Below are 170,927 nucleotides of genomic sequence, written 5' to 3'. Positions count from 1 at the left end.
CCGTTTCGGTCTCTCGACCCGCCCGGAGGCAACCGTTCTAACTTAGCGGAACCGGCCTGCCGCGTCAAACTTGCCTGTCAGGCGAGTTTTCGGGGCGGAACCAGGTTCCAGGTCCGGACACTCCTGTCGACCGGCGATCGTGTCGCCGGTCGGAGTGTCCGAGGCTGTCTGCCCGGGGGACCAGCCACCGAGTTGATCTTCGGTGTCCGTTCCTCCCTGCCGGGCGACATCGAGAACATTACGCAGCGCCCGCCGAGAAGAGCAAATCCGCTCCCCGTGACGCCCGTCACCGCCACCGTACGAGCGTCCAGCCGGGCGGCCCGCAAGCCGCTGACCTGCGAGGACAGTGCCCGACGGGACCCGACGGAGCTCAGTAGAGCGCGCTCGCCATCGCGCGGCGCGCGCTCACGACCCTCGGGTCGTCGCCGCCGACGACCTCGAACAGGTCGACCAGCCGGAGCCGGACACGCTCACGGTCGGCTCCGGACACCGTGCGCAGCAGGTCGACGAGCCGTCCGAACGCGTCGTCCACCTGTCCCCCGAGCACGTCGACGTCGGCGACCGCGAGCTGGGCGTCCACGTCGTCCGGTCGACCGGCGGCAAGGTCCCGCACCGCCCGCAGGTCGACGTCCCGCGTCCGGTCCAGCAGGGCGACCTGCGCCAGGCCCGCGCGCGCGAGCGAGTCGCGGGGGTTCTCCTTGAGCGCCTGCTCGTAGGCCGCCGTCGCCGCCGGCAGATCGTCGCGCTCGATCGCGTCGTACGCGGCCTGGTGCAGCGGCGGGAGGTCGGGCTCGGCGGCCGGTGGCGTGCTGTCGTCCGGGCCGGCGGGCGTCACGCGCCCCGTGATGCCGTTCGCCTCGGCGGCGGCGAGCACCTGGTCGACGACGGCCCGCACCTGGTCCTTGGGGTAGGCCCCCTGGAACAGGGGCAGCGGCTGGCCGGCGAGCACGGCGACCACCGTCGGCACGGACTGCGCCTGGAACGCGGCGGCCACCTGAGGGTTCGCCTCCGCGTCGATGCGGGCGAGCAGCCAGCGCCCGCCGTCCTCCTCCGCCAGGGCGGCGAGGTCCGCGGCCACCGTCGAGCTGACCTCGCTCCACGACGCCCAGAGCACCACCACCACGGGGTGCGACGTCGATCTCTGGACGAGGTCGCCGAACGACGCCTCGTCGACGTCGAGCACGTACGCGCCCGGTGCGGCCAGCCCGCCGGGAGTTCCCGGCGGCGGCGTCGCGGGCCGGGCGAGGGCCGACAGGTCGACCGCGCCCCGGGCGTCGAGACGAGGTCGTGGTCCGGTGGGCTGCGACATGGGGCGTCTCCCTTGGGCGGTGCGCGGCACCGTCGGTGGCTCGGGTCGTGGAGTTGTGGGTGGTGCCGGTCAGCTCGCGGACGCGGACGTCACCGCGTGCTCCGCCGCCAGCACCTGCACGGGTGCACCGCTGCCCGCGGGGGGCACGTACATCACGAGGACGTCGCTGAACGTCCGCACGAAGGCGGTGCCGGCCGACTGCGTGCCGGTCAGCGCCGCGTAGAACGGGTCCTGGATGGGGATCGTCCCACCCGCGACCGTCAGCGTCACGGTCGACACCGTCGTCAGCTGCCCGACGACGAGCGCTCCCCCGTCGACGGTCGCCAGGCTCACCTGCGGGGCCGGGTCGGGCGTGTACGTCTCGGTCGCCGTTCCCGCGGCCTCGACGCCGGCCACGGTCGCGGCGCGGGCAGCCTCGATGCCCGCGCGGAACGCGTCCGGCGCGAACGTCGCGGCGTACGGGGATGCCGCACCGTTCGCCAGGAGGTCCGCGTACTGCGCCAGCGCCTCGGTCGGCGTCACGACGAGCCCGGTCGCGTCGGGCGCGAGCACCGCGCTGCCCGTCGCCGGCGCCGCCGTCGGCGGCATCTGCACGCCCTGCCCCATCCGCGCCCAGCCCCACAGGCGGTACGGCTCGCGCGGAGCGGACTGCTGCAGCGCCAGGATCCGCGGCGCCTGCAGGTCGTCCGGCTGCGTCGTCACCACGAGCTGGGTCCGCGGCCACGTGGTGGTCTGCGGCACGATCTGCACCTGCGCCGTCGTGGGGAGCACCGTCGGCGGCTTCGCGCCCCCCGTCGCCGTCGCGCGGACGTACTCCGCGGACCGGACGGCCAGGGCGGGCCCCTCGACGCGCGGCGGCAGCGCGCTCGCGTCGAGCGTCGCGTCCGCCGCGGTCAGCACGGCGCCGAGGTCCGTGAGCACGTCGTTCGACTGCGCGACGGTCACCGCCGCGGGCGCCACCGGCGGCACCGGCTCGGGATCGGGCTGCGGGAGCGGGCTGCCGCACGCCGCGAGGACCGACACGAGTGCGACCGCGAGGCCCGCGGCGATGCCGCGACGACGGTGGCCGACCGGGTTCCGGGTCATCGGTCCTCCTCCCTCGTCGTGTCCTGCTGCGCATCCTGCTCGAGCGGCGGCAGGCCCCATGCCCGCCGCCACGCGTCGCCTCGCGATCCCGCCGGGTCCCCGGGCTCGGCGCCGGACGGACCGCGAGCGGCGCCGCCCGGCGGGGGCTCCTGCAGCCAGGTCGGTCGGTGCGTCGCGTGGGGGACGTCGGGTCCGCCGGTGCCACCCGACGCCGGGACCGACCTCGCACCCGGACGCGGCGGGACCGCCGACCACGCGGGCGCCCGGTCGGACGCTCCCGCACCGGAGGTCCCGGCGCCCGGTGCGCCGCCGCGTGACGGGGTGGTCGGCCCGCCGGGTCCGGGCGCGCCCGCGCGGGGTGCACCGACGACGGCGCCGGGCGTCGGAAGGGACGGCCCACCCGCCGGGGCTCCGGGCCGCGTGACGGGGATCGGACCCGTGGCCCAGGCGGGGCGGCCGTGGGCCGCGTGCTCGGCCGGGCCGCTGCTGAGGCCTCCTGGGCGGCCGGGGCCGGAGGTGGCCGGGCCGGAGGCGGCCGGGCCCGAGGTGGCCGGACCCGAGGTCGTCGGGCCTGAGGTGGTCGGGCGTGAGGTGGTCGGGCCGAAAGTCGTCGGGCCGCCGGAGCCGGTGCCTGGGCGCGGTGCCGAGCCTTCCGCCGGCCGGGACCCGGCCGCGGCGGAAGGAGCTGCTGAGGTGGTCCGCGCCGCCGGGGTCCACCCCTGGGTGCGGCCCGGCGTCGGGGGCGGGGACCCCGCCGGGCCGGCCCCGACCGGCGACGAGCCCCATGGTGACGACGGCCCGCCGGCCGGCGTGTCGGACAGCGTGCCCGACGCGCGCGCCTGGTCGGCCGGGCTCGGCGCGGGACGGGCCGCCGCGTCGGCGGGTCGGTCGGAGGTCGTCCCCGCGGGCACGACCGGCTGCGAGCCGGTGCGCAGCGCACGGCGGCTCGACGCCGCCGTCACCGCCGTGAGCCCCGGACCGTCGGCGTGCGTCGCGGCCGGGACCGGCGGGCGGGCACCCGCCGGCGTACCGACCTGGGCCGGCACCTCGGACCCCCGGTCGCCCGACGGGTTGCGCGGGGCGGCGGGGGCGGTGACGCCGGACGCCCCGGCGGCAGCCGCCTCACGCAGCTGCCGACGCGTCAGGGGCTGCCCCGCACCGGTGGGTGCCACGACCGGCGTGGGGCCCGTCGTCACGTCCCGCCACTGCGGACCGATGATGCCCGCCCGCCGGCGGAGCCACTCGCGCAGCAGGAGGCCGGCGGACAGCAGGACGAGCAGGCCACCGACGACGACGCACGGCCAGAGCCACGGGGTCGTCACGACCCGCGGCCAGGCGAGGGAGAGCGTGGGGGCCGCAGCGCTCTCGGGGCTCACCGCGAGGAGGCTCCACCGGCCGGGCTGCGCGTGCCACACGAGCGTCGCGCTCCCGTCGCCCTGCGACTCGGCGACCCACATGTCGTTGCCCGTCGGGTCCGCGACGGTGGACACCTCGGTCGGCGCCTCCCCCGGAGCGGGCGTCGCAGCCGGGTCGGCGGGCGGCGCCGCGGCGTCCGACGGGGACGGGGAGGCGGTCGGGGCCGCCTCCACCCCCGTCACGGCGAGCCGGTCCCAGGAGGACAGGCCCGTCACGCGGTCGTGCGCGTCGGTGCCGACCCAGCCCTCGACGTCGGTGTCGCGGCCGACCGCCAGCACGACCCGCCCCTTGTCGGGGACGCGCACCGTGATCGTCACCGGGTCGCCGCCGAGCTCGAGGACCCCCGGGTCCGTGACCAGCGTCCGCGACTGGCCGCCGGACTCGGCGACCAGCACGTCGTCCGCCCTCCAGACCGTCGCGGAGGCGATGCCGAGGCCGACGACGACGAGTCCTAGGACGCCGACGCCGGCGGTGAGCAGTCGCTTGAGCACGCAGGATCCTCCCGGGACGAGAAGCCCCAGGATAGGCAGAGGGGCCCGCTCCGTCCGAAACGGGCGTCTTGGCGGGCACCTCGACCGGCGCGGACGCACCGGACATCACGCCCACCGCGAGCACGGTCCAGCACGGTTGACGCGAGGCGCCACGGCGCTTGTCACGCGTATCCTGACGGGCGGGATCCGGCCGTCGACGAGCGCCTCGACCGAGACCGCACCGCGCCGGGACCCGCGCGACCTGGAGGACCCCTCGTGCCCGACGCCCGGACCCCGTTCCCCGTCGTCAACTTCCGCGGATACGAACGCGAGTCTGTCGACGCCCGCATCACCGCGCTGGAGAAGGCCCTGGCCGACGCGCGTCAGCAGGTCGAGGCGCTCGACGCCAAGACGCTGCAGGCCGCGGGCGAGCTGTCCGAGGCGCACCGGCAGCTCCGCGAGGCCGAGCGTCCCACCTACTCGGGCCTCGGCTCGCGCATCGAGCAGCTGCTGCGCTCGGCCGAGGAGCAGTCGTCCGACGTCGTCACGCAGGCGAACGCGCAGGCGGCCGACTCGCTCGCGCGCGCCAAGCTCGCGTCCGGCCAGCTGCGGGCGCGCGCCGAGAACGAGGTCGCCGAGCTGCTCGCCACGGCACGCCGCGAGGCGGAGGAGGTGCGCACCACCGCGTCGTCCGAGGCGGAGAGCACGCTGCTCGCCGCCCAGCGCCGCGCGGAGGAGCTCGTCGGGTCGGCGGAGCGCGAGGCCGCGCGGATCCAGAGCGCCATCACCACCGAGGAGGCCGAGCGCCGCAGCTCGCTCGAGCGCGAGCTCGGCACGTTGCGTGCGAGCGTCGAGCACGAGGCCACGCAGCTGCGCGTCGCCACCGAGCGCACCGCGAGCGAGCTGCGGTCCCGCACCGAGGCCGAGACGACCGAGGCCCGGGAGAGCGCCGAGCGCTACGCGCAGGACCTTCGCCAGAGCGCCGACGCCGACACGACTGCGCTGCGCCAGCGCATCGAGTCCGAGCTGGCCGGCGCCCGGACCGAGGTGGACCGGTACGTCGCCCAACAGCGGTCGGACGCCGCCCTCGAGATCGGCACCGCGCGCCAGGCCGCCGCGGCCGAGGTCACGTCGCTGCGCGTGCAGACCCAGGAGTACGCGGACAACGTCCGGGCGACCGCCGAGCGCGAGGCCACGGCCCTGCAGCACCGCGTCGCCGCGGAGGTCGCCGCGCTGCGGACCGAGGCGGAGCAGTACGCCGCCTTCGTGCGTGCGAGCGCCGAGCGGGAGACGGGCGAGCTGCGGGCGGCCACGTCCGACGAGCTCGCCGTGGTGCGGACCGAGGCTGAGCAGGCCGTCGTCGCGCTCCGGACCGAGGCCGAGCAGTACTCGGCCGAGCTACGCGCGCAGGCCGACCGGGAGACCGGCGAGCTGCGCGAGCGCACCGCGCACGAGACGAGCGCCCTGCGCGACCACACCGAGCGCGAGACGAGCGAGCTGCGGGACGTCACCGAGCGCGAGTCGGCGGAGCTGCGGGCGGCGACCGAGCGCGAGACGAGCGAGCTGCGGGAGCGGACCCGCCTCGACGTCGAGCGGGCCCTCACCGAGGCGCGCCGCACGGCGGGCGAGCTGCTCGCCGCGGCGAAGGCCCAGGCCGACGAGCAGACCGGATCCGCGGAGCGGCTGCTCGCCGACGCGGAGCTGACCATCGCGTCCCGTCGGGAGGCCGCCGAGCGCGAGGACGCCGAGCGTCACGAGACCGCCCGGGCGGAGACCGAGCGTCTCGTGCGGGACGCCGAGGCGCACGCGGCGGAGGCCGAGGAGCGGGTCGCCAAGGCGCTCGCCCAGGCCGAGAAGGTGCGCACCGACGCGGAGTCCCACGCCCGCGAGCTGGTCTCCAACGCGCGGCGGAACGCGGACCGCGTCGTCGCCGAGGCGCGCGAGCACGCCGAGAAGCAGATCAACGACGCCATGACCGAGTCCGAGCGCGAGCGCACGACGGCGACCCGGCAGGTCGAGGACCTCAACCGCCAGCGCGAGTCGATCACGTCCTACCTCGACGAGCTGCGCAACCTGCTCGGGCACAACCCCGACCGGGCCAGCCTCGAGCGGGCGGTGCGGGCCGAGGCGGCCTTCGAGAAGGAGCAGGCCGGCGGCACGTCGGGCAAGGGCGCTCCGGCGGGCAAGCCGGACGCCAAGGCACCCGCGCAGGGCAAGGGTGCGGCACCGGTCGCCGCCACGGCAGCTCCGCCGTCGGGCACCGCGGGAGCCGACGCCCCCCGGACCCCGGCCCCGGCCGCGACCGGCTCGTCGCCGTCCGGCGCGGTCGCAGCAGCGAAGGAGCCGGCCCCGGCGCCCGCGAAGGAGGCACCGGCCGCCAAGGAGGCACCGGCCGCCGAGGCGGCACCCGCAGGCGCGACGAGCGACGCCGCAGCGGGCGGCTCCGACCGCTCCGCCGGTGCCCCGGCCGACCGTCCGCAGCCCGCCCCCGCCAAGGCGCGTCCCGCCCCACGGACCAAGGCCCGGCCCGCGCCCGTCTCCGCGGCGATCCCTGTGGTCACCGCGAGCGCGCCGCAGGACACCGCGGCCGACCGGTCCGACGAGGCAGGCTCCGACAAGGCGGCGGCGCAGGAGACGACGGCCGACGCCCCCGAGGGCGACGGCGGCGACCGGGGGTCCGGGAAGACCGCCGGGGACACCGCCGCGGCGCAGCACTGAGCGGCGCACGGTGACGTCGGACCCCGATGCCGCCGCACGCTGGCGTGACGACAGGCGGGCCGCCGCGCAGGCGCACGCGGACGCGCTCGAGAGCCGGCGCCTCGCCGAGTCGGCGCGCGCACGTGAGCTGATCGCGGCGTTCGTCCAGGAGGCGACGGTTCACGGCCCGGCACCCGTCGAGCTGCGGGCCCGCAGCTACGACGGGCGCTCGAGGTTCCGGACGCCGCTGCGCGGCTGGTACCTCCGGCGTGACGAGTCGCTCGCGGTCGACGTCGACGGCGCGTTCTACGTGCTCACGGCGCCGTCGAGCCTCGGAGCACGGTTCCGTGGCGTGACACCGGCGCCGTCCGACCCGCCGCTCGTGCTCGGTGCGGGCGGCAAGGACGGCGAGTCGCTGGACCTCGTGCAGGCGCTGGACCGGGTGCTGCACGGCTGACGTCGCCTCGGCGACGTCCCCTCAGGCGGTCGTCGACGCCTCGGTGTCGGTGCGTTGCGCCAGCTCGCCGAGCGCGTCGGCGACGGCGGCGGGCTGCTCGAGCGCGGACATGTGCCCGGCGTGCGGCACGACGACGAGCGCCGCCTGCGGGACGGCGGCCGCCATGTGCTCCGCTGCCGCGACGGGTGTGACGGTGTCCTCGTCGCCGACGAGCACGAGCACCGGACCGGTGAACCGGCGCAGCACGTCCGTCCGGTCCGGGCGGGCCGCCATCGCGCGCTGCGACCAGGCGATCCCCTCGGGTCGCTGGTGCTCGATCCAGCCCGCGAGCTCGTCGACGAGCTCCGGCCGCGAGGTGCGGCTGGTCTCGCCGAGCAGCCCGGTGGACATGGGTCGGACGGGCGCCACGGTGCCGCTCTGCTCGGCCTCGTCGGCGATGCGGAGCCGGTTGGCCCGGGCGTCGTCGGTGTCGGCCGTCGACTTCGTGTCGAGCAGGCCCGCGCCCGCGACCAGCTCGGGGTGCCTTTCGAGCAGGGCGAGCACGACGTACCCGCCCATGGACAGGCCCGCGACGACCGCGCGGTCGAGGCCGGCGGACCGGAGCTCGGCGGCGACCCTGTCGGCCGAGGCCTCGATCGACGGCTCGGGGAGCGTCTCGGCGTCCGCGGGGGTGCCGGGCAGGTCGACGGCGAGCACGGGCCGCTCCCCCGGGACGAGCGCCGCGACGGCGTCCCACATCCGGTGGTCGAGCGGGAACCCGTGGAGCAGCACGAGCGGCAGCCCGGCGCCGTCCGTCCGGTACGTGTGCAGCGTCATGCGTCTTCCTCCCCTGCGGGGGCCAGCCCGCTCGTCGCGGTGCTGCTCGGCCCGTCCCAACGCGTCGGCAACGGAGAGGACCCAGGCAGGACGTGCGCGACGACCTCGTCGAGCACGCGCCGGACGGCGGTCTCGCCGACCCACAGGTGCTTGGCGCCGTCGACCCCGATCACCTCCGCCTGCGGGACGCGGGCGAAGCGCGCGCGGGCCTGGTCGGGCTGCAGGTAGTCGTCGTGCTCGGGGACCAGGACGACCAGCGGCTTGCCGAACGCCGCCCAGGCGTCGAGGTCGGCGTCGGTGGCGCGGTGCAGCGGCGGCGACAGCAGGATCGCGCCCTCGATCGACGGGTCGCGACCGTGCATGAGGGCGAGCTCGGTGCCGAACGACCAGCCGACGAGCCAGCGGTTCGGCAGGTCGTGGAACTCGGCGAACTCGATCGCGGCGTGCACGTCGAACCGCTCCGCCGCCCCGCCGTCGAAGGCGCCCCCGCTCGTGCCACGCGGGCTCGACGTGCCGCGCGTGTTGAACCGGAGCACCGCGAGACCCGCGAGCGCGGGCAGGCGCCAGGCCGCCTTGCGGAAGACGTGCGAGTCCATGTAGCCGCCGTGCGTCGGCAGCGGGTGCAGCGTCACGAGGGTCGCGGTCGGGGTGGCGGGGGCGCCGTCCGGGCCGACCGGGAGGGCGAGCTCGCCGACGAGCGTGAGGCCGTCGGCGGTGTGGAGCTCGACGTCCTCGCGGAGGGCGGGCAGGACCGTGAGCGAACGGATCGGGGTGCCGTGCTGGTCGGCACGCTGGTCGGCGTGCTGGACGGCGTGCTGGTCGGCGTTCTCCGTGTGCGTGCTCATCGGCACGAGCCTAGGTCAGCGGTGTCCCGCGCTCGCGTCGGCCGCCAGCGCCGCGGCGAGCTCGAGCACGTCGGCGGCACCGTCGTCGGCGTTCGACGCGCACCGGTCGGTGGCGGCGGCGAGGACCTCGGGGAACGCGTTCGCGACGGCGAACGAGCGGCCGGCCCACGTGAGCATGGGGAGGTCGTTCGGTGCGTCACCCATCGCCCAGACGTCCTGCGCCCCGATGCCGCGTGCGGTGGCCCAGCGTGCGAGCGTCGCCGCCTTCGTGACACCCGGGCCGGAGATCTCCCCGAGCCCGACGGCTCCCGAGTCCGAGACGAGCGCGACGTCGCCGAGCACGTCGGCCAGGTCGAGCGCGAACGACGGTCCGCCCGGGCGAGAGGTACGCACGAGCAGCTTGAACGTGGATGCCGTCAGGACGTCCTCGATCCGCTCCGCGACCGCGCTGCCCGACGGCACGGGGTGCTCCGAGCGGAACCCTGCCTCGGCGGCGAACCCGTCGGCGCTCTCGACGGCGAGGTGCACGTGCTCGACGCCCCACGCCTCACGGAGCTGGCCGGCGACCTGTGCCACCAGCGCCGGCGGCATGCCGTGCTCGCTGAGCACCGACCCGGTCGTGACGTCGACGACCGCGGCACCGTTGGCGCAGATCGCGACGCCGTGGCCCGCGACGTGCGGGGCGAGCTCGGTGAGCCAGCGCGGCGGGCGGGCGGTCACGAACACGACGTCGATGCCGAGGTCCGCCGCGCGCTCGAGGGCGGCGGCCGTGCGGGGGGCCAGCGTGCCGTCCGGTCGCAGCAGCGTGCCGTCGAGGTCGGAGGCGACGAGCCGGGGCGGGCGGGACGGCTCGGGGGTCACGCGGCCACGCTAACGCCTCGTGGGGCCGCGTCGGCCCCGGGCCTGCCAGCAGGACGAGTGCCAGTGCCGGCGGTCGTCGAGGGCCTCGCCGAACAGCCCGTCGGACCTCCACGCGACGACGTGCGGCGTCCCCGGCGTGACGAGCTGGTCGCAGCCGGGGCAGCGGAACTCCCGGTCCGAGCCGCGGACCTTCTGGACCACCCACTCGCCGTCGGGTGCGCTCTGCGCGGTGCGACCGCCGGTGGCGCGGTCGAGGTCGAGCTCGACGTGCTCGGCGCCGTACGGACGCTTCGTCGAGCGTCGGCTGCGCGGCATGGGTCCATCCTCCCCCGGGCCTGTCCCGGACAGCAGGACGACCCGCCCCCGCGGCGGCGGGGACGGGTCGTCGGCTCGTGCGGCCGGGCGATCTGGCGGGTCAGAGCGAGGCGGCCGTCTCCGCGGGGGCGACGGTCCCGGTGCGGATGAGCTCGCGGTACCAGAGGCCCGAGTCCTTCACGGTGCGCTCGTGCGTGTCGTAGTCGACCCGGACGACGCCGAAGCGGCGGTCGTAGCCGTACGCCCACTCGAAGTTGTCGAGCAGTGACCACACGAAGTAGCCGCGCACGTCCGCGCCGGCCTCGATGGCCTCGCCGACGGCGTCGATGTGGTCGTGCAGGTACGCGACGCGGTCGGCGTCGTGCACCCGACCGTCCTCGCTGACCGTGTCGTAGAACGCGGCGCCGTTCTCCGTGATGGCGAGCGGCAGGTTCGGGTAGCGGTCGCGCAGCTCGAGGAGCAGGTCGACGAGGCCCTGCGGCTCGATGTTCCAGCCCATCGCCGTGTGCGGGCCGGGCTGCGGCAGCCACTCGACGTCGTCCGCCCCGACCCACGGGGTGTGCTCGGAGACGCGGTGCCCGTCGGGGCCCGGCGTGCCGGGCTCGAGGTCCGGACCGGTCCCGTGCTTCACGCGGCCCGTCGCGTAGAAGTTCACGCCGAGGACGGCGAGCGGGATGTGGATGAGGTCGAGGTCGCCGTCGAGCACGAAGCCCCAGTCGGAGATGTGCTCGGTGTCGGCGAACACCTCCTTGGGGTACTCGCCGCCGAGCAGCGGGCCGAGGAAGACCTCGTTCGCGATGGTGTCGATGCGACGCTTGGCCTCGACGTCCTCGGGCGCCTCGGTCGCGGCCCGCGTGACGTGCAGGTTGAGCGTGATCGAGATCGGGGTGTCGTCGCCGAGCACCTCGCGGATCGCGCGGCCCGCGAGGCCGTGCGCGAGGTTGAGGTGGTGCACCGCGGCGAGGGACTTGGCCGCGTCGGTGACGCCGGGGGCGTGCACGCCGGACGCGTAGCCGAGGAACGCCGAGCACCACGGCTCGTTGAGCGTGGTCCACAGGTGCACGCGGTCGCCGAGCACCTCGGCGAGCTTGCGCGCGTAGTCGGCGAACAGCAGCGCCGTGCGCCGGTTGGCCCAGCCGCCCTCGTCCTCGAGGGGCTGCGGGAGGTCCCAGTGGTACAGCGTGACGACGGGCTTGATGCCCGCGTCGATGAGCCGGTCCACGAGGTCGGAGTAGAAGTCGAGGCCGGCCTGGTTGAACTCGCCCGAGCCGGTGGGCTGGATCCGGGGCCATGCGACCGAGAACCGGTAGGCCTGCAGGCCGAGGTCCTTCATGATCGCGACGTCCTGCGGGACCCGGTGGTAGTGGTCCACGGCCACGTCGCCGGTGTCGCCGTCGAGGACCTTGCCGGGCGTGCGCGAGAACGTGTCCCAGATGGACGGCTGGCGGCCGTCCTCGTCGTGCGCACCCTCGATCTGGTACGACGCGGTGGCCGAGCCCCAGAGGAAGTCGGCGGGCAGCTGGCGTCCGGACGGGCGCGTGGTCGGCATGGCGGTCCTTCGGGTCGGCGGAGGCGGGGGGCGGCGTCGGCGTGGAGCGGTCGACGCGGGGATGACGCTGCGGCTCTGCGAAATGTCGAATCGATACGATACACCCGTGGGATCGCTCCCGCGACCCCTCGTGCGAGGACCTGGGCGGGCCCCCGGGACGTGCGCGGGCACCCCGGACAGGCTCCGGGGCGCCCGCCACAGGTCAGACTGCGAGCTCCACGATCGTCCCACCGGCGGGCACGGACGCGTGCACGCCCGCACGGCGCGGGCCGGGCTCGACCTGCACGTGCCACGCGCGCGTCGTGCCGCGCGCCTCGACGGTGACGGTCCGGCCCGTGCGGCGCACGACGAACGTCGCACCCTCACCGCCGTCCGGCGCCGGCACCTCGACCACGGACCGGTGCCCGTCGGGCAGGCCGAACAGGCGGAGCGTGACCCCGTCCACCCAGTCCCCGTCGGGGCGGTCGGTCCGCGCCGCGACCGGGAGCACCGCACCGGCCCGGACGTACACCGGCGCCGACAGGAAGTCGTGCCGCTCGTGCACCCAGCGGGGCCCGGTGACCTGCTCGCCGGTCAGCAGGGACGTCCACTCCCCCTCCGGCAGGTAGACGTCCACGTCGCCCTGCTCGCTGAACACCGGCGCGACGAGGATCTGGCCGCCGAGCATGTACTGGGTGTCCACCGTCGCGGCCCCCGGGTCGTCGGGAAACTCGAGGACCATCGGGCGCATCACGGGGATGCCCTGCTCGTGCGCCTCGGCACCCACCTGCGCGAGGTACGGCATGAGCGCGTGCTTGAGGTGCGTGAACTTCCGGGCGACGTCCACGGCCTCCTCGTCGAACGCCCACGGCACGCGGTAGGAGTCGGAGCCGTGCAGCCGGCTGTGCGACGACAGCAGGCCGAACACGAGCCACCGCTTGAACACGGCCGCGTCCGGGGTGCCCTCGAAGCCGCCGATGTCGTGGCTCCAGAACCCGAAGCCCGACGACGCGAGCGACAGGCCGCCGCGCAGCGACTCCGCCATCGACGTGAACGTGGACTCGCAGTCGCCGCCCCAGTGCACGGGGAACTGCTGGCCCCCGGCCGTTGCCGAGCGGGCGAACAGCACCGCCTCGCCCTCGCCGCGCTCGGCCGTCAGGACGTCGAACACCGCCTTGTTGTAGAGGTGCGTGTAGTAGTTGTGCATCCGCTCCGGGTCGGAGCCGTCGTGCCAGACGACGTCCGTGGGGATCCGCTCGCCGAAGTCCGTCTTGAACGCGTCGACGCCCTGCCCGAGCAGCCGGCGCAGGTGGTCGGAGTACCAGGCGACCGCCTGGGGGTTCGTGAAGTCGACGAGGCCCATGCCGGCCTGCCACTGGTCGGTCTGCCACACCGAGCCGTCGGCCCGCGTCACCAGGTAGCCGCCCGCACGGCCCTCCTCGAACAGCGCCGAGCGCTGCGCGATGTACGGGTTGATCCAGACGCACACCTTGAGGCCGCGGGCGTGCAGCCGGGACAGCAGGCCCTCGGGGTCCGGGAACGTCGCCGGGTCCCAGGTGAAGTCCGTCCAGTGGAAGCCGCGCATCCAGAAGCAGTCGAAGTGGAAGACGCTCAGCGGGATGTCCCGCGCCGCCATGCCGTCGACGAACGACATCACCGTCTCCTCGTCGTACGAGGTCGTGAACGACGTCGACAGCCACAGTCCGTACGACCAGGCGGGCACGCGGGCGGGCCGGCCGGTGAGCGCGGTGTACCGGCGCAGCACGTCCTTCGGCGTCGGGCCGTGGATGACGTAGTACTGCAGCGCCTCGCCGGCGACCGAGAACTGCGTGCGGGACACGACCTCGGAACCCACCTCGAACGCGACCTTGCCCGGGTGGTCGACGAAGACGCCGTACCCCTGGTCGGACAGGTAGAACGGCACGTTCTTGTACGCCTGCTCGCTGGCCGTGCCTCCGTCGGCGTTCCAGATGTCGATCGACTGGCCGTTCTTCACGAACGCACCGAACCGCTCCCCCAGGCCGTACACGTGCTCGCGCACGCCGAGCGTGAGCTGCTCGTGCACGTAGGGGTCCCCCGCAGCGTCGGTGACGACTCCGACGCTGCGGGGGGTCGAGGACGTGAGCACGCGGCCGTCGGCCTCGAACTGCACGCCCCACTCCCCTCGGGTGGACACCCGGGCGGTGAGGCCGCCGGCGCGGAACGTCGCGACGCCGTCCTCGTCCTGCTCCGGGCCGACCACCTTCACGTCCGCGCCGGTCCTGGCCAGCTCGAACGCGGGTCCTGCGTCCACACCGCCGGTGTGGTGCTCGATGCGGACGCCGATCACGTCGTCCATCGGGCTGCTGAACGTCACGGTGACCAGCGGCCTGTTCAGGGTGTCGCCGCGCGTCGCGAGCGGCGCCGTGGCGGCGTAGACGGTGAGCGTGTCCTGCTCGACGCTCACGTCCGCGACCGCGCGCGGGTGCAGGACGCGGACGCCCGGGAGGTGCTGCCAGTAGCCGTCGGTGAACTTCATGCCTGTGCCTTTGCTCGTGTGCCGTACGAGGTCACTTCACCGAGCCCGCGGTCACGCCACGGGTCAGGGTGCGCTGGAAGAGGAGGAAGAAGACGACCGCGGGGACGAGCGAGACGAGGGCCCCGGCATTCGTCGTCGGCGCGTCCATCATGCGGTCGCCCTGCAGGGAGGCGAGGGCCACCGGGATCGTCTGGGTGTCGTTCGTCGTGAGCATCACCAGCGGGATGAAGAACTCGTTCCACGTCCAGATGAAGAAGAAGATCATCAGCACCGACAGCGTGGGCCGGACCACTGGGAAGACGACCTTCCACAGCACCTGCCAGCGGCTCGCGCCGTCCAGGGCCGCGGCCTCGAGCAGCGCCTTCGGGAACGTGCCGAGCACCGAGCTCAGCAGGTACGTGCCGAACGCCGACTGGATGACGGTGAAGATGATGATCACCGACCACGGCGAGTTCGACAGGCCCACGTCGGAGGCCATCGTGAACAGCGGGTAGATGAGCGCTTCCTGCGGGAGCATCGTCGCGAGCAGGAACAGCGTGACGATCCACAGCCGGCCCTTCACACGGCCGACGCCGATCGCGTAGGCGTTGAACAGCGACAGCAGCGTCCCGGCGATCGCGACCGCGCCCGAGATCCAGATGGAGTTGACGAGCTTCTGCGGGAAGTTCACACGCGTCCAGAAGTTCGTGACGCCCTCCGTGTAGAACTCGTGCGGGAGGCTCAGCGGGCCGTTCTGCGAGTAGTCCGCCGGGGACTTGAACGCGTTGAGCAGCATGATGAGGAACGGCACCAGCATCGCGAGGGCGACGAGGGCCGCGAGGGCGAGGACGACCCAGCGGGCCGTGCCGCGGTGGTGCCGGCTCTTGTTCGCGGTGGCGGGGACGGGCCGGGCCGTCAGCGTTGCGGTGGCCATCAGCGACCCTCCTCCTTGCGCTCATAGCGCGCCTGCAAGACCAGGATCACGGCGGCGACGACGACGATCACGAGCGTGAGCACGTTCGCGACGGCGGCGCCGTAGCCGACCTTCGACTTGTCGAAGAAGTTGAGGTACGAGTAGTAGCTCGGCACGAGCGTCGAGCTCTCCGGGCCGCCGCGGGTCAGCACGTAGATCGGGCCGAACACCTTGAGCGCGGCCACCGTGCAGGTGAGCACCACGACGAACGTCTCGGGGCGGATCTGCGGGACGGTGATGGCGCGGAACCGCCGCCACCAGCCCGCGCCGTCGAGCTCCGCCGCCTCGTACAGCTCGGGGTCGACGCGCTGCAGGGCCGACATGAACACCACGACCGGGTAGCCGATCTGCACCCAGATGAGCACCAGCATCACGCTCGGCATGGCGGTGGTGGGCGACCCGAGCCAGTTGGGCGGGTTCTCGACGCCCCACGACCGCAGGATCTCGTTGACCGCCCCGGTCTGCGCGTTGAGGATCCAGTTCCACAGCACGCCGGCGACGGCGATCGGCAGGATCTGCGGCAGGTAGTACGTGGCCCTCAGTACCGTCGCGCTCCGTCCGCCGAACGTCTTGCCGATGTAGTCGAACAGCACGGACGCCAGCAGCAGGCCGATGAGGGTCGGGACGACGACCATCGCGACGATCATCGAGATGGAGTTCCGGAACGACGTCCAGAACTGCTCGTCCTGCAGCAGGTCCTGGTAGTTCTGCAGCCCCACCCAGTGGTGGGGGGCCATGCCGCCCTTCCACTTCTGGAAGCTGAGGATCACGTTCTGCACGAACGGGATCCCGATGACCACCGCGAAGCCGACCGCTCCGGGGATCAGGTACGGCAGGTACGGGACCCATCCGGGCCGGCTGCGACGCGGCTTCGTCGGGCCCGCCGGTGGGGTGGCGGTGGTCGACGCGCTCTCGGCGCGCTCGATCGACTCGAGGGTCATGAGGTTCCTCCGTCCGGGAGAGGTCCGGGGCCCCGGGCGCGGGTGTGCTGCGCCCGGGGCCGTCGGATCACTCGCCCAGCAGGTCCTTCTTGCCGGACTCGTACGCGTCCTGGAGGCCGTCGAGCACCTCGTCGGGCGACTTGGACTGGTTCACGAGCGACTGCAGCTGGCTGACGATCACGTCGTAGAACCCGGCGACCGGCCAGTCGGGGTAGTAGGCCAGTCCGTCGTCACCGAGGATGTCGGTGAAGTTCTTGGTGAGCTCGGCGGTCTTCGGGTCGGTGATCTTCGAGACGTCACCGGCGACGGGCAGGCCACCGGCCTGGCCGAGCACGTCCTGGACCTCGGGCCGCAGGGTGATGTCGATGAAGTCCTCCGCGAGCGACTTCGCTTTCGCGTTGGTGGGGACGACCCAGATGTTGCCCGACGAGCCCGGGTGCAGCGTGTTCTCGGGGAAGAGCGTCTGCGACCAGTTGAACTTGATCTCGCTGGTCAGGCGGCCGAACCACCACGAGCCCGAGACCATGACCGGGTAGGTGCCGTCGATGAACGACACCCCCATGTCCTCCGCCTTGAGGCCGGCGGAGTCGGACGCGATGTAGCCCTTCTTGACCCACTCGTCGAGCTTCTCGGTGGCCTTGGTCATGGCGTCGCCGTGCCAGTCGACGTCGTTCTTGAAGAGCTGGTAGTCGTCGACGAGCGTGCGGTCGCCGTAGTGCAGCACGAGCTCGTACCAGAGCTGGCCGAGCGGGTACTCGGCGCCGGCCTCGGCGAGCGGGGTGATGCCCTTGGCCTTGAACGCGGCGAGCGCCTGCTCGAAGCCGTCGAACGTGGTGGGGACCTCGATGCCGTTCGCCGCGAACATGTCGTCGTTGAGGTAGACGCCGACGAACTCGCCGTAGTTCGGCACGCCGTACCAGTCGCCCGAGCCCATGAGGCCGTTCTCGTCGTAGGTGGCGGTGGTGGCCAGGGAGCCGCTGAGCTTGGTGTCCCAGCCCTTCTCCTTGGCGACGTCCGTCAGCGAGGTGAGCAGGCCCTGCGAGGCGAGCTGGCCGGCGGTCCCGTTGCCCTTGTTGTACTCCATGACGTCCGGCACGTCGTCGCCGGTGAGCACGATCTTGGCGTTCTTCTGGATCTGCTCGAACGTCTGGTGCTCCAGGTCGACCGTGACCCCGGGGTGCTCGTCCTTGAAGATCTCGATGGCCTTGTTCCAGGCCTGGCCCATGGCGGACTCGTCGTTCTCGTAGTGCCAGATCGTGAGCGTCTTGGCGTCGGCACCGTCGTCGCCCGAGCTGTCCGAGCCGCCGCTGCTGCAGGCGGCCAACGCGAGCGGCGTCAGGAGGGCGGCGGCCGTGACGGCCGCCCAACGCCGTGTGCTGATCCTCATCCGGGGTCTCCTCATCGAGTGGATGGCTGGGCGGGAACGCCCTGTTGCGTCGAAGCGCTTCGATGACATTAGCGCGCGGGTTTGTCGGTGTCTAGGCGATCTTTGATACTTGAATACGGACATGCTCGCGCGCTAGCGTCGAAGCGCTTCACCGACTCGCGACGCTGCGAGCGAGGCGGTCGACCGTCCTGCGCGCACGGCCGGATAGGGTGACTCCCGTCCCAGGCGGTGCGCCCGGGCAATGACTTCAGGAGGGTGCCGCCGTGACCACGATCGACGACGTCGCGCGCGCCGCCGGCGTCTCCGTCTCGACCGTGTCCTACGCGCTCTCCGGCAAGCGGCCCATCTCCGCCCCCACCCGGGCTCGCGTCGAACGGGCCGTCCGCGAGCTCGGCTACCGGCCCCACGCCGGCGCCCGGGCGCTCGCGTCCCAGCGCACCAACGTGCTCGCGCTCATGGCCCCGCTGCGCGTCGACGTCAACGTCGGCGTCATCATGCAGTTCGTCACCGGTGTCGTCACCCGCGCCCGCGACTTCGAGCACGACGTCCTGCTGCTCACCCAGGACGACCTCGCCGGCGTCGACCGCGTCGCGGCCGGCTCGATGGTCGACGCGCTCATCATGATGGACGTCGAGGCCGAGGACCCGCGCCTGCCCCTGCTGCGCCGCCAGAAGCAGCCCGCCGTGCTCATCGGCCTGCCACGCGACCCGCAGGGCCTGTCGTGCGTCGACCTCGACTTCGAGGCTTCCGCGCGGCTCGCCGTCGATCACCTCGCGGACCTCGGCCACCGGCAGATCGCGCTCGTCGGGTCACCGCACCTCGTGCTCGAGCGACGCACCACCTACGCGCAGCGCATGGTCCACGGCTTCACCACCGAGACGGCGCGACGCGGCATCGCCGGGCTCTTCGTGCCGTGCGAGTCCTCCCACGCGGGCGCCGTCGACGCGGTCGACCGCGTCTTCGACCAGCTGCCCGACGTCACCGCGCTCGTCGTGCACAACGAGGTCGCGCTCCCCGTCGTGCTCGCCACGCTGCGCGAGCGGGGCAAGGAGATCCCCCGCGACATCTCCGTCGTCGCCGTGTGCCCCGAGGACGTGGCCGTCGGGCAGCAGCAGCCGCTGACGGCCGTGGACATCCCCGCCATGACCATCGGCTCCGTCGCCGTCGACATGGCCGCGGCGCGGCTCGACGGCGACCAGCCCGCCGAGACCCGGCTCCTGTCCCCGGTCCTCACCGTGCGCGCGAGCACCGGGCCTGCGCCGGCCTGAGGTCAGGCGTCGGGCAGCCACCGCCCGCCCCGCATCACGCGCACCGGACGCAGGTCGGCGTCCGTCACCAGCAGGTCCGCACGACGCCCGACCACGAGCGCGCCGATGTCCCGCCGTCCGAGCACCTCGGCAGGCGTCGTCGCCGCCGCGCGGACCGCGTCGACCAACCCGATCCCCGCGGCGACGACCTGACGCACCACGTCGAGGAGGTGCGCCACTCCCCCGGCGATCGCGCCCGACGCACCGGCGTCGTCGACGATCCGCGCGACCCCGTCGGCGACCCGCACGGCCATCGGGCCCAGGCGGTAGTCGCCGTCCGGCATGCCCGCGGCCGCCATCGCGTCCGTCACCAGGGCGATCGCGTCCGCGCCGACGACGTCGAACACGCTGCGCACCGTGCCGTCCGCGAGGTGCGTGCCGTCCGCCACCAGCTCCACGACCAGCTCGCCCCGCGCGCCCGCCGCGAGGCAGGCGGCGATCGGGCCGGGGTCGCGGTGGTGCAGCGGACGCATCCCGTTGAACAGGTGCGTGGCGGTCAGCCGCACGGCGCGCGTGGTCGACGAGGCCGCGAGCAGGTCGAAGCCGCGGTCGACCGCCGCGTCCACCTGCTCCGCCGACGCGTCCGTGTGCCCGATCGACGGCACCGCACCCGCCGCGACGAGCGCCGCGAGCACGTCGTCCGCGTCCCCGCTCCCGTCGGCGACCCCCGGGACCTCGGGCGCGACCGTCATGGTCACGAGGTGACCACGGGCGGCCCGCGCGACGTCCGCGACGAGCACCGGGTCGCCCGTCAGCATGTCCGTCGGGTTCTGCGCACCGCACCGGGCGGCGGACAGGAACGGGCCCTCCAGATGGATGCCCGCGATCTCGCCGGCGTCGGCCAGGTCCGCGAGCAACGCGGTCCGCGCGAGGAGCACGTCCCGCGGTGCCGTGACGAGCGACGCCACCAGGCTCGTCGTGCCGTGTCGCCGGTGCTCGTCGACCGCGCGCCGCACCGTCTCGGCGTCGGTCGCGTCGGGGAAGCTCGCGCCACCCCCACCGTGGCAGTGCAGGTCGACGAGCCCCGGGAGCACGGACGCCGTCGGCTCCGCCGCCGGCGCCGGGCCCCAGTGCTCGGGCAGGTGCTCCGCCGGGCCGACCCACGTGAGGACGCCCTGCTCGACGACGACGACGCCGTCGTCGAGGACGCGGGACGGGGTCACGACCCGGCCGCGGACGAGGGAACGGTCGGGCTCGGTCTCAGCAGTCACGCCGTCATCCTGCCGTAGGCGTGGCGGTCTGCGCTGCGCTCACCGGCGACGGCCTCCGCCGCCCCGCCGGCGCCGCTCCCGAGGCCGTCGGGTGCGCGTCGACGCCGGTCCCGCGCCGCTCCGACGTCCCGACCGTGGCGCTCATCGGGCTCCCGCCCGGACCCGTCGAGCGCCGTCGCCCGCCCGCCGGACGGCGACCCGGCGCGCTCCTCGGGCGAGGAGCCGGACGTAGAGCCGTTGCCCGACCACCACCAGCGGTCCGAGCGCCCGCACCCAGCCGACCGCCGGCGTCGAGTACGCGACCACGACGAACCACAGGCCGACGTCGTCGAGCTCGACCGTGAACGCCTCCTCGCCCCGGAACAGGTGCCCCGGGAGCGTGCCGTAGCCGAACCCGTCGGGCGTGGCCCAGACCACCCGGCACGGCTCGGTCACCCGGAACGGGCCGGCTCCGATCGAGGTCTCGACCCGGGCACCCGGGACCGTGCGGCCGCCCTCGATCCGCACGTCCACGCCGGCGGCGGCGTGCACCCGGCCCGTGCGCAGCGCCTCGCCGACCCGGTCCCTGTCGCGCTCGTCGGCACCGGCGAGGACCAGGTGGCGGACCTGGAGGCTCCGGAAGCCCGGCGGGCGGTCGCCCGTGCGGGTGCCACCCACCGGGGTGTACGTCAGCTCGTCGGACCCGCCGCGGGTCCCGGCCGCCGACCCCACGATCCGGAGCGCCAGCAGGACGCAGACCACGACGGCTCCCGCGTTGAGGATGCCGTGCGTCGCCACCATCCAGCCGAGGTCGGGGTGCGGCAGCCCGGTCGCCTCGCCCATCGCCCACCACAGGGCGAGCGTCATCGACACGACGACCGCCACCGTGAGCGCGCGTGCGGCGCGCGGGTGCACCCGTCCCCGGCCGAGCCCCGACGCTGCTCCGGCCGCGCACCACAGTCCGGCCGTCAGCAGCACCGCGCCGACGAGCTCGACGCCGTCGGACACGAAGTACCCGAGCAGCACGACGAGAACCCCGACCGGCGCGGCCACCGCCCCGACCGTTCCGGCCAGCGACGGCACCGCGCGCGCCAGCAGGCCGGCGACGAGACAGGCGCCGAACCCGGCGAACAGCATGTGCGGGACGGTCAGGGCGAGGTAGTCACCCGAGAACCCCAGCAGACCCCACCCGGCACGCTCGGCGACGAGGGCCGCCGCACCGGCCGCGGGCGTCGCGAGGGACACCACCGTGCAGGCCGTCCAGGGACGACGCCACGGTCCACGCACCGTGAGCCGGGCGGCGCACCCGGCGAGGAACCCGCACGCTGCGGCGAACGGGACGGCGAGCAGCGCGGCGGCCGGACCCACCGGCAACCACACCGCGACCCCGGCGAGGATGCCGACGACCGGCCATCCCGCGGCCGAGGACCGGGGCACGACGTCGTCGCCGAGCAGACGCAGGCCCGCCGGCAGCACGACCACGGCACCGAGCGCCACGACGACTCGGACCACGTCGAGCGCCAATGGGTCCAGCGGGGCTGTCATGCCCGGACCGTCCGCACCAGGCCGAGCAGGTCGTCGACCGCGCCGCGCAGCACCGGCAGCCGGCTCAGTCGCACGAGGCGGCCGACGAGGGGCGCCGCCCCCTCGACGAGCGCACGCGTCCGCCGCGCCCCCGGCGACCCGTCGTGGACCCAGAACAACGTGACGCCGAGCTGCGCGAGCCACAGCAGCTCCGGCAGCTCGCCTCGCAGCGCCTCCGGGACCGCGGGCGTCGCGCCGTCGACGACCTCCCGGTACAGGGCCTGGCTCAGCTCGCGGGCCTCGGCCGACGCCGGCGAGAACGGGCTCGCGGCCGAGCCCGGGCGGATCGCGACGGTCACGAACTCGCTGCCGAACGCGTGGTAGTCCCCGAACGCGTCGACGCTCGCGAGCAGCACGGCGCGGAGCCGGGACGTGAGGTCACCGCCCGCGTCGAGCGTCGCGCGGACGCGGGCGGCGTGGTCGCGGTTGACGTCCAGGTACAGCTCCTGGACCAGGTGGTCCTTGGACGCGAAGTGGTAGTAGGCGTTGCCCGTCGCGACGCCGGCCTCCTCCGCGATGGCCCGCATCGTCGTCGCGGCGTACCCGCGGTCGCGGAACAGACGCAGGGCGGTCGCGCGGATGTGGGAGCGGGTATCGAGCCTGTCGTCGGCCATGACAAGAGTTGAACATGTTCAGTTGAACATGTTCAAGAGGTGGCCGATGTGACCCCCGGCACATCCGGGGGCGGTGCGACCGTCAGAACAGGCGGGCGTCCACGTCGTCGACGCCGCGCATCGCGTCGTAGTCGAGCACCAGGCAGCCGATGCCACGGTCCGTCGCGAGCACGCGCGCCTGCGGCTTGATCTCCTGCGCGGCGAACACACCCCGCACCGGCGCGAGCAACGGGTCGCGGTTGAGCAGCTCCAGGTACCGGGTCAGCTGCTCGACGCCGTCGATGTCACCCCGCCGCTTGATCTCGACGGCCACCGTGCCGCCCGACGGGTCCTTCGCGAGGATGTCCACCGGCCCGATCGCCGTCGGGAACTCCCGCCGGATCAGGCTGTGCCCCGAGCCGAGCAGCGCGATCTGCGCCGCCAGCAGCTCCTGCAGGTGCGCCTCGACGCCGTCCTTCACCAGACCGGGGTCCACCCCCAGGTCGTGCGCGGAGTCGTGCAGCACGTCGTACAGCTCGATCTCGAGCCGGTCGTCCGACTTCTGGTGCTGGACGACCCACGTCTGCGTGACGCCCGCCGCGCGGGACTCGTCGTCCGGCTCACCGACCGCGAGCGTGCACGGCGGGCTCATCCAGTTGAGCGGCTTGTACGAGCCGCCGTCCGAGTGCAGCAGCACGCTGCCGTCGGCCTTGACGACGAGCAGCCGCGTCGCGAGCGGCAGGTGCGCGTTGAGCCGGCCGCTGTAGCGGGCGGCGCAGCGGGCGACGACGAGACGCATGAGAGTCCTCGGAGAGCTGGGGATCAGATGACCGAGCCGACGCGCGACGGCGTCGCCTCGATCCAGGACGTCAACCCGGCGTACGCCTCCGGGGACATCTGCAGGAACACGTCCTGCGCACCGCTGCGGCACGTCAACACGACCTGCCCGGTGCCCTCGACCGCCCGACGCTCCACGACGCTCAGGCCGACCCGGTCCCACCGGACCGCCGGCCGGGGCGCGAGGGACGTGCGCCGCCACCAGTACAGCTGGCGGGCACCGTACTGCGCGATACCCGCCGACCACGGTCCCGCCGCGGAACGGCCGAACGCGCACCGGAACGAGCCGACCCGACGGTCGAGGGTGTGCGCACGGGACAGCGCCAGGCCGACCAGCACGAGGACGATGACGACCGCCCCCACCACCAGAACGACCTCGACCCCGCTCACGCCAGGCGGACCCTCAGTGCCCCGACGCCGCGGAGCTGCGTCCGCCGCTGACCACCGAGTCGACGACCACGGTGGCCTGGTTCGAGTCGAACGACAGGAACCCGCCCTCGACCTGCCAGCGCATGACCTCACCGCCGCCGGCCGGGAGCACCCGGATCTCGCCGGGCTTGAGCACGGTCAGCACCGGTGTGTGACCGGCGAGGATACCCATCTCGCCGTCGCCCGCGGGCGCGATGATCCGCTGGGCAGTGCCCGACCAGACCTTGCCATCGGCGGCGACGAGGTCGACCTCGATGTCAGCCACTGACCTTCTCCTTCATGTTCGATCGGGGCCGGGAGGCGCCGGTTGCGGCGCCTCCCGGACGTCGCCGCCCTCGGACGGCGACTCCCCGCGGAGTCACAGGACCCGACGGATCAGACGCCGTATTCCTTCTGGATACGGGCCCAGTTGCGCTCGAGGTCCTCGAGGCCGCCGATGTTGAAGAACGCCTGCTCGGCGATGTGGTCGAACTCGCCGGCCGCGATCTTCTTGAACGCCTCGACCGTCTCGGCCACGGGGACCGTCGAGCCCTCGACGCCCGTGAACTTCTCGGCCATGTACGTGTTCTGCGAGAGGAACTGCTGGATGCGGCGCGCGCGGGCGACGACCGTCTTGTCCTCCTCCGACAGCTCGTCGACACCGAGGATCGCGATGATGTCCTGCAGCTCCTTGTTGCGCTGGAGGATCGACTTCACGCGGGTCGCCACGTCGTAGTGCTCCTGGCCCACGTAGCGCGGGTCGAGGATGCGCGACGTCGAGGACAGCGGGTCCACGGCGGGGTACAGACCGCGCGACGCGATCTCACGGCTGAGCTCCGTCGTCGCGTCGAGGTGCGCGAACGTCGTCGCGGGAGCCGGGTCGGTGTAGTCGTCCGCCGGCACGTAGATGGCCTGCAGCGACGTGATCGAGTGGCCGCGCGTCGAGGTGATGCGCTCCTGCAGGAGGCCCATCTCGTCGGCGAGGTTCGGCTGGTAGCCGACGGCGGACGGCATGCGGCCGAGCAGCGTCGACACCTCGGAACCGGCCTGCGTGAACCGGAAGATGTTGTCGATGAAGAGCAGCACGTCCTGCTTCTGCACGTCGCGGAAGTACTCCGCCATCGTCAGGGCCGACAGGGCGACACGAAGACGCGTGCCCGGCGGCTCGTCCATCTGGCCGAAGACGAGGGCCGTCTTGTCGAAGACGCCCGCCTCCTCCATCTCGACGATGAGGTCGTTGCCCTCACGGGTCCGCTCGCCGACACCGGCGAACACCGACACACCGCCGTGGTTCTGGGCGACGCGCTGGATCATCTCCTGGATGAGGACCGTCTTGCCGACACCGGCACCGCCGAACAGGCCGATCTTCCCGCCGAGCACGTACGGCGTGAGCAGGTCGATGACCTTGATGCCGGTCTCGAACATCTGCGTCTTCGACTCGAGCTGGTCGAAGGCCGGGGGCTTGCGGTGGATGGGCCAGCGCTCGGTGATCTCGAGCTTCTCGCCCTCCTCGAGGTTGAGCACCTCACCGATCACGTTGAACACGTGGCCCTTGGTGACGTCGCCGACGGGCACCGAGATCGGGGCACCCGTGTCGCGCACCTGCGCGCCGCGGACCAGGCCGTCGGTCGGCTTGAGCGCGATGGCACGCACGAGCGAGTCACCCAGGTGCTGGGCGACCTCGAGGGTCATCGTGAAGGAGCTCTCGCCCTCACCCTGCGTGGACAGGTCGATGTCGACCTGCAGGGCGTTGTAGAGCTCGGGGATCTGGTCCGCGGGGAACTCGATGTCCACGATCGGACCGATGACCCGGGCGACCCGTCCCACGCCGGGCGTGTCGGCGGTGCTGGCCGTCTCGTCGACGGTGGTGGCGGTCATGTCTGGCCTCGCTTCGTTCGTCCGGAGCAGGGCTCCGTCAGGGGCTGTGTCGTGCGGTCGGTGTTCAGGAGGCGGAAGCGAGTGCGTCGGCGCCCGACACGATCTCGCTGATCTCCTGGGTGATCTCACCCTGGCGGGCCTGGTTGGCCAGCCGGGTGTACATGCGGATGAGGTCCTCGGCGTTCTCGGTCGCGGTGTGCATCGCGCGCTGACGGGCGGCGAGCTCGGACGCGGCGGCCTGCAGGAGGCTCGCGTAGATCCGGCTGCGCACGTAGCGCGGGAGCAGCGCGTCGAGGACGACGGCGGGCTCCGGCTCGAACTCGTACAGCGGCAGCGTGTCCGACTCGTCCGCAGGAGCGACACCCTCGACGACCTCGAGAGGCAGCAGACGGATGACCCGGGGACGCTGCGTCACCATGTTGACGAACTGCGTGTAGACGACGTGCACCTCGGCGATGCCGCCCGCGTCGGCGGGGGCACGGAACGCGTCGAGGAGCGTGTCCGCGATCTCGCCGGCGACGTCCGTGCTCGGCGCGTCGGAGCTCCCCGTCCACGAGCCCGCGAGCTCGCGCCCGCGGAACGTGTAGTACGTCTCCGCGCGACGGCCCGAGACGTACAGGGCGACCGTCTTGCCCTCCCGCTCGAGCCGCTCGATGAGCCGCTCCGTCTCACGGATGACGCTCGCCGAGTAGGCGCCCGCCATGCCCCGGTCCGACGCGATGAGCAGCACCGCGACACGCGAGGTGTCCGCCCGCTCGACGAGGAACGGGTGCGTGACGTTCGAGTGCGTCGCCACGGCCGACACCGCACGGGTGATCGCCCGGGAGTACGGCGCCGCGAGGCTCACGCGGTCGCGCGCGCGTCCGATCCGGGACGCAGCGATGAGCTCCTGCGCCCGGAACATCTTCTTGAGCGACTGCGTGGACTTGATCCGCGCCTTGTAGATCCGCTGGGAACCGGCCATCTCAGGCCCGCTTCTGCTTGACGATCTGCTCCTGCTCGACCTCGACACCGGCGTCGCCGTCGGCGCCGCCGACCAGCGGCGTCCCGTCAGCGAGGAGGAAGCCGTTGCGGACCTCGTCCACCGCGGCGCCCAGCGCCTCCTCGGTCGCGTCGTCGAGCTTGCCGCTCGACGCGATCGTGGACAGCACCTCCGTCTTGCGGCGCAGGTGCTCCAGCAGCTCGGACTCGAAGCGACGGACGTCCTCGATCGGGACGTCGTCGAGCTTGCCCTTGGTGCCGGCCCAGATCGACGCGACCTGGTCCTCGACCGCGAACGGCGAGTACTGGCCCTGCTTGAGCAGCTCCGTGAGGCGGGCACCACGGGCGAGCTGGGCCCGCGACGTGGCGTCGAGGTCGGACGCGAACATCGCGAACGCCTCGAGCGAGCGGAACTGCGCGAGGTCGAGCTTCAGCGTGCCGGAGACCGACTTCATCGCCTTGACCTGCGCGGCACCACCGACGCGGGACACCGAGATGCCGACGTCGACGGCCGGGCGCTGGTCGGCGTTGAAGAGGTCCGACTGCAGGAAGATCTGCCCGTCGGTGATCGAGATGACGTTGGTCGGGATGTACGCCGAGACGTCGTTCGCCTTCGTCTCGATGATCGGCAGGCCGGTCATCGAGCCCGCACCCAGCTCGTCCGAGAGCTTCGCGCAACGCTCCAGCAGACGGGAGTGCAGGTAGAACACGTCACCGGGGTACGCCTCGCGGCCCGGCGGGCGGCGCAGCAGCAGCGACACGGCACGGTACGCCTCGGCCTGCTTCGACAGGTCGTCGAACACGATGAGGACGTGCTTGCCCTGGTACATCCAGTGCTGGCCGATGGCCGAGCCGGTGTACGGGGCGAGGTACTTGAAGCCGGCCGGGTCGGACGCCGGAGCAGCGACGATCGTCGTGTACTCCAGGGCGCCGGCCTCCTCGAGGGCGCCACGGACCGACGCGATCGTCGAGCCCTTCTGGCCGATGGCGACGTAGATGCAGCGGACCTGCTTCGTCGGGTCGCCGGTCTCCCAGTTGGCCTTCTGGTTGATGATCGTGTCGATCGCGATCGCCGTCTTGCCCGTCTGGCGGTCGCCGATGATCAGCTGACGCTGGCCGCGGCCGATCGGGATCATCGAGTCGATGGCCTTGATGCCGGTCTGCAGCGGCTCGTGCACCGACTTGCGGGCCATGACGCCCGGGGCCTGGAGCTCGAGAGCGCGACGGCCCTCGGTCTCGATGGCGCCGAGGCCGTCGATCGGCTCACCCAGCGGGTCCACGACGCGACCGAGGTAGCCGTCGCCGACGGGGACCGACAGGACCTCACCCGTGCGGCGGACCTCCTGGCCCTCCTCGATGCCGGTGAACTCGCCGAGCACGACGACACCGATCTCGCGCACGTCGAGGTTGAGCGCGAGGCCGAGCGTGCCGTCCTCGAACTTGAGCAGCTCGTTCGCCATCGCGCCCGGCAGGCCCTCGACCTGCGCGATGCCGTCGCCCGCGAGCGTGACACGGCCGACCTCTTCCGAGACGGCGCCCTTCGGCTCGTACGTCTTCACGAAGCTGTCCAGCGCGGCGCGGATCTCCTCCGGCCGGATCGTCAGCTCAGCCATTGCTTCTCTCCTGTCGTGGCGCACGCGGTGCGTGCGGTCTCACATGTCTGGTGCGCGCGGGCGCGCAGGTCAGCTCGCCAGTCGTCGGCGGGCGTCGGCGAGGCGGGCGAGCACGGTCGCGTCCACGACCTGCGGTCCCACCTGCACGCGCAGGCCACCGAGGATCTGCGGGTCGAGCACGGTGTTGAGCTGGATCTCGCGACCGTAGGCACTCCGGAGGATCTCCGCGAGCCGGTCACGCTGGGCCGTGCTGAGCGGCGAGGCCGAGTGCACGGTGGCGACCTGACGGTTGCGACGGTCCGCGATGAGGTCGGACAGGTGACCGAGGCTCGCCACGTACCGGCGACCGCGCGGCGCCGCCGCGACGCGCTCGGCGACCAGCAGCGTCACGGGCGACACGCGCCCGGCGATGATCTGGTCCACCAGGTGCACGCGGGCCTCCGCGAGCACGGTGGTGTCGAACAGCGCCCGGCGCACCTCACGCTGCCCGGCGAGGGCGCGCGAGAACCGGAACAGCTCGTCCTCGACCTGGCCGAGCGTGCCGTCGGCCTCGGCGGTGGCGAGCACGGCGTGGAACGCCAGGTGCTCGACCGCGTCGGCCACGTCGGCGTCCGCCGACCACCGCGACCGCACCAGCCCCTGCGCCGCCTCGACGACCCGGGGGTCCGCCGCGGCGAGCAGCCGGCCGACGAGGCCTGCCTTCGCGTCACCGTCGATCGACGGGTCGGCCAGTGTCCGGCGCAGCGAGCCGGAGGAGTCCAGCGCGTCGACCAGGGCGAACAGCTGCTCGCCCAGCACCGACGCCTGCGCACCGGCAGCGCTCAGGACCGGCTCCCACCGCTCCTCGGCGACCGCCAGCGACGCCCGACTCGTCCCGCGCATCAGTTCCCCTTACCTGCGTCCGCCGCGCCCGCCGCCGTCGTCGCCTCGAGGTCGTCGAGGAAACGGTCGACGACGCGCGAGCGCCGTGCCTCGTCCTCGAGCGACTCGCCGACGATCTTCGACGCGAGCTCGGTCGCCAGCGTGCCGACCTCGGCGCGCAGCGAGACGCTCGCCTGCTGGCGCTCCGCCTCGATCTGCCGCTGGGCGTTCTCCACGATGCGCGCGGCCTCGGCCTGCGCACGCGTCCGGGACTCCGCGACGATCGCGCCGCCCTCGTTGCGCGCCTCCTCACGGATGCGCGCGGCCTCCGTGCGGGCGTCCTGGAGCTGCTGCTGGTACTCGGCGAGAGCCGCCTGGGCCTCCGCCTGAGCCGACTCGGCGAGCGCGAGCCCGCCCTCGATCTTCTCGGTCCGCTCGTCGAGCACCGCCTGGATCTTCGGCAGCGCGTACTTGAGGAACACGAAGCCGAGCACGACGACGATGAACAGCGACCAGACGATGTCGTAGGTCTCCGGGAGGAGCGGGTTCGGCAGCTCCTCCTCGGCAGCGACCACCGCGCCGTGCGCGGCGGTGACCAGCTGCCCGGCGATCACGGGAAGATGAAGGGGGTGACGAGACCGAGCAGGCCGAACACCTCGATGAAGGCGAGGCCGATGAACATGGTGGAGCGCAGCTGGCCGGACATCTCCGGCTGGCGGGCCATGCTCTCGATCGTCTTGCCGAAGAGGATGCCCAGGCCGATGCCGGGGCCGATGGCGGCGAGGCCGTAGCCGATGACGGCGAGGTTGCCGGTCATGTTGTGGTTCCTTTCATCTGCGCGCCGCGCGGCGCGTCCGGGGTGGGGCGACGATCCGGGACCGTGTCCCTCGCCGTCGAGCGAGCGGTTGCTCAGTGGTCAGGTTCGAGCACCATCTGCAGGTAGACCGCGGTGAGGATCGCGAACACGTACGCCTGCAGGGCGGCCACGAAGATCTCGAGCAGGAAGAAGGCGAACCCACCCGTGAGGGTCACGACGCCGAGGATCTTCATGCCGTTCGCGGCCGAGAAGAAGAAGAACGACGTCGCCGAGAAGCACAGCGCCAGCAGCAGGTGGCCGGCCATCATGTTCGCGAAGAGTCGGATGGTGAGCGTCGCCGGTCGCAGGAGGAAGACCTGCAGGAACTCGACGGGCGTCAGGAGGATGTACAGCCCCTTCGGGACGCCGGCCGGGAAGAGCGCGCCCTTGAGGAACCCGCCCGGGCCCAGCTTCTTGACCGCGGCCCCGATGTAGAGGAAGAACACCCACAGCGCGAAGATCAGCGGGAGCCCGATGACCGACGTGCCCGCGACGTTGAGGAACGGCACGACACCGGTGATGTTGAAGAAGAAGATCGTGAAGAAGATCGTCGTGATGATCGGCGCGTACTTGTTGCCGAGCTTCTCACCGAGAGTCTCGACCGCGATCTGGCGGCGGCAGAAGTCCAGCACCATCTCGATGACGACCTGGAACCGTCCCGGGACGAGCTTGGCGCGACGGGCGGCGAGCACGATGAGAAGCACCGACACGGCGGCCGCGATGAAGCGGACGATCATGATGCGGTTGATCTCGAACGGGGTGCCCTCGAACGCGACCGCGGGCGGGAAGAAGTCCGCCAGCGTCGGCGCGTGGAAGCCGCTCTCGCTGTCTTCCGCGGCGAGCGGGAGGATCGTCGCAAGGCTGAACAGGGCGGTCTCCTGAGGTCGAGGGTGTCGCCCGCCCGCTTCGGCGCGGGCACGCTGGCGACACTTGGCCGTCGTGTATGCGGGGAAGCCTAACCTATGAGTCGGCGTGCTCCGGCCGGTCGTCCGCGCCGTCGGACCGCGCGTCGGAGGGCGCGTCAGAGGGTCCCGCGGCGGGGGCCGGCTCGATGTACGGGACGTGGCCGCGCTGGACCGCGCGCAGGTCGAGGATCGCCGATCCGAGCACCCCGGCGAACAGGACGACGCCGAGCACGACGCGGTCGTAGAAGTCGAACCGGCTGAGCACCGCGAGCGCGACGAAGACCACGACGATCTTGGCCAGCCAGGCGCCCATGATCACCGCGGACGTGCGGGCGGGCGTGCTGCGGACCGTCGCCAGCACGGACAGCACGGTGGTCCCCGAGAAGACCAGCGCGATCGCGACCCCGAGCAGCGCGCCCCAGGCGCCGGCGGCCCCCGCGACGAGCACGCCGATGCCGACGCCGAGCACGAGCAGGACGCCCAGCAGCACGAGCATGTCGCGGAACGCCTGACGGACCACCGCCTCGACGGCCTGCTCGCTCATCGGGGGGCGGGCGCCCGGCGTGGGGGCGTTCGTCATCGGACTTCCTCCGGGGTGGGGACGGGCAGCGGGGCTCCGGGCCCCTGGTCGGTCGCGGGGCCGGCGGTCGGGCCGGCCGGCGGGTCGTGCGCGGGGTCCGGTGCCGGGTCGGGCGTCGACCGGCCGCGCAGCGGGCCGAGGGTGAGCGCGGTGGCGACGACGACGCCGATCCCGAAGCAGATGAGCACCTCGGTGGTCGACCAGACCACCAGGGCCGAGACGCCGAAGGCGAAGACCGCGGTCCAGATGTACATCACGGCGACCGCCCGGCGGTGCGAGTGGCCCAGGCCGAGCAGCCGGTGGTGCAGATGCATGCGGTCCGGATGGAACGGCGACCTGCCCGCGCCGACCCGGCGGACCACGGCGAGCACCATGTCGAGCAGAGGCAGCAGCAGCACGGCGAACGGCAGCAGGATCGGCAGGAACGCCGGGAACCGCTGCCGGTTCATCACGGACTCCGTGTCGATCTGCCCGGTCACGAGGATCGCCGCCGCGGAGATCACGAACCCGAGCACCATCGCGCCCGAGTCCCCCATGAAGATGCGCGCCGGATAGAAGTTGTGCGGCAGGAACCCGAGGCATGCGCCGACCAGCGCGGCGAGCACGAGTGCCGCGAGGCTCGCGTAGTCGGCCCCGCCCGCGGTCCGGGTGAGCAGGTACGCGTAGAGGAAGAACGCGGTGCCGCCGATCGCGAGCACACCCGCGGCCAGCCCGTCGAGGCCGTCGACGAAGTTCACCGCGTTCATGGCGATGACCACCGTCAGCACCGTGAGGAACGTCCACATCCGCGTCGAGCTGATGACGTTCACGTCCCCGAACGGGAGCTGGTAGAGCTGCACGCCCTGCCACGCGAGGAACCCGGCGGCCAGCACCTGGCCCATGAGCTTGGTGAGCCAGTCGAGGTCCCAGATGTCGTCCGCCACGCCGAGCGCGCAGACCAGGGCCGCTCCCCCGACGATGCCGATGAGCGGTCGCGGGTTGCCGTACAGCGAGTGCAGGAACGGCAGCCGGCTCGCCATGAGGATGGCGACGAGGAGGCCGGCGAACATCGCCATCCCGCCGAGCCGCGGCGTGGGGATCGCGTGCACGTCCCGGTCGCGCACCGCCGTGATGGCGCCCCAGCGCAGGGCGCACCACCGTGCGAGCGGCGTGACGAGGTACGCGACCGCCGCGGCGATGAGCAGGACCAGGACGTAGACCCTCATGCCGTCGAGCCCCCCGGGGCCGGTGGGTCGGCGTCCGCGGTGGAGCCGGACGCCGTCGTCGCCGGAGCCGCCGGCGCCGCTGCCTCCGGCTCGTCGACCGGGGTGATCTCCCGCAGCTGGTCCAGCGACAGCGCACCGGCACGCACGAGCCGCAGCCGGTCCCCGGTGGCGTCGACGATGGTCGAGGCCACGCCGCCCGGCGCCGCGCCGGCGTCGAGGTACACGGCGACGGACTCGCCGAGCTGGTCGTAGGCGTCCTGCGCGGTCACGGCGGCGGGTGAGCCGGTCCGGTTCGCGCTGGACACGGCCATCGGCCCCGTGCGGCGCAGGAGGGCGAGGGCGGTCGGGTGGTCGGGCACGCGCAGCGCGACCGTGCCGCGGGTCTCGCCGAGGTCCCACGCGAGCGACGGCTGGGCCTGCACGATGAGCGTCAGCCCCCCGGGCCAGAAGGCCTCCGCCAGCGCGCGGGCGCCGGCGGGGACGGCCGTCGCGAGGCCGTCGAGGGTCCGCACGTCGGGGATGAGGACCGGCGGCGGCATCTGCCGGCCGCGGCCCTTGGCGTCGAGCAGCGCCTGCACGGCGGACGGGGTGAACGCGTCGGCGCCGATGCCGTACACGGTGTCCGTGGGCAGGACGACGAGCGCGCCGCGGGCGACCGCGTTGACCGCCTCGTCGATCGCGGGTCCCCAGGTGCTCGGGTCGTCGGCTGCCGAGATCCGCTCGTTCACGCCTGCGATCCTCCCACGGTGTCGGTGGGCGACCCGCCGGACGTGCCGGGAGCGCCGGGGTGCGTCGTACGGTGCGCCGCGGGGGGCGCCGCGGGAGGCGCCGCGGGGTGCGCACGGCGCGCGACGAGCATCCGGGGGCGGCCGGTGAGGTCGGGCTTCGTGCCGACCTGGACGAACGCCCCGGTCGCCTCGGCGTCCCGACGCGCGGCGGCGTCCTGGACCTCGGCATGCTCCATCACGAGGAGCCCGCCGGGCACGAGCAGCCGGGCGGCGGCGGCCAGCACGGCGCGCGGGATCTCGAGCCCGTCGACACCGCCGCCGTACAGGGCCAGGTCGGGGTCGTGGTCGCGGACCTCGGGGTCCACCGGCACGGCGTCCGGCGGGATGTACGGCGGGTTCGAGACGAGGACGTCGACGCGCCCGGCGAGGTCGGCGAGCAGCGCGGCGTCCCGCACGTCGCCGAGCTCGACCCGCAGCTCCGGCGCCCCGTGGGCGTCGGCGTTGCGGCGGGTCAGCGCGACCGCGGCGGGCGAGGCGTCGACCGCGGCCACGTGAGCCGTCGGCACCTCGGTCGCGACGGCGACGGCGATGCCGCCGGCCCCGCAGCACAGGTCGACGACGACGGGCGACCGTCCCTCGGCGACCAGCCGGGCGGCCTCGTCGACCGCGACCTGGGCGACCTGCTCCGTCTCGGGGCGGGGCACGAAGACACCCGGCTCGACGTGCATCGTGAGGTAGCGGAACCCGGTCGACCCGGTGATGTGCTGGAGCGGCTCGCGCAGGCGGCGCCGCTCGACGAGGTGCGCGAACCGTTCCGCGAAGCCCGCCGGCACGGGCGGGGGCAGCACGAGCTCGAGCCGCTCCACGCCGAGCGCGTACGCCGCGAGCACGGTCGCGTCGCTGCGCGGCGAGGCGACGCCTGCCTCGTCGAGCAGGCGGGCCGCACCCTCGACGAGCGCACGCAGACCGGGGTCCGGCCGCGGCGGCCCGTCGGTCGACGTCGCGCCCGTCACGGCGCCGTCCCCGCCGCCGCTGCCAGCCGGGCCGCCTCGTCGGCGTCGACCGCGGACTGCACGACGGGTCCGAGCTCGCCGCCGAGCACCGTGTCGAGGTTGTACGCCTTGTAGCCGGTGCGGTGGTCCGCGATCCGGTTCTCGGGGAAGTTGTACGTCCGGATCCGCTCCGAGCGGTCCACGGTGCGGACCTGGCTGCGCCGGGCTTCGCTGGCCGCGGCGGCGGCCTCCTCCTGGCGGGCGGCCAGGAGCCGTGCGCGCAGGACCCGCATGGCCTGCTCGCGGTTCTGCAGCTGCGACTTCTCGTTCTGCATCGACACGACGATGCCGGTCGGCACGTGCGTGATGCGGACGGCGGAGTCGGTGGTGTTGACGGACTGGCCGCCCGGACCGGACGAGCGGTAGACGTCGATCCGCAGGTCGTTCGGGTCGATCTCGACCTCGCCCTCGTCCTCGGCCTCCGGGAAGACGAGCACGCCGGCGGCGGACGTGTGGATGCGCCCCTGCGACTCCGTGACGGGGACGCGCTGCACGCGGTGCACGCCGCCCTCGTACTTCAGGTGCGCCCACACGCCGTCCTCGGGGGCGGCCGCACCGCGGGCCTTCACGGCGACCTGGACGTCCTTGAACCCGCCCAGGTCGGACTCGGTGGCCTCGAGCACCTGCGTCGACCAGCCCATCCGTTCGGCGTACCGGACGTACATCCGCAGGAGGTCTCCGGCGAACAGCGCGGACTCCTCGCCGCCCTCCCCGGCCTTGATCTCGAGGATGACGTCGCGGGCGTCGTCGGGGTCCCGCGGGATCAGCACGTTGCGCAGGCGTGCGGCGGCGGCGTCGGCGGCCTCGCGCAGCAGGGGCAGCTCCGCGGCGAAGGCCTCGTCGACCTCGGCGAGCTCCTGCGCGGCGTCCGCGTCGTCGCTGGCGGACCGCCACGCCCGGTAGGCCTGCGCGACGCGGCCGAGCTCGGCGTAGCGGCGGCCGAGCCGTCGGGCCCGTGCGGCGTCCGCGTGCACCCCGGGGTCGGCGAGCTGCGCCTCGATCTCGGCGTGCTCGGCGAGCAGCGGCTCGGCGGCGGCGAACGCGTCGCTCATGGGGTTCTCCTGGGTGCACCGATCGCGGACGCCCGCCGGGGAGCGCCCTGCGGCGGGCGCCCAGCGGAGCGGAGGGCCGCCCCGGGGACGGTCCTGACAACGACGCAGCGCCGGTGCCCACGCGGACACTGCCATGGAGGGCAGTCGTCCGCGCCGGGCACCGGCGCTGCGAGGGTGCTAGTTGGCCGGCTTCTTGCCGTAGCGGGCCTCGAACCGGGCCACACGGCCACCGGTGTCGAGGATCTTCTGCTTGCCCGTGTAGAACGGGTGGCAGGCGCTGCAGACGTCGGCGTGGATCTTGCCGCTCGTCACCGTCGAACGCGTGACGAACGTGTTGCCGCAGGTGCACGTGACCTCGGTGACCACGTACTCCGGGTGGATGTCAGACTTCACGGGATTCTCCTTGATGGGGTGTCCCCGGGTCCCGCACGCGAACGCGCACAGGTGAACCGCAGACCAGCAGAACATTGTGCCAGAACGGCGGGGCAGCCCGAAATCATCCCGATGGACGCCCGCAGTCCGGTCCGGGTCAGCGGTCCTACGATGAATGCGACCGAGATCGTTGCCCCGGAGGACAGATTGCCCAGGACGCTCGTCGTGACGAACGACTTCCCGACCCGGCAGGGCGGCATCGAGGCGTTCGTGGCCGCCCTGAGCGACCTGTTCCCACCCGGCGAGGTCGTCGTCTACACCGCGTCGATGCCCGGCGACGCCGCGTACGACGCCGAGCTGCCCTACCCCGTCGTCCGGGACCGCGCGGCGACGCTCCTGCCGACCCGTCGCGTCCGCCGCGACGTCGTCTCCGCCTTCCGCGAGCACGGCTGCGACCGGGTCCTGTTCGGCGCGTCCGCCCCGCTCGGACTGCTCGCCCCCGCGCTGCGGGCCGCCGGCGCCGAGCGCGTCGTGGCCCTCACGCACGGCCACGAGGTCTGGTGGGCGCGGATGCCGGTGACCCGCCGCCTGCTGCGGCGCATCGGCGACGACGTCGACGACCTCACGTACATCTCCGCCTGGTGCCGCGACCAGATCGGGCACGCGCTGTCCCCCGCCGGGCGGGCGAAGCAGCGCCGCCTCGCGCCGGGCGTCGACTCGGCACGGTTCCGTCCCGGCTGCGGCGGCGCCGAGGTCCGCGAGCGGTTCGGCCTGACCCCGACGACACCGCTCGTCGTCACCGCGTCGCGGCTCGTCGAGCGCAAGGGTCAGGACGTCCTGGTCGAGGCCTGGCCGCTCGTCCGCGACGTCGTGCCCGACGCCCGGCTCCTCGTGGTCGGCGACGGCCCACACCGAGCGACGCTCGAGCACCGGGTGCGAGCCCTCGGCCTCCAGGACGCGGTGACGTTCGCCGGGGCGCACCCGTGGAAGGACATGCCGCCGTTCTTCGACGCCGCCGACGTGTTCGCGATGCCGTCACGGACCCGCCTGCGGGGGCTCGAGCCCGAGGGGCTCGGCATCGTGTTCCTCGAGGCGGCCTCGTGCGGCAAGCCCGTCGTCGTCGGACGCAGCGGCGGTGCGCCCGACGCGGTGGACGACGGAGTCACCGGCTTCGTCGTCGACCCGACCGACCCGGCCGAGATCGCGGCGCGGCTCTGCGACCTGCTCACCGACCCCGAGCGGGCGCGTGCGATGGGGGCCCTGGGCCGGGAGCGGGTCGCACGGGACTGGCAGTGGGAGCAGGTCGGCGCCACGTGCCGGACGTACCTCGGGCTGCAGCCGGTCGCCGACGCCGTCTGACGGGCCTGCGTCTCCTTCCGCACCTTCCCGGCACCCGCCCGGTGGGCGACAGTGGCGTCCATGAGCCCCGACCGGCCGACCGAGGTGCGGGTCGAGGTCTGCCCGCCCGACCACCCCGACGCGCGCACCACGATGTCCCGGTACGCCGCCGAGCTCGCCGCACGGTTCGACACCGGGTTCGACCCGTCGCGCAGCCACGTCGCCGTCGACGCCGAGCTGTTGCCGCCGGCCGGGCTGCTGCTCGTGGCCCGGCTCGGCGACGAACCGGTGGGCTGCGGGGCACTCCGGTTCGTCGACGACGACACCGCCGAGGTCAAGCGGGTGTGGGTGGACCCGCGCGTGCGCGGGCAGGGGCTCGCCCGGCGGCTGCTCGTCGAGCTCGAGGCGCATGCGCGCGACCGCGGCGTGCGGACCCTGCGGCTGGAGACGAACGAGACGCTCCGCGAGGCCGTCGCGCTCTACCGGTCCTCGGGGTACGACGAGGTCGAGCCCTTCAACGACGAGCCGTACGCGCACCACTGGTTCGCGAAGGACCTCACGCCCGACGCGTGACCGTCCGCCACGGACGACGACGGCCCCGCCTCCCTCAGGAGTGCGGGGCCGTCGGCCGTGCGGGGTCCGTCAGTCGGAGCCGGGCGTCGTCTTCTGCACCTGGAGCAGGAACTCGACGTTCGACTTCGTGTCGCGCAGCTTGCCGAGCAGCAGCTCGATGGCCTGCTGCTGGTCGAGGGCGCCCATCACGCGACGGAGCTTGTAGATGATCTTCAGCTCGTCGTTCGCCATGAGGATCTCCTCGCGGCGGGTGCCCGACGCGTTGACGTCGACCGCCGGGAAGATCCGCTTGTCCGCGAGCGACCGGGACAGCCGCAGCTCCATGTTCCCGGTGCCCTTGAACTCCTCGAAGATGACCTCGTCCATCTTGGAGCCGGTCTCGACGAGCGCCGAGGCGAGGATCGTGAGCGACCCGCCGTTCTCGATGTTGCGCGCCGCGCCGAAGAACCGCTTCGGCGGGTACAGCGCCGAGGCGTCGACACCACCGGACAGGATGCGACCCGACGCCGGGGCGGCCAGGTTGTACGCCCGCGACAGACGCGTGAGCGAGTCGAGGAGCACGACGACGTCCTGGCCCAGCTCGACGAGCCGCTTCGCACGCTCGATCGCGAGCTCCGCGACGATCGTGTGGTCGGAGGCCGGCCGGTCGAAGGTCGAGGCGATGACCTCGCCCTTCACCGTGCGCTCCATGTCCGTGACCTCCTCGGGGCGCTCGTCGACGAGCACGACCATGAGGTGGACCTCGGGGTTGTTCGCAGTGATCGCGTTCGCGATCTGCTGCATGATGATCGTCTTGCCCGCCTTGGGGGGCGCGACGATGAGGCCGCGCTGGCCCTTGCCGATGGGCGCCACGATGTCGATCACGCGCGGCGTGATACGGGTGGGCTCGTACTCCAGGCGGAGCCGGTCCTGCGGGTACAGGGGCGTCAGCTTGGTGAACTCGGCCCGCGTGCGGGCCTCGTCCGGCGTCATGCCGTTGACCGTGTCCAGACGCACGAGGGCGTTGAACTTGCTCGGCCGGTTGCCCTGCTGGGCGGGCTGCTGCTCGCCCTCGCGGGGCTGCCGGACGGCACCCGTGATCGCGTCACCGCGGCGCAGGCCGGACTTCTTGACCTGGCCGAGCGAGACGTACACGTCGTTCGGGCCGGGCAGGTAGCCGGACGTCCGGACGAACGCGTAGCTGTCGAGCACGTCGAGGATGCCCGCGACGGGCAGCAGGACGTCGTCCTCCGTCACCTCGATCTCGTCGAGGCCCGCGACGTCCGGCGCACCCGTGCGGCCGCGGCCGCGCTTGCGGTCACGGTCGCGGTAGCGGTCGCGCGAGCGACGGCGGCGGCCGCCCCGCTCGTCGTCCTCGTAGCCACCCTGGTCGGCGCGCTGCTGGTTCGGGGGGCCCTGCTGGCGGTTGGCCTGCTGCGTGCCCTGCTGGCTGTTCTGCTGGGCGCCCTGCTGGCCCGCGTGCTGCTCGCCGCGCTGGTCGGGGCGCTGGTCGGGGCGCTGGTCGGGGCGCTGGTCGGCGCGCTGCTGGCGCTGCTGGGTCTCCTGCTGACCTTGCTGACCCGGCTGACCCTGCTGCGCGCGGGCGTCCACCTCGTCCTGCGGCGCGCCCTGGCCGCGGCCGGCGCGACGCGAGCGGCGCTCCCCGGTCACGGCGCCGACGGCCTCGGCCGCGCGGGTCGCACGCTCGTCGCGCTGCTCACCGGGGGCGAGGCGCGCGTCGAGCGCGGCCTCGAGGCCGGCGAGCGCGTCCGCGCGCGGCGCACGGGTCTCGTTGCGGGGCTCGCCCGGGGCGTCCGTCGCCTGCTCCGCGGCCTCGGTCGAGGCGGCGGCCGTGCGGGTGCGCTCACGACGCACGCGGGCGGGCGGCTCGGCGACGGCGACCGCCTCGGTGCGGCGCGGCTCCAGCGCCTGCGGGCGCGAACCCCCGCGGGCGGCCGAGATGGCCTCCACGAGGTCGCCCTTGCGCATCTTGGAGGTGCCCTTGACGCCCAGCTCGGACGCGAGCGCCTGCAGCTCGGGCAGTCGCAGCGCGGTGATGGAGGCGCTACGGGCTGATCCGCCGGTGGGGCTCACGGCGGGATCGATGGTGTCTGTCACGAAGGACCCTTCCCCTCGTCGATAGGCCGATGCCCCGCGGGGACGGGGGTTCGGCCTGCGTCCGGTCTCTCTGACCGGAACGAGCTGGCACGCGCGGCGTACGACGACGTCTGCGACATCTGCGCGCGTGGGCTGGAATGCTCCCGGATCGTCCATTCGCGCTGGACACCCGGGCACGGAACGGCGCGGGTGACCCGGAGGACGATGTCCGGGGAACGCGTCGATGCTACCACTGTCGGCCCCTCGCCCTGGGCGCCTGACGGGCGGGAACGGCTTTCACCCGTTCGGCCGTCGCGGCGTCGCGGCGGCCCTCTCTCCGCTCGCTCCGCCGGTGTCCACGGGCAGCGGCAGGATGCGCCAGCCGCCCATCACACCGCCGAACGCCGCCTCCAGGGCGGCGTCCGCATCGGTGCGCACGACGCCGTCGGGTCCCGGCCCGGCGCCCACCCGACGGGCCAGCGCGAGGACCGTCGGGCCCGCCCCCGAGACGACCGCCGCGACGCCCCGGGCGCGCAGGACGTCGACGAGCGCCATCGAGTCGTGCATGACGGAGCGCCGGTACTCCTGGTGCAGCCGGTCCTCGGTGCCGGCCAGCAGCAGCGACGGGTCCGACCCGAGCGCCTGGACGAGCAGCGCCGCCCGGCCCGCCTGGAACGCGGCGTCGACGTGCGGCACCGTGCGCGGCAGCACGCCCCGCGCCGCCTTCGTGGACAGCTGGACCGACGGGACGACGGCCACCGGGACCACGTCGGGGTGGACCGCGATCCGCGACGCCCGGACGACACCCGTCCCCGTCTCCGTCCACGCGACGGTCGCGCCGCCGAGGATCGCGGGGGCGGCGTTGTCCGGGTGCCCCTCCATCGCGGTCGCGAGGGCGAGCACGGTCTCGTCGGGCAGCGCGTCCGGCTCCGCGACGAGCTCGCGCGCGGCGACGATGCCCGCGACGACCGCCGCGGCGGACGACCCGAGGCCGCGGCCGTGCGGGATCCGGTTGTGGCAGACCAGGTGCAGGCCGGTCTGCGGGGCGCCGACGTGGTCGAGCGCCGCGCGCAGGGCCTGGACGACGAGGTGCGTCTCGTCGTCGGGGACCTCGCCCTCACCCTCGCCGGTCACCTCCACGGTGACGCCCGGCGTGCCGAGCGCGCGGACCTCGAGCTCGTCGTGCAGGGCCAGGGCCACGCCGAGCGCGTCGAAGCCCGGTCCGAGGTTGGCGCTCGTCGCGGGGACCCGCACGCGGACCCGGTCCGCCCCCAGGCGCACGGCGGTCAGTCCAGGCCGAGCGCGGACGCGATCGACACCACGTCCGCGGAGACCCGGACGGGCTGCACGTCGCTGCCGTCCGGCGTGCGCAGGGCCCACTGCGGGTCCTTGAGCCCGTGGCCCGTCACCGTGATGACGATGCGCGCACCCTGCGGCACGCGGCCGGCCTCGGCGAGCGCGAGCACGCCGGCCACGCCCGCGGCGGACGCGGGCTCGACGAACACGCCGACCTCGGCCGAGAGCACGCGGTGGGCGGCGAGGATCTGCTCGTCGGTCACGGCCTCGATGAGGCCGCCCGACGTGTCGCGCGCGTCCTCCGCCTGCGCCCAGGACGCCGGGTTGCCGATGCGGATCGCCGTGGCGATGGTCTCGGGCTCGTCGATCGGGTAGCCCGCGACGATCGGGGCGGCGCCCGCGGCCTGGAAGCCCCAGATGACCGGCGTCCGCGTCGCGACGGCGGGGTGCGCCGCGCCCGCGTCGAGGCCCGCGTACTCGCGGAAGCCCTTCCAGTACGCGGTGATGTTGCCCGCGTTGCCGACGGGCAGGACGTGGATGTCCGGGGCGTCGCCGAGCGCGTCCACGATCTCGAAGGACGCCGTCTTCTGGCCCTCGATGCGGTCCGGGTTCACCGAGTTCACGAGCTCGACCGGGTACGCCTCGGCGAGCTTGCGGGCGGCGACGAGGCAGGCGTCGAAGTTGCCGTCCACCTGGAGCAGCCGGGCGCCGTGCGCGATGGCCTGGCTGAGCTTGCCCATCGCGATCTTGCCGTCCGGCACGAGCACCGCGCAGATCATGCCGGCACGCGTGGCGTAGGCGGCGGCGCTCGCCGACGTGTTGCCGGTCGACGCGCAGACGACGGCCTTCGCGCCGCGGCCGGCGGCGGCGGAGATCGCCGTCGTCATGCCGCGGTCCTTGAACGAGCCCGTCGGGTTCATGCCCTCGACCTTGACGAACACCTCCGCCCCCGTCCGGTCGGACAGCACCGGTGCCGGGACGAGCGGCGTGCCACCCTCCCCCAGCGTCACGACGGTCTCCTGCACGTGCGCGGGCAGGCGGTCGGCGTACTCGGCGACGATCCCGCGCCACTGGTGGGCCATCAGGCTCCTTCGACTCTCAGGACGGACACGACACGTCGCACCACGTCGAGCGCCTCGATGGCCTCGACCGTGCTGCGCAGCGCGTGCTCGGTGGCGGTGTGCGTGGTGATGACGAGCATGGCGACGTCGGTGACGACCCTGCCCTCGCCCTTCGGCGTCTGGCGGACCGACTCGATCGACACCTCACGGCCGGCCAGGACCGCGGCGACCTGGGCGAGGACGCCCGGGCGGTCCGCGACCTCGAGCCGCATCTGGTAGCGGGTGCGGGCCGCCGACGCGGGCAGGACCGGGAGCGCCGCGTACGACGACTCGACCGGGCCGCGGCCGCCGAGCACGCGGTGCCGGGCGACCGAGACGACGTCGCCGAGCACGGCCGACGCGGTGGGCTGCCCGCCCGCGCCACGCCCGTAGAACATGAGCTCGCCGGCCGCCTCCGCCTCGACGAACACCGCGTTGAACGCGCCGCGGACGCCGGCCAGGGGGTGCCCGGCCGGGACCAGCGCCGGGTGCACGCGGACCTGGATGCCGGCGGTCGTCGAGCCGTCCTCGGCCGCGGTCTCGCCGCGCTCGGCGATGGCGAGGAGCTTGATGACGTACCCGGTGCGCTCGGCCCACGCGACGTCGTCCGCCGTGACCGAGGTGATGCCCTCGCGCGCCACGTCGTCGAGCGAGACCCGCGTGTGGAACGCGAGCGAGGCGAGGATCGCGGCCTTCGCGGCGGCGTCGTAGCCCTCGACGTCGGCCGTCGGGTCCGCCTCGGCGTAGCCGAGCGACTGGGCCTCCTTGACGGCCTGCTCGAGGTCGAGACCCTCGGTGGCCATCCGGTCGAGCACGTAGTTCGTGGTGCCGTTGACGATGCCGAGCACGCGGCGCACGTGGTCGCCCGCGAGGGACTCGCGCACGGGGCGGACGATCGGGATGGCGCCCGCGACGGCGGCCTCGAAGTAGAGGTCGACCCCGGCGGCGTCGGCCGCCGCGTACAGCACCGGGCCGTCCTGGGCGAGCAGCGCCTTGTTGGCCGTGACCACCGAGGCGCCGTGCTCGATGGCGCGCAGCAGGAGGTCCTTGGCGGGCTGCAGGCCGCCCATCAGCTCGACGACGACGTCGGCCTTCTCGACCAGGCCCTCGGCGTCCGCCGTCAGCAGCGCACGGTCCACCACCGGGTCACGCGGCACGTCGACGTCCCGGACCGCGACGCCGACGAGCTCGAGCCTCGCCCCGACCCGTGAGGCCAGGTCGTCGGCCTGCGTGGTGAGCAGCCGGACGACCTCGGTGCCGACGACCCCGCACCCCAGGACGGCGACGCGCAGGGCCGGGCGGACGTCGGCGGGCGACGAGGGCGCAGACACGGGTGGCTGCCTCCAGACGGGGTCGGGCACCGTCCCCGACGATCCCGGGGCGGGCGCCCTCAGGATAGGGGTGCCGTCCACCTGCTGGGCCGCACGGTCCGACCAGTGGGAGCGGCCGGTCGGAGAGGCGAGGCTGTGGGCGGCTCGGGGTCAGCCCTCGTCGAGCGCGAGCAGGTCGTCGACCGTCTCACGACGGACCAGGACGCGCGACGCCCCGTCACGCACCGCGACCACGGGTGGGCGCGCGAGCAGGTTGTAGTTCGACGCCATCGACCGGCCGTACGCGCCCGTCGCCGGGACGGCGAGCAGGTCGCCCGCGCGCACGTCGCCCGGGAGCCGCACCTCGTGGACCACGATGTCGCCGCTCTCGCAGTGCTTGCCGACCACGCGCGCGAGGACCGGCTCCGCGGTGGAGACGCGGCCGACGATCTCCGCGTGGTACTGCGCGCCGTACAGCGCGGGACGGATGTTGTCGCTCATCCCGCCGTCGACGGACACGTAGGTGCGCACCCGGCCGTCGTCCAGCCGGACCGGCTTGACCGTGCCGACCGTGTACAGCGTGAGGCCCGCGGGACCGACGATGGCGCGGCCCGGCTCGATCGAGAACCGCGGCAGCGCGGTGCCGAGCTCGCTGGCGGCCGCCGCGACCGACGCCGCGACGTCCTTGGCGATCCGGTCGGGGTCGAGCGCGACCTCGCCCGGCAGGTAGGCGATGCCGTAGCCGCCGCCCAGGTCGACCTCGTCGACGAGCACGCCGGTGCGCTCCGCGAGGTGCGCGCGCAGCGTGAGGACGGCGCGCGCCGCCACCTCGAACCCGGACGGGTCGAGGATCTGCGACCCGATGTGCGAGTGGATGCCGAGCAGGTGCAGCTCGGGCCGGGCCAGGACGGCGAGCATCGCGGTGACCGCCGGGCTGTCGGCACCCTCGTCGGCCGCGAGCGACAGGCCGAACTTCTGGTCCTCGTGCGCCGTCGAGATGTACTCGTGGCCCCCCGCGTGCACGCCCGTGGTCACGCGCACCATCACGGGCGCCGGGTCTCCCCCGCGGCGCTTCACCAGGTCGGCGAGGCGGTCGATCTCGACGAGGGAGTCGACGATGATCCGGCCGACGCCCGCGTCGAGGGCGGCGACCAGCTCGTCGTCCGACTTGTTGTTGCCGTGCAGGCCGAGGTGCGCCCCCGGGACGCCCGCGCGCAGCGCGACCGCGAGCTCGCCGCCGGACGCGGTGTCGACCCGCAGGCCCTCCTCGTGGACCCAGCGGGCGACCGCGACCGACAGGAACGCCTTGCCGGCGTAGTACACGTCGACACCGGCGCCCACCTCGGCGAACGCGGTCTCGAAGGCACGCCGGTACGCCGTCGCACGCTCGCGCAGGTCGGCCTCGTCGAGCACGTAGGCGGGCGTGCCGTGGCCGGCCGCGAGCGCGTGGACGTCGACCCCGCCGACGGACACGACACCCTCGGACGACCGGGCGACCCCCCGGGACCAGGGCTCGCCGGGGATCGTGCTCACATGCGCTCCGGCGCGCTCACACCCAGCAGGGCGAGGCCGTTGGCGAGCACCTGGCGGGTGGCGTCGTTGAGCCACAGCCGCGTGCGGTGCACGTCCGAGACCTCCTCGTCGCCGAACGGCGTGACCCGGCGCTGGTCGTACCACTTGTGGTACGCCCCGGCCAGCTCCTCGAGGTAGCGGGCGACCCGGTGCGGCTCGCGCAGCTCGGCGGCCTGGGCGACGACGCGCGGCAGCTCGGCGATCTGGCCGAGCAGCACGGCCTCGGACTCGTGGTCGAGCAGCGACGCGTCGAACCCGTCCTCCTTGGCCACGCCCGCGTCCGCCGCGTTGCGGCCCACGTTGACCGTGCGGGCGTGCGCGTACTGGACGTAGAACACGGGGTTCTCGTTCTTCGCGCTCGCCAGCAGGTCGAGGTCCAGGTCGATGCTCGAGTCCGCCGACGAGCGGGCCAGGGCGTACCGGGCCGCGTCCACGCCGACCGCGTCGACCAGGTCGTCGATCGTCAGGACCGTGCCGGCGCGCTTCGACATCCGGACCGGCTGGCCGTCCTTGACGAGGTTGACCATCTGCCCGATGAGGATCTCGAGGTTCTCGTGCGGGGTGTCGCCGAACGCCGCGCACACGGCCATCATCCGGCCGATGTACCCGTGGTGGTCGGCGCCGAGCATGATGACGACCCGGTCGAAGCCGCGCTCGCGCTTGTCGAGGTAGTAGGCGATGTCGCCCGCGATGTACGCGGCCTGACCGTCCGACTTCACGATGACGCGGTCCTTGTCGTCGCCGAAGTCCGTGGTGCGCAGCCACACGGCGCCGTCGGCGTCGAACACGTGGCCGCCCTCGCGCAGGCGCGCCACCGCGTGCTCGACGGCACCCGACTCGTGCAGCGAGTCCTCGTGGAAGTACACGTCGAAGTCGACGCCGAAGTCGTGCAGCGACTGCTTGATCTCGCCGAACATCAGCTCGACGCCCCGGGCACGGAACGCCTCGGTCGCGTCGGCCGTCGGCAGCTCGCGCGGGTCCGGCTCGCCGGCGGCGAGGGAGTCCGCGACGACCTGCTCCGCGATCTCGGTGATGTACGAGCCGCCGTAGCCGTCCTCCGGCGCGGGCTGGCCGAGCGCGCGGGCGACGAGCGAGCGCGCGAAGCGGTCGATCTGCGCGCCGTGGTCGTTGAAGTAGTACTCGCGGGCCACCTCGGCGCCGGACGCCTGGAGCACGCGGGCCAGGCTGTCGCCGACGGCCGCCCAGCGGACGCCACCGATGTGCAGCGGGCCGGTCGGGTTGGCCGAGACGAACTCGAGGTTGACCTTGATGCCGGCGAACGTCTCGTTCTGCCCGTACTCGCTGCCCTGCTCGACGACCGTGCGGGCGAGCTCGCCCGCGGCGGCCGCGTCGAGCCGGATGTTGAGGAACCCGGGCCCGGCGACCTCGACGGACGCGATGCCCTCGACGTCGGTCAGGCGGGCGGCCAGCTCGGTCGCGAACGCGCGCGGGTTCGTGCCGGCCTTCTTGCCGAGCTGCATCGCGACGTTCGTCGCCCAGTCGCCGTGCTCGCGCTGCCGGGGTCGCTCGAGGTGCACGGTCGCGGGGATGTCCGCGACGTCGAGAGCGAACGTGCCGTCGTCGACGGCGTGCACCAGGGCGGCCTTCAGGGCCTCGGAGAGCTGTGCGGGAGTCACCCGTCAAGGGTAGGGGACCTCGGACGGCCCGCCGGACGGGTTATCGGGCCTCCGCCGGCACCGGCTCGTCGGCGGTCTCGGGCGTGCCGAGCATGTCCGGCCGGCACGCGCGCCACGCGACGACGGCCTGCACGAGCACCAGCCCGAGCAGCACGGCGATCGGCACGTCCCAGCCGCCCGTCGCGTCGTACAGGAGGCCGATCCCGACCGGTCCCAGCCCCGCCACCGCGTACCCGACGCCCTGCACCATGCCCGACAGGGTCACGGCGATCGCGGGCGTCGCGGTGCGCAGCCCGATGAGCGCGAGCGACACGGGGAACGTGCCGCCGCCGATGCCGAGCAGCACCATCCACACGGCCGTGCCGTGCGTCGGCGCGAACCACAGGCCCAGGTACCCGACGGCCCAGCACGCGAGGAAGCACACGACGAGCGGGTACGGGTTGCGCATCCGCGCGGTCAGCACCGGTCCGAGCAGCGCCGCGGGCAGACCCATGATCGCGACCACCGCCAGCCACCGGCCGCCCTCCGCCGGGTCCAGGCCCGCGTCGGCGAGGATCTCCGGCAGCCACGCGAACAGCACGTACATGCCGGTCGTGTTGAGCGCCCACGTCGCCGCCAGGGCCCAGGCGAGCGGCGAGCGCCAGACGAGGCGCGTGACGCCGCGGTCGTGCGACACCAGCACCTGCTCGCCCGTCCGCCGGGGCGCGCGGCGCAGCAGCTCGCGCAGGTGCGCACGTGCCGTCACCGACCGGACGACCACGACGACCCACGGCACCGCCGCGGCCACGCCCACGACGGCCCACCAGCCGATCGCGACCCGCCACCCGTACCGCTGCGCGACCGGGAGCGCGAACAGCGGCGGCAGGGCCGTGCTGAACGAGAGCGCCACCGAGTACACCGCGGTGACGAGCCCGATCCGGTCCGGGAAGTACCGCTTCACCAGCGGCGGGAGCAGCACGTTGCCCATGCCCATGCCCGCCAGCGCGAGCACCGACCACGCCAGGAACGCGGGCGCCGACGACACCGTCGCCCGGACCACCTCGCCCGTCGCCGACAGCAGCATCGCGAGGATCATCGTCGGCTCGAGGCCCACCCGCCGGGCGCACGGCGTCGCGAGCGAGCCGAACACCGCGAACGAGACGACCGGGATCGTGCCCAGCAGACCGACCTCGCCCGCCGAGAGGGCGACGTCCTCGCGGACGACCGCCAGGATCGGCGACACGGCCGCGACGGCGACCCGCAGGTTGAGGGCCACGAGGACGATGCCGGCGAGGACCACGAGCCGGCCGCGCCACACGGGTCGAGAGGTCACGGGCTGGGAGGACTCCACTTGCCGGGAGTCTATCGGCCGCCCGTCGTCGGCCTGCCCGCGGACCATGTCCCCTGGTCGGAGGTCTAGCACAGGCATGCCTCGCCGGTGTTGACTGCACGGCATGCCTGGACACGGAGCCTGACCGGATGGCGCGTCGCACCGGTCTGATCGACACCGCCGTCGACGAGATCCGCAGCCGCATCACCGCCGGCGACTGGCCGGTCGGGGCGCGGATCCCTCCCGAACCCGCGCTCGTCGACCTGCTCGGCGTCGGACGGAACACCGTCCGCGAGGCCGTCCAGTCGCTCGTGCACGCGGGCCTCCTCGAACGCCGCCAGGGCTCCGGCACGTACGTGCTGTCGACGTCCGAGCTCGCCGTGTCCATGGGCCGGCACATCGCCGACGCCCGGCAGCGGGACGTCATCGAGGTGCGCCGGGCCCTCGAGATGGAGGCCGCCCGGCTGGCCGCCCGTCGGCGGACCTCGACGGACGCCGCCGCGCTGCTCGACCGCCGCGACGAGCGCGCCGCCGCGTACCGGTCCGGGGACCTCGACCGGATGGTCGTCACCGACCTCGACCTGCACCGGGCGATCGTCCGGACCGCCGGCAACCCCGTGCTCGTCACCCTCTACGAGAACCTGCTCGACGCCATCGGCGAGAACATCCGGTTCAACTTCGTCACCGACACCCACGGGTTCGACGCGCACGACGGGCTCGTCGAGGCCATCGTCGCGGGTGACGACCGCGCCGCGGTCGACGAGACGAGCCAGTACCTGTCCGCGCTGCTGGGGGAACGCTGACGGGCTGGTAGTGTCGTGCACCGCGCGAGGCGACTCGCGTGAAACGCCCGCGTAGCTCAGTGGATAGAGCGTCTGCCTCCGGAGCAGAAGGTCGAAGGTTCGAGTCCTTTCGCGGGCACACAGTGTGACCAGGCAGTGGTCCGTCACGGCCACGCCGGTCGAACGGACTCCTCCCCCGTGGGGACGAGACGTCGTGGGCGCATTTTCGCCCGCCCCTCCCCAGCCGCAACGGGGCAAACCCGGGCATAGTGGGCATCGATTCACGACCGCTCCATCCGCACCACGCCCGACCCCTCGTGGAGGTGCCCGTGCGCGTCCCGGCCGTCCTGTCCTGCCTGGCGCTCGTGAGCGCCGCCGTCCTGGTCGCGGCTCCCGCGAGCGCGACACCCGCCCGACCTGCGTGCGGGTCGACGCTCACGGTCGACACGGTGCTGCGGTCCGACCTCGTGTGCGCCGGCGACGGCCTGACCCTGGCCGCCGACGTCGACCTGGACCTGCGGGGCCACACCCTGCGGAGCACGGCCGGTGGCGTGGGCCTGTCGGTGACCTCCACGGGTACCGCGAAGGTCACGAACGGCACGCTCACGGGGTGGGACACCGCGGTGCGGACCCTGGTGGACTGGGACGGCCCCGGACCGGGCCCCCTCACGGTCGACCGGGTCACGTTCCGCGACAACGGCATGGGGATCGACGGGAACGGCGACGGGGGCATCGGCGCGAAGTCGGTGACGGTCACCCGCTCGGCGTTCACCGACAACCGCACCGCCGCGATGACCGCCCAGCTGATCGTCGTCACCATCGACCGCACCACCTTCACGGGCAACGCGGTCGGGTACTGGGGCGACACCGGTTCGTCCGTCACCGTCACCGACACAGGGTTCGTGCGCAACGACCGGGCGCTCATCGCCACCGAGGCAGGAGCGACGATCAGTCGGTCGGCGTTCGTCGAGAACCCCCAGGCCGTCGTCAGCGGCGGTGTGGTCAGCGGGATCACCATGACGGACAGCCGGCTCAGCGGCTCGGACGTGGCGTTCGACGGTCGCGGCGCGTCGTCGGAGATCTCCGGCTCGACGTTCGTCGGGAACGCCACCGCCGTGATCGTGGGCCCGTTCGGGGGGACGATCACGTCGAGCACGTTCCGCGGCAACCAGACCACGGTGGTCCTGGACGCCGGCGAGTGGGACGAGCCGAGCGCCGTCGTCCGGGACAACACGTTCCGGCTCAACGGCGACGGCCTGCGGCTCGAGAACGCGGGCGCGTCGGTCAGCATCGGCGGCAACGACGCGCGGGCCAACACGGGTTGGGGCATCTACGCCCCGGGCGCCACCGACCTGGGCGGCAACACCGCCAGGCGCAACGGCAACGCGCCGCAGTGCGTCGGGGTCGTGTGCTCGTGACGCCGACGGGCCGGCCGCGGGCCGGCTGAGGGCCGGCTGAGGGTCGGCCACCTGCGGGCCGGGGTGGCGGCGGTCACGTCCGCCCCGAGCGGCGGGCCGCCACGGCGCTCTCTCACGATCCGGGACGACGGGCGACGTCGTTGACCCGTCGAGGACGGCTCCCTACTCTCCGCAGCCCCGACCGTCAGGAGCCCGCCGCCATGCCCACGATCCGCTCGCTCGCGTTCCTCACGCCGGGCAACTTCCTCGACGACGACCCGCGCACGGGCCTGGAGTCGACGCTGGCGCTGTTCGCGACCGGCGAGCGGCTCGGGTTCCAGGGGGCATGGGTCCGGCAGCGTCATCTCGAGCACGGCATCTCGTCGGCCGCGACGTTCCTCGCCGCCGCGACGCAGCGGACCACCACGATCGAGCTCGGCACGGCCGTCATCCCGATCGGGTACGAGAGCCCGTTCCGGCTCGGCGAGGACCTCGCGACGGTCGACGTGCTGTCGCGCGGCCGCCTGCAGGCCGGGCTCAGCGCGGGCACACCGCCGCACGTCGAGCTGCTCGGCGAGAAGGTGTTCGACGGCGACTGGCGGGACGTCGACTTCTCGCACGCCCGCATCGAGCGGCTCGCCGACGGGCTGCGGGGCACCTACCTCGGCGACGAGGACACCCGCATCGTCTCGCCGGGCAACGTCCAGCGCCCGCGCCTGCAGCCGCACAGCCCCGGCCTGGTGGAGCGCCTCTGGTACGGCGCCGCGTCGCGCCGCTCCACGCTGTGGGCGGCCGAGCACGGGCTGCACCTGCTCACCGGGAACATCGTGGCCGGGGAGGGGACGGGCGACTTCGTCGCCGCGCAGCGCGCCAACCTCGCGGCGTTCCGTGCCGCGTGGGCGGGCGCACACGCGCCGCGCGTCGCGCTCGGACGGGTCGTCGTGCCGACCGACGGCGCCGACCGGGCGACCCGGGAGCGGTACCGCGAGTACGCGCGGAGCCGGCACGAGCGCACCCTGGCGCCCGTCGGGCCGCGGCGGACGCTGTTCGCGCCCGACCTCGTCGGCAGCAGCGACGAGATCGTCGAGCGGATCCTCGAGGACGCCGCCGTCGGCGAGGTCGACGAGCTGCGGCTCGAGCTGCCGTACGAGCTCACGGCCGGCGACTACGAGCAGATCCTGCACGACGTCGCGACGCTCGTGGCGCCGCGGCTCGGGTGGCAGCCGGCGGGTGCCGCGGCGGCAGCGGCGGGTGCGGGGGCGGGTGCGGCGGCGCGCTAGCCGACGGGGATCTGCGCGGGGGTGTCGGCGCCCGCCGCGTCGGCGCCGTCCGGCGGGCCGTGCACGGGCGCCAGGTCGGCCGAGGCGTCGGTCCGTCCCGTCGTGCGGGGCCCGCCGTGCAGCCACCGGGTCGATCCGACGCCCGCCGCGAGCACCAGCAGCACGCCGCAGAACAGCAGGGACACGACGAACGACGACGAGGTCACCTCGGCGTCCGGGCCACGCAGGAGCAGGCCCGAGGCGACCGCCACGCAGAACGTCGCCGACAGCCGCTGCGTGAGCTGCAGGAACGACGCGGCGACGCCGTGGAACCCGGCCGGCGCGAAGCCGAGCGTCACGGCCCGCAACGGCGGCTCGACGAGGCCGCTCGCGAACCCCATGAGCACCTCGACGACCGCGACGACGACCAGGAGCGGCACGCCGTCCGACCCGCGCGCGACGGCGGCCGCGAGCCCGGCCAGCGCCACCACGTGCACGAGCAGCGCGGCCGGGACGAGCCGGGAGCCCCGGCGGTCGAAGACGCGGGCGGCGAGCGAGGACGAGACGACACGGCTCGCCGCCGACGGCAGCAGCACGACCGCGACGGCGAGCGCGGGCACGTGGGCGCCCTGGATGAGGAAGAGCGTGACGACCGTGGAGTGCGCGACGACCGACCCGAACCAGAGCAGCGCGACCGCGTTCCCGGTCACGAACCCCGGCTGCCGGACCAGCGCGGGCGCGAACAGGGCCACCCGGCCCCGCCGGGCGTAGCGCCGTTCCCAGACGACGAGCACGACGACCAGCACGGGCACGGCGACGGCCGCGGTGCCCCACACGGACGGTCGGGCGCCCGGGTCGATGACCGGCAGGGTGACCAGGACGGCGAGCGCCCCGAGCAGGACGACGGCAGGGACGTCCAGGTCGAGGCGGGTGCCCCGTCGAGGCGCCCGGGGCACGAAGCGCAGCGCCAGGACCAGCGTCGTGACGGCGAAGGGGACGTTGATCAGCAGCACCGCCCGCCAGCCCCACCCCGCGGGGAGCAGCGCCAGCAGCGTCGCCGCCGACAGGGGCCCGACCAGCGCGGCCGCGGCCCCCGCGCTCGTGTAGGCCGCGAGCGCACGCACCCGGCGGGGACCGGTGAACAGGTCCTGGATGATGCCGAGCACCTGCGCGCTGATGAGGCCCGCGCCGAACCCCTGGACCAGCCGGCCGCCGACGACCCACCACATGCCGCCGGCCACCGCTGCGACGGACCCGCCGACGACGAACACGACCAGGCCGGCGACGAACAGCCCGCGCCGCCCGTAGGCGTCACCGAGCCGGCCCCCCGGCACGAGCCCCAGGCCGAACGTCAGCGAGTACGACGCGAGCAGCCACTGCACCTGGGCGGTGCTCGCACCGAGCTGCTCCGACAGGCTCGGCACGGCGAAGCCGAGCACCGCGGAGTCGACGAGCGTCGCGAAGCCGGCGCCGAGGCAGCACCACAGGGCGAGCCGGGTCTGGCGGTCGGTCACGGTGCTGGCCCTCGGGGTCGGCGCGTCCGGGCGGACGGCACCGGGTCGGGGTGCGGGCGCACCGTAGGAAGGGGGCGGGACCGGGTCAACGTGCGGACGGGTCTGCTCACCATGCGGGACGGTGACGGGACGGCCGCGCCGGGCGCTGCACCGACGGGCGACCGGGTGAATGGTCCGTGACCCCCTCCGGCGTTCGCGCAGGTCGGGGCCTCGCACGCGTCGGGCTGGTGTGACCTGAGCCACATCTGCCCAGGCCACGTTCCTACACTGCGCCGGTGCCCCGCTCCCGTGCCTGGCCGTCGCTCGTCGCGGCCCTCGTCGTCCTCGCGCTAGGCGCGGCCGTGGCCGTGGGCGTCGGGCAGGTGCTCGGGCTCAGCTTCTCGCCGGCCGGCACCCCCGAGGCGGCGCGGACGGGCGGCGCACCGGCGCCAGCCGTCCCCCCGCCCGTGATCGCGAGCCTGGACGTCCCGGCGGGCGAGCGGGTGGCGCTGGCGGCGTCCGCCGTGCGCGACGCCCTGGCGGACCGCGGGCTCCCCGCCCCGACCGTCACCACCGGCACGGCACCGGCCGACGCCGACCTCGCGGTGCACGTCGTGCCCGCGTTCGACCCGTCCCCGGAGGCCTACCGGGTGCACCGCGACGCCGCCGGCCGCTACGTGCTGGACGCCGCCGGTGCGCAGGGCGCGGCCGCCGGGCTGTACGCGGTCGCGGACCGGATCCGCTCCGGCGCCGCCGTCGTGCCGCCCGGGACCGACGGGGTCGCGCAGTCGCCGCGCCTCGGGCTCCGGCTCACCGACTCCGGCTCCGTCGGGCGCGAGGCCGACGAGGAGGCGTTCGCCGCCGGGGACGACTACTCGCTCAACACCGACGTCGTCGCCGGGGCCGTGCTGCCCGCCGCGCCGTGGGTCGACGCCGCCGCCGTCGCGCGGATCGACGCCCAGTTCCGCCAGCTCGTCCGGCACGCGCTGCGGCAGGGGTACAACGGCGTCGTCGTCCCGGGATTCCTCGAGTACGTGTCGTTCCGTGCCGTGGACGGCGTGTACCCCGCCGGCGACCCGCACGTCGAGCGGGCCGCCGCGATGGTCGAGGCGTTCGGGCCCGTGTTCCGGTACGCGCACGACATGGGCATGCACGTGTACCTCCTCACGGACATGCTCGCCGTCTCCCCGCCCCTGGAGGCGTACCTCGACCGGACGGTCGGCGGGCTCGACGTCGAGAACCCGGCGCTGTGGTCCGTCTACCAGGCGGGGCTGTCCGAGCTGTTCGACGCGATGCCGTTCGTCGACGGGCTCATGGTGCGCATCGGCGAGGGCGGCGACGTCTACCAGGCCGGGTGGGACTACTCGTCGCGTCTCGCGGTCACGACACCGGCCGCGGTCCGGACGATGCTGCGGGCGCTCCTCGACACCGCCGGCGCGCACGACAAGGACCTGATCTTCCGCACGTGGACCGTCGGGGTCGGCGCCGTCGGCGACCTGCACACCGACCCCGCGTCGTACGACGAGGTCCTCGGCGACCTCGACGACCCCCACCTCGTCGTCTCGACGAAGTACACGGCGGGCGACTTCTACAGCCACCTGCCGCTCAACCCCACGCTCTCCGTCGGGACGCAGCGGCGGATCGTCGAGCTGCAGGCCCGCCGCGAGTTCGAAGGGTTCGGCGCACTCCCGAACGACCTCGTCGCCGAGCACGCGCAGGCGCTGCAGGAGTTCCTCGCCGCGAACCCGCACGTCGAAGGCATCTGGAGCTGGACCCAGGACGGCGGCCCGCTGCGCGCCGGGCCGATGACGCTGTACCTGCGCACCGGGTTCTGGCAGCTGTACGACCTCAACGCCTACGGCGCCGCCCGGCTCGCCCAGGACCCGTCGGCCTCGCCCGCGCAGGTCACCGCCGACTGGGTCCGGCAGACCCTGACCGACGACCCCGCCACCGTCGACGTCGTCACCGCGGCCCTCGCCCGCTCCCGCGAGGCCGTCACGCGCGGGCTGTACATCGGGCCGTACGCGGAGCAGAGCGTCCGGGCGCTCGGCCTCGAGCCGCCGCCCATGATGTGGATCTTCGAGTGGGACATCGTCACCGGGGACTCCGCAGCGCTCGACAGCATCTACGCCGTCAGCCGCGACGACCTCGACGGCTCGCTCGCCGACGGCACCCGTGCGGCGCAGGTCGCCGCCGCCATGCGCGACGAGGTCGCCGCGACCGACCCGGCGACGTGGCGCTCCCCCGAGCTGTACCGGTCCTTAGTCGACGCCCTCGACTACGAGACGGACCTCCTGCAGACCCTCGCCGCCTACCGCGCGACGGTGCTCCGGCACGCGCAGTGGCTCGACACCGGGAGCGCGACGGCACACGCGCAGTGGCAGGAGGCCGAGCGGGAGTACCGCACGGCCCGCGCCGTGCACGTCGACCGGTACACCGGCGACGTCGCCCTGCCCGCGTACAACTTCACCGCCGCCGACCTCGGCAGCGAGCGCGCCGACCGCGACCCGGCGATGGCGTGGCTCGCGCGCGGGCTGCTCGCGGCGACGCTCGCCGCGCTGCTGCTCGGGTCCGCCGCGGTGCAGCGGAGGTGGCGCGCCCCCGGTGCCGCCGCGCTGCGTGCGCTGCTCGTCGCGGTCGTCCGGCCGTGGCGGCTGGGTGAGGTCGCGGCCCCGACGAGCCGCACGGACCGGGTCGTGGTCTGGGCGCTGCCCGCGCTCGTGCTCGTGACGAGCCGCGCGGTCTTCACCTGGTTCGCCGCACCCGCGCACCTGCTCGCCACCGTCGGTGCGTGGGTGCTGCTCGCGGTGCTGCTGCGTTGCGTCGTGCGACGTCGCGACCCGTTCCACCTGTGGGCCGCGCTCGGCGGCGTCGTCCTGCTGCGGGCCGTCGTGCTGCTCGTCGCGCTCGCCGTCCGCGGGCCCGGGCGCTACTGGTTCGCGTTCTGGACCGACCCGACGTCCCGCACCGCGTACGTCACCGTCGCGTTCGCCGCGTTCTGCTGGCTGTTCGTCGTCGTCGCCCTCGTGCTCCGACGGGCGTACGGGATGCGACCCGCCCGCGCGCTCGGGGCGACCGCCGTCGTCGGAGGGCTCACGCTGGCCGTCGTCGCCGGGGCCGTCGCCGGGATCGGGCTCGAACGGGCACTGACCGTGTGGAACGACCAGATGGCGCTGCTGCCGTGGGGGCTGTCACGGATCCTCGGGATCACCGTGTACCTCGGCATCCCCGCCTCGCTCCCCACGGCGCTCGCCGTCGTCGGGCTCGTCGTCGCAGGGACCGGGGCGGCGGTCGCGGTCCCCCGGCCCCGTCGCGCGCCCTCCGCCCCGGCCGGGACGCCGGAGCATGCGGTCGCCGTGCACCGCTCGTAAGGTCGCAGCAGCCCTGCACCCGACGGCTCGGAGGCGACCACCGTGCACCACGTCGAGGTCTTCCTGCTGGTCGCCGGGGCCGTGCTCGTCGCGGCGGCCTGCCGCCGGCGGAGATGGCCGGCGCCCCTCGTCATCGTCGCGATCGCGCTCGTCGTCTCGTTCGTGCCCGGCGTGCCGAGGTACGAGATCGACTCCGAGGTCCTGCTCGAGTTCGTGCTCCCGCCGCTGCTGTACTCCGCGGCGCTGTCCAGCTCGTACCGGGACTTCCGCGCGTCCCTCAACTCCATCACCCGGCTCGGGGTCGGGCTCGTCCTGGTGTCCGCCGTCGCCGTCGCGCTCGTCTTCTGGGCCTCCGAGCTCGCCGTGCCCTTCGCCGCCGCGCTCGTGCTCGGCGCCGTCGTCGCGCCGCCCGACGCGGTCGCCGCCGCTGCCGTGGGCCGGCGGCTCGGGCTGCCGCGGCGCGTGATGACCCTGCTGTCCGGCGAGAGCCTCATCAACGACGCCACGTCGCTCACGCTCTACAAGGTGGCGCTGGTCGGCGTCTCCACCGGCGCCTGGCTGCTCGGCGACGCCGTGAAGACCTTCAGCCTGGCCGTGGTCGTCGGCGTCGGCGTGGGCCTCGTGCTCGGCTGGGTCGTGCACCAGGTCCGGCTGCACCTCGACGACCCCGTCGTCGCGTCCGCGATCGGGCTGCTCACCCCGTTCGCCGCGTACTGGTTCGCCGAGGCCGTCAGCGGGTCCGGCGTGCTCGCCGTCGTCACCGCCGGGCTGTACCTCGGGCACACCTCGCCCCGCGCCGGCTACGCGACCCGGCTCTACGAGGAGCCCATCTGGTCGACGCTCGACATCCTGCTCGAGTCGTTCACGTTCGCCCTCATCGGCGTCCAGCTGCCCTGGGTCATCCGCGACGTCGTCGCCTCCGACCAGGGGCTCGCGCACGGCGTCGCCGTCTCGCTCCTGGTGCTGCTCACGGCGATCCTCGTGCGGCCCGCGTACATCTTCGTCACCGCGCGGTTCGACCACCTCCGGCTGCGCGGCAGCCACCGACCCGCCCACGACTCGCTCTCCGCGCGGGAGTCCGCGGTCGTCTCGTGGGCCGGGATGCGCGGCGTCGTCACGCTCGCCGCGGCCGCCGCCATCCCCGTGACGCTCGGTGGCGCGCCCTTCCCCGAGCGGGCCACCATCCAGCTCGCCGCGTACACCGTCGCGCTCGGGACGCTCCTGGTGCAGGGGCTCACCCTGCCCTGGGTGATCCGGCGGCTGCGGGTCGGCTCCGCCGACGAGGCCGCCAGGGACGCCGCGCAGGAGGCCGCCACGCGGGTCGCGACCGCCGAGGCCGTGCAGCAGGCGCTCGAGTCCCGACGTGAGGCGTGGGCGGCGATCGTCGGACCCGAGAACGCCGACGAGGCCATCGGGCGGCTCTCGGCCGCCTGGCGCGGACGGGCCGCCGCGGCCGCCGTGATGCTCGACCCCGACCACGCCGACGAGCTGCTGCCCGACGACCTCGACGTGTCCGAGAGCACCCGGGGGCTCGGACCGCTCGCCGGGCCGCGCGTGGACGGCCGGCTGCCGGGGAAGGAGGAGTCGCGGAGGGCCCAGAAGCTGCGGCGGCAGATCGTCGCCGTGCAGCGGGAGGTCCTCATGGAACGGCGGGACGCCGGGGAGCTCGACGAGACCGTGATGCGGCGGATGATGCGGGAGCTCGACCTGGAGGACGAGAGCCTGTCGTCGTCGTGGCTGGAGCGGGTGCAGGGGTGACGGCCCCGCCTCGCCTCGCAGGCCGTACGGTCACCGGCATGAGTGGCCGACTGCAGACGTGGACGGGGGCGGTCCCGGCCGTCGCGCGGGCTCAGGTCGCCGAGCTCCTGGAGGACGCCGTCGCGGGTCCGCACCCCGAGACGGCCTCCGCCCTGGTCGCTTCCCTCCCAGCTGTCGTCGTCTGCGTCGACGACGAACCGGTGGCCGCGGCGGTCGGTCGTGAGAGGGATGGCGGCTTCGTCGTCCGGGCGCTCGCCGTCGAGCGGACGAGGCGTCGGTCCGGGCTCGGGCGTCTGCTGCTCGACGAGGTCTCGCTCGTGAGCGGGTACCGGTGGGTCGAGGCGGAGACCGATCGGCACAGCGTGGAGTTCTACCGCCGGTGCGGGTTCTCGATCACGTCGCTCGGTGAGAAGTACCCCGGGGTCGAACGCTTCCGGTGCCTGCGGGAGTCGCCGGATCAGCCGTCGCGGCGGCCCACGGACGGCAGGCTCTAGCTCGCGTCCGCCCTGTGGATGACGCGGCCTATGGACGGTTCGATGACGCATCTGCGCAGGTCAGAGGGTTGACTGTCATGTCGAGCGGCGTAGAATCGTACGTATGTTCGAACCGTCGCTCGCGACCTCACCGCCCCTCGCGGCACTCGTGAGGCTCCTCGACGCGCTCGTGGACGAGGTGCGTGACGCCGGGGGCTGGAGCCGCGAGGCGCGGGAAGCGGCGTTGGCAGGTTTCTATCGGGTCACCGGTGCGGTGGCGACGGCACGGGCTCACCTGCTGGTGGCGGAGCGGGCGGCAGGGACGTCGGTCGGACCCGGTGACAGGTCCTTCGAGGCGGCGCGTGCGCGACGCGCCCGGCTCGGGCTGGGCGAGGCCTCGCGGCAGATGCGTCAGGCGGACGCGCTCGTGGCGATGCCCGTCGTCGCGGCAGCGGTGCGGTCCGGCGGGGTGCCGCTCGAGCACCTCGACGCCGTCGCACGGACCACCGCCCGGGCATCGCTCGCCGTCGCTGAGCAGCTCTCGTCCGACGAAGGGCAGGAGGCCGTCGTGCGGATGGCTCGGTCGCAGACGGCGCCCGAGTTCGCGCGGTCGCTCGCGCACCTGGTCGCGACGATGGAGCCGGGTGCGCTCGAGCGGGACCACGAGGCGCAGCGGCGCGAACGGTTCCTCGTGCTGACCGACCGGCCCGACGGGACGTTCCTGCGCGGGCGGCTCGACCGGAGGGCCGGTGAGGCGCTCCGGTTGGCGGTCGAGGCGGTCGGCGAGGTGCCAGGACCGGACCGGTCGCCCGAGCAGGCGACGGCAGACGCACTCGTGGCGCTGGCGGAGAGGTCGCTCGCGACCGGCCGGGTGGGACGCGGCCAGCGCGGCGACCTGGTGGGCGCTCGGATCGGCGACGGCCCGGACGGCGTCGCGCCCGAGGCTCCCGGCCGCTCCGGGGCGTCCGCGCGACCGCACGTCTCGCTCGTCGTGCCCGTGGAGACGTTGGCCGAGCTGCGCGCCCACCACGCCGCCCGCGCCGCCGGCCAGGAGCTCGACCGGTCGCCGGTGCCGCCGGCCACGACCGAGGACGGCGCGCCCGTCCCGATGTCCGTGCTGGCCCGGGCGCTGTGCGACTGCGAGGTGACCCGGATCGCCGTGACCGCCGACGGCACACCCACCGACCTCGGCCGGACCCGCCGGGTCTACACCGGTGCCCAGCGACGCGCGGTGATCGTCCGCGACCAGCGATGCGCGTGGAACGGGTGCGGCAAGCCGGCGCGGTGGGCGAGGTCCACCACATCCGGTGGTGGGACCGGGACGGCGGGCGCACCTCTGTCGCCAACGGGGTGCTGCTGTGCGTCTACCACCACCACGAGGTGCACCGGCTGGACCTGACGATCGAGCGGCGCACAGCGCCGCCCGACGGCTCTCACCGTGGAGGCGGACGGCAGCGGCGGCGGGATCCGGCACGTCCGCGCGAGCCTGACACCCGCCTGCCCCGAGGTTGGCCCGTTCCGCGGTACACGTTCTGGTCGCGGGCGGGGCGGATCGTCAACGCTCCGGCCGACGACCTCGGTCCTGAGCGGCGGCACGAAGCGTGGAGTCCCGACAGGCGTCCGGCCGCGGCGGTGTGATCCACGAGACTTCCGCGCGATCGAGGAGCGACGGGGCCCGTGACCTGCGGGAACACTGCGGCACACCACCCGGTGCGCAGGTCAGGACCTTCGCCCCATTCATCCGACGAGTTCGCTCAATAGCGTCGTTCCTGTCGCAACCGCGATCTCCAGCGTCGGAGCGAACCCACCACCTGTTACCTGCTCAAGGGGAGCCCACGGTGACCGTCACCGAGTCCAGCACGTCGCGCACGTCCAAGGGCCGCAAGGCCGACACCGTCGTCGCAGCAGGCGCCAGCGCCGCGTCGACCACCGCACCCGCGCCGACGACGCCTGAGGCTGACATCACCGCGTCGATCGACCAGCTCGTCGCGAACGCGACCAAGGCCCTCGCCGAGTACTCCCGCTTCACGCAGGAGGACGTCGACCGCCTGGTCAAGAAGGGCTCGGTCGCCGCGCTGGACCAGCACGGGCACCTCGCCAAGCTCGCCGTCGACGAGACCGGCCGCGGCGTGTTCGAGGACAAGGCCGTCAAGAACATCTTCGCGTGCGAGCACGTGACGAACTCGATGGCGGACCTCAAGACCGTCGGCGTGATCAGCCGCGACGACCTGCGGGGCATCACCGAGATCGCCGAGCCCGTCGGCGTCATCTGTGGCGTCACCCCCGTGACGAACCCGACGTCGACCGCGATCTTCAAGTCGCTCATCGCGCTCAAGACGCGCAACCCGATCATCTTCGCGTTCCACCCGAGCGCCCAGAAGTCCTCCGTCGCCGCCGCCAAGGTCGTCCGCGACGCCGCGATCGCGGCCGGTGCCCCCGAGCACTGCATCCAGTGGGTCGAGACGCCCTCGATCGCCGCCACCAACGCCCTGATGAACCACCCGGGCGTCTCCACCATCCTCGCGACCGGCGGCAACGCGATGGTCCGCGCCGCCTACTCGTGCGGCAAGCCCGCGCTCGGCGTCGGCGCCGGCAACGTCCCCGCCTACATCGAGAAGACCGCCAAGCTCAAGCGGGCCGTCAACGACGTCGTGCTGTCCAAGGCGTTCGACAACGGCATGATCTGCGCCTCCGAGCAGGCCGTCATCCTCGACGACGTCATCTACGACGAGGCCATGCGCGAGTTCGCCGTGCTGCACGCCTACCGCGCCACGCCCGCCGAGAAGGCCAAGCTCGAGCAGTTCATCTTCGGCGTCGACGCCGAGGGCACGAACTGCGCCGAGGCCAAGCTCAACCCGTCCGTCGTCGGCCAGTCGCCGCAGTGGATCGCCGAGAAGGCCGGCTTCAGCGTCCCGGCCGACACGTCGATCATCCTGGCCGAGGTCTCCGGTGTCGGCCCCCAGGAGCCCCTGACCCGCGAGAAGCTCGCGCCGGTCCTCGCGGTGCTGCGTGCGACGTCCACCGAGCACGGCATCACCCTGGCCGAGCAGATGGTCGAGTTCGACGGCCTGGGCCACTCCGCCGCGATCCACACGCGCGACGACGCCCTGACCGAGGAGTTCGGCAGCCGGGTGAAGGCCGTCCGCGTCATCGCGAACGCCCCCAGCTCGCTCGGCGGCATCGGTGACATCTACAACGCGTTCATCCCGTCGCTCACCCTGGGCTGCGGGTCGTACGGGCACAACTCCGTGTCCAACAACGTCTCGGCGGTGAACCTCATCAACGTCAAGCGGGTCGGTCGCCGCAACAACAACCTGCAGTGGTTCAAGGTCCCGGCGAAGACGTACTTCGAGCCGAACGCCATCCGCTACCTGTCGGACATGGCCGACGTCGAGCGCGTCACGATCGTCACCGACGCCACGATGACCACGCTGGGCTTCGTCGACAAGATCATCGACGTCCTCAACCGCCGTCCCAACAAGGTCGCGCTGCAGATCATCGACCAGGTCGAGCCCGAGCCGTCGGTGCGGACCGTCCAGGCGGGCGCCGCGCAGATGCGCCACTTCCGGCCCGACACGATCATCGCCCTCGGCGGCGGCTCGCCGATGGACGCCGCGAAGGTCATGTGGCTGCTCTACGAGCACCCGGAGATCGAGTTCTCCGACCTGAAGCAGAAGTTCTTCGACGTCCGCAAGCGTGCGTTCAAGTTCCCCGTCCTGGGCGAGCTCGCGCAGCTCGTCTGCATCCCGACGACGTCGGGCACGGGCGCCGAGGTCACGCCGTTCGCGGTCATCTCCGACCCGGACGCCGGCAAGAAGTACCCGCTCGCGGACTACGCGCTCACCCCGACCGTCGCGATCATCGACCCCGTCCTCACCTCGAAGATGCCCCCGTCGCTCGCGGCGGACTCCGGCTTCGACGCCCTCACCCACGCCACCGAGGCGTTCGTGAGCGTCTACGCCAACGACTTCACGGACGGCATGGCCCTGCAGGCGATCCGCCTCATCTTCGACAACCTGGCCATGTCCGTGAACGGGGACCCGAACGACCCCGCCACGCGGGACGCCCGGGAGAAGATGCACAACGCCGGGACGATCGCCGGGATGAGCTTCGGCAACGCGTTCCTCGGGATCGTGCACGCCATGGCGCACGTGACCGGCTCGACGTACCACCTGGTGCACGGCCGCACGAACGCGACGCTGCTCCCCCACGTCATCCGCTACAACGGCACCGTCCCGACGAAGCTCACGAGCTGGCCGAAGTACGAGCACTACGTCGCGCCGGAGCGGTTCCAGCAGATCGCCGCGATGCTCGGCCTGCCGGCCTCCACGCCGGCCGAGGGCGTGGAGTCGTACGCCCTCGCGGTCGAGGCGCTGCGTTCCAAGGTCGGCATCCCGTCGTCCTTCCAGGCGCAGGGCGTCGACGAGCAGGAGTTCATCTCCCGGCTCGACGAGGTCGCCATGGGCGCCTACGAGGACCAGTGCGCACCCGCCAACCCGCGGATGCCGATGATCGACGACATGAAGGACCTGTTGACGGCGGCTTACTACGGAACGTCGCTGGAGGACGTCCGTACGCGCCGCAGCGAGCAGCTGGAGGCCTGAGTCCTCCGCGGCCGCCCTGCCCCCCCTCTGCGGGAGCGGCCGTCCTGCTCGCCCCGATGCCTCGCCCGGCTGACCACCCGCCGGGCGAGGCATCGCCTTGTCAGGGGACCGATCCACGCGAGCGGTCGCCGCGACCCTGGGGAGAGCGCCACGCGAGCGGTCGCCGCGACCCAGGGGAGAGCGCCGCGCGAGCGGTCGCCGCCATCGCGGGGACCGCTCGCGCGAGGCGCACCGGCAGCGCGCGCAGTCGGGCGATCGTCCAGATCGGTGCCGCCGTCGGGACGGACGAGCACGGGACCGGCGGGCGCCGCGGCCGACGGGCGGGCAGACTGTGGCGGACCCGACCCCCAGGAGGACCCCGTGCTCCCGATCGGCCCCCACAGCACACGGACGACACCCCGGTCGTTCCGCACCCGCACCACCTCGCGCCTCGCAGCGCTCGCGCTGGGCGTCGGCGTGGCCGCCGGCCTCGCCGCCTGCTCCGACTCCGACATCGACGACGCCGCCCAGCAGGCCAAGGATGCCGCCAGCAGCGCACGCAGCGCCGTCGACGAGGCCCGCCAGTCCCTCGAGGACGCGCGCCAGCAGGCCCAGGAGGCGAAGGACGAGATCGAGGCCGCCAAGGAGAAGCTCAGCTCGCTCGACGCGACCACCAAGGCCAAGGCGGACGCGGCCGTCGCCCAGGCGCAGCAGGCCGTCACCGACGCCCAGGCGGCCCTCGACAAGGCGAAGGCCGACGGCACGGAGCAGAGCCAGGAGGCGATCGCGGACGCCCAGGCGGAGCTCGACGCAGCACGCCAGCAGCTCGACGCGGCGAAGGCCGACGCGGGCGGTGAGGCGGCGGACGCGCTCGACGACCTGTCGCAGGAGCTCGCGTCCCTGGGCGACGACCTGCGGGCCGCGACGTCGGGCTGACGCAGACCTGACCCTCGGCCGAGGGACGAGGCCGCTCCCGTTCGGTGCTCGCCGGGCAGCGTCGTCGTGCCGGGTGTGCGGTTCGCCGCGGATGCGCGCGGGACGCGTCCAGCGCTCGTCCGGCCCCCCCGGCGTCGGCGACGCCGCGGTTCGCCCGCGGACCCGCGCGCATCTGGGTGATTTCGGGGTCGCGCGGCGCGGGACGTTGTACCTCCGGACGGACCTGCCGATGGTGAAGGTATGGCTGACCGACACCCGGTGCGCGTCCCGCGCAGGCACCACGTGGAGTGGTGGGTGCTGAGTGCCTGGGCGTCGATCGCGATGCTCGTCGTCGTCGGTGCGATGGCGGCGGCCGGCATCCTCTGAGACGCCCGAGGCACGCTGCGGTGTCGTCCGCGCCCGCGGCCGAGCCCGGCGGACCCGTCGTCGCACCGCCCGGCCTATCCTCGCGGGGTGACGATCCCGACCGTACTGACCCCTCGCTGGCGTGACGTGGCCCGGGCGACGGGGCTCCTGACCCCGAGCGGTGACGTCCGCGCGACGGTGTTCGCGGAGATGTCGGCCCTGGCGACCCGGACGGGCGCGCTCAACCTCGGGCAGGGCTTCCCGGACGTCGACGGTCCGGCGTCGGTCGCACGCGCCGCGGCGGACGCCATCGCGCAGGGGGCCAACCAGTACCCGCCGGGCCCGGGGATCCAGGCGCTGCGGGAGGCGGTCGCAGAGCACCAGCTCACCCGGTACGGCCTGCGGTTCGACCTCGACCGGGAGGTGCTCGTCACGGCGGGGGCCACGGAGGCGCTCGCAGCGGCCGTCCTCGCGCTCGCGGGCCCGGGCGACGAGGTGCTCACGCTCGAGCCGTTCTACGACGCGTACGCGGCGGTCATCGCGATGGCGGGCGCCACGCACACGACCGCGCCGCTGCGCCCCACGACCGAGGGCTTCCGGCTCGACGAGCAGGCGCTGACGGCGGCGTTCACGGACCGCACCCGGCTGGTGCTGCTGAACACGCCGCACAACCCGACGGGCACCGTGCTGACGCGGGACGAGCTCGCGGTGGTCGCGCGTCTCGCGGTCGCGCACGACGCCGTCGTCGTCACGGACGAGGTGTACGAGCACCTGCTCCTCGGGGGACCCGCTCGCCCGGAGCACGTCCCGGTGGCGACGCTGCCCGGGATGGCGGAGCGGACCCTGACGGTGTCGTCGGCGGGCAAGACGTTCTCGTTCACCGGCTGGAAGATCGGCTGGGTGACCGGACCGGAGCACCTGGTCACGGCCGTGCGGACCGTGAAGCAGTTCCTCACCTACGTCTCGGGGGCGCCGTTCCAGCCGGCCGTGGCGTTCGCGCTGCGGGACCCGGAGGTCACGGCCTGGGTGGACGAGCTGGCCGCGTCGCTGACGCGCCGCCGCGACCTGCTCTGCGCGGGTCTCGTCGACGCCGGGTTCCGGGTCGTCCGCCCCGACGGCACGTACTTCGTGCTCGCCGACGCGGCACCGCTCGGGTTCGACGACGGTGAGGCCCTGTGCCACGCGCTGCCGGAGCTGGCCGGGGTCGTCGGCGTCCCCGTCTCGGCCTTCACGCACACCGGGTCGCCCGCCGACGTCGCGCTGCGCTCGTGGGTGCGCTTCACGTTCGTCAAGCGGGACGACGTCCTCGAGGAGGCGGTCCGCCGCCTGCGGGCCCTCGGCACGCGCTGAGCACGCCGCGACTCGTCGGTCCCGACCGGCCGCACGACCTCACGCACGACCCGCCGGACCCGCGCCGGGCCGGGTGGGCCGGGCCGGGCGGGCCGGGCGGGCCGGGCGGGCCGGGCCGGGCCGACCGCCGCACCCGCCGGTGCGCACCTGTGCGGACCTGCGCGGCTCAGGCCGCCCAGGCACCACCGCGACGGTACGCAGGGGTCGCGACGGCGAGGACGAGCAGCGCCGCGACGGCCGCGCCGACCATGACGCCGGCCATCGCGACCGAGTCACCGCCGAGCAGACCGGACAGCGGGCTGATCACCGCCGACACCCCGATGCCGATCGCCCCGATGAGCGCGGCCGCGGTGCCGGCGATCTCGCCGTGCCGGCTCAGGGCGAGCGCCGAGGCGTTCGGCGGTGCGAGGTTCACGAGCGCCAGCACGAGCCAGAGCGCGACGAGGATCGCGGCGAGCCCGCCCCATCCGGTGATCGCGATGGCGAGCAGACCGAGGGTGAACGCGACGGACAGCGGCAGCGCGACCCGGATGATCCGGATCGGCGCGACCCGGCGGACCAGCGCGGCGTTGACCTGCGCGCCGCCGACGAGCCCCAGGCCGTTCACGGCGAACAGGAGCGAGAACTCGTGCGCGGACAGCCCGTACCCCTCCTGGAGGACGAACGGCGACGCGACGACGTAGCTCATGAGCACGGCGTTCCCGAGGCCGGGCATCAGCGCGAGCGCGAGGAAGTGCCGGTCGCGGAAGAGCCGGCGGTACCCCGACATCGCGGTGCGCATCCCGCCGTCGCGTCGCCGCTCGGGCGGGAGGGTCTCGGGGAGCCGGCGCCAGACGACGAGCCACAGCGCGACACCGAACAGCCCGAGCGCGCCGAACACGCCGCGCCACCCGACCTCCCCTGCGATCAGCCCGCCGACGGACGGCGCGAACAGCGGGGCGACACCGATGACGAGCATCAGCCGGGAGATCAGCCGGGACGCGTCGGCGCCGACGAAGCGGTCGCGGATCACGGCCATCGCGACGACGGTCGCGGCCGCGTTGAAGAAGCCCTGGGCCACGCGGATGCCGATGAGCGGAAGGATCGACGGCGCGAGCGCGCACAGCACCGACGTGACGACGTGCAGCGCGACGCCGATGAGCACCGGGCGCCGCCGGCCGAACCGGTCGGACAGCGGGCCGATCACGAGCTGGCCCATGGCGCCGCCGACCATCATCGCGGTCATCGTCAGCTGGGCGGCCGTCGCGGACGTGTTCAGGTCGCGGGCGACGTCCGGCAGGGACGGCAGGTAGATGTCGTTCGAGATCGCCGGGAGCGCGCACATCATGCCGAGCAGCAGGACGTACTTGGCGTTGGGGCGGAACGCCGGCGCCGTCGCCGCGGCGTCGGGGGCTGCGGGCTCGGCCCTCTCCGGGAGGCTCGTCGGTGCCGGACCCAGGGTCGCCGCCGGGGCGACGACGGACGGGCCGGCGACGGCCGGCGTCGGGACGGACGCCGTCGGGACGGACGGCGTGGGGACGGCGGAACCGGGGTGGGTGGTGTGGCGGCCCGGGCTCAGGTGCGTGGTCATCGGCGGCTCGACGAGGGTCGGTGGCGGGCGGGATCGGCGGCGGGGTCGTGGGTCGTGCGCAAGCTCATCGCGGTCCAGTCTCACATCGCCGCCGCCCCGACGCGAATCGATTCGACCCGCGTCAACCTGCGGTGTTGCCAATGTCACCCGCCTCGGCGTCGGCACCCTCGGTCGACATCATGAGTCGGTCACGCCGCCCTTCGGACACCGTCACGCACCGGTCATGCCGCCACACCGGACCAGCCGCCCGGCCACCCACCGGGTCACGCCCCGCCCGCCCCACCGGGTCACGCCCCGCGCGTCCCGGCCCGGATCGCGTCGGCCAGCCGGGCGACCGCCTCCGGCAGGACCGCGTCGACGAGGTTGCCGTAGCCGAGGACGAGCGCGGGCGGCCGCCCGTCGGGCACCACGTGGTACCGCCCTGCGGGGACGACGTGGACCTGCCGCTGCGCGGCGAGCCGCACCACCCGGCCCTCGTCGGCCGTGGCGGGCAGAGCGAGCACCGCGTGCAGCCCCGCGGCGACCCCGGACACGGGCAGCTCGGGCAGGGCAGCCGCGAGCGCTGTGAGCAGCGCCGTCCGCCGATGTCGGTACCTGGTCCGGGCGGCCCGGAGATGACGGTCGTAGGAGCCGTCGGCGACGAGCGCGGCGAACGCGAGCTGGTGCAGCACGGGTGGCGGCGGCACGAACCGGTCGAGCCCGGCTCCGCCCAGCGGGCCCTCGCCGATGCCGTGGCGCGCGTCGCCGGGCGTGCGGTCACCGACGAGCCGTCGCGGCCCGACGAGCCACCCGATGCCGAACGCGGGCGCGAGGGTCTTGCTGAGCGACCCGACGAGCACGACCCGGTCGGGTGCGAGCCCTTGCAGCGCGGCGACGGGTCGCCGGTCGTAGCGGAACTCCGCGTCGTAGTCGTCCTCGAGCACGACGCCGTCGACGCTGCGTGCCCACCGGACGAGCGCCTCGCGTCGTGCAGGTGCGAGCACGCCGCCCGACGGGAACTGGTGCGCGGGCGTGACGAGCGCGGCCCGGGCACCGGAACGCTCCGCGGCCCGCACGAGCGCGTCGGTGTCGACCCCGTCGGCGTCGACGGGGACGGGGACGATCGCGAGGCGGGCGTGCTGCGCGACGTCGCGCAGGACCGGCCAGCCGGGGTCCTCGACGAGGAGCGCCCGGTGACCGTCCGCGACGAGCGTGCGCGCGACCCGCGCGACCCCGTCGCTCGACCCGTGCGTCACGACGACGTCGTCGGGCTCCGCGACGACGGCCCGCGACGCGGCGAGCCGGGCCGCGAGCACCGCTCGCAGCCGAGGGGTGCCGCGCGGGTCGGCGCCCAGCAGGTCGGACGGCGTCGCCAGCATCACGGCGTCGTGGGTCGCGCGCGCCCAGGCCTGACGTGGGAGGTGGCGCAGGTCGGCGACGCCGGGGCCGAGGTCGTACCGCAGGCGTGCGGGGCGCGGCTGCTCGGCCGGTCGTGACGGCCGCGGGGCTCCCGACCCGGGCGACGGCCCTGGCGCACCTGCACCCGCCTGGGTCGTCACGGGTCCTGTCCACCCGCCCTGCCCGACGCGCGTCGCGGACCCGGTGCGCGCCTCGAGCACGCCCTCGGCGACGAGCTCGCCGTACGCCTCCGTGACGACCCACCGCGAGACGCCGAGGCCCTCCGCGAGCGCACGGCTCGGCGGCAGGGCGGCCCCGCGAGGCAGGCGGCCGTCGCGGACGGCCGTGCGCACGGCGCGCGCGAGCTGGTCACGCAGCGGCCCGGCACCGTCGAGCGTCAGCAGCGGATCGGCGCCGACGAGCGAAGTGGTCTGGTCGATCCGCATGAAGTCGGACCGTACCACCGGGCCGCTCACCTCCTACGGTCGACGTGTGGCCCCGACGCGCAGGGCCGACGGCTCGACCACACGAGGAGTCCTCATGCAGCACCGCACGATCGGCACCGGCACGGCGACCGTCGAGGTCAGCACGCTGTGCCTCGGCGCGATGAACTTCGGCACGAGCACCCCCGAGGACACCGCGTTCGCGATCCTCGACCGCTTCGTCGAGGCCGGCGGCACGTTCGTCGACACGGCGAACAACTACAACGCCTGGATCCCCGGCGGCCACGGCCGCGAGAGCGAGGACGTGCTGGGCCGCTGGATCCGGTCGCGCGGCGCGGCCGGTCTCGTCCGGGTCGCGACGAAGTGCGGCGCCGGCAAGAAGGACCCGGCGCTGCCGCTGTCCGGCGAGGCGCCGACGAACTTCGAGGGCCTCGGCGCCGACGTCGTCAAGCGCGAGGCGTTCGAGAGCATGCGCCACCTCGGCGTCGACCGGCTCGACGTCCTCTACGGCCACGTCGACGACCGCGAGACGCCCCTCGAGGAGACGGTCGGCGCGTTCGGCGAGCTCGTCGCCGACGGCGCGGTCACCGTCCCCGGCATCTCGAACGTGACGGTGTGGCGGGTCGTCGAGGCACGCGCCACCGCCGAGCGGCTCGGCGTGGCGCCGTACGGCGTCGTGCAGCAGCAGGGCGGCTACCTGGTCCCGACGCAGACCCCGTTCCGGACCAACTGGATCACGGGCGACCTGCTCGACTACGCGGCCTCGACGGGCGTCGAGGGCCGGCCGCAGCTGGCGGTCGTCGCGTACTCGCCCGTGCTCAAGGGTGCGCTGTCCCGGGACGACCGGCCGCTGTCCGGGGGAACCGACCACGTCGGCGGCCGGCACCGCCGCCAGGTGCTCCGCGAGGTCGCCCACGAGCTGGGCGTCAGCCCGGAGCGCGTCGCCCTGGCGTGGCTCATGGGCGGCGAGGTGCCCGTCGTGCCGCTGGTGGGCCCGAGCAGCGTCGAGCAGCTCGACGACGCTCTCGCCGCGGTGGACCTGGTGCTCGACGACGACGTGCGCGCACGGCTCGACGAGGCCTGATCCCGCGCGGTCCGCGGTCCCGTGCGCTCGTCCGGCACGGGACCGCGGTCCGTCCGCACCATGTGGGCGCCACCTGGGACCCTGGTGCCATGTGCGGGCGATACGCGTCCTTCCGCGAGGACCAGACCTTGGCCGACGAGTTCGCCATCGCGACCGTCGCGGACGACGTCCGGCTGCTCGGGCCGTCCTGGAACGTGGCACCGACGGACGGCGTCCGGATGGTCGTCGAACGGGCCGACAAGCAGACGGGCGAGGTGACCCGCCAGCTGCGGGTCGCCCGCTGGGGACTGGTGCCGTCGTGGGCCAAGGACCCGTCGGTCGGCAGCCGGATGATCAACGCCCGGGTCGAGTCGGTCACCGACAAGCCGGCGTTCGCGCGGCCGTTCGCGACCCGGCGTGCCCTGCTGCCCGCGGACGGCTACTACGAGTGGAAGAAGCCCGGCCCGGGCGCGACGACGAAGCGCAAGCAGCCCTTCTACCTGCACCCGGAGGACGGCGAGGTCGTCGCGCTCGCCGGCCTCTACGAGTTCTGGAAGGACCCGACGAAGGCCGACGACGACCCCGATCGCTGGCTCGTGAGCACCACCGTCATCACGCGCCCCGCCACCGACGAGCTCGCCCACATCCACGACCGGCAGCCGCTCATGCTGCGTCCGGAGGCGTGGGACGCCTGGCTCAGCCCAGCCACGACCGCCGGCGAGGCGGCCGCGCTGCTCGACGCCGAGCCTCCGGCCATCGTCGCGACGCCCGTGTCGACGCAGGTCAATGCCGTGGCGAACAACGGCCCCGACCTCGTCGAGCCGGTGGAGCCGGAGCCCGAGAGCTAGGCGCACCCTCCGCCGAGCAGGCGGCGCAGCCGTCAGGCAGGCGCAGCCGTCAGCCGCACCGGTGTGACGCTCCCGATGCCCGCCAGGTCACGCGCGGGCAGCGGCTCGACCACGAACGCGGGGTCGCCGGCGAGCGCCTCTGCGGTGGCCGGGTCGGTGAGCACGGTGCTGGGCTCGGCGATGTCGGTGAGCCGGGCGGCGAGGTTCACGTGCGGCCCGAACACGTCGCCGAACCGCGACAGCACGCGCCCCCACACGAACCCCACCCGGACGGGGGTGACCCCGCGGGCCCCGTCGGCGAGCCCGGCGATCTGCTTCGCGACGCCCACGTCGAGCCCGCTGCCGAGCTGTTCGGCGAGCCCGAGCGCGATGCGCGCACCGGTCGCGGCGTCGTCGGCGACGAACAGCACGGCGTCCCCGATGGTCTTGACGACCCGGCCCCCGGCGGCGGTCACGACGTCGCGCGCGGCGGCCTCGAAGCGCTGCACGAACTGCGACAGGTCGGTGGACCCGAGGCCGGCGGTGCGTCGCGTGAACGAGACCATGTCGGCGAACCCGACGGCGCGGGCGAGCGGCAGGGCGGACCGGTCGGTGTCGCCGCCGCGCACGTGCCCGAACTCGGCGGCGTACCGGCCGGCGATCGCGGACAGCTGTCGCCGGTAGGAGTGGACGAGCTGCGCCTCGAGCACGGGGGCGAGGTCGGCGAGCCGGTCGAGGACGAGCAGCCGGGCGCTGGTGTCGTCGAGCTCGTAGCGGTCGCTCATGTCCTCGACGAGCGCTTCGACCTGCCACAGCGCGAGGCGGTCGGACGTGTGGCCGAGCGCTCTGGTAACGGTCATGACGGTCTTGATGTCGAGGCCGTGCTCCCGGACGAGCGCGGCGGCGCGGTCGACGGCCTCGGCGTCGCTCTCGGTGTAGACGGCGTCGTCGGCGGCGGCGTGGGGCAGCCCGAGGGTGCTCCAGAAGCCGCGGACCACGTCGAGGTCGATGTCGGCGCGCGCCGCGAGGTCGCTCGCGCTGAGGGTGCGCGGGCCGCCGAGGAGCGCGGCGTCGAGGTCGCCGACGGTCGACTCGACGAACTCGAGCTCGTGCCGGTCGGGCATGCCGGCGGCGACGTCGGCCGGTGCGTCGGCCGGGACGTCGGCGCCGCGGCTGGAGGGGTCGTCGGGCACGCGTCGAGGGTAGTTCACCCGGCGTCGCGGACGTGACGCACGTCACCCGCGAGGACGTGGTGCCTGTCGCCGGCGTCGTCGACGAGCACGAGCCCTCCGTCGTCGTCGAGCCCCTGGACCACCCCCGTCGTCGACCCGCCGCCCGGCTGCTCGACGCGGACGCGGGCACCGATCGTGCCGCACACGGCAGCGACCTCGTCGGCCAGGCCGGACGCCCGGGCGTCGCCACCGGCGACACGCCAGCGGCTGGCGACCTCGTCGAGCGCGGTGACGAGGGCGACGACGAGCCCGAGCCGGTCGACGTGCTGGGCACCCGCGAGCGCGAGCGACGACGCGGACTCGACGGGCAGCTCGGCGAGCGTCTGCGACACGTTCAGGCCGATCCCGATGACGACGGCCGGGTCGTGGCCGGGCGGCGCGGGGACGACCTCGGTGAGGATGCCTCCGACCTTCCGGTACGCCCCCCACCCCTCGACCGCGGTGCCGGCGGGCACGAGGACGTCGTTGGGCCACTTGAGCAGCGCGGGCACCCCCGCGGTGGCCCGCACAGCCGTCACGGCGCCCAGCCCGGCGAGGAGCGGCAGCCAGCCCCAGCGTTCGGCGGGTGCGTGCGGGCGGACGACGAACGAGCAGGTCAGCGCGGTCCCGGCGGGCGTCTCCCAGCCGCGGCCGGCCCGGCCCCGGCCACCGGTCTGGTGGTGCGCGACGAGCAGGCCGGTGTCGGGCCACGCCTCGGGGTCGGCCCGGAGGGCGTCGACGACGTCGGTGTTCGTGGACCCGGTGCTCTGCACCACCTCGACCCGGGCGAGCGGCCCGTCGGGTGCGAGCAGGAGACGGCGGAGCTCGGCGACGTCGAGGGGGGCGCGGGTGTCGTCGGTGGGCATGGCGCCCATGATGACCTGCGCCGGCCCACCACGGACAGGCCTGCCTCTTGTGGGATCCCGACGACGGCGGACCCGCAACACCGTGATCGCCCTGCACGCGCATGGTGGGGTTCCACAACTAGCCTCGGTCGGGTGACCCAGATCGACGACGCCGCCGAGACGTCCGCCCCGCAGTCCCCGCCGACCGGCACCGCCGGGAGGCTCGCCGACCTCGCCGAGCGGCACCGCGCCGGCGAGGCCGCCGAGCTGGCCGCGGTCGACAAGCAGCACGCGCGCGGCAAGAAGACCGCCCGCGAGCGCATCGAGGCGCTGCTCGACGAGGGCTCGTTCACCGAGCTCGACGCGTTCGTGCGGCACCGCTCGCAGAACTTCGGCCTCGAGAAGAAGCGCATCCCCGGCGACGGCGTCGTGGTGGGGCACGGCACGGTCGACGGCCGGCCGGTGTGCGTGTACTCGCAGGACTTCACGGTCTTCGGCGGCAGCCTCGGCGAGGTGCACGGCCAGAAGATCACCAAGGTGATGGACCTGGCGCTGCGCACGGGCGTGCCGCTCGTCGGCATCAGCGACGGCGGCGGCGCGCGGATCCAGGAGGGCGTCGCGGGCCTGACCCAGTTCGCGGAGATCTTCCGCCGCAACGTGGCCGCGAGCGGCGTGATCCCGCAGATCAGCCTCATCCTCGGCCCGTCGGCCGGTGGTGCGGTGTACTCCCCCGCGCTGACGGACTTCATCGTCATGGCGGACGGCACGTCGAACATGTTCATCACGGGCCCGGACGTCATCCGCGCGGTGACCGGCGAGGACGTGGGCTTCGAGGAGCTCGGCGGCGCGACGACGCACAGCACCCGCTCGGGCGTCGCGCACTACATGGCGTCCGACGAGGACGACGCGCTCGACTACGTCCGCTCGCTGCTCGGGTACCTGCCGGCCAACAACCTCACGGACCCGCCGGCCTACCCGCACGACGCGGACCTGTCGGTCACGGCGGAGGACGAGGAGCTCGACACGCTCGTCCCCGACTCCGACACCCAGCCGTACGACATGCGCACGGTGATCGAGCACGTCCTCGACGAGGGGGTCCTGCTCGAGGTCCAGCCGCTGTACGCGCAGAACGTCATCATCGGGTTCGGCCACGTCGAGGGGCACCCGGTCGGGGTCGTCGCGAACCAGCCGATGGCGATGGCCGGGACCCTCGACATCAACGCCGCCGAGAAGGCCGCCCGGTTCGTGCGCACGTGCGACGCGTTCAACATCCCGGTGCTCACGTTCGTGGACGTCCCCGGCTTCCTGCCCGGCACCGACCAGGAGTGGAACGGCATCATCCGGCGCGGCGCGAAGCTCATCTACGCGTACGCGGAGGCGACGGTCCCGCTGGTCACGGTCATCACCCGCAAGGCGTACGGTGGCGCGTACATCGTCATGGGCTCGAAGCAGCTCGGCGCCGACGTGAACCTCGCGTGGCCGACGGCGCAGATCGCGGTCATGGGGGCCGGCGGTGCGGTGAACATCCTGCAGCGCGGGGCGCTCGCCGCGGTCGCGAAGGACGGCGGGGACGTCGAGGCCGAGCGCCGCCGCCTGACGGCCGAGTACGAGGAGGCGATCGTCAACCCGTGGGACGCCGCCGACCGCGGCTACGTCGACGCGGTCGTCGAGCCGTCGCGGACCCGCACGGAGATCGTCAAGGCGCTGCGCCTGCTGCGCACGAAGCGCGCGAGCCTGCCGCCCAAGAAGCACGGCAACATCCCGCTCTGAGAGGACCGCCCCTTTGAACGACCATCTGCACGACGAGCAGCACGACCACGACGACCACGAGCACTCGCACAGCACGGAGCCGCTGACGGGCATCGACGCCTCGGAGCTGCACGCCGCCGTCGAGCTCCTGAGCGCCGCGCTGCACGGGTACGTCGACACGGCGGTCGGGGTGCGGGCCGAGTTCGGCGCGCACGAGGCCGACGAGGACCCGCGCGTGCTGTCGCTCGAGGGCGAGATCGGCGCGCTCAACGCGCAGCTCTACGACCTGCTGCACGACCGCCTGGGCATGCACGCGGACCTCACGGGGATGTCGTGGGGCGACGAGGACGAGACCGACGCGGACGCGCCGCCGACCCCCGACGCCGTCGACACGTTCCACCTCGGGTTCGTCGTGGGGCCGCAGGCGCAGGCGTCGGACATGTCGCTGGACTCGGTGCTGGACCTGATCGACGGGGGCGGCGCGGACATCGCGCAGCGGCTCGTGGACGCGGGGTTCGCGGTCTCCGAGTGGGGCGTCTCGCGCGGGGCCCCGGTGCTGTTCGAGGAGGACGAGGACGAGGACGGCGGGTCGTGACCGACGCGCACGTCCAGGTGGTCCGGGGCACCCCGGACGACGTCGAGCTCGCGGCCCTCGTCGCGGGGCTGCTCGCCGCGGGCTCCGACGACCGCCACCACGACGAGCTGGACGCGCCGGCGCCGTCGGCGTGGAACGACCGCAGCCGGACGGTGCGCGGGGGCGGGGCGGTCCGGACCGGCCCCGACGCGTGGCGCTGGAGCCTGCGCGGCTGACCCGCCGGGCGGGTGTGGCTGGAACGCTTCAACGCTCGCGTACCGCCCAGTAGGGTCGGGCGGGTGACGACGACGCCCGACCTTCGTGAGCCCTCCGCCATCGACGCCGTGGCCGAGGCCTACCTCAGCACCTTCGCGACGCTCGACCCGTTCGCGGCGACGAGCATCGGTGTGGCCGGCCACGACCACGAGTCGACCGACTACTCCCCCGCCGGCCACGCGGCCAGGGCCGACGCGGCACGCTCGACGCTCCAGGCCCTCGACGGGCTGTCGCCGCGCGACGACGTCGACGACGTGACGCTCGCCGCGATGCGCGAGCGGCTCGGCCTGTTCGTCGAGCACGACGACGCCGGCGAGCTGCTGCGCGACCTGAACAACATCGCGTCGCCCGTCCAGGGCATGCGCGACGTGTTCGACCTCATGCCGACCGGCACGGTCGAGGCGTGGGAGAACGTCGCCGCGCGGCTCAACGCCCTGCCCGGAACGGTCGCCGGGTACGTCGAGTCGCTGCGTGCGGCGGCCGCCGCCGGTCAGGTCGCCGCCGTGCGCCAGGTCGTCGAGGCCGCCCGGCAGGCCGCGGAGCTCGCCGACCCCGCGGAGTCGTTCTTCACGTCGTTCGTCGGCGGCAAGGAGGCCGCCGCCGTGCTCGACGACTCGGCGTCCTGCTCGCTGGTGCGCGCGGAGCTGGAGCGCGGCGCGACGGCGGCCCGGGGCGCCTACGCGACGCTGTCCGCGTTCCTGCGCGACGAGCTCGCGCCGCAGGCGCCGCAGCAGGACGCCGCGGGCCGCGACCGGTACGCGCTGTGGTCCCGGACGTTCCTCGGCGCGACCGTCGACCTCGAGGAGACGTACGCCTGGGGGGTCGACCAGCTCGACCGCGTCATCGCCGAGCAGGAGGCCGTCGCCGCGGAGGTCGCCGGGCCGGGTGCGAGCGTCGAGGACGCCGTCGCGCAGCTCGACGCCGACCCTGCGCGGCAGCTGCACGGCACCGAGGCGCTGCGGGCCTGGATGCAGGAGACGTCCGACGCGGCCATCGAGGCGCTCGACGGCCGGCACTTCGAGATCCCCGCGCCGATGCGCACCCTGGAGTGCCGGATCGCGCCGACCACGACCGGCGGCATCTACTACACGGGCCCGAGCGACGACTTCAGCCGCCCCGGCCGCATGTGGTGGTCGGTCCCGCCCGAGGTCACGACGTTCAACACGTGGCGCGAGAAGACGACCGTCTACCACGAGGGCGTCCCCGGTCACCACCTGCAGGTCGGCCAGGCCGTGTACCAGAGGGCGACACTCAACGGGTGGCGCCGCCTCCTGTGCATGACGTCCGGCCACGCGGAGGGCTGGGCGCTGTACGCCGAGCGGCTCATGGCCGACCTCGGGTTCCTCGACGACCCCGGCGACCGCCTCGGCATGCTCGACGCCCAGCGCCTGCGCTCCGCCCGTGTCGTGTTCGACATCGGCGTGCACCTGGGGCTGCGCGTGCCGGAGCGCTGGGGTGGCGGCACGTGGGACGCCGACAAGGGCTGGGAGTTCCTGCGGGCCAACGTCAACATGCCCGAGCCGTTCGTGCGCTTCGAGTGGAACCGGTACCTCGGCTGGCCCGGGCAGGCGCCGTCCTACAAGATCGGCCAGCGGCTGTGGGAGCAGACCCGCGACGAGGCCGCCGCTGCCGCCGCGAAGCGCGGCGAGGAGCTCGACCTGCGGGCGTTCCACGCGCGGGCCCTCGGGATGGGGTCGCTGCCGCTCGACGTGCTCAAGGCCGCGTTCGCGGGCTGACGCGCGTCCTGCCGGACGACGGACGGGGCGGGTGCCGTGTGCGCACCCGCCCCGTCCGTCGTGCCGTCCTCGTCAGGACAGGAGCGACGACCCGTACTTCGCGACGACCAGGATCGCGATGACGACGAGGAACGCGATCGTCACGAACCAGTCGTTCCCCGACGCCACGAAGCGCCGCAGCGGTGCACCGCGGGGGCCCGGGAACAGGTGCCCGTCGCGGATGCAGATGCGGGTCAGACCGGCCCAGACGACGGTCGTCGTCAGCGTGATGAGCAGGCACCACGGGCACAGGGCGCCGATCACGGCCCACGCCTCGTAGAACAGCCACAACGCGAAGATCAGGCCCGCGGTGTAGATCGTCTCGGCGGCGAGCATGAACCAGCGCGGGAACGTGACCCCGCCGATCATCGCGACGGCCACCGTGATGACGACCGCCTCGGCGGCGATCCCGAGGAACGCGTTCGGCCAGCCGAACAGCTGGGCCTGCCAGCGGCTCGCGACCTCCGCGCAGCTGATGACCGAGTTGAGGTCGCACCCGAACGTCGACTCGGGGTCCTTCGCGAGGGCGATGGCCTCGATGGACAGCACGAACGACGTGTACAGCCCGATGACGCCCGAGATCGCCATCTCGATCGCCGTCCGACGGCGCCACACAAGGGGTGCCGGCTGCAGCAGGTCCGGGTCGTCGTCGACGAGGTCGAGGTCGTCCTCGTACCCGTCGTCGGGGTCGAGCGCGTCGACGTCGGGGTCGCTCCCCCGGCTCGTCGGCGTGGCCGCGTCTGTCACAGCGTCTCCTTCGTTGCCGTCCGCGACCCGGTCCGTGCCGCGTCGTCGCTCCACCAGCCGCCCATTGTGCCGCGCTGACCTGTGACACGGGGCTGGACCGAGGTCCTGATCCGCCCCGGCACCCGCGCACCCTCCCGCGGACGCACCGCCGCGCCGCCCTCGCCCGACCGTGCACCGCTGCGCCCGTTCGTTAGGCTCGCGGTTCGTGACCCGTCTGCTGCTCGCCTCCGCCTCGCCCGCCCGCCGCGCCACGCTCCTCGCGGCCGGCATCGACCCGCTCGTCTCGGTCTCCGCCGTCGACGAGGTCGCGGTGCTCGAGGCGGCCCGGGCCCGCTTCGGCGACCTCGACCCGGCGGACGCGGTGCTGGTGCTCGCGCAGGCGAAGGTCGAGGACGTCGCACGGGCGCTCGCCGAGGGTGAGCTGACGGAACGGCTCGGGCTCGACGCGGACGACGCGGACGACGAGCTGCTGCTCCTCGGCTGCGACTCGATGCTCGAGCTGGACGGCGAGATCCTCGGCAAGCCGCTCGACGCGGACGACGCCGTGGCCCGCTGGCAGGCGATGCGCGGCCGCACCGGCACCCTGCACACCGGGCACTGGCTCGTCGACGAGCGCACGACGGGCGACGGCGGCGCGGGCACCGGCGGGACGCTGGGCGCGACGTCCTCGACGGTCGTGCACTTCGCGGACCTGTCCGACGACGAGATCGCGGCGTACGTCCGCACGGGCGAGCCGCTCGCGGTGGCCGGGGCGTTCACGGTCGACGGGTTGGGCGGCCCGTTCGTCGAGCGGATCGAAGGCGACCACCACGGCGTGGTGGGCCTGAGCCTGCCGCTGCTGCGCGAGCTGCTCGGGGAGATCGGCGTGACGATCCCGAGCCTCTGGCGCGACCACGCCTGACCCTCCTGACGGGCACGCCGGGCGGCGGCCCTGGGCCGGCCGTGGCCGGGCACCGTGGACGCCCGTCCGTGTGGCGAACGTTGTCGTCACCGGACAACCGAGGACGTGTGCGGGGCGATTCGCCACGATGTCGTCGTCGGGTTCCTACAAATGCGGCCGGGTCGCGGTTGGGCGGTTCCCCAATCTTGCGGGCGTGGGGTCCGTGCGCCGCGGTCAGGCGCGCGGTGCGCGTTACGGTGAGCCGTGCCCGCCATCTCCAAGGTCCTCATCGCCAACCGCGGTGAGATCGCCGTCCGCATCGCCCGTGCCTGCCGGGACGCCGGCATCGCTTCCGTCGCCGTCTACGCCGACACCGACCGGGAGGCGCTGCACGTCCGGACGGCCGACGAGGCGTTCGCCCTGGGCGGCGCCCGCGCGGCCGAGACGTACCTCGACATCGCCAAGCTCCTCGACGTGGCGCGCCGGGCCGGCGCGGACGCCGTGCACCCGGGGTACGGCTTCCTCGCCGAGAACGCCGACTTCGCGCGCGCCGTGATCGGCGCCGGTCTCGTGTGGATCGGCCCGCCGCCGTCGGCCATCGAGTCGCTCGGCGACAAGGTGAGCGCCCGGCACATCGCGCAGCGCGCCGGCGCCCCCCTGGTCCCGGGCACCCCCGACCCCGTCGCGGGGCCGGCCGAGGTCCACGCGTTCGTCGCGGAGCACGGGCTGCCCGTCGCGATCAAGGCGGCGTTCGGCGGCGGCGGTCGCGGCCTCAAGGTGGCGCGCACGGTCGACGAGATCGACGAGCTGTTCGAGTCCGCCACCCGCGAGGCCGTCGCGGCGTTCGGTCGCGGCGAGTGCTTCGTCGAGCGCTACCTCGACAAGCCGCGGCACGTCGAGACGCAGTGCCTCGCCGACGAGCACGGCACCGTCGTCGTCGTCTCGACGCGTGACTGCTCCCTGCAGCGCCGCCACCAGAAGCTCGTCGAGGAGGCGCCCGCGCCGTTCCTCAGCGACACGCAGCACAAGCAGCTCGTCGAGTCGAGCATCGCGATCCTGCGCGAGGCCGGCTACGTCGGCGCCGGGACGTGCGAGTTCCTCGTCGGGGTCGACGGCACCATCTCGTTCCTCGAGGTCAACACGCGGCTCCAGGTCGAGCACCCGGTCACCGAGGAGATCAGCGGCATCGACCTGGTCCGGGAGCAGCTGCGCGTCGCGCAGGGCGAGCCCCTGGGCTACGACCGCGTCGAGACGCGCGGCCACTCGATCGAGTTCCGCATCAACGGCGAGGACCCCGGCGCCGGGTTCCTGCCCGCCCCGGGACGGATCACCACCCTGAGGTTCCCGGCCGGTCCGGGCGTCCGGGTCGACTCGGGCGTCGTCGAGGGCGACACCGTGTCCGGCATGTTCGACTCGATGATCGCCAAGCTGATCGTCACGGGTGCGGACCGCCCGCAGGCGCTCGCGCGTGCACGGCGGGCGCTCGCGGAGCTCGAGGTCGTCGGCATCCCCACCGTGGTGCCGTTCCACCGGGCGGTGCTGGACGCGCCCGAGTTCGCCCCGGCCGACCCGGAGCAGCCGTTCGGCGTGCACACCCGCTGGATCGAGACGGAGTTCGCCGACCGCCTCGGGCAGCTCGCCGCGGCCCCGGCGCCGGCCCCGACCGAGGACGACGAGGAGCCCGCGACGCTGGAGCGCGTCGTCGTCGAGGTCGGGGGCAAGCGCCTCGAGGTCGTCCTGCCCGCCGCGCTGGCGCTGGGGCGCGGCCCCGGAGGACCTGCCCGTCCGGGCGGTGCCGGCTCGCGCGGCCCGGCCGCCCGTCGTCCCGTGCGTCGTGGCCCTGCGAAGGCGGCCCCCGGCAACGGCACCGTGCTCGCGTCGCCGATGCAGGGCACGATCGTCAAGGTCGCCGTCGCGGAGGGTGCGCAGGTCGCCGAGGGCGACCTGGTCGTCGTGCTCGAGGCGATGAAGATGGAGCAGCCGCTCGTCGCGCACCGCGCCGGGACCGTCACCGGGCTCGCTGCGGGGGTCGGGTCGAGCGTGAGCGCCGGCACCGCGATCTGCGAGATCGTCGGCTGACCCGTTGGAGGACCGCACGTCGGCCGAGCCGCGCATGACCGCGCCACCGGACGACGTGACCAGCGGCCCTCCCCCGGGTGTGCGGCACCACCGCCAGCCCGGCGACGGCTGGGTGGAGTGCGCGTGCGGCCGTCGGCACTGGGGCCTGCACGGCGCGGCCGGCCTGCTGCTGACGCGGCGGGACGCGCACGGTCGCCCCGTCGCCGTCGTGCTGCAGCACCGCGCCCCGTGGAGCGACCAGGGCGGCACGTGGGGCCTGCCGGGCGGTGCCCGGACGCCGCACGAGTCGGCGGAGGACGCCGCGCTGCGGGAGGCCGCGGAGGAGGCGGGGATCGCCCCGTCGGCCGTGCGGGTGCGGGGCACCAGCGTGCTCGCGCACCCCGACTGGTCGTACACGACCGTGCTCGCCGACGAGCTGGCCCCGGTGGAGCCGTCGGCGACGGACGCGGAGAGCGTCGAGGTGCGCTGGGTGGCGGTCGAGGACGTCGACGGCCTGGCGCTGCTGCCGGCGTTCGCCGACGCGTGGCCGGACCTGCGGCGACGCCTCTGGGCGACGGGCGACGCACCCTCCCGGGACGGGCACACCCCGACGGGTGGGACGCCGGGCGACCCGTCGACCGCATGACGAGGCTCACACGGGCATCCTCGGACGACCGTCGCGCGGCACCGCCGGCGGGGAGTATCGTCACCGCACGGTGAGGTAAGCCTGTCCTCACCGCCACCGCACCACCCGCCGCGGGTCCGCTGCGCACGGTGCCGCGCCCCACCGACGGAAGCACACCATGGTCGCGAACTACCTGATCGGACTCCGCGAAGGCCTCGAGGCCGCGCTCGTCGTCTCGATCCTCGTCGCCTACCTCGTCCGCACCGGACGCCGGGACCTGCTCCCGACCCTCTGGGTCGGCGTCACCATCGCGGTCGCCGCGTCGCTCGCGTTCGGCGCGCTCCTCACGTTCGGCCCGCAGGGGCTGTCGTTCGAGGCGCAGGAGGCCATCGGCGGCACGCTGTCGATCCTCGCCGTCGGGCTCATCACCTGGATGATCTTCTGGATGGCGCGCACGGCGCGGCACCTCAAGTCGGACCTGCAGCACAAGCTCGACGACGCGGTCGCCGCCGGCAAGCGGGCCGTGGTCGTCATGGCGCTGCTGGCCGTCGGGCGCGAGGGCCTCGAGACGGCCCTGTTCCTGTGGGCGGGCGCGCAGGCGACGAGCGGCGAGTCGGGCACCACCGGCCCGATCGTGGGCGCGGCCCTCGGCCTGGCCACCGCGGTCGTCCTCGCGTGGCTGCTCTACAAGGGCGCGGTGAAGGTCGACCTGCGGCTCTTCTTCGGCTGGACCGGCATGTTCCTCGTGCTCGTGGCCGCCGGCGTGCTGTCGTACGGCGTGCACGACCTCCAGGAGGCGGGCATCCTGCCGGGCCTGAACAACCTCGCCTTCGACGTCTCGTCGACCGTCCCGCCGACCAGCTGGTACGGCACCCTCGCGAAGGGCGTCTTCAACTTCACGCCGGCCACCACCTGGCTCCAGGCGGTCGTGTGGGTCGCGTACGTGATCCCGACCATGTGGTTCTTCGTCCGCATCGCCTGGGCGAAGCCGCCGGCCCGTCCCGTCCAGGCCGCCGCACCGGCCACCGTCCCGGCCGCCGCGGCCGACGCCGCCGTGGCCCGCTGATCCCCCGGGCGTCGGGCTCGTCCCCCGCCGCCGTCACCCCGCACCGACCACCGTCGGCGTGCGCGCAGCGCACCCGCACCTGAACGCTCCCGAGGAGTCCGATGTCCCGCCGCTCCGCCACCGCGCTCGCGCTGGCCGCCCTCGTCCTGCCGCTCACCGCCGCCTGCGTCCCGAACGACACGTCCGGCGACGGCGCGAGCGGGGCGGCCTCGACCGGGCCGCTCACCGTGCGCTCCACCGCCGACGCGTGCGAGGTGTCCGCGTCGTCCGTGGCGGCGGGTCCGGTGACGTTCTCGGTGACCAACGACGGCGACGACGTCACGGAGTTCTACCTGCTCGGCGAGGACGGCCTGCGGGTCGTCGCGGAGGTCGAGAACATCGGACCCGGCCTGAGCCGGGACCTCGTCGCGCAGGTCCGCCCGGGCACCTACTGGACGTCGTGCAAGCCCGGCATGGTCGGCGACGGCATCCGTGCCGAGTTCACGGTGACCGACTCGGGCTCTGCCGTCACGCCGACGGGCGACGCCGCCGAGCAGCTCGCCACGGCCGAGAGCCAGTACGTCGCCTACGTGAAGGACCAGGTGGGCGCGCTCGTCGCCGCCACGCAGGAGTTCGCCGATGCCTACGCCGCCGGTGACGACGCGAAGGCCCGCGACCTCTACGCCGCCACGCGCGTGCACTGGGAGCGCGTCGAGCCCGTCGCGGAGTCGTTCGGCGACCTCGACCCGCTGCTCGACCTGCGCGAGGCGGACCTCGAGGAGGGTCAGACGTGGACGGGCTGGCACCTCGTCGAGAAGGACCTGTGGCAGCCGACACCCGACGCGAACGGCGGGGTCACCTACACGCCCCTGACCCCGGAGCAGCGCAAGGCCGCCGCGGACGACATCGTCGCGAACACCGCGAAGCTCCAGGAGCAGGTCACCGACCCGCAGTTCACGTTCGAGGCGTTCCAGATCGCGAACGGCGCCAAGGAGCTCCTCGACGAGGTCGCGACCGGCAAGGTCACCGGCGAGGAGGAGATCTGGTCGCACACCGACCTGTGGGACTTCCAGGCGAACGTCGACGGTGCGCGCGTCGCGTTCGAGGTCCTCGGTGACGTCGTGACGGCCAAGGACGCCGACCTCGCGGACGAGCTCACGCAGCGGTTCACCGACCTGCAGACGCTGCTCACGGCGCAGGGCTCGGTCGAGACCGGGTTCACCTCCTACACCGACCTCACCGAGGCGCAGGTCAAGGAGCTCGCCGCGGCCGTGGACGCCCTGTCCGAGCCGCTGTCGCAGCTCACCGCGACCGTCACGGGCGCCTGACCCGCGACACCACACCACCAGGAGCCGCCTGTGTCCGCCCCCACGGACCCGCACGACGACCCGACGCCCGGCCTCGCCGCCGGTCGGGCCGCCGACGCGCCCGACGTCGCGACCTCGGCCCCGACGGGGCGCGGCCCCGCGATGTCCCGTCGGGCCCTGCTCGGGCTCGGCGGCGGGATCGCCGCCGGTGTCGCCGCGGGGTTCGGGCTGGCCCGTGCCACGGGGGTCGCCGAGCCGGCGACGGCCGCGGCGCCGGTGTCGTCGGGCCCCGGCACGTACGCGTTCACGGGGACGCACCAGGCCGGCATCGTCACACCGGCGCAGGACCGGCTCTACCTCGCGGCGTTCGACGTCACCACGACGTCGCGCGACGAGCTCGTGGCCCTCCTGCGCCGGTGGACGACGATCGCCGCCCGGCTCACGCAGGGCCTGTCGGCCGGCCCGTACGGCCCCGCCTCCGGGCCGTACGACGCCCCGCCGGACGACACCGGCGAGGCGGCGGACGTGCCGCCCGCCGGCCTGACGATCACGTTCGGGTTCGGCCGGTCGCTGTTCGTGGGGACGCCCGGACCCGACGGGTCCCCCGGGACCGACCGGTTCGGCCTCGCCGGCAAGCTCCCCGGCGGGCTCGTCGAGCTCCCGCACTTCGCCGTCGACAACCTCGAACCGGCCCGCAGCGACGGCGACCTCGTCGTCCAGGCGTGCGCGGACGACCCGCAGGTCGCGGTCCACGCGATCCGCAACCTGTCCCGGGCCGCGTTCGGCGCGGCCACGATCCGCTGGACCCAGCTCGGGTACGGCCGGACGTCGTCGACCAGCACGAGCCAGCGCACGCCCCGCAACCTGTTCGGCTTCAAGGACGGCACCGCGAACGTCAAGGCCGAGGAGACGGACGCGCTCGACGAGCACGTCTGGGTCCCCGCCGGCGCGGCCGCGCAGGACACCACGGACTCCACGTGGCTCACCGGCGGCAGCTACCTGGTCGCCCGCCGCATCCGGATGCGGATCGAGACGTGGGACCGCACGTCGCTGCGGGAGCAGGAAGGCCTCGTCGGCCGCACCAAGGGCGAGGGCGCACCGCTGTCGGGCGGCCAGGAGCACACCGAGCCCGACTTCGCCCGCACCGGGCGCGGCGGCGCGCCCCTGATCCCGGTCGACTCGCACGTCAGGCTCGCCCACCCGGACCAGAACGCGGGCGTGCGGATGCTGCGCCGCGGGTACAACTTCACGGACGGCAACGACTCCCTCGGCCGGCTCGACGCGGGGCTGTTCTTCCTGGCGTTCGTGCGGGACCCGCGCACGCACTACATCCCGATGCAGACGCAGCTCTCCAGCCAGGACGGGCTCATGGAGTACCTGGAGCACACGGGGTCCGGGCTGTTCGCCGTGCCGCCGGGGGTCCCCGACGGGTCGCTCCCGCTCGGTGCCGACGGCACACCCGCGGCGACCGACGACGGCCCGTTCGTCGGCGAGGCGCTGTTCGCCTGACCGGGCCGCGACCGCCCGCGCACGATCACCCGGGCGGCGCCGACCGGCCGGAGCAGCGTGCGGCCGGAGTAGCGTGCGGCCGTGACGACGACCCCGGACGGACACCCGCGACCGCCTCGCCGGCTGCGCCGGACCACCAGGGACACCGTCGAGGGCGACCCCGGTGCGGGGTCCGCGCGCCGCCTGGCGCCGCCCGACGCGGGCGTGCCGACCCGGGTCTGGCTCGTCGCGTCGTTGACCGTGCTCGGCGTCGAGCTCGTCCGGGCCAGCGGCCCGTTCCTCGACCGCTGGTTCGGCGTCAGCACGGCGGCGGCCGGCGTCGCCGCGCTCGGGACGTACGCAGGCGCGGGCGTCGTGGCGGCCGCCCTGCTGGTCCTCACCGGTCGCCGGTCGGGTGTGCCGGGCGGTCGCACGCTGCTGGTCGGCGTCGCGGTGCTCGCCGTCGCGCGGCTGGCGCTCCAGGCGCTCGACGGGCTCGTGCTGGACGTCGTCGGGCTGGTGACCGTGGCCCTCGCCGTCGGTGTCCTCACGCTCGCCGTGGCCTTCGTCGCCGGCCGGACCGCCGGGGGCCGGCAGGCCTCGATCGGGCTCGTCGTCGGGATCGGCCTGTCCGTGGGGCTCCAGCTCGTGCTCGGCACGTGGGACGCCGTGTGGCGGTCCGGCGCCGTCGGCTGGCTGACGGCGGCCGTCGTCGCGGTCGCACCGCTCGGTGCCGCCCGTGCGCTCGTGCAGCCGCGCCGCCCCCGGGGGGCGGGTGACGCACCACGCCCCGGCGGGGCGGCCGACGCGACCGGCGGCCCGGGGACCGTCGGCGCGGTCGATGCGGTCGATGCGGTCGACGAACCCGACCGTGCCGACGTCGCGGGGGTGGAGGCGACGGGCCGGCCGCGCCGGCTCTGGGCGCTCGGGCCGTTCCTCGCCCTCGTCGCGATGATCCTCGCCAACCCCGCGTTCGCCGCGTCCCAGTCCGGCGTGGCGCTGGGGATCGCCGGCCTCGTGCTCGTCCTCGGCAGCACCACCGGCGCGTGGCTCCTGCTGCGTCCGGACCCGTGGCCGGCAGCCGTCCGGGTCGCCGCGGCCGTGCTGCTCGTGGTGGCGACGGCCGTCGCCCTGCTCGTCTCCGGCCCGGCCGCGCTCGTCGCGGTCGCCGTGCTGGAGGTCGTCGTCGGCATCGTGCTGACCGGGGCGCTCAGCGCCCACCGCCCCGCGCCGCCCGGCATCCCCCGGACCGTCGGGGCGGCGGCGGTCACGGGCCTCGGGGTGATCGGGCCGCTGCTGCTGTACATGCTCGACTACGACGTCCCGCTCGGGTTCGACAACGCGTGGGTGGTGGTCGCCGCCGCGGTCGTGCTGGCCCTGACCGGGCTGCGCCGCCGGACCCCCGGAGCGGCCCGGACCCCGCACGAGCGGATGCCCGCGCGCGTCAGCTCGGTGCGCCTCCTGCTGCTGCCTGCCGTCGTGCTGGCGCTGGTCGGCCTGTGGCCGTCGACGACGACCACGACGGGGGCCGACGTCCCGGCGCGCGCCGCCGACGACACGCTCACGCTCGTCGACTGGAACCTCCACTACGGCGTCTCCCCGCTGACCGCCGTGGACCTCGAGGCGGTCGCGCGGACCATCGAGGCGCAGGACCCCGACGTGGTGACGTTGCAGGAGGTCGAGCGTGGCTGGGTCCTCGGCGGCGGAGCGGACGTCGCGACGTGGCTCGCCCGCAGGCTCGGCATGACCATCCGGTTCGCGCCCGCGGCCGACCACCAGTTCGGCAACGCGGTGCTCGCCCGCTCGGGGCTGACCGACGTCGCCGTGCACCCCCTGCCGTACGGCGCGGGCCCGCAGGATCGGTCCGCGCTGTCGACGACGATCACGACCGCGAGCGGCGCTCCCGTCCGCGTGACGTCCGTGCACCTGCAGCACCGTGCCGAGAACACGCCGACCCGCCTCGACCAGCTCGACGCGCTGCTCGCCGCCGAGCCCGTCACGGGCCCCGCGGTGCTGGCCGGGGACCTCAACGCGACGCCCGGCTCGCCCGAGCTCACGCTCCTCGAGGACGCCGGCTGGGTGAGCGCCGTCGACGTCGTCGGCGACCCGCACGCGCTCACCGAGCCCAGCACCGACCCGACCGAACGGATCGACTGGGTGCTCGGGCAGGGGGTGACGTTCCTGGCGGCGACGGTGCCGACCGACCCGCGGGAGTCCGACCACCTGCCGCTGGTCGTCTCGCTGTCGGTGCCCTGACCCTCGCGCGCCACGACGTCCGGGGACGCCGCAGGGGCGCACCCGCGGCCGCAGCCGAGGGGGCGCCCCCTGCGCGTGGTCCGGCCGTCCCGGGCGCGGTGACCGGCCGGCGAGGGCCGGTCACCGCGCGCCGTGATCAGCTGGACGTCAGCGCCGCCCAGGTGCGCGGGCCGACGATGCCGTCCACGACCAGGCCGTGCGCGCGCTGGAACGCCCGGACGGCGTCCGCCGTCCGCGAGCCGAACACGCCGTCGGACGTCACACCCAGCAGGCGCTGGATCGACCCGACCGCCTGGCCGTGCGCACCGTTCGCGACACCACGGTTGATGACCGCACGCGGCACCGAGGTGGACGTGACCGGCGCGACGCCCGTGCCGCCGTTGGCGACGTCGACGATCGCGGCCCACGTGCGAGCACCGACGATGCCGTCGGCGACCAGGCCGTGCGCGCGCTGGAAGGCACGCACCGCCACGGTCGTCTGACGGCCGAACACGCCGTCGGGCGCCGCGCCGACGACCCGCTGCAGGATCGCGACCGACGGGCCGGACGCACCGGCGGAGATGCCGTGGCCGACCAGCTGCGGCGGGATCGAGGCCAGGGTGAGGACCGTCGTCGGGGTGGCCGGGGCCGGCACGACCTCCGGGGCGAGCGGGGTGACCGGGGCGACCGGGGCGACGGGAGCCGGGACGACGTCCCACTCGTAGCTGAGCACCTCGGAGTACGCGTCGCCGTCGACCGCGGCGAGGATGATCGTGTGGTGTCCCACGGCGAGGCCCGTGATGGTGAACTCGGAGCCCTCGACGGACACGACGTCCGAGTACTGCGCACCCTCCACGCGGTCGAGGACGTACTCGACGTGAGCACCCTCGGACACCGTCACCGCGAAGTGCGCGGACGTCGACGTGGTCGCCGCGTCGGGCTTCGACACCCACCCGATCGTCGGGACGACGGCCTCCGGCGCGGCCACGATGGTGAACGTGATCGTCCGCGAGGAGAAGTTCCCGAAGTCGTCGGTCGCCGTGACGACGAGCGTGTGGTCGCCGAGCCCGAGGCCGAAGAACGCGACGTCGTCGCCGTCCTCGTCGACGACCGTCTCGCCGTCGAGCGTGTACGCCCACGTGACGACCTCGTCGGCCGAGAACGCGAAGTACACGTCGTCGCCCTCGACGAGGTCCTCCGACCCGTCCGGCCCGACGCGCTGGACGATGACGGGTGCGGTCTCGTCGACCGGAGGCGCGGCGACGACGGTCCAGGAGAACGACTGCGTGCTGACGTTGCCGGCACGGTCGGTCACCGTGACGAGCACGGTGTGCTCCCCGACGCCGAGGCCCGTGAGCTCCCACGTGTCCGCTGCCGAGCCCTGGTCCTGCCCGTCGAGCTCGAGCGTGACCACCGACGCCCCGACGTTGCCGGGAAGGTCGACGGTCACGGTGGCGGTGGTCGCCTCGGTCTCGTCGCCGTCGGTCAGGCCATCGACGTCGAGGACGATGGGCTGCGCCGTCGTGTCGACCGTGAGCGACATCGTGATGTCGACGTCGTCGCCCAGGACCTCGATCGCGTACGTGCCGTCTCCCTCGGCGGGCAGCGTGAGGGTGTCGTCCGCGTCGTCCCAGGTCAGCGGGACCGGGATGCCGTCGACCAGCACGGACCGGGTCGTCACGCCCGGGAGGCTGAGCGTGGGCGTGCGGTCGTTCGTCAGGACGTCGGCATCCTGGGACACGTTGATCTCGCGCTCGGGCGCCGGGGTCGCGAGGGCCGGGGTGACGACGCCCGCGGTCAGCGCGGCGACGATGACCGCGCTCGCGGCGGCGGCCGACCCGCGCGACGCGAGCAGCGGCGCCTTCGTCGACGGCTTCGCGTGGCGGGGACGGGTGGTGCGTGCGGACATGCGGACTGCCTTCCTGTCGGGAGCCGCCGAGAGAGGGCTCGCACCTCGTCCATCGACCGGGGCACCCGCCTCGCGAGCACTCGCGGGTGTGACGCGGCGCGCGTTCGGGTGGTTCTGGCGGGCGCGGCACACGGTGCCGACGGGCGCGTTCGTCGGGTGAAGGACCTTGGTCCGGTCGTCGGCGTGCGGCGGCTTCCTACCGTGGACGACCTCGCCGCAGCACGTGCAGCGAGCGTCACATCCCACCGGTGCACGTCGGCCGGGACGCCCCCGCACCGGCACCGGTGACCGGACACGTCGCGTCCCGCCGTCCTGCCCCAGGACCGACCCCGACCCCGAGCGCCTGCGGTCGGCGCTGATCGAGGAGCACCCCATGACCACCACCCCCGACCGCCCGCACGCCGGGCGCCACCGGCTCCGCGCCGGCGTCGGCGCCTGCGCACTCGTCGTGGCAGTCGTCCTGACCGCGGCCTGCAGCTCGGGCGGAGGCGGCGGGGACGACTCCGCGGACGACGCCGTCCGGGTCTCCCCCGCCGAGTCGGCCTCCGCGAACGGCGTCGCCGCGGGCGACCACGTCGTCGGCACCGACCTGGACCCCGGCCAGTACCGGGCCCGGGTCACGCCGTCCACGCTCGCGCTGTGCACGGTGACGCAGACGGACGACGACGGCGTCCTCGACATGCGCTCCGCGGGTGAGGGCTCCGTCATCTTCACCGTGCAGGACGTGCCCGGCTCCGTCGTGTCGTTCGACGGCTGCACGTCCGTCGTCCCGACGGCGGAGGTCCCGGGGACGCCTCCGGGCGTGCTCGGCGCGGGCGACTGGCTCGTCGGCCCCGAGCTGGCCGCCGGCCGGTACGCGGCCACGGTCGACACGGACACGTCGATCGTGCTCGGTGTCATCACCCAGACCGACGGCGCTGACATCCTCGACACCACCAGCGGCGACACGGGCACCGTCGTCCTCACCGTCCAGGACGTGCCAGGCTCGGTCGTCTCGTTCTCCGGGGTCACGGACATCCACAAGGTCGGCTGACCCCGGCCGCCGGCCGGCCGCCCACCACCGCGGGCGCGCCGGCCGGTGCGAGGGGCGCTTCTGGACGTCACCCGGGAGCGCCCCTCCGTTTCTCCGTTTCGACCTGCGCCGACCGTCCCGACCGGCGTCGGGTCGCTCGTCGCGGCATGCTCGGTCGCATGGATGCCCGGTACCGACTCGATGCCCGGCCGGTCGCCGACCCCCGCGCCGTGGTCCGCGGCGACCATCACCGGGTCACCGTCCTGACCGACGGGCTGCTCCGCCTGGAACGCTCGCCCGACGGCGGGTTCGAGGACCGGGCCTCGACGTTCGCGCTGAACCGTGACCTCCCGGTCCCGCACTTCCGGGTCGTCGAGACGGACCGGCACCTCGAGGTCGTCACCGACCGCCTGCACCTCGTCTACGACCGCGGGCCGTTCACCACGAGCGGGCTGTCCGTCGCGGTGCGCGGCGGGGTGAGCTCGTACCACTCGGTGTGGCGGTACGGCGACGAGGCGGGCCCGGCCGTCGGGCCCGGCGGCAACCTCGGCGGCACCGTCCGGACGCTCGACGGCGTCGACGGCGCCACCGACCTCGATCCGGGTGTGCTCTCGCGGGTCGGGTACGCGGTGCTCGACGACTCCCGGTCCTTCGTCTTCGACGGCGACTGGGTCGCCCCGCGCGACGGCTCACGCACGGACCTGTACGTGTTCGCGTACGGCCTCGACCACCGCGCGGCGATCGACGCGTTCCACGCGGTGTCCGGCCCGGTGCCGGTGCTGCCGCGCTGGGCCCTGGGCAGCTGGTGGAGCCGGTACCACCGGTACTCGGCCGACGAGTACGCGGCGCTGCTGGCCCGCTTCGAGGCCGAGGGGATGCCGTTCTCCGTGGCGGTCGTCGACATGGACTGGCACGTGGTCGACGTGGACCCGGCGATCGGCAGCGGCTGGACGGGCTACACGTGGAACCGCGAGCTGTTCCCCGACCCGCCCGCGTTCCTCGCGTGGCTCCACGAGCACGGCCTGCGCGTCACGCTCAACGTCCACCCAGCCGACGGCGTGCGGGCCCACGAGGACGCCTACGCCGAGATGGCGGCGGCGCTCGGCGTGGACGCGTCCTCCGGTGACCCGGTCGCCTTCGACGTCACCGACCCGGCCTTCCTCGCCGCGTACTTCGACGTGCTGCACCGCCGGCTCGAACGCGACGGCGTGGACTTCTGGTGGATCGACTGGCAGTCCGGCCCGCACAGCCGGGTCACCGGGATCGACCCGCTGTGGATGCTCAACCACTTCCACTTCCTCGACTCCGCGCGCGACGGGCGCCGGCCGCTGACGTTCTCCCGGTACGCCGGACCCGGCAGCCACCGCTACCCGGTGGGGTTCTCCGGGGACTCGGTGATCTCGTGGGCGTCGCTCGACTTCCAGCCCCGCTTCACCTCGACGGCCGCAAACATCGGCTACGGCTGGTGGAGCCACGACATCGGCGGCCACTGGCACGGCAGCAAGGACGACGAGCTCGCCACCCGCTGGGTGCAGCTCGGGGTGTTCTCGCCGATCCTGCGCCTGCACTCGTCGGCGAACGCGTTCATGACGAAGGAGCCGTGGGCCTACGAGCCGGCCGCCCAGGATGTCATGACGGCCCACCTGCGGCTGCGCCACCGGCTCGTGCCGTACCTGCACACGATGAACCACCGCGCCGCCCGGGAGAACCGCCCGCTCGTCGAGCCGCTGTACCACGCGTGGCCCACCGCCCCCGAGGCGTACGCGCAGCCGAATCAGTTCCTGTTCGGCACCGAGCTGATGGTCGCGCCGGTCACGTCACCCGCCGACGCCCGCACCCGCACCGGCCGGGTCCGCGCCTGGCTCCCGCCGGGCACCTGGGTCGACGTGCTGACGGGGCTCGTGTACGACGGCGGCCGCGAGCTGGTCCTGCACCGCGACCTGTCGACGATCCCGGTGCTGGCGCCGACCGGCGCCCTCGTGCCGCTCGACGCCGCCGAGGTGCCCGGCAACGACCCGGTGCACCCCGACGCGCTCGAGGTGCTCGTGGTCGTCGGCGCCGACGGGGCGTTCACCCTGGTCGAGGACGACGGCACGGGCGACGGGCTCGACGACGCGCTCGTCGTGCGGACCCCGCTGAGGCTCGACCAGGCCGCGGGCACGGTGGTGCTCGGGCCGGCGGCGGGCAACCTGTCGTGCCTCCCGGCGGAGCGCGCCTGGACGGTGACGTTCGTGGCGTTCGACGAGCCTCCGCGCGACGTCGTCGTGCAGGTCGACGGCTTCGCGGTCCCGTGCCGGGTGGAGCACGCCGACGGCCGGCTCCACGTCCGCACGGACCCCGTGCCCGTGGGCGCGACCGTCACCGTGGACGTCGGGCCCGACCCACGGCTCGCACCGGACGACGTCGCCGCACGGCTGTTCACGGTGCTCGACCGGGCCCACGTCGAGTACGACCTCAAGCCGCGGGTGCACGCCGTCGCGACGTCCGACGCACCGCTCGCGGTCCGGGTGTCGCACCTCGTCGCGCTCGACCTCGATCCCGCGCTCCTCACGGCGCTGCTCGAGGTGCTCCTGGCGCGCACCTGACGGACCCGGACGGGTTGCTGCGGGCCGTGGGCGGCTCAGAGCCCCGCGGCGTCCAGCAGCAGCACGACCGTCCGCCGCGCGACGGCGGCGACCTCCGGGTCGCGATCCATCCGGGCACCGATCGACACGCCGTCGTACAGCAGGTGCAGCTGGTGCCCGAGGGCCTCGGCGTCCGGCGCGCCGCCCTCCCGCGCGAGGTCGGTGAGCAGCTCCCGGAGCCAGGCACGGAACTCGTCGGAGCGACGCTCGACGGTGCTGCCCGGCTCGGTCTCGGCGCTCGCCGCGATGAACGCGCACCCCCGGTAGCCGGGCCGCGCGATCGTCTCGGCCTGCGCGTCGAAGATGGCGAGGAGGCGCTCGCGCGGTGTCCCGTCGCGGGTCAGACGCGACTCGATGCGTGCCCGGACGGCGTCCTGGCGTCGCCCGAGGTACTCGCCGACGAGCGCGTCCTTGCTGCCGAACGTGTTGTAGAGCGACGCCTTGGCGACCCCGGCCCGCTCGATCACGCGGTCGATCCCCACGGCGTGCACACCCTCGGCGTAGAAGAGCTCGTCGGCGGCGTCGAGCAGCCGGTCGCGCGCCGAGCCCCTGGTCGTCGCCGTCATCGTCGTCCACCTCTCCCCGGGTCCGCCGCCCCGGCGCCCCGCCCGGCCCTCATCATCGCCCACCGAGGCTCACCGGCTCGACCGCCTCGACCGGCAGGGGCGCGACGCCCTCGGACGGCGGCGCGATGAGCTCGGACGGGGCCGCGGCGCGCGGGCGCGACCGCAGCAGGGCGACGAGCGCGACCCCCACGAGCGCGAGCACGACGACGCCGTAGTCGCGCACCACCGTCGTGAGGTCGCCGACCCGCCCCACGAGCGCCCCCGCGACGACGGCGGGGACCCCCATCCCGAGGTACGCGACGATGTAGAGCACCGAGAGCACCCCGGCGCGCTCCTCGGGCCGCGCCTTCGGCACCACGGTCCGGACCGCCCCCTGGAACCCGGCCCCGAAGCCCAGCCCGGCGACCGCCGTCCCGGCGAAGAACCCGACCGTCGACCCGGTGCTCACAGCGACGAGCGTGGTGAGCACCCCGAGCGCGACGGCCCCGACCGACACGAGCATCACGCGGTGCGGTGCGACGTCCCGCAGCAGGGCCCCCGCGACGGCGGCGACGCCCGCGAGCGTGGCGAGCGCGAGACCGCCCAGCAGCACGCTCGAGGAGTCCGTGAGGGCGTGCAGCACGGCCGGGCCGAGCGCGCCGTACAGCCCGGCGAGCGCCCACACGGCGAACACGACGGGCGCGGTCCCGAGCAGCGGGCCGCGGACCGCGGCGGGCATCCGCACGTCCGGCCGCAGGCTCCCCGCCGCCCGGGCCCGAGCACCGGGGGTCCGGGGCGCCGTCTCGGGCACCAGGAGCAGCCCGACGAGCTCCAGCACGAGCAGCGCCAGCACCGCGACGTAGATGGTGTGCGTGGGTGCGGGCAGGTACTGCACGACGAGGCCGGACGCGAGCGCTCCGGTCGCGGTCCCCGCCCCGGTCGCGACGCTGTTCGTCAGGGCCCCACGGCCCCGGTCGACGTCGAGCATCGCCGCCCCGAGCGCGCCGACGGCGGCACCCGTCGCGAGGCCCTGCACCACGCGGGCGACGAGCAGCGCGTCGTACCCGTCGGCGGTCGCGAGGAGCACGACCGCCAGGATCTGGCCGACCGTGCCCGCGACGAGCACCGGACGGCGGCCGAGGTGGTCGGACAGCCGCCCGAGCACCAGGAGCGCGACGAGCACGGCGACCGCGTAGACGCCGAACGCGACCGTGACGCCGAGCGGGCCGATGTGCCAGGCGGCGGCGTACGTCGCGTAGAGCGGGGTGGGTGCCGCGGACGCGGCGAGGAACGTCACGACGAGGGCGACGAGCAGTCCGAGGTGCACGGCGGGGGCGGGTCGGCGGGTCACGGGGACTCCTAGGTAGACCGGTCTGTCTATGCGTCTGGGAGCGACAGTAGACAGATCTGTCTAGAGCGTCAAGAGGCGCACCCGCCCACGCTCCGCGCGGCCCGGTGTTCTCGCTCGCCTCAGGCTCTGTCCCTGTGCTTGTGGTCGGACCGAGCCTGCGGTCGACTCCAGGCCCGTGCCACGCTCCGCGCGGCCCGGTCCTTCCGTCGACCTCCGGCTCAGTCCTCCGACCGGTGGTGGAGCATGCGGGCCACCTCCGCGATCGTCCCCGACATCGACGGGTACACGGTGACGGCCTCGGCGACCTGGTCGGCGGTCATGCGGTGGGTCACGGCGAGGGTCAGGGGGAAGACCGACTCACTGGCTCGCGGGCCCACGAGAACGGCACCGAGCACGGTCCCCGACGCCGGGTGGGCGAAGATCTTGATGAACCCGTCCCGCACGCCCAGCATCTTCGCGCGCGGGTTCCGGGCCAGCGGCAGCATGCTCACCGTGTAGTGCGCGCCCTGCGCCTGCAGGGCGGCCTCGCTGAAGCCGACGGTCGCGATCTCGGGTGCCGTGAAGATGTTCGCCGACACCCCGCGCAGCGCGAGCGGCGTGACGGCGTCGCCGAGCGCGTGGGACATCGCGATACGTCCCTGCGTGGCCGCGACGGACGCGAGCGGCAGGACACCCGTGACGTCACCGGCCGCGTAGATGTTCCGCACGCTCGTCCGGGACACCTTGTCGACCTCGATGTGCCCGGACGCGGTGAGCCGCACACCGGCCTCCTCGAGGCCTAGCCCCGCGGTGGTCGGGACGGAGCCGACGGCGAACAGCACGTGCGACCCCTGCACGACGCGCCCGTCGGCGAGCGTCACCTCGACGCCGTCGGCGGTCCGGCGCGCCCCGGCGGCCCGCGACTTCGACATGACCGTCATGCCGCGCGACCGGAACACCCGCTCGAGCAGCTCGGCCGCGTCGGCGTCCTCACCGGGCAGCACCCGGTCCCGGCTGGACACCAGGACGACGTCCGCGCCGAGCGACGTGTACGCGCCGGCGAACTCCGCGCCGGTCACGCCGGAGCCGACCACGATCAGCCGCTCGGGCAGCGCCTGCAGGTCGTAGAGCTGGGTCCAGGTGAGGATCCGTTCGCCGTCGGGCTGCGCCTCGGGCAGCACGCGAGGGGTCGCACCGGTGGCGACGAGGACGACGTCGGCGTCGAGCGTGAGCTCCTCCCCCGCCGTCGTCGTGACCTGCACGTGCTGCGCCCCGTCGAGACGGCCGTGGCCGAGCACGGTCCGCACGCCCTCCCGGTCGAGCCGGCCGCGGATGTCGGCGGACTGCGCGGCCGCGAGCGCCTTGACGCGCGTGTTCACGGCGGCGAGGTCGATCTTGTGCCGCACGAGCGTGCCGAGGCCGCCGCCCGCGTCGCCGGGAGCCCCGGCGAGCGGCAGGCCGTCGAGCTGGATGCCGAGCTCGGGCGCGCGGTCGGCGATCGTCATCCACTCGGCCGTCGCGATGAGGGTCTTGGACGGCACCACGTCGGTCAGCACGGCCGCACCGCCGAGACCGGCCTGCTCGACGACGGTCACGTCCGCCCCGAGCCGCCGGGCGACGAGCGCCGCCTCGTACCCGCCGGGGCCGCCGCCGACGATGACGACGCGGGTGGACTGCAGGTCCTGCTCGGGCGCGTTCGATGTGGTCACAAGCCACCATTCTGCCCCGGCCCCGATCCGGACCCGGGGCTAGCCTGTCGACCATGAGCGACGTCACACACGGCCCGGACCTCGACGACCACGCGACCGACCCGTTCGACGTCGCGAAGCACGCCGCGATCCACCTCGCGGAGGCGACGGGCGTCGCCCGCCACGACATCGCGCTCGTCCTCGGTTCCGGCTGGGGCGGTGCGGCGGACCTGCTCGGCGAGACGGTCGCCGAGGTGCCGAGCCACGACATCCCCGGGTTCGGCCGGCCCGCGGTCGTCGGCCACGTCGGCACGATCCGCTCCATCCGCCTGCCCGACGACCGGCACGCCCTCGTGCTCGGCTCGCGCACCCACCTGTACGAGGGCCGCGGGGTGCGCCGGGTCGTGCACGGCGTGCGGACCGCCGCGGCGGCGGGCTGCCGGGCGATCGTGCTCACCAACGGGTGCGGCGGGCTCAACCAGGCGTGGTCCGCCGGCACCCCCGTGCTGATCAGCGACCACATCAACCTGACCGCGACGTCACCGATCGAGGGTGCCAACTTCGTCGACCTCACCGACCTGTACTCGACGCGGCTCCGCGCGGTCGCCCGTGAGGTCGACCCCGGACTCGACGAGGGCGTGTACGTGCAGTTCCCCGGCCCGCACTACGAGACCCCGGCCGAGGTGCGGATGGCCGGCCGCATCGGCGGCGACCTCGTCGGCATGTCGACGACGCTCGAGGCGATCGCGGCACGCCAGGCCGGCCTCGAGGTGCTCGGCATCTCCCTGGTCACGAACCTCGCGGCGGGGATCAGCCCGATCCCGCTGTCCCACGCCGAGGTGATCGAGGCGGGCGTCGCCGCAGGCCCGCGGATCAGCGCCCTGCTCGCCGAGGTGGTCCGGCGCATCTGACAGTACGTTGGGCCCATGACCGGCGAGGACGCGTGGACCGCGCTCGAGGCGCGGGTGCAGACCTGGATCGACGACGACCCGGACCCGCAGACGGCCGAGGAGCTGCGCCGCCTGCTCGCCGCCGCCCGGCAGAGCCCCGTCGGGCTGGAGCCGGGGCGTGAGCCGGACCCGACGCAGCGGCAGGCGCTCGACGCGCGGGTCGCCGCCCGGGCCGAGCTCGCGGACCGGTTCTCGGGGCTGCTGCAGTTCGGCACCGCGGGCCTGCGCGGCCGGCTCGGCGGCGGGCCGCACCGGATGAACCGTGCCGTGGTGATCCGCGCGGCGTCCGGGCTCGCGGACTACCTGATCGGCGAGCTCGACGGGGTCAGCCCGCCGCCGCGCGTCGTCATCGGCTTCGACGCCCGGCACAACTCGTCGCAGTTCGCGGTCGACTCGGCCGCGGTCCTGGCGGCCGTCGGCATCGAGGTGCTCGTGCTGCCGTGGGCCCTGCCGACACCCGTCCTGGCCTTCACGGTCCGGCACCTGGGCGCCGACGCGGGGATCATGGTGACCGCGTCGCACAACCCCCCGCAGGACAACGGCTACAAGGTGTACCTCGGCGGCCGGGTCGTCACGGACGCCGGCCAGGGGTCGCAGATCGTGCCGCCGGCCGACGCCGCGATCGCGGCCGAGATCGCCCGCGTGCCGTCGGTCGCGTCCGTCCCCCGCGCCGAGTCGGGGTGGACCGTGCTCGGGGAGGAGATCGTCGACGCGTACGTCCAGTCGGTGCTCTCGCTGGCCGACCGCAGCCCCGAGGCGCTCGAGGCCGCCCGCCGGGTGCGGATCGTGCTGACACCGCTGCACGGCGTCGGTGGCGAGGTCGCCGCGCGGGTGCTCGCCGCGGCCGGGTTCACCGACGTGTTCGTCGTGCCCGAGCAGGAGGCGCCCGACCCCGACTTCCCGTCGGTGGCGTTCCCGAACCCGGAGGAGCCCGGCGCGATCGACCTCGCGCTCGGCCTCGCGGCCGACGAGAGCGCCGACGTGGTCCTCGCCCTCGACCCCGACGCGGACCGGTGCGCCGTCGCGACCCAGGACCCGCGGGCTCGCCAGCACCGCGGTCCCGACACCGCCGGCGCCGACGGGTGGCGGATGCTGCACGGCGACGAGACGGGCGCGCTGCTCGGCGCGGCCGCGGTGGACCGCCTCGCCGGCCAGACGCAGGGCGCGGTCCTCGCGAGCTCGATCGTGTCCTCCCGCCTGCTCGGGCGGATCGCGGAGCACGCCGGCGTCGGCTACGCGCAGACCCTCACGGGCTTCAAGTGGATCAGCAGGGTCGACGGCCTGGTGTTCGGCTACGAGGAGGCCCTCGGCTACTGCGTCGACCCGGAGCACGTGCACGACAAGGACGGCATCTCGGCGTCGCTCGTCGTCGCGACGATGGTCGCCGGGCTCAAGGCCTCGGGCCACACCCTGATGGACCGGCTCGACGACCTGGCCCGGACCCACGGCCTGCACCTCACCGACCAGGTCTCCGCCCGGTTCGTCGACCTGGCCGACATCGGCGCCGCCGTGGGACGCATCACGACGACCCCGCCGCGGTCGCTCGGCGGCTCACCCGTGACGTCCGTCGTGGACCTCGCCGCGGGCACGGACGACGATCGTGACGGGCTGCCCGCCACCCCGGGCCTGCGGATGTTCACGGCCGACGGCACCCGTGTCGTCGTGCGACCGAGCGGCACCGAGCCGAAGGTGAAGTGCTACCTCGAGGTCGTGGAGCCCGTGGCACCCGACGCGGACCGGGCGGCCGTCGGCCACGCCCGGTCGGCAGCGCGGCACCGGCTCGACGCCGTCGCCGCGGACGTCCGGGCGGCGCTGGGCATCTGACGAGGTGGGGATCTGACGGGCCGGCTGTCCGACGAGCCGGGTCTCTGACGGGCTGGGCGTCGAGCGCGGGGTCACCGCGTCCGCGTGCACGTCAGCTGCGCGACGTTGCGCGCCACCGCCTCCGGCCCGGCCCCCTGCAGACCGAACACCGCCTTCTCGCCGGACCGCAGGGTGCCGTTGTACGACATGTTCTCCGCGGTGACCGTGGAGCCGCTGGTGCCCAGCTGGGCGTTCCACACGGCCGTGACCTGCTGCCCGGCGGGCAGCTGCCAGGAGACGGCCCAGCCCTGCACGCCGCCGCTCCCCGCGGTCACCTCGAGCTGCGCCTGGAAGGCGGTCGACCCGTCGCCCGCGGGCCAGGTGTTCGTCACGACGTACGTCGCGGAGCACGCTCCGGCGGGCACAGGCTCGGGCGGCTCGACGACGCCCGACGTGGGGCTCGGGGTGGACGTGACGACAGGTCCCGACGTCGGCGCCGTCGTCGGTGTCGCACCGGGGCGGGGGGTTCCTGCGCCGGTGGGGCTGCCGGGCGTACCGCCGGGGCCGGTGGTCGGTGCCGAGGGGTCCGTCGGTGCGGGCGGGTCGACCGAGACGACCATCGGGTCGCCGAACGCCAGGTCGGTCGCCGCGAACGGCGTGACGGCGGCGTTGACGTCGGCTGGTCCGGCGAGCCCGTCGCACACCCGCGCGGGCGCGAACGTGGCGTACGTGCCGGCCGCGCAGGCGAAGTCGACGACCGCGTCGCCGCCCACGACGACGGTGCCGCCGAGCCGCGCGCCGCTGCGCACCACCGCCATGTCGCGGACCACGGCCTGCCCCTCGACGACCGCGCCGTCCCCGACCCACGCCGCGCCCTCGATGCGCGCCGTGCCGTGGACCTGCGCGTCGCCGCGGACGACCGCGTAGGGGCCGACGTAGGCGGTGTCGTCGACGGTCGCGTCGTCGTCGACCCAGCCGCCGCCGTTGGCGTGCGGGTGGCCGCCCTCGACGGGCTCCGCCGCCCCGCTCGTCGAGACGGTCGCTCCGGCGACCCGGAACTCGTAGGGGTACCGCGCCGCGGAGCCGAACCCGCCGCCGGACGGCGTGTGGGTCACCGACGGCGTCCCGACGACGACGAGATACGCCTCGTCCTCGCCGTCACGCAGCGCGAACTGCACCTCCTCGTCCTGCCCCTCGACGACGGGGCTGTACCGCGGGATGCCGTCGCGCAGCGCGACGAGCCCGAGGCTCCACCCGGCGTCGGGCGCCCCAGGGTGGCCCCGCAGGCGCACGTGGATCGTCGACATCGGGGCGTCGGGGACGAGCCGCACGAGGTTGAACCCGTAGTCGGACGGCGCGAACCCGTCGAGCACCTGGTAGCGGCCCGGGTCGTCCGCGACGGCCGTCACGGGGGTGGACCGGCCCGCGACCAGCACCGGGTCCAGCCCGGCGACGCCGTCGAGGATCTGCCCCTGGTGCGTGAAGTCCCACGTGAGCGTGCGCAGCGCGTACTCGGCGACGCGCCGGTTGAGGCTCGCCTGGTCGATCTTCGTCAGCCGGCGGTACGTCTCGATCGGCGACTCACCGTCCCGTGCGCCCCGCCACAGCCGCCCGAGCAGGTCGCCGCCGTCGCGGTCCGCGAGGTACTGCAGCAGCAGCCAGCCGCCGTCGCCGGACCGGGCGCTCGACCACGGCAGCGACGGCGACCGGACGAGGTCGGACGGGTCGCCGATGCCGGAGTCGGAGGACGCGGTGGCGAGGAACGCCGCGCTGGCCGCCCAGAACGGGTCGTCGGCGTCCGCGGCGAAGCCCTGGCCGCCGTCCGCGGCGAAGCCCAGGACGGTCTCGGCGAACCCGCGCGCCAGGTCCCACGACGCCGTCGACACCCCGCGCAGCGCGGACACCTCCGCTCGGACCAGCCCGACACCGTCCTCGACGACGCCGGTCGCCGTGCGGCCCTGTGCGGAGACACCCCCGGTCTCCGCGCCCCCCGGGCGGTCGGGGACGGTGCCGGACCAGGTGCCGTCCGCGAGGACCACGATCTTGTGCCGGCCCGCGGGCCCGCGCTCGTCGGCGACCTGGAGGTCACGGACGTCCAGCGCGTAGAGCGCGTCCAGGTCGGCGAGGACGGCCGCCGGGTCGAACCGGAGCTCGCTCGGGGCGTTCCGCGGGTCCTCGCCCGCGAGGTCGCCCCAGGCCAGCACGACGTCCTCCCCCTCGAGGGTGTGGCTGCGCTGCCACACGGCCGACCACGCGGACGGCACCTGGACGTCCTTGGTGCGGTCGTCGGCGCGGCTCAGCGTCGTCACCACGAGGACGGCCGCCACGGCGGGCACGAGGAGCGCGGCCACGAGCGTGCCGCGTCGGATCCGGCCCATGCGGCGTGCGTCTCCTCCCGTCGGGGTCCTGCGCACGCCGCGGTCGAGCTCGGGTCGAGGTCGGTCGGGGGTCGGGGTGCTGTTTTCGGGCCCCACTGTCGTCCGGGCGGGGTGCTCGCGTCAATCGTCCCGGCGGTGGCCGAACGGGTGACACGTGCGGACCGCCGAGCCGGATGAGAACCGCATGAGAACCGCGTGAGAACCCCGTGAGAACCCGATGAGGGCCCGCCGGGCTCGCGGTCGCCGGTCGGCCGTCGCGTCGGCGGGCACCTCGGCCGGCGTGTCGGCCCGCGCTCAGTACCCCTCCGCCGCCTCGAGCCCGCCGAGCACCGCCGCGGTCCCCGACAGCCCGAGCCGGGTCGCCCCCGCCTCGATCATCGACAGCGCGTCCGCCGCCGTCCGCACGCCCCCGGACGCCTTCACGCCGAGCCGCCCGCCGACGGTCTGCGACATGAGCCGCACCGCGTGCACCGTCGCGCCGCCCGCCGGGTGGAACCCGGTCGACGTCTTGACGAAGTCCGCCCCCGCCGCCTCCGCCGCCCGGCACACCGCGACGACCTGCTCGTCCGTCAGCGCGGCCGACTCGATGATGACCTTCAGCACCACCGGCGCGGGCGTCGCCGCCCGCACGGCCGTGATGTCCGCCTCGACGTCCCCGTACCGGCCCTCGATCGCGGCGCCCACGTCGATCACCATGTCGACCTCGTCGGCGCCGTCACGGACGGACCGTGCCGCCTCGGTGGCCTTGACGTCGCTGTGGTGCTTGCCCGACGGGAAGCCGCACACGGTCGCGACCTTGAGCCCCGGCGCGTCCGACAGGTCGAGCGGCAGGAACGACGGCGAGATGCAGACCGAGTAGACGCCCAGCCGGTGCCCCTCCGCCACGAGCGCCTCGACGTCCGCGGTCGTCGCCTCCGGCTTGAGGAGGGTGTGGTCGACGTACAGCGCCAGGGCGGCCGCGTCGAAGGGGGTGCTGGTCATCGTTCTGCCTCTCGGTCCGCCGCGGGGGTTCAGGCCCGGTGCCGGCTGCCGCGCACCGCCGCGTAGGCCGGGCGGATCACGGTGTCGATCAGGATCGTGCGCTCGTCGTGGTGCAGGAAGGAGTGCTCGGCCGCCGTGACCGTGACCTCCTGCAGGTCGTCGAGCGTCCAGCCGGCCTGCTCCACGAGGAGCGTGAGCTCGCGCGTGAGCGTCGTGCCCGACTGCAGCCGGTTGTCCGTGTTGACGGTCACGGTGAAGCCGAGGCCCTTGAGCCGCGTGACGGGGTGCTCCGCCACGGAGGCCGCCGCACCCGTCTGCACGTTCGACGACGGGCACAGCTCGAGCGGCACGCGCCGGTCGCGGACCCAGTGCGCCACCCGGCCGAGCTTGTCGCCGAGCTCGTCGACGGTGATGTCGTCGGTGATCCGCACGCCGTGCCCGAGCCGCAGGGCGCCGGCGACGTGCAGCGCCTCGGAGATCGAGTCGAGGCCTGCCGCCTCGCCGGCGTGCACCGTCGCGGGGAAGTCCGCGGCGGCGAGCGTCCGGAACGCCGCCTCGTGCCGCGACGGCGGGAAGCCGTCCTCGGCCCCGGCGATGTCGAACCCGACCACGCCGTCGTCCCGGTTCGCCAGGGCGAGCGCGGCGATCTCCTCGCCGCGGTCGGCGTGCCGCATCGCGGTGATCAGCGTCCCGATCCGGATGCTGCGTCCCTGCGCCGACGCCTCGGCGATCCCTTCGGCGAACCCGGTCTGCACGGCGTCGACGACCTGCTGCAGGGTGAGCCCGCGCTGCAGGTGCTGCTCGGGTGCGTACCGCTGCTCGGCGTACACCACGCCGTCGGCCGCGAGGTCGAGCACGGACTCGCGGGCGACCCGGCGCAGCCCCTCCTCGGTCTGCATCACCGCGACGGTGTGGTCGAACGTCTCGAGGTAGCGCGGCAGCGTGCCCGACGACGCGGCCTCGACGAACCAGCGGCCCAGCTCGTCGGGGTCCGTGGTGGGCAGCTCGTGCCCGATCTCGGCGGCGAGCTCGACGATCGTCGCGGGACGCAGCCCGCCGTCGAGGTGGTCGTGCAGGACGACCTTGGGGAGCGACGGGATCAAGGCGACGAGGGCGGCCGTACGCTGCGCGTCCTGCGCCGCTCGCTCGTCCTGCGTGGCGTCCGGCGTGGCGTCCGGCGCAGCATCCGGCGTGGCGTCGGGTGCGGTGTCCGGCGTGGCGTCGGGTGCGGCGTCTGCCGGGTTCGCCGGTTCCGTCGGTTCTGGGCGGTTCATGCGGACACCGTACCTGCGGCCCTGCGTCGGGTCCCCGTGGCGTCGGGCCCGGTCACGCGACGTCGCCCTGGTCGTCGTCCTCGGCGGGGACCTCGGTGTCCTGCTCCACGACGTCGGCCTCGTCCGCCGTGCCCTCACGGTCGGCGCGGGGGAACCCGGGCTCGTACTCCTCCGGGTCGGGCGGGGTGTCGTCGGGCTCGTCGGTGAGTCGCAGCGGCTGCTCGGGGACGACGGGTTCCAGGCCTGCGTCCTGCCAGGCGCCGGTTCCGGGGACGGTGCTCATGGCTCCTCCTGCCGCGTCGTCGGGGTCGGTCCTGACCATCGTGCTCTGTGCGGGTGCCGGTCGCCAGACGGAGCGGGGCGGCCGGTCATGCGTCGACGCGGTCGATGACCAGCGGACCCACCTCGACGGCGGTCCCGGCCGGCGCCACGACGACTCCCCCGTCGAGGGCCTCCCGCGCGCGCCCGAACCGTTCGGGGGTGTCCGTGTGCAGCGTGAGGATCGGCTGCCCCGCGCGGACGGGCTCCCCCGGCCGGACGTGCAGCTCGATGCCCGCGCCTGCCTGCACGGGGTCCTCCTTGCGCGCCCGGCCGGCACCGAGCCGCCACGCGGCGACGCCGACCGCGTACGCGTCGAGGGTCGCCAGCACGCCGTCGGAGGTGGCGAGCACCTGGTCGGTCTCGCGCGCCACGGGCAGCGTCGCGTCCGCGTCGCCGCCCTGGGCCTCGATCATGCGCCGCCAGGCGTCCATCGCCCGGCCGTCGGCGAGCGCCGCCGCGGGGTCCGCGTCGGGCCGTCCGGCGGCGTCGAGCATCTCGCGTGCGAGCGCCACGGTGAGCTCGACGATGTCCGCGGGGCCGCCGCCCGCGAGCACCTCGACGGACTCGCGGACCTCCAGCGCGTTGCCGGCCGTGAGCCCGAGCGGCGTCGACATGTCGGTGAGCAGCGCGACGGTCTTCACGCCGGCGTCCGTGCCGAGCGCCACCATCGTGCGCGCGAGCTCCCGCGCCCGGTCGAGGTCCTTCATGAACGCGCCGGAGCCGACCTTGACGTCGAGCACCAGCGCGCCGGTGCCCTCCGCGATCTTCTTGCTCATGATGGAGCTCGCGATGAGCGGGATCGCCTCGACGGTCCCCGTGACGTCGCGCAGCGAGTACAGCTTGCGGTCGGCCGGGGCGAGCCCCGACCCGGCCTGGCAGATGACGGCGCCCACGTCGTCGAGCTGGCGCATCATCTCGTCGTTCGTCAGCGCGGCCCGCCAGCCCGGGATGGACTCGAGCTTGTCGAGCGTGCCGCCCGTGTGGCCGAGGCCGCGGCCGGACAGCTGCGGCACGGCCACGCCGAACACCGCGACGAGCGGGGCGAGCGGGAGCGTGATCTTGTCGCCGACGCCGCCCGTGGAGTGCTTGTCGGCGGTGGGGCGGGACAGCCCGGAGAAGTCCATCCGCTCGCCGCTCGCGATCATCGCGGCCGTCCAGCGGGCGATCTCGGCCCGGTCCATCCCGTTCAGCAGGATCGCCATGGCGAGCGCCGACATCTGCTCGTCGGCGACCACGCCGCGCGTGTACGCGTCGATGACCCAGTCGATCTGCGGGTCCGTCAGGCGCCGCCCGTCCCGCTTGGCGACGATGACGTCGACCGCGTCGAATGACTCGCTCACTTCCGGTCCTCCAGGTCGTCGGGCCCGAACGCGTCGGGCAGCACCTCGGTCATCGGCTTCACGCCGCTCACGGTCTCGACGAGCAGCCGTGCACCGCCGTGCTCCCACAGCAGCTGCCGGCAGCGCCCGCACGGCATCAGCACGTTGCCGTGCTTGTCGACGCACGTGAACGCGACGAGCCGCCCGCCGCCCGAGACGTGCAGCCCCGACACGAGCGCGCACTCGGCGCACAGCGTGACGCCGTAGGACGCGTTCTCGACGTTGCAGCCGACGACCACCCGGCCGTCGTCGACGAGCGCGGCGGCGCCGACGGGGAACTGCGAGTAGGGCGCGTAGGCCCGCTGCATCACGTCGGTGGCGGCGGCACGCAGGACGTCCCAGTCGATGTCCGGCATGTCACTCCTTGACGTAGGGCTCCCCCGCAGCCGCCGGTCCGCGCACGCGGCCGACGAGCCCGGCCACGGCGACGATCGTCACGAGGTACGGGAGCATGAGCATGAACTGGTTCGGCACGGGCGTCTGCAGGACGCCGAGCACCTGCTGCAGCTTGTCCGAGAAGCCGAACAGCAGGGCCGCCGCGAGGGCGCCGACGGGCGTCCACCGGCCGAGGATCATGGCCGCGAGGGCGATGTAGCCCTTGCCGGCGGTCATCTCCTGGCTGAACGCCCCGACCGACCCGATGGTGAAGAACGCCCCGCCGAGCCCGGCCACCATGGAGCCGAGCAGCACGTTGCGCCACCGGGTCGCCTGGACGTCGATGCCGACGGTGTCGGCGGCGAGCGGGTGCTCGCCGACCGCCCGGACGCGCAGGCCCCACCGGGTGCGGAACAGCGCGACGGTGACGACGAACACCGCGACGTACAGCAGGTAGACGAGCAGCGTCTGCCGGAACAGCACGGGCCCGATGATCGGGATGCCCGACAGGACCGGGATGTCGATGACGGGCATGCGCGGCGGCGAGTTGAGCGTCGCGGCGTTCGGCTTGAGCACCGACGAGAACAGGAAGCTCGTCAGCCCGACGGCGAACACGTTGAGCACGACGCCGACGATGATCTGGTTGACCCGGTACTTCACGGTGAACAGCGCGAGCAGCGAGCCGATGACCAGCCCCGCCACCGGTGCCGCGATCAGCCCGGCGTACACCGAGTGCGTGACGGACGCGACGACGGCCGCACCGAACGCCCCGGTGAGCAGCTGCCCCTCGATCGCGATGTTGACGACGCCGGAGCGCTCGTTGAGCAGACCGCCCATCGCGCCGAACGCGAGCGGCACGGCCAGGATCAGCGACCCCTGCAGCAGCCCGACCAGCGACATCGACTTGCCCGCGACCGCCCAGACGAGGAACGACAGGACCCACAGGACGCCGAAGAGCGCCGCGACCCAGACGCCGGGGCGCTGCCGGTTCCACGCCCGCCAGGCGGCGTACGCAGCCAGCAGCAGCATGAGGACGCCGAGCACGATCGCCGTGGCCTGGGAGGGCACGGACACAGGCCCGATCTGGACCCAGTCGTTGTCGGTGGAGATGACGAAGGTCGTGTCCTCGCCGCTCTTGCCGAGCAGGCCGAACAGGACGAGCGCCGCGAGGCCGAGGACGCCGAACGCGATCGGTGCCCTCCACGACCGGCGGGTGAGCGGCTCGGTGCGCGCGGGCGGCGCCGCGGGTGCACGGGTGTCGACGGCGGTCACGCGGCCGCTCCCTTCGCGACGGCCGCCCTCGGTGTGGGAAGACGGAAGATGGCCCGCACGAGCGGGGGTGCGGCGATGAACAGCACGACGAGCGCCTGGATGACCAGGACGATGTCGATCGGCGTGCCCGTCGCGGCCTCCATGACGCGGCCGCCGACGTTCAGGCCGCCGTACAGCAGGCCGGCGAAGAAGATGCCGAGCGGTCTCGACCGACCGAGCAGGGCGACCGTGATGGCGTCGAACCCGAGCGAGCCGGCGATGCCGCCGGTGAGCTGGTGCTCCGTGCCGAGGATGTGCACGCCGCCCGCGAGGCCGGCGAGCGCACCGGAGACGACCATGACGAGCACGATCGTCGTCGGGATCCCGATGCCTGAGGTGCGCGACGCGTGCGGGTTGGACCCGACCGCCCGGAACCGGAAGCCGAGGACGGACCGCGTCATGAGCCACCAGACGAAGATCGAGGCGAGGATCGCGACGATGAACCCGGCGTGCAGCCGGGACCAGTCGCCGAGGAGCAGCGGGAGCTGCGCGGTCTCCTTCACCCCGGGGCTCGTCGGCTGGTTCGACCCGGCACGCGTGAACTTGTCGGTGGTGAGCAGGTACGCCAGCAGGTACAGGGCGACGTAGTTGAGCATGATCGTGACGATCACCTCGTGCGCCCCGGTCCTGGCCTTGAGCACGCCCGCGATGCCGGCCCAGATCGCGCCGCCGAGGATCCCGCCGAGCAGGGCGAGGAGCAGGTGGATGCCGGCCGGGAGGCTGTAGGCGAAGCCGATGTACCCGCCGACCGTCGCGCCCAGGATGATCTGCCCCTGGGCACCGATGTTGAACAGCCCGGCGCGGAAGCCGACGGCCACGCCGAGCGCCGCGATGATGAGCGGCGTCGCGACCGTCATGGTCTCCGTGAGCGGCCGGATGGCCTTCTGGAACGTGTCGGCCTGGCCGTTGTAGACCGCCCCGCGGAACATCGCCGCGTACGCGTCCCACACCGCGTTCCACGCCGCGGTGATGGTGTCCATCGGCTTGGCGAAGAAGTAGTGGGCGGCCGCGGTGACCTCCGGGTTGGTGAAGGCGATGAGGAGCCCGCCGATCACGAGCGCGAGCACGAACGCGAGCACGCTCACGCCGATGTCGCCGCTCACGATCTCCCGCAGCGCCCGCTGGCCGCGGTCCTCCTCCGGCGCCGCCTTCGCCCGCTCGGGCTCGGGCATCCCGCTCGTCGGGGACGCGTCCGCGCCGACGATCTCGTCACTCATGTCCGGCCTCCGTGGGGTGCTCCGCGGCCTGCGCCGTCGCCTCGTCGTGCGGGACGCCGGCCATCATCAGGCCGAGCACGTCGCGCGGCGTGTCCGACGGGACGATGCCCACGAGCCGGCCGCGGTACATCACCGCGATGCGGTCGGCGAGCTCGACGACCTCGTCGAGCTCGGTCGAGACGATGAGCACCGGGGTCCCGCCGTCGCGCTCCGCGACGATCCGCCGGTGCAGGAACTCGATGGAGCCGACGTCCACGCCGCGCGTGGGCTGGCTCGCGATGAACAGCTTGAGGGGCCGCGACAGCTCGCGGGCGAGGACGACCTTCTGCTGGTTGCCGCCCGAGAGCCGGCCGGCGGCCTGCGTCGCGGACTGCGTCCGGATGTCGTACTCCTGGATGCGGTGGTCGGCGTTCTTGCGGATCGCGGCCAGGTCGAGCGCACCCGCCCGCGAGAACTCCTTCGTGTGGACCAGGTCCAGGACGAGGTTCTCGGCGACGGAGAAGTCGCCGACCAGCCCGTCGACGGACCGGTCCTCGGGCACGAACCCGACCCCGGCGTCGAGCACCTGCTTGGGCGAGAGCCCGACGAGCTCGTTCCCCTCGAGCAGGATCGACCCGGCGGCGGGCCGCTCCAGGCCGAGGAGGGCCTCGCACAGCTCCGTCTGGCCGTTGCCCTGCACGCCGGCGAGCGTAAGGATCTCGCCGCGGGCGAGCTCGAACGACACGTCGTCGACGACGGCCGATCCGTTCGCGTCGAGCACGGTCAGGCCCCTGACCTGGACCGTCGTCTCCCCCGGCACCGCGGGGGCCTTGCCGAGCGACAGGGACACCGCGCGCCCGACCATCATCGAGGCGAGGTCCGTCTCGCTCGCCTCCGGGGAGGCGGACCCCACGACGGCACCGCGGCGGATCACCGTGATCCGGTCGGCGACCGCCCGCACCTCACGCAGCTTGTGCGTGATGAAGACGATCGACGTCCCGGCCTCCTTGAGCTGCCGCATGATCCCGATGAGCTCGTCGGTCTCCTGCGGCGTGAGCACCGCGGTCGGCTCGTCGAGGATCAGCACCTGCGCGTCACGTGCGAGCGCCTTGACGATCTCGACCCGCTGCTGGACGCCGACCGGGAGGTCCTCGACGACCGCGTCGGGGTCGAGCTCGAACCCGAACCGGTCCGCGAGCTCGCGCACGCGCTGACGGGCCGCGTCGAGGTCGAGCATCCCGACCCCGCCGGGCTTCGTGGACTCGTGGCCGAGCATGACGTTCTCGGCGACGGTGAAGACGGGGACCAGCATGAAGTGCTGGTGGACCATGCCGATGCCCGCGCCGAGCGCGTCCCGGGGCCCGGAGAAGGTGCGCGGCTCGTCGTCGAGGAGGATCTCCCCGGAGTCCGCGTCGTACAGACCGAACAGGACGTTCATCAGCGTCGACTTGCCGGCGCCGTTCTCGCCAAGGAGCGCGTGGATCTCGCCCGGCTCGATGACGAGGTCGATGTGGTCATTGGCCACGAGCGGCCCGAAAGACTTGGTGATCCCTCGAAGCTCGAGCTTCACGGCGACTCCTTCATCGCGAGGACAAAGCCGACATTAGCCCTGGTCGGGCGCGCACGGGGGGCCGACCCGGACGGCGTGTCCGAACCGACCCCCCGTGCCCTGAGGTCAGGACTGCTGAGGCGAGCTGGGCGAGGTCACCGTGACCGCGCCGCTGATGATGTCCGCCTTGAGCTTGTCGAGCTCCGTCTTGAGGTCCGCGGGGACCTTCGAGTCGAAGTCGTGGAACGGCGCGAGGTCCACGCCGCCGTTCTCGAGCGTGCCGACGTACGGCGCGCTGTCGAACTGGTCCTTCGACGCCGCCGTGACGACGTCGTTGACCGCCTGGCCGATCTGCTTGAGGACCGACGTGAGGATGATGTCGGACGAGTCCGGGTTGGTCTCGACGCCGTCGGAGTCGACCCAGATCACGGAGACGGCCTTGCCGGCCGTGTTGGCGTCGTGCGCCGCGGCGAGCGTGCCGCCACCGACCGGACCGGCGACGGGGAGGATGATGTCCGCGCCCTGGTCGATGAAGGTGTTGGTGAGCTGCTGGCCCTTCGACTGGTCCTCGAAGTCACCGGTGAACGAGCCGTTCTGCGCCTTGCTGTCCCACCCGAGCGTCTTGACCGAGGTGCCGTGGACCTCGTTGTACTTGGCGACGCCGTCCACGAAGCCGTCCATGAAGATGGTGACGGTCGGGATCTGGATGCCGCCGTAGGTGGCGACGGTGCCCGTCTTGCTCATGCCGGCGGCGAGGTAGCCCGCGAGGTACGAGGCCTCGACGGTGTTGAAGCTCAGCGGCTTGACGTTGTCGAGCTCGATCGTGTTGCCGTCCGCGTCCTGCGCGGTCGAGTCGACGATCGCGAAGTTCGTGTCCGGGTTGGCCTGGGCGGCGTCGCCCGTGGCCGTCGCGAGCAGGAAGCCGACCGTGACGATGAGGTTGCAGTTCTGGCCGACCATCGTGTCGATGTTCGGCGCGAAGTCGGACTCCTGCTTCGACTCAGCCGTGGCGGTCTTGATGCCGAGCGACTCCTCGGCGTCCTTGAGGCCGTTGTAGCCCGACTCGTTGAACGACTTGTCGTTGAAGCCGCCCGAGTCGGAGACCATGCAGGCCTTGAAGTCGGACGCGCCGGCGGTGCCGGTCGAACCGGACTCCTCGGGGGCGCTGCCACACGCCGCGAGCGCGAGGGCCACAGCCCCGCCGAATGCGGCCACACGAATGATGTTCTTCACGCGGATCTCCTGGGATCTCGTCGGCACACCTGCACAGGTGATGACGGACGGCACAGCAGCACCCCGTCGCGCAGGCGGCTCGTCCGGCTTCGATGCTCCGGACACTACTGAGCCGTGGGTCACGCGCATGTTACCGAGCGGTATCTGCGGTGTTCCGTTACCTAGTTGGAATGTCCTCCCAGGTGACGGACGCGCCGTCTCATCTCACGAGACGCAGCGCCCAGGTGCAGGACACCCGTTCAGGCGCGCCCCGCGAGCACGGCGACGCGCGCGAGCAGCAGCGCACCGGCCTCCACCGCCCGCTCGTCGACGCGCAGGTCCCCCTGGTGGATGTCGTACGTGTGGCCGCCCGGCGTCCGCGTGCCGAGCCGGGCCATCGACCCCGGCACCTTCGTCAGGTACCAGGCGAAGTCCTCGCCCCCGAGCGACTGCTCCGTCAGCAGCACCGCGTCCGGCCCCAGCACGTCGCGCGCCGCGGCCTCCAGCACGCCGGTGGACCGCTCGTCGTTCTCCACCGGCGGCACCCCGCGCTGGTGACGGACCTGCACCTCGACCCCGAGCGGCGCGACCACCTGCTCGACGGCCGCGTGGAACACCTCCGACGCCTTCTCCCAGGCGCGCACGTCGAGGCAGCGCAGCGTCCCCTTGACCGCGCCCGTCGACGGGATCGCGTTGTGCGCCGACCCCGCCTGCACGGCGCCCCAGGTGAGGTTCACCCCCGACCGGGGGTCCAGCCGCCGGCCCAGGATCGCGGGCACCTGCGTGATGACCTGGCCGAGCGCGAACACGACGTCGCCCGTGAGGTGCGGCCGGGACGTGTGCCCGCCGGGGCCGGTGACGGTCACCGTCACCTCGTCGCTCGCCGACGTGATCGGGCCGATGCGTGTGCCGACCTGGCCCACGTCGACCTTCGGGTCGCAGTGCACGCCGAAGATCTGGCCCACCCCGTCGAGGGCACCCGCCGCGATCAGGTCGAGCGCGCCGCCCGGCTGCACCTCCTCGGCGGGCTGGAACACCAGCCGCACCCCGGTCGCCAGCTCCCCCGCGGCCGCGAGCTCGGCGAGGACCAGGCCCGCGCCGAGCACCGCCGTGGTGTGCACGTCGTGACCGCACGCGTGCGCGACGCCGCGCACCGTCGACGCCCACGGCACACCGCTCGTGTCCTGCACCGGCAGGGCGTCGAGGTCGGCGCGCAGCGCGATCCGGCGGCGGCCCGTGACCGCGGGGCCGGGGCCGAGGTCGCACACCAGCCCGGTGCCGGGCATCAGCCGCGGCGACAGGCCGGCGAGGCGCAGGCGCTCCGCGACGACCCGGGTGGTGCGCTCCTCGGTGCGGCCGAGCTCGGGGTGCGCGTGCAGGTCCCGCCGCACCTCGACCAGCTCGTCCCGCAGCGACGCGACGAGCGCGGCGAGCCGCCGGGCGTCGGGCGCCACCGGTGCGGGGCGCAGGTCGTCCAGGGCGGGGACGGCCGGGAAGGTGGTGACGTCGTCTGGCACGTCCTCGACCTTATCCGCCGCCCCCGCACGCCCGTCCGGACCGTCCGCCCGTCACGCGCAGCCCCCTGCGCAGGGTCGCGACGGGCCGGCCGGCGCCCGGCCGGATCCTCAGAGCAGCTCGTCGCGCCCGCGCGCCCGCCAGCCGTCCACCGCCGCCTTGACCTCCTGCGCGTGCTCGCGCGTCGTCACCAGCACCGCGTCCGGCGTGTCGACGACGACCGCACCGGGCACGCCGACGACGGTCACGGTGCGGCCGCCGGACCGGACCACCAGCGCGTCCGCGGCACCGACCCGCAGCACCGACGCGTCGTCGCCGAGCGTGCCGCCCGCCCCGCCCTCGCCCGCCAGGAGAGTCCCGAGCGACGCGAAGTCGCCGACGTCGTCCCACCCGAAGTCGCCGGGGACGACCGCGACCCCGCCGGCCGCGGCGACCGGCTCGGCGATGGCGTGGTCGATCGCGATCTTCGTCAGGCCCGGCCAGACGGCCGACAGGGTCGCCTCCCGCTCGGGGCCGTCCCACGCCGCGGCGATCGTCCGCAGCCCGTCGTGCAGCGCGGGCAGCTGCGCCGCGAGGTGGTCGAGCAGCACGCGCGCGCGGACGATGAACATCCCGGCGTTCCACCGGTAGTCGCCGGTCGCGAGGTAGGCCGCCGCCGTCTCCTCGTCGGGCTTCTCCGTGAAGCCGGCCGCGGCACGCACGCTCGGCGCGCCCTCGAGGCCGAGCGGGTCGCCCGCCCGCACGTACCCGAACGCGGTCGACGGACCGGTCGCAGCGATGCCGATCGTCACCACGTGCCCCGCGCGCGCCGCCACGACGCCCTCGCGGACGGCCCGGGCGAACTCCTCGGTGCCGTGGATGACGTGGTCCGCGGCGAACGACCCCAGGACCACGTCCTCGCCGTGCCGCTCGAGAAGGACCGCGGCGGCCAGCCCGATGGCCGCCATCGAGTCGCGCGGCGACGGCTCGGCGAGCACCCGCTCGGGGCCGGCACCGCCGGCGACCTCGGGCAGCTGCGCGCCGACCGCGGCGGCGTGCCGGGCGCCCGTGACGACGAGCACGCGGTCGGGGCCCGTCAGCGGGACGAGGCGGTCGACGGTGGCCTGGAGCAGCGTGCGGCCCGAGCCGGTCAGGTCGAGGAGGAACTTGGGGTGCCCGGAGCGCGACAGCGGCCACAGGCGCGTCCCGGCGCCGCCCGCGGGGATGACCGCGTGGAAGTCGGGGACCTGACCGTCGAGGGGGGCGTCCATGGTCCGCAAGGCTAGCCGGGTCACGTCGGGACCCCGCGCTGTGGAGTTCCTCACAATCGGCCCCCGACATGGGACCGAAGGCCCTGGCGGGCACGGTGTGACGCCCCTGTGTCTATACAGTGAGACGGATGCACGTACCGGCCTCGCCGCCGGCGCGCACCCTCGTTCAGCGGACGACGACGTCCTCACACCCCTGACTCGCCAGGAGGCCCCTCCAGTGCCCGCAGCGCCCGCCAAAGCGCCCGCCGGAACTCTCTACCGAGGGCGGGAAGGCATGTGGTCGTGGGTCGCGCACCGCGTGACCGGCGTCCTGATCTTCTTCTTCCTGCTGGTGCACGTGCTCGACACCGCCCTCGTGCGGGTGTCGCCCGAGTCGTACAACGACGTCATCGGGACGTACAAGAACCCGATCATGGGCCTCGGTGAGGCCGGCCTCGTCGCCGCCATCGTCTTCCACGCCTTCAACGGCGTCCGGATCATCCTCGTGGACTTCTGGGCCAAGGGCCCGAAGTACCAGAAGGTGATGCTCTGGGTCGTCGTCGGCCTGTTCGTCGTCACCATGGCCGGCTTCCTGCCCCGCCACCTCATGCACGTGTTCGGAGGTGAGTGATGACCCTCGTCGCGGACCCCAAGGCTCCCCGCCCGCCCAGGGGCGGCCCCGGCCGGCGCACCACGCGCGGCAACACGGAGCTGTACGGCTGGATCTTCATGCGCGCGTCCGGCGTGCTGCTGCTCGTGCTGATCTTCGGCCACCTGTTCGTCAACCTCGTCGCGGGTGACGGCGTCAAGGCCATCGACTTCGGCTTCGTCGCCGGCAAGTGGGCCTCGCCGTTCTGGCAGGTCTGGGACCTGCTGATGCTCTGGCTCGCGATGATCCACGGCACCAACGGCGTGCGCACGATCATCAACGACTACGCGGAGCGCGACGGCACGCGGCTGGTCCTCAAGGGCCTGCTGTACCTCGCGTTCGCCGTCGTCGTGATCCTCGGCACGCTCGTCATCTTCACGTTCGACCCGTGCCCCGCGGGGTCGCCGGCCGACCTGCTGCCGTCGTTCTGCACGGCCTGATCCCGGTAAGGACCTCACACAGATGCAGACCCACCAGTACGACGTCGTCATCGTCGGCGCGGGCGGCGCGGGCATGCGCGCGGCCCTCGAGTCGTCGACCCGCGTCCGCACGGCCGTCATCTCCAAGCTCTACCCGACGCGCTCCCACACGGGCGCCGCGCAGGGCGGCATGTGCGCCGCGCTCGCGAACGTCGAGGAGGACAACTGGGAGTGGCACACGTTCGACACCGTCAAGGGCGGCGACTACCTGGTCGACCAGGACGCCGCCGAGGTCATGGCCAAGGAGGCCATCGACGCGGTGCTCGACCTCGAGAAGATGGGCCTGCCGTTCAACCGGACGCCCGAGGGCCGCATCGACCAGCGCCGGTTCGGCGGGCACACCCGCAACCACGGCGAGGCCGCCGTGCGCCGCTCCTGCTACGCCGCGGACCGCACCGGCCACATGATCCTGCAGACGCTGTACCAGCAGTGCGTGAAGAACGAGGTCGAGTTCTTCAACGAGTTCTACGTGCTCGACCTGCTCGTGGACCACGACCTCGCCGCCGGGCACGTGCCGGACGGCGAGGAGGTCAACGTCTCGGGCGTCGTGGCGTACGAGCTGGCGACCGGCGAGATCCACGTGTTCCAGGCGAAGTCCGTGGTCCTGGCGACGGGCGGCGCGGGCAAGATCTTCAAGACGACGTCCAACGCGCACACCCTCACGGGCGACGGCATGGCGCTGGCCTACCGCCGCGGCATCCCGCTCGAGGACATGGAGTTCTTCCAGTTCCACCCGACGGGCCTCGCGGGCCTCGGCATCCTCCTGTCGGAGGCGGCGCGCGGCGAGGGCGGCATCCTGCGCAACTCCGAGGGCGAGCGCTTCATGGAGCGGTACGCCCCCACCATCAAGGACCTCGCACCCCGCGACATCGTCGCCCGGTCGATGGCCAACGAGGTGCGCGAGGGGCGCGGCGCCGGCCCGAACAAGGACTACGTGCTGCTCGACCTCACGCACCTCGAGCCCGCGCACATCGACGCGAAGCTGCCGGACATCACGGAGTTCGCCCGGACGTACCTCGGCATCGAGCCGTACACCGAGCCCGTGCCCGTCTACCCGACCGCGCACTACGCCATGGGCGGCATCCCGACGAACATCGAGGGCGAGGTGCTGCGCAACTCGACCGACGTGATCCGCGGCCTCTACGCCGCCGGCGAGGTCGCGTGCGTCAGCGTGCACGGCTCCAACCGGCTCGGCACGAACTCGCTGCTCGACATCAACGTGTTCGGCAAGCGCTCGGGCATCTCGGCCGCGCAGTACGCGTCGACCGCGTCGTTCGTCGAGCTGCCCGAGGACCCGGCCGCGACCGTGGTCGCCGGGCTCGAGGAGATCCGCACCCGGCCCGACGGCGAGCGCGTGGCGGACATCCGCAAGGCGCTGCAGGAGACGATGGACGCGAACGCGCAGGTGTTCCGCACGCGCGAGTCGCTGACCGCGGCGCTCGACGACGTCAAGGCCCTGCAGAAGCGGTTCCGCGCCGTGAGCGTGCAGGACAAGAGCCGGATGTTCAACACCGACCTCCTCGAGGCCGTCGAGCTCGGCTTCCTGCTCGACATCGCCGAGACCGTCGTCGTCGGCGCCCTCAACCGCGACGAGTCGCGCGGCGGGCACTTCCGCGAGGACTTCCCGGACCGCGACGACGCGAACTACATGCGCCACACGATGGCCTACCGCCGGCCGCTGCCCGCCGAGGGCCACCGGCAGTGGGGCACCGACCAGGACGGCGACCACGAGGGCCCGTTCGCGCACACCACCGTGTTCGACGGCTACCAGCTCGTGCTGGGCTCGAAGCCCGTCACCATGACCCGCTACCAGCCGATGGAGCGCAAGTACTGATGACTGCTGTCGCCGAAGCGCCCGCGAAGGTGGGCGAGGTCCCCTCGTTCGAGGTCACCCTCAAGGTCCTGCGGTACCTGCCCGACGAGTCCGGGTCGCCCACCGTCGCGCACTGGGACGAGTTCCGTGTGCAGGCGCACGGCACCGACCGGGTGCTCGACGCGCTGCACCAGGTCAAGTGGCAGCAGGACGGGTCGCTGACGTTCCGCCGCTCGTGCGCGCACGGCGTGTGCGGGTCCGACGCCATGCGGATCAACGGCCGCAACCGGCTCGCGTGCAAGACGCTGCTCAAGGACCTCGACATCTCCAAGCCGATCACCGTCGAGCCCATCAAGGGCCTGCCGGTCATCAAGGACCTCGTGGTCGACATGGAGCCGTTCTTCGCGTCGTACCGCGAGATCATGCCGTTCCTCATCACCACCGGGAACGAGCCCACCAAGGAGCGCTTGCAGTCCGCCACGCAGCGCGAGCGGTTCGACGACACCACGAAGTGCATCCTGTGCGCCGCGTGCACGTCGTCCTGCCCGGTGTTCTGGACCGACGGTCAGTACTTCGGGCCTGCCGCGATCGTCAACGCGCACCGGTTCATCTTTGACAGCCGCGACGAGGGCGGGGCCCAGCGCCTCGAGATCCTCAACGACAAGGAAGGCGTGTGGCGCTGCCGCACGACCTTCAACTGCACGGAGGCGTGCCCGCGCGGCATCGAGGTGACCAAGGCGATCCAGGAAGTGAAGCGCGCGATGATCACGCGCGCGTTCTGACCCTCGTCGTGCAGCAACCGGCCCGGCTCCTCTCGACGAGGAGGCCGGGCTGGTGCTGTATTGGGGGCATGAACGCCGAGTGGCACGACGCGCACGTGCTGGGTCAGGGCGCCTCGATGGACCGCCGCGTGGAGTGGCACCTCGAGCACGCGCAGGAGTGCGGCTGCCGGGCGGTCCCCCGGACCGTCGCCGAGGAGCTGGGACGGCGGGGCATCCCCGTCCCCGACCGCGCCGGGACGTCAGGGGCCGGCTGATACCGCCCGGGCCGGAGGTCGAGGTCCCGCTCGAGGGCGGCAAGGTCGGCGGCGCGATCCGCGTCGGGGACACCGTGCGCCGACCGACCGGGCCGTGGACCCCGGCCGTGCACGCGCTGCTCGGGTTCCTCCAGGACGCGGGCCTGAGCCACGTGCCTCGCGTGCTCGGCACCGACGACCGGGGGCGCGAGGTGCTGACCTACCTGCCCGGACGGGTCGTCGCGGTCGGTGACGAGGAGCTGACCGACGACCAGGTGCGTTCGGCGATGCGCTGGCTCCGCGAGTACCACGACGTCGTCCGGGCCCTCCCCCGGGGGCGGCGGCGATGGCGGTTCGCCGACCGTGCGCTGGACGACGGCGAGATCGTCTGCCACCACGACGCGGCGATCTACAACATGGCGTTCGACGGCGACGAGCTGGCGGGCGTCTTCGACTGGGACACCGCTGGCCCGGGCATCCCGCTCGACGACGTCGCGATGTTCGCGTGGAGCTCGCCGCTGCTGCGGCTCGGCGAGGACCCTGCCGCCGCCGCCCACGGGCTGCGGGTGGTCGCCGACGCCTACGGCGGCATCGACCCCGCCGACCTGCTCGACCACGTGCAGCGCAGGATGACGCAGGCGTGCGAGCGGATCGAGCAGGGCCAGCGCGCCGGCGATCCCGGGATACTGCGGCTCGGGGACGCCGGGGAGCCGGCGCGCACCCGGGCCCGCCTCGCCGTGCTGTCTGCCCGGGTGCCCGCGATCCACGCCCGGCTCGCCCGGGAGGCGTGAGCGGGCCGACAGGCGAGGTCAGGCTCGGTCGACGCGGACGCTGCGCTGCCCGAACCGGATCGTCGACCCGGCCGGTGCCGCGACCCGGGCGCCGGCGGGCAGGACCACGCCCGTGCCGTCGCGCGCCACGAGCACCGTCCCGTTCGTCGACCCCCGGTCCATGACCCAGACGCCACCGTCGGGCGTGGGACCGAACGCCAGGTGCACCTTCGAGATCGACCGCTCGGGGTCGTCGATCGCGACCACGTGCACGACACCGTCCTCGGCGGCCGGGCTGCGCCCCACGAGGCCGTCGCCCACGACGTCGAGCCGCTCCCCCGTGTCGAACACCAGCCGCGCGACGGGCGCCCGCGCCGGGGCCGCCGGGGCGCTCTCCCGCATCCGGGTCAGCTCGAGCTCCCCGAGGTCCGGCAGCGACGGCCTGCCCGCAGGCGGGTCGGCGGCCGGCGGACCGTCGTCGAGCCGGAGGTCGCGGCGGCTCCGGACCACGGGCGGGGGGCCCTGGATGAGGGCGGCCGGCGGAGGGGCGACCTCGATGGGCGCGGGTGCCGACAGGTCGGGGGCGGCGATGACCTCGGGTGCGAGCGGTCGCTCGAGGACGGCGGGCCGCAGGTCGCCCGGCACCTCGATGACCGGGGCCGGCGCCGGCGCGTCAGGCCCGGGCGCGGGTGCGGCGGCCACGGGTGCGGCGGGCACGAGTGCGTCGGGCACGGGTGCGTCGGGCACAGGTGCGGCGGGCACGAGTGCGTCGGGCACAGGCGCGTCGGGCACGAGTGCGGCGGGCACAGGTGCGGCGGGCACGGGCGCGTCGGGCTCGGGCGCGGGTGCGGTCACCGGCGGTGGTGCGCCCGGTACCCGCGAGATGGGCACGAGCGCGACCGGCACCGGCTGGACGGCCGGCACGGGCGGCGCAGACGAGACCGGCGGCCTCGGCGACCCGGAGGCCGCACCCCCGGGGCCGCCGACGACACGGGCGACCGCGTCGTCCCACGCCGCGGGCCCGGGCACGCCACGCGCCGCCGTCGACACCGACCCCGCGCGCAGCACGAGGGTGCCTGCGGCCTTGTCGTGCCAGCCGCGCTGCGAGGGCGACGTGTCCCACACGCCGGAGGCGATCACCACCCACTGCCCGACGACGCACGCCAGCGCGCCCGCCCCGACGACGAGCTGACGCACCAGGATCGGCACGAGCCCCGCCGGCTGCCCGGTCTGCACGGACACGGTCCGGATCCCGAGGAGCGCGTTGCCGGCCGTGGCGCCCGTGAACGACTCGGTGAGCCACTGCCCGACGCCGACCGCGAGGCACAGCACCAGCGGCAGGAGCGTCGGGACCGGCGCACCGTCCGGCGCGCCTGCGCGGGCGATCAGGAACCCGACCACGGACGCGAGCAGCAGCAGCGTCGCGTCCACGGCGTACGCGAGCACCCGCCGGCCGATCGGCGCGACCGAGCCCGGGGCGACGACGGCGGCCGTCGCGCGACCCACGTCGGACGAACGAGTGCTCACGGTGGTGGCCTCCCGGTCACGGTTCACGGGCGTTCCCGCGCGGTCATCGTGCCAGAGTCGCGACGTGACTCGAGGGCGCGTTCACGAGGACGACGACCGGCGCAAGGCTCAGGACGCCCGGTCCACCAGGGCGTCGGCGAACGAGACCAGCGCCTCCTTCACCGGGCCGGCCGGCAGGCCGTCGAGCTCGTCGACCGCGGCGCGGGCCAGCTCCACGGCGCGCGCACGCGTCTCGTCGACGACCGGGTGGGCCCGCAGGGCGGCGACCGCCCGGGCGAGCGCCGCGTCGTCGGTGAGGTCGGCGTCGAGGAGCTCGAGCACCGCCAGGTCCTCGGGGGTCGCGTCCGCACCGGCCGCCCGGGCGCGCAGCAGCAGCGTGGGCATCGTCGGGACGTGGTCGCGCAGGTCGGTCCCGGGCGTCTTGCCCGACACGTCGCCGTCCGACGTCAGGTCGAGCACGTCGTCCGCGAGCTGGAAGGCCACGCCGATCCGCTCGCCGAAGCGCGACACGATCGTCACCGCGTCCGGGCGGCAGCCCGCGAACATCGCCCCGAACCGCGCCGACGTCGAGATGAGCGACGCAGTCTTGTCGGACAGCACCTGCAGGTAGTGGGCCACCGGGTCGTCGCCCGGGCGCGGGCCGACCGTCTCGTGCAGCTGGCCGAGGCAGAGCCGCTCGAACGTCGCCGCCTGGATCCGGACCGCCTCCGGACCGAGCCCGGCCACGGTCGCCGACGCCCGCGCGAACAGCAGGTCGCCGGTGAGGATCGCGACGGAGTTGCCCCAGACCTCCTGCGCCGCCGGGGCCCCGCGCCGCAGCGGCGCCGAGTCCATGACGTCGTCGTGGTACAGCGTGGCGAGGTGCGTCAGCTCGACGACCACGGCCGCGTCGAGGACCTCCCGCCGGCCACCGTCGCCGAGCTCGGCGGCCAGGAGGGTCAGCAGCGGACGCAGGCGCTTGCCGCCGGCGTTCACGAGGTGCCGGGACGCGTCGTGCGCGAGGGGGTCCGCGTGCGTCACCGCGTCACGGAGCCGCTCCTCGACAAGAGCGAGCCGGGCCGTCAGCCGTTCCGCGAGGACGGGGTCCCGGAGCGGGATGGCGGTCGTCGTTGTCACGGGACGAACCTATCTTCCCCGCACGGCCTCCACGGACACGAGGCCCGGCGGCCCGCCGGGCGACCGGCCACCCGGACAGGTCGCCGGGTGGCCGATCCGCCCGTCACGGGAGGAACTGCGCGACGCCGCCGATGAGCTCGAGGAGCCAGGAGGGCGCCACACCGAGGATCACGGTGGCAGCCGCGCACACCGCGATCGCCACCGCCGCGAAACCCTCGGTGCCGACGACCGTCGTCGTGGTCGTCGCCGCGGCGCGCACCTCGACCGCCAGCGCGGTCGCGGGCTGCTCGGCCGGGACCTGCGCGGCCGGCACGTCGAGCGGGAGCCCGGACGCGCCGTCCTCGGCGGCGGCGGCGCCCTCGGCCTCCGGGGAGCCCGCCGGCTCGGTGAAGAACATCAGGACGATGATCCGCACGTAGAAGAACGCGGCGGCGGACGACGACAGGACGCCGATGAGCGCCAGAGGCCAGGCCCCGCCCTCGATCGCCGCGGAGAACACCGCGAACTTCCCCGCGAAGCCCGCGGTGAGGGGGATCCCCGCGAACGACAGCAGGAACAGCGCGAACACGAGCGCGAGCGCCGGGTTCGACCGGCCGAGCCCGGCCCACTGCGACAGGTGGGAGGCCTCGCCGAGGACCGCCCCCGCGGACCCGTCGGGCTGCACGCTGCGTTCCCGCACGAGCCAGACCACGCCGAACGCGCCGATCGTCGCCGCGCCGTACACGAGCAGGTAGAACAGCACGGCCGTGAGGCCGGCCTGGTTGAGCGCGACGACGCCGGTCAGGATGAACCCGGCGTGCGCGATCGACGAGTAGCCGAGGACCCGCTTCATGTCCGTCTGCACGAGCGCGCCGACCGTGCCGACGACCATCGTGAGGATCGTGACGGTCCACAGCACCACGCTGAGGTCCCAGTCGAGGCCGGGCAGCACCACGTACACGATGCGCAGCAGCGCGCCGAACGCGGCCACCTTGGTGCACGCCGCCATGAACCCCGTGATCGGCGTGGGGGCGCCCTGGTACACGTCCGGCGTCCAGGTGTGGAACGGCGCGGCGCCGACCTTGAACAGCAGGCCCGCCAGGATCAGCACGGACCCGACGAGCAGCAGCCCGTCGAGACCGCTCGCCTCCTGCGTCGCGTCCGCGATCGTCGAGTACCGCAGCGAGCCGCTGTAGCCGTAGACGAGCGCGATGCCGAACAGCATGAGCGCGGAGGTGAACGCGCCGAGCAGGAAGTACTTCATCGACGCCTCCTGCGACAGCAGGCGACGACGCCGGGCCATGCCGGTGAGCAGGTAGAGCGGCAGCGAGAGCACCTCGAGCGCCACGAACAGCGTCAGCAGGTCGCCCGCCGCCGGGAAGATCAGCATGCCGCCGGTCGCGAACAGCAGCAGCGGGTAGATCTCCGTCTGCTCGACGCCCTTGCGCCGCGCGAGCTCCTCGTACTCGGAGCCCGGCACGGACGACGCCGACGGCGCGAACGCGTCCTCGCCCGTCTCCGTGCGGTCGACGACCACGAGGAGCGCCAGCAGCGCGAGCAGCGCGAGCGTGCCCTGCAGCACGAGCGTGGGCCCGTCGACGATCAGCGAGCCGCCGAGCACGGCGGTGCCGCCGTCGTCGCTGACGCCGCTCCACAGCGCCGCGACCGCGACGAGCGCACCGGCGAGCGCCACGACGGAGAGCCCGAGCTGGACGGCGCGCCGGCGCGCGGCCGGCACGAACGCCTCGACGAGGACGCCCACCACGGCGGCGAGCAGCACGATCAGCACCGGGCTCAGCTGGGCCCACGCGACCGTGGGTGCGGTGAAGTCGCTCACCGGTCACTCCCTTCCGCGGCGGTGGCGGACGCCGGGACGTCCGTCACGCCGACCTGCTCGAGCGTGACCTGCGCGGGCGGCCGGACGAGGTCGAGCGCCGGGCCGGGCAGGAAGCCGAAGACGATCATCAGGGCCAGCAGCGGTGCGACCGCCCACTTCTCGCGGCCGACGAGGTCCGGGGTGGACGCGAGGTCGTCGCGCACCGGACCGGTGAAGATCCGCTGGTACGTCCAGAGCACGTAGATCGCGGCGAGCACCACGCCGAGGCTCGCCACGACCGACGCCGCGGGGTGCCGGGCGAACGTGCCCACGAGCACGAGGATCTCGCTGACGAACGTCGACAGACCCGGCAGCGAGAGCGCCGACAGGCCGGAGACCAGGAACACCCCGGCGAGCACCGGGACGACCTTCTGCAGCCCGCCGAAGTCGGCGATCTGCTGCGAGCCGCGCCGGGCCACCAGGTAGCCCGCCACGAGGAACAGCGCCCCGGTGGAGAGCCCGTGGTTGACCATGTAGAACGACGAGCCGGCGATCGAGGTCGACGTGAACGCGAAGATGCCGAGCACGATGAACCCGAAGTGCGACACCGACGTGTACGCGATGAGCCGCATGAGGTCCTTCTGGCCGATCGCCAGCAGGGCCCCGTACAGGATCGACACGACGGCGAGCACGATGATCACGGGGGCCGCCCAGCGGGCCGCCGACGGGAACAGCGGCAGGCACAGCGTGAGCATCCCGAACGTGCCGACCTTGTCGAGCACGCCGACGAGGAGCGTCGAGGTGCCGACGGGCGCCTGCTCGGCGGCGTCGGGCAGCCAGGTGTGCACCGGGAACATCGGCGCCTTGATCGCGAACGCCAGGAAGAAGGCGAGGAACAGCCACTTCTCGAGCGTCGGGTCGATGGTCAGGCCCGTGAGGTTCTCGGTAAGGAAGCCCTGCGGCCCGCGCGGGCCCTGCAGGTACACGCCGATCACCGCGACGAGCATGATGAGCCCGCCCGCGAGGCCGAACAGCAGGAACTTCACGGCCGCGTACCGCCGCTGGGCGCCGCCGAACCCGCCGATCATGAAGTAGACGGGGATGAGCATCGCCTCGAACAGGACGTAGAAGAAGAACACGTCCCGCGCGGAGAACACCGCGACGATGAACGCCTCGAGGACCAGCACGAGGGCGAGGTAGCGGCGCAGCCGGTCCGTCGCCTCCGCGACGGAGCCCTGCTCGCGCCAGGCGGCGAGCACGACCAGCGGCACGAGCAGCACCGACATGAGGACCAGCGACAGCCCGACGCCGTCGACGCCGACCGCGTAGGAGACGCCGAATGCGGGGATCCAGCCGTGCGTCTCGACGAGCTGGTACTGCCCGGCGGACGACGTGTCGAACGCGAGCAGCGCGCCGACGGCGAGCAGCAGCTCGGCGGTCGCGACGCCGAGCGCGACGGCCCGGGTGCGGTTGCGACCGGCGGACGGCAGCACCCAGAGCGCGACGGCGCCCAGCAGCGGCAGCACGACCAGGGCGGTCAGCCAGGGGAAGGAGGACGACATCGTGGGCTGTGCTCCTTCAGCTCTGGGTGGCCAGGACGACGACGACGAGGACGACGAGCCCGAGCAGCATGGTCGCGGCGTACGACCGGACGAACCCGGTCTGGACCCGGCGTGTGATCTCGCCGAGCCCGATCTGCGAGCGGGCGATCCCGGTGACGGCACCGTCGACGACGGCCCGGTCGGCGAACACGAGCGAGCGGGTCAGCGCCTGGCCGGGCTCGACGAGCGCGACGTCGTTCACGGTGTCCTGGTACAGGTCGACGCGGGCGGCCCGCGTGAGGGCGGTGCCGAGCGGCGGGACGACCGGGACGGTCGCCGCGGCGTAGCGGCGGTAGGCGATGACGGTACCGACGACGACGACACCCAGGGTCAGCGTGATCAGCAGCCACACGGGCAGCACCGGCTCCTCGTGCTCCGGGGTACCCGTCACCGGTTCGAGCCACTCGACGAACTTGCCGCCGAGCGCCAGGAACAGGCCGATCCCGACGGAGCCGACCGCGAGGACGATCATCGGCCACGTCATGAGCCGCGGCGCCTCGTGCGGGTGCTGCGCGGAGCCGTCGCGCTGGGTCGACCAGCGGCGCTCTCCCTCGAACGTCATGAAGAACAGCCGCGACATGTAGAACGCGGTGATCCCCGCACCGAGGAGCGTGACCGTGCCGAACACCCACGCCCGCCACTCGGCGCCCGCGACGGGCACGAACGCCGCCTCGATGATCTTGTCCTTGCTGAAGAAGCCCGAGAACGGCGGGATGCCGAGGATCGCGAGCCAGCCGGCCATGAACGTCAGCCACGTGATCTTCATGTACCGGGCCAGCCCGCCGAAGCGGCGCATGTCGACCTGGTCGTCCATGCCGTGCATCACGGAGCCGGCGCCGAGGAACATCCCGGCCTTGAAGAAGCCGTGCGTGACGAGGTGGAAGATCGCGAACGCGTAGCCGACCGGGCCGAGGCCGGCGGCGAGGATCATGTAGCCGATCTGCGACATCGTCGAGGCGGCCAGCGCCTTCTTGATGTCGTCCTTCGCGCAGCCGACGATCGCCCCGAACAGCAGCGTGATCGCGCCGACGATCACGACGACGAGCTGCGCGGTCGGCGCCTCGTTCATGATCGGCGCGCTGCGCACGATGAGGTACACGCCCGCGGTCACCATCGTGGCGGCGTGGATGAGCGCGGACACCGGCGTCGGGCCGGCCATCGCGTCGCCCAGCCAGGACTGCAGCGGGAACTGCGCCGACTTGCCGCACGCGGCGAGCAGCAGCATCAGCCCGATCGCCGTGGCGACACCCTCGCTGACCTGCGCCGACCGGTCGCCGAGCACGTCGAGGAAGCTGACCGAGCCGAAGTTCGCGAACATCAGCCCGAGAGCGATGATCAGCCCCAGGTCGCCGATGCGGTTGGCGACGAACGCCTTCTTCGCGGCGACCGCGTACTCCGTGCGGTGGTTCCAGAACCCGATGAGCAGGTACGACGCGAGACCGACGCCCTCCCAGCCGACGAACAGCAGGAGGTAGCTGTTCGCGAGCACGAGCGTGAGCATCGCCGCGACGAACAGATTGAGGTACGCGAAGAACCGGCGTCGGTCCGCGTCGTGCTCCATGTACGCCACGGAGTACACGTGGATGAGCGAGCCGACGAACGTCACGAGCAGCACGAACGTCATCGACAGCGGGTCGATGCGGATGCCCGCGTCGACCTGGAACGCACCCGCGTCGATCCAGCTCCGCACGCTGAGGTCGAGGACCCGCTGGTCGGCGGGCCGGCCGAGCAGGGCGACGAACACCACCGCGCCGAACACGAACGACAGCGACGACGCCGCGACGCCGAGCCAGTGCCCCCAGCGGTCGGTGCGGCGGCCGCCGAGCAGCAGGATCGCGGCGCCGAGCACCGGGATGCCGACCAGGGCGGGGGCGACGAGGTAGATCCCGCCGCTCACCGGCTCCGGCGCGGGTCCGATGGTGGCGGCGGGCAGGCTCGCAGCCAGGGTGGTCAGGGTGTGCACGGGGCCGCCCCTCAGCTCTTCAGGAGGTTCACGTCGTCGACCGAGGCCGACCGGCGGGTACGGAAGATCGCCACGATGATCGCGAGACCGACGACGACCTCGGCGGCGGCCACGACCATGACGAAGAACGCGAGCACCTGGCCGGTGAGCGTCCCGTGGATCCGGGAGAACGTCACGAGCAGCAGGTTCGTGGCGTTGAGCATGAGCTCGACGCCCATGAACACGATGATCGCGTTCCGGCGCAGCAGCACCGTCGTCGCGCCGATCGAGAACAGGATCGTCGCGAGCACGAGGTAGTGGGTCAGGCTCATGCGTGCTCCTCCTGGTCCTGGGCGCCGGCCGTCGCGGCACCGGGGACGGGCACGCCGTGGTGGGCCGCGGACGGGTCGGCAGCGGGCGGCGGTGTCGGCTCCGGTCCTCCTGCGACGACCGGACGGTCGGCACCGCCCCCGGCCAGCACGCGGTCGATGCGGGCCGCGTACTCGCGTGCGTCCGCCTCCTGCCCGCGGATGCGCAGCACGCGCGGGACCGAGTGCTCCAGGGGCCGTCCGTCGGGCCCGAGCGCGGGCACGTCCATCGCGTTGTGCTTCGCGTAGACGCCGGGGGCCGGCAGCGGGGTGAGCACGCCACCTGCCGCGACCCGGGCGTCCGCGCGCTGCTTCTGGCCGACGTGCGGCGCGAGCCGACCGCGGTGCGTCAGGACGAGCGCACCGAGCGCGGCGGTGACGAGCAGGGCACCGACGACCTCGAACGCGAACACGTAGCTGCCGAACACGAGGTGCGCGATGGCCGTCGGGTTGTTGTCGCCGTTCGCCTGATCCAGCCCCGTGGGCCGGCCGTAGGTCGCACGGCCGACGACGCCGGCGAGCACGACCGCGAGGCCGACGCCGGCGAGCAGCCCGATCCAGCGCTGCCCCCGGATCGTCTCGACGAGCGAGTCCGACGCGTCGACGCCGACGAGCATCAGCACGAACAGGAACAGCATCATCACGGCGCCGGTGTAGACGACCACCTGCACGACCCCGAGGAACACCGCGTCCTGCGCGACGTAGAGGAACGCCAGCGAGATCATCACGACGACGACGGCCAGCGCCGCGTGGACGGCCTTGCGCGCGAACAGCAGACCGAGCGCGGCGAGCACCATGATCGGCCCGAGGGTCCAGAACAGCGCCGCCTCGGCGGTCGTCGTGGTCCCGGCGTCGGTGAGCGACGTCAGCAGGGCGGAGTGCAGGGCGACGGCGCTCATCGGGTGCCCTGCTTCGTCGCGGCCGCCACCGTCGCCGCCATCGCGGCGGCGGTCGGGGCCAGCTCGTTCGCCACGTCCAGCCCGGCACCGCCCGGCAGCGTCGGGTCGTCGGGCCGGTGCTCCGCGACCCAGGCGCGCTGCGCGTCCGTCGCGTGCGTGACCTCGCCGCGGTAGTAGTCGGTGTCCGTGGTGCCCTCGACCATCGGGTGCGGCGACGTGAGCATCCCCTCGCGCATCGGCGCCAGGAGGTCGTCCTTCTCCCAGATCATCCCGGCGCGCGTCGGCCCCGCGAGCTCGTACTCGTTGGTCATCGTGAGCGCCCGGGTCGGGCACGCCTCGATGCACAGGCCGCAGAAGATGCAGCGCAGGTAGTTGATCTGGTAGACGCGGCCGTACCGCTCCCCCGGGCTGAACTGCTGGTCCGGGGTGTTGTCGCCGCCCTCGACGTAGATCGCATCCGCCGGGCACGCCCACGCGCACAGCTCGCACCCGATGCACTTCTCGAGCCCGTCCGCGTACCGGTTGAGCTGGTGGCGGCCGTGGTACCGCGGCTTGGCCGGCACCTTCTCCGACGGGTACTGCTCCGTGACCGTCTTGCGGAACATGTTCGACAGGGTCACGCCGAAGCCGCCCACCGGGGCGAACAGCTCGGCGAGGCCCGTGCGCGGCTCGATGAGCGAGCGGTAGCCCTCGGGTGCCGGGGTCGCGACCTCGCCACCCTTCGGGCGCGGGGCGACGGCCTTCGACTGCCGGCCCGCGGGCGTGCCTGCGGGCGCCGGCTTGCGGGCCGGCGCCGGCTTCGCCGCGGGCGCCGCCTTGCCGACGGGCTTCTTCTTCTCAGCCACCGTGCACCTCCTGGGTGACCTGGGGGACGTCCGTCCCGGCGTCGTTCGTCGCACCCGCAGCTGCTGCCGCGGCCTGTCGCTGCTTGCGCGGAGACGGCGGCAGCACCTGACCGGGCAGCGGGGGCACCGGGTAGCCGCCCGCGAACGGGTCGATGACCTCGGGGCCGGGTGGCCGCTTCGGTCCGGTCGGCTTCTTCTTCTCGGGGATCGCGAACGACGCGAGCAGGCCGAGCAGCACGACGCCGGCGAGCACGAACAGCGTGGTCCGCAGGTCGAGCCCGGAGAACTGGCGCACGCCCTGCACGACCGCGACGCACACGACCCAGATCAGCGCGGCCGGGATGAGCACCTTCCAGCCGAGCCGCATGAACTGGTCGTACCGGAACCGCAGCACGGAGCCGCGGATCCACACGAACAGGAACATGAAGAACCAGAGCTTGGCGAGGAACCACAGCACCGGCCACCAGCCGGTCTGCAGGAAGCTGTCCGCCGGGATGAACGGCGCCCGCCAGCCGCCGAAGAACAGCGTCGTCGCGACGGCCGAGACGTTGAGCATGTTGATGTACTCGGCGAGGAAGAACCACGCGAACTTCATCGACGAGTACTCGGTCATGTACCCGGACACGAGCTCGCCCTCGGCCTCGGGGAGGTCGAACGGCAGCCGGTTCGTCTCGCCCACCATCGAGATGATGTAGATGACGAAGGCGGGCAGCAGCGGCAGGAACCACCAGACCTGCGTCTGCGACGACACGATCTGGGACGTCGACATCGACCCGGCGAGGATGAACACGCTCACCAGGGACAGGCCCATCGCCAGCTCGTACGAGATGACCTGGGCAGTCGAGCGCACGCCGCCGAGCAGCGGGTACGTCGAGTTCGACGACCAGCCGCCGAGCACGATGCCGTACACGCCGACCGAGGCGCACGCGAGGATGTAGAGCACCGCCACCGGGAAGTCGGTGAGCTGCAGCGGGGTGATGTGCCCGAACATGTTCACGGCCGGCCCGAGCGGGATCACCGCGAACGTCAGCAGCGAGCAGAACACGGCGATCATCGGCGCGACGATGTAGACGAGCTTGTCGGCCGCCTTGACGGTGACGTCCTCCTTGACCAGCAGCTTCATCGCGTCGGCGAGGGACTGCAGGAGGCCGAACGGGCCGTGCACGTTGGGTCCGGGACGGACCTGCATGCGCGCGACGACCTTGCGCTCGAACAGGATCGCGATGAGCACGCTCGTCAGCAGGAACACGATGATGGCGACGGCCTTGATGACCCAGATCCACCACGTGTCGTCGCTGAAGTCGGCCGTCACGGGCGCGACGGCACCGCTCGGGGCGAACAGCAGCGGGTTCATGCGCCGACCTCCTCGTCGCGACCAGGTGCATCCTCGCCGTCGCCGACCCCGGCCGCGGCGAGCTCGTGCGGCGCGGCGGCGATCCGCACCAGGTCCCCGGCGTCCGCGTGCAGCGTGTCGCGCACGGCGCTGCCGACGGAGTTCGTCGGCAGCCACACGACGAGGTCGGGCATGTCCGTGACCGCGGCCGGCAGCGTGATCGTCCCGGCGTCGGTCGACACGGCGACCCGGTCGCCGTCGGCGAGCCCCAGCTGCTCGGCCGTGCCGGCGGAGAGCCGGGCGACCGCCCGCTTGGCGGTGCCCGCGAGGAACGGCTCGCCCGTCTGCAGGCGGCCCGCGTCGAGCAGCTGGTGCCACGTCGCCAGGACCGCGTGGCCGGCCTCCACGGCGGGCGGCTCGGGTGCCGGGACCGTGGGTGCCTCGACGCGCGCGCCGTCCCAGCCGCCGAGCTGGTCGAGCTCCGCGTGCACGGCCGCGAGCGACCCGAGCCCGAGCTCGACGCCGAGCGCGTCGGCGAGCCGGTCGAGCACCCGGTGGTCGGCGAGCTCGTGCGAGACGAGCGCCTGCGGGAACGGCCGGGGACGGCCCTCCCACGTGACGAACGTGCCGCCCTTCTCGACGGGCGGCGCGACCGGGAGCACGACGTCGGCCCGGTCCGTGACCTCGGACCTGCGCACCTCGAGCGAGACCACGAACGGCACCCGGTCGAGCGCCGCGCGCGCCAGCGCGGGGTCGGGCAGGTCCGCGAGCTCCAGGCCGCCGACGACGAGGCCGCCGAGCCGACCGGCGGCGGCGTCGGCGAGGATCTCCCCCGTCGAGCGGCCGGGCGTCTCGGGCAGGTGCTCGACGCCCCACACCGCGGCGATGTCCACGCGTGCCGCGGAGTCGGCGACCGGCCGGCCGCCGGGCAGCAGCGAGGGCAGCAGCCCGACCTCGACCGCGGCCCGCTCGCCGACGCGACGCGGCACCCACGCGAGCCTTGCGCCCGTGCGGGCGGTCAGGCGGAGGGCCGCCGAGTACGCGCCGGGCGAGGCCGCGAGGCGCTCACCGACCAGGACGAGCGCGCCCTGCTCGCGGAGCGCGGCGGCGGTGTCCCCGAGCGCGCCCTCCGCGCTGGCGACGATCCCGTCGAGCACCTCCGCCTCCGTGCCGGGCGCCGCGGCAAGCAGCGTGCCGGCCAGCCGCTGCAGCCCGCGGCTCGCGAGCGCGGCCACCGACACCACCCGCGTGCGCTTCTTGACGACCGCGGAGCGCAGCCGCAGGAACGCGATCCCCGCCTCCTCCTCGGCCTCGAGCCCGACGAGCAGCACCGCGGGGGCCCGGTCGAGGTCCGCGAAGGTCACCTCGAGGGTCCGACCGGCGACGTGGTGGCCGAGGAACGCCTCCTCCTCCGCGGAGTGCGGGCGAGCGCGGCCGTCGACGTCGTTGGTGTCGAGCGCGACGCGGGCGAGCTTGGAGTACGCGTACGCGTCCTCGAGCGTGAGCCGGCCACCGGCGAGCACCGCGACGCCCACGGCCTCCTCACGCGGGTCGACGGGTGCCTGCGCGGCGAGCAGCCCCGCGGCGGCGACGTCGAGCGCCTCGACCCAGCTGGTCGGCTCGAGCTCGCCGGGCGTGCCGTCGGCGTTGCGTGCGCGCACGAGCGGGGTCGTGATGCGGTCCGGCGCGGACTGCCACGCGAACGCGAACCGGTCCTTGTCGGTGACCCACTCGTGGTTGACCGTGGGGTCGTCGCCCGCGAGGCGACGCAGCACGACGCCCCGGCGGTGGTCCACCCGGATCGCCGAGCCCTGGGAGTCGTGCTCCGCGATCCCGGGCGTCGACACCAGGTCGAACGGGCGGGACCGGAACCGGTACGCGGCGCTCGTGAGGGCGCCGACCGGGCAGATCTGCACGGTGTTGCCCGAGAAGTACGACGCGAACGGACGCCCGGTGGTGTCCTGCGTCGCGGCGCCCGTCGGCACGTCGCCCGCGAAGCCGAGCACGTCCGCGTCGAACGTGCCGATCTGCTGGTGCGCACCGCGCTTCTGCAGGTCGATCCAGACGTCGCCCGCGACCTCCTCGGAGAACCGGGTGCAGCGCTGGCACAGCACGCACCGCTCGCGGTCGAGCAGGATCTGGGTCGAGATGGAGATCGGCTTCGGGAACGTGCGCTTGATGTCGACGAAGCGCGACGTCGCGCGGCCGTTCGACATCGCCTGGTTCTGCAGCGGGCACTCGCCGCCCTTGTCGCAGACCGGGCAGTCGAGCGGGTGGTTGACGAGCAGCAGCTCCATGACGCCCTGCTGCGCCTTGTCGGCCTCGGCGGACGTGTGCTGCGTGCGCACCTCCATGCCCGGGGTGGCCTCGAGCGTGCAGGACGCCTGCGGCTTGGGCATCTTCGCGAGGTTGCCGTCGCGCCCCGGCGTCCACACCTCGACGAGGCACTGACGGCAGGCGCCGGCGGGGGCCAGGAGGGGGTGGTCGCAGAACCGCGGGATCTGGATGCCGATCTCCTCGGCGGCGCGGATCACGAGCGTGCCCTTCGGCACGGACGTCTCCAGCCCGTCGATGGTGAACGTCACGGTGTCGGCCGGAGCCACCGCGCGCTCGACGGGGGCCGCCGGGACGAGCGGCGTCGCCGTCTGCTGAGGGGACGTGATCGTCATGCGTGGACCCCCGCGAGCTGCGCACCGCTGCGGCGCGGCGTGTAGGCGAACAACGAGCTGCGCTCCGGCGGGAACAGCACGTCGGCGGGCGTGTGGGTGCCCGCCTCGAACTCCTCCCGGAAGTACTGGATGGCCGACGTGATCGGGCTCGTCGCGCCGTCGCCGAGCGCGCAGAACGCCCGGCCGAGGATGTTGTCGCACAGGTCCAGCAGCAGGTCGATGTCGGCGGACGTGCCGCGACCCGCCTCGAGACGCTGGAGCACCTGCGCCAGCCAGTACGTGCCCTCGCGGCACGGCGTGCACTTGCCGCACGACTCGTGCTTGTAGAACTCCGTCCACCGCGTCACCGCACGGACCACGGACGTGGTGTCGTCGAAGATCTGCAGCGCGCGGGTGCCGAGCATCGAGCCGGCCGCACCGACCGACTCGTAGTCCAGCGGGACGTCCAGGTGCTCGGCCGTGAAGATCGGCGTCGACGAGCCGCCCGGGGTCCAGAACTTCAGCTCGTGCCCCTCGCGGATGCCGCCCGCCATGTCGAGCAGCTCGCGCAGCGTGATCCCGAGCGGCGCCTCGTACTGGCCGGGGCGGGTCACGTGGCCCGACAGGCTGAACAGCCCGTGGCCGGTGGACTTCTCGGTGCCCATCTGCTTGAACCAGTCCGCGCCGCCCACGACGATGCCCGGCACCGACGCGATCGACTCGACGTTGTTCACGACGGTCGGCCGGGCGTACAGGCCCGCGACGGCCGGGAACGGCGGCTTGAGCCGCGGCTGGCCGCGCAGGCCCTCGAGCGAGTCGAGGAGCGCGGTCTCCTCGCCGCAGATGTACGCCCCCGCACCGGAGTGCAGCGTGATGTCGAGGTCGAAGCCCGAGCCGAGGATGTTCTTCCCGAGGTACCCGGCCGCGTAGGCCTCCTCGATCGACTTCAGCAGGCGGCGGTACACGTGCAGGACCTCGCCGCGCACGTACACGAACGCGTGGTGGCAGCCGATCGCGTACGACGTGATGATCATGCCCTCGATGAGGTGCTGCGGGCTGGCCAGCATGAGCGGGATGTCCTTGCAGGTCCCCGGCTCGGACTCGTCCGCGTTGACGACGAGGTAGCGCGGCCCGCCGTCGGGCGCGGGCAGGAAGCCCCACTTCATCCCCGTCGGGAAGCCGGCCCCGCCACGACCGCGCAGGCCCGAGTCCTTGACCATCGTGACGACGTCGCCGGCGGGCAGCGACAGCGCGCGGCGCAGACCGCGGTAGCCGCCGTTGTCCTCGTAGGTGGCGAGCGTCCAGGACCGGTCCTTGTCCCAGAGGTCCGTGAGCACCGGTGCCAGGGTCGTCGCCATCACGACTCCTTCGCGTCGTCGGACTGCTTCTTGGTCGTGCGCCGCGCCGGCGACACGTCACCGGGGGTCGTCGCCGGGCGCTCCGCGCTCGACTGCTCGCCGCCCGGCTTCGGGGCGTGCGACGCCGCGGGCGCCTTCGTCGTGCGGGTGCCCCTCGCGGGCGTCTTCGTCGACGCCTCGGCGTCGGCCGGGAACGGCGGGGCGACCCAGCCCTGCTCGCGCGCGAGCACCGTGCCGGCGAGCGTCGGCCCGCCGGCCCCGATCCCCTCGTCGGCCCGGCCGTCGCCGAACCCCGCGAGCACGCGGGACATCTCCTTGAACGTGCACACGCTGTGCGCGCCACGGGTCGGGGTGACCGGGTGGCCGGCCGTGAGCTCGTCGGCGAGCGCCACGGCCGAGTCCGGCGTCTGGTTGTCGAAGAACTCCCAGTTGACCATCACGACCGGCGCGTAGTCGCAGGCCGCGTTGCACTCGACGCGCTCGAGCGTGATCGCCCCGTCGTCGGTCGTCTCGTCGTGCCCGATGCCCAGGTGGTCGGACAGCTCCTCCCAGATGGCGTCGCCGCCCATGATCGCGCACAGCGTGTTCGTGCAGACGCCGACCGTGTACGTGCCGTTGGGGTGCCGCTTGTACTGGGTGTAGAACGTCGCGACCGCGGACACCTCCGCCGTCGTCAGGCCGAGTTCGGCGGCGCAGAACGCGATGCCGCGCGGGCTGACGTACCCGTCCTCCGACTGCACGAGGTGCAGCATCGGCAGCAGGGCCGACCGCTCCTGCGGGTAGCGGGCCTTGATGGCCGCGGCGTCCGCCGACAGGCGGGCGCGCGTCTCCTCGTCGTACCCCGCGCGGTGGGTCTGCCCGTTCGTCCGGGGCACCGGAACCTGCTCGACCGACATCAGCGGTCCACCCCTCCCAGCACCGGGTCGAGGGACGCGACGGCGACGACGACGTCGGCCACCTGCCCGCCCTCGCACATGATCGACGTGGCCTGCAGGTTGTTGAACGACGGGTCCCGGAAGTGCGCCCGGTAGGGGCGGGTGCCGCCGTCGGACACGAGGTGCACGCCGAGCTCGCCGCGCGGGTGCTCCACGGACTGGAACACCTGCCCGGCCGGCACCCGGAAGCCCTCCGTGACCAGCTTGAAGTGGTGGATCAGGGCCTCCATCGAGGTGCCCATGATCTCCCGGATGTGGTCGAGCGAGTTGCCCATGCCGTCCGCGCCGATCGCGAGCTGCGCGGGCCAGGCGACCTTCTTGTCGGCCACCATCACGGGCTGGCCCGCGGTCCGCTGCAGGCGGTCGAGCGCCTGCTCGACGATGCGCATCGACTGGTAGCACTCCTCCATCCGCAGCACGACGCGGGACCAGGAGTCTGCAGCGTCCGCCACCGGCACATCGAAGTCGTACGTCTCGTACCCGCAGTACGGCGCCGCCTTGCGCACGTCGTACGGCAGGCCTGCCGAGCGCAGCACCGGACCCGTGATGCCGAGCGCCATGCACCCGGACAGGCCGAGGTAGCCGACGTCCTTGAGGCGCAGGTGCAGGATCGGGTTCGCCATCATGAGGTCCTCGAGCTGGCGCAGGTAGTGCCGCACCGAGGTGAGGGTCTCGCGGATGGTGTCGATCGCCCCCGGCGGGATGTCCTGCGCGACGCCGCCCGGCCGGATGAACGCGTGGTTCATGCGCAGGCCGGTGATGAGCTCGAAGACCTTGAGGATCTCCTCGCGGGCCGTGAAGCCGACGGTCATGATCGTCGTGGCGCCGAGCTCGTTGCCGCCGGTCGCCAGGCAGACCAGGTGCGACGTGATCCGGTTGAGCTCCATGAGCAGCACCCGGATGACCGTCGCCCGCTCCGGGACGTCGTCGGTGATGCCCAGCAGCTTCTCGACCGCGAGGCAGTACGCGGTCTCCTGGAACAGCGGGGCGACGTAGTCCATGCGGGTGCAGAACGTCACGCCCTGCGTCCAGGTGCGGAACTCCATGTTCTTCTCGATGCCGGTGTGCAGGTAGCCGATGCCCGCACGGGCCTCGGTCACCGTCTCGCCGTCGATCTCGAGCATGAGCCGGAGCACGCCGTGCGTCGACGGGTGCTGCGGGCCCATGTTGACGACGATGCGCTCCTCGCCGAGCCGGGCCGCCTCCTCGGCGATCTCCGACCAGTCGCCGCCGGACGCCTCGAAGAACGGGACGCCCGACGTCTCGTCGTCGTGCACGGGACGCGTCGCGTGGGGGGTGGTGGTGCTCATGAGTAGGACCTCCGCTGGTCCGGGGGCGGCACGGTGGCGCCCTTGTACTCCACGGGGATGCCGCCGAGGGGGTAGTCCTTGCGCTGCGGGTGGCCGGGCCAGTCGTCGGGCATCTCGATGCGCGCCAGGGCCGGGTGGCCGTCGAACACGAGCCCGAAGAAGTCGAACGTCTCGCGCTCGTGCCAGTCGTTCGCCGGGTACACCGACGTGGTCGACGGGATGTGCGGGTCGTCGTCGGGGGCCGTGACCTCGAACCGCAGGCGGCGGCCGTGCGTCACGGAGACGACGTGGTAGACGGCGTGCAGCTCGCGGTCGGTCTCGTGCGGGTAGTGCACGCCGCTGACGCCCAGGCTGAGCTCGAACCGCAGGTCGGGGTCGTCGCGCAGCGCCCGGGCGACCGCCACGACGTGCTCGCGCCGGACGTGCAGCGTGAGCTCCTCACGGTCGACCACCACGGACTCGACCGCGGCCGCGAAGCCCGTGCCGTCCTCGTCGAGCACCTCGGCGAGGACGTCGACGACCTCGTCGAACCAGCCGCCGTACGGCCGCTCCGCCGGGCCGGGCAGCAGCACCGGGACGACGAGCCCGCCGTAGCCCGACGTGTCCCCCGTGCCGTGCGCGCCGAACATGCCGGTGCGGACGTCGACGACCTCGAGCGGGGTGCGGGCGGCCGGGACGTTCTGGCCGCCCGCCTCGAGCGCGGCGGCCGTCGTCGGCTGCGCGCCGGTGGTCGCGTCGCCGGGCTTCACGGCGTCGGCCGCATCCTTCTTCGTCGCGTCGTCGCTCACCGCAGCAGCCCCGTCATGTGATGGGTCGGCGTGGCCTCCAGCGCGGCGGCCTCCGCGGCGGCCACGGCCTCGGCCCGGTTGACGCCGAGCGGGCTGTTCTGGATCTGGTCGTGCAGCGCGAGGATCGCGTTGATCAGCATCTCGGGCCGCGGCGGGCAGCCGGGCAGGTAGATGTCGACGGGGACGATGTGGTCAACGCCCTGCACGATCGCGTAGTTGTTGAACATGCCGCCGCTGGACGCGCACACGCCCATCGACAGGACCCACTTCGGCTCCGACATCTGGTCGTAGACCTGCCGGACCACGGGCGCCATCTTCTGGCTCACCCGGCCGGCCACGATCATCAGGTCGGACTGCCGCGGCGACGCCCGGAAGACCTCCATGCCGAACCGCGACAGGTCGTACCGCGGCGCGCCGGCGGCCATCATCTCGATCGCGCAGCACGCCAGGCCGAACGTGACGGGCCACAGCGACGCCTTGCGGAAGTAGCCGACCAGGTCCTCGACCGTCGTCAGCAGGAACCCCGAGGGTGCTTCCTCGATCCCCATGTCAGTCCTCCCCTCGTGCGCATCCGGTCCGTGCTGTGCAGATGCTCGTCAGTCCCACTCGAAGCCACCCCGCCGCCACTCGTAGACGAACGGCACCGTGATGAGCACCAGGAATCCGAGCATCGCGACGAGCCCGAACACCGCCAGGTCGGCGAAGCTCACCGCCCACGGGTAGAGGAAGACGACCTCGATGTCGAAGACGATGAACGTCATCGCGACCAGGTAGTACTTGATCGGGAACCGGCCGCCGCCCACCGCGTGCGGCGTCGGCTGGATGCCGCACTCGTACGCCTCGAGCTTCGCGCGGTTGTACCGCTTCGGGCCGATGATCGCGCTCGCGCCGACCCCGCCGAGCGCGAGCACGGCGGCGATGCCCATCAGCACGAGCAGCGGCACGTACGGGTTGCTCATCGCGCGTCTCTCCTCTTCGTCGAGGTGGCCCGGCAGACCTGGGAGGTCCTCGGGGCGTGGGGGGTCATCGGGGGCGGCGGGTCAGGCGTCCGGGGCGATCCGGGCCAGGCCCGCGATGACCCGGTCGATCAGGTCACCGCCGCGCGGCTCGTAGCAGTCGGACAGGAGCTTGAGCACGAACTGCATGATCAGCGGGCGCGGCAGCCCGTGCTTCGTGAGCAGCCGCATGACCTGCGGGTGCTCGATGATCCGCACGAACTGGCGGCCCAGCGTGTAGTAGCCGCCGAGGTCGTCCTTCATGCGGCGCTGGTACGTCGCGAACGCCCGCTCCCGACCCGCGGCCGTGCCGCGCGCCAGGCCCTGGCTGATCGCGTCGGCCGCGACCCGGCCGGCCTGCAGGCCGTAGGCGATGCCCTCGCCGTTGAACGGGCTCACCATCCCCGCGCTGTCGCCGGCGAGCATGAGACCGTTCCCGTAGAGCGGGCCGCGGTTGAATCCCATCGGCAGCGCGGCGCCGCGGACCGGGCCGAGCTGGTTGTCCTCGGTGAACTCCCACTCCTCCGGGGCGTTGCGCATCCACGCCGCGAACAGCGCCTTGTAGTCCACCTTCGTCGCCGCGGCCGTCGAGCTCACCGACCCCAGGCCGACGTTCGCCGTGCCGTCGCCGAGGGAGAAGATCCAGCCGTACCCCGGCATGAGGTTGCTGCGGCCGGGCGCGCCGTCCCACAGCTCGAGGTGGCTCTCCATCCACGGGTCGTCGTGCCGCGGCGTGCGGAAGTACGTGCGGACCGCGACGCCCATGGGCCGGTCGTCGCGCTTCTGCAGGCCCATCCCTGTGGCGAGCCGGGCGGACACGCCGTCGGCCGCGATCACCACGGGCGCCCGGTACACGACCTCGTCGCCGGTGCGCCGGCCGTCGTCGTCGACCGGCCGGGCCGTCACGCCGACGACGCGCCCCGAGCGCTCGTCACGCAGCGGACCCGTGACGTTGGTGCGCTCGAGCAGCTTCGCGCCGGCCGAGCGGGCGTGCGACGCGAGCGTGTGGTCGAACGACGTGCGGGCCTTCGCCAGGCCGTACGACGGGTAGCTCGACAGCTCGGGCCACGGCAGCTCGAGCCGGTGGCCGCCGCCGAGCACGCGCAGGCCCTTGTTGCGGATCCAGCCGTCCTGCTCGCGGATCGGGACGCCCATGCGGACGAGCTCGGCCACCGCGCGGGGCGTCAGGCCGTCGCCGCAGATCTTGTCCCGCGGGAACGACGCCTTCTCCAGGAGCAGCACGTCCAGGCCCGCCGCAGCGCAGTGGAACGCGGCGGCAGACCCGGCAGGGCCCGCGCCCACGACGATGACGTCGGCGTCATCGTGCGCTGCGATCACCACGGCTTGCTCCACTTGTGACGTTGTTCACGTGCGGCTCAGCGCGAGTGTAATCACGGTCACTCGGGCTGTCTGCGAAGGCAATCCTTACCCAGTACCGGCGGGTGCCGGACGGCCCGTGATCTCGCGGTTCACCACCTCTTCACACGCGGGACGACCCCGCGTGTCAGGCCGGCTTCGTGCCGCGGTGGAGGGCCACCACACCGCCCGTGAGGTTGCGGTACGCGACGTGCGTCCAGCCGACCGCCTTGATCTGCAGGCCCAGCTGGTGCTGGTCCGGCCACTCCCGGATCGACTCCGCGAGGTACACGTACGCGTCCGGCTCCTTGGAGACCGCGCGGGCCACCGGCGGCAGCGCCTTCATCAGGTAGTTCGTGTAGACCATCCGGAACGGCTTGAACGTGGGCCGCGAGAACTCGCACACCACCAGCCGCCCGCCCGGCTTCGTCACCCGCAGGAGCTCCTCGAGGGCACGCCGCACGTCCGTCACGTTCCGCAGCCCGAACGACATCGTCACGGCGTCGAACGACTCGTCGGCGAACGGCAGGTGCAGCGCGTCGCCCGCCACGAACGGCAGGTCCGGCCGGCGCTCCTTGCCGACCGCGAGCATGCCCAGGGACAGGTCGCACGGGATCGCCCGCACACCCTTGTCGGCCAGCGGCTCTGTGGACGTGCCCGTCCCCGCGGCGAGGTCGAGCACCGTCTCGCCGGGGTGCGCGTCGAGCGCGGCGAGCGTCGCCTTGCGCCACGCGCGGTCCTGGCCGAGCGAGATCACGTCGTTCGTGCGGTCGTAGCGCGGCGCGACGGCGTCGAACATCTTCGCGACGTCGTGGGGTTCCTTGTCCAGGTCGGCACGGGGCATGAGGTCATCGTCGCAGGTCCGGGTCGACCGCCGCACGGGCGCGCGGACGGGTGACGCTCCTGTGAGCGGGCTGAGGACGTCGCGTACGCCACACCCCGCCCGGCGGGCGGCACCCGGCGCGAGGCATACGCTGGAAGCGATGAGCTCGCTGACCTCCGCCCCCACGGACGCGGTCCCGCAGCCTCTGGTGGTCCGGACGGTCGCGCTCGACGACCTCGCGGGCGACCAGGGTGCGCCCGACCCGGCCGATCTGCTCGACCTGCTGCCGTCCGAGGCGCCCCTGGCCTGGGTGCGCCGCGGCGACGGCCTCGTGGCCTGGGGCGAGACGCTCCGGATCCCCGTCGCCGGCCCCCACCGGTTCGCCGCCGCCGAGCGTGCCTGGCAGGACGTGCTCCGGCACGCGGTGGTGCGCGACGAGGTGCGGCTCCCCGGCACCGGGCCCGTGGCGTTCGGGTCGTTCGCGTTCGACGAGACCTCGCCCGTCGGCGGCGTCGTCGTCGTGCCGCGGGTCGTCGTCGGCCGGCGCGGCGGGCGGTCGTGGCTCACGACCATCACCCCGGGCGCCCACCTCTCGCCGGCCCCGCGCCTGGCGGACGTCGTCGGGCCCCGTGTCCCGGCGATCGACCCGGGCGACGTCGTCTACGACGACGGCGCCGTGAGCGCGGACGGGTGGCGCGACGTCGTCGCCGAGGGCATCGCCGCGATCAAGGCGGGCGAGGTCGACAAGGTCGTGCTCGCCCGCGACGTGCACGCCCGGACCGAGCACCCCTTCGACGTGCGGTGGGCCCTCGACCGGCTCGCGGCCCGCTACCCCTCGTGCTGGACGTTCAGCGTCGACGGTCTCGTCGGCGCGACGCCCGAGCTGCTCGTCCGGTCGGAGAAGGGGCTCGTCACGTCACGCGTGCTCGCGGGCACGATCCGCCGGACCGGCGACGACGACGCCGACGTCGCCCACGCGGCGATCCTCGCGCACTCGTCGAAGGACCTCGAGGAGCACGAGTACGCCGTGTCGTCCGTCGCGCAGGCGCTCGAGCCGTTCTGCTCGTCGACCAACGTGCCCGACGTGCCGTTCGTGCTGCACCTGCCGAACGTGCTGCACCTCGCGTCCGACGTCACCGGTGTCCTCGCCGCGCCGACCGGCACCGCCGCGCACCCCTCGTCGCTCGCGCTCGCCGCCGCGCTGCACCCCACCGCCGCCGTGTGCGGCACCCCCACCGACGCCGCCCGCGACCTCATCCGCCGCGTCGAGGGCATGGACCGGGGCCGCTACGCGGGTCCGGTCGGCTGGTTCGGGGCCGACGGCGACGGCGAGTGGGGCATCGCGCTGCGCTCGGCCCAGCTCGACGCCGACGACCCGCGCCGGGTCCGGCTCTTCGCCGGCTGCGGCATCGTCGCCGCGTCCGACCCCGCCGCGGAGCTCGCGGAGTCCGAGGCGAAGCTCGTGCCCATGCGGCACGCGCTCGGCCGGGACGCCAGCGACAGCTGACCCGGCCGAGCGCGGTGGCCGCCGCCCGGGACACCGGGCCTGCGGTGCGGTCCTGGTCGGACCGCGGGACGCGACCCGGGGTGCGGGTCGCTGTGCCCGGCGACCGGCCGCCGCGTCGGGGCGGCAGCCGGTCGTCGGGGGTCGGGATCAGCCCTGGCCCTGCTCCTGGTACCACTTCCAGAGCTGCTCGGGGTCGAGGCCGCCCGGCAGGCCGCTCGGGCCGCCGTCCTGGCCCTGCTGACCCTGCTGGTCCTGCCCCTGGCCCTGGGGGGCCGACTGGGCGGTCTCCTTCTTGACGGCGAGCGTCACGTCGACGTCCGTCGCCTTGCCGTCACGGACGACCGTCAGCGTGGCGTCCGTGCCGGACGCGAGCGCCCGGACGTAGGCCGTGAGCGACTCCGCGCCACCGACGGGCTTGCCGTCGATCGCGACGATCACGTCCTTGGCCTGCAGGCCGGCCTTCGCGGCGGGCGAGCCGTCCGTGACCTCCTCGACGACCGCGCCGCGGCGCGTCACGTCGTCGGCCGTCGCCGTGCCGTCGGACAGGCTCACGCCGAGGAACGCGTGCTCCGCCGAGCCGTCGTCGACGAGCTGCGACGCGATGTTCTTCACCAGGTCGACGGGGATCGCGAAGCCCAGGCCGATCGAGCCCGACTCCGAGGAGAGTGTCGCGATCGACGAGTTGATGCCGATGACCCGGCCCTGCGCGTCGAACAGCGGACCGCCCGAGTTGCCGGGGTTCACCGCGGCGTCGATCTGGATCGCGTTCGTCACGGTGGCGTCGCCGCCGTCCTCGCCCGTGGTGGACACGGGACGGTCGACCGCCGAGACGATGCCGGTGGTGACCGTGTTGGCCAGGCCGAGCGGGTTGCCGACCGCCATCACGGGCTGGCCGACGACGACCTTGGTCGAGTCGCCGAGCGCTGCCGGCTTGAGGCCCTCCGGCGGGTCGGTGAGCTTGATGACCGCGAGGTCCGTGGTCGGGTCGGTGCCGACGACGGTGGCCTTGAACAGGCGGCCGTCGGTGAGCGTCACCTGGACGTCACCCTGCGCACCGGCCACCACGTGGTTGTTCGTGACGATGTGGCCCTGGTCGTCGATGATGACGCCCGACCCCTGGGCGCCGCCCTGGTCGAGCGTGACCTCGATCGCGACGACCGCCGGGGCCACGGCCTTCGAGACCGCCTCCCAGTCGGGGTTGTCGTTCGTCGACCCGGACACCGGGACGGCGTCGTTCGACGACTGGCCGATCGTCGCGAGCGACGCGGGGTGCGAGCCGCTCGCGGTGTCGCCGTCGGCGAGCGCGTGCGTCACGCCCGCGGTGAGACCGGCGGCGAGGAGCGCCGCGGCGGCGGCCGCGCCGGTCACGGGGAGCCAGATGCTGCGCTTGCGCGGCTGCGTCGCGGCCGGGGCGGCGTACGGGCCGAAGGCCTCACCGGTGTGGCCGGGCTGTGCCGGCTGCGGGTGCGGCTGTGCCTGCTGTGCCTGCTGGGCCTGGTGCTGGCCGGCGGCCCACTGGGCGTACGCGGCCCGGCGCTGCGCCTCCTGGGCGGCCTCGTAGGCGGCACGCTGGTCGGCGGGCGCCGCGGCGTGCGGCGGCTGGAACGGGTTGGTCGCGTGCTGCTGCGGCTGCGGCTGCGGCGCCGGGTGCGGCTGCGCCGCGGGCTGCTGGGGAGCCTGCTGCAGGGCCGGGGCCGCCGCGGGGAGCGGCTGGGTCGCGCCGACCGGGGTGGCCGGCAGCGGCTGCGTCGCCTCGACCGGGGTGGCCGGCAGGGGCTGCGTCGGCTCGACGGGCGGGATCGGCTGCGTCGGGTCCGCCTGCGGGTGCTGGCCGTTCTCGGGGGTGCTGGTCATCGTGGGTGCCCTCCTTGGTCGACGACCATCACAGCCGAGCCCGCTGGAGGGACCCTCCAGGGAACCTGGGAATCTCCTGCGAGTTCCGCATGAGTCCGGACGGACCCGGTGGGCCCGGCCTGCGCACGGGGGCGGCGGGCGGCGGCGGGTGCCGTCAGGGCAGGGCCTCGTCCACCGCGACCGCGACGGCGGCCTGGAGCCGCTCGCCGAGCTCGCGACGGCCCGCCCGGTCGACCCGCACCTCGACGAGGCTCAGGCCGGGACCCGTGGCCGTGAGCGCGGGCAGGAGTCCGTCGACGTCACCGACCCGCGTGTGCCGCACCCCGTACGCCGCGCACAGCGCCGCGAGGTCGACGCCGTGCGGCGTCCCGAACACCCGCTCGAAGTGGTCGGAGCGCGACGGCTCGCCGGGCTCGAGCGTCGAGAAGATCGACCCGCCGTCGTCGTTCGCGACGACGAGCTGCAGGTCCACGGCGCGCTCGAGCGGTCCGCGCAGGAGCCCGCCGACGTCGTGCAGGAACGTGAGGTCGCCGAGCAGCGCACGGACCCGCCGGTGCGGGAGCCCGAGCGCGACGCCCGCAGCCGTCGACACCGTGCCGTCGATCCCGGCCAGCCCGCGGTTCGCGAGGACCAGCGGCGGGGTGGCCCACCGGGCCGTCAGGTCCAGGTCACGCACCGGGTTCGACGAGCCGACGACGAGCGCGTCCGTCGGGAGGCTCACCCGGGCGACGGCACGGGCGAGCGCCGGCCCCGTCACGCGGGGGCCGCTGCGCGACCGGGGGCCGTGCTCCCCGGCGTCGAGCACGTCGTCGATCGCGGTGGACGCCGCGGCGTCGGCGGCCTGCCAGGTCTCGAGCCACCCGTCCGGCGCGCCCATCCGGCCCTGACGCATCCGCGGCGGCACGTCGAGCAGCACCTCGGCGGCGTTCCGGGCCGCGTCCGGCCAGTCGCCCCCGCGGGGGGCGAGGACGACGACCTCGACGTCCGGCCGCCCGAGCAGCCGCTGCACCGGGCGGGACAGGGTGGGCCGGCCCGCGACCACGACGCGCCGGACCGCGCCGCCGAGACGCTCGTCGGCGAGGAGCAGACGGTAGGCCGCGAGCGCATGCGTCCCACCACGGACCCCGGAGGACGGCTCGGCGAGCAGCGGCCAGCCGTTGACCTCCGCGAGCCGGCGGGCCCACGGGCTGGCACCGTCGCCCGCGACGAGCACGGTCGGCACGCCGCGGCGGCGCGTGCGGGTCGGTGCCGTCGAGTCGTCGGCGCCCGTGGCACGGGGCGGCTCGAGGAGCGCCGGCAGCGCGCCCGTGGCAGGCCCCCCGGGCGGCAGGCCGCGACCGTGGACGTGCGAGAGGCCGGCCGTGCCGGCGGGCGGCCACGGCCCGTCGCCCGGCACGAGCGGCTCACGGAACGCGAGGTTGAGGTGCACCGGGCCGGGGTCGCCCGTGCGGGCGCCCGTGGCGGCGGCGACCGCACGCGCGGCGAGCCTGCGCACGTCGCGGGCCTCGTCGGGCAGGCCGACCGGTGCCGGGACGTCGACCGCGAGCCGGACGGACGTGCCGAACAGGCCGGGCTGGTCGGTGGTCTGGTTCGCGCCGGTCCCCCGCAGCTCGTGGGGGCGGTCCGCGGTGAGCAGGAGCAGCGGGATCCCACTGTGGTGCGCCTCGAGCACGGCCGGGTGCAGGTTCGCGACGGCCGTCCCCGACGTCGTGACGACGGCGACGGGCCGGGCGGCACCCGGCGCGTCGCCGACGTGGGCGCTCGCCCGGGCGAGCCCGAGCGCGAGGAACCCCGCGGACCGCTCGTCGACGCGCACGTGCAGGCGCAGGGCGGGAGCGCCTTCCGCTCGGCTGCCGTCCGGGCGGGAGGCCTCGGCGAGCGCGTACGCGAGGGGTGCGCTGCGCGACCCGGGGGCGAGGACGACGTCCTGGACGCCGAGCGTCGCGAGGGCCTGCACGAGGACGCGGGCGGCGGTCACGGACGGTGCCTGCCCCGACGGCTGGGCGGGGTCGGGCGTCGTCGTCACGTGCGCCATCATGCCCGAGGCACGGCGGTCCGCCGCGACGCGAGCACCGCGAGGACCTCGTCGCGCCGCCGCTCCCACCTGCGCGCGAGCTCCGCGGGTGCCGCGTGCGCGGCGAGCAGGGCGGGGTCGGGCTCCGGCCGGCGCACCTCGAGCGCGCCGTCGACGGGCAGCAGCGGGTCGGCCACGAGGTCGGCGGTGAACAGCTGCGCCGTCGCGAGCCCGCACGCGTACGGCAGCTCCGGCAGGGCGGCCGCGAGCGCGACGCCGGCGGCGAGTCCGACCGACGACTCGAGCGCCGACGACACCACGACCGGGACGCCGACCTGCTCCGCGAGCCGGAGGCACGCGCGCACGCCGCCGAGGGGCTGCACCTTGAGCACGACGACGTCGGCGGCGTGCGCGCGCACGACAGCGAGCGGGTCCTCGGCCCGGCGCACGGACTCGTCGGCGGCGATCGGCACGCTGGTGCGGCGGCGCAGCGCGGCGAGGTCGGCGACCGTCGGCACGGGCTGCTCGGCGTACTCGAGACCGCCCGCCGCCCGGTCCAGCAGCGCCAGCCGGCCGGCGGCGGTGTCCACGTCCCACGCGGCGTTGGCGTCGACGCGGATCGCACCGTCCTTGCCGAGCGCGTCGCGCACCGCCTCGAGGCGCGCGACCTCGTCGCCGACGCTCTGCCCGGGCTCGGCGACCTTGACCTTCGCGGTGCGGCAGCCGCCGGAGGCGGTGACGATGCGGTGCGCGGTGGCGGCGTCGACGGCGGGGACGGTGACGTTGACCGGCACACGGTCGCGGACGGGGGCGGGCCACCCCTCGTCGGCGGCCTCGCGCGCGGCGTCCCACCAGGAGGCGGACTCGGCGGCGTCGTAGTCCCAGAACGGGCTGAACTCGCCCCAGCCGGCGTCGCCCCGGACCAGGGCGCCGTCCCGCACGGTCAGCCCGCGGAAGCGCGTGCGCAGCGGGACGGCGTAGGTGAGCAGCTCGGGTCGCACCCGCTCAGGCTAGGCGGCGTGGACCGATGCCCGAGAACGGCACTTCGGGGTGAGGACGGCACGTCAGAGTGCCGTTCTCACCTCGGCGTCACGTTCTCGGCGGCGTCAGGCGGGCGTCGGCGGGCTCGGCGTGAGGACCGGGGCCAGGAGCGCGCGGGCGTGGTCGCGGACGTCGTGCCCCTCGGACAGGGCCGCGACGACGGCGCCGTCGACGACCGCGATGGCCAGCGCCGGCGGGACGGGGCTGCCCGCGATCCGCAGCAGAGCGGCGACGGCGGCGTCCAGCCGGGTGCGCCCGGCGGCGTAGGCGCCGGCGACGGTGGGCGTGCGTCCGGCGGACACGAGGTGCTCGTACACCGCGCGCACGGACACGTCGCCCCCGTTCGGCAGCACCGCGTCGACGACCGTGGCGACCACGTCGTCGCCCGGCTGCGCGAGCTCGGCGACGCGCTCGGCGTGCGCGGCCGACTCGTCGGCGAGCAGCAGGGCTGCCGCGCGCACCAGGTCGTCGAGCCGGTCGAAGTAGTAGGTCGTGGCGGCGAGCGGCACGCCCGCGCGGGCGGCGACGGCCCGGTGGCTCACCGCGCCCGGACCGCCGAGCAGCAGCAGGTCGGCGGCGGCGCGCACCACCTGGGCGGACCGGGCCTCGCCGCGCGCACGGCGGGCCGTCATCAGTGGCCCGACCCGGAGAGGTTGAGCCCGACGACGCCGGCGAGGATGAGCACGATCGAGCCGATGCGCAGCAGGGTGACCGGCTCGTCGAGCCAGATCATCGCGAGGACGGCCGTGGTGACGGCACCGATGCCGACCCACACGGCGTAGCCGGTGCCGACGGGCAGCGAGCGCAGCGCGTAGGCGAGCCCGCCCATGCTGAGCACGAGCAGGACGCCGAACGTCACCGTGGGGACGAGCCTGGTGAAGCCGTCCGAGGACTTGAGGGCGAGCGCCCATCCCGCCTCGAGCAGGCCGGACAGGACGAGGACGAGCCATGCCATGGGAGACCTCCGTGCCGAGCCGACGAGTCCCGGGTGTGGTCACGGGAGCCTGTCGTGGACGCGCACCGGGTGGCCTTCCCGCCGTCGCGCGCGTCCAATTCTGGTACGAGCGTACCAGAAACTCGGAGCCGCGTAGGGTGACGGCCGTGAGCGCACTGCCCGACACCGTCTCCGACACCTTCGACCCGAACCGCTGGCGCATCGTCGACGGCTTCGAGGACCTCACCGACCTCACCTACCACCGGGCGGTCGACCGCAGCGGCGCGTCGTCCGGCGAGGCCGAGCGCGACCTGCCCGCCGTCCGCGTCGCGTTCGACCGGCCGGAGGTCCGCAACGCGTTCCGCCCGCACACCGTCGACGAGCTCTACCGCGTCCTCGACCACGCCCGCACCAGCTCCGACGTCGGCACCGTGCTGCTCACCGGCAACGGCCCCTCCCCCAAGGACGGCGTGTGGTCGTTCTGCTCCGGCGGCGACCAGCGCATCCGCGGCCGCGACGGCTACCGGTACGCCGACGGCGACACCGCCGCGCACGTCGACCCGGCGCGCGCCGGCCGGCTGCACATCCTCGAGGTCCAACGGCTCATGCGGACCATGCCGAAGGTCGTCGTCGCGCTCGTCAACGGGTGGGCGGCGGGCGGCGGGCACTCCCTGCACGTCGTCGCCGACCTGACGATCGCGAGCCGCGAGCACGCCCGGTTCATGCAGACCGACGCGAACGTCGGCTCGTTCGACGGCGGCTACGGCTCCGCCCTGCTCGCCCGTCAGATCGGCCAGAAGCGGGCCCGCGAGATCTTCTTCCTCGCCCGCGAGTACTCCGCCGAGCAGGCCTACGCGTGGGGTGCCGTCAACGACGTCGTCGCGCACGCCGAGCTCGAGGAGGCCGGGCTCGAGTACGCGCGGATCATCGCGTCGAAGTCGCCGCAGGCCGTGCGCATGCTCAAGTTCGCGTTCAACCTCGCGGACGACGGGCTCGCCGGCCAGCAGGTGTTCGCCGGCGAGGCCACGCGCCTGGCGTACATGACGGACGAGGCCGTCGAGGGGCGCGACGCGTTCCTCGAGCGCCGCGACCCCGACTGGTCCGGCTTCCCGTACGCGTACTGACGGCGGGCGGGCGCCGGCCCGCCCGCGTCAGGTCGTGGCCAGCGCCCAGGTCGCGAGGTCGACGAACGTGCCGGCCAGCCAGGCCACGCCGACCAGCAGACCTACGAGGACCACGGCGGCCGCCACGACCGCGCCGAGCGCGCGCACGTCGTGCTCCGCCGGGGTGCTGGTGTGCTCCGGTGTCGTCATGCCCCCAGGCTCGTCCGCCACACCCCGCCCGGGCGTCGACCGCTCGTCTCGACCTGACGGCCGAGGGTCATCCCGCAGGTCCCCTCGGCGACGGGCTCCGTCAGCCCGGGGGCGGACCCAGGGCGCGGCCGGGACACCGTGACGGACGGCGCCACCGCGACCGCACCGAGCGCGTCAGCCGATCGTCAGCGACCCGCTCCCGGCGGGCACGAGCTCGACCCAGGTGTTCCCGGGCGCGAGGTTCGCCGGGCGCCCGTCCGGCAGGAGCAGCCGCATCGGGGCGTCCTGCGAGTCCTTCTGCCAACGCACCGCCACCGTCCGGCCACCCGACGCGACCACGCCGTCGCCCGACCCCACGAGGGTGTAGGTCGGCACGGGTGCGCCGCCCTGCGCCCCGAACTCCGTGTTCGGGTGGTCCGCGGTGATGGACACGACGTTCACGGCCGACAGGCGGGCGCCGCTGCGGGCCGTCGCCGGGACGGTGCCCTCGGACCGCAGCCAGGTGCCGGTCGCCGCGTCCCACGACCACGAGGGGTTGGACGCCGGCGACAGGTGGAACGACAGCGTGCCGGCGGGCGTGCCCGCCACGGCCGCCGCGGCCTGGTCGGCGGAGCGGGCGAACAGGAACTGCTCGCCCGGGGCGGCCTGGTGGTCGGCGTCGGCCTGGTCCCAGAACGTCTGCGGGGTGCCGTACACGTTGTGCGGGGCCGCACGGTCCTTCGTCCGGTACATGCCAGGCGCACCCGCGTCGTGGCTGATCATCTGCACGCCGCTCGCCTGGACCAGCGCGAGGATGCCCGGCTGACCGCCCGAGAACGCGAGCAGCCCGTGCATCGGCGCGAGGATGACCGGGTCCATCGGCCGGACCGACCGGATCGGCCCGACCTCGGCGGGCACCTGGGAGTGGAACACGGCGATGAACCGCGACACGTCGAACTCGACGATCGTCTCCCACACCACGTCCGTCTGCTCCAGCCCGGTCTGCGGGCGGGCGACGGCGGTGTTCTCGATCTTCACCGCGAGCGCGGCCCGGGCCGCGGGCTCACCGGCGACGCCCGTGAGCGGCCACGTGGGCGGGACGACCGGGGCGGGTGCTCCGGACTTGTCGACGTCGGTGGAGGCGCGCGCGGTGACGTCGGTGGGGGCCGGCTGGGCGGAGCCGCCCGACGAGCACGCGGCCAGGGCGAGGACGGTGCCGGCGACGAGCCCCCACGTCGCCCTCCGGGCGGCGCGCGCCACGGGGGCCCGCCGTCCGTCCCGGACGTCTGCGAACCCGGTCCGTCGCGTCATGTCAGCTCCCCGCTCGTCGTCCCGACGCGACCAGGGTGCCATGCGCGGGTCCCGCCGGTGGTGGACGGCCGGCCACGGCGGGTCGGCCGTCAGCGCGGCGTGACGCTCCCGCTGGAGCCGGGGACGAGCTCGACCCACGTGGTCCCGGCCGCGAGCGACACCGGGGCGCCGCCGACGGTCGTGAGCACGACGGGGGCGTCCTGCACGGCCTTCGACCACCGGACGGCCACCGTCTTGCCGCCCGTGGCGACGAGCCCGTCGCCCGAGCCGTCGAGCACGGTCTCCGGCACCGGGTTGCCCGCAGGGTCCGTGGTGCCCGAGTTGACGAGCCGGACGCTCAGCGCCACGACGTTCGTCGCCGCCAGGCGGGCGCCGGACCGGGCGGTCGCGGGCTTCGCGCCCTCCGACCGCAGCCACGTCCCCGAGGCGGCGTCCCACGCCCACTGCGGGTGGGAGTAGCCGGACATCGTGATGTCCACGGACGTGGCCGGGGTCCCGGACAGCGTCGCGGTCGCCTGGCCCGCCTGCCGCGCGACCGTGAACTGGGTGGGCGGGGCGGCGCTGTGCGCACCGTCGGCCTGCCCCCACATCGTCTCCGGCGTGCCGTAGACGTTGTGCGGCGCGGGCGCGACGCCCTTCTTGCGGAAGAACCCGGCGGCGCCCTTGTCCTGGCTGAGGATCTGGAGGCCCGACGCGGACAGCGCCTGGACGAACCCGGGCTGCCCGCCCGAGAAGGCGATCAGGCCGTGCAGCGGCGAGGCGATCGCGGGGTCCATGGGCCGTACCGAGCGGATCGGGCCGATCTCGGCGGGCACCTGCGAGTGGAACACCGCCACGAACCGGGTGATGCCCCCCTCGACGACCTCCTCCCACACCACGTCGGCCTGCTCGAGCCCGGTCTGCGGACGGGCCTCGCCCGAGTTCTCGATCTTCACCGCGAGCGCGGGACGCACCGGGACCTCGCCGGCGGCGGCGACGCCCGTGAGCGGCCAGCGCGGCGGCACGACCGGCGTGGGCGGCGCGGCCTTCGCGGCCTCGATCACGGGAGCCTCGGTGACGGGCGCCGGCACCGTGGGCTGGGCGCTCGCCTCGCCACCGCACGCGGCGAGCGCCAGGACGGCGGCGGACGTCAGTGCGGCGACGAGCAGACGCGCGGACGCGCCGGTCGGGGCAGAGGGCACAGCGGACTCCTTCGAGGTCGGACCGCGCGTCACTCTACGGGGCGCGTGGCCGACTTCCGGGCAGCCCGGCGCCCCGTCGCGGGGGTGCGGCTTGCCGAGGCAGGCCTGGGCTGCACCTACGCTGGGCGGGTGAAACGCCCCCTGCGCGACGTCCCGGCCCGGCCGGACGCCCTGCTGGCGGCGCTGCGCGGGGCGCTCGACGGCACCGGGCCCGCCCTACGGCCCGTCGAGGACCGCGGCCCCGCCGGCACCTCGGGCGCCGGTGCTCCCGGTCCGCTCGTGCCGAGGTCGGTGGCGGTCGTGGTCCCGACGTCCGGGTCGACGGGTGAGCCCCGCGACGTCCTGCTGTCGGCGGACGCGCTGCGGGCCTCGGCCGGGGCCACCGAGCGCCGGCTGTCCGGGCCGGGCCGGTGGGTCCTCGCCCTGCCCGCGCACCACGTCGCCGGCCTGCAGGTGCTGGTGCGGTCGGTGCTCGCCGGGACCACGCCCGCGGTGCTGGCCGCGGGCCCGTTCCGCCCGCCCGCGTTCGTCGCCGCGACGGGCACCCTGCCGGACGACCTGCCCCGGTACACCTCGCTCGTGCCGACGCAGCTCGTCCGCCTCCTCGACGACCCCGCGGGCCGCGACGCGCTGCGACGGTACGACGCGGTGCTGGTGGGCGGCGCCGCCACCGCACCCGCGCTGCTCGCACGCGCCCGGGAGCAGGACGTGCGGCTCGTCACCACGTACGGCATGACCGAGACGTCCGGCGGGTGCGTGTACGACAGTCGCGCGCTCGACGGCGTGCAGGTCGCGCTCGACGACGACGGCCGGGTGCTCCTCGGCGGCGCCGTGCTCGCCGACGGCTACCTCGGCCGGCCCGACCTGGACGCCGTCACCTTCACCGGCGACCCTCGCGTGCTGCGCACGCAGGACCTCGGCCGCCTCGACGACGGCGTGCTCACCGTGCTCGGCCGCGCCGACGACGTGATCGTGTCCGGCGGCGCGAACGTCGCACCCGCGCCCGTCGAGGCGGTGCTCGCGGAGCTGCCCGGCGTCGCCGAGGCGTGCGTCGTGGGCGTGCCGGACGCCGAGTGGGGGCAGCGGGTGGTCGCCGTCCTCGTGCTGCGTCCCGGTGCCGCGGCGCCCGCGCTCGACGACGTGCGCGGGCTCGTGACCGACCGGGTCGGCCCGGCGAGCGCCCCGCGAGCGGTCGTCGTCGTCCCGTCCCTGCCCCTGCGGGGCCCCGGCAAGACCGACCGCCGCGCCGTCGGGCGGCTCGCGGCCGACGCGACCAGCGCGACCAGCGACACCACGACGACCCACCGGGCGCCCGGGGCGCCCACCCCCGAGAGGAGCCAGGCGTGACGACAGCCAGCGAGTGGGTGGCCGGTGCGCGACCCCGCACCCTGCCCGCGGCAGCAGCACCGGTGCTCGTCGGCACGGGCGCCGCGGCCCAGCTCGACTCCGCGATGCTCGGGCGCGCCGCCCTCGCCCTGGGTGTCGCGTTCGCGCTGCAGATCGGCGTCAACTACGCCAACGACTACTCCGACGGCATCCGCGGCACGGACGCCGACCGGGTCGGGCCGATGCGGCTGACGGCCTCCGGCACGGCCCGGCCGGGAGCGGTCAAGGGCGCCGCGTTCGCGATGTTCGGGCTGGCGGCGCTGCTCGGGCTGTGGCTCGTCGTGCTGTCCGCGCAGTGGTGGCTGCTCCTCGTGGGTGCCGCGGCGATCGGCGCCGCGTGGACGTACACGGGCGGACGCAGCCCCTACGGGTACCGCGGCCTCGGCGAGGTCGGTGTGTTCGTGTTCTTCGGCCTCGTGGCGGTGCTCGGCACGACGTACACGCAGGCGGGCCGCCTGTCCTGGCCGGCGTGGGTCGGGGCCGTGGCCGTGGGCCTGCTCGCGTGCGCGCTGCTCATGGTCAACAACCTGCGCGACGTGCCGACCGACGCTCTCGTCGGCAAGCGGACGCTCGCCGTGCGGCTCGGGGAGCACCGCGCACGGCGGCTGTACGGCGCGTTCGTGCTCGTGCCGATCCTGCTCGGGATGGTGTGCGCGGTCGCCGCGCCGTGGTGCCTGCTCGTGACGGTGCTGCTCGCGCCGGCGCTCGTGCTCGTCGTCGTCGTGCAGCTCGGCGCGCGCGGGCCCGCGCTGGTGCCGGTGCTGGCCGGCACGGGGATGCTCGAGCTCGGGTTCGGCGTCCTGCTCGGGCTGGGCCTCGCCCTCTGACGAGGACCGCCCCGCGGGCGAGGGCTCAGGCGGTGCCGGGGTCCTGCCGGGCCGCCTCGTCCGCGGCGTCCTCGAGGTCGGCGTCCTCCTGCGCGCGGACCCCGAACCGCTCCCGGTCCCCCAGGACGCGGCGCCGCTCCGCCCGGTCCGCGAGCTGCCGCGCCGCCGCGTCGCGCGGACCGCGCAGCAGCACGTACGACAGGGCCCAGGCGACCAGTGCCGCGACGACCACGACGAGCCACGAGCGCATGCCCGCCCACCACAGCAGGCCCACGCAGGCGGCGAACAGGGCGAGGCGCAGGACCGAGTAGATCAGGAGGGGCACGTCACCAGGGTAGGTCCGGTCCGGCGCGGTCCGGCCCGAGCACGCCTAGGCTGGACGGATGCGGAACGTGGGTGTGCTGCTGATCGTCGGGCTCCTGATCTACAGCCTGATCGACATCGCCCGCAGCGACGACGACGAGCGTCTGGGTGCCCCCCGCGTGCTGTGGGCGCTGCTGGTGCTCCTGGTGCCGCTGTTCGGGTCGGTCGCGTGGCTCGCGATCAGCCGGCTGCGCCGGTCGGCGGCGGACGGCGGCGCGTCGTCCCGCGGTGCCGGCGGGCGGCCCGTGGTGCGCCGGCGGCAGGGTCCGGTGGCGCCCGACGACGACCCGGACTTCCTGCGCCGGCTCGACCAGGAGCGGCGGCGGCGCGAGGCCGGGCCGTCCGACGGGGACTCGCCCCAGGCCTGACCAGGCAGGTCTGACCGGGCAGGCGCGACCGGACAGGCCCGACCGGGCCGACGTGACCGGAGGTCAGCGGGCGGGGTGCGTCACAGGCCCGAGTAGGAGTGCTTCCCGGTGACGAACAGGTTGACGACCGAGAAGTTCGCGAGCACCACGGCGTACCCGACGAACACGAAGTAGGCGGCCTTGCGCCCGCTCCAGCCGCGGGTCGTGCGCGCGTGCAGGTAGGCCGCGTACACGACCCACGCGACGAACGTGCCGACCTCCTTGGGGTCCCAGCCCCAGTACCGGCCCCACGCGTGCTCGGCCCAGATGGCGCCGCCGATGAGGGTGAACGTCCACAGCACGAAGCCGATGGCGTTGAGCCGGAACGCCTGCGCCTCGAGCTCGCGCGCGGACGGCACCTGCTGCAGCCAGCCGAACCGCGGGCCGGTGACCCAGCGGCGCAGGCCGTCGGTACGGCGGGCGGCCTCGTCGGCGGGGCGGGGGCCGACCTCGCGCACGTCCTGCAGGACCTGCAGCACCGACGCGGCGAACGCCACGGTGAACACGCCCGTCGCGGTGATCGCGACGCCGACGTGCAGGACGAGCCAGTAGCTCTGCAGGGCGGGCTGCACGGCGTCGGCCTGCACGAAGAACACGAGCAGCCCGAGCGCGAGCGCGAGGACCGCGATGCCGAGCACGAGCACGCCGACGAACGCGATGACGCGGCGGCGCTGCACGATCGCGAGGACCGTCGTCGCGACGAGCACGCCGACGACGGTGAACTCGTACATGTTCGCGGTGGGCCAGCGTCCGGCGGCGAGGCCGCGGGTGACGACGGCGCCGAGCAGCAGCACGATGCCGACGTACGTGGTGGTCCGCGCGATGCCCTCGGCCCGCAGCGACCGCCCGTCGCCGACCGCCGACGTCCCGCCGGGCGGTGTCGCGACCGCCGTCGTCGTCCCGCCTCCGGCCCCGGCCGACGCCTTCGCGGGCACCCGGCGCTGGGCGCGCTCGGCGATGGCCGCGAGGTCGACGGCGTACGCGACGAGCGCGATCGTGAGCGCGGTCATGGCGCCCCACACGAGCAGGGTGCTGAGGTCACCGGTGTTCATGGCGTGCTCTCTCGGGTGCTGTCGGGAGTGCTGTCGGACGTGGCGGCGGGCGGGGTGGCGGGGGTGCGGTCGGGGATGTCGTCCGCGGTGGTCGTGCCGAGCGTCGCACGCAGCACCCGGTCGAGCTCGGGCTGCAGGCCGACGTCGTCGCCCCGGGCGAGCCCGGCGGCGGTCACCACTGTAGGACCGTCGACGCCGGGCGCAGCCCGCAGCCACAGGCGCCGGCGGGGTGCGAACAGGGACGCGGCCAGGCCCGCGAACGCGGTGAGCGCGAACACGAGCACGAACGGCAGCGCCGGGTCGTGCCGCAGGTCCAGCGCGACGTACCGGGGCAGCCCCTCGAACGTGAGGCTGCCGAGGTCGTCGGGCAGCTGCACGGTCTCGCCGGGCCGCACGTAGAGCGTGACCGGCTTGTCGTCGGCGTCGACCGACTGCGTGAGCCGCGACTCGTCGAGCTGGTACACGTTCTGCGGCACGCCGGTGTCGAGGCCGAGGTTGCCGGACCACACGGACAGCACGAGCAGCGGGTCGTCGGGCTGCGGGTTCACGGACCGCCACAGGCCGTCGCCGACCTCCTGGGCGGTGGGCAGCAGGTAGCCGATGATCCCGACCTGCGGCTGGTCGCCGGACACGTCGGGCACCTTGACCACGCCGCGTGACGTGTACACCTCGTCCTGCGGCAGGAACGGCACGGGACCCGCGTAGGCCACCTCGCCGGCCTTGTCGCGGACGGTGAGGTCGGGCGCGTACCCGTTGCCCTGGAGGTAGACCTTCGCGCCGCCCGCGTCGAGCGGGTGGTTGACCTTGATCGTGCGGGGCTCGGGGTCCGAGCCGGGCTCCGTGAGCGTGACGTGGGCGGTGAAGTCGCGGGACTGCAGCGTGTCCGGGTCGAACGCGGCCTCGAAGTCGTCGAGCCGCAGCGTGAACGGCACGAGCGACGACGGACGGAACGCGGTGCCCTGCTCGAACGTGTCGTAGTCCACCTGGGCGTTCGCGAACCCGCGCCCCTGGACCACGATCGCCTGTCCCCGGTAGTGCAGCAGCTGCCCGGTCGCGACGGACACGAGCAGGCCGACGAGCGCGAGGTGGAACAGCAGGTTGCCCGTCTCGCGCAGGTAGCCGCGCTCGGCCGAGACCGACCAGGTGCCGCCGCCCTCGTCGCGGGTGTCCACGCGGTACGTCGGCCAGAACGGCAGCCACCGGGACCCGCGGCGCAGCACCGTCACCGCGCGCTCGACGACCACGCGCGGCTCGTCGTCCGCGGTGCCCTGCCCCTGCGCGGGGAACCGGCCGAACCGGCGGGGTGTGCGCGGCGGGCGCCCCCGCACGCCGCGCAGGTGCACGGCCGTGCGCGGCAGGATGCACCCGACGAGCGAGACGAACAGCAGCAGGTAGATCGCGGAGAACCAGATCGACGAGTACACGCCGAAGAACCCGAGCCGCTCGAGCCAGGGGCCGAGCGTCGGGTGGTCGACGAGGTAGGCGGCGACCTTCTCCGGGCTCTGCACGCGCTGCGGCCACACGGTGCCGGGGACGGCGGCGACGGCCAGCAGCATGAGCAGCAGGAGCGCCACGCGCATGCTCGTGAGCTGCCGCCACGCCCACCGCAGCCAGCCCGTGAACCCGATCGACGGCAGCTGCGCGGGAGCGGGCGACGGCTGGTCCTCGGTGAGGGTGCCGGTGAAGACGTCGTCGAGCCCGTCGGGGCGGTAGGCGCTCACGTCACACCACCGGCACGAATCCGTCGGTGCCGGTCAGCCGGCCCTGCAGCCACGACGCCCACTCGGCCCAGACGCCGGTCACGAGCGCGAGGCCGAGCACGACGAGCATCGCACCGCCGAGCCGCATCATCGCGAGCCGGTGCCGGCGCAGGAACCCGAGCATCCGCGTGCTGCTCTCGACGCCGAGCGCGACGAGCAGGAACGGCAGGCCGAGGCCCACGCAGAACGCGACGGCGAGCAGCCCGCCGCGCAGCGCGGAGCCGTCGCCGAGCGACAGCGTGAGGATCGCCGCGAGCGTCGGGCCGATGCACGGCGTCCAGCCGAACCCGAACGTCACGCCCAGCAGCGGCGCGCCCCACAGCCCGGCGCGCGGCGCGAGGTGCAGGCGGCGCTCGTTCTGCAGGAACGGCACGAGCCCGAGGAACGCCAGACCCATGAGGATGACGACGACGCCGAGCACCCGCGTGACGGGGTCCTGCCAGCGGTGCAGCGCGCTGCCGAGCGACCCGGCGAGCACGCCGTAGACGACGAACACCGCTGTGAAGCCGGCGACGAACAGCGCGACGCCCGCGAGCACGCGGCTGCGGGCGGGCGCGGTGCGGACGGCGGTCGCGGTGCCGCCACCGGTCCGGGCGGCGGCCGACGCACCCGAGGCCGAGCGAGGCGCGGCCGACGTCGAGCCCGCCATGCCGCCGAGGTACCCGAGGTACCCGGGCACGAGCGGCAGGACGCACGGCGACGCGAACGAGACGAGGCCGGCGAGCAGCGCGACCGGGACGGCGAGCAGCATCGACCCGGACGTGACGGTCCGGCCGAACGCGTCGCCGGCGCCGGTGAGCAGCGCGGTCGCCGCGAGGTTCACGACGGCTGCTCCGCCAGCAGGTCGTCGACGATCGCCGACAGCGTGGACCCCTCGGCCAGGCCGAGGATCCGTGCGGCCACCCGGCCGTCGCGGTCGAGCACGACGGTGGTGGGGACGGCGTTGATCGGGACGGTGCCCTGCAGGTCGGCCACGGCGGCGCCGTCGCTGTCGGCGAGGCTCGGGTACGGCACCTCGAACTGCCGCTGGAACGCCTGGGCGGCGCCGGCGGCGTCGGTGCCGTTGATGCCGAGCACGTGCACGCCCTGGCCGTCGTACTGGTGCGCGAGCGCGACGAGGTCGGGGGCCTCCGCCCGGCACGGCGGGCAGTTCGCGTACCAGGTGTTGAGGACGACGACGTCGCCCTGCCAGTCGGCGGTGTCGACCGGGTTGCCGTCGAAGTCGGTCCCGGCGAGCTCGACGGGCCCCTTGCGGTCCGAAACCTTCCACGTCGTGGCGCTGCCGTCCCCGGACTGGTAGCCCTGGTCCGTGACGTCGTCCGGCGTGCGGGCGCCGTCGTCGCCCCCCGAGCAGGCCGCGAGCAGCCCGACGAGGGCGAGGCCCGCGACCAGAGCCGCAGACGCGCGCCGGCGAGGGTGTCGCAGCCGCACGTCAGGCCCCCGCGACCGTCGATGCGCCGGGCAGCAGCGCCGCGGCCGGCTGGGTGTAGGAGATCCGGACGAGCCGGTCGTCCTCGAACACCAGGCTCGTGAGGGACGCGACCGAGCACTGCCGCCGGCGGGGGTCGTGCCACAGCCGCCGTCCCTCGAGCGCGAGCCGCGTGACCCACACCGGGAGCTGGTGGCTGACGAGCACGGCCTCGTGGCCGCGGGCCGCCTCGCGTGCGGTGTCGACGGCGGCGAGCATCCGGTCGACCTGGTCGCGGTACGGCTCGCCCCACGACGGGCGGAACGGGTTGCGCAGGTAGGGCCAGTGGTTCGGGTGGCGCAGGGAGCCGTCGCCCACGCCGAACGTCATGCCCTGGAAGTGGTTGCCCGCCTCGATGAGGCGCTGGTCGGTGCCGACGGCCAGCCCGAACGCCGCGGCGATGGGCGCCGCGGTCTCCTGCGCACGCTGCAGGGGGGACGCGACGACGGCGACGACGTCACGCGGCGCACCGGGGGTCGCAGACGTGACGTCGGTCGCGCCCGCGAGATGGTCGGCGACCATGCGGGCCATCGCGTGCCCGCGCTCGGACAGGTGGTAGCCCGGGAGCCGTCCGTAGAGCACGCCCTCGGGGTTGTGCACCTCGCCGTGGCGCAGCAGGTGGATGGTGGTGGCGACCATAGGGGTCAGTCTCGCAGCCCGACCTGGGTGCTCCGGACGGATCGCGGGGTCACTCGGCGTGACACGGGCCACCCGTGAGATGCACCCGGACGGCGTCCATGGCCTCGCCGAGCGCGCGGAACTGCTCGTCGGTGAGGATGTCGACGAGGTGGTCGCGCACGGACTGCACGTGCCCGGGGGCGGCGGCGACGAGCACGTCCCACCCGTGGTCGGTCATCGTGCAGTTCACGCCGCGGGCGTCCTCGGTGCAGGCGGCACGGACGACGAGGCCGGACTGCTCCATGCGGCGGATGGTGTGCGTGAGCCGGCTGCGCGAGTGCGCGAGGTGGTCGGCGAGCTGCGCCATCCGCAGCGTGCGGCCGGGGCTCTCGGAGAGCCGCACGAGCACCTCGTACTCGTGGCTGGACAGCCCGGACTGCGCCTCCAGCTCGTGCGCGAGCACGTCGGCGAGACGTTGGGTGCCGACGAGGAAGGAACGCCAGAGCACCTGCTGCTCGGCGGTGAGCCACTGCACCGTCTCGGCCGTCACGGCTGTCGCGGCGGGGCGGCCGTCCAGGGCGGCGGCGGGCGTGGTGCTGGTCACGTCGAGTCCTCCAGGGGTTGCGCTGGTGCCGGAAGTCTAGTACAACTTTGAACTATCGAGATGGTTGATTGTTCAACGAACCTGACGGAGGACCACATGAGCACCACCACGACCGCACTCCCCACCGGCCTCACCACCGGCACCTGGGCCGTCGACGGCTCGCACACCGAGGCCGCGTTCACCGTCCGCCACGCCGGCATCTCGAAGGTCCGGGGCACGGTCGCGGTCACCGACGGCGCGATCACGGTCGGCGACGACCTGGCGAGCACGTCCGTCTCCGTCACGCTCGACCCCTCCACCGTCTCCACGGGCGACGCGAACCGCGACGGCCACCTCAAGAGCGGCGACTTCTTCGACGTCGAGAAGTTCGGGCAGTGGACGTTCGTCTCCACCGAGGTCCGCGAGGCCGGCAGCGAGTACGTCATCGCCGGCGACCTCACCATCCACGGCGTCACGCAGCCCGTCGAGCTCGCCACCGAGTTCAACGGCACCGCGGTCGACCCGTTCGGCAACACCCGCGCCGGCTTCGAGGCCAGCGTCACCATCTCCCGCAAGGACTTCGGCCTGACCTGGAACGCGGCCCTCGAGGCCGGCGGCGTCCTCGTCTCCGACAAGGTCGTGATCGCCCTCGACGTCTCGGCGATCCGCCAGGGCTGAGTGCCCGACCGGCGCCCAGCAGGGCCCTGACGCGAGGCCGCCACCTCCCCGACCGGGAGGTGGCGGCCTCGCGTGCGTCGTGGGCCCGCCCGCCCGGGACAGCAGCCCGGGGTCACGCCAGGGTCGCCGAGCGCCACTGGTCGTGGAACGCGAGGATCGCGAGCTCGGACGCCACGTCGACGGCCCGCACGTCCACCCCGTCGGGCACCCGCAGGGCACGCGGGGCGAACGTGAGGATCCCCCCGATGCCCGCCTCCACGAGCGCGTCGCACACCACCTGCGCACCCGCCGCGGGCGTCGCGATGACGCCGATGCTCGCGTCCGTCGTCGACACCAGCGACCGCAGCCCCTCGAACGGCTGGACCACCAGCCCCCCGACCGTCGTCCCGACCACCGCGGGGTCCGCGTCGACCAGACCGACCACCGCGAAGCCCCGCTCCGCGAACCCGGAGTAGTTCGCCAGCGCATGCCCCAGGTTCCCGATGCCGACGATGACCACGCGACGCTGCGTCGTCAGCCCGAGCACCGTGCCCACCTGCTCCGACAGGTGCGCGACGTCGTACCCGATCCCCCGCCGGCCGTACGAGCCGAGGAACGACAGGTCCTTGCGGAGCTGCGCGGGATTCACCCCGGCACGCCCGGCCAGCTCGTCGGACGACGTGAGGACGACACCCTCGGCCGCGAGCGCGTCGAGCGCCCGCAGGTACCCGGGCAGACGCACCACCGTCGACGGCGGCACCGGCCGGCCGTGCGCACCGCTGTGCCCACCGCCGTGCGCACCGCCGTGCGCACCGCCGTGCCCACCGCTGCGCTCCACCGATCGCCCAGGCTGGTTGTCCACATCGACCCCCGCACGCCGCCGCCGGTCCCGCACCGGACCGTGCAGGTCAGGTTAGGGGGTGCGAGGGTCGGCAGCCAGAGCCCGGCGCAGGCGATTCTCGTCGATCCGGAAGTACCCGCGCATCACGCCGTCCACCTCGACGACGGGCACCAGCTCACCCAGGTCGTCGCGCCGTGAGGGCGTCAGGGGCGCCGCCGGGTCGTCCACGTCGACCTCGACCCACGCGTCCCCGGTCTCGGCGCACACGCGCACCACGAGCGCCCGGGCCGCGTCGCACAGGTGGCACCCGGCGCGACCGAACAGCACGACCCTCGCGGCGGGCACCGCGGCGGGTGCTGCGGTGGTTGCCGCGGTGGGTCCTGCGGACGGTGCCGCGGCGGGTGCTGCGGTGGGCTCGGCAGTCGGTTCGGAGACGGGTTCGGGCACGTCACCACGGTAGGCGACGCGCTGGCGGGCCGTGACCCTCGTTACAGTGGCGGCGTGCGTCACACGACCGGCCCCGTGCGTCCCCCGTCCAGGGCGGCGGACGTCGTGGCCGTCGAGCACCAGCTCGTCCCCGCCGAGCCGGGCGGCCCACGGGTCGGGGCGTTCTTCGACGTCGACAACACGATCATCCGCGGAGCCAGCGCGTTCCACCTGGCCGTCGGCCTGTACCGGCGCGGGTTCTTCCGCAAGCGGGACATCCTCGAGTTCGCGGTGCACCAGCTCCGGTACCGCACGTTCGGCGAGAACAAGGCGCAGATCGACGAGCTCCGCAGCCGCGCCCTCGCGATCATGACCGGGCACTCCGTCGCCGAGGTCACCGCCGTCGCCGAGGACGTGTACGACGAGGTGCTGTGCCTGCGCATCTACCCCGGCACCCAGGCCCTGCTCGACGCGCACGTCGCCGCCGGTCACGAGGTCTGGCTCGTCACCGCGACGCCCGTGGAGATCGGCGAGCTGCTCGCCCGGCGGCTCGGGGTCACGGGGGCGCTCGGCACCGTCGCGGAGCACGCCGACGGCTACTACACCGGCCGGCTCGTCGGCGACATGCTGCACGGCACCGCGAAGGCCGCGGCCGTCCGGCAGATCGCCGAGCGGCACGACATCGACCTCGAGCACTCCTACGCGTACGGCGACTCGACGAACGACGTGCCGATCCTGTCCGAGGTCGGCCACCCGTGCGCGATCAACCCCGACCGGCGGCTGCGCCACCACGCGGCCGAGGTGGGCTGGCCCGTCCGGGAGTTCCGCGGCGGCCACCGGCGCGCCACCGCGAACCGGCACGCCGTCAACGTCGCAGGCCTCGCGGGGCTCGCGTGGGCGCTCGGGATCGTCGTCCGCATCATCCGGCGGTCCCTGCGCAACCGCCTGCGCTGACAGCCGCGCAGCCGACCGCCGTCGTCCCGCGCACGGCCCGGTCCGAGGTCCGGGCTCGCGACGGCCGACCGTATGCTGCCCGGATGCCGCTCCGCACCCGCCCAGCGACCACCACCGACGTCGAGCCGCTCGCCGAGCTCGCCGCGATCACCTTCCCCCTGGCGTGCCCGCCGGGGTCGACCGCCGCCGACCAGCAGCAGTTCGTCGCGACCGTCCTGTCCCCCGCGCGGTTCACCGAGTACCTCGCGGACCCCGCTCGCGCGCTGCTCGTGGCCGTCGACGACGAGGGCACCGACCCCGCCGCGCTGCTCGGCTACACGATGCTCGTCGAGGGCGAGCCCACCGACGACGACGTGCGCGTCGCCCTCACGATCCACCCCACGATCGAGCTGTCGAAGTGCTACGTGCACCCGGACCACCACGGGTCCGGCGTCGCCCACCGCCTGATGGCCGCGTCCCTCGACGTCGCCCGCGACCGGGGTGCGCACGGGATGTGGCTGGGCGTCAACCAGCAGAACGCGCGTGCGCAGGCGTTCTACACGCGCTCGGGGTTCGCCGTGGTCGGCACGAAGCACTTCACGGTCGGCAGCAGGCTCGAGGACGACTTCGTCCTCGAGCGCCCGCTCTGAGCGGTCCCCGACACACGTCGGGCCCGGCATCAGCCGGGCCCGATCGGGTCACTTCTTGTTGCGGCGCTGGTGGCGCGTCTTGCGAAGAAGCTTGCGGTGCTTCTTCTTGGCCATCCGCTTGCGGCGCTTCTTGATGACGGAGCCCATGGGTCCTCACTCGCTTCCGGTGGAGGCCCGGTCACGGGCCCTGCCTGCTGGTGGTCGATCGACGCGGGGGCGCCGAGGGCCAGGAGGCTGGCTGTTCGACGGAGTCGCCCACGCACGGAGAAAGTCCGAGGCCCTACCTTACGCGATCGACGGGTGTGACCGCGACGCGCCCTCGACCGTCGCTCGCTCGGGCCGCTCACTGGCCGCTGGCCGGCCGCCCGCGAGGACTGCTCACGACGAGCGGCGCTGCTCCCCGGTGGCGGGAGGCTCGACGGTCATCGACGTGGCGAGGTAGTGGTCGAGCGCGTCCTGCGGGACGCGGAACGAGCGGCCGACGCGGACGGCGGGCAGCTCGCCGGAGTGCACGAGCCGGTAGACGGTCATCTTCGACACCCGCATCACGTCGGCGACCTCCACGACCGTGAGGTATCGCGTGCGGCCCGGCTGGTCGCTCATCGCTCGGCTCTTCCGTTCTGTCCGGCTGGCGCGTCGGACTCGCGCACCCGGCGACGGGGTGCCGAACCACACTAGTGGCGCGTGGGACTGGTGTGAAAGAGGAGACAGGTGGGACGTCCTCCGTCCAGCGCAACCGACGTCAGGCGACCCGGCCCAGCGCGAGCAGCGCGAACATCAGCGCCGCGACCGTCTCCCCGTCCGTGATGCCGCCGGACCGCACGAGCCCGAGGACGTCGGCGACCGGGACCGCGCGGACCTCCGAGATGCCCTCCTCGGCCTGCGTCGCGCCGTCGTCGGGCCCGACGCGCGTGAGCCCGCGGGCGAGGAACACGGTCTCGGGCGCACGGCAGATGCCGTTGAGCGCGTCCATCGTGCCGACCACCTGCCACGACGAGGCCGCGTAGCCGGTCTCCTCGAGCAGCTCGCGCCGCGCGGCGACCTCCGCGTCCTGCCCGTCCGTGCCGCCCGCCGGGACCTCGACCGACGTGCCGACGGTGTGCCGGTCGACCGTGACGAGCAGGACCTCGTCGTCGTCGGTGAGCGCGACGACGAAGACCGACGGGTGCCGGACGGTGAGGACCCCGTACACCCCCGACCCGCCGTCCGGGCGGACCACGGTGTCCTCGACCACCTCGATCCACGGGTTCTCGTACACGGTGCGGGACGCGGTGACCGGCCAGGGCATGGCGCGATCCTGTCACGCCCGGCGCCGCGCACCGGCGGGGGGTCAGTCGTGGTCGGCGTCGAGGCCCAGCGCGGGGAACACGGCCAGACGGGTCGCGCGGATGGCCCGGTCGACGTCGCTGGACGGGTCGTAGCCGGCGGACCACGGGCTGAACGACGGCTCCCGCCCGTCGGTCATGCGGGCCGGGCCCTGCCGCCCGTAGCGGTCCCGGAGGAGGTCGCGGTACGACTCGGGCACCTCGGTCTCCGGAGGCACCGGGCGGTGCGTGGCGACGCCGAGCAGGTGGGTCCACGACCGGGGCACCACGTCGAGCACCGCGTACCCGCCGCCGCCGAGCGCGACCCACCGGCCGCCCGCGACCTCGTGGGCGAGGTCGTGCACGAGGTCCGCCGCCATGCGCTGGGCGTCGACCGAGACCCGCAGGTGGGTCAGGGGGTCCATCGTGTGCGCGTCGCAGCCGTGCTGCGTGACGAGGACGTCGGGGCGGAACGCGCGCACCACCGGCGGGACGACCGCGTCGAGCGCCCGGAGCCAGCCCGCGTCGCCGGTGCCCGACGGCAGCGGGACGTTGACGGCGGTGCCGGGTGCGCCCGGACCGCCGGTCTCCCGGGCGTGGCCGGTGCCGGGGAACAGGGCCTGCCCGGTCTCGTGCAGCGACACCGTGAGCACGCGCGGGTCGTCCCAGAACACCGCCTGCACGCCGTCGCCGTGGTGCGCGTCCACGTCGACGTACACGACGCGCTCCGCACCGGCGGCGAGCAGCGACCTGATCGCGACGGCCGCGTCGTTGTACACGCAGAACCCGGAGGCCGCTCCCGGCATGGCGTGGTGCAGGCCGCCGGCGATGTTCACCGCGTGCTCCGCCCGGCCCTCCCAGACGGCCAGCGCCGAGTCGACCGACCCCTGCACGACCCGTGCGGCGGCCTCGTGCATGTGCGGGAAGACGGGGTCGTCGCTCGTGCCCAGGCCCCGCGAGAGGTCGGACGTGCCGTGGTCCGCCGCGGCGTGCACCGCCGCGACGTAGGCGGGCTCGTGGACGGTCTCGATGAGGGCGTCGGGCGCGGGGTCCGAGCCCACCAGCTCGACGTCGGGGTGGCCGAACAGCCCGAGGTCGCCGGCGAGCCGCATCGTGAGCTCGATCCGCTCGGACGTCATGGGGTGTCCGTGGCCGAAGTCGTAGCCGAGCATCTCGGGGGACCACACGACGCGCACCGGCGCCGACGAGCCACGCTCCCCCGGCGAGTTCATGGGCCCACCGTGGCATCCCGCGGGCGGGCTGTCGATCCTGCACCTGGACGGCTGTGTCGTCCCCCGCGGCAGGTCGTGCCAGAGTTGACCCGTCCGGCGGGGGCCGGCCGGGTCGATGGAGGTGTGATGGCGCGCGGTGGCCCAGGCGTCAGCTGGCATGCCCGAGAGCTGGTCGACCGGCTCGCGCGGCAGTCGCCCGCACGGCTCGCCGTCGGGGTGTTCGGCGGCGTCATCGCGATCATCACGATGCTGCTGCTCGCCCCGTGGGCGACGGCCGAGGGCACCCCGGCGCCGTTCGTCGACGCCCTGTTCACGGCGACGTCCGCCACGACCGTCACCGGGCTCGTGACGGTCCCGACCGGCTCGTACTGGTCGACGTGGGGGCTCGTCGTCATCCTCGTCGCGATCCAGATCGGCGGCCTCGGCGTCATGACGCTCGCGTCGCTGCTCGGCATGGCGGTGTCCCGGCGGATCGGCCTCACGCAGCGGCTGCTCGTCTCCTCCGAGACGAAGACGACGCGGCTCGGCGAGGTCGGCTCGCTGGTCCGGACCGTCATCCTCACGTCGGTGATCCTCGAGGTGACGATCGCGCTGATCCTGTTCCCGCGCTTCCGGCTCGACGGCGAGTCCTGGGGCACCGCGGCGTGGCACTCGGGGTTCTACTCGATCTCGGCGTTCAACAACGCCGGGTTCGTGCCCACCGTCGACGGGCTCGAGCCGTACGCGTCCGACTGGTGGGTGCTGATGCCCATCATCGTCGGCGTGTTCGTCGGCTCGCTCGGGTTCCCCGTGATCCTCAACGTCGGCGCCCGCCTCCGCGAGGCGCGGCGGTGGAACCTGCACTCCAAGCTCACGATCACCACGAGCCTCGCGCTCGTCGTCGCCGGCTCCGTCCTCGTCGCCGCGTTCGAGTGGACCAACCCGCGGACGTTCGCACCGCTCGGACCCAGCGCGACCGCGCTCGCGTCGCTGTTCGCCGGCGTCATGCCGCGGTCCGGCGGGTTCTCGACGGTCGACATCGGCGACATGCACGAGGGCACGTGGCTGCTCATGGACGCGCTCATGTTCGTCGGCGGCGGCTCCGCGTCGACGGCCGGCGGCATCAAGGTCACGACGCTCGCGGTGATGCTGCTCGCGATCGTCGCGGAGTCCCGCGGCGACCGGGACGTCGAGGCCTACGGGCGGCGCGTCCCCCGTGAGGCGCTGCAGGTCGCGATCGCGGTCTCGCTGATCTCCGCCACCCTGGTGCTCGTCTCGTCGCTGCTCCTGCTGGCCATGACGGGCGAGACCCTGGACCGGGTCCTGTTCGAGGTGATCTCCGCGTTCGGCACCTGCGGCCTGTCCACCGGGCTGACCCCGGAGCTGCCGACCGCGGCGAAGTACGTACTGTCCGTCCTGATGTTCGTCGGCCGGACCGGCACGATGACGCTTGCCGCCGCCCTGGCGCTGCGCAACCGTCGTCGGGTCATCCGGTACCCGGAAGAGAGGCCGATCATTGGCTGACACCCTGCGGGACGCGAGCGGCACGCACAACGCGCCGCGCACGCCCAAGAAGGACAACGGCGTCCTCGTGATCGGCCTCGGCCGGTTCGGCTCCGCCATCGCCGCGACGCTCGACCGGCTCGGCCAGGACGTGCTCGCCGTCGAGCGCAGCCCTGAGCTCGTCGCCCAGTGGGCCGGTCGGATCGCGCTCGTCGAGGCGGACGCGACCAACCCCGAGGCGCTCGAGCAGCTCGGCGCGCGGGAGTTCCCCGTGGCGGTGGTCGGCGTCGGGTCCTACCTCGAGGCGTCCGTGCTGATCACCGGCAACCTCGTGGACATCGGCGTGCCGCAGATCTGGGCGAAGGCCATCAGCTCCGAGCACGCGCGGATCCTGCAGCGGATCGGCGCGCACCACGTGGTCCTCCCCGAGGCCGACGCGGGGTCGCGGGTCGCGCACCTGGTGTCCGGCAAGCTGCTCGACTACATCGAGGTGGAGGACGGGTTCACGGTCGTGAAGATGCGGCCGCCGAAGGAGATCCAGGGGTTCACGCTGGCGCAGTCGAACATCCGGCAGCGCTACGGGGTGACCGTCATCGGCGTGAAGAGCCCCGGGGTCGACTTCGTCTACGCGACGCCCGCGACCCGCATCTCGGCGAGCGACCTCATCATCGTGTCCGGCCACGCCGAGCTGCTCGAGCGGTTCGCGGCCCGACCCTGAGCGGGCGCCGGTCGGCCCTGGGCGGTCAGCCGCCCAGGGCCGGGCCGGGCCGGGTCATCGTCGGCGCAGCACCAGCAGCCGCTGCAGGACGACGAACACGAGCAGCAGCGCGCCGATGACGATCTTGGTCCACCAGGAGCTGAGGGTGCCCTGGAACGTGATGATCGTCTGGATGAGGCCGAGCACGGCGACGCCGAGCACCGACCCGAGGACGAACCCGGAACCGCCGGTGAGCAGCGTGCCGCCGATGACCACCGCGGCGATCGCGTCGAGCTCCATGCCGACGCCCGTGAGCGAGTAGCCGGAGCGGGAGAAGATCGCGAACAGCAGGCCGCCGAGGCCCGCGCACGTGCCGCTGATGACGTACACGAGCACCTTCGTGCGGGCCACGGGCAGGCCCATGAGCCGCGCGGACTGCTCGCTGCCGCCGATCGCGTACACGGTCCGGCCGAAGCGCGTGTAGTGCAGCACGACGAACGCGATCGCCACCACGGCCAGCGCGATCACGCCGCTCGGGGTGATGACCAGGCCGTCGTCGGTCCCCCACCGCGTCTGCGACAGCTTCACGATCGTCGGGTCCGTGATCGGGATGGACTCCGGCGCCACGAGGTAGCACAGGCCGCGGGCGAGGAACATCGCCGCGAGCGTCGCGATGAACGGCTGTATCTCGAACACGTGCACCATGACGCCGACCACGAGGCCGACCAGCGTGCCGACGAGCACGCACACCGGGATGGTGATGCCGGCGGACCACCCGTGCGTGAACATCCACGCCGAGATGCACCCCGACAGGGCCACGACAGCGCCGACGGACAGGTCGATGCCGCCGGTGAGGATCACGAACGTCATCCCGACCGCGAGGACCACGAGGAACGAGTTGTTGATCAGGACGTTCGCCATGACCCGGCCGGTGAGGAAGTTCTCGTACCGGGAGCCGCCGACGGCGAGCATCACGGCGAGCACCACGACCGTGCCGAGCACGGGCTGGTAGCGGGCGTCGATCCGCCACCTCGTCCGCGGTGCCGGGGCGGCCGTCCCGGAGGACCGGGTGGGCGTGAGCTGGTCGGTCGCCATCAGGCCGGCACCTCCACGGGGACGGGCGCGACGCGACGTCGTCGGCTGCGCATCCGGTGCTGCACCACCGGCGACTGCAGGAGGCAGACCGCGATGACGACGAGCGCCTTGAACAGGGACACGGCGTTCACGGGGATGCCGAGGATCGTGATGGACAGCGTGAGCGTGGTGATGACGAGGCTGCCCACGAGGGTGCCGGTGAGCGAGAACTTCCCGCCCGCCAGCGACGTGCCGCCGATGACGACCGCGAGGATCGCGTCGAGCTCGATGAACAGGCCGGCGTTGTTCGAGTCGGCCGCCATGATGTCCGAGCTCTTGATGAACCCCGCGATGCACGCGAACGCCGCGCAGATGACGTAGACGGTCCAGATGATCGTCCGCGCCCGGACACCCGCGAGCCGGGACGCCGACGGGTTGATGCCGACGGACTCGATGAGCACGCCCAGGGCGGTGCGGCGGGTCAGGAGGGCCGTCACGCCGAAGACGAACGCCGCGATGAGCGCCGCCACGGGCAGACCCAGCCAGTACCCGGAGGCGATCGTCTTGTACGGGGCGGACGTCACGGTGGTGATCTGGCCGCCCGTGATGAGCATCGCGATGCCGCGCCCGGCCGTCATGAAGATCAGGGTCGCGACGATCGGTTGGATGCCGACCACCGCCACCAGGAACCCGTTGAACACGCCCACCGCGAGGGCGACGGCGAGGGCGGTCGCCATGGCGAGCAGGACCGTGCTGAGCGCCCCGGGGTCGGGCGACGCCGCGATCTGCGACAGCGCCACCGCACCGGCGATGGCCATCACGGCACCGACGGACAGGTCGATGCCCCGCGTCGCGATGACGAGGGTCATGCCCAGCGCCACGAGCAGCAGCACCGACGAGCGGCGCAGGATGTCGACCGGGCCGCCGAACAGGTGCCCGTCGCGGACGGTGACCTCGAGGAAGGCAGGTGACTTGAGCGCGCTCGCGACGAGCAGCAGCACGAGGGCGACGAGGGGCCAGAACAGCCGGTGACGTGCGATCGCACCGAGGTTCATGCGTCCTGCCCTCCGCTCGCGATGAGGTCCACGACGTCGTCGGTCGTGACGTCGTCGCCGTTGACGAGCTCGCCGATCTTGCGCCGGTCGCGCATCACCGCGATCCGGTGCGACAGCCGCAGCACCTCCTCGAGCTCCGCGGAGATGAACACGACGGCCATGCCCTGCTCGGCGAGCTCCGCGACGAGCCGCTGGATCTCGGCCTTCGCGCCGACGTCGATGCCGCGCGTCGGCTCGTCGAGCAGCAGCAGCCGCGGCTGGGTGGCGAGCCACCGGGCCAGCAGGACCTTCTGCTGGTTGCCGCCCGAGAGGTTGCCCGCGATGGCATCGGGGTCCGCCGGCCGGATGCCGAGCTGCTCGACGTACTGCGCGACGACCT

151 protein-coding genes and 1 tRNA gene (1 of these 152 only partly in view) are annotated in these 170,927 nt (G+C 74.0%); 50 read left to right on the top strand and 102 right to left on the bottom strand.

Annotated features, from left to right (window positions below; genetic code table 11):
- Positions 1–370 precede the first annotated feature (370 nt).
- The 3 genes from Cch01nite_RS15350 to Cch01nite_RS15340 all read right to left on the bottom strand — a co-directional run bounded on the left by Cch01nite_RS15350 (position 371) and on the right by Cch01nite_RS15340 (position 4,302).
- The gene (locus tag Cch01nite_RS15350; RefSeq protein WP_203756853.1) at positions 371–1,309 is read right to left on the bottom strand and encodes a tetratricopeptide repeat protein; all 939 of its coding nucleotides are present in this window, start codon (positions 1,307–1,309) and stop codon (positions 371–373) included.
- A 69-nt stretch (positions 1,310–1,378) separates the two neighbouring features.
- Positions 1,379–2,395, bottom strand: coding sequence for a DUF8094 domain-containing protein (locus Cch01nite_RS15345; protein ID WP_203756851.1), 1,017 nt, complete (start codon positions 2,393–2,395; stop codon positions 1,379–1,381).
- Positions 2,392–4,302: a hypothetical protein gene (locus tag Cch01nite_RS15340; RefSeq protein ID WP_203756849.1), complete on the bottom strand. Its 1,911-nt coding sequence runs from the start codon at positions 4,300–4,302 to the stop codon at positions 2,392–2,394. The genes Cch01nite_RS15345 and Cch01nite_RS15340 overlap by 4 nt, the downstream gene beginning before the upstream one ends.
- Before the next feature lie 255 nt (positions 4,303–4,557).
- Between Cch01nite_RS15340 and Cch01nite_RS15335 the strand changes: the two genes are divergently transcribed.
- The gene (locus Cch01nite_RS15335) at positions 4,558–6,999 is read left to right on the top strand and encodes a hypothetical protein (RefSeq protein ID WP_239070670.1); all 2,442 of its coding nucleotides are present in this window, start codon (positions 4,558–4,560) and stop codon (positions 6,997–6,999) included.
- A gap of 10 nt (positions 7,000–7,009) precedes the next feature.
- A complete protein-coding gene (locus Cch01nite_RS15330; protein WP_203756848.1) occupies positions 7,010–7,435 on the top strand; it encodes a hypothetical protein in 426 nt (141 codons plus the stop codon).
- Positions 7,436–7,456: 21 nt separating this feature from the next.
- Here Cch01nite_RS15330 and Cch01nite_RS15325 read toward each other — a convergent pair whose 3' ends face one another.
- The 9 genes from Cch01nite_RS15325 to Cch01nite_RS15285 all read right to left on the bottom strand — a co-directional run bounded on the left by Cch01nite_RS15325 (position 7,457) and on the right by Cch01nite_RS15285 (position 17,598).
- Entirely contained in the window at positions 7,457–8,251 is a 795-nt protein-coding gene (locus Cch01nite_RS15325) for an alpha/beta fold hydrolase (protein ID WP_203756847.1), read from the bottom strand.
- On the bottom strand, positions 8,248–9,096 hold the full coding sequence (locus tag Cch01nite_RS15320) for an alpha/beta hydrolase (RefSeq protein WP_239070667.1): 849 nt from the start codon (positions 9,094–9,096) through the stop codon (positions 8,248–8,250). The genes Cch01nite_RS15325 and Cch01nite_RS15320 overlap by 4 nt, the downstream gene beginning before the upstream one ends.
- A 15-nt stretch (positions 9,097–9,111) precedes the next feature.
- Complete coding sequence (locus Cch01nite_RS15315; protein ID WP_203756845.1) at positions 9,112–9,957, bottom strand: HAD family hydrolase; 846 nt, start codon at positions 9,955–9,957, stop codon at positions 9,112–9,114.
- A gap of 9 nt (positions 9,958–9,966) precedes the next feature.
- A complete protein-coding gene (locus tag Cch01nite_RS15310) occupies positions 9,967–10,272 on the bottom strand; it encodes an Rv1322 family protein (RefSeq protein WP_203756844.1) in 306 nt (101 codons plus the stop codon).
- Positions 10,273–10,372: 100 nt separating this feature from the next.
- Positions 10,373–11,821 (bottom strand): glycoside hydrolase family 1 protein, encoded by a 1,449-nt coding sequence (locus tag Cch01nite_RS15305; protein ID WP_203756843.1) that lies wholly within the window; start codon positions 11,819–11,821, stop codon positions 10,373–10,375.
- 202 nt (positions 11,822–12,023) lie between these two features.
- Positions 12,024–14,318, bottom strand: coding sequence for an alpha-xylosidase (gene yicI, locus Cch01nite_RS15300; protein WP_203756842.1), 2,295 nt, complete (start codon positions 14,316–14,318; stop codon positions 12,024–12,026).
- A 31-nt stretch (positions 14,319–14,349) separates the two neighbouring features.
- A complete protein-coding gene (locus tag Cch01nite_RS15295; RefSeq protein WP_203756830.1) occupies positions 14,350–15,231 on the bottom strand; it encodes a carbohydrate ABC transporter permease in 882 nt (293 codons plus the stop codon).
- Positions 15,231–16,211 (bottom strand): carbohydrate ABC transporter permease, encoded by a 981-nt coding sequence (locus tag Cch01nite_RS15290; protein ID WP_203756827.1) that lies wholly within the window; start codon positions 16,209–16,211, stop codon positions 15,231–15,233. Before Cch01nite_RS15290 ends, Cch01nite_RS15295 begins: the two co-directional genes overlap by 1 nt.
- A 67-nt stretch (positions 16,212–16,278) precedes the next feature.
- Positions 16,279–17,598, bottom strand: coding sequence for an ABC transporter substrate-binding protein (locus Cch01nite_RS15285; protein WP_239070660.1), 1,320 nt, complete (start codon positions 17,596–17,598; stop codon positions 16,279–16,281).
- A 263-nt stretch (positions 17,599–17,861) separates the two neighbouring features.
- Between Cch01nite_RS15285 and Cch01nite_RS15280 the strand changes: the two genes are divergently transcribed.
- Positions 17,862–18,866: a LacI family DNA-binding transcriptional regulator gene (locus Cch01nite_RS15280; RefSeq protein WP_203756823.1), complete on the top strand. Its 1,005-nt coding sequence runs from the start codon at positions 17,862–17,864 to the stop codon at positions 18,864–18,866.
- A gap of 2 nt (positions 18,867–18,868) precedes the next feature.
- Here the strand turns inward: Cch01nite_RS15280 and Cch01nite_RS15275 are convergent, their stop codons facing one another.
- The 19 genes from Cch01nite_RS15275 to rpmE all read right to left on the bottom strand — a co-directional run bounded on the left by Cch01nite_RS15275 (position 18,869) and on the right by rpmE (position 35,621).
- Positions 18,869–20,116: an N-acetylglucosamine-6-phosphate deacetylase gene (locus Cch01nite_RS15275; RefSeq protein WP_203756821.1), complete on the bottom strand. Its 1,248-nt coding sequence runs from the start codon at positions 20,114–20,116 to the stop codon at positions 18,869–18,871.
- A 141-nt stretch (positions 20,117–20,257) separates the two neighbouring features.
- Positions 20,258–21,640, bottom strand: coding sequence for a YndJ family transporter (locus tag Cch01nite_RS15270; RefSeq protein ID WP_203756808.1), 1,383 nt, complete (start codon positions 21,638–21,640; stop codon positions 20,258–20,260).
- Positions 21,637–22,293, bottom strand: coding sequence for a TetR/AcrR family transcriptional regulator (locus tag Cch01nite_RS15265; RefSeq protein WP_203756805.1), 657 nt, complete (start codon positions 22,291–22,293; stop codon positions 21,637–21,639). Before Cch01nite_RS15265 ends, Cch01nite_RS15270 begins: the two co-directional genes overlap by 4 nt.
- Before the next feature lie 82 nt (positions 22,294–22,375).
- Positions 22,376–23,071 carry an endonuclease NucS gene (gene nucS / locus Cch01nite_RS15260; RefSeq protein ID WP_203756803.1) on the bottom strand — a complete coding sequence of 232 codons (696 nt, stop codon included), beginning with the start codon at positions 23,069–23,071 and terminating at the stop codon, positions 22,376–22,378.
- A gap of 23 nt (positions 23,072–23,094) precedes the next feature.
- Positions 23,095–23,499, bottom strand: coding sequence for a DUF2550 domain-containing protein (locus tag Cch01nite_RS15255; protein ID WP_203756801.1), 405 nt, complete (start codon positions 23,497–23,499; stop codon positions 23,095–23,097).
- A gap of 13 nt (positions 23,500–23,512) precedes the next feature.
- On the bottom strand, positions 23,513–23,803 hold the full coding sequence (locus tag Cch01nite_RS15250) for a F0F1 ATP synthase subunit epsilon (RefSeq protein WP_203756799.1): 291 nt from the start codon (positions 23,801–23,803) through the stop codon (positions 23,513–23,515).
- 110 nt (positions 23,804–23,913) lie between these two features.
- Positions 23,914–25,395 carry a F0F1 ATP synthase subunit beta gene (atpD, locus tag Cch01nite_RS15245; protein WP_203756798.1) on the bottom strand — a complete coding sequence of 494 codons (1,482 nt, stop codon included), beginning with the start codon at positions 25,393–25,395 and terminating at the stop codon, positions 23,914–23,916.
- 64 nt (positions 25,396–25,459) lie between these two features.
- Positions 25,460–26,359: a F0F1 ATP synthase subunit gamma gene (locus Cch01nite_RS15240; RefSeq protein ID WP_203756796.1), complete on the bottom strand. Its 900-nt coding sequence runs from the start codon at positions 26,357–26,359 to the stop codon at positions 25,460–25,462.
- Between the two features lies 1 nt (position 26,360).
- Positions 26,361–27,989, bottom strand: a complete 1,629-nt coding sequence (gene atpA, locus Cch01nite_RS15235; RefSeq protein ID WP_203756793.1) for a F0F1 ATP synthase subunit alpha — start codon at positions 27,987–27,989, stop codon at positions 26,361–26,363.
- Between the two features lie 69 nt (positions 27,990–28,058).
- On the bottom strand, positions 28,059–28,871 hold the full coding sequence (locus tag Cch01nite_RS15230) for a F0F1 ATP synthase subunit delta (protein WP_203756791.1): 813 nt from the start codon (positions 28,869–28,871) through the stop codon (positions 28,059–28,061).
- A complete protein-coding gene (locus Cch01nite_RS15225) occupies positions 28,871–29,464 on the bottom strand; it encodes a F0F1 ATP synthase subunit B (protein WP_373309942.1) in 594 nt (197 codons plus the stop codon). The genes Cch01nite_RS15230 and Cch01nite_RS15225 overlap by 1 nt, the downstream gene beginning before the upstream one ends.
- The gene (gene atpE, locus Cch01nite_RS15220) at positions 29,461–29,667 is read right to left on the bottom strand and encodes an ATP synthase F0 subunit C (RefSeq protein WP_203756789.1); all 207 of its coding nucleotides are present in this window, start codon (positions 29,665–29,667) and stop codon (positions 29,461–29,463) included. Before atpE ends, Cch01nite_RS15225 begins: the two co-directional genes overlap by 4 nt.
- Positions 29,668–29,759: 92 nt before the next feature.
- Positions 29,760–30,506, bottom strand: a complete 747-nt coding sequence (gene atpB / locus Cch01nite_RS15215) for a F0F1 ATP synthase subunit A (RefSeq protein WP_308439307.1) — start codon at positions 30,504–30,506, stop codon at positions 29,760–29,762.
- A gap of 160 nt (positions 30,507–30,666) precedes the next feature.
- Positions 30,667–31,191 carry a Cg1360 family ATP-synthase-associated protein gene (locus Cch01nite_RS15210; protein ID WP_203756787.1) on the bottom strand — a complete coding sequence of 175 codons (525 nt, stop codon included), beginning with the start codon at positions 31,189–31,191 and terminating at the stop codon, positions 30,667–30,669.
- Positions 31,188–32,396 carry a glycosyltransferase family 4 protein gene (locus Cch01nite_RS15205; RefSeq protein WP_203756785.1) on the bottom strand — a complete coding sequence of 403 codons (1,209 nt, stop codon included), beginning with the start codon at positions 32,394–32,396 and terminating at the stop codon, positions 31,188–31,190. The genes Cch01nite_RS15210 and Cch01nite_RS15205 overlap by 4 nt, the downstream gene beginning before the upstream one ends.
- Positions 32,393–33,124, bottom strand: a complete 732-nt coding sequence (locus tag Cch01nite_RS15200; RefSeq protein ID WP_203756783.1) for an L-threonylcarbamoyladenylate synthase — start codon at positions 33,122–33,124, stop codon at positions 32,393–32,395. Before Cch01nite_RS15200 ends, Cch01nite_RS15205 begins: the two co-directional genes overlap by 4 nt.
- The gene (gene prmC / locus Cch01nite_RS15195; protein ID WP_203756766.1) at positions 33,121–34,137 is read right to left on the bottom strand and encodes a peptide chain release factor N(5)-glutamine methyltransferase; all 1,017 of its coding nucleotides are present in this window, start codon (positions 34,135–34,137) and stop codon (positions 33,121–33,123) included. The genes Cch01nite_RS15200 and prmC overlap by 4 nt, the downstream gene beginning before the upstream one ends.
- Positions 34,134–35,228 carry a peptide chain release factor 1 gene (gene prfA / locus Cch01nite_RS15190; RefSeq protein WP_203756753.1) on the bottom strand — a complete coding sequence of 365 codons (1,095 nt, stop codon included), beginning with the start codon at positions 35,226–35,228 and terminating at the stop codon, positions 34,134–34,136. Before prfA ends, prmC begins: the two co-directional genes overlap by 4 nt.
- Positions 35,229–35,405: 177 nt before the next feature.
- Complete coding sequence (gene rpmE, locus Cch01nite_RS15185) at positions 35,406–35,621, bottom strand: 50S ribosomal protein L31 (RefSeq protein WP_203756751.1); 216 nt, start codon at positions 35,619–35,621, stop codon at positions 35,406–35,408.
- A gap of 204 nt (positions 35,622–35,825) precedes the next feature.
- Here rpmE and Cch01nite_RS15180 point away from each other — a divergent pair, with 204 nt between their 5' ends.
- Complete coding sequence (locus Cch01nite_RS15180; protein ID WP_239070654.1) at positions 35,826–36,959, top strand: glycosyltransferase family 4 protein; 1,134 nt, start codon at positions 35,826–35,828, stop codon at positions 36,957–36,959.
- Between the two features lie 60 nt (positions 36,960–37,019).
- Positions 37,020–37,511: a GNAT family N-acetyltransferase gene (locus tag Cch01nite_RS15175; protein ID WP_203756738.1), complete on the top strand. Its 492-nt coding sequence runs from the start codon at positions 37,020–37,022 to the stop codon at positions 37,509–37,511.
- 69 nt (positions 37,512–37,580) lie between these two features.
- Here the strand turns inward: Cch01nite_RS15175 and rho are convergent, their stop codons facing one another.
- The 7 genes from rho to Cch01nite_RS15140 all read right to left on the bottom strand — a co-directional run bounded on the left by rho (position 37,581) and on the right by Cch01nite_RS15140 (position 47,832).
- Positions 37,581–39,608 carry a transcription termination factor Rho gene (gene rho, locus Cch01nite_RS15170; protein WP_203756736.1) on the bottom strand — a complete coding sequence of 676 codons (2,028 nt, stop codon included), beginning with the start codon at positions 39,606–39,608 and terminating at the stop codon, positions 37,581–37,583.
- 276 nt (positions 39,609–39,884) lie between these two features.
- Positions 39,885–40,868, bottom strand: coding sequence for a homoserine kinase (gene thrB / locus Cch01nite_RS15165; protein WP_203756734.1), 984 nt, complete (start codon positions 40,866–40,868; stop codon positions 39,885–39,887).
- Between the two features lie 5 nt (positions 40,869–40,873).
- The gene (gene thrC / locus Cch01nite_RS15160) at positions 40,874–41,965 is read right to left on the bottom strand and encodes a threonine synthase (protein ID WP_203756732.1); all 1,092 of its coding nucleotides are present in this window, start codon (positions 41,963–41,965) and stop codon (positions 40,874–40,876) included.
- On the bottom strand, positions 41,965–43,314 hold the full coding sequence (locus Cch01nite_RS15155) for a homoserine dehydrogenase (RefSeq protein WP_203756729.1): 1,350 nt from the start codon (positions 43,312–43,314) through the stop codon (positions 41,965–41,967). Before Cch01nite_RS15155 ends, thrC begins: the two co-directional genes overlap by 1 nt.
- A 150-nt stretch (positions 43,315–43,464) precedes the next feature.
- Complete coding sequence (gene lysA, locus Cch01nite_RS15150; RefSeq protein ID WP_373309945.1) at positions 43,465–44,817, bottom strand: diaminopimelate decarboxylase; 1,353 nt, start codon at positions 44,815–44,817, stop codon at positions 43,465–43,467.
- 5 nt (positions 44,818–44,822) lie between these two features.
- On the bottom strand, positions 44,823–46,502 hold the full coding sequence (argS, locus tag Cch01nite_RS15145; protein ID WP_203756719.1) for an arginine--tRNA ligase: 1,680 nt from the start codon (positions 46,500–46,502) through the stop codon (positions 44,823–44,825).
- 40 nt (positions 46,503–46,542) lie between these two features.
- On the bottom strand, positions 46,543–47,832 hold the full coding sequence (locus Cch01nite_RS15140; protein ID WP_239070651.1) for an MFS transporter: 1,290 nt from the start codon (positions 47,830–47,832) through the stop codon (positions 46,543–46,545).
- A gap of 128 nt (positions 47,833–47,960) precedes the next feature.
- On the opposite strand from Cch01nite_RS15140, the gene Cch01nite_RS15135 reads away from it, so the two are divergent.
- From Cch01nite_RS15135 to Cch01nite_RS15120, 4 genes are all read left to right on the top strand, one after another.
- Positions 47,961–48,614 carry a FadR/GntR family transcriptional regulator gene (locus Cch01nite_RS15135; protein WP_203756713.1) on the top strand — a complete coding sequence of 218 codons (654 nt, stop codon included), beginning with the start codon at positions 47,961–47,963 and terminating at the stop codon, positions 48,612–48,614.
- Between the two features lie 45 nt (positions 48,615–48,659).
- Positions 48,660–48,732: transfer RNA gene (locus Cch01nite_RS15130), tRNA-Arg, on the top strand.
- Positions 48,733–48,922: 190 nt separating this feature from the next.
- A complete protein-coding gene (locus tag Cch01nite_RS15125; RefSeq protein WP_203756710.1) occupies positions 48,923–50,011 on the top strand; it encodes a right-handed parallel beta-helix repeat-containing protein in 1,089 nt (362 codons plus the stop codon).
- Between the two features lie 200 nt (positions 50,012–50,211).
- On the top strand, positions 50,212–51,270 hold the full coding sequence (locus Cch01nite_RS15120; protein WP_203756702.1) for an LLM class flavin-dependent oxidoreductase: 1,059 nt from the start codon (positions 50,212–50,214) through the stop codon (positions 51,268–51,270).
- On the opposite strand, the gene Cch01nite_RS15115 is transcribed toward Cch01nite_RS15120, so the two are convergent.
- Complete coding sequence (locus Cch01nite_RS15115) at positions 51,267–52,763, bottom strand: MFS transporter (protein ID WP_203756690.1); 1,497 nt, start codon at positions 52,761–52,763, stop codon at positions 51,267–51,269. The genes Cch01nite_RS15120 and Cch01nite_RS15115 overlap by 4 nt on opposite strands.
- 275 nt (positions 52,764–53,038) lie before the next feature.
- Here Cch01nite_RS15115 and Cch01nite_RS15110 point away from each other — a divergent pair, with 275 nt between their 5' ends.
- The 8 genes from Cch01nite_RS15110 to Cch01nite_RS15075 all read left to right on the top strand — a co-directional run bounded on the left by Cch01nite_RS15110 (position 53,039) and on the right by Cch01nite_RS15075 (position 65,558).
- The gene (locus Cch01nite_RS15110; protein WP_203756688.1) at positions 53,039–56,113 is read left to right on the top strand and encodes a hypothetical protein; all 3,075 of its coding nucleotides are present in this window, start codon (positions 53,039–53,041) and stop codon (positions 56,111–56,113) included.
- Between the two features lie 42 nt (positions 56,114–56,155).
- On the top strand, positions 56,156–57,871 hold the full coding sequence (locus Cch01nite_RS15105; RefSeq protein ID WP_203756685.1) for a cation:proton antiporter: 1,716 nt from the start codon (positions 56,156–56,158) through the stop codon (positions 57,869–57,871).
- 38 nt (positions 57,872–57,909) lie between these two features.
- Positions 57,910–58,365, top strand: coding sequence for a GNAT family N-acetyltransferase (locus tag Cch01nite_RS15100; protein ID WP_203756676.1), 456 nt, complete (start codon positions 57,910–57,912; stop codon positions 58,363–58,365).
- 103 nt (positions 58,366–58,468) lie between these two features.
- On the top strand, positions 58,469–59,743 hold the full coding sequence (locus tag Cch01nite_RS15095) for a DUF222 domain-containing protein (RefSeq protein WP_203756674.1): 1,275 nt from the start codon (positions 58,469–58,471) through the stop codon (positions 59,741–59,743).
- Between the two features lie 439 nt (positions 59,744–60,182).
- Entirely contained in the window at positions 60,183–62,948 is a 2,766-nt protein-coding gene (gene adhE / locus Cch01nite_RS15090; protein ID WP_203756672.1) for a bifunctional acetaldehyde-CoA/alcohol dehydrogenase, read from the top strand.
- 360 nt (positions 62,949–63,308) lie between these two features.
- The gene (locus Cch01nite_RS15085; protein ID WP_239070646.1) at positions 63,309–63,863 is read left to right on the top strand and encodes a hypothetical protein; all 555 of its coding nucleotides are present in this window, start codon (positions 63,309–63,311) and stop codon (positions 63,861–63,863) included.
- A gap of 240 nt (positions 63,864–64,103) precedes the next feature.
- Entirely contained in the window at positions 64,104–64,229 is a 126-nt protein-coding gene (locus Cch01nite_RS15080; RefSeq protein ID WP_203756670.1) for a molybdopterin oxidoreductase, read from the top strand.
- Between the two features lie 87 nt (positions 64,230–64,316).
- On the top strand, positions 64,317–65,558 hold the full coding sequence (locus tag Cch01nite_RS15075; RefSeq protein ID WP_239070643.1) for a pyridoxal phosphate-dependent aminotransferase: 1,242 nt from the start codon (positions 64,317–64,319) through the stop codon (positions 65,556–65,558).
- A gap of 166 nt (positions 65,559–65,724) precedes the next feature.
- On the opposite strand, the gene Cch01nite_RS15070 is transcribed toward Cch01nite_RS15075, so the two are convergent.
- Together Cch01nite_RS15070 and pdxR are read right to left on the bottom strand one after the other, a co-directional pair.
- Positions 65,725–67,128 (bottom strand): multidrug effflux MFS transporter, encoded by a 1,404-nt coding sequence (locus Cch01nite_RS15070; protein ID WP_203756667.1) that lies wholly within the window; start codon positions 67,126–67,128, stop codon positions 65,725–65,727.
- A gap of 287 nt (positions 67,129–67,415) precedes the next feature.
- On the bottom strand, positions 67,416–68,951 hold the full coding sequence (gene pdxR / locus Cch01nite_RS15065) for a MocR-like pyridoxine biosynthesis transcription factor PdxR (RefSeq protein ID WP_203756662.1): 1,536 nt from the start codon (positions 68,949–68,951) through the stop codon (positions 67,416–67,418).
- Positions 68,952–69,045: 94 nt separating this feature from the next.
- On the opposite strand from pdxR, the gene Cch01nite_RS15060 reads away from it, so the two are divergent.
- Positions 69,046–70,032 carry an aldo/keto reductase gene (locus Cch01nite_RS15060; RefSeq protein WP_203756661.1) on the top strand — a complete coding sequence of 329 codons (987 nt, stop codon included), beginning with the start codon at positions 69,046–69,048 and terminating at the stop codon, positions 70,030–70,032.
- Between the two features lie 89 nt (positions 70,033–70,121).
- A complete protein-coding gene (locus Cch01nite_RS15055; protein ID WP_203756651.1) occupies positions 70,122–70,859 on the top strand; it encodes an SOS response-associated peptidase in 738 nt (245 codons plus the stop codon).
- Between the two features lie 32 nt (positions 70,860–70,891).
- On the opposite strand, the gene Cch01nite_RS15050 is transcribed toward Cch01nite_RS15055, so the two are convergent.
- Positions 70,892–71,962, bottom strand: coding sequence for an adenylate/guanylate cyclase domain-containing protein (locus Cch01nite_RS15050; RefSeq protein WP_203756906.1), 1,071 nt, complete (start codon positions 71,960–71,962; stop codon positions 70,892–70,894).
- A gap of 83 nt (positions 71,963–72,045) precedes the next feature.
- Positions 72,046–72,915 (bottom strand): biotin--[acetyl-CoA-carboxylase] ligase, encoded by an 870-nt coding sequence (locus Cch01nite_RS15045; RefSeq protein WP_203756649.1) that lies wholly within the window; start codon positions 72,913–72,915, stop codon positions 72,046–72,048.
- A 132-nt stretch (positions 72,916–73,047) separates the two neighbouring features.
- Here Cch01nite_RS15045 and Cch01nite_RS15040 point away from each other — a divergent pair, with 132 nt between their 5' ends.
- From Cch01nite_RS15040 to Cch01nite_RS15025, 4 genes are all read left to right on the top strand, one after another.
- Complete coding sequence (locus Cch01nite_RS15040) at positions 73,048–74,664, top strand: acyl-CoA carboxylase subunit beta (RefSeq protein WP_203756648.1); 1,617 nt, start codon at positions 73,048–73,050, stop codon at positions 74,662–74,664.
- Between the two features lie 13 nt (positions 74,665–74,677).
- The gene (locus Cch01nite_RS15035; RefSeq protein ID WP_239070632.1) at positions 74,678–75,238 is read left to right on the top strand and encodes a hypothetical protein; all 561 of its coding nucleotides are present in this window, start codon (positions 74,678–74,680) and stop codon (positions 75,236–75,238) included.
- Positions 75,235–75,453, top strand: a complete 219-nt coding sequence (locus Cch01nite_RS15030; protein ID WP_203756646.1) for an acyl-CoA carboxylase epsilon subunit — start codon at positions 75,235–75,237, stop codon at positions 75,451–75,453. The genes Cch01nite_RS15035 and Cch01nite_RS15030 overlap by 4 nt, the downstream gene beginning before the upstream one ends.
- A gap of 63 nt (positions 75,454–75,516) precedes the next feature.
- Positions 75,517–77,229: a DUF885 domain-containing protein gene (locus Cch01nite_RS15025; protein ID WP_203756644.1), complete on the top strand. Its 1,713-nt coding sequence runs from the start codon at positions 75,517–75,519 to the stop codon at positions 77,227–77,229.
- 72 nt (positions 77,230–77,301) lie between these two features.
- Here the strand turns inward: Cch01nite_RS15025 and Cch01nite_RS15020 are convergent, their stop codons facing one another.
- Positions 77,302–78,015, bottom strand: a complete 714-nt coding sequence (locus Cch01nite_RS15020) for a vitamin K epoxide reductase family protein (RefSeq protein WP_239070628.1) — start codon at positions 78,013–78,015, stop codon at positions 77,302–77,304.
- Positions 78,016–78,220: 205 nt separating this feature from the next.
- Here Cch01nite_RS15020 and Cch01nite_RS15015 point away from each other — a divergent pair, with 205 nt between their 5' ends.
- The 7 genes from Cch01nite_RS15015 to Cch01nite_RS14985 all read left to right on the top strand — a co-directional run bounded on the left by Cch01nite_RS15015 (position 78,221) and on the right by Cch01nite_RS14985 (position 87,674).
- The gene (locus Cch01nite_RS15015; protein WP_203756640.1) at positions 78,221–78,916 is read left to right on the top strand and encodes a Maf family protein; all 696 of its coding nucleotides are present in this window, start codon (positions 78,221–78,223) and stop codon (positions 78,914–78,916) included.
- Positions 78,917–79,159: 243 nt separating this feature from the next.
- The gene (locus Cch01nite_RS15010) at positions 79,160–80,974 is read left to right on the top strand and encodes an ATP-binding protein (RefSeq protein ID WP_203756638.1); all 1,815 of its coding nucleotides are present in this window, start codon (positions 79,160–79,162) and stop codon (positions 80,972–80,974) included.
- Positions 80,975–81,008: 34 nt separating this feature from the next.
- Positions 81,009–81,599: an NUDIX domain-containing protein gene (locus Cch01nite_RS15005; RefSeq protein WP_203756631.1), complete on the top strand. Its 591-nt coding sequence runs from the start codon at positions 81,009–81,011 to the stop codon at positions 81,597–81,599.
- Positions 81,600–81,756: 157 nt separating this feature from the next.
- Positions 81,757–82,644: an iron uptake transporter permease EfeU gene (gene efeU, locus Cch01nite_RS15000; RefSeq protein ID WP_203756629.1), complete on the top strand. Its 888-nt coding sequence runs from the start codon at positions 81,757–81,759 to the stop codon at positions 82,642–82,644.
- A gap of 101 nt (positions 82,645–82,745) precedes the next feature.
- Positions 82,746–83,951 (top strand): iron uptake system protein EfeO, encoded by a 1,206-nt coding sequence (gene efeO, locus Cch01nite_RS14995; protein WP_203756627.1) that lies wholly within the window; start codon positions 82,746–82,748, stop codon positions 83,949–83,951.
- Between the two features lie 141 nt (positions 83,952–84,092).
- Positions 84,093–85,439, top strand: coding sequence for an iron uptake transporter deferrochelatase/peroxidase subunit (efeB, locus tag Cch01nite_RS14990; protein ID WP_203756902.1), 1,347 nt, complete (start codon positions 84,093–84,095; stop codon positions 85,437–85,439).
- 81 nt (positions 85,440–85,520) lie between these two features.
- Entirely contained in the window at positions 85,521–87,674 is a 2,154-nt protein-coding gene (locus tag Cch01nite_RS14985) for an endonuclease/exonuclease/phosphatase family protein (protein WP_239070626.1), read from the top strand.
- A 136-nt stretch (positions 87,675–87,810) separates the two neighbouring features.
- Here the strand turns inward: Cch01nite_RS14985 and Cch01nite_RS14980 are convergent, their stop codons facing one another.
- Complete coding sequence (locus Cch01nite_RS14980; protein ID WP_203756625.1) at positions 87,811–89,562, bottom strand: peptidoglycan-binding domain-containing protein; 1,752 nt, start codon at positions 89,560–89,562, stop codon at positions 87,811–87,813.
- 373 nt (positions 89,563–89,935) lie between these two features.
- Here Cch01nite_RS14980 and Cch01nite_RS14975 point away from each other — a divergent pair, with 373 nt between their 5' ends.
- On the top strand, positions 89,936–90,595 hold the full coding sequence (locus Cch01nite_RS14975; protein ID WP_203756623.1) for a hypothetical protein: 660 nt from the start codon (positions 89,936–89,938) through the stop codon (positions 90,593–90,595).
- Positions 90,596–90,753: 158 nt separating this feature from the next.
- Positions 90,754–93,159: a glycoside hydrolase family 31 protein gene (locus Cch01nite_RS14970; RefSeq protein WP_203756621.1), complete on the top strand. Its 2,406-nt coding sequence runs from the start codon at positions 90,754–90,756 to the stop codon at positions 93,157–93,159.
- A 35-nt stretch (positions 93,160–93,194) separates the two neighbouring features.
- Here the strand turns inward: Cch01nite_RS14970 and Cch01nite_RS14965 are convergent, their stop codons facing one another.
- From Cch01nite_RS14965 to Cch01nite_RS14955, 3 genes are all read right to left on the bottom strand, one after another.
- Positions 93,195–93,764, bottom strand: coding sequence for a TetR/AcrR family transcriptional regulator (locus Cch01nite_RS14965; protein WP_203756619.1), 570 nt, complete (start codon positions 93,762–93,764; stop codon positions 93,195–93,197).
- A 52-nt stretch (positions 93,765–93,816) separates the two neighbouring features.
- Complete coding sequence (locus Cch01nite_RS14960) at positions 93,817–95,094, bottom strand: MFS transporter (RefSeq protein WP_203756616.1); 1,278 nt, start codon at positions 95,092–95,094, stop codon at positions 93,817–93,819.
- 218 nt (positions 95,095–95,312) lie between these two features.
- Positions 95,313–96,782, bottom strand: coding sequence for an NAD(P)H-quinone dehydrogenase (locus tag Cch01nite_RS14955; protein WP_203756614.1), 1,470 nt, complete (start codon positions 96,780–96,782; stop codon positions 95,313–95,315).
- 53 nt (positions 96,783–96,835) lie between these two features.
- Here Cch01nite_RS14955 and Cch01nite_RS14950 point away from each other — a divergent pair, with 53 nt between their 5' ends.
- Positions 96,836–97,672 carry a purine-nucleoside phosphorylase gene (locus Cch01nite_RS14950; RefSeq protein WP_203756605.1) on the top strand — a complete coding sequence of 279 codons (837 nt, stop codon included), beginning with the start codon at positions 96,836–96,838 and terminating at the stop codon, positions 97,670–97,672.
- Between the two features lie 15 nt (positions 97,673–97,687).
- Complete coding sequence (locus Cch01nite_RS14945) at positions 97,688–99,535, top strand: phospho-sugar mutase (RefSeq protein WP_203756603.1); 1,848 nt, start codon at positions 97,688–97,690, stop codon at positions 99,533–99,535.
- A gap of 71 nt (positions 99,536–99,606) precedes the next feature.
- Here Cch01nite_RS14945 and Cch01nite_RS14940 read toward each other — a convergent pair whose 3' ends face one another.
- From Cch01nite_RS14940 to Cch01nite_RS14885, 12 genes are all read right to left on the bottom strand, one after another.
- The gene (locus tag Cch01nite_RS14940; RefSeq protein WP_203756601.1) at positions 99,607–101,892 is read right to left on the bottom strand and encodes a DUF6055 domain-containing protein; all 2,286 of its coding nucleotides are present in this window, start codon (positions 101,890–101,892) and stop codon (positions 99,607–99,609) included.
- Between the two features lie 294 nt (positions 101,893–102,186).
- Entirely contained in the window at positions 102,187–102,873 is a 687-nt protein-coding gene (deoC, locus tag Cch01nite_RS14935; RefSeq protein WP_203756589.1) for a deoxyribose-phosphate aldolase, read from the bottom strand.
- 29 nt (positions 102,874–102,902) lie between these two features.
- Positions 102,903–104,147 carry an adenosine deaminase gene (locus Cch01nite_RS14930; protein ID WP_203756585.1) on the bottom strand — a complete coding sequence of 415 codons (1,245 nt, stop codon included), beginning with the start codon at positions 104,145–104,147 and terminating at the stop codon, positions 102,903–102,905.
- A 52-nt stretch (positions 104,148–104,199) separates the two neighbouring features.
- Entirely contained in the window at positions 104,200–104,430 is a 231-nt protein-coding gene (locus Cch01nite_RS14925; protein ID WP_203756582.1) for an Rv3202a family protein, read from the bottom strand.
- A gap of 85 nt (positions 104,431–104,515) precedes the next feature.
- Positions 104,516–105,808, bottom strand: a complete 1,293-nt coding sequence (locus Cch01nite_RS14920; protein ID WP_203756579.1) for a thymidine phosphorylase — start codon at positions 105,806–105,808, stop codon at positions 104,516–104,518.
- A complete protein-coding gene (locus Cch01nite_RS14915; RefSeq protein ID WP_203756576.1) occupies positions 105,805–106,203 on the bottom strand; it encodes a cytidine deaminase in 399 nt (132 codons plus the stop codon). The genes Cch01nite_RS14920 and Cch01nite_RS14915 overlap by 4 nt, the downstream gene beginning before the upstream one ends.
- A gap of 1 nt (position 106,204) precedes the next feature.
- Complete coding sequence (locus Cch01nite_RS14910; RefSeq protein ID WP_203756574.1) at positions 106,205–107,494, bottom strand: ABC transporter permease; 1,290 nt, start codon at positions 107,492–107,494, stop codon at positions 106,205–106,207.
- Positions 107,491–108,750, bottom strand: coding sequence for an ABC transporter permease (locus Cch01nite_RS14905; protein ID WP_203756572.1), 1,260 nt, complete (start codon positions 108,748–108,750; stop codon positions 107,491–107,493). The genes Cch01nite_RS14910 and Cch01nite_RS14905 overlap by 4 nt, the downstream gene beginning before the upstream one ends.
- Positions 108,743–110,299 carry an ABC transporter ATP-binding protein gene (locus Cch01nite_RS14900; RefSeq protein ID WP_203756570.1) on the bottom strand — a complete coding sequence of 519 codons (1,557 nt, stop codon included), beginning with the start codon at positions 110,297–110,299 and terminating at the stop codon, positions 108,743–108,745. The genes Cch01nite_RS14905 and Cch01nite_RS14900 overlap by 8 nt, the downstream gene beginning before the upstream one ends.
- Positions 110,300–110,404: 105 nt before the next feature.
- Entirely contained in the window at positions 110,405–111,511 is a 1,107-nt protein-coding gene (locus Cch01nite_RS14895) for a BMP family lipoprotein (RefSeq protein WP_203756568.1), read from the bottom strand.
- A gap of 239 nt (positions 111,512–111,750) precedes the next feature.
- Positions 111,751–112,959, bottom strand: coding sequence for an amidohydrolase (locus tag Cch01nite_RS14890; protein WP_239070718.1), 1,209 nt, complete (start codon positions 112,957–112,959; stop codon positions 111,751–111,753).
- A 156-nt stretch (positions 112,960–113,115) separates the two neighbouring features.
- The gene (locus tag Cch01nite_RS14885; RefSeq protein ID WP_203756564.1) at positions 113,116–114,255 is read right to left on the bottom strand and encodes a mannose-1-phosphate guanylyltransferase; all 1,140 of its coding nucleotides are present in this window, start codon (positions 114,253–114,255) and stop codon (positions 113,116–113,118) included.
- A 217-nt stretch (positions 114,256–114,472) separates the two neighbouring features.
- On the opposite strand from Cch01nite_RS14885, the gene sdhC reads away from it, so the two are divergent.
- The 6 genes from sdhC (at position 114,473) to Cch01nite_RS14855 (ending at position 118,981) form a co-directional block, all read left to right on the top strand.
- Positions 114,473–114,865, top strand: coding sequence for a succinate dehydrogenase, cytochrome b556 subunit (gene sdhC, locus Cch01nite_RS14880; protein ID WP_203756561.1), 393 nt, complete (start codon positions 114,473–114,475; stop codon positions 114,863–114,865).
- Positions 114,865–115,323 (top strand): succinate dehydrogenase, hydrophobic membrane anchor protein, encoded by a 459-nt coding sequence (gene sdhD / locus Cch01nite_RS14875; RefSeq protein WP_203756558.1) that lies wholly within the window; start codon positions 114,865–114,867, stop codon positions 115,321–115,323. Before sdhC ends, sdhD begins: the two co-directional genes overlap by 1 nt.
- Positions 115,324–115,345: 22 nt before the next feature.
- Entirely contained in the window at positions 115,346–117,196 is a 1,851-nt protein-coding gene (gene sdhA, locus Cch01nite_RS14870; RefSeq protein ID WP_203756555.1) for a succinate dehydrogenase flavoprotein subunit, read from the top strand.
- Complete coding sequence (locus Cch01nite_RS14865; RefSeq protein WP_203756552.1) at positions 117,196–117,957, top strand: succinate dehydrogenase iron-sulfur subunit; 762 nt, start codon at positions 117,196–117,198, stop codon at positions 117,955–117,957. Before sdhA ends, Cch01nite_RS14865 begins: the two co-directional genes overlap by 1 nt.
- Before the next feature lie 68 nt (positions 117,958–118,025).
- Positions 118,026–118,211, top strand: a complete 186-nt coding sequence (locus Cch01nite_RS14860) for a hypothetical protein (RefSeq protein ID WP_203756549.1) — start codon at positions 118,026–118,028, stop codon at positions 118,209–118,211.
- Between the two features lie 74 nt (positions 118,212–118,285).
- Positions 118,286–118,981 (top strand): phosphotransferase, encoded by a 696-nt coding sequence (locus Cch01nite_RS14855; protein ID WP_239070612.1) that lies wholly within the window; start codon positions 118,286–118,288, stop codon positions 118,979–118,981.
- A gap of 18 nt (positions 118,982–118,999) precedes the next feature.
- Here Cch01nite_RS14855 and Cch01nite_RS14850 read toward each other — a convergent pair whose 3' ends face one another.
- From Cch01nite_RS14850 to Cch01nite_RS14765, 18 genes are all read right to left on the bottom strand, one after another.
- Positions 119,000–120,487 carry an RDD family protein gene (locus tag Cch01nite_RS14850; RefSeq protein WP_203756544.1) on the bottom strand — a complete coding sequence of 496 codons (1,488 nt, stop codon included), beginning with the start codon at positions 120,485–120,487 and terminating at the stop codon, positions 119,000–119,002.
- A 108-nt stretch (positions 120,488–120,595) separates the two neighbouring features.
- Entirely contained in the window at positions 120,596–121,603 is a 1,008-nt protein-coding gene (locus Cch01nite_RS14845) for a polyprenyl synthetase family protein (protein WP_203756541.1), read from the bottom strand.
- A 103-nt stretch (positions 121,604–121,706) separates the two neighbouring features.
- Positions 121,707–123,419, bottom strand: a complete 1,713-nt coding sequence (gene nuoN, locus Cch01nite_RS14840; RefSeq protein WP_203756538.1) for an NADH-quinone oxidoreductase subunit NuoN — start codon at positions 123,417–123,419, stop codon at positions 121,707–121,709.
- Entirely contained in the window at positions 123,416–124,960 is a 1,545-nt protein-coding gene (locus Cch01nite_RS14835) for an NADH-quinone oxidoreductase subunit M (protein ID WP_203756535.1), read from the bottom strand. The genes nuoN and Cch01nite_RS14835 overlap by 4 nt, the downstream gene beginning before the upstream one ends.
- Positions 124,961–124,976: 16 nt before the next feature.
- A complete protein-coding gene (nuoL, locus tag Cch01nite_RS14830; RefSeq protein WP_203756532.1) occupies positions 124,977–126,962 on the bottom strand; it encodes an NADH-quinone oxidoreductase subunit L in 1,986 nt (661 codons plus the stop codon).
- A gap of 11 nt (positions 126,963–126,973) precedes the next feature.
- Positions 126,974–127,273 (bottom strand): NADH-quinone oxidoreductase subunit NuoK, encoded by a 300-nt coding sequence (gene nuoK / locus Cch01nite_RS14825; protein WP_203756529.1) that lies wholly within the window; start codon positions 127,271–127,273, stop codon positions 126,974–126,976.
- Positions 127,270–128,208, bottom strand: coding sequence for an NADH-quinone oxidoreductase subunit J (locus Cch01nite_RS14820; protein ID WP_203756527.1), 939 nt, complete (start codon positions 128,206–128,208; stop codon positions 127,270–127,272). Before Cch01nite_RS14820 ends, nuoK begins: the two co-directional genes overlap by 4 nt.
- A complete protein-coding gene (nuoI, locus tag Cch01nite_RS14815) occupies positions 128,205–129,053 on the bottom strand; it encodes an NADH-quinone oxidoreductase subunit NuoI (RefSeq protein ID WP_373309941.1) in 849 nt (282 codons plus the stop codon). Before nuoI ends, Cch01nite_RS14820 begins: the two co-directional genes overlap by 4 nt.
- Complete coding sequence (gene nuoH, locus Cch01nite_RS14810; RefSeq protein WP_203756525.1) at positions 129,046–130,407, bottom strand: NADH-quinone oxidoreductase subunit NuoH; 1,362 nt, start codon at positions 130,405–130,407, stop codon at positions 129,046–129,048. The genes nuoI and nuoH overlap by 8 nt, the downstream gene beginning before the upstream one ends.
- Positions 130,404–133,055, bottom strand: a complete 2,652-nt coding sequence (locus tag Cch01nite_RS14805) for an NADH-quinone oxidoreductase subunit G (protein ID WP_203756523.1) — start codon at positions 133,053–133,055, stop codon at positions 130,404–130,406. The genes nuoH and Cch01nite_RS14805 overlap by 4 nt, the downstream gene beginning before the upstream one ends.
- A complete protein-coding gene (nuoF, locus tag Cch01nite_RS14800; protein ID WP_203756521.1) occupies positions 133,052–134,392 on the bottom strand; it encodes an NADH-quinone oxidoreductase subunit NuoF in 1,341 nt (446 codons plus the stop codon). The genes Cch01nite_RS14805 and nuoF overlap by 4 nt, the downstream gene beginning before the upstream one ends.
- Complete coding sequence (gene nuoE / locus Cch01nite_RS14795) at positions 134,392–135,288, bottom strand: NADH-quinone oxidoreductase subunit NuoE (protein ID WP_203756519.1); 897 nt, start codon at positions 135,286–135,288, stop codon at positions 134,392–134,394. Before nuoE ends, nuoF begins: the two co-directional genes overlap by 1 nt.
- Positions 135,288–136,637 carry an NADH-quinone oxidoreductase subunit D gene (locus Cch01nite_RS14790; protein ID WP_203756517.1) on the bottom strand — a complete coding sequence of 450 codons (1,350 nt, stop codon included), beginning with the start codon at positions 136,635–136,637 and terminating at the stop codon, positions 135,288–135,290. Before Cch01nite_RS14790 ends, nuoE begins: the two co-directional genes overlap by 1 nt.
- Positions 136,634–137,425, bottom strand: a complete 792-nt coding sequence (locus tag Cch01nite_RS14785; RefSeq protein ID WP_203756514.1) for an NADH-quinone oxidoreductase subunit C — start codon at positions 137,423–137,425, stop codon at positions 136,634–136,636. Before Cch01nite_RS14785 ends, Cch01nite_RS14790 begins: the two co-directional genes overlap by 4 nt.
- On the bottom strand, positions 137,422–137,973 hold the full coding sequence (locus tag Cch01nite_RS14780) for a NuoB/complex I 20 kDa subunit family protein (RefSeq protein ID WP_203756511.1): 552 nt from the start codon (positions 137,971–137,973) through the stop codon (positions 137,422–137,424). Before Cch01nite_RS14780 ends, Cch01nite_RS14785 begins: the two co-directional genes overlap by 4 nt.
- A 48-nt stretch (positions 137,974–138,021) precedes the next feature.
- Positions 138,022–138,384, bottom strand: coding sequence for an NADH-quinone oxidoreductase subunit A (locus Cch01nite_RS14775; RefSeq protein ID WP_203756508.1), 363 nt, complete (start codon positions 138,382–138,384; stop codon positions 138,022–138,024).
- A gap of 81 nt (positions 138,385–138,465) precedes the next feature.
- Positions 138,466–139,758, bottom strand: coding sequence for a geranylgeranyl reductase family protein (locus Cch01nite_RS14770; RefSeq protein WP_373309944.1), 1,293 nt, complete (start codon positions 139,756–139,758; stop codon positions 138,466–138,468).
- Positions 139,759–139,924: 166 nt separating this feature from the next.
- The gene (locus tag Cch01nite_RS14765; protein WP_203756504.1) at positions 139,925–140,620 is read right to left on the bottom strand and encodes a demethylmenaquinone methyltransferase; all 696 of its coding nucleotides are present in this window, start codon (positions 140,618–140,620) and stop codon (positions 139,925–139,927) included.
- A gap of 139 nt (positions 140,621–140,759) precedes the next feature.
- Here Cch01nite_RS14765 and Cch01nite_RS14760 point away from each other — a divergent pair, with 139 nt between their 5' ends.
- Positions 140,760–142,106: an isochorismate synthase gene (locus tag Cch01nite_RS14760; protein WP_203756502.1), complete on the top strand. Its 1,347-nt coding sequence runs from the start codon at positions 140,760–140,762 to the stop codon at positions 142,104–142,106.
- Between the two features lie 147 nt (positions 142,107–142,253).
- Here the strand turns inward: Cch01nite_RS14760 and Cch01nite_RS14755 are convergent, their stop codons facing one another.
- The 5 genes from Cch01nite_RS14755 to Cch01nite_RS14735 form a co-directional block, all read right to left on the bottom strand.
- Positions 142,254–143,960, bottom strand: a complete 1,707-nt coding sequence (locus Cch01nite_RS14755) for a S1C family serine protease (protein WP_203756500.1) — start codon at positions 143,958–143,960, stop codon at positions 142,254–142,256.
- Positions 143,961–144,114: 154 nt separating this feature from the next.
- On the bottom strand, positions 144,115–145,998 hold the full coding sequence (gene menD, locus Cch01nite_RS14750; RefSeq protein WP_203756498.1) for a 2-succinyl-5-enolpyruvyl-6-hydroxy-3-cyclohexene-1-carboxylic-acid synthase: 1,884 nt from the start codon (positions 145,996–145,998) through the stop codon (positions 144,115–144,117).
- Complete coding sequence (locus tag Cch01nite_RS14745) at positions 145,995–146,975, bottom strand: o-succinylbenzoate synthase (RefSeq protein ID WP_203756494.1); 981 nt, start codon at positions 146,973–146,975, stop codon at positions 145,995–145,997. Before Cch01nite_RS14745 ends, menD begins: the two co-directional genes overlap by 4 nt.
- 105 nt (positions 146,976–147,080) lie before the next feature.
- Complete coding sequence (locus tag Cch01nite_RS14740; RefSeq protein ID WP_203756492.1) at positions 147,081–147,647, bottom strand: TetR/AcrR family transcriptional regulator; 567 nt, start codon at positions 147,645–147,647, stop codon at positions 147,081–147,083.
- A complete protein-coding gene (locus Cch01nite_RS14735) occupies positions 147,647–147,970 on the bottom strand; it encodes a DMT family transporter (protein WP_203756490.1) in 324 nt (107 codons plus the stop codon). Before Cch01nite_RS14735 ends, Cch01nite_RS14740 begins: the two co-directional genes overlap by 1 nt.
- A 146-nt stretch (positions 147,971–148,116) precedes the next feature.
- Between Cch01nite_RS14735 and Cch01nite_RS14730 the strand changes: the two genes are divergently transcribed.
- Positions 148,117–149,073, top strand: coding sequence for a 1,4-dihydroxy-2-naphthoyl-CoA synthase (locus Cch01nite_RS14730; protein ID WP_239070609.1), 957 nt, complete (start codon positions 148,117–148,119; stop codon positions 149,071–149,073).
- A 27-nt stretch (positions 149,074–149,100) separates the two neighbouring features.
- Here Cch01nite_RS14730 and Cch01nite_RS14725 read toward each other — a convergent pair whose 3' ends face one another.
- The 3 genes from Cch01nite_RS14725 to Cch01nite_RS14715 all read right to left on the bottom strand — a co-directional run bounded on the left by Cch01nite_RS14725 (position 149,101) and on the right by Cch01nite_RS14715 (position 151,733).
- Positions 149,101–149,262: a hypothetical protein gene (locus Cch01nite_RS14725; protein WP_203756486.1), complete on the bottom strand. Its 162-nt coding sequence runs from the start codon at positions 149,260–149,262 to the stop codon at positions 149,101–149,103.
- Between the two features lie 174 nt (positions 149,263–149,436).
- Positions 149,437–150,552 carry a DUF3048 domain-containing protein gene (locus tag Cch01nite_RS14720; RefSeq protein ID WP_203756483.1) on the bottom strand — a complete coding sequence of 372 codons (1,116 nt, stop codon included), beginning with the start codon at positions 150,550–150,552 and terminating at the stop codon, positions 149,437–149,439.
- Between the two features lie 89 nt (positions 150,553–150,641).
- On the bottom strand, positions 150,642–151,733 hold the full coding sequence (locus tag Cch01nite_RS14715; protein WP_203756481.1) for a DUF3048 domain-containing protein: 1,092 nt from the start codon (positions 151,731–151,733) through the stop codon (positions 150,642–150,644).
- A 129-nt stretch (positions 151,734–151,862) separates the two neighbouring features.
- Here Cch01nite_RS14715 and menE point away from each other — a divergent pair, with 129 nt between their 5' ends.
- Complete coding sequence (gene menE, locus Cch01nite_RS14710) at positions 151,863–153,080, top strand: o-succinylbenzoate--CoA ligase (RefSeq protein WP_203756478.1); 1,218 nt, start codon at positions 151,863–151,865, stop codon at positions 153,078–153,080.
- On the top strand, positions 153,077–153,946 hold the full coding sequence (locus Cch01nite_RS14705) for a 1,4-dihydroxy-2-naphthoate polyprenyltransferase (RefSeq protein ID WP_203756470.1): 870 nt from the start codon (positions 153,077–153,079) through the stop codon (positions 153,944–153,946). Before menE ends, Cch01nite_RS14705 begins: the two co-directional genes overlap by 4 nt.
- Before the next feature lie 25 nt (positions 153,947–153,971).
- Here the strand turns inward: Cch01nite_RS14705 and Cch01nite_RS14700 are convergent, their stop codons facing one another.
- A complete protein-coding gene (locus tag Cch01nite_RS14700; RefSeq protein ID WP_203756459.1) occupies positions 153,972–154,271 on the bottom strand; it encodes a DUF4229 domain-containing protein in 300 nt (99 codons plus the stop codon).
- Between the two features lie 58 nt (positions 154,272–154,329).
- Here Cch01nite_RS14700 and Cch01nite_RS14695 point away from each other — a divergent pair, with 58 nt between their 5' ends.
- Entirely contained in the window at positions 154,330–154,677 is a 348-nt protein-coding gene (locus tag Cch01nite_RS14695; RefSeq protein ID WP_203756458.1) for a PLDc N-terminal domain-containing protein, read from the top strand.
- An 80-nt stretch (positions 154,678–154,757) separates the two neighbouring features.
- Here Cch01nite_RS14695 and ccsB read toward each other — a convergent pair whose 3' ends face one another.
- From ccsB to Cch01nite_RS14665, 6 genes are all read right to left on the bottom strand, one after another.
- Positions 154,758–155,768 (bottom strand): c-type cytochrome biogenesis protein CcsB, encoded by a 1,011-nt coding sequence (ccsB, locus tag Cch01nite_RS14690; protein WP_203756457.1) that lies wholly within the window; start codon positions 155,766–155,768, stop codon positions 154,758–154,760.
- Positions 155,765–157,489 (bottom strand): cytochrome c biogenesis protein ResB, encoded by a 1,725-nt coding sequence (resB, locus tag Cch01nite_RS14685; RefSeq protein WP_203756451.1) that lies wholly within the window; start codon positions 157,487–157,489, stop codon positions 155,765–155,767. Before resB ends, ccsB begins: the two co-directional genes overlap by 4 nt.
- Before the next feature lies 1 nt (position 157,490).
- Entirely contained in the window at positions 157,491–158,279 is a 789-nt protein-coding gene (locus Cch01nite_RS14680; protein ID WP_203756894.1) for a cytochrome c biogenesis CcdA family protein, read from the bottom strand.
- Between the two features lie 68 nt (positions 158,280–158,347).
- On the bottom strand, positions 158,348–158,953 hold the full coding sequence (locus tag Cch01nite_RS14675; protein ID WP_239070711.1) for a TlpA family protein disulfide reductase: 606 nt from the start codon (positions 158,951–158,953) through the stop codon (positions 158,348–158,350).
- Positions 158,954–158,960: 7 nt separating this feature from the next.
- Positions 158,961–159,635, bottom strand: coding sequence for a histidine phosphatase family protein (locus tag Cch01nite_RS14670; RefSeq protein WP_203756449.1), 675 nt, complete (start codon positions 159,633–159,635; stop codon positions 158,961–158,963).
- A 49-nt stretch (positions 159,636–159,684) separates the two neighbouring features.
- On the bottom strand, positions 159,685–160,218 hold the full coding sequence (locus Cch01nite_RS14665; protein WP_203756447.1) for a MarR family winged helix-turn-helix transcriptional regulator: 534 nt from the start codon (positions 160,216–160,218) through the stop codon (positions 159,685–159,687).
- 96 nt (positions 160,219–160,314) lie between these two features.
- Here Cch01nite_RS14665 and Cch01nite_RS14660 point away from each other — a divergent pair, with 96 nt between their 5' ends.
- Positions 160,315–160,875 (top strand): YceI family protein, encoded by a 561-nt coding sequence (locus Cch01nite_RS14660; protein ID WP_203756445.1) that lies wholly within the window; start codon positions 160,315–160,317, stop codon positions 160,873–160,875.
- A 112-nt stretch (positions 160,876–160,987) separates the two neighbouring features.
- On the opposite strand, the gene Cch01nite_RS14655 is transcribed toward Cch01nite_RS14660, so the two are convergent.
- Both Cch01nite_RS14655 and Cch01nite_RS14650 read right to left on the bottom strand, forming a co-directional pair.
- On the bottom strand, positions 160,988–161,692 hold the full coding sequence (locus tag Cch01nite_RS14655; protein WP_239070607.1) for a redox-sensing transcriptional repressor Rex: 705 nt from the start codon (positions 161,690–161,692) through the stop codon (positions 160,988–160,990).
- A 75-nt stretch (positions 161,693–161,767) separates the two neighbouring features.
- Positions 161,768–162,142: a glutaredoxin family protein gene (locus tag Cch01nite_RS14650; protein WP_308439306.1), complete on the bottom strand. Its 375-nt coding sequence runs from the start codon at positions 162,140–162,142 to the stop codon at positions 161,768–161,770.
- A gap of 54 nt (positions 162,143–162,196) precedes the next feature.
- Here Cch01nite_RS14650 and Cch01nite_RS14645 point away from each other — a divergent pair, with 54 nt between their 5' ends.
- Both Cch01nite_RS14645 and Cch01nite_RS14640 read left to right on the top strand, forming a co-directional pair.
- On the top strand, positions 162,197–163,075 hold the full coding sequence (locus Cch01nite_RS14645; protein ID WP_373309940.1) for an HAD family hydrolase: 879 nt from the start codon (positions 162,197–162,199) through the stop codon (positions 163,073–163,075).
- An 83-nt stretch (positions 163,076–163,158) separates the two neighbouring features.
- Complete coding sequence (locus tag Cch01nite_RS14640) at positions 163,159–163,704, top strand: GNAT family N-acetyltransferase (RefSeq protein WP_203756442.1); 546 nt, start codon at positions 163,159–163,161, stop codon at positions 163,702–163,704.
- 48 nt (positions 163,705–163,752) lie between these two features.
- Here the strand turns inward: Cch01nite_RS14640 and Cch01nite_RS14635 are convergent, their stop codons facing one another.
- The 4 genes from Cch01nite_RS14635 to Cch01nite_RS14620 form a co-directional block, all read right to left on the bottom strand.
- A complete protein-coding gene (locus Cch01nite_RS14635) occupies positions 163,753–163,851 on the bottom strand; it encodes a 30S ribosomal protein bS22 (RefSeq protein WP_003792170.1) in 99 nt (32 codons plus the stop codon).
- Between the two features lie 231 nt (positions 163,852–164,082).
- Positions 164,083–164,307, bottom strand: a complete 225-nt coding sequence (locus Cch01nite_RS14630) for a helix-turn-helix domain-containing protein (protein WP_203756440.1) — start codon at positions 164,305–164,307, stop codon at positions 164,083–164,085.
- Positions 164,308–164,446: 139 nt separating this feature from the next.
- Positions 164,447–164,992: an NUDIX domain-containing protein gene (locus tag Cch01nite_RS14625; RefSeq protein ID WP_203756438.1), complete on the bottom strand. Its 546-nt coding sequence runs from the start codon at positions 164,990–164,992 to the stop codon at positions 164,447–164,449.
- 42 nt (positions 164,993–165,034) lie between these two features.
- Positions 165,035–166,240, bottom strand: coding sequence for an acetoin utilization protein AcuC (locus Cch01nite_RS14620; RefSeq protein WP_203756437.1), 1,206 nt, complete (start codon positions 166,238–166,240; stop codon positions 165,035–165,037).
- A gap of 126 nt (positions 166,241–166,366) precedes the next feature.
- Between Cch01nite_RS14620 and Cch01nite_RS14615 the strand changes: the two genes are divergently transcribed.
- Entirely contained in the window at positions 166,367–167,743 is a 1,377-nt protein-coding gene (locus Cch01nite_RS14615; protein ID WP_203756436.1) for a TrkH family potassium uptake protein, read from the top strand.
- Positions 167,736–168,440, top strand: a complete 705-nt coding sequence (locus tag Cch01nite_RS14610; RefSeq protein WP_203756435.1) for a potassium channel family protein — start codon at positions 167,736–167,738, stop codon at positions 168,438–168,440. Before Cch01nite_RS14615 ends, Cch01nite_RS14610 begins: the two co-directional genes overlap by 8 nt.
- Before the next feature lie 54 nt (positions 168,441–168,494).
- Here the strand turns inward: Cch01nite_RS14610 and yjfF are convergent, their stop codons facing one another.
- The 3 genes in view from yjfF to Cch01nite_RS14595 are tightly spaced (each overlapping or abutting the next) and all read right to left on the bottom strand, a layout consistent with a single transcriptional unit that may run on beyond the window.
- On the bottom strand, positions 168,495–169,514 hold the full coding sequence (gene yjfF / locus Cch01nite_RS14605) for a galactofuranose ABC transporter, permease protein YjfF (RefSeq protein ID WP_203756434.1): 1,020 nt from the start codon (positions 169,512–169,514) through the stop codon (positions 168,495–168,497).
- The gene (locus tag Cch01nite_RS14600) at positions 169,514–170,548 is read right to left on the bottom strand and encodes an ABC transporter permease (protein ID WP_203756432.1); all 1,035 of its coding nucleotides are present in this window, start codon (positions 170,546–170,548) and stop codon (positions 169,514–169,516) included. The genes yjfF and Cch01nite_RS14600 overlap by 1 nt, the downstream gene beginning before the upstream one ends.
- On the bottom strand, positions 170,545–170,927 hold the final stretch of the coding sequence (locus Cch01nite_RS14595; RefSeq protein ID WP_203756429.1) for a sugar ABC transporter ATP-binding protein. Its footprint extends 1,213 nt past the window's final position; 383 of the gene's 1,596 nt are visible here — the last part of the coding sequence; its start codon lies beyond the right edge, outside the window; it ends in the stop codon at positions 170,545–170,547. Before Cch01nite_RS14595 ends, Cch01nite_RS14600 begins: the two co-directional genes overlap by 4 nt.

Origin of the sequence: Cellulomonas chitinilytica (assembly GCF_016862675.1) — a bacterium.
Taxonomy (GTDB): domain Bacteria; phylum Actinomycetota; class Actinomycetes; order Actinomycetales; family Cellulomonadaceae; genus Cellulomonas; species Cellulomonas chitinilytica.
This window is presented reverse-complemented; position numbering and strand designations above follow the sequence as displayed.

What these genes read in the sequence shown, in the direction of transcription:
- sdhA (WP_203756555.1), top strand. Translation starts at nt 115,346, where the DNA reads ATGCAGACCCACCAGTACGACGTCGTCATCGTCGGCGCGGGCGGCGCG.
- Cch01nite_RS14680 (WP_203756894.1), bottom strand. Translation starts at nt 158,279, where the DNA reads ATGCTGCTCGCCGTCCCGGTCGCGCTGCTCGCCGGCCTCGTCTCGTTC.
- Cch01nite_RS14865 (WP_203756552.1), top strand. Translation starts at nt 117,196, where the DNA reads ATGACTGCTGTCGCCGAAGCGCCCGCGAAGGTGGGCGAGGTCCCCTCG.
- efeB (WP_203756902.1), top strand. Translation starts at nt 84,093, where the DNA reads ATGTCCCGTCGGGCCCTGCTCGGGCTCGGCGGCGGGATCGCCGCCGGT.
- yicI (WP_203756842.1), bottom strand. Translation starts at nt 14,318, where the DNA reads ATGAAGTTCACCGACGGCTACTGGCAGCACCTCCCGGGCGTCCGCGTC.
- Cch01nite_RS15100 (WP_203756676.1), top strand. Translation starts at nt 57,910, where the DNA reads ATGAGTGGCCGACTGCAGACGTGGACGGGGGCGGTCCCGGCCGTCGCG.
- atpE (WP_203756789.1), bottom strand. Translation starts at nt 29,667, where the DNA reads ATGACCGGCAACCTCGCCGTCATCGGCTACGGCCTCGCCGCCATCGGC.
- Cch01nite_RS14970 (WP_203756621.1), top strand. Translation starts at nt 90,754, where the DNA reads ATGGATGCCCGGTACCGACTCGATGCCCGGCCGGTCGCCGACCCCCGC.
- Cch01nite_RS15230 (WP_203756791.1), bottom strand. Translation starts at nt 28,871, where the DNA reads ATGCGCGGGACGAGTCGGGCGTCGCTGGCGGTCGCCGAGGAGCGGTGG.
- Cch01nite_RS15005 (WP_203756631.1), top strand. Translation starts at nt 81,009, where the DNA reads ATGACCGCGCCACCGGACGACGTGACCAGCGGCCCTCCCCCGGGTGTG.
- Cch01nite_RS14765 (WP_203756504.1), bottom strand. Translation starts at nt 140,620, where the DNA reads ATGCCCCGTGCCGACCTGGACAAGGAACCCCACGACGTCGCGAAGATG.
- Cch01nite_RS15050 (WP_203756906.1), bottom strand. Translation starts at nt 71,962, where the DNA reads ATGCCCGACCGGCACGAGCTCGAGTTCGTCGAGTCGACCGTCGGCGAC.
- Cch01nite_RS15120 (WP_203756702.1), top strand. Translation starts at nt 50,212, where the DNA reads ATGCCCACGATCCGCTCGCTCGCGTTCCTCACGCCGGGCAACTTCCTC.
- Cch01nite_RS15265 (WP_203756805.1), bottom strand. Translation starts at nt 22,293, where the DNA reads ATGGCCGACGACAGGCTCGATACCCGCTCCCACATCCGCGCGACCGCC.
- Cch01nite_RS15345 (WP_203756851.1), bottom strand. Translation starts at nt 2,395, where the DNA reads ATGACCCGGAACCCGGTCGGCCACCGTCGTCGCGGCATCGCCGCGGGC.
- Cch01nite_RS14625 (WP_203756438.1), bottom strand. Translation starts at nt 164,992, where the DNA reads ATGCCCTGGCCGGTCACCGCGTCCCGCACCGTGTACGAGAACCCGTGG.
- Cch01nite_RS15205 (WP_203756785.1), bottom strand. Translation starts at nt 32,396, where the DNA reads ATGAGGGTCTACGTCCTGGTCCTGCTCATCGCCGCGGCGGTCGCGTAC.
- thrC (WP_203756732.1), bottom strand. Translation starts at nt 41,965, where the DNA reads ATGGCCCACCAGTGGCGCGGGATCGTCGCCGAGTACGCCGACCGCCTG.
- Cch01nite_RS15055 (WP_203756651.1), top strand. Translation starts at nt 70,122, where the DNA reads ATGTGCGGGCGATACGCGTCCTTCCGCGAGGACCAGACCTTGGCCGAC.
- nuoH (WP_203756525.1), bottom strand. Translation starts at nt 130,407, where the DNA reads ATGAACCCGCTGCTGTTCGCCCCGAGCGGTGCCGTCGCGCCCGTGACG.
- Cch01nite_RS14975 (WP_203756623.1), top strand. Translation starts at nt 89,936, where the DNA reads ATGACCACCACCCCCGACCGCCCGCACGCCGGGCGCCACCGGCTCCGC.
- Cch01nite_RS15240 (WP_203756796.1), bottom strand. Translation starts at nt 26,359, where the DNA reads ATGGCCGGTTCCCAGCGGATCTACAAGGCGCGGATCAAGTCCACGCAG.
- prfA (WP_203756753.1), bottom strand. Translation starts at nt 35,228, where the DNA reads ATGAGCGACGCGTTCGCCGCCGCCGAGCCGCTGCTCGCCGAGCACGCC.
- pdxR (WP_203756662.1), bottom strand. Translation starts at nt 68,951, where the DNA reads ATGCGGATCGACCAGACCACTTCGCTCGTCGGCGCCGATCCGCTGCTG.
- Cch01nite_RS15325 (WP_203756847.1), bottom strand. Translation starts at nt 8,251, where the DNA reads ATGACGCTGCACACGTACCGGACGGACGGCGCCGGGCTGCCGCTCGTG.
- Cch01nite_RS15285 (WP_239070660.1), bottom strand. Translation starts at nt 17,598, where the DNA reads ATGAGGATCAGCACACGGCGTTGGGCGGCCGTCACGGCCGCCGCCCTC.
- Cch01nite_RS14695 (WP_203756458.1), top strand. Translation starts at nt 154,330, where the DNA reads ATGCGGAACGTGGGTGTGCTGCTGATCGTCGGGCTCCTGATCTACAGC.
- Cch01nite_RS15305 (WP_203756843.1), bottom strand. Translation starts at nt 11,821, where the DNA reads ATGCCGACCACGCGCCCGTCCGGACGCCAGCTGCCCGCCGACTTCCTC.
- Cch01nite_RS15210 (WP_203756787.1), bottom strand. Translation starts at nt 31,191, where the DNA reads ATGACGAACGCCCCCACGCCGGGCGCCCGCCCCCCGATGAGCGAGCAG.
- Cch01nite_RS14915 (WP_203756576.1), bottom strand. Translation starts at nt 106,203, where the DNA reads ATGCCGGACATCGACTGGGACGTCCTGCGTGCCGCCGCCACCGACGTG.
- Cch01nite_RS14950 (WP_203756605.1), top strand. Translation starts at nt 96,836, where the DNA reads ATGAGCGACGTCACACACGGCCCGGACCTCGACGACCACGCGACCGAC.
- Cch01nite_RS14630 (WP_203756440.1), bottom strand. Translation starts at nt 164,307, where the DNA reads ATGAGCGACCAGCCGGGCCGCACGCGATACCTCACGGTCGTGGAGGTC.
- Cch01nite_RS15320 (WP_239070667.1), bottom strand. Translation starts at nt 9,096, where the DNA reads ATGAGCACGCACACGGAGAACGCCGACCAGCACGCCGTCCAGCACGCC.
- Cch01nite_RS14905 (WP_203756572.1), bottom strand. Translation starts at nt 108,750, where the DNA reads ATGAGTGACGAGATCGTCGGCGCGGACGCGTCCCCGACGAGCGGGATG.
- Cch01nite_RS14940 (WP_203756601.1), bottom strand. Translation starts at nt 101,892, where the DNA reads ATGGGCCGGATCCGACGCGGCACGCTCGTGGCCGCGCTCCTCGTGCCC.
- Cch01nite_RS14980 (WP_203756625.1), bottom strand. Translation starts at nt 89,562, where the DNA reads ATGTCCGCACGCACCACCCGTCCCCGCCACGCGAAGCCGTCGACGAAG.
- Cch01nite_RS14660 (WP_203756445.1), top strand. Translation starts at nt 160,315, where the DNA reads ATGAGCACCACCACGACCGCACTCCCCACCGGCCTCACCACCGGCACC.
- Cch01nite_RS14790 (WP_203756517.1), bottom strand. Translation starts at nt 136,637, where the DNA reads ATGAGCACCACCACCCCCCACGCGACGCGTCCCGTGCACGACGACGAG.
- Cch01nite_RS14600 (WP_203756432.1), bottom strand. Translation starts at nt 170,548, where the DNA reads ATGAACCTCGGTGCGATCGCACGTCACCGGCTGTTCTGGCCCCTCGTC.
- Cch01nite_RS15290 (WP_203756827.1), bottom strand. Translation starts at nt 16,211, where the DNA reads ATGACCCTCGAGTCGATCGAGCGCGCCGAGAGCGCGTCGACCACCGCC.
- nuoE (WP_203756519.1), bottom strand. Translation starts at nt 135,288, where the DNA reads ATGTCGGTCGAGCAGGTTCCGGTGCCCCGGACGAACGGGCAGACCCAC.
- Cch01nite_RS15095 (WP_203756674.1), top strand. Translation starts at nt 58,469, where the DNA reads ATGTTCGAACCGTCGCTCGCGACCTCACCGCCCCTCGCGGCACTCGTG.
- Cch01nite_RS14755 (WP_203756500.1), bottom strand. Translation starts at nt 143,960, where the DNA reads ATGACCAGCACCCCCGAGAACGGCCAGCACCCGCAGGCGGACCCGACG.
- Cch01nite_RS14860 (WP_203756549.1), top strand. Translation starts at nt 118,026, where the DNA reads ATGAACGCCGAGTGGCACGACGCGCACGTGCTGGGTCAGGGCGCCTCG.
- Cch01nite_RS15135 (WP_203756713.1), top strand. Translation starts at nt 47,961, where the DNA reads ATGGCGCGTCGCACCGGTCTGATCGACACCGCCGTCGACGAGATCCGC.
- Cch01nite_RS14805 (WP_203756523.1), bottom strand. Translation starts at nt 133,055, where the DNA reads ATGACGATCACGTCCCCTCAGCAGACGGCGACGCCGCTCGTCCCGGCG.
- Cch01nite_RS14640 (WP_203756442.1), top strand. Translation starts at nt 163,159, where the DNA reads ATGCCGCTCCGCACCCGCCCAGCGACCACCACCGACGTCGAGCCGCTC.
- Cch01nite_RS14615 (WP_203756436.1), top strand. Translation starts at nt 166,367, where the DNA reads ATGGCGCGCGGTGGCCCAGGCGTCAGCTGGCATGCCCGAGAGCTGGTC.
- Cch01nite_RS14760 (WP_203756502.1), top strand. Translation starts at nt 140,760, where the DNA reads ATGAGCTCGCTGACCTCCGCCCCCACGGACGCGGTCCCGCAGCCTCTG.
- Cch01nite_RS14820 (WP_203756527.1), bottom strand. Translation starts at nt 128,208, where the DNA reads ATGAGCGCCGTCGCCCTGCACTCCGCCCTGCTGACGTCGCTCACCGAC.
- Cch01nite_RS14720 (WP_203756483.1), bottom strand. Translation starts at nt 150,552, where the DNA reads ATGACGCGACGGACCGGGTTCGCAGACGTCCGGGACGGACGGCGGGCC.
- Cch01nite_RS15060 (WP_203756661.1), top strand. Translation starts at nt 69,046, where the DNA reads ATGCAGCACCGCACGATCGGCACCGGCACGGCGACCGTCGAGGTCAGC.
- Cch01nite_RS15080 (WP_203756670.1), top strand. Translation starts at nt 64,104, where the DNA reads ATGGCTGACCGACACCCGGTGCGCGTCCCGCGCAGGCACCACGTGGAG.
- Cch01nite_RS15175 (WP_203756738.1), top strand. Translation starts at nt 37,020, where the DNA reads ATGAGCCCCGACCGGCCGACCGAGGTGCGGGTCGAGGTCTGCCCGCCC.
- Cch01nite_RS15350 (WP_203756853.1), bottom strand. Translation starts at nt 1,309, where the DNA reads ATGTCGCAGCCCACCGGACCACGACCTCGTCTCGACGCCCGGGGCGCG.
- efeO (WP_203756627.1), top strand. Translation starts at nt 82,746, where the DNA reads ATGTCCCGCCGCTCCGCCACCGCGCTCGCGCTGGCCGCCCTCGTCCTG.
- efeU (WP_203756629.1), top strand. Translation starts at nt 81,757, where the DNA reads ATGGTCGCGAACTACCTGATCGGACTCCGCGAAGGCCTCGAGGCCGCG.
- Cch01nite_RS14740 (WP_203756492.1), bottom strand. Translation starts at nt 147,647, where the DNA reads ATGACGGCCCGCCGTGCGCGCGGCGAGGCCCGGTCCGCCCAGGTGGTG.
- Cch01nite_RS15310 (WP_203756844.1), bottom strand. Translation starts at nt 10,272, where the DNA reads ATGCCGCGCAGCCGACGCTCGACGAAGCGTCCGTACGGCGCCGAGCAC.
- Cch01nite_RS14635 (WP_003792170.1), bottom strand. Translation starts at nt 163,851, where the DNA reads ATGGGCTCCGTCATCAAGAAGCGCCGCAAGCGGATGGCCAAGAAGAAG.
- Cch01nite_RS14930 (WP_203756585.1), bottom strand. Translation starts at nt 104,147, where the DNA reads ATGAACCGCCCAGAACCGACGGAACCGGCGAACCCGGCAGACGCCGCA.
- atpD (WP_203756798.1), bottom strand. Translation starts at nt 25,395, where the DNA reads ATGACCGCCACCACCGTCGACGAGACGGCCAGCACCGCCGACACGCCC.
- nuoK (WP_203756529.1), bottom strand. Translation starts at nt 127,273, where the DNA reads ATGAGCCTGACCCACTACCTCGTGCTCGCGACGATCCTGTTCTCGATC.
- Cch01nite_RS15270 (WP_203756808.1), bottom strand. Translation starts at nt 21,640, where the DNA reads ATGACAGCCCCGCTGGACCCATTGGCGCTCGACGTGGTCCGAGTCGTC.
- Cch01nite_RS14885 (WP_203756564.1), bottom strand. Translation starts at nt 114,255, where the DNA reads ATGGACGCCCCCCTCGACGGTCAGGTCCCCGACTTCCACGCGGTCATC.
- Cch01nite_RS14945 (WP_203756603.1), top strand. Translation starts at nt 97,688, where the DNA reads ATGACCGGCGAGGACGCGTGGACCGCGCTCGAGGCGCGGGTGCAGACC.
- Cch01nite_RS15070 (WP_203756667.1), bottom strand. Translation starts at nt 67,128, where the DNA reads ATGACCACGCACCTGAGCCCGGGCCGCCACACCACCCACCCCGGTTCC.
- ccsB (WP_203756457.1), bottom strand. Translation starts at nt 155,768, where the DNA reads ATGAACACCGGTGACCTCAGCACCCTGCTCGTGTGGGGCGCCATGACC.
- deoC (WP_203756589.1), bottom strand. Translation starts at nt 102,873, where the DNA reads ATGACCAGCACCCCCTTCGACGCGGCCGCCCTGGCGCTGTACGTCGAC.
- menD (WP_203756498.1), bottom strand. Translation starts at nt 145,998, where the DNA reads ATGATGGCGCACGTGACGACGACGCCCGACCCCGCCCAGCCGTCGGGG.
- Cch01nite_RS14735 (WP_203756490.1), bottom strand. Translation starts at nt 147,970, where the DNA reads ATGGCATGGCTCGTCCTCGTCCTGTCCGGCCTGCTCGAGGCGGGATGG.
- Cch01nite_RS14835 (WP_203756535.1), bottom strand. Translation starts at nt 124,960, where the DNA reads ATGTCGTCCTCCTTCCCCTGGCTGACCGCCCTGGTCGTGCTGCCGCTG.
- atpA (WP_203756793.1), bottom strand. Translation starts at nt 27,989, where the DNA reads ATGGCTGAGCTGACGATCCGGCCGGAGGAGATCCGCGCCGCGCTGGAC.
- nuoF (WP_203756521.1), bottom strand. Translation starts at nt 134,392, where the DNA reads ATGGCGACGACCCTGGCACCGGTGCTCACGGACCTCTGGGACAAGGAC.
- Cch01nite_RS15295 (WP_203756830.1), bottom strand. Translation starts at nt 15,231, where the DNA reads ATGGCCACCGCAACGCTGACGGCCCGGCCCGTCCCCGCCACCGCGAAC.
- sdhD (WP_203756558.1), top strand. Translation starts at nt 114,865, where the DNA reads ATGACCCTCGTCGCGGACCCCAAGGCTCCCCGCCCGCCCAGGGGCGGC.
- Cch01nite_RS14925 (WP_203756582.1), bottom strand. Translation starts at nt 104,430, where the DNA reads ATGAGCACCGTCCCCGGAACCGGCGCCTGGCAGGACGCAGGCCTGGAA.
- Cch01nite_RS14670 (WP_203756449.1), bottom strand. Translation starts at nt 159,635, where the DNA reads ATGGTCGCCACCACCATCCACCTGCTGCGCCACGGCGAGGTGCACAAC.
- Cch01nite_RS14965 (WP_203756619.1), bottom strand. Translation starts at nt 93,764, where the DNA reads ATGACGGCGACGACCAGGGGCTCGGCGCGCGACCGGCTGCTCGACGCC.
- Cch01nite_RS15045 (WP_203756649.1), bottom strand. Translation starts at nt 72,915, where the DNA reads ATGCCCACCGACGACACCCGCGCCCCCCTCGACGTCGCCGAGCTCCGC.
- yjfF (WP_203756434.1), bottom strand. Translation starts at nt 169,514, where the DNA reads ATGGCGACCGACCAGCTCACGCCCACCCGGTCCTCCGGGACGGCCGCC.
- Cch01nite_RS14725 (WP_203756486.1), bottom strand. Translation starts at nt 149,262, where the DNA reads ATGACGACACCGGAGCACACCAGCACCCCGGCGGAGCACGACGTGCGC.
- Cch01nite_RS14780 (WP_203756511.1), bottom strand. Translation starts at nt 137,973, where the DNA reads ATGGGGATCGAGGAAGCACCCTCGGGGTTCCTGCTGACGACGGTCGAG.
- Cch01nite_RS14620 (WP_203756437.1), bottom strand. Translation starts at nt 166,240, where the DNA reads ATGAACTCGCCGGGGGAGCGTGGCTCGTCGGCGCCGGTGCGCGTCGTG.
- Cch01nite_RS14775 (WP_203756508.1), bottom strand. Translation starts at nt 138,384, where the DNA reads ATGAGCAACCCGTACGTGCCGCTGCTCGTGCTGATGGGCATCGCCGCC.
- nucS (WP_203756803.1), bottom strand. Translation starts at nt 23,071, where the DNA reads ATGCGTCTCGTCGTCGCCCGCTGCGCCGCCCGCTACAGCGGCCGGCTC.